We start from the raw sequence: 230,686 nt of genomic DNA, 5'->3' as shown, positions 1-230,686 counted from the left end.
ATCGGCGCGACGCCCATGCCGGCGGAGACGAGCGACACCGCAAGCCCGCGGTTTTCGTCGAACCAAGCGGTCGTCGCCGCGATCATCGGCGCAAAAAACGTGCTGGCGGCCAATCCGACGAGGATGCCGTAGGTCAGCTGGAACTGCAGCAGCGTCTCGGCGCGGCTCGCAAGGACCAGCGCCAGGCCGAGCAGCACCGACCCGATCAGCACGACGACGCGGGGGCCGAAGCGATCGCTTGCCGCACCCCAGAAGAATCCGCCGAAGCCCATGACGATGAAGTTCAGCGTCATCGCACTCGCTATGCCGACATGCGACCAGCCGGTCGCCGTTGCAATCGGCTCCTGGAAAATCGCCAGCGAGAACATCGCGCCGAGCGCAACGCATGTCATCAAAGCGCCCACAGCGACGATGACCCAACGATAGGAAACACTCATGGCTTCATAACCTCCATGCCGACAGAGTGATCGCGACGCATGCGGCAAGCCTGCCACATTTCGCGCCTGCAATCCAAAGACGTTTGAACCGCTGCGAATTCGACAGCGCACTCACATCTTTTTTCGTCGCACTTAGAGGGTACGAAACATCACCAATGCGTCGAGATAGCCCTGCGTAGGGTGAAGGAACACGCCAGGAAGCCGGCCGACAATATCGAAGCCGAGAGACTGCCACAGCGCGACCGCGCGTTCATTGCTGCTGACGACGAAATTGAACTGCATCGCCCGAAAGCCCCGCAAGCGGGCATGCTCCAGGGAATGCTCATGCATCATGCGAGCAACGCCCCGGCCGCTCGCGGCAGCGTCGGTCATGTAGCCGCAGTTGCAGACATGCCGGCCGCCGCCTGCCTGATTGGCCTTGATGTAATAGGTGCCGAGGATCACGCCATTCTCTTCGGCGACGAAGGTCTCGCGGTCCGGTCCCATCCAGTAGGCGAGCGCATCGGCCTCAGTCAGATCGCGATCGAGCGCATAGGTTTCGCCGGCGCGGATGGTCGGACCGATGATCCTCCAGATGGCGCCTTGATCGTTCTTGTCTGCGGGTCGGATCAGCATGCCCGATCTCTAACGAAACCGGGCGCCGCGCGCAACGGGTCGGCAGCCTCCGGCAAAAGCTGGAAGCGTCCCGACCTCAAACTCTTTCAAGGGCGATCGCGATCCCCTGCCCGACGCCGATGCACATGGTCGACAGCGAATATTTTCCGCCGGTCTGCAGAAGCTCGAGCGCTGCCGTGCCGGTGATGCGTGCGCCCGACATGCCAAGCGGATGGCCGAGTGCGATCGCGCCGCCATTGCGGTTCACCCGCGCATCATCATCGGCAATCCCGAGCGCGCGCAGCACCGCCAGCCCCTGGCTGGCGAAGGCCTCGTTGAGTTCGATCACATCGAACTGCTCCGCGGTCATGCCGAGCCGTGCCATCAGCTTGCGCGAGGCCGGGATCGGCCCGACACCCATCACCCTTGGCGGAACGGCGGCAGCCGCGCCACCGAGGATGCGCGCAATCGGCGTCAGGCCATATTTCCGCGCCGCCGCTTCGGAAGCGACGATCAGCGCCGCTGCCCCGTCATTGACGCCGGAGGCATTGCCTGCCGTCACCGTGCCACCTTCCTTCTTGAAAGGCGTGGCGAGTTTCGCCAGCGTTTCGATCGTCGTCACGCGCGGATGCTCGTCCTTGTCGACGACAACAGGATCGCCCTTGCGCTGCGGGATGGTCACCGGGGTGATCTCCTTCGCCAGCCGTCCGTTCGCCTGGGCGGCAGCGGCCTTCGCCTGGCTTCGCACAGCGAATGCATCCTGGTCTTCGCGGCTGACATGATAGTCTGCGGCGACGTTCTCACCCGTCTCCGGCATCGAATCGACGCCATATTGCTTCTTCATCAGCGGGTTGACGAAGCGCCAGCCGATCGTCGTGTCGTGAATTTCCGCCGCCCGTGAAAAGGCCGTCTCGGCCTTCGGCATGACGAAGGGCGCGCGCGACATGCTCTCGACGCCGCCAGCGACCATCAGTTCGGCCTCACCAGAGCGGATGGCCCGCGCCGCCGTGATTACGGCATCCATGCCGGAGCCGCAAAGCCGGTTGATCGTCGTGCCCGGAACGCCGATCGGCAGGCCGGCGAGCAGGGCCGACATCCGGGCGACATTGCGGTTGTCTTCGCCCGCCTGGTTGGCGCAGCCGAAGATGACGTCATCGACAGCTTCCCAATCGACGGCGCTGTTGCGTGCCATCAATGCCTTCAGCGGGATCGCACCGAGGTCGTCGGCGCGCACCTGGGACAGCGATCCGGCGAAACGGCCGATCGGCGTTCTGACATAGTCGCAGATAAAGGCTTCGGTCATGGCTTTTCCTCAGAGTTTGGGCACGACGAGGTCGCCAACCGGCCCTTCGACGTGCAGCGGCGCACCGGTCATCGCCTGCAATTCCTCCTGCGACATCGCCGCCAGCTTCTCGCGCAGAACGAAGCGTCCCTTCACAATGTCGATGACGGCATGGCTGGTATAGATGCGGGTAATGCAGGCGACGCCGGTCAGCGGGAAGGTGCATTTCTCCACCAGCTTCGGTTCGCCTGTTTTGGTGACGTGTTCGGTGATGACGCAGACCTGCTTGGCACCATGCACGAGGTCCATGGCGCCGCCGACTGCCGGCACGCCTTTGCTGCCCACCCGCCAATTGGCGAGGTCACCGCTCTGCGCCACCTGATAGGCGCCGAGGATCGCGACGTCGAGGTGGCCGCCACGCACCATGGCGAAGCTATCGGCGTGATGGAAGAAGGCAGCACCCGGCTTCAGCGTCACCGCCTTCTTGCCGGCATTGATCAGGTCCCAGTCCTCGTCGCCCGCGGCCGGCGGCTCTCCGAAATTCAGGATGCCGTTTTCCGTGTGGAAGATCGCCTGACGGCCGGGCGGCTGATATCGGGCGACCATTTCGGGAAAGCCGATGCCGAGGTTGACATAGGCGCCGTCGGCGATGTCCTGCGCGGCGCGCCAGGCGATCTGCGCGTTGGAAAGCTTGATGTCTTCGCAAGTGTCGTTGGTCATACGTAGGCCACTCCGGCTCGAATGAGCTCTTCTTCCTGCTGGGGATTGGGAACAGTGACGACGCGATCGACGAATATGCCTGGTGTCACCACCTGCTCGGGATCGATTCCGCCAGCTGGCACGATGGATGAGACCTGGACGATGGTCTTCGCCGCCGCCATGCACATCAGCGGATTGAAGTTGCGGGCGGCCTTGTTGTAGGTGAGGTTGCCCTGGATGTCGGCGATCGCAGCCTTGACGATCGCGAAGTCGGCCTTCAGCCAGCGCTCCTGCACGTAATGGCGGCCATCGAATTCGGCGATGACTTTGCCGTCGGCCAGTTCGGTGCCGTAGGCCGTCGGCGTATAAAAGGCCGGGATGCCGGCCCCGCCGGCGCGGATGCGCTCGGCAAGCGTTCCCTGGGGCACCAGCTCGAGCTCGATTTCGCCGGCCAAATATTTGTCGGTGAAGGCGCGCGGATCCGACGAACGCGGGAAAGAGCAGATCATCTTCCGCACCATGCCGGCATCGATCATCGCGGCGATACCGATGCGCCCGTTGCCGGCATTGTTGTTGATCACGGTGAGGTTTTTGGCGCCCTTGTCGATCAAGGCATGAATGAGCTCGATCGGCGCGCCCGAGCCACCAAAACCACCGATCATGACGGTCGCGCCATCTCCGATCTCAGAGACGGCTTCCGCCGTGCTCCCGACTGTCTTGTCCATGCGGGATCTCTCCTTGGCTATGCGAGCGGGAGCTCTCCATCCCGTCCTCTGGCGTAGACATAAAGCGCGGCGGGCCAAGCGGCAATGTATTTGTGCGATATTTGACATTTGTTCATATATCGCACAAAGTGAATGAATCCATTGGAGACTGGACCCATGCGCGAAACGGATTTCGTCAGCGGCTTCGCCCGCGGCCTGAAGGTCATCGAAGCGTTCGGTGAAACACGGCAGCGGCTTTCCATTGCCGAGGCCGCCAAGCTGACGGAGCTTGACCGCGCCACCGTGCGCCGCTCGCTGCTGACGCTTGCCGAACTCGGTTATGCCGATTATGACGGCAAATTCTTCACGCTGACGCCGAAGATCCTGCGCCTTGGCCATGCCTATCTCTCAGCGACGCCGCTGCCGGCGCTGCTGCAGCCGCATCTCGATCATCTCTCGGAAAAGGCCGGCCAGAGCGCCTCGGCGTCGGTGCTCGACGGCACCGACATCGTCTATATCGCCCGCGCTTCGCAGCGCCGCGTCATGTCGATCAATCTCACCCCCGGCAGCCGCCTGCCCGCCTACTGCGCCTCGATGGGGCGCGTTCTGCTCGCAGCCCTTACCGAGAGCGAGGCGCGCGCCATCCTGGCCCGTAGCGAGCTGAAGCAAAACACTGCGAATACCAGGACCGATCCGGATGAACTGATCGCCGAATTCCGCCGTGTCCGCACCGAGGGTTACGCCATCATCGATCAGGAGCTGGAGATCGGTCTCTGCTCCATTGCCGTGCCCATCGACAACGACCGCGGCGAAACGGTCGCGGCGATCAATATCGGCGCGCCGGCCGCTCTCGTGCCGGCGGCGGAGATGAAGGAGCGCTATCTGCCGCTGCTGAAAGAAACGCAGGCCGCGTTGCGGCCGCTGCTGCGGCGGTGACGGTAAGCCTGAAGGGAGAGCGACCCCGGCCAGCGCCGGGGCCGCTCCGATCGGTCAATGCGTCAGGTCCAGCGCAGCAGTCAGGTCGCCCATCGGCGGCCGGTCGTTGTAGCGCAGCGCCTTGTCGCGAGCGACGATGCCGGGCAGCACCGGCAGATCGTAGCGGGCGGTGATGAAGCGGATGATCGACGTCGTGTCGTACTGGGTATGATCGACCATGCCGCCCTTGGCGAAGGGCGAGATGATGAAGGCCGGAATGCGGTTGCCCGGACCCCAGCGGTCGGCCTTCGGCGGCGCGACGTGATCCCAAAAGCCGCCATTCTCGTCATAGGTGACGATGACGAGCATATGGCCCCATTGCGGGCTCTTCTCGAGGTGGGAAACGATATCGGCAAGATGCTGGTCGCCGCTCGAAACATCGGCATAACCGCCATGTTCGTTGAGATTGCCCTGCGGCTTGTAGAAGGAAACCGCCGGCAGCTTGCCGCCGTCGATATCTTTGAGGAAGGCCTCGCCGCCAAGACCGCCATCCCTCAGATGATCCGCACGCGCCTGGGTGCCGGGCGCGAAATTGGCGAAATAGTTGAACGGCTGGTGATGGAACTGGAAGTTCGGCACCGGGGTAGCGTTCTTGCCGTCCAGGGCTGCCTGCCAGGCGCCGCCGTACCAGGCCCAGCTGACACCCTTCAGCGACAGCAGGTCGCCAATGGTGATTTCATGCTGCGGCGGCAGCGTCGTTGCCGCCGCCGGATCGGCATAGGCCGCGTCACCATCCTTGGCCGGCGGATTGGCGCTCGGCTGGTAGGGCGGCTGCATGGTGTTGACGGCGTAGAAGTCAGGCGTCAGCGTGCCGTCGGAGACGAATTTCGGTGCGCCCTCCAGTGCCGACTTCGGGGCATTCTCCGCCACCGTCAGCGACGTACCGTCCGCATCCACCTTGGCGATCGTGGGTTTGGCCGGGCTCTTGTCGGCGTTGGGATAATAGGGCGCGCAGGCGCAGATCAACGCGAAATGGTTGAGGAACGAACCGCCGAAGGCGCCCTGGAAGAAGTTGTCGGCCATGACGTATTTCTTGGCGACCTGCCACATCGGCAGGATGGAGCCGTCGTAATGGCCCATGACCAGGCTGCCGGAATCGGCCCAGGCGACGAACTTGTCGTTCTTGCCGCCGTCGATCTGCATCTGCTCCTGGTAGAAGCGATGCCAGAGATCACGGGTGATGACCGAAGGCGCTTGGGCGAAGCCCTTCGGATCGTCGATCGCGAAGGAGGCGTTGGCGAGATGGGCCGACTGCGCCTCGGTGACGGCAGGCGTCACACCCTTGGCGGTGAGGCCACCCCAGGCCGGCGGCAGTTCGGACAGCGGCTGGCCATCGCGATCGAGCTGGCGTGTGCGATCGGCGGTCGCGTTCGAGAGCCCGTCGGCGCCGGGAAAGCTGCCATAGAGATTATCGAAGCTGCGGTTCTCGGCATAGATGACGACGACATTGTCGATCTTGTCGTAACCGGCCGGCGCCGCATGGGCTGCCGTCGCCACCGCAAACGGCACGATGGCCGATCCGGCGAGACAGATCGAATGGAGGAGTTTCAGTCTTTTCACGGGGGTACCTCATGGCTAGGGGGCGTTGGCTAGAGGGAGCGAAGAACGCTCGGGGGCACCTCGACGCTATTCCGGCCGTCTATCAACTTTGTGACATCAGGGGTTGCCGTGATGCCGCAGTGGGATCGCCGTCATCAATTTGTTGCAGCGAGGTTCGATCATGGCGGAAACCAGTGCTAACTTATTGGAATCCTTATCATGACGACGAAGATCATCTGGCTTGTGCGCTCCGGCTTGGCCGTCGGCATGGGTGCCTTGACGCTTGGTCTTGCCATTCTTCCCCTGCGGCAAAGCAGCGCGGCGACTGCTGTCGGCGTTCATCCCGGACCAATGTCGCGCACTGACGCCTTCGCCCGAGCCGAAACGCTCACCGCACTTGGCCGCAAGATATTCTCAGATCCCTCGCTGTCGGCCTCGGGGCTCCAGGCCTGCGCGTCCTGCCATGATCCCAATCACGCCTTCGGCCCGGCATCGGCCATGCCGGTCGAAATGGGTGGCGAACATCGGGATCAGCCGGGGCTGCGCGCCGTTCCGACGCTGCGTTACCTGCAATCGGTGCCATCCTTCACCGAGCATTATTACGATTCCGAGGACGAGGGCGATGAAAGCGTCGACAACGGCCCGACGGGCGGCCTGACCTGGGACGGCCGGGTCGATCACGGCGCCGATCAGGCGAAGATCCCGCTGCTGTCGCCCTTCGAGATGGGCAACAAGGATGCGGCCGAGGTAGTGGCGAAGCTGCGCAAGGCCGCCTATGCCGACGACATCAAGGCGGCATTCGGCGAGACGGTGTTCGACAATCCTCAGGATGCCTTCGATGCCGCCGCCGAGGCGCTCGCCACCTTCGAACAGAGCGCCCCGGATTTCTATCCCTATTCCAGCCGCTACGACGCTTTTCTCGCCGGCAAGGCGACGCTGACGGCGCAGGAGCTGCACGGACGACAGCTGTTCGAGGATCCGGCCAAGGGCAATTGTTCGAGCTGTCATCTGAGCGAGCCCGCCGATGACGGCGAGCCGCCGCAATTTTCCGATTTCGGCTTCCTCGGGCTCGCCGCACCCCGCAACATGGCGATCCCTGCCAACAACAATCCCAACTATCATGATCTCGGCCTTTGCGGTCCCCAACGCACCGACTTTGCCGGACGCGGCGAATATTGCGGTCTGTTCCGCACCCCGACGCTGCGCAATGTCGCGTTGAAGAAGAGCTTCTTCCACAACGGCTATTTCCACTCGCTGCGCGACGTCGTCTCCTTCTATGCGACGCGCGACAGCGATCCCGGCCGCTGGTATCCCCGCAATGCCGACGGCACGGTTCGGAAATATGACGACCTGCCGCAGGCCTATTGGGATAACCTCAATCAGGATCCGCCCTTCGGCCGAAAGCCGGGCGACGCGCCTGCCCTCACCGATCCCGAAATCGACGACATCGTCGCCTTCCTCAAAACCCTGACCGATGCCGATCTGCAGCCCGAGGCGACCGGGCATTGACCCAGGCCGGTGGACCACGCTTGTGGTGGTATTCAGGTCGAGGCGGGGAAACGCATCTCATGACCCCGATACTCAATGGGGATATGAGCGGCTGTGCCCTGCCAATCGATCGTGACGGCGTCACGACACGAAAGTAGCGAATCCGTCCTACTTTTGGGAATGTATGCGAAACCCATGCTTGCTTGGCAGCGGATGCGGTTAAGCGGTTAATTTGTCAAATGCAGAAGACGGATGGAGCGACTTCCGCTCTCGAGCGGTTTCTGTCGTTCCGGTTTGAGGCTGCTAAGGCGTAGTTGATCCCATTGCGGCTTTTGAAGCTGTAGGCTAGAGACCAGATTCCATTACTGGTATGAGAATCTGCGGTGCGGAACGAAGATGTGGAGTGGCATTCACATGGAAAGTCGCTTCGGATGGCATGCTAAAAGGGCGTCTACCGGGTGTCCCATTGTCGGCGTTCTCCTGGCAGGCGACAAAACGTATCCGAGCTTCGCCGCCTTCTGCGAACAGATGCATGAGCTCGGATACAGGGATGGAGAAACCGCCCGGTTCGAAGCGCGCTTCGCCGAAGGCCGCTTGGATGAGCTCCCGGCGCTCGCGTCCGACCTCGTTCAATGCGGAGCCGACGTGATCGCCGTCGTCGGCGCCGTGACGTATTGGGCCGCGCGCAGCGCGGCGCCGGATATTCCGATTGTCTTTGCTATCGTGCTGGACCCTGTTTCCGCAAGTATGGTCGACAAACCGGAAAGGCCCGGCGGCAGAACGACCGGATGCACCAATTTCGATCCAGGCCAGATACGTGAGCAGATCCGTATCCTGAAGAGGGTAATACCCGGGCTCTGCCGTTTGGCGGTTCTTGGCGATGCCGGTGTCCCAGACATCTTGCCGAACCTTTCGAAGACAGCAGCTCAGGCCGAATGCTTGGATGCGCACATCTTTCTCCTAAAGGGCGAGAATGATCTCGCGCCGGCTTTCGCCGAGTTCGCGGCCGCTGGCGCAGAGGCTCTCTTATGCTTGGAAGTGCCGCGAACCACGACATACGGGGCAGAGATCGTTAGGCTGGCGACCGCCGCCCGGCTTCCGGCCATCTTTGGCCGCGATCACGCAAGATACGGCCCGCTGATATCATACGGCACAAGTCTCGCCGCTGCGGCGAGTCAAATGGCCAATCAGGTCGATGAAATCCTGAGGGGGACCGAACCTGGTGACATTCCTGTCCAATACGTTCGCCGTCTCGAACTAGTCATCAATCTCAATGCTGCCCGGCAAATAGAGGTCTCGCTTCCAAGTGACCTGATTGTTTTGGCTGACCAGGTGATCGGATAGAGCCTTACGCAATGTCCCTTTGTGACGCCTTCCTCTCGTTCCGACCACCAAGACAAACGGCAGAAACGGCTCTTCTTCGACGCTGCGCTCCCCGTGCTTGCCGAAGCTCACTCCATTTCGCTTCTGCTCGCTTCAGTTACCTTCTGAATTTCAGATAACTTCTCTGCTTTGAGCGCTTGATAAAAAAGCTGTCTTTTCAAGTTTCACGCGAGCAGCGGCTTCGCGAACACTAAGGTCGGCGGCTGGATGCCACAGTGGGTGGGGATAGCGGCTTGAAACCGCACCGCTATCTTACAAACCGTCGACGCATTCCCACTTGATGTATCATATTTTCAGATATACATCATTTCATCGGAAATAGTGGGGGAATGATGGAACGCTCGTTTTTGACCATTGCCGCCGGCGAGAATAATGATGCGATACGCGCGCTTTCGGCGCCGGCGCGGCTGGAGATGCTCAAGCTGCTTTGCGCCAAAGGGCCGATGAATATCAACGATATCGCGCGTGCCCTTTCTCTTCCTCAATCGACCGTCGCCACCGGAATCCAGATTTTGGAAGACGCCCGGCTGGTGGATTCCCAGCTGACGAAGGCCCGGAAGGGAAATCAGAAGATCTGCTCGGCGATCTACAGCGAAATTCTGATCAGCTTCGAGGAAAGTGCGGCCCAAAGGGCCAACAATATTATCGAAGTCGAGATGCCGGTGGGGCTCTACACCAGTTGTGACGTCCATGCGCCGTGCGGTCTTTGCTCCACCGAGAGCGTCATCGGCCCGCTCGATGTGCCCGACTATTTCCTCGATCCGCAGCGCATGCAGGCCGGGCTCGTCTGGTTCGGCAGGGGATATGTGGAATATAAATTCCCCAACAACGCCAAGGTGTTGAACAAGGATATCCGCGCCATAGAGTTCTCGCTGGAGCTGTCGTCCGAGGTGCCGGGCACCAATCCGGACTGGCCCTCCGACATAACTCTCTGGGTCAATGGAATGGCCATCGGAACCTGGACGTCGCCCGGCGACTATGGCGACAAGCGCGGCGCCTTCACGCCGGCATGGTGGAAGCTCGAGGGCTCGCAATATGGGATGATGAAGACTTGGCGCATCTCCACGCGCGGAACCTTCATCGACGGTATCGCCGCATCGAATGTCACGCTCAGCGACCTCGCGCTTGCCCAACATTCGTCCATCCGGCTCCGGGTCGGCATCGCGGAGAATGCCGGCCATACCGGCGGCGTCAATATTTTCGGTCGCGGCTTCGGAAATCACGGCCGCGATATCATCATGCGGCTACACGTCTGAAAAATCAAAATCGGAAATCTTGATTTAAATATCACGATTCTTTCCAGTTTCGACGGCCGATTAAGTCTCACAAGTAATTGTAATTGAACACTTTTTTCTGAAATCCATATTAGTATGATTAAAGTCGCAACTTGGTTGACAGAACAACATTCCTGATATCAAGTTAGAGGCAAGAAAACAAAATATCTGATATATAAACGGGAGGATCCGTTGAAGACGAACGTTGTGGTTCACCGCGATTTCCGCATCGCGACCATTGACTCCAGGCTCTACAGTTCATTTCTCGAGCATCTCGGCAGGGCGATCTACGGGGGCATTTATGAGCCCGGACACCCGACGGCCGATGAGGATGGATTCCGCCAGGATGTCCTCGAGCTGGTGCGTGATCTTGACACGCCATACTGCCGCTATCCCGGCGGTAATTTCGTCTCGGCCTATAATTGGGAAGACGGCGTCGGACCCCGTGCGGAGCGCCCGGTTCGCCTCGACCTTGCCTGGCGCACCCGCGAAGCCAACCAGATCGGCGTGAATGAATTCGTGGACTGGTGCAAGAAGGCGAACACCAAGCCGATGCTCGCCGTCAATCTCGGATCACGCGGCCTGGATGCAGCCCGCAATTTCCTCGAATATTGCAATCATCCGGGCGGCACCTACTGGTCGGATCTGCGCCGCAAGCACGGCTGGTCCAATCCGCACGATGTCAAATTGTGGTGCCTCGGCAACGAGATGGATGGTCCCTGGCAGGTCGGTCACAAGTCCGCCTACGAATATGGCCGGCTGGCGGATGAGACGGCGAAGGCCATGCGCGGCTTCGACAAGTCGCTCGAACTCGTGGTCTGCGGCTCGTCCAATTCCGATATGAAGACCTATCCGGAATGGGAGGCCCAGGTCCTCGAGCAGTGCTATGACAGTGCCGACCATATCTCGCTGCATATGTATTTTGCCAACCGCGAGAAAAATACGCTCAACTATCTCGCCCGCGCGACGAAGCTCGATCGCTACATCACCACGATCGGCGGCGTGATCGACTACATCAAGGCGAAAAAACGCTCGAAGAAGACGATCGGCATTTCCTTCGACGAATGGAATGTCTGGTATCATTCCAACCAGCAGGACAAGGAGATCCTGGCGCGCGACGAATGGCCGGATGCGCCCCATCTTTTGGAAGACATCTACAATTTCGAAGACGTGCTGCAGGTCGGCGGCATCTTGAACACCTTCATCCGTCGCTCCGACCGCGTACGCATCGCCTGCATCGCGCAGCTCGTCAACGTCATCGCCCCGATCATGACCGAGGACGGCGGCGCCGCCTGGCGCCAGACCATCTACTACCCCTTCTATTACGCCTCCAGATATGGCCGCGGCTCGGCACTGCAGCTGGTCGTCGATGGTCCGACCTATGACAGCGACGAGGAGAACGACGTCCCCTATCTCGACGTATCGGCCGTCCATTCCGAAGACGGCAAGACCCTGACCTTCTTTGCCGTCAACCGTCATCCGAACGCGGCGCTGGATCTCGATGTGCGGCTGGAAGGTTTCGCAAATGCCCGCGTGGTCGAGCAGGTGGAAATGACCCACGGTGATCTGGAAGCCGTCAACACGGCTGCGCGGCCGCAAACGGTCGCTCCGGTCACTGTCGAGAGTGGAAAGATTGAGGATGGACGGTTGCGGGCGGCGCTGAAGCCGCTGTCCTACAACGTCATCCGGCTGTCAGTGTGACAGCCGCCGCCGGGTAAGCCACGATTGGCCACCGGCTGAGATTTCGGCTCACTGCGAGGAGGCAGGGAGCCGGAGGGATGGTTCGCCGAAGCTCTGGACCTTGAGTCCTGAGGCCTCTGCGAACCGACAACCGCGACGTGCCCATGCGTGCCTTTGCGGCCGCCGTATCGTCGCTTTCTAGGGAGGAGTTCATGCAACAGTGGAAGAGGCTCGCATTTGGCGTCGCGCTGGCCGCACTCGGCCTGACAGCGACGGCCAAGGCCGATGACTACACCTCCTTGCCGCGCAAGGAGACGCTCATCGTCGAAAATCCGGAAGGGACGATCAAAAATCCCGGCTGGTTCAACATCTGGGTCAATGGCGGCGGCGGCGTATCGACCGGCCTGCAACAGCTGACCATGGATACGCTCTGGTATATCGATCCCGAACAAGGGCTTGGCGGCGCGACCTGGGACAATTCGCTGGCTGCCGACAAGCCGCAATATAATGCCGACTTCACCGAGATGACCGTGAAACTGCGCAAGGGGCTCTTCTGGAGCGACGGTGTGGAGTTCACGGCAGACGACGTGGTCTACACCGTCAAGACGCAGATGGATCACCCCGGCATGGTCTGGAGCGCTGCCTTCTCGGTGCAGGTGGCAAGCGTCGAGGCGACAGACCCCTCGACTGTCGTGTTCAAGCTGAAGAAGCCCAATTCGCGCTTCCACGCCATTTTCACCGTTCGCTGGAACGGCGCCTGGATCATGCCCAAGCATGTCTTCGAAAAAGTCGAAGATCCGCTTCGTTATGACTTCGCCAATCCCGTCTCGCTCGGCGCCTATAAGCTCAAGTCGTTTGATCCCCAGGGCAAATGGTATACCTGGGAGAAGCGTGACGACTGGCAACGGACCTCGCTTGCCCGCTTCGGCGAGCCGGCCCCGAAATACGTGACCTATACCGATCCCGGCCCGCCGGATAAGCGGACGATCGCCCAGCTCGAGCACAATCTCGATATCATCCACGACAATACGCCAGAGGGCATGTTCACCCTCAAGGAGAAATCCAAGTCGATCGAAACCTGGTTCCCGGGCTTCCCCTTCGCCCATCCGGATCCGACACTTCCGGCTGTCATTTTCAACACGCAGGATCCGCCATTTGACAACGCTGATGTACGCTGGGCGCTTGCCCTGCTGATCGACATCAAGGCGGTCGACATGGCGAGCTATCGCGGGGCAGCTACGCTTTCGGCGCTCGGCGTGCCGCCGACGGCGGCCACGATGAAGGACTATCAGGCGCCGATGCAGGATTGGCTGAAGAATTTCGAGATCGATACCGGCAAGAGCAAGATCAAGCCTTATGACCCGACGGTCGGGCAACAGATCGCCGATATTCTGCGCAAGCAGCCGAAGTTCAAGGACCAGATCCCGACCGACCCGCAGGCAATCAGCGGTGCCTTCGGCTATGGCTGGTGGAAACCGGATCCGAAGGCTGCCGGCGAACTGCTGGAGAAGGCAGGCTTCAAGAAATCCGGCGGCAAATGGCTGACCCCTGATGGACAGCCCTTCAAGATCCGGATGACGGTGGAAGGCGACACACGCTCGGTCTTCACCCGCGCCGGGACGCTGATCGCACAGCAATGGGCTTCCTTCGGTATCGACGCCAAAGCCGTGCCGGCCGCGAAACTGTGGCAGGTGGCGCTCCAGCCCGGCGATTTCCAGGTGGCGATTGCCTGGAGCGTCGAGACCTGGGGCGGCGATCCCGACCTGTCGTTCTTCCTCGACAGCTGGCACTCGCAGTTCGTGGCCAAGAAGGGTGACAATCAGCCGCCGCGCAACTGGCAGCGCTGGAGCAATCCGGAGCTCGACAAGATCATCGAAAGCATTCGCGGCATCAGTGCCGACGATCCGAAGGGCGTCGAACTCGGCAAGGATTATCTGAAGCTGGTCGCCCGCGAAATGCCGACGATCCCGCTGATGTCGTATAACGTCTTTACCTCGATGGATACGACCTATTGGACCGGCTATCCGACGATATCAGACCCCTATACCGACCCAGTGCCGAATTGGGCAAACTCCAGGCTGATGATGGTCAAACTCAAGCCAGCACAACCGAAATAATCCTCCCAACGCCGGCGCGAGTGTTGCGCGCCGGCCCCCTATCGACGGGCATGTGGCATGTCCGTCGATCCTTTCCTGTCGATGAAGGGAACCAGAGAGGAACCACTGCCCTATGACGTCTTATCTGCTCTTTGTGCTGAAGCGGTTCGGTCAGTTTCTGCTCGTCGTATTTCTTGGCGTGACCATCACATTCTTCGTCACCCACCTGACCCCGATCGATCCGGTCGAAGAAAGCATAGGCGCCATCACGCAGATGGGGCAGTCCGATCCCAATGCGATCGAACTGATGCGCCAGTCGCTTCGCGAGCTTTACGGAATGGAGGGCTCGATCTGGCAGCAATACCTGCATTTCTGGCTTCGGCTTGCGACCGGTGATCTCGGTCCCTCGCTATCGGCTTTTCCCACACCCGTTTCCACTATCATCCTCCGGTCCCTGCCCTGGACCATCGGGCTGATGACGATGTCGACCCTGATCACTTTCGTGCTCGGCAATGCGATTGGCGCGCTCGCCGGCTATTACCGGAAGAATATGGTGATGAAGGCCGTCAGCCTCGTCTTCATCGCCCTGCTTCCCATTCCCTATTATATTCTCGCCTTCGTGCTTCTGATTGTGTTCGGCTATCTCTGGCCGGTGCTGCCGATCAATGGCGGCTACGAGATGAACGCCAATCTGGACCTCTCCTTCGCCCTGGTCCTCGATATACTGAAGCACTCCATCCTGCCGGCCTTTTCTCTCATCCTTGTGGGAACCGGCAGTTGGCTGATCGGGATGCGCGCCCTCGTATCCAACATCATCACCGAGGATTATGTCGTCTTCGCCGAACTCGGCGGTGTTCCCAAACGGAAAATTCTCCGCTCCTACATCTCCCGCAATGCCATGGTGCCGCAATTTACCGGGCTTGCCATGTCGCTCGGCGCGATCTTCAACGGCACGGTCATTACCGAAATCGTCTTCGGCTATCCGGGCATCGGCAACCTGCTGATCGAAGCGGTGCATGCCGGCGATTACAGCCTGGTGCTCGGCCTCAGTGCATTGTCGATCGTCGGCGTTGCCGCGGCCGTGTTCATCATCGACATTCTGAGCCCGCTGATCGATCCGCGTATCAAGGTGGAATAGAACATGTTTACGATCGTCCGCGACCTCGCACGCCAGAATATGGAATTCCTCTGCGGCCTGCTGCTCTTTGCCGTCATCGTCGGATTGATAGTCGTGTCCTATTTCTCGCCTTACGGCGCGACGGACATCTATCTCCTACCGCCCGATATGCCGCCCGACGGCGAATATTGGCTCGGCACGACATCGCGTGGCCAGGACGTTTTCTGGCAATTGACGACCGCCCTTCGCAACACCCTGTTTTTCGGCATCGGCGTCGCCTTCATTTCACGCATCATCTCGCTGGTCGTCGGCCTCGTCGCCGGTTATGCCGGCGGTGCGGTCGACCGGGTGCTGATGGCCATCAACGACAGCGTCATGGTCATCCCGCAATTTCCCCTGCTGATCCTTTTCTATTTCGTACTGAAGGACAGCATGACCTGGACGGCGCTGATCGTCATCATGGCCTCGCTCGGCTGGTCCTATGACGCACGCCTCATCCGGTCGGTGGCGATCAGCCTGAAGACGAGATCCTTCACCACCCAGAGCGTCTATTCCGGCATGAGCATGCGCAAGATCCTCGTCGAGGAGCACCTGCCTTACGTTCTGCCGATCGTCTTTGCCACCACGATGAACAACATGATCTGGTCGATCGGCATGGAGATCACCCTGTCGGTGCTCGGCTTCACCGATATCGAGACGCCGACCATGGGCATGATGATCTATTGGGCCAATGCGCATTCGGCGCTGATATCAGGCATATGGTGGTGGGTGGCCGCCCCCGTCGCCGTCATCGTCGTCCTCTTCCTGGCGCTCTTCCTGCTGTCCATGTCGATGAACGAATACAATGATCCGCGCAGCCGGCTGAACCGGATGGGAAGTTAGTATGGATCCTTTGGTCGAAATTGAGAATCTGAAAGCCTATTACCGTGCCTTCCTCTACGGCGTCGATCGCGAGGTGCGCGCCGTCGACGATATCAGCCTGACGATCGCCCGCGGCGAGGTCTATGGCGTTGCCGGTGAATCGAGCAGCGGCAAGACGACCTTGATCAAGACCATTGCCGGCGCAATCCGGCCGCCGCTGAGGGTCGTGTCCGGGAAAGTGACATTCCATTTCGACGGCGGCACCCAGGATATCTACGCGATGAAGCCGGAAGAGCGCCTGGCCCTGCGCTGGCGGCATCTGTCCTATATCATGCAGGGCTCGATGAATGTGCTCAATCCGGTGCGCCGGATCCGTCACTCCTTCACCGATTTCGCCTTTCGCCACATGAAGGTCGGCAAGAGCGAGTTTTTCGAAAGGGTCGCCACCCATCTGCAGCGGCTGAAGCTCGATCCGCATCTGCTCGACGCCTACCCGCACGAACTGTCAGGCGGCATGCGCCAGCGCATGACCATTGCACTGGCGACGATCCTGACGCCGGAATTCATCATCGCCGACGAACCGACGACCGCGCTCGACGTGATCGTTCAGCGCGACGTGCTGTCGATGATCCGCGAAATCCAGCGCGAGATGGGCTCGTCCTTCCTGTTCGTTACCCATGATATGGGGGTTCACGCGACGGTCTCCGACCGCATCGGCATTGTCTATGCCGGGCGTCTTGTCGAGGAAGCGCCGACCGCCAAACTCTTCAACATGCCGCTCCACCCCTATACGCAGCACCTCGTCGGCAGTCTGCCGCGCATCGGCGATGCGACGGCCCGCCCTTCGCTGGAGGGTCGTCCGCCGAACCTCGCCATGCCGCCGGAAGGCTGCCGGTTTCACCCGCGCTGTCCGAAGCGCATGGAGATTTGCTCGCAGAAGGTTCCGCCGCTCGTCACCGTCGAGCCGCAGCGGCGCGTGGCGTGTTTTGCCGTTACGGGAGATCAGGTTTGAGTGCTCTTCTTAGTCTCTCGCATGTGACGAAAGTCTACCGCCAGGGCGGCATGCTCGGCCGGCGCCTGATCACGGCGGTCAAGGACGTCAGCTTCGAACTGGGAGAGGAGCCGGAGATCCTCTCAATCGTTGGCGAATCCGGCTCGGGAAAATCGACGATCGCGGCGATGATCCTCGGCCAGACCGAACCAACGGAAGGCGAGCTTCAATTCAGCGGCAGGACCGTCGCCATCCATAGCAGAGCCGAGCGCAGGGCGTTCATGAAAGAGGTCCAGCCGGTTCTGCAGAACCCCTTCGAAGCCTTCAATCCGCTGAAACGTGTCGACCGTTATCTCTTCGAGACCGCCCGCAATTTTTCGTTCTCGGGAAAACGGCCGGACCGAGAGCAAGCGGAGCGGATGGCGGATGCCGCGCTCGTCCATGTCGGCCTGACCCTTGAGGAAGTGAAAGGCCGGTTTCCCCACGAATTGTCGGGCGGCCAGCTTCAGCGCGTCGCCATCGCCCGGGCGCTGATCCCGCAACCCCGCCTGCTGGTGGCCGATGAACCGGTCTCCATGGTCGACGCATCGCTGCGCATGGCCATCGTCAATCTCTTCGGCCGCTTGAAAAACGAGCTCGGCCTTTCAATCGTCTACATCACCCACGACCTCGCCACCGCCTATTATATCAGCGACAACATCATCATCATGCGCAAAGGCGAAATCGTCGAGCGAGGACAGGCCCGCACCGTCCTGGACAACCCGCAGCATCCGTATTCGCGGGCACTCAAGGACGCGGTTCTGGCCGCCGACTTCAGCCCGGTGACGTAGGTGCTGCGGGGGATGGCGCAGCCAGGACGAATAGGCCAGCTTTCCTTTATGAGCGTTGGCAGGTTTAGCGTTGCCTTAAAGAAACTGTGCAAGGATGAGGGCCTGTCATCCACGCCGGCAACCTGATGAAGTTTCGAAGAAATCTCGCGCGCTCCGTAATAAGCCATACCAGCGCATTCGCTCCCGCAATATTTGCGGCAATTATTGCAGCAATCGTCGTCTGGGTCGCAACCAACTGGCGGCTGGAGCGATCGCTGGCCGATGAACGCTCGACGGTTGCGGGCGAGCTCGCCACCATATCCTCCCGGCTTCAGACCAACCTCAACAGCAATGTGAAGCTGTTGCAGGGGCTGGCGGCCGGCATCGCAGTCAATCCAGAGATGGGCCAAAGCGGCTTTTCAAAACTTGCCGCGCAGATCCTGCAGCCCGATTCACAATTGCGAAGCTTCGCCGCTGCGCCCGACATGGTGGTCAGGTGGGTTTATCCGGAGAAAGGAAACGAAAAGGCCATCGGGCTCGACTACCGAACCAATGAGAAGCAACGGGCTGCCGCGATGCTGGCGCGCAACACGCACAATATCGTTCTGACAGGCCCGGTGGAGCTTGTCCAAGGTGGAACCGCTTTTGTGGTCAGGTGCCCGATCTACATCAATGACGGAACAAGCCAGGCTTTTTGGGGCCTGCTTTCCGGAATAATAGACATACCAAAGCTCTACCAGGAAAGTGGCCTTGGTTCGACCGAGCTTGAGATCGCCATCAGCACCGTACCGGAGCCGAATTCGCCCAAACAGGTTTTTTTCGGCAGCCTGGCAACCTTTTCCAGGAAACCGGTCCAGACATCCGTTGATATGGTTTATGGCCGATGGACCCTCGCCGCACTGCCAAAGCAGGGATGGGGCCAAAATAGCGGGATCGGCACTTTTGAGTTCTACGCGAGCCTGTTGGCATTATGTGTCGTTGCGCCGATTGTCTGGATCGGTTTTCTGACCAAATCACGCCAAAGAACGATCGAAAAGCTTCGCCTTCACAAGAAAAAGCTCGTTCGAGCACGACAGAGGCTGGAGTACCTGTCATTGCATGACGCATTGACGGGGCTTCCCAATCGACGATTTGTCGACCAGATGATCTCGCAACCGCCGAGACCTGGTCCACAAGATTGTCTGATACTCATTCATATCGACCTCGATCGATTTAAAGAAATCAACGACACGAAAGGGCACGCCGGCGGTGACGCGGTCTTGCAAGCAACGGCTTCGCGCCTTGCCGATTTGGCTGGTCCAAACGACGAAGCGGCTCGGATCGGTGGAGATGAGTTCATCTTCGCCAGCTGGAGTGCCGATCCGGAGCCGAAGGCAAACGCATTGGCCCGGCAAATTGTCGATGCCCTCGAGCAACCCCTCGTCATTGACGGTGCGGCCTGTATTGTCGGTGCAAGCGTCGGCGTCGCCTGGGAGACTGAAGGTGCTCTCGGGCGGGACCTCGGCCAATTGCTTCTCGATGCCGATTTGGCTCTCTACGAGGCGAAGAAGGCCGGCCGCGGCCGCGCTGCGGTCTTTACAGAAGACCTTCGCAGCGCCGCGATCCATTCGAAAGAATTGGCGGATGAATTCACGCATGCGCTCGATCGTGATGAACTCGTTGCATTCTTCCAACCGCAGTTCAATGCAAACACATTGGATATTGCCGGCGTCGAGACACTGGCCCGTTGGGATCACCCGAAAAAGGGTCTGCTCGCCCCGAACAGATTTCTTGACGTCGCGGAAAAGCTGGGGCGCACCGGCGACATGGATAGGCTGATCCTGCAAAAGGCCCTGTTCGAGCTGACAAGATGGGACAGCTTGGGAATGCAAATTCCACGTGTCTCGGTCAACATTTCAGCGCGTCGACTGGCGCAGGCAAATCTGCTTGCCGAGCTGTCCGAGCTTCCCATCGCGAAGGGTCGTCTGTGTTTCGAGCTGCTCGAGACAATCTCCTTCAATGATCTTCAACCTGTTCTCAAGGAGATCATTCCAGCCGTCAAAAAGCTTGGCATCGAAATCGAGATCGATGACTTCGGCACCGAACATGCCAGTATCGTCAGTTTGCTTCGATTTGAGCCGCGACGCCTGAAGATCGATCGCGAAATTATCAAGCCGATTATCGCATCTCCATCTCAGCGCCGTCTGGTCTCCTCCATCATCGAAATCGGCCGATCGCAGAACATCGACATCGTTGCAGAGGGCGTGGAGACCATGGAGCATGCGAAGATCCTGAAAGACCTCGGTTGCCATATATTGCAAGGTTACGCTCTGGCACGACCAATGACCTCGGAGCAGTTGATTGAATTTTGCCGCATAAAGGACACAGGAATGACCGAGGCAGGCTGACAGCCAAACCCCGCATTCCCTGTATGACTATCTTCCGTCGATCCTAGACTCATCGCCGCTGACGCCCGACGAAGTTCGCAACATGCATGCCGAGACCGAACTGCTGCTCACGTTCAGCGGCCAATCGTTGCGACAAAGTTGCGCTATTATGCCGACCCGGAATTTGCCAGATTGTTTGCCAAGCAGGAGATAAGCCAGGAGAGATGAGCCAAGCGGTTCACATCACCCCGATGAATCGACCGGGCCTGACCGATTCACAAATGTCGTTGGACACCCTCACCTGGTGTTTGCGATCCTGCCGGCATGACAGTTCAGCCCTATCACGTCTATATCGAACGCAGAGAGCGTGCCAAAAACATGGCTCGCTTTTATGCGCTGTCGATCGAGGCGAACCTCTTTGGCGAGACCTCGCTCGTGCGCAGCTGGGGACGAATCGGCAGCCGCGGACAGCAGAAGATCCATGTCTTCGACAGCGAGGCAAAAGCCGTCGATCTCCTGCTCGCCCTTTTGCGCAAGAAGCGCTCGCGAGGTTATCGGCCGCTGCAGTGATCCGCATCCGCGTCTCTCATGGTTGAGTGAAGGAAGAGACGGCTCACGCCGCCGCCTCCTCGTCGAACTCCGGCTGCAAGGAATGCAGGTAGTCGACGGCCCGCTGCGCATGCGCTGCCGCGGAAAAGATGGCGCGCTTGTCGTTGCCAAGAACCTTAAGCCAGCCATCGAGATAGCTTGCGTGGTCGGGGCGTGGTTCGAGCTCGGGGGCGATGCCAAGATCGGCGCAGAGAAACGAGCTGCCGAGTTCGGCAATCAGTTCTTCGCGGGCGCGTTCGCTCCTGTCTTTTGCGTAGCGGCTGAGATCACGATCAAGCCGTCGCGGTGCCCCGGTCCAGTGCGTCATCTCGTGACTGAGGACGGCGACATAGGCGGCATCGTCCCGGAAGGCATCCAAGCATGGCATCTGGATGTAATCACGAATGGCAGCATAATAGGCAGCCGATCCGCCATGCCGGATGAGTGCGCCGGTATTGGCAAAGAAGCGGCCGGCATCGCCGATGCGGCGCATCGGATCCTGGACAGGTGCGATCTCATGAAAGCGGTAAGGAAGACCGGCGATCTGATCGGCGTTGAACACGGTGTAGGTCTTGAGGAATGGAATGTCCTTTTCGATCTCCGTGCCTGTCTCGGTCGTCTCGGTGCGGATGAACGAACTGGCAAAGACTATGGTTGTGCCGGTTTCGCCCTTGCGGACGGCGCCGCCGAGTTCGATTGCCTGGCGAAACGTCATCCAGCGTGATGAGGCAAAGCCGCGGGCGATGGTTTCGGACCAGAGGAGCAGCACATTGATCCCGGTATAGGGTTGGCCATTGTGGCGCAGTGGCCGGCTGACCTCACTTGCCGCCTGTCCCGTCGTCCAGGGCCTGGTCCATGGCCGCACACCCTGTTCGAGATCGGCGATGATCCTGGTGGTGATGCGGCTGTAGATATCGGATCGTTGATTGGATGGTTGCCTGCTCATGTCTGAACCTCCGTTTCGAGGTCGCGGCCATCGCGACCTGCTACGGCGGTCCGAAAGCCGGGCGGCAAGTGCTGCCTGCACCCGCAGGGCCGCAACGCAGTGGAGGACGGCAAAGCCGTTGCCGGCGGCGCGAGCCTGGCAGGACCAGAGCCGGGGCAGGACGCGATGACTGCAATCTGAGTAGGAGGTTTTGACGGATGCGGAAGTGGCAGATCAGCGAGTCGGCATCACGTCGCTCACATCGCCGATGAACCGCAGCGCAGATCGCTTGCTGGCCGGCCGCGCCAATGACCGGGCGATATCGTCGCGCGAGGCGGTTTGGTCTACCTCACATGAGGAGTTTGGCGTCAACGGCTATCTCGGAAATAACCGGCGGCAAATCGGCAGAATCCAATTGCATAATGGCTCCGAACGCCGACGATGGCGCGCGCCCCATTGGACCAATCGGCTGAGCGAGTAAATGAGGACATCTCGACACGCGTGGAATCGATGTCCGATCGGACGGTTGGGGCGTGCCTCGCGCTTGCGGATCAGATCAGGATGTTGCGGTTTCCCAATCGAAGACACCTGAACCACAGCGACGCAGGCGACGGTCGATGGGGCTATTCAAAGAGAATGAGGCTTGCCGGAGTTGGCGGCATCGCCGCCACCGTGACGCCGGTAAGACCGGCCAGTCCTGCCATCTCAGTCAGCTCACTTTGCGTATAAGCCTGACCCGCCGGCGTGCTGGCGAGCATCTCCCAAGAGAACGACGCAGGAAAAGGCGGCGACACGCCATTTTCGTTCGGTACGAAATCCACCGCGACGATCCGACCATCCTTTGCAAGGCTCGCGACGATCTTTCGTAACAGTTTGGCACACGTCGGCAGATCGAAATGGTGCAGAAAATTCGGAAGAAGGACAAGATCATAACCCGTGCCCCATTCAACATCGAAAGCACTGCCGGCAATTGTCTGGTACCGGTCAGACACGCCGGCATTTACCGCATTCTGCCTCGAAAGCTCCAACACGGCGGTCCAGTCGACGGCGACGATCTCCGCCGATGGAAGGCCCTTCGCAATTTCGATCCCGAAAAAGCCTGGACCTGCAGCAATGTCCAAAACTTTCTTGGGATGCCTGGCCCAGCCGCAGATTTCGTCGGCCAGTATTTTGGCGCTGAGCCCCGTAAAGGAGCCCATGCCGCGTGCAAACTTCAACCAGACGGGGTTGTCCGCAGAAATGTTTGCAAGCCCAACCGAACCGCCGTTTCGCACGACCGCGGCCGGATCGCGCAGAAAATTATCGAGTATTTCGGGTGCAGCGACGAACTCGACGGCAGAGCCCATATAGGCTGGCGAATTGCGATCGAGGAACATTTTGGTCGAGGGCGTCACTCGGTACTGTCCGCTCTCCTTGGTCAGGAAACCGTGGACCACAAGGTAATCGCACAGGATGCGTATCCCACGCTCCGAGGCGCCTGTGACCGACGCCAGCAATGCTGCCGTTTTGCCCTCGCCGATATGAGTAAAGAGATCAAGCTCGATGGCCGCCCTGATCGCCGCCGTCTTGCGGCATGCAAACAGCGCATCGATCACGAGTTCGGGCGACACGACGCCAGCATGGGCGTCCTCGACGATTGTTTGCATGGGATCCCCCAGAGCCCTCGGTCGATCTTGCCTGGCACCGCCAGCCGCAGAAATTATGCGTATATCCACATATTCTACAATACTTACCGCGCTAACCTTATCGGGTGCCACGCCCTAATGGGCGAGCTGTCCTGCGGCCGGCGCGCCGTTCATGCCGACCAAGATGGCTGCGTTGTCGTGCCTACACCAGTTTCCCCATAGTTGCCGGACGATACGCTTTTTCCCATCTCGATCGCTGTAAGCACCCGTCTGTCTCGGATGCATGCTCGAGACGATGTCGCGGAGCCAGAAAACAGGTTTGATGCAACGTCGCGCTGCGGCGCGAGCAAGGTCAGGCCGATCGCTGGATTGAGTCGCCGCAAGATGCTCATGTGCGCGCGGCCGTGCACCGGGATGTTCACGTCCCTCGGCGACAACAGCTTCGTTCGATCGAAGGGATACGGGGGGCGAGATCGACGAGCAATGAGGGGTCAATCTAACCCTCTCGCTCGCAGTCAGTGTTCGGGCAACCCCGCTTGCCGCAGGCCCTCGGCCATTTGATCTGCCCATTGCGGTGAGGCTCGAAACACAGGCCGTGTCATATAGCGCTGGATCGTAAAGCCCGGCTCGGCTGCCAGCAGCTTTTTCGCCGCCCATCGAGCTGTGTCCTCGTCACCACTCATTGCCGACCAAGCAGACATCATCCGGTATGGCCACGTCACCTCCGGGTGTTTGTTAACTACCTCCCGGGCAATGGAGATCGCCTCGGAAAGTTTGCCTGCCAAGGCCAAGGAAAGGGCCAAGCCCATTCTCATATTGAAGGCGAGTGGATCCGCCGGACTAAGCGTCATCGCCCGCTCGAAACGCTCTCGCGCGCAATCAGGCTGGCCTCTGTAGCTCGCGACCCATCCATATCTCGCCCATCCCCAGGCATTGTTTGGATCGAGCGCCAGTGCTCTTTCGAGATAGGCCGACGCCCCCTCCTGATCGCCGCAGTGGCTCAACGCTCCCCCGGTAGCGGTCAAGGCAGTCGGATCATCGTCAATCGAGGCCGCTGCAACCTCGATGGCGCGTAATGCGCATTCGAGGTCCTTCTCTGGTTCGTCAGTCCAGATGTAGCCGAGGTTCTGGGCGTGGCACCAGGCTAGGAAAGCATGGGCTCGGCCGTACGTAGGATCGATTTCGATTGCGTCCTGAAGGAGCGGGATTGCCCGCTTGATAGCATCCTTATTCTGACCCCAGAGGTACGGGTAAGCCCGCATGACGAGGTCGTAGGCGCGCAGACTGCTGGGCGGTTTGCGCATCGCGAGCTCGATTTCCGCGCTGCGAATGGCTGGATGGACTGCGCCAGCGACCTGCGCCGCGATCCTGTCCTGGAACTCGAAGATGTCCTGGGTCGCGCCCTCATAGCGCTCGGACCAAAGCTGGGTCCGCATCTCGGCTTCAACAAGTTGGACCGAAATACGCAACCGATCCCCTCCCCGTCGGACGGTACCTTCGACCACGTAGGTCACGCCAAGTTCCCTGCCGACACTACGCACGTCGACGAAGCGACCCTTGTACGTGAACGCTGACTGGCGCGCGATCACGAAGAAATTTCGTACTCGGGAGAGAGCGGCGGTGATTTCCTCCACGACGCCGTCCACGAAATATCCATCGCTCTGGCCGCTGAGATTGTCGAAGGGCATCACCACGATCGATGGTTGGTCCTTACCAAAGCGGGCCGAAAACGATCGCACCGACTCTGCCCCATTCCCTTCACCGTTCTCTTCGGGCCAATCCACTCGAAAGACAGAAACTGGCTTGGGGATATTTTTCAGGACGCGCTCTCCAAGGCTAGTGAGTGTAAACAGCACCTTGCCGTCGAGATGCTCGCGCACCGACCCGGAAATGCATATGCCTGAGGGAGCGGCCATCTCCTGCAGGCGCGCCGCGATGTTCACGCCGTCGCCAAGAAGATCATCGCCAGACACGATCACGTCGCCAAGATTAATACCGATGCGAAATTCCAGGCGGCGATCCTGTGGAAAGTCGTTTGAGCGGCTGAGAAGGCTGCGCTGCATTTCGACCGAGCACCGGACGGCCTGAACCGCACTTGGAAACTCCGCGACAAGGCCGTCACCCGCGCTGCCGAAGATGCGACCGCCATGCTCGAGCACCAGTGCCGATATCTGATCGTGGCAAAGGGTGAGTTCACGAACGGTGGTCTCCTCATCAAGCGCCGTAAGGCGGCTGAAGCCCACGACGTCAGTGGAGAGAATGGCTGCAAGCTTTCGATTCACAGCGGTCACCGCTCCATCTGGTGGCTGTCTATCCGCACTCAGTGCACTGCCTCAACCTTACATCTGACAAAGGTCAAATTCCACCGCGAGACCTGAATGGCGCCAACAATTCCGGCCGCCGCCTTGACGAAGACGCTTGACGGCCGCATCGGGCTGTCGCTTATCACTAGTTGAGATTGACTCGACTTTGAGCAGTGCGCGTGCTCAGGTCAAGTGTTCAGATCCGAACGCAAGGCTTTCATGAAAGAGGTTCAGCCGGTTCTGCAGAACCCCTTCGAAGCTTTCAATCCACTGAAACGTGTCGATCGTTATCTCTTCGAGATGGCTCGCAATTTAACATGGTCGGTCTTTTCGCCTAGATCGAGACTGGTATTCGCGTTGCGTAATTCGCAGCCTTTGGCGGATGCCTGCGAAATTATGGCGCCTAAAACAACACTTCTTTGACGCTGCTTTGACGGTAGGGCGCTACGACCGGTTTGCGAAGTTACGCAGAGGGATTTCAGCCGGTTATGCTTCAGTTCGATTATCGCAAAAGCATCGATCTTCCTTTCGGAATCCCGATTTCCCTTCCCGGTTGCTTGCCAGGCGCCGCAGGTATGGCAGACTGGTCTCTGGATGCCAGGTCTTCGACCTGCCAAACGAGCGCATCGGAGGCAACGGGGGCGGGGCCGGTGGATCGCATGAACAAGGAGCACGATCCGTTTCGGATGTTCCTGCTCGGGCCTTTTGCCCTTGTGGATGCTGAAGGGCGGTCGGTTACTCCGAAATCCAAAAAAGCCCAGGCTCTTCTGGCGATGCTTGCGCTGTCCGCCCGGGGCTCGCGCTCGAGAATCTGGCTTCGGGACAAGTTGTGGAGTGATCGCTCCGACGACCAGGCGGCAGCCAGTCTGCGCCAGGCCCTTTTGGACATTCATAAGACTCTCGGGCCCGCACGTGATCTCTTGATTGCGGATAAGAATACCGTTTGGCTGGATATGGACCGACTCGTGCTTGATACCGAACTGGTGGTTCGGACAAACCGGTCCGCGGATCAAATCACCGACGAGTTGCTCGAAGGTATAGACATCCGCGATCCGGAATTCGAGGACTGGTTAACGCTTGAACGCCAGAACTGGTATAGCCGGCTCAATGTCGGACAAGTCCACGATGTCTTCGAGCCGCGACAGCAGCCGAGCCGCGATATCGCCAAACATTCCGCCCTGCTGCCTCTGACGGGTGCCCCGGATGTGCCAAGACAAGGCAAACCCGCGGAAATCGCCAGCAGCAACCCATATCGTCGGCCGGCCGACGGTGACTGGCAATGGGTTATGGTCCTTCAGCCCCCGATCGTGGTGGGTGTTGGAGAGGGCGGACAAATTGCTGCGACCCGGTTCCAGAATCTCATTGCAAAAGCCATCACCGATGGGCTGGCCATTGGCGTCAGCGACCGCTCCTTCACCTTGCCGGATATTGAAGGGAGCGAACAGCGGATCAGCCTTCCGATATGCCTACAGCTTCGCCTCACGTTTGACGGTGACATGGTGATGATCGAACTGGTGATGAAGCACCTGATCAACAACCGTATTCATTGGCTGAGCAGTCAGGCAATCAACCGCACGCAGTTCGAGCGGGGCGAGTTCGGCACCGCCGCTGCGCTGATCAGCCAGGCCGTCGATCAACTGGCCTATTTCCTGGAGACCCAGGCAAACGACCGTCGATTGTCGCAAGACGGCCTCCTGATCGACGCCGTCAATGCGATCTTTCGGCTGTCGCGTAGCGATCTGGATAATGCGGAGCGGCGCCTGGAAGAACAGATCCAGTATCAGCCGCGGTCATCGACTTTTGCCTGGCTGTCATTCATCCGGACTTTCCAGGTTGGCCAACGTTTCAACGCGCTTGACGCGCATCTGATCGAGGAAGCTCAGGCATATGCGCGCAAAGCGCTGGAGCTCGATCCGCAGAATTCCGTTTCGCTCGCGCTCGTCGGCCACGTCCATTCATTCCTGTTCGGCGAATACGACTATGCGGCCAACCTGTTCGAAAAATCGATCCGCCTGAATCCGGCCCTGCCGCTCAGTTGGGACCTCTACGCGATGCTGCACTGCTATGCAGGCCAGCCCGACAAGGCGGTGGCCATGGCGCGTTGGGTACAAGAGCTCGGCGTCTACAGTCCGCATAAATATTACTTCGATACGACCAAATGCATTGCGGCAGCGCTTGCGGGCGATCATACCGCAGCCATAGCTGCAGGCGAAGAAGCCCTGCGGGCACGGCCGAACTTCAACAGTCTGCTGCGCTATCTTGCCTCCAGTCACGCCCATTCCAACAATCTCGGCGGCGCGCGGCATTACCTGCAGCGTCTTGAGGCGGTCGAGGGCGGCTTCTCCATCAACGCCTTCCGCGGCAGCGGCTATCCGCTGCTCGACACAGGCGGCGGCCAGATCTTGATCGACGGCCTGCTCAAGGCCGGCGCCAAGCTGCGCTGAACTCCGGACAAATCTTCACATCATCGCGCAAGGAGGCTCCAATGGAAGCGGACACTACTGAGGAATCGCAATCGAAAATTGTTTCATTTCTAAACAGTTATAAATTCAGGATTGAGCCGGATACGGTCCTTCCATGCGAACCCAGGGATGCAGGTGCTGATCCTCTCGCCGGTGCATCGCCAGTTGCGCCTGATGCAGCCCCCGAAGCTGTGCTTTTCCTCGGCACGGATGACGATGGATCGCCCCTGCCCGGGCCAATGATGGCGACGATGGCCGTAGCCTCGGTCCTCAACAAGAGCGTCGCAAACAAGTCGGTGCTCAACAAGGCGTCGCTGAACAAAAACAAGAACAAAAATAAGAATAAGAACAAGAACAAGTCGACGATGGACGGCGGCAGCCTCGGCGTGTCGCAGCTTATTCCCTCCTTCGAGCTGCGCAGGCTGCACCAGCAGCCATCACGCAACGCCTATACCGCGGCGCGGCGCTTCACCTGGGAAATGCTGGATATACTTCCGCCGCCCGGCCCGGATTATACCCGCCTCGAAACGACGGTGCTGCTCTCTATGCAACGCCGCGACCGCGAACGCGTGCGACGCCTGCCCGATATCCAAATCGAGTCGACGATCTCCGTGGGGGAATTCACCCGCGCATTGCATATCGAGGATCTCGGCGGTTTCGAGCAGACGGAAGGCCTTTTCCAGGCGATCCTGACGGCCTGCGAATATGTCGGACTGATCTACAAGAGCCAGTTCAACCGGCTGCGGCCAAACCAGTTCGAGCCGATGCTGCGGCCGTTGCTGGCCGTGCCGGTCCACGAGTCCTATCCCAGCAACCATTCGTTCCAGTGCTTTTCGATCGCCTTTGCGTTCTCGACGATCCTGCCGGAACATCCGGCCACCGACGAGCTTGCCCGCATCGCCCAGAACGTCGCCGAAAATCGCGAATGGGCCGGCCTGCACTATCCGAGCGATACGCAGGCAGGGCGAGATCTCGCCCGGCGTTTCGCTCCCTACCTCCACGACGCGTTCGGTCCTCTGTTCCAGGCCGTACACGACGAATGGGTCTGAAATCGCCAGTTGCTGCTCAACAGGATTATAACCATGACGGATCAAACACAAATGCCTGAGCCCGCACCGATCAACTACTACTATCTCTGGCACCTGACTGCCCTTGGCGTGGTCGACGCGGAATACGGATCGGCTCCGCCTGCACCACCAGCGCTCGATGCGAGCGCTGTACGCGCGCTCCCCGATCCCCTCATCACCGGCACGGTCTGGGATGCCATCGCTTCCGCCGGCCCGTTGCGACCCGCGCGGGTCGCGCTGATCGATGTCGGCGTATCTCCGGATCATCCCAATCTGGCAACCCGGCTTGACCGGGAGGCGTCAATCGATTTGACGACCCATCGTTACGGCGCGCGTGTACTCGAAATACTCGATACGACGACGTCGTTTGACCGCGAAGAAAGACATGCCTTCTTTGCCGGGCTCGACATCGCTCCGCTCGGCAATATCGGCCTTTCGAACGACGACCGGGACTATCTCAGTGACCTGGTTGCCGAATATGCCACGTCGGAGGGTGTTCTCCGGCGGCTCTACAATCCGGAATCGCTGTTTGCGTCGCATGGTACCTGCTGTGCAGGGCTGATCGTCGGCGAACCCGCCGTTGTTGCGGAAGAAGGCACGCCAAGCCTTCCGCCGGAAGGAGCCTTCTACGGTGATAGTGACGAGCTGCGCACGAGCGGCAATCGCAATGTCATCCCCTATTTCGGCGTTGATCCTTTCTCAAGGCTCATCTCGATCAGAACGTCCTTCGAAGACGATGTCAGGCAGTTCATTGCGGCCTTCCTTTATGCCTATCTTCAGAAAGCAGATGTGATCGTCTTGCCGCGCGGTCTGCCTGACCCGAAACGCAGCATCGTCGATCCGAAGAACGAGCTGAAGGCCGACCTGGAATTATGGAAAAACCAGGATGCCGCCAATCTCTTCGCGCGCATTGCCCTTGCTGATCAAGGTGGACCTGAACTGGAGCCGAAGGTTGCGCAGAAAGGCTCCAATCCGGATCGTCCGTGGCACGTCCTCAAGCAACTCATCCTCGCCATCAGCCGGCACATCCCGATCGTCTGCGCCGCAGGAAACAGTGGCGAGAGCCAGCTGATCTATCCGGCAAGTCTTGCCGCGGACAACAACGGCGTCATTGCAGTTGGGGCCGTTACCGTCGAAGGTTTCCGTTCGGGCTACAGCAATTACGGCGAAGGATTGACGTTAGTCTCCCCCTCTGACGACGGTGAGGTCTTCAACAGGCATCAGTTGCGCCTCGACCGGCTTTCTCCATTTGCCGGGCAGCACGACTACAGCGCTTTTCGAACACGGGAATACTACTATTCGCACTTCTCGCTGCTGACGACGGACCTGTCGGGGATTTTCGGCTATAATCAGGGCTCCGATCCGTGGTCGGCCATCGTGCCGTTCGGAACCAATCCGGGCATCGGGGGCGGATACTACACTCCCTTCGGGGGCACATCGGGCGCGTCGGCGCAGGTGGGCGGGTTATGCGCCCTGATACAGCGGGCCTACAAAAGCCGCCACAATGCCGGTGACCGCCTCTCGGGGCCTCAAGTAAAATCCATTCTGAAAGCCGCGTCCCGCCTGGACACCATTGTCGCGCCCGGCACGAGGAAATTGACGGCGGATTGTATGAACGCCGAGAGCGAGGATGCCGTCGAGATGGCCTATTTCTTCGGGTCGGGCCTGCCGAATGCGCGGGCGGCGGTACAGGCGGCTCTGGCGATCTGACCCCGCGGCTGCGTTATCCACAATTCCAAGCCTCCTCGATCGAGGAGGCTTTTTCTTTGTTTACGTCATTTTTACGGATTTTTAACGCGGAACTGGCGGGCGAATGACGCCCTCGGAGGATAGTGCCTCTCAACAGACGACGCACAACGTTCCGATGACGGACGACGTCGTCTCGAACTCCGGCATTTTTGCCCGAGATGCAATCTTGATCTGCCCGAAGACAAACTCACGGAGGCTGCCGATGTCCGCGTCCCGCATACAACAATTGGCAGATGAGGCGCGCCTCCTGCTCAAGCGCAATCCGCTGATGGCAACTACCGTCTCCCTGCAGCGCGTAGCAACACGCAACCTTTTGAAGCGACGCTTCCAATATGGCCGCACGCTTGCGGCGGCTTCGAAGCTCGCCGGTTGTTCGGCTGGGGTAGAGGCATTGTCAGGTTATTTCCCCGACCTTGCAGATGGCGGATACACGCGCCTGCCGGAGCTTCCGCCAGCGGTTGCCGGACCGGTCGGCGCCGACCCTTACCGTTCATCCGTACTTGCAGCCTGGATGGGTGCACTTGCGCGCAGTCTGGAATGGCAGGCAGCCCGCCCCGATGTGCAGGTCGTCGGCCGCTATCTGCAGCCGGATCTGATCGCATCGGATCTTGAACTCGAACGTCAGCCAGCGTGCCGGCTCTCTTGCGGCATCGGCCTTGTGCACATCGAAAGTCCGGCGCGAAGCCGTATCATGCAAGCCCTCCTGCGCCAATGCATGCCGGACTATCCCCGGCCCGGCTACCCGATCACGGACGATGCGGAACTGGATCGCATCGCCGACCATCTGGAGAAGGCCTTCGCATTAATCGCGGACTTGGACGAGTACGGCCATCAGCGTCTGATCGCCGGCCTGCACACGCTTTACGTTGGCGTGCGGCGCGAACCGCAGTGCTCCTTTTCGAGCTCGAACGAATTGCCGGGCAGCGCGCTCATCGTCCTTTCCAGAGAGAGATTGCGCGCCGGCGATCATGCCGCGACAGCGGCCCAATTGCTTCATGAGGCGGGGAATATCCTGCTCGGGTTTTATACGACCTCGGCGGCAGCATCCCTGCCTGGCGAGTTCCAATATGTTTCCCCATACAAGAAGGACCTACAGACGCTCGAGAGCATCCTGCATACGGCCTACACCATTCCCTGGGAATGCGCCTTGCGCATGGCATGCCTATCCACCGAGACGGATCCTGAGCGCCGCGCCTGGAAGACGGCATTCATAATTGCCTATGCCGCGCGGCAAGTCCCGCTCATCGACATCGCTCGGAAAGGTATCGAACGTCTCGGCGGCGATGTCCTCCTCGACCTCCCAGACATCGCCGCCATTCCTTCCTGGAGCAGTCGGATCTTGTTCCTCGTGAGCCAGTTGCTTGCCGAAGAACCCATTGCGCACCGGCAGGCGCATCTGGCCGAGTGCCAGCGAGTTCTCGATCGCCAAGCCTGGGATATCGGACAGATGCTGCTGCGCGGCAAGGAGCCGATCGATCCTCGGATGGGCCGGCGGGAGATCGATGACAGCGGCGACAATGTCAGCCTCTGGTACGACGGCAAATTCCACGTGATTGCGAAGACCCCCGACCATGCGATGGGCGAGGATTACGTACACTACGCCGCGACGATCCGCGGAGTTGCGCCCAGCGAGATGGAGGCGATCTGATGGTCAATTATCGGTCTAGACGATTGTCAGCGGCAATCCGTGCGCCCGCCGACTTCCCGAACTTCTTCGCCCACAGCCTGGGGTGGGGCGGCAGAGGGGCTCTGTTCACCGGCAATAGTGTCGATCCTGCCGAGGAACGGAGCCCCAATGTTACCAGGCCTGCGTTCGGCGTCTCGTTGGAGGGTTCCAATATGCCGGATGAGGACGAATATGTCTCCACCGCAATGGATCACGACGACGCCTTCCTGACGCCTCTTCGCCATCGGCAACGCGACTTCGCAGGTTTTCGCGAAATCGACTTCGTCATTATCGGATGCGGCGGCTTGGGCTCGCAGATTGCCATCCAGCTTGCGGCCCACGGCGCGCGCCATTTCTTTCTCGTGGATGCGGATCGTATCGACGAGAACAACTTGAACCATGTGCCATGGGCGAGCGAAGCTGATCTCGGCCGGCTGAAGACGGACAAGCTGGCGACCTGTCTGGCCGCGTGTTTCTCGGCCAATGCCTTCGCGCTGCCGGAATTTGCGGAAGGGGCCGCAGCGCTCCGATTGATCGCAGATTACGCCCACAATCCGTTCGTCGTTCTTGCCGGCGACGATTCTCATCCGGCCCAGGAGTTCCTGACGGCCTGCCACGCATCGAAAGCCGGCCTGCCGCCCCATCTGCATGTCGGCCGCTCCCAAGCACATGGCATGGCAGGTCCCTCGGTCGCAGTGCATGAGGACGCATCTCCCCTCTGCCATTGCGCCGAGGTCACAACCGACGACGGCTTTCTCGCTCCACCGGCCGCTGCCGAGAACGCATTTATCGCCGGCCTTGCCGTGTCGCGGATTGCCCAAAAATGCCTTTCGAGACACTCGGCCGCACGGGGACGCCGATGGATATTGGACCTCAAAGGCAATCAGGCCGAGCTGCGTTCTCTCTGCGAACACACCGAATGCAAGGTATGTCCATGAACACGCTATTTTCGTCGGGATATTGTTGCTCCGTTGGCGCAACTGCCGGAAAGAACGATGAGCTGACGATATCCGAAGCTCTTTGCGATCCACTGATCGCCATGGTGATGCGCGCCGATGGCGTGACCTCCGAAGAATTCAAGCGACTCCTTGAGGCGACAGCCCGTGAGCTAAAAGCCAATCTGGCTGATGGTTGACGAGCATGTGTGGCCGATCTCGGTGCGATACCATCGCCCGGCATTGGCACTGGCCGCCCCGCGGAGTTCAGGCACAATGAGGTTCGATATGTCGAGAAGCTTCCCAACGATAATTCTTGTTTTTGACGAAGGGAAAGATCGCAAGGTGATCGGCACCGCTCGCGAGGCTGCCCAACTGTTGCTGAAGGAATGGCCCACTGACGATGGTGAAGAATTCCTCACGGCGGTGAGAACCTGTTTGGAGGTCCTTACCGGAGATACCGACCCCGAGAAATTGCATGAGGCGATCGTCCGCGCCGCATATGAAGCGGGTATTGCAGCGATCACGACTGATAACAGCCTTGGTATTTTCAGGATCTATCCAGTCAGCCAGGTCAGATAGTTGGCCGCCGTTCACGCGCTCATCGCAATCCCGCTCCCATCGAGCCGCTGCGGCTATCGCCGTGGGCTCTGCGGAGCTCTTACTGCGGAGCGAGCAGAAGAAGCTCTTTGGATCCGACAGGCGATCGGTTCAGCAAAGTTTCAATTGACCGTTTCCGATGGCGAGGCGACACTCGCAACCTGTAGCGAGGCAGGAGGAGAAACGATGGACGACCTAGACCGCTGGCGCGACATGGCAAGCGCACCGAGAGACGGTAGCCGGATCCTCGTCACGATTCGCCAGTCCGAACAGGGGCCGGCGGAAGTTGACCTCGCCTATTGGTCGCATGGCGATCAGTTCGGTGCAGAAGGCTGGCGCGCCTCTGATTCCTCGCCCGGGCACATCATCGAATATGCCGAGCCGGAATTGAAGTGTTGGATGCCGATGCCCTCGGCCAACCTCAATCGCACCTCGATGCCCTCCCCCTGGGAAGGCGACGATGACCAGGAGCTCTACGGGTCAGGGATTTAGGAAATCTGGCCGAATTAAAGTGGTTCCTGCCTCCGCGAGAGGTCCAGATTGCCGTCCGCCACGACTGCGGCGCACCACGAGGTCCCTGCTCTGGAAACGGCACACCAAATTGGGGTTCAACCGTATAAGCCTAAGCGCCTAAGCTGCGCGCACCCTGTCCCGGCCGCTCAGCTTAGCGGCATAGAGTGCTTGATCGGCGCGTCGATAAAGGTCCGACGCGCTGTCTGACGGGGCACAAGTGGCGATGCCGGCAGAACAGGTGTAGCTGAAGTCGGGCGATTCAGGCAGAGGCCGGGAGAAGCGGATCACCGTCAGCATGCACTCGACCATGGCAATGGCATCTTCCGGCCCGGTTGCCGGCATCACCAGAAGGAACTCTTCTCCGCCGACCCGCCCAAAACAATCGTTGCGGCGAACATTCTGATGAATGCGATGAGCAAAATCGCGCAGGACGACATCCCCGGCGTGGTGACCAAGCCGATCATTGATGTGTTTGAAATTGTCGATGTCGAAGACGGCAAGGCATCCGTTGTTTCCGTGCTGGGCGGCGGCCAGCATGTCGTCGACGCGGGCCATCACAAAGCGGCGGTTGGCGACACCGGTGAGTTCGTCGGTGTAAGACGCCTTGATCGCCTGATCGCGATCTTGCCGGACAGTCCTGCCATGCGCTCGCAAACTGGTGATGTCGCTCGCAATGCACAACATCCAACCGTTCTTCTGGACCGCCTCGGTCATCCAAAACCATCGGCCATCACACAGGTCCGTCTCGAAAGCTCGATAGCCGATCTTGCCACGGCGCGACTGTGTCGACCGCAGCCACTCGTCGAAATTGCTCGTCTTAATGACTGTGCCTCGCCGCAGCTCAAAATTGCGCCGCATGAGATCCGGCCAGAGTGGAGTTTCATCCGGCTCGATGAAATAAACCGAACGAAAGGCGCTGTTGGCGTATCGCAGCCGGTCATGACCATCGTAGACGGCAATCAGCGTTTCGGTGCGTGAGGAAAGGTGCAGAAGCTGTTCGAATATCTCGTCCATACCGAACCCTGTCTGGTTGCCTTGGTATGAGATGGCGCAGAAACCCTATGAGAAAAGAGCCAGTCAGCAAGCAAAGGCGCCTCTAGTGATTACGGAAGCGTCAACGAGATGCCGTTTTCAATCGTGATTGGACATCGGCTGAGACCTGAGCGACGCTATTTTTGGGAGGCGGACCATCTATTTTTCCGGAGATAGGAGGCCGAGATGGAACAGTACGCACTCGATCAGTTGAAAACCATTGCAAAGGTCAGCACGACCTGCAAGCGCCTCGAAATGACGCGGCGCGAACGGCTTGAACGGTGGGCCGAAAGTCTCGAAGGCAGCCCGAGACCGTTTCTTAAGACGCTTCACGAAACCGAATATCAGCCGATGGCCGATCGGCTTGCTCTCAGGGATGACGGCACGCCGATCTCCGTTGCATTCGCTGATCCCATTCTGCGCGCGGCGGGAATGGAAAATGACAGCTATGGAGAAGCCAAACGGTTCTTCGACCTCGGCGATGAACAATTGCATGATCTTGTCTGCTTCTGCCATTTCGGTGAACGCGTCAGCGCGGCAGTCGTCGCTCGCCGTTTGCGGAAGATGTCAGGCTCCAAACCAAGTGGGTTTTTCGCTCAGCTTCGTGCGTTGTTTGCCTGATTGAGGCGAAAGGTCACCATCTGACGTGCTGGTCGGGGATGCATCGATCCCCGTCGCGGGTGGCACGCGCGACGCCCCAGGCCAGATCGGTCGGGTCGTTGCTCCTGCGGCGTCGACTGCCGCGGACATTTTGAGGGGCAGATTTCTGAAGCAGTTGGTTCCTGCTGGTCAACTGGCGGGTCAGGTCTTTTGCGCTGGCCGACCACCACGCCCCCGAGGGATTTGGGTCAAGGCGTTCACCAGCAGCACCCACTATGTCAGCGTGCTGGGGAAAGATGCCTCGCCGCGCGACTATCCAGTCAGGTAGACGCTTGAAGAGGCCGTATCGCTACTTACCGCCAGCTAACCACGCGCTTGCCATTGTAGGTGATTTAACGGAAAATCCTCGGCGTGGCCCTTGAGGCCTGGGCAGCCTGCCATGATCGGAGAACGCCGTGCCTCTGAAAAACATTTTGGCCGCAGCAGCAATCGTCTTCATGACACTCTCAGGATGCGCAACTAGTGGATCGTACAACACAACCTACGCACAGCCGCAGGGGATAGGCCCGGTTCGCGGGGAAATGGGCGGTTACTAGCCCATCCAAGGTGTTTCGACCGCTTGAGAAACACAGCCTGGCTGTTTACGACGAACCAACCTCGGTGCTCGATCCGATGACATGGTCGCTGTCCGCGGAAGAACGCATGACGGTGATGGTGGTGACCCACGAAATGGGCTTTGCCCGCGAGGGCGCGCAACGCGTGGTGTTCATGGATGCCGGCGCCATCGTCGAGAGCGGCGCGCCGGATGAATTCTTCGCCCACCCGAAAACCGACCGGTCGGGTCGTTGCTCCTGCGGCATCGACTATCGCTGACAGGCTGCTTCCTTGGGTCGAAGCCAACTGCGAGATCAATTGCCGGATCCTCAAGACGTGACCGGAGAAGGCCTCGTCTTTAGTCTCGAAGTGCTCCAGGCCTTTTTCGCCTTCACGCCTATAACCACCATCCTAGACATGGAATTCTCCACTAAAGATAATGGGATAGTCGAGAGGCGTAGGTTCCGTGCGACAGTAGGGCTTTAAGCCTCAATATTGTCGAGCATCGAATTCTTCAATCGTTTCGGGGTCCTGCTTATATTCCCATTGCACACCGTTCAGCCGGCGCCAGATTTGTCCCGATGGGTTTCGGGCGGCGCCGTTGACGAGTGGCACCGGAAAGAGTGTCTCGTGCTTGTGCCAGAGTGTGACGTCAGTGACCTTGGCCTGCTTGGGCTTCCGGAACAGGTTGAAAAGGAGTGCGAAGTCCATTGGCCGATTTTTCTCCAATGGACTCAACTATAAGGACATTTTGGGTACTTTCAAGTACTATAATTTTGCGAACCCGACGAGCGGAAAATAAAGAACGAGGATCACCGATGGGTGAGCGGCATCAGGTCAAGACTGGTGAGAATTTCTGGCCAGTTTTCGGCAGATAGGCCGTCGATGGCGACAACGCCGAGGAAACGTGACGAACCGGATGCGCGCCCGATTGCAGGGCTTCCCGGACGACTCAAAGTGAAACGCTCCTGATCGCTAGACCGCTCTTTCGGGCGATAGTAGATTGCACATATTAGAGATTGAAGATGAGCTGCGTGGGGACGCGTCATGGATCGGAAGCTTGCGGCGATCATGTCCGCAGACGTTGTCGGTTACAGCCGGCTGACGGCTCTGGATGAAGAGGGAACGATACGCGCGCTCGACAGAAGCCGCGAGCGGATCGGCAGGCTTGTCGCGCAATACGGCGGCCGCATCTTCGGTCTTGCTGGAGACGGCGTCATGGCCGAGTTCTCAAGCGCGGTTCAGGCCGTTCGCTGCGCGGTTCAGATCCAGCGTGACCTCACGGCAGACGAGGGCGAATCCGATGGCAGCTTGAAGTTTCGCATCGGCATCAACCTGGGAGACGTTGTTATCGCGGGCGACGATCTGCTTGGCGACGGCGTCAATGTCGCTGCGCGGCTGCAGTCCATTGCTGGATCGTCTGCGATATGTATATCCGGTCCGGTTCGCGACCAGCTCGGCGCGAAAACGGAATTCAGGGTTCGCAGCATGGGCAAGCGGGTCCTGAAAAATATCCCGACCGCCATCCCCGTTTTTCAGGTCGATTGGTCGACAGGTCCTGGAGCGACGAAGAGCGCTCGTTCGCCCTCGCCCGCTCCATCGGAAGATCCTTCCGGTCCTCCGGTCATCGCCATCCTTCCCTTCGCAAATCTGGCGACGGACGAGCTCTGGGAAAGGTTCGCTATCGGACTTGCAGCAGACATCATCGCCGATCTTGCGCGCTATCCCGACCTGGCCGTGATCTCCCGTCAGACGATGATCGCCTACAAGGGTTGCGAGAACGACGTCGTGTCGATCGGCAGGGAGTTGAAGGCCGACTACGTGGTGGAAGGAAATTTGCAGGCGACCGGAGATCGGGTGAGGATTTCCGTCCAACTCGTCGATGCTTCCAGCGGAGCTAGCCTGTGGAGTGCCCGGTACGACGAAACGGCCGGCAACGTCTTCGAACTGCAGGACGCCGTCACCGCGAGCGTGGTCAACGTCCTCGGGAATTGCTGCGGAAAGCTTCTAAGCTTCCGGCGCGACGTCCTCCGGCGCAAGAAGCCTGCGAGCCTGCAGGCCTACGACTGCTACCTCCTCGGCGAAGAGCACCTCGACCTTTTCACGCGAACCTCCAATGCAGAAGCCATCCGGTTCCTTTCGCGCGCGGTCCAGCTTGATCCAAAGCTCGCAAGAGCATGGACCGGCCTCGGCCTTGCCTACTCCACGGACGTCTGCAACGGATTTTCTGAAGACCCTGTTTCCTCGGTTCGGCGCTTCGAAGACTGTATCGAGAAAGCTCTGGAGCTCGATCCGCAGGATCTGGTCGCACGGCTTTGTATCGCAGCGTTCAGAGCTTTACGGGGTGACTTCGAGGGCGCTTCGCGCGATCATGAGATGGTCCTCAAAGCTGCTCCCCACGACGCCGATACCATCGCAATGCTGGCCGGCAATGTGGCGTTGGTCGCCGGCGAACCAGTGCACGGCTACGAGCTGGCCACGCGGGCCATCCGACTCAACCCTAACATCCCTTGGTATTATGGCATGCTGGGCCGCTGCTGCTTCGTAGCCGGCCTTTATGAGGAGTGCATCGCGGCCCTCAATCAGGCTCCGCCCCGATCGCCGGCGACGCTCCTGTTCATGGCGATGGCGGCCGGGATGCTCAACCGGGAAGAAGAGGCGGCTCGGTTCGTCTCTCGTCTGGAGGAGCCGTTCCCCGGATTCTCGGCGGAAGCGTTCATACAGGGGTATCCGGTCACGAATCCGAAGGCGCTCGCGGCAATCCGTGCTGGTGCCGACCAACTACGCTCGTGGCCACGAGCGGGGATTTGACTTTCATCCGCTGAACGGCGCCTCGTCGCCCGCAACCGCGCCTTCCTCGACCGCGCCACGTCACTTTTCGCAGAGCCGTCGGCCGCCGGAATATGGCTGATAGGTACAATCGGACGGCCGGAAGGAGCGGTAACTGCGCGAGCAGGCGGTGATATTGCAGGACTGTGTTGCGCCTTGACCATCGCTTGCCGCTCCTGTCGATAGCACTCCATTCGGCGTAGGTTCGGCCGTCGCTTGGCGCATGAAGTCCCGCCAAATATGCGCTGGAAGGGCGCCGCCCGTGACCCCCTTCATCGGCGTGTCGTCATCATTGCCAACCCAGACTCCGACGACCAGCGATTCCGTGAAGCCGACGAACCAGGCATCGCGATTGTTCTGGCTGGTGCCGGTCTTGCCGGCTGCAAACGAGCCGGGGTCTGCTCCACGCCCAGTGCCGCGCTCGACAACCAACTGCAGGAGCCCGAGGAGATCGGACTGGTAAGGCGAAAGATCGACATTCGGCTTTGATTGTGAGCCAACTCGAAACACGTTGGGCTGCCCTGCCGCTTGAAACTCGATGATGCCCCAGGGTTTAACAGGTGCCCTGCCGAGTTGGACAGACGCATAGGCGCTGGTGAGGTTAAGCAGATTTACTTCGGACGTCCCGAGCGCCAACGACGGCGTGCTGGCGAGGGGCGTATCGATGCCGAGCTCACGCGCTGCGGCAATCACATTGTCCAAACCAACCTCTTCGGCAAGCGCCACTGAAGCGGCATTGAGTGATCGCGCGAACGCCTCGGCAAGCGTAACCCAACCGCGATAGTTGCCACCGGAGTTTTCTGGCGACCAACCGTCTATGTCAATTGGCGCGTCCAGAACCTGGTCGGACAAAGTCAGTCCAGCTTTCAATGCTGCGTAATAGACGAATAGCTTGAAGGTGGAACCCGGCTGGCGCATCGCAGTGACAGCGCGATTGAACTGGCTCGCCTTGTAGTCGCGCCCGCCAACCATCGCGACGACCGCGCCGTCCGGGGTCATCGCAACCAACGCGGCCTGCGATGCTCCGACAGATGTTCCTTCACCGTCCAGGGCTCTTTTCACGACCCTTTCGGCGATTTGCTGCAATTGCGGCACCAGCGTGGTTCGCACCGTCGTCGAACCCGGCGAGGAGCCGGCGACTTCGCTCGCTTGCGGCGAAATCCAGTCGGCAAACCAGCTTCCCGAGCGCGGCGTCGGCGTCGTTGGATGCAGCTTGGCAAAGCTCGCCTTGGCCTCCGCTGCCTCTGGCATGGTAATCTTATCATTCGTCGCCATCGCGTCGAGAACGACCATGGTACGCTGCCGGGCGCCTTCGAAATTGTCGATGGGATTCCATTGACTTGGCGCCCGCAGCAATCCCGCCAGCATCGCCGACTCCGGCAGGTTAAGGGCGTCGATATCCTTGTTGAAATAAATCCGCGCGGCGGCAGGCATGCCGGTAGCGCCCGCGCCAAGATAGACGCTGTTGAGATAGCGCGTCAGGATTTCCCGCTTGCCGAGCTTCCACTCCAGCCAGACTGCGATCACAACCTCCTGTATCTTTCGCTTTATCGTTCGATCGCTATCGAGGTATTGGAGCTTGATGAGTTGCTGGGTGATCGTGCTGCCCCCCTCCACCACCGAGCCAGCCTCCAAATTCCGGAGAAACGCCCTTCCGATCCCTCTTGGATCGACGCCGAAATGATCCATGAACCGGCGGTCCTCAATTGAAAGGACGGCATCGATCAGACGCGGTGGGAACTGGTGGTATTGCGCATATGGCCCTTGATAAGGTCCCTGCCTTACGAGCGGCGCACCGTCGGCGGTTTCCAGCACAACGATAGGCTTTAACGTCCCGTCACGGATCTCGCTCCAGGGCACGTCCTTTAGTGCCCACACCAGCACGCTGCATACGAGGAGGCAGACAAGCAAGGCCGACCCCATAGCGAATTTCCACCAGTTCGCCGGAAGCCATCGGCGTCGGCGACTTTCGCGCGGCTTGGAATCCCGATCGCGAATGCCGCGCCCGGCTTTGGCCAGAGCAGTCGTCATCCATTTGGCGGGAGCTGATATGGCTACCAGCCGCATCGACCTCCTTAGCTTCGTTCTCAAAAACGAAGCCATCGTCTTGGTCTTCGCCAAAGCAGAACTTGCCTTCAAATCGTGGCGCAGCGCACGCAATAGATTGCTCGCAGCCTGTCGAGTTTGCACGAAAGTTCCGTGGGGGAGTTGCGGGTTGTCGCCTTGGGCGATTCCTGGCGAATCCGAGGCGGCCGCTTGCGTCGCCGAATCTGCTGGCTGATTGCGACCCGTGCTCGAGTTGCCAACGCTTTCGCCTGAGGATTCGGGAGGATTGGGCATCGGTTACCGCTAAAAGGCCAACGTGGCATGAACTTTATAGCCGGGCGATGCCGAGTGTTCTACCGTAAAAGGTCCCATAGGCTTCTGTATGAAACGAAGCCGGCTCTCATTCGCGCGATCATCGCCACGGCCGACGTAACGCGTGCTCCGGTGAAGACTGTGGTCATTGAGAAGTCCGGCCTGTCTGAATGTGTTTGATTTACTCGGCAGCGCCAAGGACGGCCATCAACCCCGCCCCGATCCAACATACGAGCGCTAAACGAACCTGCCTCTTGCGCTCCAGTTCCCGTTCTGTCGCCGTCTGTGCGAGATCGAACACTTGTGAGACAACTGGGACGATTTTCGTAACCGGTGTTCCGATCCCACATTGTCCTCGCCGCCCTGATCTGTGATCGCCTTTCCATGGACGAGCAACGGGAGTTTCTCCATGGAGAATACATTGGAGGTTCTCACGACCAGGAAGTCTGGACGTGAGGTTCACCGGCGGTGGCCGGACGAGGTCAAGGCTCAGATCGTTTCGGAGAGCCTTCGGCCCGGCGCGATGGTGAATGAGGTCGCAGAGCGCCATGGCTTGAAGCCGAACCACCTTTCCACCTGGCGGACAGCGTCAGGGCAAATTGGTTCTGCCTGCACCCGAGGATGCGGTGGAGTTCGCAGCGGTGATCGTCGATCCACCTGTTTTGGAGCCGCCGATCAAGAGTAAGCGCGATTTTCCATGCGCATTGACGGCTGCGACGTCGGCCTCTTCGCCTCGCTGTGGCAACCCGGTGAGCACATGGCGCAGCCAAGTGAGTGGATCGACGCCACAGGCGCGGCAAGTCGGCATCAAACTATAGATCACTGGCTCGCCTTGGCTCCGTCAGCGGTGTCGCTGAACAGCCACGATTTTCTTCCGGTGGCAAAAACTCTGATGTCGCGTTCCAGAATGTTGTTATCGGATCGGCACCGGTGGCAAAATCCGCCAGGAACTGATTGTTGCAACCTGGCCGGATCTCTCCGTTGTGCGGCTACGATGGCCGCCGGTAAAATGAAACCGAGCCAGTTGCTCCGAAAACTCGCATCCTATCCCCGGCAGAACGATCTGGCGGTTGCGCTGCGGGTGGTTGGCCGCGTCGAGCGGACACTCTTTATCATAGAGTGGATCCTCGACACGGACATGCAGCGGCGTGCCGAGATCGGCCTCAACAAAGGGCGAGGTTCCGCCGGAACTATTGGCGCATATCTCTCCGCTGGGTTGGGCACACATATTACTGACCGGCGAATATCTCTGGCTGAAGGGAGCAAAGGCTTAGAGTGTCATTTCGCCCCCAGCCGGAACCGACCCCTTTTATCGGATCGACATGCGGTAGCAGTGCTCTATCATCCGTCCTCTAAGGTTAAGATCGGTCATGCCAAATCTATCGACGTAGCCCAGCCCCAGGGCGAGTATTCCCTGCCCGGCGACGTTGCCCGGGTTGTGGCTGTAGTGAGCTACGGCCATTTCCTCTTCCTTCGTATAAGTGGCAGGGCCTTGCAGCAGAGAGACAATCGACTGGCCTCGGGCATTCAGCAATCCGGCTTCGCTTGCCAATCCGAGTTCAACCAATTTGGCTTTTGTCTCTTTGAAGGTTGACGGCGTCGTCTTTTGAAAATGTTCAAGCACGGCCTTAACTTCTTCGTCGGTGAAATTGGCATGCTCCATGGAATGATCCTCTATACTCTCAAAACAGGAAATCCGTAAAAACCCTGTATAGAACCAGGGATATACCCGTGTCTCCTCCGAAAGCCAGACCCTGGCTGCCCAGCTCGAGCCACTCCAACAACGTGACCTGTCGGCTTAGGCCGCAGAGGTTTAGGAGAGGTTGAACGGCAGCAGGTCGCCGATGTCGGCTGCTTCTTCGCGCTGCGGCAACTCAGTGAGCACTGGCGCAGCCAGGTGAGCGGGTCGACGCCACAGGCGCGGCAGGTCAGCATCAAACTGTAGATCACGGCGCTGGCCTTGGCTCCGTCAACGGTATCACTGAACAGCCAACTTTTTCTGCCGGTAGCACTTAATCGAAAGAATGCTCTTTTCGCCGGGCATGACGTGGGCGCGGAGAATTGGGCTACCATTGCCTCGCTGATCGAGACCGCCTTATGCCGCGCGCGGCATAAACACGTTTATGCCGACCGGCGAACTATGCCGAGTGCGTCTTCTGGCAGGAACGGCAAACCGTGCGTTCCGAGCCAGTTTGGCGGGTCGCCGTTGTTTGGCACTCGGCATAGTTCTCATGCTCAGAGGGTGTTCAGGAATTCCAGAAGCCGGTCGCTTGGTCGAAATCGCTCGGCCTTGGCGCCTTCGTACGGCTTCAGCTTTGCGAGTGCAGATTCCTTCAGTTCGAGATGCGCATGAAGATAGGTCAACGTCGTTTCCATCGCTTCATGGCCCAACCACAGGGCAATGACGGAGCAGTCGACGCCCGCCTGCAGCAACTCCATGGCAGCAGAGTGCCGCAAGACATGGGGCGACACCCGCTTTGAGCGAAGGGAGACGCAGTGCTCACGTGCTTTGGCGACATATTTGTTCAGCAGTGCCTGCACGCCGTCGGCGCTGAGCCTGCCACCGTGCGTATTCGGAAAGAGGGCTGTTGAGCCTCGCTTCCCTGGTTCCTTGAGCCAATAACGGAGGGCTTGCTGTGCAACCTTTGTGAGCGGCGTACTTCGCTCTTTGCGGCCCTTGCCGATGCATTGCACATGCGCACCGCGGCCGAGCATTACCGAATCTCGGTCAAGGTCGATGATCTCCGAGACCCGCAGCCCCGTTTGGGCGGCCAGTAACAGCAGAGTGTAGTCGCGGCGTCCCAGCCACGTGCTTCGATCCGTGCAGTCCAGGATCGCTTCAATCTCGGGCCTAGTTAGAAACTGAAGCTGCCGCTTGTCACATCGCTTGCTGGGGATCGCGAGCACACGCTGAATGTGGGCGCTATGTGCCGGCTCCTCGAACGCCGCATATCGGAAGAAAGAGCGGATGGCTGTAAGGCGGAGATTCCGGGTCCGCACCGAGGCGGATCTCTTCGTCTCAAGATCCTCCAGGAATGCGCCGATGAAGGGAGCGTCCAAATCCCGCAGCGTCAACTCCGATGGGGATCTCCCAAGGCGCGTCTGTGCGAACGCAAACAGGAGCCTGAAGGTGTCGCGATAGGAGGCGATGGTGTTAGAACTTACACCTCGATGCTTCATGAGCCGATCTGTGAACCACCGCTCGATCAGCACGGCCAGGTCTTTCGTGCGTCTCATGACCGTACCTCCCAGCGCTTATTCAATCGCCGTACGGCATGGTTCATCAGTTCCGGCGTGGCGGACAGATACCAATAGGTGTCGCGAACATTCGCATGGCCGAGGAAGGTCGAGAGAACCGGCAGCTCGCGTTCCACATCTTCGCCGGCGCGATGCCAGTTGATCAGGGTCTGGACGGCGAAACGGTGACGAAGATCATGAATCCGTGGGCCATCTCGTTTCCCCTCCTGCCGTAATCCGATTTGCCGAGATAGTCGCCAGAACACGCGGTGCACGTATTGATGCAGCAATCTGCCGCCCTGTTCGGCGACGAAGAAATAGGGACTACGCGGCGTACCAAGGTGTGCATCGCGTCGGGCGGCATAGCCTGAAAGGACAGCAATTGTCGTGGCATGCAGCGGCACCAGCCGTGACTTGCCAAACTTTGTCTCTCGGATGGTGAGGACGCCCTGGTCGAGATCTACATCGGCCCGGAGCAGGCTGAGCGCTTCGGAATGGCGCAGTCCGGCGACCGCTATCAGCCCGAACAGGCAGTGATATGTCCAGCGCCGCAGGGCGTTGGCCGGCGGCAACGACAGTGCTGCCGCCAGAAGTGCCTGAATCTCGACCTCACTATAGATGTAGGGTTTTGTCCGCCGTGCCGGCGCCACAGCGTCGCTCGGTGGCACTTCCGTCAAAGGATCGAAATGACTGAGGTGCTGGGCAAAGCAGCGCACATCAGCCAGTCGGATTGACCAACTCGGCTGCCGGCCCATCGAGGTGACCCACTCCATTGCCAGGTCCGCCGTGATGGTCTCGGCGCCGCGGGCTTCCATGAAAGCGACGAACTCCGACAATCGTTTTGCCGGACCGTCATATTTGTATCCCAGCCCTTGGCGCATGCCGATGTAGCGCTCAAGCGCGGTGCGAAGCCGGCTCATTGGACACCTCCCGGCCAGGGTAGGCTCAGTTCCCGCAGCTTCTCAATATCGAGCTTTGCATAGATTCTTGTACTGTCGATGCTTCGATGGCGGAGCAGTTGACCGATCTCGGCAAAGCTGGCGCCCGACCGCAAAAGGTCGGTCGCAAGGCTGTGGCGGAAAAGATGGGCACCGTGATGCGCATAGCCGTCAATGCCTGCCCGTTCGAGTGCCTGCTTCGCGATCATCGTGATGGCGCAGCCGGAGGCAAAGCCCACATGCGGCGCAAGTGTTCGCAAGAAGACTCGCCGACATGCCGAAGCTGGGCGCCCATGCCGGATATAAGCGACGATCGCTGTTCCGACGTCGTGACGCAGCGGCATAGTCGCTTGTCGTCGTCCCTTTCCGTGTACGAGGATCGTGCCCGACTGCCAGTCGATATCGTCAAGATTGAGGGTGGCCACTTCGCTGGCGCGCAAACCGAGCTTGGCGAGGATCATCAGAACCGCATAGTCCCGACGACCCATTGCCGTCGTCCGATCGCAGGCATCGAGAACCTTCTGGACTTTCTCGGGCGGCAGGAAGGTTGGAAGGCCGGCAAGTCGCCAGCGGCGGATGGACGGCACACAGTCAGCGAGCGGCGTCGAGATGAAGCCCTTCAGATGCAAATAGCGCAGGAAAGCACGCACAACCCCGCACATGGCTTTGCCACTGTCGGCGGAACCGTCGAGCGCATGTCGCTCGACATAACCGATAACGATCTCCGGGGTGAGCGCTGCAAACTCGTCTGCGCCGAAAGGACACACCTCCCGGAGAAATCGAAGCGACAGAAGCTTGTGGCTCCCCACTGTCGCGGCGGCGAGCCCTCTCTCATTCGAGAGATATTGCCCGAATACATCGACGATCATCTCGTGCTCACTGCGCTGAATCGGAAGCGCGGCTGGTATTAAGCCTTTCTCCCGTAACGCCAAAAGCAAGCGGCGGAGCGCCGATCGATCGCCCGAGTCGGGCTTCCAGTGTTTGAAACGATGCTCAAGAAAGCGGTCGGCGTGAACCTCATTCAAATCCTGCGGAGCATGTCCATTGCCAACATGCCAGTCCATCAGATCCCGAAACAGGCTCAGCGACCGCCACGTGCATTGCCGCCCCAAACCTTCGTTCGACATTTTGGCGGCGTAAACGCCCGCAAACTCCCGATACGGACCGTAGACCAGCTTCCGGTATAGGGCGCTGCGATTCAAATAGTCAGTTGCGTTCATGTGTCCTCTCCTTCGCGACAATTGCGACGGAGAGACCCTAAGCTATGCCGACTAGGCGGCCGCTATGGTGCTGGAAACGTTGGCAAAAAGTTGATTAATCGGCATAGTTCGCCGGTCGGCATAAACCTGCAAGCTCAATGCCATCGATCCATTCGCATATCTGGCCAGCACACTCACCGCCATCGTCAACGGTCACAAACAGCGCCGGATCAATGAGCTTTTGCCTTGGAGCTTCAGTAGCAAGCACACCCCGTGATGCTCAGGGGCCATTGCGAAAGCCCGTCATGCGTGCAAGATATTTTCCCATGTGTTCAGTCGTATTGATTCGAGATTGGTACCATGATCGTTACGGAAGAGGTGTTTTCGCGCTTTCGCGATAAGGGAAAGGTGCCGGTACGCAGTCTGCCGTCGAGCCTCTTTTCGCAGACAGGCGATTTGTTTTTCAAGAATGACGCCGCCCCGCTGTCCCAATTTCCGAGCGATGTCCGCGAGGTTATACACGTGGTGCCCGTCTTAGCATTCTTGCAGACCGTCCCTCCACTTTCGGATGAACGTGAATGGATCGCGTTGCACCATCAATGTGGCGGATATCACTGTTTGGAAGTCGCGATGGTTGCGACAATTCTCACACCGAATGTGACGATCAAAGACAAGCTCGACCAAATCGGAAAGCAGTTCTACTTCGCACAACACGGAAACCTTGAGCCAGGCAACATGTTGGCATCCTCTATTTCAGCATATTCGACAGCACTAAGCGCAATCGGCCTTGATTGCGAGTGCACATGGCGAAGGCTTTCAGAAGGGCTCTACCCTATCGATTGCACTCAGGAAAATCTCAACAAGGTCGCTTCCGATGCGCCCTCCCTAGATATGCTGGCAGATTGGCAGGGATTTACCCGGGCGCGGTACAGCACGGACCCAATCATCCTATTGCTGGCAAGCAATAGCGACTGATTGGCCGTCTCACGCGCTAGTGTGAGCAGCACACCGCTCACCGATTTTCGCCGATCCGCTGATCACTTCTCGCAAAGTTTGGCCAAGTTCTTCTCCAAACTTCGCCGCAGGGCGCCAGAGATTTCAGTCTCCAGTCCTTTGACGATGTCGCCGAACCGGCCACCGGTCTTCACGATCTCGACGGAGGTGTCAGTCATCTTGCAGGTCGCCAGGTCGACCTTCAGACGAACCGCGGCGGTTGCTGAAAACCCTCCTTCGACCAGCGCTTCGGCTGAGGTCTTGCAAGCAAGAGTGCCCCGGGCGCTCGCCTCCGCGGTGTCGCCATTCACCGACAATTCCAGGTTCTCGATCTTCACGGCATCGAGCTTGTCGATGCCGACCTCCACGCTGATGCCGAATTTCGACACCTTGGCCTTCAAAGACCTGCATGGCTGCGCGTCTCCGATGACCCTCTCCAAGGCATTCGGTGCCTGGGCGTTGGCGAAGGAGCATGGCTGGAGGAGAAAGGCTCCTGCCGCCAGCAGGCCCAAACAGTTCCACATCGCTTTCTCCCTTTCTCCGATCTCACCGCGTTTTCCATGGATGCATCGTAACCGTATCCCGCTCCCGCGTTGTTCTCGTCGCCGTGAACTGTGATCGACAATGCGTGGATGAGCAACGGGAGTTTCAGCGCTACCTCCCATGGCGCCATCTGATTGCTGCTTCCGTCCGATTGCAGGCGCCAAGTGGCAACTTTTGCTTGGCAAAAGGCCGAACGGCCAGGTCATCCGGAAGACTGGCGTTATGACGATCGTGCTCAAGGGTGGTATCGTCGTTTCCGGCGACGGCATCGCTATCCGGTTTCCCGTTCAACTGTTGGTCCTGCGCGAAGTCGTCTAGGGTCGGGCATCCCGAAAGTAATGCGCATCGACGTTCTAAAGGTGAGCGCCAGTTACTAGAGATGATATGCTGGCCTTGTCACGCCGGCGGTAAACTTGCACGCGGAAGGCCGCACAAGACAACAGGTCATCGATGCTGATGATCGAAAACTATCGGACCGGTTTGCCCTGGAATATCATGCGTCGACGCAAGCCCCTGGTGACGGGATTACGTCGCGTCCGATTTTCAGGAGGGTGGCTCTAGATTCGATGCGCCCCGACCCCTAGCGTGCCGGCGCCCGCCTAGTTGGTACCGTCCCTCACCTGAGTTCCCTTCAACTGCTGCGGCGGATCGAAGCCCAGAGGTCGTGGTATCGTCGAAGCCGTCAATTGCGAGAATCCGTTGAGGGCGGCATTGAGGCTTTGACGACGGTGGCGGACCGGCCGCGAGCCCCTTATACATCACGGCACGACACATGTGAGGCTGTCCAGGACCCGTCAGCAGATTCAACAAGTTGCGAAGTGTGCGACCTCATGAACCGCTTTCCCTCCCGCTATTGAGGGCCAGCGCGGAACTGATGCAATCGAGCAAAACCTGTTCGCCAAATGGTTTTGTCAGGCAGCCCACGATGTCCGCGCCCAACGCAGACGCGCGCACGTTCTTTTCCGGAAAGGCGGTGATCAGAACAGTCGGAATGCTCTTGCCCAGCGCGACGAGCCGGCGATGCAGATCGAGCCCGCTCATTCCGGGCATATTGATGTCCGTCACGAGGCAGGCCGTGCGGCGGATATGAGGGAATCTCAAGAAATCATCCGCGGATGAAAAGGTTTCGGCATCAAATCCCATCGACCTCAAGAGCCCCTTGATAGCCTCCCGCATCGACTCGTCGTCGTCGACGATCGCAATCAGAGGTCTCTTGGTTGGCACTGCCGCCTCCCAACTTCGCCGATCAGCATCATGCCGAATTAGCGTTGTGGCGCGCTCGACTGGAAGATTTTAGTATTGAACGGCGACAAAGGCAGCGCAAGCTATACGATCGTATAGAGTATCTAAGACTTGTGGAGCGAGCTGGGTCTCTGCCCAAAAAGCGCCCGTGCTCCGATTGGATATTCCGGTGAAGGATTTCTTTTCGATTGTACGCAGCATGCTCGATCACTCGGCACAGCATCGCAAGTGCTTGAGATTTGCTTGCCTAGCGCCGCCCGATACTTGCGGCACGCGTCCCTTGTGACGGTAGGCGGCATCAGCACGCCATGGCAGTCTCCAGGACGCGCAAGCGCTTTTGGAGACCGCCCGCATCTAGCCTTGTGGCCGAGGTGATTATCGCGCATTCTGGTGTGCGAAGAAAAGCCGCTTCGGCACTAGCGAAGGAGAGAGGAGGAGTGTTCTCATCGCGTGACTGGCGCTCCGCTGGTTGGGCTTTGCCCGCTGCTGCTGCGGTGGGGGTGGACAGTATATATCCCAAGACGTCGATTCACCTTGAGGGCCCTGACGATTGACCGAGGCGCCAGCAACCATCATTGTCATCGATGATGACCCGGAAATCCGCGAGGCGCTTGGCAGTCTGCTGCGTTCCGTCGGCTTTGCCGTCAATCTCCTCGCTTCGGTGGGCGACTTCCTCAGGTCTGAGCGACCCGACGGACCGACCTGTCTCGTGCTCGATGTCCGGCTTCCGGGGCAAAGCGGCCTTGATTTTCAACTCGAGCTTTCGCGAGAAAATATTCAGCTGCCGATCGTCTTCATCACCGGGCACGGCGACATTCCCATGTCCGTCCAGGCGATGAAAGGGGGCGCGGTCGAGTTCCTGACGAAACCGTTCCGAGATCAGGATTTGCTCGACGCCGTTAACGTCGGCTTGGCGCGCGACCGCGTGTGGCTTGAAAATGAAAAGGCATTGGCGACGGTGCGCGCGCGTTTCGATAGCCTGACCCCGCGGGAGCGCGAGGTGATGGCTTTGGTGGTGACCGGAAGACCCAACAAGCAGATTGCCGGCGATCTAGGCGTGAGCGAGATTACAGTGAAGGTTCACCGCAGCCAGGTCATGCAGAAGATGGGCACCAGATCCCTGCCCGAACTCGCGCGTATGGCTGATAAGCTGATGCTCGCTCCGGGAAAGCCGCAAACGCACTCATAAAGGTCTTGGCCGCGCGTATAGGCCAACCCAACTAATTGGTTATCGATTCTTCCTGATGGCCAATAGCCCAGGGGGGAGCCCCTGCTCTATTGTGCGCGTTCCTTTCCTCCCATCCTCCCAGGCCGGATCGCCACCGATCGGCCCGCCTTGGCCTCCCACCCCATGGGAGGCTTCTTTTTCGCCTCAGCCCGGCAAGACACTTTCGACTCCAACACCGACAACGAATCGCAACCGACGGCACGACGATCTGCGGAGAGGATTAGCTCGGACCATCACCGCAGTCATTGTCGAGGACCAGGATGACTTCGCCGACATGACTCGCTGAGCAGAAGTTCGCTGATGGGGATCGGTGCCGGTATTCCAAAGTATCGCGAAGGCGAAACCACAGTATAATTTCCCGTCGTCCCTTCCGTCGCTAGACTCTATCCGTTGCCTCCGGAGACAGGTAGCGAATCCCCCCGTTGCTACCCACTAAGCTTCGGCGCTCCCTCCATCCGAAGCTCTGCGGGTCCACGACCCGCCCGACCGCCCAGCAGCCGCTGGGCGGTCTTTCGTAGAGGCGGACCACGCATCGAACGGGTGGGTGGCCGCTCGTTGTTGGGACGAACAGGCGAGATGTGGTAAGAAGGTCCAGGTGGTCGCGGCTCGTCATATGTGCTCGCTTTGGCCAATTTGACGGGACGGATCTCCGAAACGAAAGTGGCGTGCCAGATGCGACAGGCGAAATGCCGAAGTCGGCAAGCAGGCACATCCTCTTTCTTCGGCGTTGGTGGAGATGAGTTTGGAGGTTCTTTGGGAGGACGGTGATCGCGTGTTCCACCGGGAACGGCGCCTAGGTGCCGACGGCAAGTGGACCCCGGTACTGATCGTGCTTTCGGCCCTCGAGTACCCGACACCTTCGAGCCTCGGCCGCCTCGACCATGAATATGGGTTGAAGGACGAGCTTGATTGTGCATGGGCGGTGCGACCGCTTGAGTTGGTGCGCGAAGGCGGCCAGACGATGCTGGTGCTTGAAGATCCGGGCGGCGAGCCGCTCGCCCGGCAGCTCGGAATGGCGATGGAAACGGGACTTTTCTTGCGCCTCGCGATCGGCATCGCCGCGGCGCTGGGGAAGGTCCACCAGCGCGGTCTCGTCCATAAGGACATCAAACCGGCCAATATCCTGGTAACGAGCACGGGCGCCGAGGTGCGGCTAACCGGCTTCGGGATCGCCTCGCGCCTCTCCCGCGAGCGGCAGGCCCTCGAGCCGCCCGAAGTGGTCGCCGGAACGCTTGCCTATATGGCCCCCGAACAGACCGGGCGCATGAACCGGTCGATCGATTCCCGCAGCGACCTTTATGCGCTCGGCGTGACCTTTTACGAAATGCTTACCGGGAGCCTGCCCTTTTCCGCCTCAGACCCAATGGAATGGGTGCATTGCCACATCGCACGGCAACCGACACCGCCCAACGAGCGGGTGGCGGATGTTTCACCGGCGGTATCGGCCATCGTCATGAAGCTGCTCGCCAAGACGGCCGAGGAACGATACCAGACGGCCGCGGGCGTCGAGCACGATCTGAGGCGCTGTCTCAGCCAATGGGAAATGCGGTGCCCGACCGACGCATTCCCGCTCGGCGAACGCGATATCCCGGACCGCCTGCTGATTCCCGAGAAGCTGTATGGGCGGGACCACGAGGTCGAGACCTTGCTCACCGCCTTCGACCGCGTGGTGTTGAGCGGGGCGCCGGAGTTGGCCTTGATCTCTGGCTATTCCGGCATCGGCAAGTCGGCGGTGGTCAATGAACTCCACAAAGTTTTGGTGCCACCGCGGGGCCTGTTTGCGTCCGGCAAGTTCGATCAGTACAAGCGCGACATTCCGTATGCGACCCTGGCACAGGCTTTTCAGAGCCTTATCCGGGGGCTTCTCGCGAAGAGCGACTCTGATTTGGCACTCTGGCGCGAGACCCTGAGAGAGACGCTGGGGCCGAACGGACGGTTGATGGTCGATCTCGTCCCCGAACTGAAGCTCATCATCGGCGACCAGCCGCCGGTGGCTGAACTTCCGGCACCGGACGCGCAACGGCGGTTCGAGCTGGTATTCCGCCGTTTTATTGGTGTCTTCGCCCAGCCCGAGCATCCGCTGGCACTGTTCCTGGATGACCTGCAGTGGCTTGACACGGCGACACTCGATCTGCTGGAAGACCTCCTGACGCGGTCGGATCTGCGACACCTGATGCTGGTTGGTGCCTATCGCGACAACGAAGTAAGCGCCGCCCATCCGCTGATGCGGACGCTTCGCGCAATCAAAAGCGCCGGCGGCAAGGTCGCGGAGATCACGCTTGCGCCGCTTACAAAGGGTCATCTGCGGCAGTTGATCGCGGATGCGCTCCACTGTCAGCCCGATCGTGCGGCCCCGCTCGCACAAATGATGCACGACAAGACTGGCGGCAATCCGTTCTTCGTCCGTCAGTTTCTATTTTCGCTCGCCGAGGAAGGAATGCTCACCTTCGATCATGACGCGGCATGCTGGTCCTGGGATCTCGGTCGCATTCACGCCAAGGGATACACCGACAACGTCGTGCACCTCATGATCGGCAAGCTCGCGCGCCAGCCGCTCGAAACGCGGGAGGCGTTGCAGCAGTTCGCCTGTCTTGGAAACATCGCTGATACCACGATGCTTTCACTCGTCCTCGGGATCCCGGAGGAACAAGTCGCCGGGGCCTTATTGCCCGCCGTCGCTCATGAGCTGCTCGAGCGGCTGCCAGACGCCTACCGGTTCGTCCACGATCGCGTTCAGGAAGCGGCCTATTCGCTGATCCCGAAGGAGCGACGCGGCGAGTTGCACCTTCGCATAGGGAGACTGCTTGCGGCGAACACCGCGCCGGAGTTGGTTGACGATTATGTCTTCGAGATTGTCAGCCAGCTCAATCGGGGAGCCGCGCTGATCACGTCGACCGACGAGCGCGAGCAACTGGCCGAGTTCAATCTGCTGGCTGGCAAGCGCGCCGAGGCGTCGACGGCATACGCCTCGGCGCTCAACTACTTTGTCGCCGGCACGACGCTGCTGCCGGATGACGCGTGGGAGCGCCAGCGCCAGCTGATCTTCGCGCTTGAGCTGAACCGAGCCGAATGCGAGTTCCACCTGGGCGCGCTGCCGGACGCGGAGGAGCGGTTGGCACGGCTTTCCACTCGTGCTCTCTGCTCCGACGACCAGGCTGCCGTCGCCTGCCTGCGCATCGATCTCTATGCCGCGCTCGGTCAGACCAGTCGCTCCGCCGCGGTCGGTCTCGACTATCTGAGGCAGCATCTCGGCGTCGACTGGTCGCCGCATCCGGCCGACGAGGAGGTGCAAAGAGAATACGACCGGATATGGTCGGGGCTCGGGAGCCACGCGATCGAGGAGCTCATTGACCTGCCGCTGATGAGCGATCCGGCGTCCTCCGCGACACTGGATATTCTCACGCGGCTCGTTGGGGCGGTATGGCACACGGATGCGAATCTGGCATGCATGGCAATCTGCCTAGCTGTGAACCTGAGCCTCGAGCGAGGCAACAGTGACGGCTCCTGCTACCATTATGTGTCGCTTGGCTATATTGCCGGACCGCGCTTCGGCGACTATGAGGCCGGATTCCGGTTTGGTCAGCTAGGCTGCCGTCTGGTCGAAACGCACGACCTGAATCGCTTTCAGGCCAGGACTTACAAAGACTTCGGGGCACACGTCATACCGTGGACGAGACATGTCCGAATCGGCCGCGACATCTTGCAGCGAGCGCTTGACATCGCCAACCAGAGCGGCGACCTCACGTTTGCCGGATACAGCCATGTCAGCTTGAACTCGAATCTGCTGGCGGCTGGCGATCCGCTTATCGAAGTGCAACGCCAAGCGGAGATTGGCCTCGCGTTCGCGCGGGAGGTGCGGTTCCAGTTCGTTGTGGACCTCGCCAGCGCGCAGCTCGGACTCGTCCGGACACTGCGGGGGTTGACCGGGAAATTCGGCTCCTTTGATGACGACGGATTTGACGAAGTTGAGATCGAGCGCCGGTTTTCCGAAAATCCGAATCTCGCGGAAACCTGTTACTTTGTCAGAAAACTGCAGGCGCGTTTCTTCGCGGGCGACCATGAGGCGGCCGTGGATGCCTCGTTGCGGGCGCAGAGACTGCCGTGGACTTCGGTGGCGCATTTCGAGGAAACGCCGGAGCATCATTTCTACGGCGCCTTGGCCCGCGCCGCATGCTGCGACTCCACCACGGCCGACCAACGGGCGCGGCATACGGAGGCTCTGGTCGCCCACCACCGACAGCTTGAAATCTATGCGAAGAATTGCCCGGAGAACTTCGAGAACCGAGCAGCGCTCGTCGGCGCCGAGATAGCACGCCTTGAAGGCCGCGAAATCGACGCGGCGCGCCTTTACGAACAAGCGATCCGCTCGGCGCGCGCAAACGGCTTCGTTCATCATGAAGCCCTCGCATATGAACTCGCCGCCCGCTTTTATGCACGGGGAGGCTTCGAGGACTTCGCTCGTCTTTATCTCCGCAACGCGCGTGGCTGCTATCTGCGCTGGGGTGCCGACGGCAAGGTGCGACAACTCGACCAACTCTATCCCGACCTGAGAGGGGAAGAACGTGCTCCCGCTCCAACGAGCACCATTGGTGCACCGGTCGAACAACTTGATCTCGCTACCGTTATCAAAATCTCGCAGGCCGTGTCGGGAGAGATTGTTCTTCAAAAGCTGATCGACACGGTCTTGCGCACCGCCGTTGAGCAGGCGGGCGCCGAGCGCGGCCTATTGATCCTGCCGCGTGGGGGTGAGTCACGGATCACGGCGGAGGCCACGACGGGTGGCGAAACGGTCGTGGTGCGGATGCGTGACGAGATCGTGACAGGGACAACCCTGCCGCAATCGCTCCTTCTTTATGTCTTGCGCACAAACGAAAGCGTTGTTCTCGACGACGCCATGGCTCACAATCCATTTTCCAAGGACCCCTACATTTGTCGCCACCGGGCTCGTTCCATTCTCTGTGTTCCGTTGCTCAATCAGGGCCAACTCGCGGGGGTACTCTATCTTGAGAACAACCTCGCCCCCCGGGTCTTCGCGCCGGCCCGGATCGTCGTGCTGAAGCTGCTCGCATCTCAGGCAGCTATCTCACTGGAGAATACCCGGTTGTACCGCGATCTCGCTGAACGCGAAGCCAAGATCCGTCGCCTCGTCAAGGCCAACATCATCGGGATCGTCATCTGGAATATTGAAGGTCGCATTCTTGAGGCCAACGACGCGTTCCTCCGCATGGTGGGATACGACCGAGAGGATCTTGCCTCGGGCCGGCTTTGCTGGACGGACCTGACACCGCCCGAATGGCGCGACCGCGATGAACGGACCGTCGCGGAGTTGAAGGTGATCGGGTCGGTCCAACCCTTCGAGAAGGAGTATTTTCGGAAAGATGGCAGCCGTCTGCCCGTGCTGATGGGCGGTGCTCTCCTAGAAGAAAGCAGGAACGAAGGTGTTTCTTTCGTCCTCGATTTGACGGAGCGCCATCAGGCCGAAGAGGCGTTACGGGAGAGCGAGGAGGCCTTGCGCGAAGCGCTGGGGCAACTTGCCCACGCAAACCGCGTCGCCACGATGGGGCAGCTCACAGCCTCGATCGCCCATGAAGTCAATCAGCCGCTCGCCGCGTCGCTCACTAACGCCCAGGCGGCCTTGCGCTGGCTCGGTAACCGTCCGCCGAATCTGGAGGAGGTGACTCAGGCGCTCGGCCGGATTGTCGAGAACGCCAATCGAGCCGGCGATGTCATTGGCCGGATCCGTGCCTTGGTCAAGAAGGAACCCCCTCGCAAGGGGCAATTCGACCTCAACGAGGCCATTCGTCACGTGATTGCCCTGACCGGCGGTGAAGCGCTCCGGCAAGGCGTCACGCTGCGGACCCAATTCGCGAGGAGCCTCCCGTCGGTGGAAGGGGATCGTGTCCAGTTGCAACAGGTGATCCTAAACCTCATCATGAACGCCATCGAGGCGATGAACGGCGTTAATGAGGAAGAGCGCGATTTGCTGATCAGCACCGGGACAGGCTCGGGGGGCGTAGTCGTCACGGTGCGCGACTCGGGTCCAGGCCTGGACCCGCAAAGCATGGACCGCATTTTCGAGGCCTTCTACACGACCAAATCCAGCGGCATGGGTATGGGCCTGGCGATCTCCCGTTCGATCATCGAGGCTCACGGGGGCCGGATGTGGGCCAATGCTAATGAGCCTCGTGGGGCAGTGTTTCTGTTCACCCTGCCTCTAGAACGAGACGAAATCCACGCAGCGAATGCCGACCAAATCACAATGCTGGGAAAATAAGGCCAACAACTGTCTGAAGCTTTCGCAGAGCTGCTCTCGGCGAAGTGTGGAAGCGTCGGCGGGCCTCTCTTCTCCATGGCGAGACGACCGAGATGCCGCTGAAACTGCTTCACACATGACGCGTTCAGCGGTCGATGGAGGCAGCGGTGGCGAAAGCAACAAGCGCATCGCACGGTGCGAAATCGTGCCACGGGAAGCTGGACGCGATGAGCAGCACTACCATGTCCGCACCAGCTAAACGGTGCTTCGCCCCAAGTTCGATGATCCAGGTGCGGACCAAGAAACCCTATCGAAGACGCAGATCGTTTGGATTAATGCATGGTCACGGAACTCACTGAAGGGCAAAGATCCTCGAAGTCCTCCACAAGACGGAAAAGCCCGAACGAGTAGCACAAGAGACCGAACCGCGTCCCGGTCACAAACAGGGTAAAAGCAGATCTCCCGGCGCGCAAAGCTTGTCCCCAGGGAGGCGTGATTGTTTCGCATGGCATGACGGAAAACATCATCAAATGAGCCCCAAAGGCCGTATTCGGCCATGATGAACCATCTGGCGGCATGTGGAGCGGAGAGCCCGGAGCCCAGTGCCAAGCTTTCCCATATGCGCTGGGAAACAAGGTCAACGGGACCAGATCGATTTCGATTCGGTTGAGTTCATGTGTCATGGCGTCAATCCTTGGAAGGAACGCGAAAGAACGAAGAGGCAAACGGTGCGACCCGTAGGCTCCCCGGCCACCTTTGTGTGGTGAAACCACCGTCCCGAATGTTCTTGATGCAGTTACTACTCCCGCTGCGTGATGAACTCCCCAGTGAGCCTGATCACATGGCTGCGCGGAAGAAATGTACCCTGACCATAGCAGGACGCTGCCCGACCCGCCATTGATCTGGAGGAAGGATCGGGGTAGCGAACAGGAGGGGATGACTTATACGGGGGTTTAGGAGTCCTTGATCGAGGTCGGCAAGCCGCGTGATGTCTCCGCTGGAAAGTCGACCATCATCCGCGTCGCGATGAGATACCCTCGGCTGGAATGGACGACCATGACGCCGATATCGCGCTCCTTTTTCGAGGGCTTCATGCTCGAAAACGAGTGGCCGAGCCTGGTATGGCTCCCTAGCGCCCGTCTGTTTGCTGCGGTCGTATAATTTCCGCATACACAAGTATGATGGTGAACCTGAACACTTTGTTTTAACGTTTGCTCATAAGTGCCGGCTTCGCCAAGCTGCTCATCCTTGCACAGCTTCGTTGGCCATTCACTGTACGTTGGAACCATGGGGAGTTTTCAGGTTCCAAAGCCGTTAGGGAAGGACGCAGAATGCCGACGGTATCTCCGACTCCGATCACGCCCCCGGACGAGCACGTTGTGACCGCCCGCGAGGCGCTTGAGCCTCTCTACGAAAGACTGGAGCTTCACACCGAATCCACCTTGCTTTCGGCGGCAATGGCCGCCGGATGGCCAGCCGAGGAAGCAACGAGGGCGCTGGCTGCCCTTAGATTGCAAGACGCGCTCAATATTCTTTGCCGAGCGAATTCAAGCCCAAGCATATCGATGCACGGCCAAACGGCCGAATGAAATGGCAGTCTACGCGAAGTTCCAAGGGAATTGATCCAACGGGGATATCCAGCAGCACGATCAACGAAGTCTGCGTCAATGGAAACGTCCTCAAGCAATTGAATTTGGGAAGAAGACGTCCTCATGGCTGCCCAACGCTGCCCGACGCACTCTTTGACGATCGCCGAGACGACGTCTAGTTCCCTGAGCTTAAGAAATTCGTGGAATTCAACGGGCTGTGCGACTCAGGCCTTTACGCGGAGCTTGTAGATCCCAGTGCTGCTCGGTCACGGGGTGATCGAAACAACGCATGCCCGCCAGCATGTTCAATTCGACCTCAAGGAAATGGCACAACAAGCTTCAGTCGGGTCAATCTGGCAATCCAATCCGTTTCCCGACGACGAGCGTGTTCGCGTTCCCAGAGGCGTGGAAGACAAGAGCTTATTCCGAAACGGCCCAGAGCCAAGCCTCCAAACAGCCCCGAGCTTGCGCGGATGGCCGGTTGCTTTTAAAACTGTTCGACAAAACACCAGAGGCTCACTTGGTTGCCACGATTTAGTAGATTGACCAAGTTGTCGGCCTCCTCGGCGGTGAGCATGTCCATGACAAACCCATCGATGATGGCCGCCTGTCCGCTGACTTTATCGAACACCGTCCAGTAAATATTGAGGTTCTTGCAACGGCTATATCTTTGCGATGCCATCGTGAACGGCCTCCATGTGGTAACGACTTTGGTCAATTGTGAGCGATCTTTCAGACATGACTGCCTGGCGGCTCTTGGACATCCGCGAGGCTCGTGACGTCAGTCGGCAGCTCGGCACAGGTCTCGCATTCAGCGGGTGGTAAGGGAACTCTTACACCACAGAGAGTCAGGCCGCTCGTTGCCTTTAAGAAGGCGCTCACAGTAGAGCATTTTTGTACGCGCTAATGAAGAGATGCGTTGGAATCAGCCATGCTATCTGTTCGTATAGCCTTCCAAAAGCTCACATCATCCACCTTCGACAACGAGCAGCACCTGATCTCGCGCCGGGCACATAGTTCCGCTCGTAGGTCTGGATGACCACATCGAAGCGGCTTTCCATCTGTCAGATGATCGATGCGGCGCAGATAGATCGATGCGCCTGTGGGACTTGGAGAAAGCAGCTCATCCTCATGCCACCAGTGTCCTCTTATTCTCCACGATGGACATGGTGTCGACGAGCAGCTCCAGCAGTTCCACACACACCTCAGTCCGGACATGATGCGGCAAATGGCCCACGCCCCTGAGCGTTTTGAAGACCGCCTGGTCGTGGTTCCGTTGGATCCACGCCGAGTGCCACCGATAGTCGATGACCCCGTCCCGGTCGCCGAAGACAACGGTTATAGGCAGGTCGGACGAGAGGCGCCCGAATGCGGCCATGTCGGCGTTGAAGGCGGACAGTTCCGCGGCCATGGTCTCGATTGTGCGCGACGACAAGATGTGGCGCGCGGGCAAGGCTGCCAAGTATTCCGGTACGGGATTTGGGGCGGCCGAGGTTCGCAGCGCGGAGCGGAAAATCACCTCCGGCCAGCGAGTGGTCATCTGGCGGCGGACGGCGGATCCGATCATCGGCATCATCGCCGTACGCAACAGCACGAAAGGCTTGAAAGGAACTGGCCTGCAGCAAGGTGCGATCAGCAACATAGCCCTAACGAGGTCCGGCCTGCGCTGCGCGAGAAGAAGTGGCGGTGCGCAACCGATAGAGTGGCCGACCAGCACGCGCGGCCCGCCTCCTATATGCTCAAGGAAGGTTTCGAGCCAGAAGGACTGCCCGAGAGGTCCCTGACTTCCGGAAGGTAGTGGAGAACTGAAGCCGTAGCCTGGGCGATCAGGTGCAATGATCCCGATGTTCTCGTGGACTTCGAAAGGAGCGACAACCTCCTCGGCAAGGCTTCCGCAGCCGTGTAAGAAAACGACCTCTGGGCGGTTCGCCCGACTTCTTCTCAACAAATGGATTTTATGATCGTGGACTTGCAGAAGTTCGCCGACGCGGGGGACGTTTGCACAAGGATGCTTCATACGCGCCAAACGTACTTTTCAGTCGATTGTTCCGACTGGCGGGCGGTGGGATCCACGCCTTTTTGCGGTTGACCGGACTTAGGAAGGCACGATCGCACAAGTAGCTCTGCAAAGAGGATCTCATTCGTTTCGCAGTCCTCCTATGCGACCCGAACTACCGTGACCCGCCCCGGCTCGGCGCCGCTGTTTTTCGGACCGTATGCCCTAAAGCCCGTCGAGGGAGGTACGTCACCACCATTGCCGAGGCCAATCTGCGCCCTAATTTCAAAAGACTTGGTGAGAACGACCGACACATCGATGTCTTCGAGGGACGCCAAGATCACGGAGGCGGAATTGGAAAATGACCTCGGCCCCCGCCGCGTCTATTCGACCTCGCCATCCTCCCCTTCACGCATGCCTGCCTTCGCGAGTGTACTCGCTGTTATTGCCATTCTGTATTTCGGCAAGGAAGTGCTTCTTCCTCTAGCAATCGCAGTGCTGTTGACGTTCGCGTTGGCTCCCATCTCCTCTCGTCTTCGAAAGCTTGGCATGCCGCGTATTCCGGCGGTCATAGTCACTGTCGTGATCGCTTTTCTTGTCCTCGTCCTGTTCGGGCTTGTCGTAGCGGGACACGTAGCCGAAGTCGCCCAGAACCTTCCGGCCTACCAAGGCAACATCATAGCAAAAATTCGGTCTCTCCAGGAAAGTGGAACGGATAGCGGTATTGTACGGCGCCTGACATCAGTCGTTGAGAGCGTCGGTCGTGAGCTCAGCAACGCCGATGAGCGCCCAGTTGCTCCCGGTACCGCATCAAGACTAAGGGAGCCTGTGCTCGTTGAGATATTCGCGCCGAGTAGACCAATTGAAACGCTTACTAGCCTGATTGGTCCTCTGCTCGGCCCCATCGCCTCATTGGGCTTGATCATCGTCGTCGTAATATTCATGCTTTTAGAGCGGGAAGAGCTTCGCGATCGCTTTATTCGGCTCGTTGGCTATGGCGATCTGCATCGCACAACAGAAGCCATCCAGGAGGCAGGTAGCCGCGTCGCGCGGTATCTTCTTATGCAGCTGGTGGTGAACTGCGCCTATGGCGTCCCATTGGCGCTCGGACTATGGGCGGTTGGCATTCCAAATCCAGCGCTTTGGGGGATGCTAGCCATCGTCCTTCGATTTGTCCCTTATATCGGGCCTGTAATCGCGACGGTTCTGCCGCTGTTCCTGGCCTTTGCAGTTGACCCTGGCTGGAGCCTTGTTCTCTGGGTGGGGGCCATCTTTCTCGTGCTGGAATTGACCAGCAACAACGTCATCGAGCCCTGGCTCTATGGTTCTCGTACCGGCCTCTCTCCGCTGGCAATCATCGTCGCGGCGATTTTTTGGGCATGGCTGTGGGGACCAGTCGGTCTTGTGCTGTCCACGCCGCTGACCGTGTGTCTTGCAGTGTTGGGCCGGTATGTCCCGCAATTCGAGTTCCTTGAAGTCGTTTTTGGTAGTGACCCGGTGCTCGATCCCAAGGAGCGGCTGTACCAGCGGCTTCTTGCCGGCGATCCCGATGAGGCGACCGACTACGCTGAGGAATTCCTCGAGGAGGATTATCTGGAGGATTACTATGGCAAGGTTGCCATTCCCGCCCTGCTACTCGCGGAGAAGGATAGGCGTCGAGGCGTCTTGACCCCGGAGCAGATGGAACAGGTGTTTGGGACCGCCATCACACTGGTCTCGAACCTTGCGGAAATCGCGGAGGAAGAAGAGCAGGAAGAGGAAGAGGAAGAGGAACCGAAGGAGACGGAAGCGGCAGGTCGGCCCAGCACCCCCCTCAAGGAAGGGAATGGGGATGAAAGCGAATTACCTGACGGACGGGGCAAGACCGTCTTTTGTGTCGGAGGCAGAGGCCCGCTCGACGATGCGTCGGCTGCGATGCTGGCCCAGATTCTTCAGGTACAGGGAGCCGAGGTGGTCGCAGCGAGGCATTCTGACATCCCCAATCGCCGCGCCATGAGCCTCGTTCCGAAACAATCGAACGCCATCGTAGTTTGCTTCCTCAACGAGGACTCGGCAAGGCACGCCACCATACTTGTTCGTCGGTTCAAGCGCGTATACCCAGCCATTCGCGTCGGCGCGGTCCTTTGGGTGGAAAACCAGAAGGAAAGGCAGCCGCCCGCGCTTGGGGAGGCGGACTTCGTTGCCACAACCCTGACCTCGGCTGCCCGAGAGGCACTCGCCGATGCACCACCATCATTGGTGACGCCCGCGCGCAAGATTCGTACCAGGCGGTCCTCGAACAAGACAGGCATAGCCGCCGCGCGCGCTGAGATTTAGGTGTCCAGTGGCGACCAGGCGGCCATAAGATGCGCCCAGTCAGTCGGCAAGACCAAGCTAACAATAGTGAGCAAATCGTGGGCAGTTCCCGAAGCAATAAAGCCTACCACCGTGCGTCAAGCACATGCGCCGGCGGTTTGCGAGCTCGTGACCAGGCTTATATATACGGTGATGGTCTTATGCTGCCGCCAGGGTCGATGGCCGGAACCATCGAGAGCGCTGCGGATTTCCTCTTACCGAGGCATGAATGCGTAAGCATGGACAAGACGGCCCAAGAGGCGATCGAGGAGACAGGAAAGAAGCAGGTCGACGACGCCCCGGCCGGGCTCTTAGGCTGGACGCACAGCTTAAGAAGCTGCAATACGAAAACTATTCCGACGCCGAGGAATAGTTTGATTGCGACGCTAGGATGGCCGGCGCTCGATGAATCAAAGATGATGTCATCGCGAGACGTTTGGATCTTCCTTGTTCCAGTCAACAGCGAACCCGATCCAAAAGTCGGTTCACGACGGTCTGGCAGTTGCTAAGGTTTGTCGACAGGCTCGCCGTTTGGGTTGGGCACCGGTGCCTCCCTTGTATCTCGAGCCGGGTGTTGATCGTCAGGCTCCGGTGGCACTTCCTCACGGTGAGGGCGATTGACCGGGGGTTCTTTAAGATCGCCCCCCTTTACCGGGGTATCATTCCTTTTGGACATGGCCAGTTCCTCCATAACGGTACGAACCGACTTGCGAGATCGAAAGTTTCGAGACCGACAGACTGCCGTGGTCAGAGCATATGGTCCATCTGCGGCACAGCCACCGGCCATTCGCCAGCATGACGCTTGATGAACGCGGATGCAGGCGGATCACCGCCAATACGTGACGTAAGCGCCGGCGGCAAACGGCGGCGCTTACCGCAGATGCGTGTGTGGAACCGGATTTCTGTTCAAGTGTTCCTCTCGATCAGCAGGGAGCTTCCAATGACATACGTCGCATCACCAAGCTACGACCGTTACGACCCCAGTCGCGCTTCGAACCTCCGTCAGTGCCTGGAGACCGCCAGACGCCGCCTCGATGAGACTTCGCATGCGTCGGAAACCGAGAAAATCGAGACGCTTGTGGCTTCCGCCATCGAGGCGGGTTGGGAAGACGATGAAGTGCGCGAGGCACTTAGCCCCGCTGACGAGCAACAAAACAAAATGTTGGAACAGGAACCACCTATCCCAACTATCGGAGTAGTTCCCTCGTCATCTTTCTAATGACAGTCGTTGGCATGGTAGTCCGGTTTTGATCAGAGGAGGAATGGCAGCGCGCCATCGGGAGGAAGCTGACGACGCGCTGCATATGACCATCGGGTTCGACCGGTGAACTTAGGCCGCGATGCATTTTGAAATTTGGTAAAGGTCTACCTCCCGGTCTAGCCCGCGAATCGCCTCCCCTATATCGCTTGGTCACCATTCCGCTTTCTTGAAGCAGAGAGGAACTCAGCTGTTGATGGGAGCGACGAGAGATCACCGTGGAATCCAGGCTGAACCCGCCATAGTACCGCCACACAATTCCGCCCAATCAGGCTGTATAACAGACGGATTGCGTAAAATGAGATTGATGGCTCTCCTTGTTGCGGCCCTTTTGCTGACGCCCATTCATGCCCAGGCCCAAGTTTATGACCCGTATGATGGATACGACGAATATGGGGGCTACGACTATGATGATCCCTACAGCCCGTATCCCCCTCCTCCCTACTACGAGCCAGAACCTGGCTATCGGGAACCTTTGCAAGAACGTCGGGAGCCATCGTCGCGAATTAGAAGGGGAACCGTCGTCATCGCCACGCGTGAGCACACTCTGATTTACACGACCGCACAAGGCGAGCAGTTCGCCTACCCCATCGCAGTCGGCCGCGAAGGCAAGCAATGGTACGGAACAACGCGGGTGGTGTCGAAGCGATTGCATCCCGAATGGCGACCCACGGCCAGCATGCGGCAGAAGAACCCACGGCTTCCGGCCGTCGTGAAACCCGGCCCCGCAAATCCGCTCGGAACTCGCGCGATCTACCTTGCCGACGGACTGCTGCGCATCCACGGCACCAACGACCCCTCCTCAATCGGCACCAATGCATCGAGCGGATGCTTTCGGATGTACCGCGAGGACGTCGAGGAGCTTTACGATATGGTTCAGCCGGGGACCCGGGTGATCGTCCAGCGGTGATCGAATATCGCTTGACTGAACTGTCCCGTCATTTCCATTTCGCTGACCACTGACGAAGTTCCGCCTTCGCCTTTTCAGGCCATGTTTTCACAGGCGGGCTCACCTTGATTTTCTGGCCGGACGGTTTCCAGGCAGAAAGGTCCGCAACGCCGAAGTGCAAGGTATGAGCTTGTCGTCCGAAAGGGCTGACCGTTGTTGTCGATGGGGTCGGGGTAGCTGTCGGAACCTCGTCGGAAGCGGATATGCGTGGGAGGGATCGCCGTTAGTGGTTTCCTTCCCGAAAGGACAAAATCCACGAATTGATGGTCCGCTCGATATGCTTCATCGTGCCCAGACCGTCCCCGTCCAAGGATCGTCAGGATTTCTCACGGAGAAATGGCGGTAGTCATCGGGCACAGTGACCGATTTCGCAGTCTGCCGCAGGATTAAGAACAAGCGTCCGACAAGCGGATACGCGGCCCCTCGCTTTTTCCAGCGCTGAACGATATCCACGATCTAGCCTGACTAACATGAGGAGCATCCGATGATCCACGAATTGCGCATCTATACATGTCTGCCGGGGAGGCTGCCGGCACTGCAGCAGCGTTTTGAGACCGCGACGCTGGCGATCTGGGACCGACTCGCCATCCGCTCACTCGGCTTCTGGACGACGATGATCGGTTCTTCCAGCAACGATCTGACCTACCTGCTCGAATGGCGGTCGCTGGCGGAGCGCGAGCAGAAGTGGGCCGAGTTCGTGGCCGATCGCGAGTGGCAGGAAGCGAGGGCAAGAAGCGAGGCGGATGGGCCGATCGTCGCCAACATCGCCAGTTCGCTGCTGCAGCCGACGAGCTTTTACCGCGGCTTCTCCAAGCCGTCGGAATAACGGGCGGAAACGCAGCACGCAATTGATTGGGAAGTCTTTTCGGCTTGTTTCGGCGTCGAATATTCGCGGTGCTACAGCAACGACACCTTGCTCCGCGTCCTACGCAGGCAAGGATTGCCGCCGTCGATTCCGCCCTGGGTGATTGGCATCGACGACTGGGCCTCGCGGCGCAATCATCGCTATGGCAGTTGCGTTTAACGAAATGGCGATAGGATGTCGACGCGAGCATCCGGGTCACTATGAGAATTGCAAGAGCCGTCGTTCCTGTCGCAAAAAAAGCCCCGCGGTTGTTGCGACCGCGGGGCTTCTTGACGCCTCACCTGGGAGAAGGGGTCAGGCGGCCTGTACTTTGCGGGTCGTGCGTGCCCATTCGGGCAGCCAGTCGCCGTGGGTGGCGAGCAGATCGTCGACCAGCGACCAGATCTGGTCGAGGTCGAGTTCGGCCGCCGTATGCGGGTCCATCATCGCGGCGTGATAGATATGCTCGCGATTTTCCGTCATCAGCGCCTGCACGGTCAGTTCCTGGACGTTGATATTGGTGCGGATCAGCGCCGTTAGCTGCGGCGGCAGGTCGCCGATGAACGTCGGCTGGATGCCGGAGGCATCGACAAGGCAGGGCACCTCGGCGGCGCAATTGGCAGGCAGCGAGGTGATACAGCCATTGTTGCGCACATTGCCGTAGATCACCGAAGGCTCGCCCGTCCAGACCGAATTGATGATCGAGGACGCATATTCCTTCGACGGCTTGACCTCGATCTTATTGGCCGAACGATAGGCCTCGGCCTGCCCTTTCCAACGCTCGATCTGCTCGATGCAACGTTTCGGATATTCATCGAGCGGAATGCCGAATTTCTCGATCAGGTCGTCGCGGCCCTCCTTGATGAAATAGGGCGTGTATTCGGCGAAATGCTCCGAGCTTTCGGTAACGAAATAGCCGAGCCGCGTCAGCATCTCGTAGCGCACCTTGTTCGGGCAGCGCGGGTTCCAGCCGGGCTTCGGCGCCCTGCCCTCGCGATAGGCGCGCAGCAAGTCGGGATAGAGATTTCGGTAGGAACCGTCGGCCTGGCGATGCTCGAACTTGAGATAGAAGGCCATGTGGTTGATGCCGGCCGCCCGGTAGCGGATTTCCTCGTAGGGGATGTCGAGGTCATGGGCCAGTTCCATCGCCGTGCCCTGGACCGAATGGCAAAGGCCGACCTGGCGGATGGTCGGATATTTCTCTGATATCGCCCAGGTGTTGATCGCCATCGGGTTGACATATTGCAGCATGATCGCCTCGGGGCAGACGGCGAGCATGTCCTCGCAGACCTTCCAGAGGTGCGGCACGGTGCGAAGCCCGCGCATGATGCCGCCGACGCCGAGCGTATCGGCGATCGTCTGGCGCAGCCCGTATTTCTTCGGCACCTCGAAATCGGTGACCGTGCAGGGCTCGTAGCCGCCGATCTGGAAGGCGACGACGACGAAATCGGCGCCCGAAAGCGCCTTGCGCTGGTCGGAATAAGTCTCGGCCTTCGCCTTCACGCCGAGCGTCGAGATCAGCTTGTTGACGACGACGGCGCTTTCCTCCAGCCGCTGCGCATTGAGATCCATCAAGGCGATCGTCGCGCCCGACAGAGCCGGACGCTGAAGCACATCGCCAACGATGTTCTTCATGAAGACGGTGGAGCCAGCTCCAATGAAAGTGATTTTGGGATTTCTTGCCATTATAACCTCCGGCATTCGGCAATCATGCTACCTCGAAAGCGGCTTTGACGAGCCGTTCGGTGTAGGCGGTCTTGGGATGGGATAGAACTTCGTTGACAGGGCCTTCTTCAACGATCTTGCCATGCTGCATGACGATGACGCGATGGCAAAGGGCCCTGACGACCTTGAGATCGTGGGAAATGAACAGGTAACTCAGGCCGCGCTCGTCCTGCAGCTTGCGCAGGAGTTCGATGATCTGCGCCTGGACAGAAAGGTCGAGCGCCGATGTCGGCTCGTCGAGCAGAATGAATTCCGGCTCCAGCGCGATAGCGCGGGCGATCGCGATGCGCTGGCGCTGGCCGCCGGAAAATTCATGCGGGAAGCGCGACAGGATGTTGCCCGGCATGCCGGCGGCAATCAGCGCCTCGCGCACCCGGTCCTGCCGTTCGGCCTTGGTCGCGCCCAGCCGGTTGACGACGAGCCCTTCCTCGATGATCTGGCCGATCGTCATGCGCGGGTTGAGCGATGAAAACGGGTCCTGGAACACCACCTGCATGCGGGCGCGCAGTGGCCGCATCTCGGCCCGGGAGAGGCCGTGGATCGGCTGATGGTCGAAAAGGATTTCGCCGCTATCGGGCGTATTCAACCGCAGGATCGCCTGGCCGAATGTCGTCTTGCCGGAGCCGGATTCGCCGACGAGACCGAGTGTCTCGTGACGGCGAAGCGTCAGGTCGAGGCTGTCGACGGCGACAAGCTCACGCATCGCCGGCTTGAGAAAGGTACCGTGACGCAGCATGAAGGAGACACGCACGCCCTTGGCATCGAGGATGACATCCGATCCCTCCGGCAGCGGATTGGCCTGGCCACGCGGCTCGGAGGCAAGCAGATGCTTGGTATAGGTGTCCTGCGGATTGGCAAACAGCGCTTCGGTGGTGTTGTGCTCGCGCACTTCACCGTACTGCATCACATAGACGTAATCCGAGAACTGCCGCACCACGGTCAGGTCGTGGGTGATGAGGATGACGGCCATCCCCAGTTCCTTCTGCAGGTTGCGGATGAGATTCAGGATCTGCGCCTGCACGGTCACGTCGAGCGCCGTCGTCGGCTCGTCGGCAATCAGCACATCGGGATCGTTGGCAAGCGCCATTGCGATCATCACGCGCTGGCGCTGGCCGCCGGAAAGCTGATGGGGATATTGCATGAGCCGCGCGGCGGGATCGGGGATCTGCACATGTTCGAGCAGTTCGAGCGCGCGCTTTTGCGCATCCCTCTTGCTTATCCGGCGATGGACGCGGATCGCTTCGACGATCTGGCTGCCAATCGTATAGATCGGGTTCAGCGAACTCATCGGCTCCTGGAAGATCATCGAGATGCGGTCGCCGCGCAGCTTGCGGCGCGCCCGCTCGGAAAATTTCAGGATGTTGCTGCCGTCATAGGCGACCGTCGATTTCTCCGAGACAACGGCGCGCTTCGACAACAATCCCATCACCGTTCGTGCCGTTACCGATTTGCCCGAACCGGATTCGCCGACGATCGCGATGGTCTCGCCGCGATAGAGCTGGAACGAGACATCCTTGACGGCTTCGACCATACCGTCTTCGACCTTGAAATTTACCGCCACATTGCGGGCGTCGATGATTGGCGTGTCCGAGCGGCCATCATGGTCGTGGCGGACGGGCGGGGCGAAGGAATTGACCAGTGCAAGAGCCATCTTCATCACCTCAATAAGGATCGACCGCGTCGCGCAATCCGTCGCCGAGCGCATTGAATGCGAAGACGGTGACGAGCACGAAGCCGACGGGGGAGAGAATCCAGGGATAGGAGCCGATCACCGAATAGGTCGCCGTATCCTGCAGCATCAGCCCCCAGGAAATCAGAGGCGGCTTGACGGCAAAGCCGAGGAAACCCAGGAAGGATTCCAGCAGCACGACGCTCGGTATATGCAGCGTCACCGCGACGATCACGTGGCTCATCACGTTCGGGAAGATGTGCTGCATGATGATGCGCGTGTCGGTGGCGCCGACAGCCATTGCCGCCCTTACATAATCGATGCGGGCAAGCGCAAGCGTCTTGCCGCGCACCTCGCGCGACATCTGCGCCCAGCCGAGCGCCGACATTACTGCGATGACGAAGGCAAGGAAGACGTTGGTCGGCGCCGTCACCGGGATCAGCGAGGTCAGCGCCAGATAGAGCGGCAATTGTGGGAAGGCAAGCACAAGTTCGACGAAACGCTGCAACCAGATATCGAATGTGCCGCCGAAATAGCCCGACACCATTCCGACGGTCGTGCCGATGATGGTGACGATGAAGACCACCGTCAGGGCAATCGTCAACGAAATGCGCGAGCCGATGATGGCGCGTGACAGCACGTCGCGGCCGAACTTGTCGGTGCCGAGGAAATGCACCGGCTGGCCATCGGTCGAGCCGAAGAAGTGCCGGCTGGCCGGGATCAGGCCGAAAAGCCGGTATTCAGCGCCCTTGACGAAGAAGCCGAGCAGCCGCGGATTGTCGTAGTCGATGCCAACGATCGGCTGGAATGTGACGGGGTCGAGCTCTTCGGAATCGGAGAGCGCATAGACACGCGGCTGGAAGACGAAATTGCCGTCCTTGTCGTGGAAGCTCATTACCTGCGGCGGCGCGAAGCCGACATCGGTCGCCTTCGGGTCCATCGGCGCAAAGAAATCGGCAAAGATCGCCATGACGATCAGGAGCACGACGAGCACGAGCCCTGCCATGCCGGTCCAGGAGCGCCTCAGCCGGCGCCAGACAAGGGCGATATAGCTTTCATGGCCACGCGATGGCTTGTTGATGGCAAGTTCTGTCGTCGGCGGAGGCGGCGCGGAGTCGAAAGCCAGCATCTCAGGCTCCTCCATATTGGCGGACACGGGGATCGAGCAGGGCGAGCAGCATGTCGGCGATGATGTTGCCGACGATCAGCGTCGCCGACAGCACCATCATGAAGGTGGCGGTGACGTAGACGTCGCCGACCGCCATCGAGCCGACGATCGCCGGACCGACGGTCGGCAATGCGAAAATGATCGCGGTTTCGATCTCGCCGGTCAGCATGTAGGGCAACACGACGCCCTGGTACATCACCAACGGGTGCAGCGCGTTCGGCACCGCATGGCGCATCACCACGGCTGCGCCGGAAAGCCCCTTGGCCTTGGCCGTCTCGACATATTGGGCATTCAGCGTATCGAGCAGATTGCCGCGCATGACGCGCATATTATAGGCGAGCCCACCGAAGGTGGCGATCGCCACGACCGGCCAGACATGGTGAACCAGATCGACAAATTTCGCCCACGACCAGGGCGCCCCGCCATATTGCGGCGAGAAGAAGCTGCCGATTTCGGAGACGTTCAGCTGGAAAACCAGGAGATAGACGATAATCAGCGCCATCAGGAAGCGCGGCACCGTCATGCCGAGGAAGGAAATCCCCGAAAGCAGGCTGTCGATCCAGCTGTACTGGCGCGTCGCCGCCCAGATGCCGAAGCCGATGCCGAGCACCGAGGCAAAGAGATGGCAGACGAGCGCCAGAAGCAATGTCCGCGGCAGGCGTTCACCGACGACATCGGCGACCGGCTTGTTGTAAAACATGCTGTAGCCGAAATCACCGCGGGTCACGATCCCGCCGATCCAGTTGACGTATTGGACGACCAGCGGCTTATCGAGGCCGTGTTCGACCCGGTAGAGCTGCGCCTGCGCTTCGGCCTGGGCATAGGATGCGCCGCCCTGGTTGATCAGCTGGGATCTTATATAATCGGCGTAGTCGCCGGGTGGTGCCTGGATGATCGCGAAGGTCACCACACTCAGGATGAAGAGAATGGGGATCGCAGAGGCTATGCGCACGAGCAGGAATCGTAACATCGAACGGTTCGCTTCTCCTTGCCGCCAGTCGCTCCTTGTCAGCGCGGCCGGCTTGTTGGTCATATCAGGCCGCGCGCCACGCGCGGCCTGAATCTCACTTCAGCTGGGAGGGAACTCTCCAGCGTCGCATCACATGCGACGCGCTTTAGCTCTTTGTGTCCTGATGACAGGCATCAGTTAATCGGGCCCTTTTCGCCGGGCTTGCCGGGCAGCTGTTCGGGGAACAGCTCGTATTTGCCCTGCTTGTCCGCAGCCACCCACAGGCGTTCGCGGATCACCGAATCTTCAGCCCAGTTGAACATCATGATCGGCGTACCCTGTGGCACGTTTGAGAACCGCTTATTGACGATCAGCGCGCCGGGATATTCCGTCAGGCCAACGGTGTTGACATGTTCCGTCGAGATCTTCTGATACTGCTTCATCAGATCGACGCGCTCGTCGTTGTTCTGGCTCGTCCTGAACTTGTTGACGACGTCCACAAGCTCCTTTTCGAAGGGCATCAGATCGAGCTGGTCATCCTTGCCGGCGCGATGGTGCCAGCTAGTGCGCGGGCCGACGGGGGCAAGCTGTTCGGTGTTCTGCACCACCGACGACAGTTCCGTCGTGTTGCGCTGAATCAGCCAGTCGAAGCGGCCGGCATAGTGGGCGTCGTCACGCTTGGCCCCATCGAGCGCGTTGATGACGATCTTCAGCCCGAGTTTCTCCATCTGGCCGACGACACCTTCGGCAAGGCTCTTGTCGGTCGTGTACTGATTGTTGATCAGCATGACGATTTCGACATCCTTGCCACCGAGCGTCCCGGCCGGAAAGTTCACGATGCCGTTGCCATCGGTGTCCTTGAGACCGGCTTTGGCGAGTTCCGCCTTGGCACCCTTAAGATCATAGGGGTAGTAAACCGTCGAGTTGCGGTCGTAGAAGCTGGTGCCGGAGGAGAGCCCACCGGGATAGATCGCGGTGAACGGTCCCTTGACCAGCGAGTCGCCGATTGCCTTGCGGTCGAGCGCCATGGTGACGGCCTTGCGGAAGTCCTCGTTGCGGTTCAGTTCGCGGATCGCCTCACCGCGCTCGTCCGGGTTGCCCCAGCCGTTGGCGGAGAAGTTCATGCGCAGATTGTAGCCGATGAGACGCGGGCCGAAGGCAAGGCGGGCGGGCGCCGTTTTTTCCGCGGCACGCTTCAGCGACGCGACGAAGTTTTCCGGCTGCTCGAGGTTCGAGAAGTCGGCGGATCCTGCCACGGCCTGGACGTCACGGTCGGCCCAGGTCGAGAGCTTGTAGTGCAGCTCATTCAGATAAGGCAGCTGATCACCCTTCTCGTCGACCTTCCAGTAATAGGGGTTGCGGCGCATGACGATGATGTCGTCCGGGCGATATTCAACCGGTACCCAGGCGCCCATGACCGGCATGTTCATGAACTCGGGCGGGAAGGCGTTCTTGAACTGGTCGTAGGTGTTCTTCGAATATTTCGGATGCTTCGACTTCAGGATGTGCGAGGGACCCGGGCAGAAATTCGGGTAGGACATCGTGTAGAGATATTGCTTCGGGAAGGCCTCCTTGAAGGTCCATTCGACGGTGTAATCGTCGACCTTCTTCAGCGTCGTCCCGGCGCCGAAGGCTTCCGGCGATGCGCCGCCGCCGAGCGGCGAGACGTTCGGGTCGATGACTTCGTCGTCCCAGTAGAACATGATGTCGTCGGCATTGAACGGCGCGCCGTCTGACCATTTGGCGCCTTCGATCAGGTGCATGGTCAGCTTATGGCCGTCTTCGGACCAGTCCCAGCTCTTGGCGAGGTTCGGCAGCGGCTCGGTGTCTGAGGCCTGCACCTGGAACAGCGGCGCGGTGCGCGTCAGGCATTCGGAGAGGCCGATATCGATGCCGCCCCAGCCCTGCGTCTGGCCGGCGCCGTAGTTCCAGCCTTCCGGCCGGCCGCCGATGACGTGGCGCATCGTATCGCCGTAGACGCCGATGCCGTCGGGCATATTGCCTGTCTTGAAGACCAGCGGCTCCTTCGGCAGCCGATCCTTGACCGGCGGCAGCTTGCCGGTGGCGACGAAATTCTTCGTGACCCAGTCGGGCTCATGATATTCGGGCAGCGCCTTGAACTCCAGGATGGAGTCGCGCGCGACATAGTTGATCTTGCCTTCGGCCGGAAAGTCCGCCGGCGCCGGTGGAACGGTTGGCTCGGAGGCATATGCATTCAGCGCCGCGGCTGAGACGCTGAGCGCCAGTCCGGCCAGAATGCTTGCGTTACGAAAATTCATCATCGTTTCTCCCTCTTGTTCCGGAGCGCGATCACGCGGCTCCCTTCTCCTCGAACACGTGAAACCGGGCCGGACGCCGCGGATTTCCCTCCCGGAAACCCCCGGCAACCCAAGCTTCACGAAAATCAGACGGCCTTTTTCAGCGCCGCCTTTTCCGCGCGCAGCTCCTCGATCGAGCGAACGTTGCGGCGTGCGGCCCCCGCCCAGTCGCGGGTCTGCACCTTCGATTTCGACAGCCGCTCCTTGGCGGCCGGCACGGCATCGGCATATTGCGGCAGCCAGGAGGCCTGGGCAACGACCATCTCGTCGACCATCTGCCAGACCTCTTCCGGCGTCGAGACGGCGCCGACCAGCGGATCGTGCAACACGGCAAGCTTCAGAAGGTCGATGTCGCCCGATATGGCCGCATGTACCGACATGCGCTGGACGTTGATCGAGGAAATGCAGGTGGCAGCGCAGGCTTCCGGCAGGGTGACGCCCGAGACCATGTTGATGCCGAAGCGGTCGACGAAGCCTGGCGATTCGATGATCGCGTCGGCCGGCAGATTGGTAATGACGCCGTTATTCTTGACGTTGAAATGGCCGCGATAGACCCGGTTCGTCTCCAGCGCCTCCAGGATATGGCTGGCATGCTCGTTCGAGCGCTTGGCAGGATCGATCGGTTGCGAGGCGGATTCTAGGAACTGCGGATATTCGGTCTCGAACCAGTTGCGCGTTTCCGTCGAATGACGAAGGTAGCCGCCGGTCTCGCCGTGGATCCAGTCGGACATGTCGATCCAGCGGGTGATCTCATCCGGCCGCTTGCGGTACCAGGGCAGGTATTCCGAGAGATGGCCGTTGCTTTCGGTGGAATAGACGCCGAAACGCTTCAGCACGTCGATCCGCAGTTTCTCCTGCTGCGAAAAGACTGGATGCGCCTCGAAGGCGGCGATCAGTTCGTCCTTGCCGATCCTGCGGCCGTTGAGGCGCAGGTCGATGAACCAGGTCTGGTGATTGATGCCGGAGCAGATGTAGTCGAGCTCGCTCACCGACTTCGCGCCGAGCACTTCGGCGATCTGTTCGGCGCCATGCTGGACACCGTGGCAGAGGCCGACGGTATCGACCTTGCCGTATTCGATCGCCGCCCAGGTGTTCATCGCCATCGGGTTGGCATAGTTCAGGAATTTCGCACCGGGCTCGGCGACCTCACGGATATCTTTGCAGAAGTCGAGGATGACGGGAATGTTGCGCTGGCCATAGAGGATGCCGCCGGCGCAGATCGTATCGCCGACGCACTGGTCGATGCCGTATTTCAGCGGAATACGGATATCATCGGCATAGGCCTCGAGACCGCCGACCCGGACGCAGCTGATGATGTAGCGCGCGCCTTCCAGCGCCTTGCGCCGGTCGGTCGTCGCCGTCACTTTCGTCGGCAGCCCGTTCGCCTCGACGACGCGGTCGAGGATCGCCTTGATCATCTCGAGATTATGTTCGCTGAGATCCGTCAGCGCGAATTCGATGTCACGAAACTCCGGAACGCACAATATATCGGTGAACAGCTTCTTGGTGAACCCGACGCTGCCCGCACCGATGATAGCGATTTTGAAACTCATGATCTTCACCTCGACCCAATCGAATGTTAAGGAAAAGAAGGTTATGGAGGATCGGGCCGCATGCTGACGCATGTGGCTGAAAATGCCGTAAAATCTGCCTTTTTCCTCCCGGCCGCTCTGTCGGCCGTGGTCTCTTCCTCTTGTCGAGCGGGATTATGCCCGAAATCGGCATGGCGACCAGAGAAGGATTATGCTTTCAGGGGTAATTTTGTGCTGCAGGATTTGATCGCCAACGGACAGTCGATGAGGACGGTTTCGCTGCCCCGGGGCCGCCAGCGGCTGCACGCCATGCCGACCAGCGCCGGATACGAAGTGCGCGAGAACGAGACCTATGACTGGGATGGCCGCCGGCGCGGCCAGACCCCCTTCACCGTGCTGCAGCACACGATCAGCGGCAGCGGCAAGCTGCGCTATCAAAACCGCAACTATCGCCTTCAGGGCGGCGATACACTTCTTGTGCTCGTCCCGCACAATCATCGCTACTGGTTGGAGAAAGGCGACCGCTGGGAATATTTCTGGATCTCGATGAATGGCGAGGAAACGCTGCGCATCCACCAGATGGTGCTGTCCACTGCCGGCCCGGTGCTGAAACTGCAGCCCTCGACCATCGATCATCTCGCCGATTGCAGCCTGCGCCTCGTCAAGGGCGCGACATCGCCGGGTGCTGCCTCGGCGATTGCCTATGAAGCGGCGATGGCGCTCTACGACGACGTCTTCGGCTCGCCGGCCTTTGCCGCCGAGCTCAGTGTCATGCAGCCGGTGATCGACCATATCAATGCCAATCTCGAAAAACCGCTACCGGTGAGCGAGCTTGCCGGCATTGTCGGCCTCAGCCGCGCGCATTTCTCGCGCAGCTTTGCCGAGAGCGAGGGCATGCCGCCGGCCGAATTCGTGCTGCAGCAACGCCTGCAGCGCGCCGTCAAGCTTCTGACCAAGGCAGACTTCCTGCCGGTCAAGGAAGTCGCGATCATGTGCGGCTTCGAAGACCCCAACTATTTCTCCAAGGTCTTCCGCCGCGTCTATGGCACCAATCCCACCGAATTCCGCACGACGGGCATGTATGCCAGCATCGGCAAGCTGAGATAGCTTGCCGCCTGGCAACCCAGTTGCGTCAGGCGCGCACCTCAAACACCATGTTGAACGGGGTTTCCGTGGCGCGACGGAAATGCGTGAAGCCGGCGTCGAGCGCGACCTTTCGAAGTTTCATTTCTCCCGCCTGCGCGCCGAGCCCGAGCCCCACCTCCTGGGAGAGCGATGCCGGCGTGCAGATCATCGTCGACGCGCCATAATAAACGCGGCCGACCGGGTTGAGATTGTCCTTGAGATGGTCATTGGCAAAGGGCTCGACGATCAGCCACGTCCCGTTCGGCCCAAGCGTTTCCTTGACATGCCGGCCGGCGCCGACCGGATCGCCCATGTCGTGAAGGCAGTCGAACATGGCAACCATATCATAGCCGCGCCCCGGAAATTCCGCGGCCGAGCCCTGCTGGAAGGTCACGCGGTCGGCGACGCCGGCATCCTGGGCAGCAGCCTTTGCTCTTTCGATCGACGGGCCGTGATAGTCGAAGCCGGTAAAATGGGAAGCGGGATAGGCCTGCGCCATCAGAATGGTCGAGGCCCCATGACCGCAGCCGACGTCGGCGACACTGGCGCCGGCCTTGAGCTTTGCCTCGACCCCGGCAAGAGCCGGTATCCATTCGTTGACGAGATGGCTGTTATAGCCCGGGCGAAAGAACCGCTCGGTGCCCCGAAAGAGGCAGGTGCTGTGCTCATGCCAGCCGAGACCCTTGCCGGTGCGGAAGGCATCGGCGATCTTGGGTTCGTCCATCCACATGGATTGGACGACCTCGAAGGCGCCGACGAAAAAGGCGGGGCTGTTTTCCTCGGCGAATACCATCGCCTGCTCCGGTGTCAGGCTGAAACGATCCGTCTTTTCATCGTAAGCGACATAGTCGGCGGCCGCCTGGGCGCTCAGCCATTCCCTGAGATAGCGCTCCTTTATCCCGGTTTTCGTGGCCAGATCCTGGACGCTCATCGGCGTTCCGTCGGCCATCGCCTTGAAGATTCCGACCTGGTCGCCAAGCACGACCAAGGCACCTGACATGGCGGCGCCGACGTCACCAACAAGACGACCGACGAGTGCATCGAGTTTTTGCATATCTGGCTCACGCATTGTTACCTCCCGGGTGCGTGATAAGGAAAATCTAAATTAGACTGTAATAATATTCAGTCAATCAATCTTCCCCTTCGCCAGATGAGCGTCGAGTATTAGTGGTCGGCAGACTATTCCAGGGAGATCGCAATTCTCGGAAAGGCGAATGTAAAATGATTCAGAACGCCCTATTCCGTCATGCGCCTTCTCGTCATCTCTTGTCTCGAGATTACATTTTTTATATAATCTGTCCGAGGCAGAATCACACTTTTGATGCAAGGTTATTGTTTTGTGCCTATCTTCCGCTCAATGCCGCGCTGCTCGCGCCCTTTTGGCATGGTCTCAGGACGATCTCTCGTCAGCTTCAAAAGTCGCCAAAGCGACGATTGCGAATTTCGAGGCCGGAAAGCGCTCCCCCTACGAACGAACGCTTCAGGATGTGAAGCACGCCCTGGAAGGCGGCGGGGTTGTGTTCATCCCTGAAAATGGTGGAGGTGCGGGCGTTCGCCTGGCAAAACGCGCGGATGCGTCGATCGACACGAATGAAACCGAGACGGTTCAATATGAAGAATATCTCAAAAACGAGGCACCGCCCGGTGCAGGTGGCTGAATGATGGCAAAGAAAGAGAAGCTCGAACACTCCGAACTGGCGGGAGAATTCACCGACGACGGGATCACCGTGCTCGTCGATATCTTCCGCACATCCGGCAGCAATGAAGACTGGACAATGGAGGTGGTCACGCAGGCGGAGGATCTGATCCGCTGGGACGAGCCATTTGCGACTGATCGGGATGCCTTCGACGAATTCCTGGCCGTCGTTGCCCGCGACGGCATTCGATCGTTTCTCGAAGATGAAGAGCCATCCGTGCATTGAGGGTATCCCGTGAAAAGCATCAATGATCTCGTCGCATCCGCGAAAACCGTCTGCGATCGATACCGGGCCGGGCGGATGGAACGCGAAACCGTGCGGGAATGGGTTCTCGGGCTCGGCGCCTATCCGCCGCCCCATGGTGACCGCGTGCGGGAGGCCGCAGAATGGTTCCGCTTGCACAATCGCGAGCCTGTTTCCGAAGACATCATGCTCGTGGACATCGACCGGCTTGCGGCGATTTCAGCGCCTTGATCCCGGAGTTTGCGAGCGGAGGGGCCAGCTGCGAGGTCTCGCCCATATCCGATCTTAGCCACGCATTGCCTGACCGTTCGATGCGGGATGGACCGCCGCGGCGCCAGCGCTGTTTTGCGGTTGCCTCGCCGCCTCGATCCGGTCTGGCGCAATTACGCCGGTACTAGGCGGCGTAGGACCAATGACGATCATGAGCCTTATGCATAATACCCTCATCGCAGCTTCCATGCGGAGCGGTCTGGGGGTTCCGCAGCTTCGGCAAATGTGACACTCCTTACGCGGCTGACATGGCTCCTGCATCGCGCGCGCGAAGCGTACGTCAAGCGCGGCTAGGTAATTTTTATTCGTGCGATAAGTAGAAGGAACAGCACGTGGCAGCATTTCCGGAAAAGGCAAAGGTCGTCATCATCGGGCTCGGCGGTATCGTCGGCGCCTCCATCGCGCATCATCTCGTCGAGCGGGGATGGGACGATATCGTCGGCATCGATAAGTCGGGCATCCCGACCGATATCGGTTCGACAGCCCATGCCTCGGACTTCTGTTACACCACGAGCCATGACTATCTGTCGGTCTGGACCACGCAATATTCGATCGATTTCTACGAGAAGATGGGCCATTACGCCCGCATCGGCGGCCTAGAAGTGGCGCGTACCGGCGATGATGCCTGGATGGAGGAAATCAAGCGCAAGCTATCCTCGGCACGCGCTTTCGGCACGCGCGCCCACTATGTCAGCCCTTCCGAGATCAAGGAGAAGTTCCCGCTGATCGAGGAAGATCAGGTGATGGGCGGCCTTTACGATCCGGATGCCGGCCTCGTGATCCCGCGCTCGCAGACCGTTGCCGGCAAGCTGGTCGATGCCGCCGAAAAGGCTGGCAAGCTACAGGTGTTCGGCAATACCCCGGCGAAGTCGCTGATCGTCGAAGGCGGCCGCATCAAGGGCGTCGTCACCCATCGCGGCACGATCATGGCCGACCACGTCATCGTCTGTGCCGGCCTCTGGGGGCGCCTGATCGCGGAGATGGTCGGCGAAGACCTGCCGGTGATGCCGGTTGACCACCCGCTCACCTTCTTCGGTCCTTATAACGAGTTTGAAGGCACCGGAAAGGAAATTGGCTTCCCGCTGCTGCGCGACCAGGGCAACTCCGCCTATATGCGCGATACCGGCGACCCGGCGACCACGGAGGGCGGCCAGATCGAGTGGGGCTACTACGAAGCCACCAATCCACGCATGTGCCATCCGCGCGATCTTCTCGAAAAACACGAGGCGCGCCTGTCGCCCTCGCAGCGCGACCTCGAGATGGAACAGATCATCGAGCCGCTCGAGCGCGCCATGGAGTTGACGCCGATCCTCGGCGAACTCGGCTATAACGAAGGTCACTCCTTCAATGGCCTTCTGCAGGTTTCCGCCGCCGGCGGCGCTTCCTGCGGCGAGAGCCAGAAGGTGCGCGGTCTGTGGTATTGCGTCGCCATCTGGGTCAAGGACGGCCCAGGCTATGGCAAGCTGATCGCCGACTGGATGACCGACGGACGTACTGAAATCGATCACAACAGCATCGACTACGCCCGCTTCTATCCGCATCAGTTGACGGAAGAGTTCATCGAGGGCCGCTGCTACGAAGCCGCCCAGAAGATTTATTTCCCGGCTGTTCACACCCGCGAACCCTATGCATCCGGCCGCAACGCCAAGCGCTCGCCCTTCTACGAGCGCGAAAAGGAGCTTGGCGGCTACTTCATGGAACTTGGCGGCTGGGAGCGTGCGCACGGCTACGCCGCCAACGAGCACCTTCTGGAGAAATACGCCGACCGCGTTCCGGTTCGCGAGAACGAATGGGACAGCCGCCATTTCTGGCGCGTGTCGAATGCCGAGCATCTGGCGATGAGCGAGGATTGCGGCATCGTCAATCTCAGCCACTTCCACATGGTCGACATCGAGGGTCCAGACCATGTCGAGCTGATGGAATGGCTGTGCGCTGCCAAGGTCGGCGGCGATGCCAACATCGGCAAAGGCATTTATACCCACTTCCTCGACGACGAAGGCATGGTGCGCGCTGACTTCACCGTCTTTCGCATGGCCGACCGCTGCCGTCTCGTCAACGGCGCCGATGCCGGCCCGCGTGACCTGCATTATATGAAGCGGGTCGCCCAAGACCGTGGCCTCGACGTGATCATCACCGACGTCTCGGAGAAATTCGTCACGATCGGTATCTGGGGTCCGAACGCGCGCGACACGCTGAAGAAGGTTGTCGCCGATCCGGCCGGGCTCGATCAGGAGAACTTCGCTTTTGCGGCAATCAAACCGATCGAAATTGCAGGCAAGCCTGTCACCGCCTTCCGCATCTCCTATGTCGGCGAGCAGGGCTGGGAACTGCACATGAAGTACGAAGACGGCCTCGCCGTCTGGGATGCGCTGCGCTCGACCGGCGTGATGGCCTTCGGCGTAGAGACCTATGCAAACTCCCGCCGCATGGAAAAGAGCCTGCGCCTGCAGAACGCCGACCTCCTGACCCAGTACAACCTGATCGAAAGCGATCTCGCCCGTCCGAAAGTCAAGGAAGCCGATTTCCGCGGCAAGGCGAAGCATCTGGAATACAAGGCGCGCGAGCACCAGCCGGCCATGCTCTGCACGCTTGTGATGACCGAGAATACCGACAAATCGGGCGTGAAGCGTTATCCCCTCGGCAACCTGCCGGTTGTCGATCCCGCCACGGGAGAAGTTCTGGTCGACGAGCTTGGCCGTCGGTCCTACACGACTTCGATCGCCTACGGCCCAACGGTCGGAAAGAACATTGCCTTGGCCTATCTGCCTTGGTCGCATTGCCAGGTCGGACGCAGGCTGAATGTCGAGTATTTTTCCGAGAGCTATCCGGTGGAGGTAGTCAGCGTCGGGTACAAGCCGATCTATGACCCAGAAAATCTGAAGCCGCGCACCTAAGCGCATCGGCCCCGCAAATCGGAATCGGTTTTCGGAAAGCACGATGCGAGGGTTGAAAGTGTTGCAGCGTCCTTTGCGCGTCTTAAACCACGCGCGGCGCTGTAAGCACCTAAGCGCTTGTGGCGCCGCAAGCACGGGGACGCCACAAACATCAGGTTGAGCCGCTTGCCCAGAAACAACGAGAAATCTCGCAGTTCGTGCCACTCCGTTGTGTGGGGAGTGTGCACGTCACCCGAGATTTCGAACAAGACAAAGACGTACGGGCGGGGCCCACGCTCTCCCGCGGGTAAAGGTTGCAAGACTGTTACCCAACAGACCGGTTGTCACATAGAAACAGTCATTTGACATCTCTCCAGCGACCGGCAATGTTGACCTACCAGTCTTCCAAATGCATCCGGGCGACGTCATTCGGCAAGGGAAAGTGGGTCATGACAGCTTCCAGAATTCTTCGGCCGGTGATCGCCTTGGCGGCTCTGGCAGCACTCGGCATTCTGCTCTGGTTTGCAACACGCCCGCCACCACTGATCGTCCAAGGCGAGGTCTCAGCCAATCGGGTCGATATCAGCCCGCGTGTTTCCGGCCGCATCGCCAAGCTGAATGTCGATGTCGGGGATAACGTCGAGACCGGCGCTGTCATCGCCGAGCTTGAAAGTCCTGAGCTGACGGCCGCCCTTCATATGTCGCAAGCCGCCCTTTCCGTTTCGCAAGCCGATCTTGCCCGCGTCAATAGCACGCGTCCCGAGACGATCGATGCTGCCAACGCCGAACTTGCGGCGGCTACGGCGGATGTGACCCTCTACCAGGAAGAGTCTGCGCGTCAGGCCAGGCTGATCACCACCGGCGCCTCGACTCAGGCTCAGGCGGACCAGGCGGCCCGCAATCTTGAAGCAGCGATCCGCAAGCGTGAATCCGCCGAGGCCAATGTGCGGCTGGCGGTCGCCGGCTCCAGCAAGGAAGAGAAGGCGCTTGCCGCCGCGCAGGTGGAACAGACGCGCGCCTCGCTGGATCAGCAGCAGGTCAACGTTTCCGAGCTGACGATCCATGCGCCGATCTCCGGGCAAGTCACGACGAGGGTTGCCGAACTCGGTGAGAATTTCAGCGCCGGCGCGCCGCTCTTTTCGATTATCGATCTCCAGAACCCCTGGTTCACGTTCAACCTGCGCGAGGATCTGCTGAAGGGCCTGAAGGTCGGGGACAATTTCGATGTCGTCGTGCCGGCAATCGGCCCTGATAAGATCGCGGTCAAGGTGACCATGATCAATGCACAGGGACAGTACGCGACCTGGCGGGCGACGCGGGCGACCGGCGATTTCGATCTCAGGACATTCGAGGTGCGCGCCGTTCCGGTAAAAGCCGTGGACGGCTTGCGGCCCGGCATGAGCGTCATTGCCGCCTGGTCGGAGCGTTGAAATGACGCCGCGCGGGCGCATGCACCCGGGTTTTATTCTCGTCTTCACACGGGAGTTCCACTGGTTTCGCCGCCGGCCCTTCCTCTTGTTCCTGACGACGGTCCTGCCGCTGCTACTGATGGGGCTCCTGGCCGCGGTTTTCAGCGCGGGTCTGGCAACCCGCCTGCCGATCGCCGTGCTCGATCAGGACGGCACCGATCTGTCGCGCCAGATCATCCGCATGGTCGATGCCAGCCAGGATACGTCGGTCGAGCTTGCCGTCAGCGACCTCGCCGAAGGCCGGCAGCTCATCCTCTCCGGCGAGGTTCACGGCCTGCTGATGCTGCCGCGCAATCTCGAGCGCGACGTGTTGTCCGGCCGCCGGCCGGAGGTGGTGTTCTTCTACAACACCCAGACGATGACGACCGGCAATCTGGTGGTGCGTGGCGTCAACGCCGCCGTACCGACAGTGGCTGCGGGCATCAGATTGTCGTTGCGCACTGCTCAGGGAGAGCCGGTCGACGCCGCACAGGCCGCTCTCGCTCCCGTTCCGGTACAGGTGAACCCGCTCTTCAATCCCACCCTCAACTATGCGCATTTCCTTCTTGCCGCTCTGATGCCCAGCGTCCTGCAGGTGGTGATCATCACGACGATGGCCTATTCGCTCGGCCTCGACGTCGAGAGCCGCCACCGGCTGCGTATCCTCCGACGGCTGGGCGGCGGGTTGGGGCCGGCGCTGGCGGGCAAGATCCTGCCTTATACGCTAATCTTTCTCGCCGTGCTCGGCATCGCCGATCTGGTCCTCTTCGACTTCCTCGACATGCCGCTGCGCGGCAATCGCTGGCTGCTGCTGATGGCCGGCACCCTGTTCATCCTGGCAAGCCAGTTCATCGGCGTGCTGCTGGCGCTGTTCCTGCGGCCGATGGCAAGCGCCATCAGCATCGGCTCGCTGCTCGCCGCGCCCGCCTTCGGCTTCATGGGCATCGGTTTCCCGAGGATAGGCATGAACGACTTCGCCTATTATTACGGCCAGATGATCCCCGGCACATGGTACCTGATGGCAAGGATCGACCAGACGATCCGCGGCACACCGCTCGATCTATCGTGGAAGCCGATCCTGGTGCTGCTCTTCCTCGTCGTCCTGCTTGCATCCGTCACCGTGCTCCGGCTGGAGGCGATAAGATCGAGGAACAGACGCGAGCCATTGGCATTGCGGGAGGCCACCCGATGAACGGCGTGCTGACGACCTGCCGCATCGAATTGCAGCGCATCCTGTCGTTGCGGCCGGCATTCTCCGTGCTCATTCTGGCAGCCTGCATCTATGCCGCCCTCTATCCCCAGCCCTACCGGGGCGAGGCCCTGCGCGACGTGCCAATCGCACTCGTCGATCTCGACGGCACCGACAGCAGTCGCCAGTTCGCCCGCCGCGTCGATGCCTCGGCCGATGTATTCATCGGCGCCGAATTGCCCGACGAGCCAAGCGCCGAGCGCGAGGTCTTCAGCCGCCAGCTCTACGGCATCCTGGTCATCCCGAAGTATTTCGAGCGCGACCTGCTGCATGGACGACCCTCGCCCGTGGCGCTCTATGCCGATGCCAGCTATTTTCTGATTTATTCGCGCATCTCCGGCGGCGTCTCGGCCGTCGCCAAGACTTTCGGCGCCGAGGTCGAGACCGCAAGACTGGTCGCCATGCATGTCGACCCCGCCGTCGCCGCTGCAGCCTCCGACCCGATGCCACTGACGACGGTACCGCTCTTCAACCCTCAGGGGGGTTATGCCACCTATCTCCTCCCCGCCGCCTTCGTTCTCCTCCTGCAGCAGATGCTCCTGATCGGCGTCGGCCTGCTCGGAACGCTGCGAAACGACCGGCTCGCCGACTCGCCGGCCGGGGCTCTCGCAACCGTGCTCGGCAAACTGCTCGCCTACCTCATCCTGGAGGCGGTGGTGCTGCCCTTCTATCTGATCGTCCTGCCTTATCTCTACGACATTCCAAGGCTCGGGGGACCGCTTACCATCTTCGCCGTCTCGCTGCCCTTCGTGCTTTCCGTCAGCGCGCTCGGCATGGTCGTCGCCGCACTCTTCCGAAGCCCCCTCACCGTCCAGCTGGTGTTCGCGGCGATCGGCATCCCCTTCCTGTTTCTCGCGGGCTTTTCCTGGCCGACCGAGGCGATGCCGAAGGCGCTGCATTATCTGGCGCTACTGGTTCCCAGTAGTTCCGCCATCAACGGAATCGTATCGGTATCGCAACTGGGTGCACCGTTGAGCGACGTCCGCACGCCGTTTCTGACGCTCTGGGCGCTGGCGCTATTTTACGGTTGCCTCGCGGTCGGATTGGAAGTCAGGATGCGGCGAAGCCACCATTAGAATTCAAGAGGGAGGCACGATGTTGACCGAAAACCGCTCACACGTTTCGGCATCATGCTCTGGCGAATGGACAGTCGATGCTTGATAATTTCACATGGTCCGGAGTGCTTGCCGATCCTGTCGTCCAGGCCGGGACGCTGGCCGTCGTCGGTGCGATCGTCACGCGCATAGCGCTTCGGCCCTTCCCGAGCTGGAAGCTCGCTGGCCAGGTGTTTTTCTTCGCGGCGCTCACCGTCTTGCTGCTCTATCACGACATCGTGCCCTACGAAGTCGGGCCGGCGCCGGCTTCGACCTTCGAACGCGTCTTCATCGCCCTTGCCAAGGTGGTCTGGTGGATCAATGCCGCCTGGGCGCTGATCGCCTTCGTCCGCGTCTTCCTGATCTTCGAGCGCCAACCGAGAGAAGGTCGCCTCGTTCAGGATCTGGTCATCGGCCTGATCTATCTCGGCGCGATTCTCTCGGTGGTCGCCTATGTCTTCAGCTTCCCCGTCGGCACGCTGATCGCCACCTCGGGTGTCTTTGCCATCATCCTCGGCCTTGCGCTGCAAAGCACCCTGAGCGACGTCTTTTCCGGCATCGCGCTCAATCTCGGCCGGCCCTATGCGATCGGCGACTGGATCGTGCTGAATGACGGCGTCGAGGGTCGTGTCGTCGAAACCAACTGGCGCTCCACCCATCTGCTGAACGGCTCGAACGACCTCGTCGTCCTGCCCAACAGCTTTCTGGCCAAGGTCGGGCTGACCAATCTCAGCAGCCCCGACCGCAGTCACGGCGCCTCACTGACTGTCCGTGTCGTGCCGACGATCGGGCCGTCGGCGATCATCGAGGTCATGCGTACCGTACTTTTGAGCAGCGGCTCGATCCTGACCGAACCGAAACCCGGCGTGCAGATCAAATCGCTGACATCAGATGCAGTGGAGCTGGAACTCTCCTTCCGCGTCAGGGATATCGGCCAGGCGGGGCCGGCGAAGAACGAGATATTCGATCTCATCTACCGTCATATCAAGGCCGCAGGCCTCACCTTGGCGCGGCCGATCGATGCGGCCGGCCCGCCACCCGACCAGTTGCAGTCGGAAGAGGTGATGAAGCCGCACCGGCCGACGCCGCTCAAGCTTCTCGACGCCATCCCGCTGTTTTTCTCGCTGACCGAGGACGAGAAGGAAACACTCGCAGCCTCGATGACCCGGCGGACCTACAAGAAGGATTCCATCCTCATCGAGCAGGGCGATACGGTTGCATCGCTGATGATCGTGCGCAGCGGCGCCCTCGTCGCCACGCGGCGGGAAGGCCATCAGGAAGTCGAACTCGGCCGGCTGGCGCCGGGCGATTATTTCGGCGAAAGCGGGCTGCTGATCGGGGTCGGCGAGGCCGCCAGCCTGCGGGCGCTGACCTTCGTCGTCGTCTACGAGATTGCCCAGGCAAGCCTAACGCCGCTGCTGCACGACCGGCCCGGCATCGCTGAAGAGCTTGCCGCCACTTTGTCGCGCCGCATCGAGACCGGCCAGCATTCCTTCGCGCCCGAAGGCGCCACGCTGAACGGCGGTTCGATGACCTCACTGGTGACACGCATCCGCCACCTGTTCAAGGTGCCGCAGTAAAGCTCCAGGGCAATGGGCGCCGATGCCTGTCACCGCGGCCCGATCCCGCTTCAATGCCAACCCCGAGAACAAGGTAGGTCTCTCCGACGACAAACACGGCTGACGCCGGCGCAAATGGCTACTTTTCCGAATTTCTCGCTAGCGCATCCTCCAGCGACCGCCAGTCGTCGCGATGCGCCTCTGCTGCTCCCTAGCCAGCCAGGGGTTCGTTTATTACCACGTAGTCGGCAGCTACCAATTTGTCATATATGATGTTATAAATGATTTTATCCACCGTATCTGGATAATAGCTATGGGATCGCCGAAATCAAAACCTGCCCTCGAAAGGCTTGGACATGACATCCGTGGCGCTCGCTTGCGGCGCGGTATCGCCGTGGCCGATCTGGCCGTGCGCGCCGGCACGTCGCCGAGCACCGTCGCGCGGTTGGAAAAGGGAGATCCTGGTGTTGGGATCGGCACGCTCGCCGATGTTCTCGTTGTGCTTGGTCTTGTCGACCGGTTGGCCGACCTGATCGACATCCGCAAAGACGATCTGGGTCTGGCGTTGGCCGCCGAACGCCAGCCACGTCGCGGACGGTCTTTTGCGACCGCACTGCGCAGGCAGAAGGCCAAGGGGAAGACGGCACAGGAGGATACGGATGTCGTTGATCTAGACGGCGCATCATTCTGATGCCCGATTTCAACGCCCATGTCGTTCTCGGCGAGAACCTGACACCCGTTGGCCAGTTGCGTTTCACGCAGGCGGGGCCTCGACAGTTCTCGACTTTTGCTTACGATCCGGCCTGGATCGAAAATCCTCGTGCCTTTGCCGTGCAGCCGACCTTTCCCCTTGAGGCTGGGCCATTTCACACATCTGGCCAGCCCGGAAACATGCGCGACGCATTGGCGGGCGTCTTCGCAGACGCTGCACCGGACAGTTGGGGCCGCAGGCTTCTCGAACGCACCTATGGTAATGGCCTTTCGGAGTTCGAGTATTTGACGCTGTCCGATGATGCCTGCCGGCAGGGCGCGCTGCGATTTGTGGACGATAGGAGAGAAATCATCCGGGGCGGCGCCGCCGACGCCGTACCGCGTCTGGTCGATCTGGAGACCATCACCGCCATCGCCCGGGCCTATGAGCAGGGCAAGGAGATATCCGCGGAGGACATGCAGTTGCTCGCCGGTGCGGGCGGTTCCGGCGGTGCGCGTCCCAAGGCCAATGTTCGGGACGGCGACACGCTCTGGCTCGCCAAGTTCACCTCGGTTCATGATCAGCAGCCGGTCGAACGCCTCGAGGTCGCCACGCTCCGCCTCGCTCGGACCTGCGGGATCCGTACGCCCGAGGTAAGGCTGGAACTGGCTGATACGCCATTCCCGGTCGCTCTGATCAAGCGGTTCGATAGGCGCGAGGCCGGCCGTGTACCCTATATTTCGGCCCGCACTGCCCTCGGCAAGACCGGGGCCGAACTCGGCTCCTATACGGAGATCGTCGACTTCATGCGGGCCAATGCCGCTGATCCGCAGGCCGATTTCCGTGAACTCTTTCTGCGCCTGATCTTCACCATCCTCGTGTCGAACAAGGATGACCATCTAAAGAATCACGGTTTCCTCTATGTGGGGGCCGGTCGCTGGCGACTGTCTCCGGTGTTTGATGTTAACCCCGAACTTGACCGCAATCCGCATCTTGAAACGTCAATTCTTGAGGGTGGTGCGCATGACCGATCAATCCGTCTGGCCTTCGAAGCCTGCCGGTTCTTCGAAATCGCCGAAACGGATGCTCGCCAGATGATCCGCGAGACGACGCAGCACATTTCCCTGCAATGGCGAGATATGCTTCGACAAGTGGGCGTCTCCGGTACGTTGGCGCGCGAGTATGAAGCCGCCTTTGTGAATGACCAGACCGAGATAGCGCTCGCTCTATAAACCAGATATGCACGATATACTCGTATAACTCATCATATATGACGTAGTTCGTGCCAGCTCAACACTATGATGTGGGATGTTTCTGATGATCGGGCATCACACATGCGCAAAAATTCCCCAGTCCGCCTGATTTTCTAAACCAGCCTGGGCGCCGCACTGAATGGCAGCTCGGTTGGCCCGCCGGTGACGCCTATCCGCCACCTGTTCTAGGTGCCGCAGTCCCCGAGCTATTTCCGTTGAAACTTCTTCCGCGCCGCCCGCCCCACGCTCTCGGCGAGGATCAGCGGACAGCCGAAGAGAAGCAGAGCAGCGGCGAGCAGCGCGTCGACATGGGCGAATTTCACCAGAACGCCGACGATGGCAATTAGCAGCAGTGCCGCCAGTGCCAGCGCGCCGTCGTCGATGAACATGCCGAAGAATTCCTTCAAGGCGACCTTAAGAATTTTCATCACGCGGCCACCTCGGCATGGGTGTTGAAATAGTAGCGCAGCATCCGGACTGCTGCGAAGGAAAAGACTGCGAGCACGGCAAGTATCGCCAGAAGCGAAAGATCAGCGCCGGGCCAGTCGGCGCCGACGCCCTCGCCGACCCAGAATATGCCGAAGGCGCTGAGCAGCAGCCCGACGACGAATTTGAGGCTGTTCTCCGGAACCGCCGAGAGCGGCTTGTGCACGAAGATGCCGATGATCAGCACCAGCAGGCAGGCCGCGGCCGCTCCAAGGCTGGCATAGCCGATCATGCCGTGTCCGGCGCCGGTAGCGATGACGATGAACACCACTTCGATCCCCTCGAGCAACACCGCCTTGAAGGCTGTGGTGCCCGCCAGGAAATTGGCACGGCGCTCGGCAGATTGGCGCCGGAGGCTGTCGGTCTCGGCCGCAAAGGCCTTCTCCTCGTCGTGTAGCGCGATGAAACCCGAAGCCCGCAGGATCGCCTTGCGCAGCCAGCGCAGGCCGAAGAGAACGAGCAGCGTCCCGATGACGAACTGCATCAGTTCGATCGGAATGAGCCCGAGCAGCGGACCAAGCGCCAGCACGAGAAGAGCGAGAAGGGCGAGCGCAAGACCGGTGCCGATGAAGGCTGGACGCCAGCTCTGCGTGACGCCGACGGCGAGGATGATGGTGAAGGCTTCAACGACCTCGACGAAAGAGCCGAGAAATGCGGCCGTGATCGTCGAAGTGATCGTTGTCAGAGTTGTCATGGTTCTTGTCCGTTATGCCGGCTGAACTGCTATCTTTTCTTACCGTTTTCCGGATTCTACAACATCATCTGGCGCACGGCTCGGAATAAACCGCTTCGAGATCAGCCAGCAGCCAAGCGCCCAGAGCGCACCGGCGCACCATCCGGCCAAGACGTCCGTGGGATAATGGACGCCAAGGTAGATTCGGCTCAAGCCGATGAGGACGGCGAGGAAGACGCCGGTGCCCATGACGAAGATCCGTGTTGACCGGTAACGCTGTGTCCGGGCCAGCAGCGCTCCAAGTGTCAAATAAGTCACCGCCGAGACCATCGCGTGTCCGGAGGGAAAGCTGAGATCGCTCACTTCGACCAGATGCGGCACGATGTCAGGGCGCGGCCGCGCGACGAGGACCTTCAAGAGAGTGCTCGCCAGCCAGCCGCTCAGCACAGAGGAAAAGACGAAGATCGCGATCGGCCAGCGCCGGTCGAGCAGAAGGTAGGCGGTGACGAGAACCGTCATCAGCGAGAGAACGGTGATGCCGCCGAGGGCAGTGATATCGTCGACGGCATGCGTCAGCCAGCCAGGACCGATCGGCACGGCAAGTTCTCCCGGCCGTCGCAACGCCAGCAGGATTGCCTCGTCAAAGCGGAATGTCTCACCCTCCAGGACTTCGCTCGTCAGTCGCTGCAGCACGAACAGTCCGCCCGCGACCGATGCCAGCATAATGAGCGTCAGCGGCTCATAGGCGGTAAGCCGTGTCAAAAATCCGCGTCGTTGAACCTCGGACATGCCTGCATCAAACTCCGTTCGTATGTTGTCGACCCTCGCCAGATTGGCAACTCAAAGCCAGGATTCAAGACCTTGGCGCATTCAAAGACACTCGCCAGGGCGACCGCCGTCCAATCTGAGCACGCTCGGTAGCAAAAGCTCAACCTTCTTTTGCTATCGCTGAATACGATTGCGTTGGAGATGGTTCGGCGATGAAAATTCCGACAGTGATGCTTCTGATGACGGCCGTCCTGCAGCCGGCGTCCGCCTTCGGCGAGACCGATTGGATGGGCGGCGCGAGACAATGGTCGGTCGGCTTTGCGAATGAGAGCCCGCATCCCTATTGCCGCCTGCTGTGGGACAGCGAGATCGGCAAGACCATGGAATTCCGCCAGACCGCAACCGAGACGTTCTGGCTGGTATCAAAGAACACATGGGACATTCCGGCCGACACCAAGACCGAGGTGACGCTGATCAACCGTACTACGACGAAAGTGGTCGCGGCCGAATTCTTCGACAAGAACACGCTTCGCCTCTGGGGTCCTGCAAGCAAGGGGAGCGCCGGGTTGAAGAAGATCATCAAGAATTCCTTTGCCGGAATGCCTGACGTGCAGCTTACCTTTGCCGGCGATGAAGGCGACTGGACGCTTCCGCTCTCACGGGTGGATCAGCTCTACCCGACTTATCGCCAGTGCCTCAAACGCCTCGAGGCTGGCGAAAGGCCGAAGCAGAATTCCGAGACAAGCAAACCATTCTGAAAGTCAACTATCGCGGCGGCGCAGTATCGCGGATCAGAGTGCGGACGGCTTCGATATCGCCGTTGAGCGGCCGTTCGTCACTATAGTGGGAAACATGCTCCCGCACGGCCTTGTAGACCAGGTCCGTGCCTGAGGCGCGCGGCGCCGTCGCCGCCAGGAAATCATGCGCCTGGGCACCGGCCATCAGCTCGATTGCCAGGATATATTCGGCGTTGTCGATGACGGCGAGCAGCTTGCCGGCGGCAGCCGTCGGATGCGCGAGGAAATCCTCCTGCAGACCGGAAGTCAGCCCGCCGTCCATGGCCGCGGGTGCGGCAAGGCGGCGGTTCTCGTTGCTGAGTGCCGCGGCAGTATATTGGGCAATCATGAAGCCGGAATGGCTGCCGGCATCGCTGGCGAGGAAAGGCGGCAGGCCGCTCACCAGCGGATTGACGAGCCGGTCCATGCGCCGCTCGCTGATTGCGCCGATCTGCGCCAGCGCAATGGCCAGGCTATCGGCCGCCTGTCCGAGCGCCGGGGCAACCGCATGGGCCTCGGAGGAGACGATCGGATGTTCCGGCGTGCCTGAGACAGCCGGATTGTCGGTCACCGAAGCAAGCTCCTGGTCGACGATGCGGGCGGAATTGTCGAAGACATCGCGGGCCGCACCATGGGCGTGCGGCACCGAACGAAGGCTGAGCGCATCCTGCGTGCGCCGACCTAAGGCGGCGGCGACAAGACCGCTGCCCTGAAGCCGCGCTCGCAGGCTCGCTCCGACTTTTTCTATTCCCGCCGATGGGCGAAGCGCCAGCACGGCGGCGTCGAAGGCGGCGATCTGGCAGCCTGCTGCTTCCAGCGTCAGTGCTGCGATCGCATCGGCCCAATCGAGCAGCCGCTCGGCGCGTGACAGCGCCACGGCAGTCAAGCCGGTGGCGCAAGCCGTGCCGTTGACAAGGCTCAAGCCCTCCTTGGCGCCGAGCACCAGTGGTTGGAGGCCGATCGCGGCAAGCGCCTCGCGACCGCTCATGCACCGGCCGTCCAGGTGAGCGCAGCCTTCGCCGATCAGAACAAGCGCAATATGGGCGTTATGGACGAGGTAACCGGCAGAACCCTTGGACGGCACGCAGGGAATACAATCATGTTCCAGCATGGCCGCAAGATGCTGGACTATCTCGCGCCGCACGCCGGAATGGCCATGGGCGAAATTGGCGATCTCAGCCGCGATGATGGCGCGCACTTCGCGGGCGGCCAGCAACGGACCGACGCCGCAGGCATGGCTGAGCACGATGCTGCGCGACAACAGGCTCTGCGAGGCACGATCGACCACTGTATCGGCGAGTGCCCCGACGCCGGTATTGACGCCATAGGCACGCACGCCCGTCTCGACGATGCGCGCGACGATGCGGCTTGCTTGCTCGACGCGCGCCAAGGCGGTGGGCGACAGCGCGAGCGCTTCTCCGGTCCCGACGCGCGCGACATCGCGCCAAGTCAGCACGGACTCGATCGTGATTGTCATTGACCGCTTCCGAAATGGCCGATGAATTGGCGAAACGCGGGCGTTGCGCCGCCGGTGAACATGTCGTCCGGCTTGCCGCTGCTTTCGATCAGCCCCTCGCGCATGAAGACGACGCGGTTCGAGACGTTGCGGGCAAAGCTCATCTCATGGGTGACGACGAGCATGGTCATGCCCTCCTCGGCCAGCGCGCGCATGACGCGCAGAACTTCGCCGACAAGCTCGGGATCAAGCGCCGAGGTCGGTTCGTCAAAGAGCATCACCTTCGGCTTCATCGCTAGCGCGCGGGCGATCGCGGCGCGCTGCTGCTGGCCGCCGGAGAGATGGGCCGGATAGGCATGGCGCTTATCGGCGATGCCGACCTTTTCCAGCAGCGCTTCGGCCTCGGCGATGCAGTCGGCACGCGGTCGCTTCAGCACATGGATCGGCCCTTCGATAACGTTTTGCAGGATCGTCATATGGGACCAGAGATTGAAGGACTGGAACACCATGCCGAGTTCGGAGCGGATATGGTCCACCTGCTTCTGGCTGGCCGGCTTGCTCGTGCCGCCCTTGTGCACCATGCGGATCTGTTCGCCGTCGACCCAGATCTCGCCGTCGCTTGCGGTTTCGAGCAGGTTGATACAGCGCAGGAAGGTCGACTTGCCGGAGCCGGAGGCACCGAGCAGCGAGATCACATCGCCGTCTTCCGCGTCGAGGGAAATGCCGCGCAATACTTCGTGCGTACCGAAGCTCTTGCGGATATTGCGGACCGATAGTCGGGTTACGCCTGGCATGGGTGCTCCAATCGGGTCAAAAAGCCGCTTACGCCTTCAGCGCCTGCGGAATGGCGCGGCGATGTCGGGAAAGCGAATATTCGAGCAGAGCCATGCCCTGCAGGATGATGAAGTTAAGGACGAGATAGATGATCGCCGCACAGAGAAAGACTTCCATGGTGCGGTAGGTCTGCGAGATCAGCCGCTGCGCCACGCCGGTGACTTCCCAGACGGTGACGAGGCTTGCGAGCGCCGTCGACTTCATCATCAGCACGATCTCGGTGGAATAGGCCGGCAGCGCGTGGCGAAAGGCGATCGGCGCCAGGATACGGCGCACGAGCAGGAAGCCGGACATGCCGATCGAGCGTGCCGCTTCGATCTCCTTCGGCGAGACGGCGCGAATGCCGCCGCGGAAGATCTCCGCCGTGTAGCCGGCGGTGCAGAGCGCCAGCGACAGCACGGCGCAAACCATCGGCTCGCGCAGGAACGGCCAGAGGAAGGAATAGCGGATGACGCCGAACTGGCCGAGGCCGTAGAATACCAGGAACATCTGGATCAACAGCGGCGAGCCCCGGAAGACGAAAATATAGCCCTTGGCGAAGCCCGAAAGCACTGAGTTGCCGCTGGTCCGCATCCAGACGATGACAAGCGCCAGCAGGCCGCCGGAGACGATCGACAGGGAAAACAGGATGAGCGTCGTCGGTACGGCCTTGAGCAGGGTGACCATGGTCGAGGCGATGAAGGTGAAATCCATGGTCGCCTCCTTACGCCTGGCCCATGGCGGATGCCGGCATGCTGCGATTGGCGCGGCGCTCCGCCCCGTTGAAGATGCGGTCCGAAAGGCTGGTCAGGAGCAGATAGAGGCAGCCGCCGGCAATGAAGAACAGGAAATATTGCCGGGTCGAGCCCGCCGCCACCTGGCTGGTGCGCATCAGCTCGGCAAGACCGGTGACGGAGATCAGCGCCGAATCCTTGAGACTGAGCTGCCAGACGTTACCGAGGCCGGGAATGGCGAGGCGAAACACCTGCGGCATGATGATGCGGCGAAGGCGCATGCCGCGATGCATGCCGATCGCCGAGGCGGCCTCAAGCTCACCTTTGGAGATGGCGAGGAAAGAGCCGCGGAAGACCTCCGCCTGGTAGGCGCCGGAGATGATGCCGACGGCAAGCGCGCCTGCGACAAAGGAGGGCAAGCCGAGGAACCCCTCGTAACCCATTGCCTGGCCGATAGAGGTGACGGCCGACGAGCCTCCGAAATAGATGAGATAGATGATCAGCAGTTCGGGCACGCCGCGAAAGACGGTCGTATAGACGTTGCCGAGCGTGACGAGGACAAGATTGCCGGAGAGTTTCGCAGCTGCGACAATCGCGCCGAGCACTGCGCCGATCGCCAGTGCCGTCGCCGTGACAGCCAGCGTCATCAAGGCGGCGGCAATAAGCAACGCGCCCCATCCCGTCGAGCCGAAGCCGAGAAGTTCCAAGCTTGCCATATCGTCCGTTCCCCGTCCGTGGCAGTGTTTTGCGGATTGACAATAGCATGCGGTCTCCGGCGATAAAGCCGGAGACCGGTGTTTACGGCCGAAAGGCCGAAACGCTTATTGCGGGCTGACGTCGACCTTGAACCACTTCATCGAGAGGTTCTTGACGGTGCCGTCGGCAAGTGCGGACTTGATCGCTTCGCTGAACTTGTCGCGCAGGTCCGTATCGGCCTTGCGGACACCCAGGCCTTCGCCCTCGCCCCAGATCGAACCGGCGATCTCGGGGCCGGTGAAGTCGAGCGCGCCGTTGGCGGACGCAAAGGCGTTGTTGAAATAGACGGCATCGTCGAAGCCGAGGTCGATACGGCCGTTCTGCAGGTCGAGGTCGCGGTCGGCACCGGTCTTGTATTCGCGGATCTCGGCAATATCGCCGAAATTGTCATAGACGAACTTGGCGTAGACGGTCGCCGCCTGGATGCCGATCGTCTTGCCCTTGAAGGCGGCCTTCAGCGCGTCGATCTCTTTCACGCCGGTCTGGCCGGGCGTCATCTTGATCGTAGTGCCGGTGCCGGCGGCCTTGGCCAGCGGGCTGTCCTTGGCGGTAGCAAAGGCGGCAGGCGTGGCGGCATAGGGAACCGTAAAGTCGATGACCTGCTTGCGCTCATCGGTGATCGACAGCGCATCCATGATGACGTCGAACTTGCCGGCGTTGAGCGCCGGGATCATGCCGTCCCAGTCGGAGGCGACAAGCGTGCATTCGATCTTGGCCCGTTCGCACAGCACCTTGGCGAGTTCCGGTTCGAAGCCACCGAGGGTGCCATCGGCATTGGTGAGGTTCCAGGGCGCATAGGCGCCTTCGAGGGTAATGGTCGCCTTCGTCCAGTCTTTGGAAAAGGCAGGTGCGGCGAAGGCGGAAAGGGCCGCCACGCCACAAAGCAGGATTGCGCTGAATTTCATCTTTGAATTCTCCTCTGGAGTTGAAACAGACCTTGCGGCACCACGGCCGATCTTCGCCGGCTTGCCCTTTCCTGTCCTATTTCTGTTTCAAGGACCGATTGGGAGGTTGTATATGGTACCATATGAGATATTTTGTGATATGCAAGAGGAAAGTCGAATTATGTGGCGAATTCCATTCGTGCAAAAGGAATAGGCAATGAAGCGTCCCGGCGAGATGAAGCGCGAACTGGCGGAAAATGATAGCACCCCGCTCTATGCCGGCGTCAAGCAGGTGATCCTCGACCGCATCCAGAGCGGCGAATGGCCGCCGAAATATCGCGTGCCCTCGGAAAACGAGCTGGTCGTCGAGCTCGGCGTCAGCAAGATGACCGCCAATCGGGCGCTGCGCGAACTTGCCAACGAAGGCGAACTCGTCCGTATCCAGGGCGTCGGCTCCTTCGTTGCCGAGCGCAAGGGTTATTCAGCACTGTTCGAGGTCCGCAACATCGCCGAGGAAATCGCCGAACGCGGTCATGTCCACGAGGCCTCCGTCGTTGTTCTCGCCCAGGAAACCGCCTCTCCAGAGGTTGCCGACGCGCTGGAACTTGCGATTGGCGCTGCGGTTTTCCATTCGCTAATCGTCCACAGCGAAAACGGCGTTCCCGTGCAGATCGAGGACCGCTTCGTCCACCCGGAGGCCGCGCCTGAATATCTCGACCAGGATTTTTCGACGCTGACGCCGAACGCTTATCTGACGGCTGCGGCCCCGCTGAGCGGCTCCGAGCACGTTGTCGAGGCGGCGATGCCGCAGGCCTGGGAATGCAAGCTGCTGACCATCATGAAGACCGAACCGTGCCTGACGATCCGCCGCCGCACATGGTCGGCAAAGCAGGTGGTCTCGACCGCACGTCTCGTCTATCCAGGCCACCGCTATCGCTTGGAAGCCCGTAGTGGCAAGATGTTCGAGGAATGAAAACACCCGTCATGTTGTATATGGGACCGTGTAGGCCGCGCCGTCGCCAGGAGCGGGTGTAAACGGCAGCGGCCGCACTGTTTGACCGAGGAAACAGCGTCCTTGGCGGAGACTTATCATGGCGTGTGTAAATAAGCGGAGGAGACTTTTTACGAGCTCGGCAATAACGCATGGACAAGGCGTGGGCAACCGCCGCACGCCAATGATTGTCCGTTTCGACGGAGGTCGGATCTTCTTCTCCTTGTTGCGTCGGGCCCCGGGCATGCCTAGTTGAAGCCCGACGGATAGTCTTGCTCGAGATCGGACTAGGGCTGGCGCCCTTGGCCTCGTGAGTCGCGGGATCTCGGGCGGCACCTGCATCAGTCCCCCGTTCCCTTGCGTGTGGCCGGAAGGTATCTATTGTCGACGAATGCCGGGTGGTTGGGAGTAGGTAATGTCGGCAGTGCCGTTCTCAAAGATTTCGACGCCGCTCAACGCGCTGTTCGCTGCAATCGGTCTCCTGGTCGTTGCCGCATTGACGACGCAGGGCCTTACTGGACAGGAGCGGCTTGTCTTTGAGCTGCTACTTGCGGCAATTTGGCTGGCCTATGTCCTCCAATTGAGCGGCACATTGCTTTCACGGCGAGACCGCTTGTCGGGCGGGATGCCGGCCCTCGTGATCGATTTTCTCGCGGTTCTAGTTCCGGCTGCTGCATTCTTGTTCGTCGGGTCCCGTGATCGAAACCTCTATTGCGCCATTTGGCTTCTCAAGCCGTTGCGCGACTCGACCTTCTTCAGGCTGCTGGCAAAGGTGGTCGCGAATGAATCGCGCAATCTGCTTGGCGTGACATCGGTGTTCGGCATCGTTCTTTTTGGTGCTGCGTTGGCCGGTTATATCATCGAGCGAGACGTCCAGCCCGATAGGTTCGGCAGCATTCCGCAGGCGATGTGGTGGGCGGTCGTGACGCTGTCGACGACCGGCTACGGGGACGAGATCCCGCAGAGCTTTGCAGGTCGAGTTCTGGCCGGATTGGTGATGATGAGCGGTATCGGTATTTTTGCACTTTGGGCCGGCATCCTCGCCACCGGCTTCTACGAAGAGGTTCGCCGCCAAGACTTCGTTCGCAATTGGCAGTTGGTCGCTGCCGTACCCCTGTTCCAGAAGCTTGGTTCCGCTGCACTGATAGAGATCGTTCGGGCGCTGCGAACGCGCATTGTCCCCGCGGGTGCCGTGATCTGCCGCAAGGGCGATGTTGGCGATCAGATGTTCTTCATTGTCGAGGGGCGGGTCACCGTGGCGACACCCGACCATCCGGTGGAACTCGGTGCCGGAAACTTCTTTGGCGAGATGGCGCTAATCAGTGGCGAACCTCGCTCAGCGACGGTCAGCGCAGCAACCGAGGTATCGCTGCTGTCGCTCTACGCCGTGGATTTCCAGATGTTGTCGAGCAGCAGTCCGGAGATCGCGGAGACCATCCGCAAGACGGCGCTGGAGCGGCGGGGCGGGCCGCCGAAGGAATAATCCAAGCCTGATGGCTGCGGCATGGCAGCGGCGTGGAGGGCCTTGACCGGCTCATTGCTCCCAGACGGTCGAAAAGTAGAGCGTCCGAGGCGTTGATTCCAACCCTGAACTTTTAACTTTGCTTTATGATCGGCGGCTCTCCTGTGGACTGGGGCCGGGGCCGTGTTTCAAAACTAGCGCCGCTTACACCAGCATCGACAAATGTCCCGCAAAGTTTCCAACCACGCGATGCGATATACGAAGCCCCCAGATCAAGCTGGGTTTCTATGATGGTAACCTACGCGCGGTATTCGATAGATCAGCAAAACCCTGTCGGCGGCGGCATCGCGCAGGAGGCGACGAAAGGCGAGGAAATCCGCGTTTCTCCCGCCCTGATCCAGCCCATATGGTCCGGCGATGTCTCCGCAGCCGTCGCTGACGCGGCAGTCGCGGCACCCGTCAACGGCATTGTCGAAGTCGGCGGTCCGGAAGCCCTGCCGCTCGACGAACTGAATCCGCTGCTTCGTGCGCATCACCAAGGACCCGCGCAAGATTGTTCCTGACTTCCACGCTCGCTATTTCGGCATCGCCCTCAACGACCAGTCACTGACGACAGGTAAATCCGCACGCCTCGGCTCCGTCAGCTACGAAGACTGGCTTGCCCGCCAGGTGAGCGCATAAGGCAAGACGGAAACCAGATATGCGAATTGGCGTAGCCCGCCCATGCGCACGATCTCATAAAAGCTGGCGCCGCTGCACCAATGAAAAGTCGCCCCACCCGCTTAAAGGAATGCAGCCTATTTCATGAGCGCGGACTGTTTCAGCGCGGCATGAATATCGCTGACGACGGCAGCACCCTCGCCCACCGCCGCCGCAACCCGCTTCGTCGACCCGGCGCGCACGTCGCCGATCGCAAAGACGTTCGGCAGACTGGTTTCAAGCGCGAGCGAGGGCCGCCCAAGCTCCATCTCGACATCGGGAGTAAATCCCGTGCCGGTCCTGATGAAGCCCTTGTCATCGGTCTTGATGCGGCACTTGATCCAGTCGGTATTGGGATCTGCGCCGATGAACATGAAGACCTTGCGAAGGTCGTAATTTGTCTCGCTCCGCTGCTGAAAATTCGTGACGGTGGCCGTCAGGCGGCCATTCTGCTCTTCGGAGAGCGCCGTCAGTTCGCATCCCACATGCATCTCCACATTCGGCAGCGCAGCTATGCGTTCGATCAGATAGGTGGACATGGTCTCCACCAGGCTTCGGCGGATCAGGAGATGCAGGCGCCGGACCCGCGGCGCCAGAAAGGCGACAGCCTGGCCGGCCGAATTGCCGCCGCCGACAAGCGCAATATCGTCGTTTTCACAGAGCTTTGCCTCGATTGCCGAGGCCCAATAGGAAATTCCCGCTCCTTCGAAACGGGCGATGTCGGGAATGGTAGGCCTGCGGTATCGGGCACCCGAGGCGATGACGACGGTTCGCGCCTTCACCGTCCTGTCTCCATCGAGGCGCAACATCATCGGGTCGATTGCCCGCCGGCCTGCCGCCGCCGGGACCAGCTCGCTGACATCGAGCGGCAGGGCGATCTCCGCGCCGAACTTGAGCGCCTGGTTGAAGGCGCGGCCGGCGAGCGCTTGGCCCGAAATTCCGGTCGGAAAGCCAAGATAGTTTTCGATGCGCGAGGAACTGCCGGCCTGCCCGCCGATCGCCCGCGCATCGATGACGATGACGCGCAGCCCTTCGGACGCGGCATAGACGGCAGCCGCCAGTCCCGAAGGTCCGGCGCCTACGATCGCCACATCATAGAGGATGGCCGGATCGAGCTCCGGCATGATGCCGAGGCAGCAGGCGGCTTCCGCATCGGTTGGGTGTTTGAGGACGGTGCCATTCGGGCAGACCATCAGCGGCAGATCGACAGGCAGGATGCCGAGCCTCTCTACTAATGCCCGGCCCTCATGGTCGGAGGCGGCATCGAGCACGACATGCGGATAGCCGCTCCGGGACAGAAAGCCCTGCAGCCGCGTGAGATCGCGCTCGCCGGGATGGCCGATCAGGATCGAGCCGGCGCCGCCGAACTGAATCAGTTCCACGCGCCGCAGGATATAGGCGCGCATGATGATCTCGCCGATCTCGGCCGAACCAATGATCAGCGCCTTCAGATGGGCAGCATCGAAGGCCAGCGCCACACATCCTTCCGGCCCCGCACGCCCGCCGGCAAGCAGCGGCCTTCCGGAGAGCTGGCTGACCTCTCCTGAAAACTGCCCCTCGCCATGGCTGGTGATCAAGACTTCCGGCGTCGACAGTCCGTCATGCCGGAAAGCATCCAGGCGGCCGGAAAGGACCAGCCATGCCGGCGCATTCCGGTCACCGATCTGGTAGACAACCTCACCGGGAGCAAATGTATGCGGCCCGCCGCTGGCAAAGCGCCTCGCCATCTGAACCTGCGCGGCGCTCAGCACCGGAAACATCTGATAGCGGCGGGATTCCAGATTATCGGCGGTCATGTCGAAGCCCTCAATAAAAGCTTGGGATCGGGCCGCGCTGCGGCGTCTGATCGGGAAGCTCCACCATGATCTGGTCGAGATAGCACCAGCCCCAGCCTTCGGGCGGGTCATAGCCCTCGATAATCGGATGTCCCGAGGCGTGAAAATGCGCCGTCGCATGCTTGCCTATGGATTGATCGCAGCATCCGACATGGCCGCATTCCCGGCACAGGCGAAGATGCACCCATTCCTGGCCAATCTCCAGGCATTCTTCGCAACCAAGCGTCCTTGGCGTCACGGATCGCACACCTGCGACATGCTTACATCCCGACATCTGCTTCTCCGGTGGTGATTGAAGGCTGTCCCTGCCGGAAGAACATAGATCACGAGGCGATTTTCTCCATCGATACGCAAGGATAGAAATGCACTTCCGCATCCACTGCCGCCGTGTTCCCACAACGTTCTTCAGCTTCGAAGTGGCACCGTCATTTGCAAGCCCAGGGCCAAGATGACAACCGCCTCTGGGAGGTAGCGGTTCTGTTCCACTTGCGCGATGCTTTCCGCTCCGGCGACGTCTGGCTCGACCACTCTCGCCGCTGGCCGTGCCGCTCGATCCGAAGCATGTCTGACCGCAAGACGCGCCTCGCCGATGGACTGAAGCGGCTGGCGCAAGCGGCGCGCAACGGCACGATCCCGCATGGCAGCATCGAGGATGGAACCTTGCGGATCGACCGGCTGACGGCGGACGTTCCGGACGACAGCGCCGAGGAGCTGATACTCCGTGATGGCCAACACTACCGGATCGCTGGGGAAGGCGGACGGTGATGATGCTCGCCACCATGCCCGGCGGTTCCGCCCGCGGCATGGGCTGGGTTGGGTTTCGACGGATGCAGCGGCAACGGCCGGTTAGATCGGGTTAATTAGGATGCCGGCGTGAAACGCGCCACCAATGCATGACGATCACCCGGATAGGTGAAGCGTACATGCGTTACCGGGCCGGCGCCACTCCAGGTCCGGCGTTCGACCACGAGGCAGGCGGTATTGCGCGCTATGTCTAAGACGGCGGCCACTTCGGCATTGGCCGAGACGGCGTGGATCCGGTGTTCGGCCGTGCTCCACGGCACCTGGTTGAGCAGCCAGGGACCCGGCGCCATCGTCTGGAAGTCGGCATCGGCGGCTTCAGGAACCGTCGCAAGGCTGATCAGCCGCTCCTCCAGGCAAAAGGGCCGCATGCCGGCATTGTGGATGCAGACGACCTCGACGACCGAGGACGCCATAGGCAGTTCCAGCCTTCGACTGTCTTCTGCCTTGGCCTTGCGGCTCGTCTTTTTCGATACCGCATAGGAATAGGGCAGGTTCAGCGACTGCACCTCGGCCTTGATGTCGTGGATTTCGAGAACAGCCGATTGCGCCTGCGGCTGGGTGACGAAGCTGCCGGATTTCTTGCGGCGCTCGATAAGGCCGGCCTTGGCGAGCTGGGTCAGCACCTTGTTCACCGTCATGCGCGAGCAGTCATACTGCGTGGCGAGATCGACCTCGAAGGGAATGCGGTGCCCCGGCGGCCAATCGCCCGAGACGATACGGCCCTCGATGTCGCTGAGGATGCGCTGATGCAAGGTGGGATCCCTGCTTTGGTTCATCGCCACGTTCCGATTGGTCTCCCGCTATCTCTTTGTTTTTACGCAATCCCGAACGCAAAACCGCTACACATTTTTGCTGGAACTGCTCTAATTCGAATGTCTGGACAGGAAAAGCTCTTTTTCAGGCAGCAAGCAGTTCGCCCATGACAGCGAGGAAACGCCGGTCGATGGCATCGCGCCTGAGATGGCGGCCGCCCTCCACCTGCTTGCGGCCATGCGCCCAGACGCAATCGACGGACATGCCGCCTGCAAACAGCCAGTGATCGAGGATCTGGTCGCCTGTGAGATAGGGAATGGCCGTCGTATCGAGCGAAACGATATCGGCGTGATGGCCCTCGACGAGCCCGGCCGGCGACTTCAGCGCGGCGCCACCGCCGGCAAGCGCATGTGTAAACAGCGAAAGCGCCGTCGAACCGCCGGGCGCTGCGACGACGTTGCGGGCGCGAAGCGCCAGGCGCTGCGAATATTCGAGCTGGCGCAGTTCCTCCGGCAGGGAGATCAGCACGTTGGAATCCGAGCCGATGCCGTAACGCCCGCCCTCTTCGAGGAAGAGCGGTGCGGCAAAGGCGCCATCGCCGAGATTGGCTTCGGTGATCGGGCAGAGGCCGGCGATCGCGCCGCTTTTTGCCATCCGCCGCGTTTCGTCCTCGGTCATGTGGGTCGCATGGATCAGGCACCAGCGCTCATCCACCGCCGCATGATCGAGCAGCCACTCCACGGGCCGCGCGCCGGACCAGGCGATGCAGTCCTCGACCTCCTTCACCTGCTCGGCGACATGGATATGGATGGGACCCTCGCCCGCCATCGGCACGAGCCTCATGAGCTCGTCCGGTGTCGCGGCGCGCAGGCTGTGCGGCGCCAGCCCGAGCTCGGCGCCGTCGAGCCGGCGGGTCACCGCCCGGCATCCCTCCATCAGCCTTTCGAAGCTTTCGAGCGAATTGATGAAACGCCGCTGACCGTCGATGGGGGCAGCACCGCCGAAGCCGGAATGGGCATAAAAGACCGGCAGCAGCGTCAGGCCAATACCGGTCTCTTCACTCGCCGCCCCGATGCGCTCGGCAAGCTCGGCGATATTGGCGTAAGTGCCGCCATCCCTGTCGTGGTGGAGATAGTGGAACTCGCCGACGCGGGAAAAACCGGCCTCCAGCATTTCCGCATAAAGCTTGGCCGCCACCGCCTCGACATGCGCCGGCGTCATCGCCAGAGCAAATTTGTACATGACAGTGCGCCAGCTCCAGAAGCTGTCATTGGCCGGGCCGCGCACTTCGGCAAGGCCGGCCATCGCCCGCTGGAAAGCATGGCTGTGCAGGTTCGCCATGGCAGGAACGAGCAGAGCGTGGCGTTCGTCGCCGAGCCCGGGAGAAGTGCCGATTTCCACCCGTGCGATACGCCCGGCTTCGAGCGTCAGCCGCACATCCTTCTGCCAGCCTTGCGGGGTCAGCGCCGTATCTGCGTGAAGTGTGGCCATGGCCTTCCCTCTCCTTTGCCGTGCCGCCGATCTTTCTTTTCCAGAAAAGCGCACAAAATTTCTCTTGTCACCTGTCGATTATGTATATACATGTTTTGGCATAAGGAAAGGCGCAAAGCTGATGACCGGGAACAATTTTTCAGAGGAAGCCTCGTCCGTCGACGACCGTCCGGCGCTTTGGCGCAATGCGCGGTTGGCCACGCTTGCGCCCGATAAAGAAGGGCTCGGCATCGTCGAAAAGGGCGCCGTGCTGATCGAAAACGGCCGCATCGCCTTTGCCGGCGCCGAAAGCGACCTGCCGGCATCGGCCATCGAACACTCCGAAATCATCGATTTGGAAGGCCGTTGGGTAACGCCCGGCCTCGTCGACTGCCACACCCATATCGTTCATGGCGGCAACCGCGCCCTAGAGTTCGAAATGCGCCTTGCAGGCGCCACCTATGAGGAGGTTGCGCGTGCCGGTGGCGGCATCGTCTCCTCGGTGAAGGCGACCAATGCGCAGTCGGTCGAGGAACTCGTCGCCGGGGCTCTGCCGCGGCTCGACACGCTGCTTGCCGAAGGTGTCACGACGATCGAGGTCAAGTCCGGTTACGGGCTGAACCGAACCGGTGAAGTGAAGATGCTGCAGAGCGCCCGCCTGCTCGGCCATATCAGACCGGTCCGCATCGCCACCAGCTATCTCGGCGCCCATGCGACGCCTGTGGAGTATAAGGGTCGCAACGGCGATTATCTCGATGATGTCGTCCTGCCAGGTCTCGACGACATGCATAATCTCGGTCTCGCCGATGCCGTCGACGGCTTTTGCGAGGGCATCGCCTTTTCCACGACCGAGATCGCCCGCGTCTTCGACAAGGCCAAGGCGCTCGGCCTGCCGGTCAAGCTGCATGCCGAGCAGCTCTCCAATCTTGGCGGCGCCAAGCTCGCCGCGTCATACGGCGCACTGTCAGCTGATCACCTCGAATATCTCGACGAAGATGGCGTTGCGGCGATGGCCGCAGCCGGCACCGTCGCCGTGCTGCTGCCCGGCGCCTTCTACGCGATCCATGAAAAGCAGAAGCCGCCGGTTGAAGCGTTGCGGCGGGCACGCGTGCCGATCGCGATCGCCACTGATTGCAATCCCGGCACCTCGCCGCTCACTTCGATGCTCCTCACCATGAACATGTCGGCCACACTTTTCGGCCTGACCGTCGAGGAATGCATCGCCGGCGCCACCCGCGAAGGCGCGCGCGCGCTCGGTCTGCTCGACAAGACAGGAACGCTCGAACCCGGCAAATCCGCCGATCTCGCCATCTGGAATATCGAAAGCCTTGCCGAGCTCGTCTACCGCATCGGCTTCAATCCGCTTCACACACGCGTCTTCAAGGGCGAAAGGAACGGTCGATGACCATCACGCTCCACCCGGGTTCCGTCTCGCTCAAGGATTTGGAAATTATCTATTGGACGGGCGCACCGGCAAGGCTCGATCCCGCCTTCGATGCGGGGATCGCCAAGGCCGCTGCCCGTATCGCCGAGATCGCCGCCGGCAATGCGCCGGTCTACGGCATCAATACCGGCTTCGGCAAACTCGCCTCGATCAAGATCGACAGCGCCGATGTGACCACCTTGCAACGCAATCTCATCCTGTCGCATTGCTGCGGCGTCGGCGCGCCGCTGCCTGAGAATATCGTGCGGCTGATCATGGCGCTGAAGCTGGTCTCGCTGGGGCGCGGCGCCTCCGGCGTGCGGCTGGAGCTGGTGCGGCTGATAGAAGGCATGCTGGAAAAAGGCGTCATCCCGCTGATCCCGGAAAAGGGCTCGGTCGGCGCCTCCGGCGATCTCGCCCCGCTCGCCCATATGGCGGCGGTGATGATGGGCGAGGCCGAAGCCTTCTTCGCCGGCGAACGCCTCTCGGGTGCGCAAGCCCTCGAAAGGGCTGGTCTCAGACCGGTCGTGCTCGCCGCCAAGGAGGGCCTGGCGCTCATCAACGGCACCCAGACCTCGACGGCGCTGGCGCTTGCCGGCCTGTTTCGCGCCCATCGTGCCGCACAGGCAGCTCTTATCACCGGCGCCATGTCCACCGATGCCGCCATGGGCTCTTCGGCGCCCTTCCATCCGGATATTCACACATTGCGTGGCCATAAGGGCCAGATCGACACGGCAGCCGCGCTTCGCGCGCTGCTGGAAAACTCCATCATTCGCCAGAGCCACATCGAGGGCGACGAGCGCGTGCAGGATCCCTATTGCATCCGCTGCCAGCCGCAGGTCGACGGCGCCTGCCTCGATCTGTTGCGCTCGGTTGCCCGCACCCTTGAAATCGAGGCCAATGCGGTCACCGACAATCCGCTGGTTCTCTCGGACAATTCCGTCGTCTCCGGCGGTAATTTCCACGCCGAACCCGTCGCCTTCGCCGCCGACCAGATCGCGCTCGCCGTCTGCGAGATCGGCGCGATTTCGCAGCGCCGCATCGCGCTGCTGGTCGATCCCACACTCTCCTACGGCCTGCCGGCCTTCCTCGCCAAGAAGCCGGGCTTGAATTCCGGCCTGATGATCGCCGAGGTGACGTCGGCCGCGCTGATGTCGGAAAACAAGCAGATGTCGCACCCAGCCTCGGTCGATTCGACACCGACGTCGGCCAACCAGGAAGACCATGTCTCGATGGCCTGCCATGGCGCCCGCCGCCTGCTTGCCATGACCGAGAACCTGTTCGGCATCATCGGCATCGAGGCGCTGACCGCCGCCCAAGGCGTTGAACTGCGCGCGCCCCTATCGACGAGCCCGGAGCTTGCCAAGGCGATCGCCGCTATTCGCAGCAAAGCTCCGAGCCTCGACGCCGATCGCTACATGGCAAACGACCTCGCCGCCGCCGCCGAGCTGGTGGCAACGGGCGCGCTGAACGCCTCGGTTTCAGCTGGCATATTGCCGGCATTGGAGGGCTGAGATGATGGTGACGGAAAAAGTCTCCTCCCCATGCGAAATTCGCCAAGGCACCTCCCCCGTCATCCTCGGCTTCCCCCATACCGGCACCGACGTGCCGGCTGAGATTGCTGACCGGCTCAACGACAATGGCAGGATGCTGGCCGACACCGACTGGCATATCCACAGGCTCTATGACGGCCTGCTGGACAACGTCACGGTGGTGCGCGCCACCTTCCACCGCTATGTGATCGACGCCAACCGCGATCCGGCGGGCGTCAGCCTCTATCCCGGCCAGAACACCACCGGCCTCATTCCGCAGACGGATTTCGACGGCAAGGCGATCTGGAAGGATGGGCAGGCGCCTGACGAAGCCGACATCGTGGCGCGGCTGCGGGACTTCCATGCTCCCTATCATGCCGCACTCGCCGCCGAGATCGAGCGCGTGAGAGCCATCCATGGCGTCGCAATTCTCTACGACTGCCACTCGATCCGCTCCCACATCCCCTTCCTCTTCGAAGGCAAGTTGCCGGATTTCAATATCGGCACCGACATGGGCAAGACGTGCGACAGCGCCATCGAGCAGGCGACGCTCACCGTCGTCGAAGCAGCCGAAGGTTACGACAGTGTGCTCAACGGTCGCTTCAAGGGCGGCTGGACGACACGCCACTATGGTCGGCCCGACACTGGTGTGCACGCGATCCAGATGGAGCTCGCGCAATCGACGCATCTCCAAACCGAGGCGACGCCCTTCGCCTACGATGCCGCCAAGGCAGACAGACTTCGCGTCCATCTTAAAAACATTCTGGTGCGCATCGAACAGATTGCACCAGGCCTGAAACGATAACGATCACTCGACAGGGGAACCGCCATGAACAATCCACGCCACAATATCCGCGAAATCCGCGCGCCCCGCGGCAACGATCTCAATGCCAAGAGCTGGATGACCGAAGCGCCGCTGCGCATGCTGATGAACAATCTCGACCCTGACGTCGCCGAAAATCCGAACGAGCTCGTCGTTTATGGCGGCATCGGCCGCGCCGCCCGCACTTGGGAGGATTTCGACCGCATCGTCGCGACGCTAAAGACGCTGACGGAAGAAGAAACCCTGATCGTCCAATCCGGCAAGCCGGTGGCCGTATTCCGCACCCACAAGGATGCACCGCGGGTGCTGATCGCCAATTCCAACCTCGTACCGCATTGGGCGACCTGGGATCATTTCAACGAGCTGGATAAGAAGGGCCTTGCCATGTATGGCCAGATGACGGCCGGCTCGTGGATCTATATCGGCACGCAGGGCATCGTGCAGGGCACCTACGAGACCTTCGTCGAGGCCGGCCGCCAGCACTACGGCGGCAATCTCAAGGGCAAATGGATCCTGACCGGCGGCCTCGGCGGCATGGGCGGCGCCCAGCCGCTCGCCGCCGTCATGGCCGGCGCCTGCTGCCTTGCCGTCGAATGCAATCCCGATTCGATCGATTTCCGCCTGCGCACCCGCTATGTCGACGCCAAGGCCGAGACGCTCGATGAAGCGCTTGAGATGATCGACCGCTGGACCAAGGCCGGCGAGGCCAAATCCGTCGGCCTGCTCGGCAATGCTGCTGAAATCCTGCCGGAGATGGTCCGCCGCGGCATCCGCCCCGATATCGTCACCGACCAGACCTCGGCCCACGACCCGATCAACGGCTACCTGCCGAAGGGCTGGACGATGGGTGAGTGGAAGGCAAAGCGCGAAAGCGATCCGAAGGCAGTGGAAAAAGCAGCGCGCGCCTCGATGCGCGAGCACGTCGAAGCAATGATCGCCTTCTGGAATGCCGGCGTGCCGACACTCGATTATGGCAACAATATCCGCCAGGTCGCCAAGGACGAAGGCCTCGAAAACGCCTTCGCCTTCCCGGGCTTCGTGCCGGCCTATATCCGTCCGCTGTTTTGCCGCGGCATCGGCCCCTTCCGCTGGGCGGCCCTTTCCGGCGATCCGGAGGATATCTACAAGACCGATGCCAAGGTGAAGGAGCTGCTGCCTGACAACAAGCACCTGCACAACTGGCTCGACATGGCCAGGGAGCGCATTGCCTTCCAGGGCCTGCCGGCCCGCATCTGCTGGGTAGGTCTAGGCGACCGCCACAAGCTCGGCCTCGCCTTCAACGAGATGGTGAGGACAGGCGAACTCTCCGCCCCGATCGTCATTGGCCGCGACCATCTGGACTCCGGCTCCGTCGCCTCGCCGAACCGCGAGACCGAAGCGATGAAGGACGGTTCTGACGCCGTTTCCGACTGGCCGCTGCTCAATGCCCTGCTCAACACGGCATCGGGTGCGACCTGGGTGTCGCTGCATCACGGCGGCGGCGTCGGCATGGGCTTCTCGCAGCACTCCGGCATGGTCATTTGCGCGGACGGCACGGACGATGCCGCAAGACGTCTCGAGCGTGTGCTCTGGAACGATCCGGCGACCGGCGTCATGCGCCACGCCGATGCCGGCTACGAGATCGCCATCGACTGCGCCAAGGAAAAGGGCCTGCGCCTGCCGGGCATTCTCGGGAACTGAACCCGGTGAGGATCCTGCGCGCCGGCGATCATAAACGCATGCCCTGGAAAAACGGCAAGGGAGAGACGGTGGAGATCGCCGTCTTTCCAGCTGACGCTTCGATCGACGACTTCGACTGGCGCATCAGCATGGCGACGGTCGCAGAGGACGGCCCGTTTTCGATCTTTCCAGGCATCGACCGCACGCTGGCGATCCTTGATGGTAACGGCATGGTGCTCGAAGTGGAAGGCAGCGCGCCGGTGCTGCTGACAACGGCAAGCGATCCGTTAGCCTTCCCCGCGGATGTCCCCGTCACGGCCAGGCTCCAGGATGGATCAATCACCGATCTCAACGTCATGACACGCCGTGTCGGGCTCGCCCACAGGTTGATCCGCATCGACGTCGATGGCGGCAAGACCGTGCCGCTACCGCCCTCGACATACCTGTTTCTCTGTCATCAGGGCGCATTGTCATTCCGAAAGGACGGCGAGACCGGCGCGCTTGCGGCCGGCGATGCGCTGCTGATCGAGGACGCGACCGCAACCGTGCTGGAAATCGACGGCGAAGCCAAATGTTATCTCGCTTCGATCACCACAAGCTGATTGCCGAACAACGAATTGAAAACATTAAACAATCGAGGATTTGGCGAGGCATGTGCATAAACCATCGCCATCTCGGGCCATGGACGTCATTCCTCGTTTCGGTCTAAACTTCGCCCTTCTGATGCAGAAGAAGACCTAGACTGCCCGCAACGTGCCGGGGAGCAAGGGAGCAGGCGTGACGGATCCATACGATATTCTCGGCGTTGAACGCGATGCGGACGAGGCGCAGCTGAAGGCCGCCTATCGGCGCCTGGCGAAGGTTGCCCACCCCGATTCGGGTGGTGATTCGGAAGCCTTTGCCAATCTGCAGAAAGCCTATGGGCTGCTTCTCGATCCGGTCCGGCGCAAGGTCTACGACGATACCGGCTACGACGTTGAATTCGCCGATGCGGCCGAATTGCAGGCGCTCGTGATGATCGAGAAACTCGTCACCGATGCAGTGCTCGACGAGCGCGCACCGGGAAGTTTCGATCCTGTCGCCGTCATGCAGGACAGCCTTTCCGAAGAACTGCGCAAGGCGCGTTTCAGCAAGAGCGAGCTGGAGCGCCACGCCTCGCGCGTCGGACTGCATCTCGAACGGCTCGAAAAGCAGTCAGGCCGCGATGTGCTCGCCCACATGTTCCGCGCCCGCATCGAAGCAATCTCCAAGGCGGTCGCGGAAACCGAGGCGAAGATAAAGGCGACGGAACGCGCCGCCGACATGCTCAGCGGCTATGTCTACGACATCGATCCGTCGCCGCTGCCGGATGCCGCGGTCACCAACATCGAATGGGTCGAGGCCTCAAGAAACCGCTCCACCGGCTGACGGCGGACGACGCCGGCTATTAATAGGACAGCTTCGGATACCAGTCCGCCGGCCGGCCTTCGGGCGTCGAATCGATAATGGTCCAAAGCGGCATCAGGTCCGGCGCGCCGCGCGGATCCTCGCCCGGATCAGCCGTCACCTCGCCCATCTCCTGGCTCCAGAAATGGCGGATGGTGCCATCGCGTCGCGTGAAGACGTTGAAGGCGGCACCATCGCCACCATCCGTGCCGATCGCGTGATAGTCGCGGCTATAGTCGTCCGTCATATCGGAATAGAGCGGCAGGTGATGCCAGCCGCGTTCTTTCTTGAAGGCGAGCAGCTTTTCGATCGGCGAGCGGGCGACGACGGCAAGCGCTGCGCGCTGCTGGATGTCAGGCACTTCGCCATCCCAGGCCGACAGAAGCGAGGTGCACATCGGGCATGGACGCTCGCGTTGCGGGCCGAACATGTAGCTGTAGACGATCAGCGTCTCCTTGTCGGCGAAGAGCTCGCTGAAGGATATTGGCCCATCGCTGCCCTCGAAGCGGTAGTCTTTCGTCACCTCGCCGCCCGGCGGCAGCGCCCTGCGCTGTCTTGCCACACGCTCGATGTGCCGGCGCAACTCGATCTCTTCGGCCAGCAGCGCGTCGCGGGCGCTGCGATACGCCTCGCTCTCGTTGGGAAACCGGACGCCGTTCTTGGCCGCAAGCACGGCGGCGGGTACCAGATGCTGATTATCCATGACGATTCCTCCTTCTGTTGCCTGAGCACGTACCACGACGGGGTCGCAGCACATCATTACAAGGACGATCGGCTGATGCGAAAATCGACAGAGCCGACGGAAAATATTTGCCCCCCGCTTTGACTGGCTCGGCGCCCAGATCGCAATAACCCAGCACATCAAGATCGCGCGTTTCGAAACGCGGATCATCGAACCAGCTTGTGATCAGCATCGCGCCCTTCCTAGAGGACGCCGCCGACCCGATCGCAGATATCTCTCGAGCGGATCTCCAGAAGCTTCGTTGGGCGCTGCGCTTCATGGCGAGCTGTTGGGCAGCGAATATCGGCATTCAACATCGGCAGGCAGCCGAAGCCCCGGCCCGGATTGAGCCTGCATTTTTCGAGGAAAGCATCTCGAGATACAGGCGGCAGCTGCAAAGCTGAGCCACGGGCCTGCGCTGTCACATGACCTCGATCAAAACAGGCCGGGACTACGTCCCGCAATTGAAGGGCCGATTGACGCGCGAGAGGCCGGAGCAATAGAGGGTCCATTCGAGTTTTCCTTTTGAGAGGCGGACGCACACCCACCTTCAGGTATCTTGCAACCGACGGCGACTTTTCTAGTTCACGGGGGATAGCTAACCTTGGGAGGATGAGATGAGGCTGGTGCCATTCCACTACGCGGGCACTAACGACCCGATAATCTACATCAACCCAGAGCATGTGGTCGCGGTCAGGGCTTTCACCAGCAGCACCCACATTTATGTCAGTGTGCTGGGGAAAGATGGCTCCCCGAGTTACTATCCTATCAGGGAGTCGCTTGCGCAAGCCGTCAAGCTCCTCATCGGCGAGCATCCTGAGCGGAACTAATGGGCAGCTTGGCTTGTTACACACACTATGAGCGACTCAGAACAGAAAGCCAGCAAAGGCATGATCACGTTCGTACTGGCTATCTTCACCATCGCTATGATTATCGCGGTGGCGTACCTGGCTTTCTTCACCCCTGGGCAAGTCGAGCCAGGTCCGAAATCGCCAACCGGAATCGAGGGCGACCAGTAACCGCAACGAGATGGCTTCAGGTATCGGAATAGGCGTCGGTTTGGGAGCAGTTCTCGGCGCGACTGTATTGGGTGTTACCTCGATTGGCGTTGCTGTTGGGACTACGATCGGAATAGCTGTTGGCGCGGCGTGCGGCTGGGCAGCCTCAAGGCAGAACAGATAGAGGGCGCGCATCCTCTATCTGAATGGAACGGCAAATTTTGCCAACCAGGCGTGTTTCCAAATGCTCCATGTCACCCCGGCACCCGCATCCTACTCGGACAGATTCCAGCCGACCGTTGACCTTCCGTTGCATATCCCCACTAAAATCGCTCTTGCAGCGACCGTATTTGCTTTGTCTGGACCCAGCGCTTTCATCATGGCGGCGGCCTTGATCGAAATGGCTGCCATACACAACGCTTCGAACGCGGCCGTCGAGATTGGAGAGAGGCGCGCATAACCCTCGGACCTGCTGAGGAGCAGTGCCGTCAGTGCAGAACCGCGATTGCCGTGACGCCGGCCTCGTTTGCCGCGCGAATGATCGCCGCTCTAAGTTCCTCCGGCTCGGCGTTGCCCTTCACGACGTCCAGGCACAATTTGATCGCCAGAAGGAACTCCTCTCCATCATCACTGGGAAATTCCCTTATGAGCGCATTGGCGGCCCCCATAGCCGTCGTGACCGAAATTACTCTGTCGGGGTCTTTAAACATAAGGAGCACGGGGGCGAATTCGATCGATTTGTCCCATTCCATTACACAAACTCCAGATGGGATAATGTAATGTTAACGGTGCAAGAGGCGTGCCAATGCACGCGCAGGTTATAAGCATGCATGGCATTGGAACGGGGCGGTGCCGTGATGAGATGCTTTTCTCGAGCAGCGAACCGACCGCCGCCGGCGGTCTCGGGCCATGGCCCACTCTTTGATAAGGAAGGGCAAGGGTGCAAACGTCAAAAAAGCCTGCGCCCTCGCGGAGAAGACGGACAAGGCGATCCGACGGTGGTGCAATCAGTACGGCATCGGCCGCTCCATGCCTGGCTCGCCGATCGAGATATCCATGCCGGCTTTGGATGGTGAAACATGGCGACGTGGCAGCGCTGGAGCCGGTCCGGCAGGGCAATTGCGGACATCCTCGGATTAAGCGGTATCGATGATGTCTGCGTTGCGGAATAATTCGGGGCGTTCGACTTCCTCGCGAACATGTCGGCGGCCATGGTGGCTTCAGCACGGGTAACGAGGCTGGCGCGTTTCCCCGCCAACATGTGCCTGGCGATGCTGAGGCGACTGAAGCGCCTTTAAGACATGGTCTCCTTTCATGATGCGGCCTGCGAAACGAGCTTTGGCAGAAGATCACGGAACAGTTCTTGCACGGTTACTAATATATTTACCGTGGGAGACCTAAAGTCATGAAATGGCACACATCCGCACAGTTTACCCCTCTGATGCTCGTTGTAAGCGGGTCGGAAAAATACAAGCTCGTCGCGACCCTTTTCCAGGCTGCCGAAATGCTGACGGCTAGCTGGCCGGTCGACGATGGAGAAGAATATCTTATAGCGATTAGGGCGTGCCGGAATGCAATTCATGGGGAAATTCCGGCTCAGGATGCCCGAGCAGCGCTTATCCGTGCCGCCGACGAAGCTGGCATTCCGGTGATCACCGTTCACTGAGTGTCCGCCGACTAATGAGTTATGGGCGCCTCATGACACGGGTCTCTCGTTGCGCTGCATGCGCAGGTCCACTCCGCTGAACATCACTTTCAGGCTGCGCGCGGCCAGCAGCTCTTTTGGCCTCTCTTCGGCGACAAGTGCCAACTTCCGTTCCTTCACGTACTTCGCGTGCGTCTCCGGCGTGTCGATGCCAGAAACGAAGGGAACACCTTCCCAGCAACCGCATGTTCTGCCCGCTTCATCTACCGTGTCGCCGTCGACGACGGTCAAAGATCCGCAGACCTCTTGAATAAACGGAAGGACACGCGAGTTTTTCCGGTTAGCAAGGAGGAAATCATGTCCGTACCCAACGAGCCTATCGTTCCGCCGGCAGCGCCGCCGATCGGCAATCCCGAACCTGAGCGAGATCCTGGGGAGACTCCGCCGCCTGATGGCCCGGAGCCAGACGACGGCGACGATCCGATGACGCAAGCTCACGCCCAGGAGGCCCAACGAAGCCCGACTTGGGGACTGCTCTGCCGCGGCGTTCAGGTGCATGCTGCTGACTGAGATCATGCGACGTTCTTTCTGATGGGAGTGAGCTCGCCCAAGGACGATTTGGAGAACGCCCAAGACGTCGACTGGCTCTGTGCTTTCCGGTAACCACACCCAGATGAAGGTTCGTTGTTCTCAGCCTCGGCTCGTCTTGTAACCGGCTTTCATCTTCTACTGCCGGCAAGCTCCAAATATTCGAAATCATGTGGCAATTAGGACATGGATTCCGATTTTAGACAAACTTTTCAAAGCTCTCCGTCAAATTCTCCGACCGTCGTTGGGTTGTCAGACGAGCGACTGTTTTCACCGATCACTTCAGGCCTACTTGAGCTTTCAATGATAACACCAAGGCCATAGGATTCGCGGGCGACGCTGCAAATCCAAAATGCTCATAGAAGGCCTTGGCCTCATCGGAGATCGCGTGAACCAGAAGGCCGCGAATACCCATGATATGGGCTGCCTGTCCGGTACGCAGCACGGCGTCTTGCAACAGCGCGGCTCCGATTCCTTTTCCCTGCCAGTTGCGATCGATGGCCAGACGGCCAAGGACTGCCATGGGAACCGGGTCGGGCATGTTGCGCCGGATCGCTCCCGGAGCGTCCGAGACCGCCAGCGCTCCCGATGAGAGGCAGTAATAACCGACAACGCGCTCGCCCTCGCAGACCACATAGGTTCGCGATGCGCCGCTGACCTGATTGGCCCGCGCCCTGCGGCGCAGCCATTCATCAAGGCTGTCGTGCCCGCTGTCGAATAGCTGGAGATCGTGCGCTTCGCCGAGAAGCGTCGGTGCAGACAACATTACGGCTGCCAGGGTTTGGGAGCATTCATCAACCGTTCGAAGCCTTCGCTATTTGGCGGCTGGTCGAGGACGGCGAGATAGTGTTTGTAGCTGTCAGGATCGACCCGCACCAATGTCTGATCGAGAAGCGCGTCTTCTGCAGCACGGCGCGATGCGTCGATCATGAAATCCGAACGGGTTTTCCCGTGGGCCTTGGCGGCGCGGTCGATCAGGACGCGAACGTCCTCACGAACCCTCAAGTTAACGGCGCGGGTATGGGTATCAGTGGCATTTTTGCTGGTCATGGCCTTTTCCTTCAAGGCCTTATACCACAAACGCATACACAATGTGTATCTATTTCCTGCGATGTTGCGGGTTGATACCCCTTCGGTTCCTTCTGGACATGGGCGCTGATCGCATTCGATCGGAAGCCCGGCTTTCACCGTTAGACAAGAAACTGGCGACGCCAGTTCCTCAATCCCTACGCCTTCGAGAACGCGCCCGCCGCATTGCGGGCGCTAGTTGAGTGATCCAGCAGCCCGGGATCGCGCCTCTCGCCCACGAACCAGCAAATCCGCGCATTTGGAAAGGCGAACACTGGGCACAAGCTCATCTGCGTGCCGCCAATATTCGGCGGCAATGACGATCGTTCGTGCGTTCTCAATCAAATCCGCTGGATCGACGCTTTCCCGCGATCCACTCGTCGTGCCCCTTGAGCATTTTGCAGGACTTCGGCTCCTTCAATTGCAAGTTATTGACTGAGAGCCTGAGGGGCACGGGACCTCCGCTCAAAGGTAAGCTCGCGAAAAGAACACCGCGGTCGTTAAAAAGGCGACCACGAGGGTTAGCAGCCGAACGACCGATGATGGCAGCCTTCGTCCGATATGCGCTCCGATCCACCCGCCGATAACGGCTCCAATCGTCATGGGAATGCACTCCTGCCATACGATTGCCCCGGCAAGTACGAAGACGACGACGGCGACCGCGTTGGCGGCGGTTACCATCACCATTCTTGTCGGATTCAGGCTCTTGATGTCCCCGCCCCCGAGCGCGCTCCACGCCGCAAGCATCATGAGACCCACCGCGCCGCCAAAATAGCCGCCATAAAGACCGAGAAAGAACTGAACCGTTGCGAACGCCAGAACACTCGGACGTGCCTGCGTCTGCAACTGGGCGCTGAGCCTCGGACCTGCAGCGAGCATCAATGTCGCCACCAGCAAAAGCCATGGCAGGATACCATCGAAAATCCTCGAAGGGGTTAGCAGCAATAGAATGCTTCCGGCCACACCACCCATCACCGTCACGACAGCAATGGGCACGACATTGACGCCGCACACACTCCTAACCCCATCACGGTAGACCCACGAGCTCGCCATACCGCCGGGAAACAAGGCTAAGGTGCTTGTCGCGTTTGCGGCTACCGACGGCACTCCGACCGATATCAGCGCAGGCAGGGATACGAACGAACCGCCGCCCGCCAACGCATTCATGCTGCCAGCTAACAAGCCAGCAAGGAAAAGAAGCATTATATCGTACATGTTCAGGTCGCCTTAGCACCCAAGCCTGATTTCGGCCGAGCCTTTTGTCCAATACCGCGGTCACATTGCCGTACGACGTTGTGCGTCCATAAGAGTCCGCCCCACGACTAGTATCCTGTCATTTCGAGATATCCGACGCCTGACATTGAACCCCTGAGATCTATCGGCCCCTCCCAGTATGGCGTCGATATCGCCATCCAGGACTGGTCATTCAACGGTTTGGTTCTTATATCGAGCGACTTACCTGGAACACGTATTCGCCATTCCACCGGTATCTCTCGCCCCTTGACTGTTGCCTTCCGCAAAGGCTCCAGTTGAACCTCTTCTTTCGACAAGGGTGTCGTTCGCCCGTCCGAGGATATCCAGTTCGCGGAGATGAACCCGTCCTTATCATCGCGAAGGCGAAAGGCCATAAGCTTCTCGCCAGAGTCGAAATGTAATGAGAACCAGTCCCAGCCCGTCTGGTTTGAGGCGAGCGGCTGAGACGACCACTCCCGATCCAGCCACGCTCTCCCGGTGACCTTCACCGGGGATCCGGAGATCGTGATTGCGCCGGAGACCTTGTAGAACGGTTGCGAGTAGTAGTAGCTCGCCTGCCCGCCTGATGACTTCACAGAAAACCCGTTATCACCCTGCAGCACGAGCGGGCCATCGGCGCCAAGGTTCAAGCCAAAACTGAAATCCGTCCCGCTCGCAGTCACCGAAAGATCCCCAAGGTCAAAGGCGCTCTCAGTGGAACCAGTCATCTGCCAGTCGTCGATCCATGCTCGAAACGGCGTGGCCTCGACGCCTGCCTGTCCAACGCCGCCCCGGCCCAAGCGCTCGGCGACGAACTGGTGAGACTGGGTGGTAATCGCCGCATGCCCGATCCATAGCTGGGGATCTGCGAAGCCTGGCCTTTCTTCCGGAGCCAGAGCGGATCGAAACAATGTCCACTGCGCCCCATACCGCTTGCCATCCTCACCCTTGAGGTTGGCGGTGACATACCACCACTCAATCCGATAATCCGGATGAGCGCCATGATCGGCAGGAAACGAGAGATCGCGTCCACGCTCCGGGATCGAAAAGCCCTGTGCATCCGATCCCAGTCCGGCGAACCCCTGCCCCGACGCCTGTTCAGCCAGAGAGACCATAGCCACTGCGACAAAGGCGGATGAAACTTTTCTAACGTTCATTCGCGAAAATCCTAAGCAGGTCTGCAGGATTGATCGTGGCCAGGCGCCTGACCGGCACCAGCACCGACAAGAACGCCGCCAGCAGCGCAATCGCTCCCAGCCAGAGCCAGTCGATCGGAAAGACCATCATCGGCAAGCGCCACCCGAAAGCCTCCACGTTCACAATCGAAAGCAGCACCCATGCCAGAGTAAGACCGACCGGAATCGCCGCCAGAAATGTCACGAGCCACAGCGCCAGTGTCCGGGCAATTTCGTATAGAGCCAGATCTCGACGCCGCACACCGATCGCCCAGACTGGTGCAAGCTGCGGAAGCCGAATTCCAGAGAGGGTCAAGAGGCTTGAGAACATGGCAAATCCCGCCACCGCCAGCGTGAGGACGTTCAGTGCACCTGTCACCTTAAATGTCTGGTCGAAGATGGCTCGCGACTGTCGTTTGAGTGAAGCCTGGTCGACAATCGCTGTCTCAGGCAGACCCAATTCCGCGACTAGCTGAAGTTTCAGGTCCTGGGCTTGCTCGGGAGGCACGCGGACGCCGTATCGGAGCTTCGGCACATTCGGGTAATGATCAACCAAGGTATCGATCCCAACAATTACCTGCCCGATGGGGTTTCCGTAGTCTGAATAAACGCCAACTACGGTAGCAGTCCACCCACCCGGCATAACCAAAGGCTGGCCGATCTTAGCTTGACCACGACGCCACATCTGCTCGTTGACGAGAGCGCCCTGCCCGTTAGCAACCGTTCCCCACACGTCCTTATCGGAAGCGATCAGTGGCCAGTGCTCCCGATAGGTCGGATCATCTGCGACGCCAAAAATCTGGACCTGCTCACCTGAGACCTCACCGTCGACGCTCCAGATCGGAAGGACTGCTGTGGCGTGCCGCTGAAGCCAAGTCCGCAGTCGCTCGGACTGGTCGTCATCCTTGGCGGTCACGTATAGCTCTGCGGCCAAGCGTTGATCAAGCCATCCGATAAACGTCAATCGGAAACTGGAAACCATCGTGCCGACACCAATGTTTGCCGACAATGCTAGAAGAAGGGCCATTAGGGCCAGCGACAGCCCCGGCAGCTGTATACGGGTATCTGCCCAGAACCATTCCATAAGAGCGCTTCTTGCGAACTGTTGAGCCGTGATCAGGGTAACGGCAATAAGCCCTGGCAGTATCAGTGCCGCTCCGAGAAGCAGGCAAGCGAGTACTGCAAAGCCCGCGACAAGGCCGGACCCGGCTATTGCAAGGAGGGCTGCCAATATTAGCAACGATCCGCCAGCTCCAGCCTGATAAACCAGCGAGCGCGCTGATGCTCTCGCCCACGCCCTTGGTTGAGCCGCTGCGAGGATCGGCAGTGTCCAGACGCGCCAAAGGCTCTGTGCCGAGGAAACGCCGGTCCCTCCAAGAGCGATCGCCAGTCCCGCTAGCCACCATTCGGGCCGAATTGACAGCGAGCCCGACACATTCGCCCCATACAAGTTCCGCAAGGTGGCAGCGACACCCGGCATCAAGAGCCAGGCGATGATGTAGCCGAGAATAACCCCGAGAACGCCGGAAACCAGGGCCAGTATCGACAGTTCAACCACGATCATGACGGCCAGAGTCCGAAGGGAAACACCAAGAGATCGCAGTGTTCGAAGGGTACCGCGACGCTGTTCGAAGGTCAGGCCTGTTGTGGAGTAAACGATGAACAGACCGACGACGAACGACAGAAACCCGAAAGCGGTCAGGTTAAGGTGGAAGCTGTCCGTGAGGCGAGAGACATCCGGCTGGTCGGCCGGTTCGCGAATGGTCAGCCCCGGCGCTATTTGTTCGAGAGCTTGAACTGTAACCCGCTGCTCGGGAGCTATGACCAGACGGTCGATCTTCCCATGTTTTTCAAGCAATTTGTCCGCTACGGAGATGTCCACGAAGGCAGCGCCGTCTGGGACGTTGCCGTGGACTTTGACGGCCATTTCCGTGTTGCCACGCAGCCGCTCGGCAGTCGCGGCGGATACCAAAAGAAGCCCAGTGGTGGAAAAGAAGCCGGAGAGCTCCGCACCGTTTGCGATGGTCACGCCCGAACTACCCCTGGGCATGGTCAGCGGCTCGATGCCGACCATTCTTATCCGCACCGGCCCAAAGCGATAGTTGCCCTCGATGACAGGCGAAATGTTCAGGCCTGCTCGGCGAAGGCGTCCATATACCGCGGTCGCAATACCATCATCCTCCTTGGCAACGATCTGCCGAAGGCTTCCTTGCTCGAGAACCGATGATGCCCGTGCGTAACTTGCCCTAGCCTCTGCATTGATTGCTTGGACGCCGGACCAAAGCGCCGTTGCGAGCGTTATTCCCATGACCAAGGTGAGCAGCTGAAGCGGCTTTCGGCGCCAGTGCGACAGCAGCGCTGCGAAGGCGACGAGGTTCATTCGACAATCTTCCCGCCGCGAAGAACCACTATTCGATCCAGACCGCCTGCAAGCCTTGCGGAGTGAGTCACAAGCAGAAGAGCGGACCTCGCGGTCCGTGACAGACTGACCATAAGATCTAGGACCCTGTCTCCGGTCTGCTCATCCAGGTTGCCCGTTGGCTCATCCGCGAGAATGAGTGGCGGCCGCGCGGCCAAGGTCCGCCCAATCGCAACGCGCTGTTGCTGACCTCCAGATAGTTGCTCGGGGTAGCGGCTGATGTAATCACGCAGCCCCAATTTGCCAATCAGCTCCATCTCCCAAGCAGGATCAAATCGATCGGCGAGCTTTGCGTGGAATGAGATATTGGCGGCGACTGTCAGCGAAGGGATGAGATTAAACTGTTGAAAAACCAAGCCCACCTGGGTTCTACGGTAATGAGCGCATTCATTCTCATTAAGCTGCCGGATGTCCCGTCCGTTCATGACGATGGATCCACTATCCGCGCGATCCAGGCAGCCAGCCAGGTGCAGCAGCGTACTCTTGCCACTGCCGGACTCTCCCGTCAGGGCCACGCTTTCGCCAGAGGCCACCTGAAGGTCGACCCCCTTTAGTATTTCGATTAGCCCCTCGGCCGTGGTGTAGGATTTTCTGACGCCTGAGAGGGTAAGGATCATGTCGGTCTCTTAGTCAGGGATTCGCAGAATGCAACGACCTATGGGTGACCTAAGAATTTATTCGGAGGATCACAAGACCTTGGTCCGAAACGTTCACCTTTGAAGGGCCAAGCCTACCACGTTCGCCGCGACCTACCGCTAACTGGGATCGCTTCAGCTCGTAGTCAGCGTGGCCCCACGACGAACCAAGGAGTCGATACCTAATCGCCATGTCAACTTGCGGTACAGTAGAATTCCAAGCTTGAAGAGCGACGGAGAACAGTCGTTCGGCCGCTGGACCAAGCGAGCCGCGGCAAGATGGGCATGATGACCCAGCTCGCACGGTTAATATCCATGCCACATCGCTGGAGTTCGTGCAGAGTGAGCACCTCGAAGCATCGAGATTAGATATGCTGCGAAACCAGCACAACCTGCCGAGAGTACCGCACCGCAAAGCGTCATCATCCACAACAGATAAGGGATGGCGCCCGCATCTGGTCACAATGCGATGTCAATAGGCAGATCCGAATGGCTGGTTTGTCACTCTATGCTTTCAAAACTGATCGTGACTACCCTTGTGTCGCTTGTGCTGGTGGTTACCGCTTGCTCACACCCCGAGCCGCTTCAGACGTCCACAATTGCTCCGGTCGCTTCGACGGCAGTTCCGATCACCGACCAAATGGTGATTGCCGAAACCGTGGGACGGGCCACGGTCGGTTCTGATCCGCTAGCGTGGGCTAACCCGTCCACTGGCAGCGCTGGGGTTATCGAGCAAGTCCGGCCAGGCACAAACAATCCAGACGGATGCCGCGACTTCGTCACAAGCAAGCAGAGTCTTGAGGGCGTGAGTCGGTTCAATGGTGTCGCTTGTCCAGCAGATGGATCTTGGAAGCTAAACGGCTCGGGCTTGCACTAGGAACCCAAGTTGGATCGGGTTCAGCGATTCCCTCACGCTGGCGATAGTAGTCAGGCTTGGTAGGCAGCGTCAGGCCGAACTTTTCGAGCATGCGCTCGATCAGGTCCATGGCCTCGGCTGCAAGACCCGCATAACCTTCCTGGCGCTTCTCAAAGAAGCCATCGAACCCGGGCCTGGCGTCCTTCGGCGGCGAAAGGATGGGATCCGGAACGTGAAACGCGAATTCGCCTTCATCCATCGGATTGAATTCTGGGATGTCCCGGACTGCCGCATAGCTCGCGCCAACGAGTAGATATTGCACTGGCCATTATTGACGGCTTGTTCAGGAGTGTCTTCCGGTTAGCGTTTTACTTCCGCGGGCGGCCGTGGTGACGGCATTGAGTCGTTCAGGCGAAAGAACGTGAATGATACGATGAGTTAGGCCGTCCATACGTATGGCACGTCTCGCCGTCAGTCCTGTGAAGGACCGCGCCACCGACTCGGTAGTCAATCCGAGGTAGTCCGCGATATCCCGACGTGACATGAACAGTTCGAAATTCTGCGCTCCAGTTCGCGCGGCCATCTCGATGATGAAGGCCGCCACACGGCCAATCGCACTCTGGCATACCATGGCGAGTTGGCGATCCCTGGCGGCAGAAACTTCCTTCACTGCCAAGTCCATTAGATCGATCGGCACGGTGCGCATATTGGAAAGGGAATAACTGATTAGGTGCAAATCGCAGATCGCCTCGGTAAATGCAGCCCGCCGCTCACCGCCCTCGAGTCCGAACCATTCGCCTGCGCAGTGAAAAGATAGGATGTAGCGACGTCCATCCGCCAGCAGGCGGTATATCCTGACCGCTCCTACCTCGATGTAGTAGAGGCTCGACGAAGGGTCGTCCTCCCGATAGATCAGTTCGTCAGCCGGACGACATTCAGGCCTACCCGCTGTGAACTGGTACATTGAACGGGTTTCAATTCTCGGCTCGGGATTGAAGTTCGCGATCGACATATTTAGCCCCTCTCACTGAGCACTAAGCGGTCAGCAAACGGATGAGAATTGGGGACGTCCTCTAAGCACTATTACGAGGTGTTACCTGATATCAGTGATATCTCCTTGAGCCGCACAGCGTTCTCCCTCCCTCTGCCTCTCCCTAGTCCGCTGGCACTCGTGCCGATCAGCGTTCCCATACGCCCTCGCCGAAATGGCTAGCTTTGTGCGGATTGTTCGGTAGACGGGGTGAGTTATATAGGATTGCCTAATATATAGGTGACGCGCTTTGTCGCTCGCCGATGACAGCAAGTGGCGCCACGGACGTGGCAATGCTCCCCGCAACGTCCGATTGGATTTTAAACACTGTCTCTTTGCCTATATCGTCGTAGTAGTTTTCAGCCCAGACGACAGCGCCATCCGACCGCCTCACCAGCCGGGCCGACGATCGTAGTGTCTCTCCGTCCATTAGCACCGCGCCCTGGAGAACATAGAGACTATCTCTCGCACTCGACGCGCCGTCGGCCTTTACGACTATGTTCTTGAGCGAAAACAGCTTGTTCACCAGGTCGTAGGAAAGACCTTGAGACATGGCCGACGCTGCCGGGGCTTGGGATATCGGCTCAAATGGTTCGACGAGGATCGATGGTATTGTCGTCGTGGTAGCCGGGTTCGGTGCGTCCAGCCAAACCCATGCCTGAGCCAGGACGAAAGCCCCTATGGTCGCTGCGGTCACCAGCTGTTGATTTCCACTGAGAGCTGACCCGGCGCAGCCAGATATTTCCATTGAGAATTGACCCATGTTTCAACCGTCCCTCGCATGTTTTCAGCGGGGGCTCTGGAGTGATCGACATGGCATTACTGAGCGTAATCCGACGCTGGCATTTTCGAGAGCATCTATCGATCCGGGAGATTTGCCGCAGGACCGGCCTGTCCCGGAATACCATCCGCAAATACCTGCGTGCCGGCGGCGTGGAGCCGAAGTTCAACGTCCCGGAGCGACCGAGCAAGCTTGACCAGTTTGCGGATCGATTGTCAGCTTGGTTGAAGACGGAATCCAAGAAGGGCCGCAAACAGAAGCGGACGATGAAGCAATTACATGCTGACCTGGTCAGCCTCGGCTACGAGGGCTCCTACAATCGCGTGGCGGCATTTGCTCGGGAATGGCGTGATGATCGGCAGAGGGAATTGCAGACGACAGGCCGCGGCACGTTTGTGCCCTTGGCGTTCGAGCCTGGTGAAGCCTTCCAGTTCGACTGGTCGGAAGACTGGGCGATCATCGGCAATGAGCGCACCAAGCTGCAGGTGGCGCATACGAAGCTGAGCTACTCCAGGGCTTTCATCGTCCGAGCCTATCTCCTGCAGACGCATGAGATGCTGTTCGATGCCCATAATCACGCGTTCCGCGTCTTCGGCGGCATTCCTGGCCGCGGCATCTACGACAATATGAAGACTGCAATCGACAAGGTCGGCCGTGGCAAGGAGCGCGACGTCAACGTCCGCTTCATGGCAATGGCCAGCCACTACGTGTTCGAGCCCGAGTTCTGCAATCCGGCCTCCGGCTGGGAGAAAGGACAGGTCGAGAAGAACGTTCAGGATGCGCGTCATCGCTTCTTCCAACCGGTCCCGCGCTTTCCATCACTGGAAGCCCTGAATGACTGGCTTGAGCAGCGTTGCAAGGAGTTCTGGGCACAGACCCCGCATGGTCAGATGCGTGGCACCATCGCCGACATCTGGGCAGAGGAAACACCAGCTTTGATGCCCGTTTCCAGGCCGTTCGACGGGTTTGTCGAATACACGAAGCGGGTCACGCCAACCTGCCTCGTGCATCTGGAGCGCAACCGCTACAGCGTTCCGGCATCCTTTGCCAATCGACCGGTGAGCCTTCGAGTCTACCCGGATCGTGTCGTCGTCGCGGCAGAAGGTCAGATCGTTTGCGAGCACCGTCGCGTCATCGATCGTTCCCATGATCGACCGGGGCAGACCATCTATGACTGGCGGCATTATCTGGCGGTGGTGCAGCGAAAGCCCGGCGCTCTTCGCAACGGCGCACCGTTCGCCGAGCTTCCAGACGCATTCCGGACCTTGCAACAATATCTGCTCAAGAAGCCAGGTGGCGACCGCGAGATGGTCGATATCCTGGCACTTGTTCTCCAGCACGACGAACAGGCAGTGCTCTCGGCCGTCGACATGGCGCTGAAGTCCGGCGTTCCGACCAAGACGCATGTGTTGAACCTGCTGCATCGCCTGGTCGACGGCAAATCCTTCACGCCGCCGACCCTCGACGCACCTCAGGCACTGACGCTCACCAATGAGCCCAAGGCCAATGTCGAACGATACGATACCTTGAGAAAGACGGAGGTTCGCCATGCGTCATAATCCGGCAAGCGGCGCGATCGTCATCATGCTACGGCAACTGAAGATGCACGGCATGGCCCACGCCGTCGGTGATCTGACCGAGCAGGGATCGCCGGCGTTTGAGGCTGCCATTCCGATCCTGTCCCAGCTTCTCAAGGCGGAGACTGCGGAACGAGAGGTCCGATCGACCGCATATCAGCTCAAAACCGCACGCTTCCCGGCTTACCGTGATCTGAACGGCTTCGACTTCGCCAGCAGCGAGATCAACGAGGCGCTCGTGCAACAGCTTCATCGCTGCGACTTCCTCGACGACGCCAACAACATCGTTCTGGTCGGCGGTCCCGGCACGGGCAAGACACACATTGCCACCGCGATCGGCGTCCAGGCCATCGAGCATCACCATAAACGGGTCCGGTTCTTCTCAACGGTCGAACTGGTCAACGCTCTCGAGCAAGAGAAGGCGCAGGGTCGGTCTGGGCAGATCGCTAATCGACTCGTCCATTCCGATCTCGTCATTCTCGACGAGCTGGGATACCTGCCGTTCAGCGCCTCAGGCGGTGCATTGCTCTTCCATCTGCTGAGCAAACTCTACGAGCGCACCAGCGTCATCATCACCACCAACCTGAGCTTCAGTGAATGGGCCAGCGTGTTCGGCGACGCCAAGATGACGACCGCGCTGCTCGACCGGCTTACCCACCACTGCCACATCCTGGAAACCGGAAACGACAGCTTCCGCTTCAAGAACAGCTCGGCTCATGAGCCCAAAACAACGAAGGAGAAACGAAGGAACTTGACCACCACGACCAACACAAACGATACCTAAAGGCGGGTCACTTCTCGGTGGAAACGCCGGGTCAGCTCTCAGTGGAAATCAACATATTGACCTTAGGTCGTCCCACGCCAAAGCATCACGATTTCGATTTCCGCCAGCCCGACGCCCACGCTTCAAATTCCGAGCAGAACCACCGCTCTCCATACTTGGGGCTGATCTTCGTCTCTGCGTAGCGTCGCTGCCCCGGCACATGGAAGATGCGCTCGCCGGTGGCGATGCTGACATTGCCCTTGATTTTGCACGATTGTCCCGAGCCGCCTGAGACGCTCCATGAGGCCAGCAAGTCGCTCGCGGTCCAGCCGCCGGCTGCACCAAACGCGAGGGCGCCGATGAATAAGCCCGGCGCCTTGAACAGCACCGATTTCTTCTGCTGATTGCGATAAGCCGGACGCATGCCCCCAATCTCCGCCATTTCGCGCGAAATATCGTAGCCGCGTTCGCGTATGGCGAACATTTATCAAAAAGGGGTATCTCGCCCATTCCGACCTGCGGGCCTAGCCTTGAAATTTAGATTCTGCTGCGTCTTAACCGCTTGGAACGAAAAGGAATTGCCAGAAACTCAATGATGGTTGCGAGCTCCGTTCGGCCCTCACGGCTCGCGCCAAAGACTTTACCGAACGATCACGCACCCCTGGGCGTAGAGCCGTTGCTGCTGTATTTCGAAATCCTGATCAATGGTGCTGACCCGGGCATAACCGATTTTCGTCATGTGTCACCTCAAGCTTTAGGCATGAGGCTACATGATCTCGAGGAAGATGGCGATGTAGGGGACGGCATGCGCAAGAGAATGGAATTTCGCCCAAGCGCCACGGTAGCGGATTTGGATGAGGGATCTCTGGAATGTCGATCTTGCTGAGAAGTTTGTCGCTGTTGGCTGGAATAACATTGGCGGCGCCTGCCTCTAGCAGTTGTTTGAGCGCTAAAGAAACCAAACAGGGCGTGCTGCTTACCAGAGAAGTACCTTTCTATTCCGTGTTCTACAAGCCGGACGGTCCGGGTCTCACCGAACAACGGCTGATGGAGCGTAACCATTCACTGCAGCCGGTGTCGGCTGTATATTTGCACCCCTTGCTCGTCGAAAAGAGGGTTAGTGCCAGCGGGACGCATGAGCTGAAATACGCGAATGCGATTGCGTTAGAGGATCTACCAAAGAAGAAGAACTGGCAATCCGAGACGACACTGTTCATTAATGGCCAAAAATCCGTTTCGGGCGCTACTGTTATTAGGTTCGACGGCTGGGGAGAGGAAACTATTGCATCTTGTTCTTACAAAGTTTGGGCCATCAACAGCCGTCTCGAACTGACGGAATTGCCTCCGATTATTTTTGAACAATACTATTCCCCCGAGCTTCGTCTCGTTCTTCGTTCGGTAAGGCTGAGCCCCTCCAACAAGCCGTTGAGCGAGGTTCGATTTGATCGGTTCCAAATTGGCTGGGGCAACTGATTGATCGTGAGGTACGTGTTACTGGCGGCCGACGCTTATCGGGCGTCGGTGATTTTCATCCAATGCTTTGAACCTCGGTCTTGCCGCATATTTCAAGGCCAAAGCTGCTATTGACCGAGTTCCGGAAATACGTGGGATTCCCTTTGCCCGCGAGGGCAGCTCATCTAGGCCAAGTACCTGAGTTTGGTTGCGGGGGAGGAATTGAACCTGCGGCCTGGTTATGAGGCGCCCGCCACTTCCGGCCGGAACGTTCAGAACGCGCCAGAATGGGCGCAAGGGCTGTAAAGCAAAAAGGGCGCTCGACCCTTGCGGGGAGCGCCCTTATCCTGTCGGACAACGAACAATTCGACGACGTCGATACCGCGCGCATCCATTTTTCAGGCAGGGCAGGTATATGGACCCTTTCCGCCGGGGTTTCAAGAGGCGGTTCTGCACGACAATTGACCCCAAAACAGGATGATTTTAGGCCGGGTCCGTCCAAAATCTGAATCCTGTTCTAAATTAAAGAGTTAGAGCATGAAGTCGTCCGAAAACCGCTCACACTTTTCGCCATCATGCTCTAGTCGATCAAGAGGCGACCCCGGTGAGCGGATTGACCACAGGTCGTTCGCTTTTGTCCCTGACGCCAGCCGGCTGCACCGCCGGCGGCGCCATCGATTCTGCGTCTGCGGGCTCCGGCTTGTCGGGAACGGCGCCGACATCTTTGGGGCGCCGTTGCTCGGGCTTTACGTTTTGATCATTCGTCGACATTGTCAGTCTCCTTTCCAGCAAGAAGTCACGGCCATCGACATGGTTCCGACGATGGTATGGAGGATTACCGATGCTTGACAGGTTTCTATCGCAGGGGCCTCAGGATGCGCGCTTCACGATCCTTCTGGCGCATGGTGCCGGCGCGCCGATGGATTCGGCATCGATGACAGCAGCGGCAAATGCGCTCGCCGACGCCGGCTTCCGTGTGGCCCGTTTCGAATTCGCCTATATGGCCGCCCGCCGCACCTCGGAAGGCCGCAAGCCGCCGCCGCGGGCCGAAACGCTCAATCCCGAATACGAGGCGGCCATTGCCGAGCTCGGCGCCAGCGGCCCGCTTATCATTGGCGGCAAGTCGATGGGCGGCCGGGTTGCCAGCATGATCGCCGACGATCTTCATCGTCGGGGAAAGATTGCCGGCCTGCTCTGCCTCGGCTATCCCTTCCATCCGCCCGGCCAGCCGGAGAAACTGCGCACCGGCCATCTCACCGGGCTGACGACGCCCGCGCTGATCTGCCAGGGAACACGCGACGAATTCGGCACGCGGGACGAGGTGCCGGGTTACGATCTGTCCGACAGAATCGAGATCCTCTGGCTCCAGGATGGCGACCACGACCTCAAGCCGCGCAAGACGATCTCCGGTTTCTCCAGTGCCGATCACCTCGCCACGATGGCGAAGGCGGTGAAGGCATGGGCCGAACGATTGCCGGTTTGAGCATCACCATTCCCGGCGCCGGCAGGCGCCGTCGTCAGGCAGCAAGCTTCCTGACATCGATGCGCCGGTCAGTGGCGGAAACGGTGATTTCGAAGTGGTCGGCCTGCACCACGTCGCGAATATTGCGCGGGCGGTGGGCGACGATGGCCACTCCGCCTTTCAGCCGGACACTGTCATAGAGGATACCGGCGCCGCCGCTCGAGCGCACCTCTTCCCCCAGCACTTGCGACGCCGCATAGCTGGTGCCGTCATAGACATGGGGCCGCAGCCTCTCTTCGCCGCGAATGTCGAGGTAATCACCAATCAGGTTGGCCGAATAGCTTCGATAGGTGCGCGCCATCGTCGCGACGCCGCGCGCGAGCGCTTCGCGCCTGAGATGATGGCCAACTTCGGCGGCGGCTGTGCGGAGATCGTCGGCTGCATACCAGGCACCGAGATCAGGGCCGTTGAAGCGCATTCCTCCCGGCGCAACATGCAGGAATGCCGCCATGACAATACTGGCATTGGCAACGCCATAAACCCATTGGTCCTCGGGAAGCCGTTGGATGCGGTCGGCGACGAGCCGGTCGTTGGTCCAGCCGACGAGCTCCATCACGGCTTCGAGATCGGCCACCCGCGTCACCGTCTCAAAAAGTCCGATAGGCGGAAATTGCGAGGGGATCAGCCGGTACGATGGACGCGGCGCCTGGGCAAAACGATCCCTCACCGGAAGACGATGTCCGTATCTTCGTAAGGCGTGAAGGCTTCGTCGAGCATATTTGGCTGCATGTAGAGACCACCGCGCGCGCCATCGAGAAAGCGGCGTACAGTCATCAACCCGTCCTGGGTCCCGTTCGTCAGAATATCAAGCGGCGGATGCCCGCTGAAAAGGAGCGCCTGATGCGGAGTGCGCAGCCAGGCGACGCCGGCGCGTTCATCCGAAAAAAGCACGCCGAGTGCCTGATGGATGCCGAGCACGGCCGAGATGCGGGTCAGCGTATCGACATCGAGCGTGAAAGCGCCGTGCTCGCGCGCCTGTTTGGCCCAATTGTGGTAGGTCGACCTAGAGGGATAACCGAGCACGAGCAGACGCTGCTCTTCCGTCAGCCCCCAGAGATCGGCGATCGCCAGAAAGGTTCGCAGGGCCGGGGCGCTCAGCCTCTTGCGGTTTGCCGGAGCAAACCGCTCGGTTTCCAGCCGCTGTGGCCGCTGGCCTTCTCGTTGCTCCCGTCGCGCATGTTGCATAAGGGCCTCCTGTCTTGAATTAGACATAGTCCAAATCTGGGCACTCAACAAGCGAATTTAAAGAGCTGGTTCTGCTGACCACCGATTTAGCCGTCACCATAATCCAGGCAGCAGCCGGTACCGGACCTTGCGGCGGTATTCGTCATAACCCGGCAGGTCTCTTGTCAGATGCTTCTCCTCGTCCAGCAGCCGCGCAGCAATTCCGGCAAAGGCAGGGACGAATTTCACTGTCGCTTCCGTCGCCCAGATCCTTCTTCTGATCCTGGTCCGACCTCCGCTACTTCAGGAAACCTCACCTGCCGCCTCTCGGATAGTCTGCATCAGGATCGATTGCGGCAGCGACGGCACGGCATCGGCGCGCATCGTCAACCCGACCGGCCCCTTGGTCTCGCCGGTATCGATCGGCAGAAGCGCCAGCCGCCCGTCGGCGACATCGTTGGCCACCACGCCGTTGGAAATGATCCAGATCGCATCGCTTGCCCTGAGGAAAGCGCGGCCGAAGGAATCCGACACCGTCTCGATCTGGTTCGGCAGGCTGGAGACGCCGTTGACGATGAGGAAATTTTCGACCACCGGCCGGATGATCGACCCCCGCGTCGGCATCAGCACCGTATAGTTGCCGAAGCCGGCAAACAGCGATTGCCGGCCGTCGAGCAGCGGATGGCCGGCGCGCACGGCAAACACCACCTGCTCGGAATAAAGATGTTCGAAGGAAAAGCCCGCCATCTTCTCGGCGCCTGCCAGACGTCCGACGACGATATCGAGATCGCCGACGCGAAGCTGTTCCAGCAGTACCGCGTTCTCACCAGTGACGATCTTCACCCGGCTCCAGGTCTTCTCCTTGAGGAAGAGTTCCATCGCCCGCGGCATGATGCGCGATGACACCGTCGGCAGTGCGCCGATACGAATCGGCGGCGCATCGGCGAACTGCTCCTGCGAAACGGAATCGAGACCCTGGCGCAGCGCGGTCAGCGCAGCGCCAGCGTGCCGCAGGAAGACCTCGCCGTACCGGGTGATCTTGATGCCGCGGCCATCGCGCTCGAAAACATCGACACCCAGCACCTGTTCCAGTTCGCGGATCGTCTTGGTGACTGCCGGCTGGCTGACATGCAGCAATTCGGCGGCCTTCATGACGCTCTTCTGCCGCGCCACCTCGACAAAGGTTTGCAGATGGCGGAACTTGACCCGGCTGTCGATCATCGTTCGCATAACTCCAAGGTTATCGAAACGCCAATAAATATCATTTTACTTAACCGGATCAACCAGTCAATTTCACCATTCAGGAGGAGAGTGACGTGCAATTCGCCCGCATAAACGACGTGACGATCCACTATCAGGTCATCAGCGCCCCCGCCGACAGGCCAGTGATCATCTTTACCAATTCGCTCGGAACGGACTTCCGCATCTGGCGCGACGTCGTGGTACGGCTTGCCGGTGAATTTGCCATCGTGCTTTACGACAAGCGCGGCCACGGCCTTTCCGATGTCGGCCAGCTCCCCTCATCGATCGAGGATCATGCGACGGATCTCGCCGGCCTTCTCGATCTGCTGTCGGTCAAGGATGCCGTCATCTGCGGCCTCTCCGTCGGCGGCCTCATCGCCCAGTCGCTCTATCACCGCCGACCCGACCTGGTCGGCGCACTGATCCTTTGCGATACCGCCCACAAGATCGGCACTTCAGAGAGCTGGAACGCCCGCATCGCCGCCGTCGAGAAAAACGGTATCGGCAGCATTGTCGACGCCATCATGGAACGCTGGTTCACACCCGCCTTCCGCCGGCCCGAGAACACCGCCTATGCCGGCTATTGCAACATGCTGACGCGCCAGCCCGTCGAGGGTTATGTCGCCGCTTGCGCCGCGATCCGCGATGCCGACTTTACCGAAATCGCAAAGACGATCACCGTGCCGACGATCTGCATCGTTGGCGACCAGGATGGCTCGACGCCGCCCGATCTCGTGCTTTCGACCGCGAAGCTGATATCAGGCGCTCGCTACGAAGTGATCCGCGATTGCGCGCACATTCCCTGCGTTGAGCAGCCGGAGGCGCTGACGGCGATCATCCGCGCCTTCCTCACATCCATTCCGCCTGGAGAAGTCCGCCCATGAATGAGACCGCGTCCTCCTCCGAACGTTATCGCCAGGGCATGGCGACCCGCCGCGCCGTGCTTGGCGACGCCCATGTCGACCGCGCCGCCGCCACATCGACGGAGTTCGACCGCCCCTTCCAGGAACTGATCACCGAAGCTGCCTGGGGCCATGTCTGGTCGCGCCCGGCGCTGACGAAGCGCGAGCGCTCGATCATCACGATCGCTCTGCTCGCGGCCCTCGGCCAGGACGACGAGGTCGCCATGCATGTGCGCGCCACCGCCAATACGGGGGCAACCCGCGAGGATATTTGCGAGGCGCTGCTGCATGTTGCAATCTATGCCGGCGTTCCCGCCGCCAATCACGCGATCAAGATCGCAAAGCAGGCTTTTGAACAGATGGACGCCGAAAAGGCGGCCTGAGGGAGAAAAATGTCCGAACGACCGAACCGCAAGCCCGAGACCGGCGGCTTCTTCGCCCGCGACCGCGCCTGGCATGCGCCAGCGCTGACCCCCGGCTACAAGACCTCGGTGCTGCGCGCGCCGCAGCGCGCGCTGCTCTCTCTCGACGGCACGATTTCCGAGACCACCGGTCCGGTCTTCGGCCATGCGATGATCGGCGAACTCGACAACGACCTGATCCTGAACTACGCGCAGCCCGGCGAAAGTGCGATCGGCGAACGCATCATCGTCCATGGCCGCGTGCTCGATGAGCGCGCCAGGCCGGTTGCAGGCGCCTTGGTCGAGTTCTGGCAGGCCAATGCCGGCGGCCGCTATCGCCACAAGAAGGAAACCTATCTGGCGGCGATCGACCCGAATTTCGGCGGCTGCGGCCGCGCCATCACCGACGAGGACGGCCGCTACCATTTCCGCACCATCCGCCCCGGCGCCTATCCCTGGCCGAACGGCATCAACGACTGGCGTCCCGCCCATATCCATTTTTCGATCTTCGGGCATGGCTTTGCCCAACGCTTGATCACCCAGATGTATTTCGAAGGCGATCCGATGATCTGGAAATGTCCGATCGTCGGCACGATCCCCGACAAGGCGGCGATCGAGCAACTGATCGCGCCGCTCGACTGGGGCAACACCATTCCAATGGATTCACGTGCCTATAAATTCGATATCGTGCTGCGCGGCCGTCGCTCGACGATGTTCGAAAACAGACTGGAGGGCAACTGACCATGCAGCAGCTGGGCTACCTCAAGGAAACCCCGTCGCAGACGGCCGGTCCCTATGTCCATATCGGCCTGACGCCGAATTTCTGCGACATAACGGGCGTCTACGACACCGATCTCGGCATCGAGATGGTCAACGACAAGACGCTCGGCGAGCGTATCACCGTCACCGGCCGGATCTTCGACGGCGCCGGGGCGCTGGTGCGCGATGCGGTCATCGAGATCTGGCAGGCCGACAGCGCCGGCCTCTACAACAGCCCGTCGGAAATGCGCGGCGCCGCCGACCCCAATTTCACCGGCTGGGGCCGCTGCCCGACCCGCGCTGAGGACGGCGTCTACAGCTTCGAGACCGTCAAGCCCGGCCGCGTTCCCTTCAAGGACGGTCGCAAAATGGCCCCGCACATCACCTTCTGGATCGTCGCCCGCGGCATCAATATCGGCCTGCACACACGCATGTATTTCCCGGAGGAGACGGAGGCCAACGCCGCCGATCCGCTGCTTTCCCGCATCGAACATCGCGAGCGCGTCGCAACAATGATCGCCACGCGCGACGGCGCGACCTGTCATTTCGACATCTATCTGCAGGGTCCGAAGGAAACGGTGTTTCTGGATATCTGAGGGCCAGCCGCGCAAGTCGCTTGTTCACAGGGCTCTGTGTAGGTAGCGTCCCCCTCACCCTACCCTCTCCCCGAGGGGAGAGGTGGCGGCAGCCGGATGAGGGGGCCGCCACCACAAACCGAGACGCTCATGACCGCATCGCCCTTCGACCACCCCTTCCTCTCCGGCCTGCTCGGCGACGATGAAATCGCGCCCTATTTCTCCGCCGCGGCGGATATCCGAGCCATGCTCTCCTTCGAGGCCGCGCTCGCCAAGGCGCAAGCCGCTCATGGCCTGATCCCTGCCGAAGCGGCAAGGCGTATCACTGACACCTGCGCTGCCTTCTCAGCCGATGTGCCCAGTCTTCGATCGGCGACGGCAAGGGACGGTGTCGTCGTTCCCGACCTCATCAAGCAGCTGCGCGCTGATGTCGGCGAGGAGGCGGCAAAAAGCCTGCATCTCGGCGCGACCAGCCAGGATGTCATCGATACCAGCCTGATGATCCGCCTGAAGGCCGTCGTCTTCCTGTTTGCCGGCCGGCTTTCCACTATTGCCGCAGGACTCGATGCGCTCGACCGCCTGTTCGGCCGGAACCAGCTGATGGGTCATACCCGCATGCAGGCGGCGATCCCGATCACCGTCGCCGATCGCCTCAATGCGTGGCGCGCACCGTTGACGACCTATCGCGACCGCCTGACCGAGCAGAGCTTTCCCGTCCAGTTCGGTGGTGCGGCCGGCACACTGGACAAGCTCGGATCGCACGCCTCCGCAATCCGCGCTTCGCTGGCCCAGGAACTCGGCCTCACGGACGCACACCAATGGCAGAGCGGGCGTCTGCCGATCGCCGATATTGCCGGCCTGTTCGCGTCGATATCGGGCAGTCTCGGCAAGATGGGGCAGGATATCGCGCTGCTTGCCCAGGCCGGCGATGAGATCGAAATCTCGGGCGGCGGCACCTCGTCGGCGATGGCGCACAAGCAGAACCCCGTTTCGGCCGAAGTCCTCGTCTCGCTCGCCCGCTTCAACGCCACTGTTCTATCAGGCATCCACCAGTCCCTCGTCCACGAACAGGAACGCTCCGGTGCTGCCTGGACGCTCGAATGGCTGCTCCTGCCGCAAATGACGATGGCAACCGCCGCCAGCCTGCGGCTCGCCGGGGAGCTTGCAGGAAATATCAAGAGGCTTGGAAGGGCCTGATCCAGCACCTTTGCATGTAGTGCCGGAAACCGGTTATGCAGAGTGCAACGAAATCAGGAGCAGCCTTGTGACCTTTCCCCTCTTCGACCTCTCCGGCCGCCGCGCCCTCGTCACCGGCTCCAGTCAGGGCATCGGCCGCGCATTGGCGGTCGGGCTTGCCGAGCATGGCGCTTCGATCATCATCAACGGCCGCAACGCGCAGAAGGCGGAAGCCGCCGCCGAGGATATCCGTCGCAGCCATCGCCATGCCGTCAGCGCCGCCTTCGACGTCACCGATGCCGAGGCCAGCCGCACCGCCATCACCTATATCGAGGCGGAGATCGGCCCGATCGACATCCTCGTCAACAATGCCGGCATGCAGTTTCGCACACCGCTGGAGAACTTCCCGGTCGATAAATGGGACGAGATCTTCAAGACCAACGTCTCCAGCCTATTCTATGTCAGCCAGCCGGTCGCCCAGGCAATGATCTCACGCGGCCGCGGCAAGATCATCAACATCGCCTCCGTCCAGGCCGAACTCGCCCGTCCCGGCATCGCGCCCTATACCGCCACCAAGGGCGCGGTGAAGAACCTCACGCGCGGCATGGCGACCGACTGGGCGAAATACGGCCTGCAGATCAATGCGATCGCGCCCGGCTATTTCCGCACCCCACTCAACCAGGCGCTGGTCGATGATCCCAAGTTTTCCGGCTGGCTGGAAAACCGCACACCGGCCGGCCGCTGGGGCGAGGTCAAGGAGCTTGTCGGCGCTGCCGTCTTCCTGGCCTCGGATGCCTCCTCCTTCGTCAACGGCCACATGCTGACCGTCGATGGCGGCATCACCGCCTCGCTCTAGAACAGGATGATTTTAGGCCGGATCGGCCTAAATCTGAATCCTGTTCTATATTATATGGTTAGAGCATGATGTCGTCCGAAAACCGCTCACACTTTTCGGCATCATGCTCTGAATTCGCATCATCCGAGTTTGGCGATGGCACGCAGGTTATCGGCCGTCGTTGTCGGGAATTCGAAGAATTCGAGATAGGCGGGGATCTGTTCGAACAACATGTCCGTCCCAACCTGAAATACACAGCCGCGCGCCCGCACGGCCTCGAGAAAAGGGGTTATCTCCTTCGTCATCACGACTTCGCCGACGAAGGTCGATGGGGAGATGCGGTCGATATCGATTGGCAGCGGGTCACCCCGTCGCATTCCGAGAGGCGTCGCGTTGACGACAATGTCGAAACCTGTCGGATCGGCGGAGCCGACCGTCACTTCAAGATGCGGATAGTATTTCTTCAGCCTGTCCAGCAGCGCGGTCGCGGTCGTCTCGTTGGCGTCGAAGATCGCAAGATGGGCGACGCCCGCCTGTGCCAACGACGCCGCGATCGCCGAGCCGACGCCGCCGGCACCAGCGATGAGCGCACGGGCTCCTTCAACCTTTTTGCCCTTGCGCAACACGCCTCGAACGAAGCCCTCGCCATCGAACATGTCACCGATCAGCCTGCCGTCCGAACCGAGACGCACTGCATTGCACGAGCCGGCGACTTTTGCGTTGGTCGAGGTTTCGTCGAGCAGCGCCATCGTCGAAATCTTGTGCGGCATCGTGATGAGAGCGCCGTGGATATTGGATAGCCGGAACAGAAGCTTCAGAAACGCCGGATAGTCCTCCGGCCTGCAGCCCATCGGCACGACGACGGCATCAATTCCGGTCTTCTGAAAGTAAGGATTGTAGATCAGCGGCGCCTTGAAGGACTCCGTCGGATAGCCGAGGTGAGCGATGAGTTTGGTCGTCCCGGTGATCATGTGGTCAGACTTTCTGGGGATCGGAAGAGGCGCTGGCCTTGGCGAGGTGGATCATCTGCCCCGAGCGCGCCGATCTCTTGATCGCTTCGACGACCCTGAGAGTCGCAAGGCCCTCCCGGCCACTCACTAGAGGCGTGGCATCACCACGGATAACGTCGCAAAAATGTCTGAGCTGAACGCAAAGGGGATCGGCTGCTGCGTAGTGCACCCGCTCCTGGGCAAGCTGCTCCAGCCAATCGGGCCTCGAAGGGCTCGTCCACAGTGTCAGATCAGGAATTCCGAGCGAGCCCTTGGTGCCGCCGATCTGGTAGCAGAATTGATCGTAACGGGGAAAAGCAGGGTTCTCCCCGGTGGTCATCTCCCAGCTCCAGGGCGCCGCCACGGCATCACTGCCGTTGAGAGTGGCAAGCACCCCGCTTTCGAAACGCAGCGTCACGACAGCCGTATCCTCGACAGCATGGTTCCGCACGGCGTGGGATTCCATCGCATGGACGGCTTCGACCTCGCCGAAGAAATATCGGAAGAGATCGACATCGTGGATCAGGTTGACGAAGATAGGGCCGGCGCCCGCTTCGCGCCGCCAGGGGATGTCGAAATACTCGTCGGGCTTGGCGACCCAGAACGTGCCGTGCACCGTGATGATCCGGCCAAGCCTTCCGCCGTCGACGATCTGCTTGACCGCCTGGATCATCGGATTGTGGCGCCTGTGATGGCCGACCAGCACCGGTATGCCTGCCTTCTCGCCGGCGGCAACCAGCGCCCCTGCAGCATCGACATCGTCGGCGATCGGTTTCTCGATCAGAACAGGGATGCCGGCAGCGATGATCTCCGTTCCGTTCCCAACGTGGAGCTGGTTCGGTGTTGCCACGATGACGCCGTGAGGCCTGTCCTCGACGCGGATGTCTAGGAAGCTCCGGCACCATCGGGCGCCGACATTCTCGGCAAAGTCGCGACCGGCGGCAGAAGGATCAATCACCGCCGAGAGAACGGTTCCGGGCTCTGAGATAATTCGCTCGACGTGGCGCCTGCCGATGAGGCCGGCTCCCATGACTGCAATCTCTAGCGGCTTCATTGCCGGCTCCCATAATTTGCCAGACGCATCGACCCTGAGACGGCTTACTTCCGCAGGATTTCTCCGAGGAATTTCCTGGTTCGCTCATGCTGTGGGTTTGTGAAGAATTCGGCGGGCGGGGCTTCCTCGACGATCGCGCCGCTGGCCATGAAGATCACGCGATCGGCGACCTGGCGGGCAAAGCCCATCTCGTGCGTGACGCAGATCATCGTCATGCCCTCATCGGCCAGCGCTATCATGGTATCCAGCACCTCTTTGACCATCTCCGGATCAAGCGCCGACGTCGGCTCATCGAACAGCATCACTTTCGGCCGCATGCAAAGCGCGCGGGCGATGGCCACGCGCTGCTGCTGGCCACCAGAAAGCTGCACCGGGTATTTGTCGGCCTGCTCCAGGATCTTGACCCGCTCGAGCAGGCCGCGTGCCCTTTCCTCGGCCTCCGCCTTACCGACGCCGACAGCTTTCATCGGCGCCAGCATGCAGTTCTGCAGCACGGTCAGATGCGGAAACAGATTGAACTGCTGGAACACCATGCCGACCTCACGGCGGATCGCATCTATGGTCTTGGCCTGATTGCCGAGAAGAATCCCGCCAACGCGGATTTCCCCTTTCTCGTAGGTCTCAAGATGGTTGATGCAGCGAATGAGCGTCGATTTCCCGCTGCCGGAAGGCCCGCACAAGACGATCCTCTCGCCGCTGCGAACCGATATGTTGATGTCGTGCAGGGCTTGAAAAGCGCCATACCACTTCTCCACCCGCTCCATGGTGATCATGGTCTCTGCGCCTTGGGCAGGATTGGGACTGGTCATCAGTAGAACTCCGTATTGGCGGCTGGACCGCGTCGAAGAATGCGAGATGCGGATCAGCGCGCAGAGGCGGCAAACTTTCGTTCGAGGCGCGCGCCAAGAATCGTCAGTGGGCAGCACATCAGGAAATAGAGAACGCCGACGATGCCGAAGACCGTCAGCGGTTGGAAGATCTGGTTGGAGATGATGTTGCCGGCGCGCGTCAGCTCGGTGAAGCCGACGATCGATGCAAGCGAAGTGCCTTTGATCAGCTGCACGAGGAAACCGACCGTGGCAGGCAGCGAGATGCGCAGCGCCTGCGGCAGGATGACATCCTTCATGCGCGACACATATCTGAGGCTGAGAGCCTTTGCCGCTTCCGTCTGGCCGCGTGGAACCGCTTCGATCGATCCGCGCCAGATCTCACCCAGATATGCGCTGGCATGCAGGGTCAGGCCGATCGCGACAGCCACCCAAGCATCGAGCATCAGCCCCACCAGCGCCAGGCCGTAATAGACGACGAAAAGCTGCATCAGCAGCGGTGTTCCCTGGAAGACGGCGATATAGCCAGCCGTCAGGCGTTCCAGCAGCGGTATGCCCGAGGCACGGGCAAGAGCGATGCCGAGCCCTGAAATACAGCCGCAGACAAAGCCGACAGCGGACAGGACCACGGTCCATTTCAAGCCGATCAGGAGGAAGACGAATTCTTCGTGACCCATGGAATTCCTCCTACTTGACCGGATATTTGAAGTAGCGCGCCGAAAACAGCGCGAAGATGCGCATCATCAGCCAGGAGATCACGAAATAGAAAATCGTGACCGTGAAGTAGACCTCGAAGCTCCGGAAGCTCTCCGACTCGATGCGCTGCGAAACGGAAGTCAGCTCGTAGGCCGAAATCGCCGATGCAATGCTGGTGGTCAGCGTCAGGAGGACGAACTGGCTGGTCAGGGACGGATAGATCGCCCGCAATGCCGGCTTGAGGATGATCAGCCGGAAAACCTGAGCCTTGTGCAGACCAAGGGCCAGACCCGCTTCCATCTGTCCCTTCGGGATCGACTGAACGCCACCGCGAATGATCTCGATGGCGTAGGCGCCACCGTTGATGCCGAGCGCGATAATCGCCGTTGGTGTCGGATCCAGCCTGATGCCCGTCAGCGGTAGCGCAAAATAGATGAAGAAGATCTGGACCAGAAACGGCGTGTTGCGGATCAATTCGACGAAGGCGATGACCAGCCATCGGGCCGGCTTGAGCGCAGAGTCGCGCAAGGCTACCCCGCCAATTCCGATGATGATCGCCAGTAGCATCCCACAAATGGCAAGCAAGAATGTCCCGAGGCAGCCGAGCAGAAGGCTCGGCAGGCCATCTATGACCGGGGTGAAATCCAACTTATAATTCATGGCGATCCTTCTGGTCCGTCTTCCTGAAAGTTCAGTCCCGCTTGACCATGCCTGCCATCGCCTGGATGGCCAGCTCGTAGCCGTCGGCTCCAAAGCCGATCATGATGGCCGTGACGACGCGCGAGATCAGCGAATTGTGGTAGATGCTCTCACGCGCATGAACATTCGAAATATGCAGCTCGATCTTCGGCGGGTCGAACATTTTCAACGCATCGAGAAGAGCGATCGATGTGAACGTATAGCCGGCAGGATTGATGATGATGCCACAGGCGTCGGTCCGGGCCTGGTGCACGCTCTCAACCAGTTCGCCCTCAAAATTGGTCTGGCGAAACTCGACGTCGAATCCGAGCGCCTTTGCCTTGGTCACGCAGCGTTTTCTGATGTCGGCAAGCGTCGTGGTTCCATAGATCGCCGGCTCGCGCTGACCGAGAAGATTGAGGTTCGGTCCATTGAGCACAAAGATTGGTTTGTTCATGATCGCGCTCCTGGATGCGGGCAGAGCCTTAAGCATGGCGGTTGCGTTGCCGGGCATTGCATGCCCGGCCTTGTTTGGTGAAGAGTTGCCTCTTGTTGGACGTCATCCTCGGCCTTGTGCCGGGGATCTGCCGCCGTAGATGCTCGGGACGAGCCCGAGCATGACGGAGGAGTGGTTGGCAGGCCCTGTAATCAGCCGGAAGGCCGGGCCCCGTCCACCTTTGCCGTTCACTCAGTTCGCCGCAAACGGAATGCCTTCCAGCGTTTCCGGGAATTCCGGGACCGGAACCTTCATCCACTTGTCGTAGACTGCCTTGAGTTCGCCGTTGGCCTTGATCTTGTCGATGAAGGTGTTGAGCGCCGCATTGATTTCCTTTTCGCCGAGACGCGTGCAAGCACCGTTGTAGAGCTTCTGGAACTCAAGCTTGTTTTCGAATTCGCCCGGACGGGCCTTCTCCACCCGGTCCATATAGAAAATGTTGCCACCAAGCGTCTCGACTTGGCCGGACACCAGGGCCTGGACGCTCGCGGCGTCTCCATCATAGCGCCGGATGGTCGTGCTCGGCGGCGCGTTCTTGGTGACCTGCGTGTCCTGAGCAGCGCCCTTGGCGACGCCAACCGTGAACTTGGCCATGTCGGCATTCGTCTTGATCTCGGCCGATTTTGGACCAATCAAAACGATGGCATTGGCAACATAGGGCTTGCTGAACTGCACGGCCTTTGCACGATCTGGCAGCATTGCCATCGTCGCGAACAGAACGTCGACACGGCCGGCCGTCAGTGCGGGAATGCGGTTGTTGACTTCAAGCGGCACGAACTCGACGGAAACGCCCAGTTCCTTGGCAAACAGCGTCGCGATGTCGGCATCGAGGCCGTCCTGTTTGCCGCCGCTGGTCACAAAGCCCCAGGGCGGGTTGTCACCCTGAATTCCGACGATGATCTTGCCGCGAGCCTTGATTTCGTCAGGCGTGACGGCGGCGGCCGGTTGCGCCAAGGTGACGGCAGCCACCAGGGCCGCGGCTCCGAGCATCGCATTTCGGCGCGTTAGCAAAGACTTGAACATGTAATTCCTCCTCCTTTGGCGGTCATTCGACCGGACAGCCACCTCACCTTTTGACTGTGAGAGGAATGATTGCCAGAGACGAGCACTCAAATCAACAGAGTTTTTCAAAATCATATGAGAATTTATAATAAGACACGCTATTTGAATTCCTCACGACATTTGCCATAATAGTAGCGAGCGGTTTTCTGGAACGCATCGTCGTGTTCGGCGCTCGTTCAATCTTGCACGGATATCGGAAGGGCTTTGACATGAGGACCTCGATTGCGACTGTAACGATCAGCGGCGAACTCCCGGAGAAGCTCGAGGCGATCGCCCGGGCGGGCTTCGACGGTGTCGAGATCTTCGAGAATGACTTCCTCGCCTTCGACGGAAGCCCGGCCGATGTCGGGAAACTCGTCCGCGACCATGGCCTGGAGATCACCCTGTTTCAGCCATTTCGTGATTTCGAGGGCATGCCGGAGCCGCTGCGAAGCCGCACATTTGACCGCGCGGAACGGAAGTTCGACGTCATGCAGCAGCTCGGAACGGACCTGGTGCTCGTCTGTTCAAACGTCTCGCCGGCAGCCATCGGCGGCATCGACCGGGCAGCGGAGGACTTTCGGGAACTCGGCGAGCGTGCCGCCAGGCGTGGACTGCGGGTGGGCTACGAGGCGCTTGCCTGGGGTCGCCATATCAGCGACCACCGCGACGCCTGGGAGATCGTGCGTCGCGCCGATCATCCGAATGTCGGCCTTATCCTCGACAGCTTCCACACCTTGTCACGCAAGATCGACGTCAACTCCATCCGCTCAATTCCCAAAGAGAAAATTTTCATCGTCCAGCTTGCCGATGCTCCGTTGATCGACATGGACCTGCTCTATTGGAGCCGCCACTTCCGAAATATGCCGGGTGAAGGCGACCTTCCCGTTACGGCGTTCACCGAAGCCGTCGCGGCAACAGGTTATGATGGGTATTTCTCCCTGGAGATCTTCAACGACCAGTTTCGAGGCGGTTTTTCGCGTGCGATCGCGGCCGACGGCCACCGCTCCCTGATCTATCTCGGCGATCAGGTACGCCGCCATCTCGGCATCGGAAGCATGACCGGAGCGGCGATGCCGGAAAGGCCCTCCGTAAAGGGAGTCGGCTTCGTCGAGTTTGCCACCGACGAACAGGATGAAGTCGAGCTGGTTGCATTGCTGCGCACCCTCGGGTTCAAAAAGACGGCAATCCACCGCACGAAGAAGGTCTCTCTTTTCGAGCAGGGCGAGATACGGATCCTCGTCAATGTCGATCAGGCAGGATTCGCCAATGCGGCCTACGCCGTTCACGGTACCTTCGCCTATGCCATGGCCCTGGTCGTCGACGATGCCGTCAAGGCCTATGAGCGCGCGCTCGCCTTGGATGCCGAGCCATTCACCCAGCCTGTCGTAGACGGTGAGCTTGAGCTGCCTGCCATTCGGGGCGTGGGAGGCGGGATCGTCTATCTCATCGACGACAAGAGCGCATTGGGTCGCTTCTCGGAAATCGACTTTCAGCCGGTCAGCGATGACAGCGACGCGCCGTCGGCAGGCCTTTTGCGCATTGATCACGTCGCCCAGACAGTCGGCTACGATGAAATGCTCACCTGGCTTCTGTTCTACACGTCCATTTTCGAGACGCGGAAGACCCCGATGGTCGATATCATCGATCCAGCCGGGGTGGTCCGCAGCCAAGTTGTCGAGAACGAGTCCGGCGCGCTGCGCATTACCATGAACGGAGCCGAGAATCGCCGCACCCTGGCGGGGCATTTCATTGCCGAGAAATTTGGGGCCGGCATACAGCACCTGGCGTTTTTGACCGACGATATCTTTGCAACCGCCGAAAGCCTTCGTGTCTGCGGTTTCAGATCACTGCACATTTCGCCGAACTACTACGACGACGTCGAAGCACGCTTCGGCCTCGATCCTACCCTGACCGAGCGGCTGAAGTCGGAGAACATCCTCTATGACCGGGACGAGCATGGCGAGTATTTCCAGCTCTATAGCGGAACATATGGAGAGGGTTTCTTTTTCGAGATCGTCGAGCGCCGCGGCTATCGCGGCTACGGCGCGCCGAACGCAATTTTCCGGATCGCCGCCCTGAAGAAACAGATGCGTCCGGAAGGAATTCCGAAAGACGCCTTTTGAGCCCCTGGTTAGGTAATCCGGCCGCTCTTGAGCACATGCTCCACGCCGCTTTGAACGTGCCGTCTGACGACGTCGGTCGCGCCGGCGACGTCGCGCTGAATGGAAAGTTCAAACAGAAGCCTGTGGTCATCGACAACAGGCTTGCCCCGAAAACTCTCGGCCAGCATATGGTAGCGGAGAAAGCGGTCGAAGACGGATGACAATGTCGCCATCAGCGTCGCTGAATTGCAGGCAGAGACGATCGCCTGATGGAACTCCCAGTCGTATCGGACCCAGTCGACGGTCCGCGAGACGTCGCCGGCAAGGAGCTTGCGTTCCGCGGCAGCCAGCCGGTGATGTGCGGCGACGATGCGCCCCTCCCATTCGAGATTTCCCGCAGCGAAGGCAAGGCCGATCGCATGTGTTTCAAGAACGATCCTGAGGTCGGCTAGCTCGAGGAGTTCTCGGCGCGAAGCAGGGCTGACTTCGAAGCCACGCTGGCCCTCGGCGACAACGAGATTTTCCGTGGTCAGGCGGCTTAGAATTTCGCGCAGCGATGAAATGCCGATGGAGTAGCGCTCCTTTGCCTGCTCCAGCTTGATCTTGGCCCCCGGCGGCAATGTCCCCGATATGATATCCTCGCGGATCTGCCGGAAGACGACATCGCTTACTGTTTCAGCCGGGTCATGGACTTGCTTGAGCATGGAGCTTTTCCTGGTTTCGCCGAAATGCAATCTACGTGGTGGACCTAAAGCTCGAAGAGAAACGTCCGGATCATTTCTATCTCAGCGTCCCTCTCGCCAGCGCATGTTCGACCCCGCCTTGGATATGCAGCACAAGCACCCGCTTGGCCGTCTCCGCGTCACGTCGCAATGCCGCATCCAAAAGCTGTTGGTGTTCATTGGCCGCGACATCGCCTCGATAGGACAAGGCAACCATCTGATATCGCAAATATCTGTCGAAGATCACCGAGTGCGTCTCCATCAGCAGTTTCGATCCACAGGCGGATATCAGAGCTTGGTGAAACTCCCAGTCGTAACGCTTCCAGTCCTCTGCCCTGCTGGTGTCGCCGGATGCCATCACCTGTTCCATCCGCGCCAATTTGTAGTGCGCTGATACCAGGGGAGCTTCCCACTCCACGTCGCCATGCACGAACGACTGCTCCAGCGCATGTGTTTCCAGCAGAAGCCTCAGCGCCGCTGTCTCCTTGAGGTCCGAAACGGACACTGGAGACACTTCGAAACCTTTTTGTCCCTCGGCAACGACAAGCCCCTCGGACGACAGCCGATTGAGCACTTCTCGAAGTGTACTGATGCTGGTCTCGTAGGACTCCTTCAAGCTTTCCAGCTTCAACTTTTGTCCGGGGGTCAGCCGACCAAAAATGATGTCGGCTCGAATGCGCCTGTAGCTGCTCTCGGCAATGGTCTCGTTGATAACCGGCTGCAACATGGCGAGTCTCTTATATTTTCTGTATCGTCGGATATATCTCTTTCTGGCATTCTCAATCAAGGAAGCATTCGCAGAATAGGAATTAGAATTTCCTCATATGATGCTGGTTTGGCCGGAGAACGCGGATGCGACTGGGTCGAGCAGGGCCTGACCACAATACAGCGCCAAATGCCTGTGGGGCCAAGCCCTTTGGCGCGGCTTTTCGCGCTGCTCCTAAAACTGGATTTTTCGGCTCAACAGGGCGGCAATTGTTTTTTCAATCGCGCGCAACCATCTAATAAGCATGACGTACGGGAAAATGTCCCCGCCCTCAGCAGCCCGTTTACCGAAAACCAACCATACTGGGTTGCTTTCCGAAGCGAAAGCCGATTGCTTAGGAAAATCTACTTCTTCTTCCGCTAGCGGTTAGGAGAATGAAAGGGGCCGCAGGCAAACCCGTGGAATTCTACTGCTTCGCATCGGGATGAACAATGACTACGATGGCGACGTGGGAAGGCCGGTTTGAAGAACGATGACGACAGATTTGTTTCAGGTAAAATTTTGGGGCGTCCGCGGCAGTATTCCCGTGTCGGGCCCCGAGTTCGATCGCTACGGCGGTAACACTTCCTGCATCGAAATTCGCTGCGGAAAACATCGGATGATCTTCGACGCAGGCTCCGGCCTGCGCGAGGCTGGGCTATCGATGATCGCCGACAGCGTCAGCGACGTCGATCTGTTCTTCAGCCACTGCCACTACGACCACATCATCGGCCTGCCCTTCTTCAAGGCGATCTATTACCCCTCGATCAACGTCAACATCTGGTCCGGCCATCTCGATGGCAAGATGAGCACGCGCGAAATGGTCGAGCAGTTCATCAGCCCGCCCTGGTTTCCCGTCAAGACCGACATCTGCCAGGCGACGATGAACTTCCGCGATTTCCATGCCGGTCAGGTGCTGACCCCTCACAAGGGCATCGAGATCAAGACCTTCATGCTGAACCATCCGGGCGGCGCCATCGGCTACCGCATCGAATGGCAGGGCCGCTCGGTCGCTCTCGTCTATGATATCGAGCATATTCCAGGCAGCTATGATCCGGTTTCGCTGGAGATGATGCGGGACGCCGATCTCGTCGTCTACGACTGCACCTACAATGAAGACGAGATGCAGCGCTTCAAGGGCTTCGGCCATTCGACCTGGCAGCATGGCACCGAGCTTGCGAAAATGGCGGGCACCAAGCGCTTCGCGCTCTTCCACCACGCCCCCTCCCGCACCGACGAACAGCTGGCGGAGATGGAAACGCAAGCGCAGGCAGCCTTCCCCGAATCCTTTGCCGCGCGCGACAATCAGATCGTGATGATCTAGCAGCTCCGCTAACGGCCTCCGTTATCCTGTCCAGTCCGAGGCTCTTCGACTACGTCGAACTGAGCAGGCCTGCGAACGTCACGACGGAACAGATGCTGGGCCGGACCGTTTTCCCCGCAGCGCAAAATCAACGAAACAGGCATCCGTCATGACCGTGCTTTCCGGAAAGTGTCTCTGCGGGCAGGTGCGCATTTCTGTCCGCGGCGAACCCTTACGCGTTGGAATCTGTCATTGCACGGATTGCAGGCAAGAAAGCGGTTCGGCCTTTACCTTTTATGGGATCTGGCCCGCCGGCCAATTCGAACATTCAGGGGAAACCGCCGCGTTCCAAGGTCGGCATTTCTGCACCGGGTGCGGTTCGCGGCTGTTTTCCGCCGATGACCAGGAGGCGGAAATCAAGCTTGGCATCCTCTCCGAGGCGCCGACGCCTCTGGTGCCGAGCTACGAACTCTGGGTCAAACGCCGCGAGCCGTGGCTGCGACCGGTGGAAGGCGCCGAGCAGTATGACGAAGACCGAAGGTGAAGAGAACGACGAACGATTCTGAGGAGCTTTCCGATGGCCACTCTCGTCGACATCGCTGGATGACGGTTGCAGGCGTCGAGACTTTTTACCGCGAGGCCGGCCGAGAAGATGCGCCGGTCTTGTTGCTGCCGCACGGATATCCCTGCTCATCCTATGAGTTTCGCAATCTCATGCCGCGCCTTGCCGATCGTTGGCGCCTGATTGCGCCGGATTTCCCGGGTGCGGGCTACAGCGGCACGCCTGATGATTTCGACTACAGCTTCGATGGATACGCTGCCTGGCTGGAGGCCTTCATCGGTGCGATGAATGTCGACCGGTTTGTCCTCTACCTCCACGACTTCGGCTCGCCTATCGGTGCGCGGTTGGCGATCAGAATCCCCCAGCGCATCGTGGCGCTGATCATCCAGAATGGCGATATCCCCTATGAAGATGCCCTCGGACCGAAGTATGCGGATATCGAGGCGACGTGGACGCTTCCAAGATCGGAGATGAGAAAGGCGCTGGCGGAGGCGGTCAGCGAGGCCGCCTTCAGGCACGAATTCCTCAACGATCTGTCGCCCCATCTGGCCGATACGATCCCGCCAGATCTCTGGAAACTACATTGGTCGCTGATCACGCCGCGGCGCAAGGAAATCGCCATAGACCTGATCGCCGGACTGGAGGAGAACCGGGCCTGGTTCCCGGAACACCGCAAATACCTCAGCGAATACCGGCCGCCGACCTTGATTGTCTGGGGTCCGAACGACCACTACATGCCGGAAAAATCAGCGCGAGCCTATCTCCGCGATCTGCCGGATGCCGAACTCCATATCCTGGCCGGCGGCCACTGGCTGCTCGAGACGCATCTCGATGACGTCGTAGCGCTCATGCGAGAGTTTCTCGGGCGAGTTCACGCGTGATTGCTGCTTTCCGCGAGTGTTCTAAGTCTCGAGAAGTGCTGACGCCGCCGACCAGCGGACGGCGGGATGCCGGGCAGTGATCGCAAACAAGGCCGACAGGAAATCCCACGCCGCCGCATCATGCACCAGATGGTGGGTGAGCACGCCAACAGGCTCCTCGCCGCCGGCAAACCGGTCGCGAAGCTCGGCGACCAGTTCGGCCACCAATTCCGCCTCGCCCCGTCCGCCCCGCGTGCCGTGCCAGTCGATGATGTCGACATGGGTGTTGAGCAGCGGCACCGGACCGCCCTGCCTTGCCCGCCCATAGACCGAAAGGGCTGCAAATCCGAGCTCCGGCAACGCCGGGATGAGGGCCGCATCGATCCGGTTCCACGGCGGCACCAGCATCGGCAGGAAGCGAGCCGGATGCAGTCGCTCCAGCAGCCGGAACCCTTCACGCAACTCGCCGAGCACGGCATCCGCCGGCCGCTCGCCGCCGAGTTCCTGCTTCTTCGCCTCAGGCCCTGCATGGTTCGTATGAGACCAACCATGCGCCACAACAGTGATGGCTGTTTCCTCCACCAGGCGCGCGGCCAAGGCCTCACCGGTCAGGCCGGGAATAACCGCGAGCGTCAGCGGAATATCGTTTTCGCCCGCCAGTACCATCAGCGTCTCCAGCGCCGGCGTCGGCTCGACGGCGTCGTCATCGCGCAGCCAGAACCGCGCCACGCGGCCGGCAGCCTGCCAGCGGTCAAGCTCGCGGCACAGAGGGTCCCAGGCTATCCCGTCGGTCATCACGTCACTCCTATTCCTGCATTGTCCCGCAAAATTCCGTTCAAAACCTGCGCCGCCATCGCAAGCGAGCGTTGCCCAAGCGCGAAGCGCCGCGCCGTCTGCCCTATGGCGTCGCGCCTTTGCCTGTCGTCAAGCAAGGCGGTCACAGCCTCGGCATAGGCGGCGACATCGCCATCCGGCGTCAGCAGGCCGGTCACCCCAGCCTCGACCACCGCTGGCACCCCTGCCGTTTCCTGCGCAACGACAGGCAGGCCGGCGGCCTGGGCTTCCAGATAGGCAAGACCATAGGCCTCGCCGCAGCCGGGCCAGACATAGAGGCCGCCATGCCCAAGCAGTTCGGCGATCTCGACGGGATTCCGCTCGCCCAGCCATTCGATGCGGCCGGGAAAATCGGCAAACAGCGCCTGTACCTCCTGGCGCATCGGACCATCGCCGATGACGGCAAGCGTCCACGGGCGTTCTTCGATCAGCCGCAATGCTCTCGCGAGCATCGCATAACTGTCCATCTTGTCGCCGGCCCGCATCATCGCAACCGTCATCAGCCGGTGCGGATCGGGCGCCGGCGACGCCCTCTCGAACAGCGCCGTGTCGATGAAGGGTTTCAGCCCGGCAAGCCGCGCCTGCGGAAAGGCGGCTGTGAGCCCGGCCTGGTCGCGCTCGGTGAAGCTGATATTGACCGCCGCCTGCATGATCGCCTCGCCCACGCGTTTCTGTGATGCTGCCCAGCCGGTTCGGTCGCGTTTTGCCGCGTAGGAGGCTTCGGCGGTGACATAGGGAATCGCGAATTCGGCTGATATCGCCGGCCCGAAGGTATCGGGCGATTTGTAATAGGGGTGATAACAGAACCAGAGTTCCGGTCGCGGCCCAGATTTCCATGTCAGCCGCAGCCGCTCCAGCTCGGCGGAGATGGCGGGTTCGAGCGCGGCTGCCGCCTCCGGTGTCGAGGCATAGGTGCGGAATTCGGAGGCAATGTCGACCTGATGTCCGCCAAGCTCCAGCGCCCGGATCAGCAGCCGCGCCATCAGCCGGTCGCCCGATGGCACCGGATGGTTCGGCGATTTCATCGGCGCGTAGAAAGCCACCCGCATTGGGACACCTCAGGTAAGACACACTGTTTACAAGTTTCGCGCCTGTCGGGAAAATTCCACTATTGTCCCTTTGCCGAAAACTTGCGCATAAGCATATGGAATGTGATCGCGATCGAAGCAATTCCGCCTCTTTCCCAATCTCTATGGGCGTGCGGTTACATCGACAAGAACGGGAATGAATGACGACGGTCTCGGCCACAGGGATTTTTTCGGAACGGACGATCAGAAGGGCGAGGCTCGGTTCCGGCCTCGTCATTTTCATCTTCGTCGTGCTGCATTTGTCGAACCACGCGATTGGCCTGATTTCCGTCGCCGCCGCCGATAAAGCCGCCCATCTCTTCCTGGCGATCTGGCGCAATCCCCTGGGGACCGCCGTCTTCTATTCGTCGGTCCTCATCCATATCGCGCTGGTACTGCGCGCCATCTATATGCGTCGCAGCCTGGTCATGCCGAAGGGGGAAATGGCGCAGATCGTGCTCGGCTTGATGATCCCGCTGCTGCTTATGGATCATGTTATCGGCACGCGCATCGCCCACGAGTTCTACGGCTACATCGATGATTACGAGACGGTCGTCGGTTCGCTGTGGATCCGGAATCCGGCAAACGGCGCGCGGCAGGGGCTCGCCGTCGTCGCCGTCTGGATCCACGGCTGCATCGGCATCCATTTCTGGCTGCGCTACCGCTCCTGGTACCCGGACTTCGCACCGCTCATGCTGGCGCTCGCCATCCTCGTGCCGGTGCTCGCGCTGCTCGGTTTCGTCGAAATGGGCCGGACACTCGCCGACCCGTCCTACCAGCAGTCAATGACGGTCAGCGCTTACAAGGAGGGCGTCAACACCCGTTACGCCTCGAACCCGGACGTTCACCGTCAGGTCGCCATGATCCGTGCCGGGCTCTACGGCGCCTTCTCGGCCTCGCTGCTCATCGTCGTCGTCGCCCGCGCCCGGCGCAGGCTGAAGGAGCGGCTCGACCAGGTTGCCGTGAATTATCCGGGCGGCGAGGTGATCCGTGTGCCACGCGGCTTCTCGGTGTTGGAAGCGAGCCGGCTCGGCGGCTTGCCGCATTATGCCGTCTGCGGCGGCAAGGGCCAGTGCTCCACCTGCCGCGTGCAGATCCTCGGCGATTACGAAAGCCTGCCTGCCCCGGACAAGATGGAACAGACGACCCTGAAGCGCATCAATGCCGGCCCGGATGTCCGGCTCGCCTGCCAGCTTCGTCCGAACCGCGACGTTGCCGTCGCGCCGCTTCTCGTGCCGGCGATCGAGGCTGCGCTTCCCGCCAACAGCCAGGAGACAAGCCCCGGCCGCGAACGCGAGATCGCCGTGCTCTTCGTCGATATCCGCCATTTCACCACGCTGACGGAAACCCGCCTGCCCTTCGACGTCGTCTTCCTGCTGAACCGCTATTTCGCCATCATCGGCAAGGCGGTGGAGCAGGCGGGCGGGCGGCTCGACAAGTTCATCGGCGACGGCGCCATGGCGCTCTTCGGCCTCAATACCGCGCCGGAGGAAGCCTGCCGCCAGGCGCTCAACGCGGCAGCAGCGATCGTCGCCGAGATCGATAAACTCGCCGCCGAGCTGGCCGATGAACTGGCACTGCCGCTGCGCATCGCCATCGGCATTCACACCGGCCCGGCCGTCGTCGGCACGATGGGATACGGCCGGGTCCGCAGCATGACGGCGATTGGCGATACCGTCAATGTTGCGAGCCGGCTCGAGACCGCCGCCAAGGAGTTCGAGGCGGCGATCGTCATCTCCGAGCCGGTAGCGAACCTTTCGGGTGCTGACCTCGCCGGCATCGAAAGCCGTGAAATCAGTGTGCGCGGCCGGGCCCTGCCCTTGAAGGTCTACGTCATTCCGAGAGAGAAAGCGGCAGAACCGCTCGAAGGAAAAGACTGATGCCCGGCAAGCCCTGGCTGACCGCCAAATACTGGAGCCGCCGCCTGCGCAAGGCGCGCAATGCTGCCGCTTCGCGCTTCTTCGACACCCGCTTCGGCCGCCGCCTGCTGATCGAGAATATCGGCCCGCGCGTCGTCTCGATGACTGTCGACGCCGGCGACCATCTGATGACCTTCTCGCCCTCGGACTATATTGGCCGCAAGGTCTTCCGGAAGGGCCATTTCGAGCGCGAGGCCGTTGACCGGCTGATCGTCATCCTGCGCGAGCGCGGCCTGCTCAGAAAGGTCGCGACACTGCTCGAGATCGGCGGCAATATCGGCACCCAGACGGTCTATTTCGCCTTGAGCGACACTTACGCTCAGATCGTCAGCGTCGAGCCCGATCCACGCAATTTCCCGCTGCTTGCCCTCAACATTCGCCAGAACCGGCTGGAGGAGAAGGTCCGCCTCGTCAACTGCGCCGCCGGCGAGAGCGAAGGCGAGATCGACTTTTTCCTCAACCTCAACAATCACGGCAAGAGCAGCGCCATCCGCCAAAGCCCGACGGACAGGAAGATCAGCGTGCCGGTGAAGCCGGTCTCGGAGATCCTTGCCGGACTTTCAATCGACCCGGCCGCGATCGGCCTCGTCTGGATGGATATCGAAGGCTACGAGCCGGTCGCCTGCCGCTCGATGCAGCCGCTGCTTGCCCGCCGCGTGCCGCTCTACATGGAGTTCACGCCGCTCTTCTACGGAGCAGAGGGAACGAAAGCCTTCATATCAATGCTATCAGGCTTCTACGAGGATTGCCTCGTCCTCTTCGAGGACCGCGAGGTGGAGATGAAGGTGCGGGATCTGCCGGGCGATGTCGATCAGTACAACGTGCTGTTTTTGCCGTAGAAGGCGCGTTGTTTCGGAAACGACGTCGCATCAAACAAGTTTCTTCGCCTCTGTTCGCGAATGCTCATGATATTTGTTTTCGCGAAGCGTGCCGAAAAGCTTCAAGCTCTCCAGATGCTCGCGCTGGGCGCAATAGAACTCGTTGAGGAAGTGCAGCTCCCGGCCGGGCTTCACGGTGTCTTCATACCGGATCCTCCGGGTAATGGTGCGCACGATCTGTTCGATCTCTTTATGGTTGGACGTCTTTGTCGAGTCGCGAAGCACGTCCTCCAGCGTCTGCAGCTCATATTTGCCGTAGACATCGAGATGCTCGGCCAAGAATTCGTACTCCGCCTGCGTCGACGCGGCGGCGGGGGCGGACAACGCGAGGTCGGACAGCAGCACCGAGCGCGGAGTGTCGACCACCAGGGTGCCGGCAATGATGTCGCCGAGCCTCTGCCGGCGCCGGTTGGTAAAGGGAACGACGACGACCGCCAGAAGCCAGAGGCTCGTCAGACCGTTTTCCCAGGCCGACTGCGTGTCGACCGAAGCCAAAAGGCCCATGGGGGCGAAAATCTCCACCTGTTTCATCAGGTTGCGTGCGGTCACCTGGTGCGGCGTAAGCCGCCGTCCGTCCACATTGATGACGCGGATGCCCGTTATTCTTTTTCCGAGCGTGCGTCCGTTCCAGATGAGTTCCGAGAGGATGTAATAGGGGATCTGCACCAAAAAACCGAGCAGCACCATGAGCATCGCCTCCGCCGTCATAGGCAGCACGCCTGTGAAGATGATGGCGGTGGCACAGATGAATATGATGATTGTGGTGAAGACGATGTCGAGGAATTGCGCGCCGAAACGGGTTCCGAGCGAGGCAATGGCGAAGGTGATCGGGACGCCCTCCGGCGGGATGAACTGCTCGACGCGCTTGCCGTCCTTGTCTGTCCGGTTCATCGCACCGCCTCACGCGACGCTTTGCTTTCGCGGCCTGCAAGCAGCAGCCAGCCCACCCAGCAGACGCCCATCCCCCAGCCGATGATGAGACGCCAGGTCGGATCCTGTATCAGCTGGCGCAGGAAGCCTTCGATGAAGGCTGCCGCGACAAGCATCAGCCCTGCGAGGATGGCGAGCTTGACGGCATCATGCGCCTGGTGGCGCAAGGCTTCCTTTCGTGTTCTGGCACCGGGAAGGAGAACGGCAAGTCCGAGCCTTGCCCCACCCGCGCAAGCAATGGCGATGGCCGCAAGCTCGGTCACGCCGTGGATCGAGAGCCAGGCGAAGACGTCGTAGCCCAGCCCTCTGCGATAAAACATCGCGAAGAACGCGCCGAGGATCAGACCATTGTAAAAGGTCAGGATGAAGCTCGGCACCGACACGAACACACCAAGGGTGAAGATCAGGATGACGATGGTCGTGTTGTGGGAAAAGAGAAAGGCGGAAAATGCGGCCAGCCGGTCGCTGTCATGCCCTTCATCGCCATAGATGGTCGAACGGAGGTAGTCGGTCGAGGCATCAGGCGTACGCTGGTCGGCCATCTCCGGCGGCACCAAGGTATAGAACCAGCTCGGATCGTTGGCGCAGAGCCTGTATCCGGCAGCCGCCCCCAGAATGAGCGCCAGGAAGCCGATGAACAAAGGTAGGGCCGAGCGACGCACGGCCTGGGGAATGCCGTGCGACAGCAGGCGCCTCATCAGGCCGCCCAGGCTTTCCTGCGGGGCGTAGACGACGAGATAGGCCCGGGCGCAGAGGCTTTCCAGATAGGCAATCAGGGCGCGATCGAGAGAAATATCGCGCGCCACGCTCAGCGAGTTCATCGCCTGCCTGTAGCCGCTGGCGAGATTGCGGACCTCATCATAGCCGAGCGCGGCTGCGCCCCCTTTCTCGGCACGCGTCACGAGTTCGTCCAGTTGACGCCAGTGTGCCTCGCGCTCCAACCGGAAGCGGGCCGAACGAAGCGTATCGTTCTGGACAGCGCCGACATCGACTGTCGCACCCTTATCCATCCTGCCGTCGATACCGATATCCATCATATCATCTCACGGGATTTGATTTCGATGTAGCGCGCAATGAGATCCGAAGTCAGTGCCTCCGGCGTGCTATCGAGGCAAAGCACGCCGATACGCGCCAGCTTTTCCATGACGGCGCGCCTTTCGTGAAGGATCTGGCGTGCCGCAACCGAGCGAGCGACGGCATCGAGCGTCGTTTCCTCGGGTTCGATGAGCTTTCCCAGCATCGGATCGCGCAAGGCGACATAGACGACGAAGTGATGCCGGGCGAGCACCTGTATGTTCTCGATCATCAGCTCCGCCGTGATGGTGTCGACGAAATCGGAGAATATCACAACCAGCGACCGTCGCTTCAGGCGTCCGGACAGGTGGGTCAGTCCCAAGGTATGGTTGGTCTCCTGGGTTTCGTAGCGCAGCCCGGCGCACACCGTCTGCAGCCGCGGAAAGGCCGCTCGTCCGGGCAAGGCCGGCACGAACAGACGCGGACGGCTGTCGAAGCTGTAGAAGCCGACGAGATCGCCGGCAAGGCCTGCACCCCAGCACATGGCGAGCGCCGCATTGATGGCGCGATCGAGCTTCGTGAAGCCGGCAAGCTGTTCGCCCATCAGCCGCCCGGAATCGACGCAGAGGATGATCTGGTGGTTTCGTTCGGCCCGCATCTCGCGCACGACGAGACTGCGCATGCGCGCCGACCGCTTCCAATCGATGCTGCGCGGATCCATGCCGCTAGCAAATTCCCGCAGCTGGTGGAATTCCGATCCCTCGCCACGCAACCGCAAATCCTTCTGGCCGGCCTCCAGCGGCAGGATCTGGGTCTTGATCGCTCCCGACAGCACCGGCGATATGTCGGGCTGGACTGCGATCTCTTTGCCCACCGGCATGCGCGCGATGATCTCGAGCAGCTTCAATCGCGATGGCCACTTCAGCCACAGCTCGTTGACCGCGTATCGTCCCCGCCGGGTCAGATGAAGGTCCAGAGAGGCCTTGACCTCCCCTTCCCCGGCACCCGATGCAGGGTTGAGCCATCTGATTTCGTCGACGACAAGCTCGAGAGCGAGATCGAGCCGGATTTCGATTTTCCGGGGCAGCACGCCCTTCTGCGGCCGTACGCCGACCGTGAACGCGGTGGTGTGGCCGACAAAGCCTTGCGGCGGCAGATCGAAATCGATCGTCATCCTGCCCGCCAAGTTGGAGATGACCAGATCGGCGACCGTGAGCGCTGCGATTGCAAGCCACATGAGGAGTAGGAGATAGCTCATGTCGCGCCACCACACGCTGGTGAAGACTGTCACCGCGGCGGATATCAGAACGAGCGCGATCAGAGTGGAGGACGGCCGCATTTAACGGGGCGCATCCACGCGGTTCATGATATTGCGCAGCACCTCGTCCGGCGTGCGCCCGTCAATTTCCGCCGAGGGCGAAAGCACGATGCGATGGCGCAAGGCGGGCACCAGCAACGCCTGGACATCGTCCGGCAAGCCGTAGTCCCTTCCCTCAAAAGCCGCGCGCACGCGCACTGCCGATGCAACGGCGTCGGCTGCGCGGGTGGATGCGCCGTAGAGAATGTCGGGATCGGAGCGCGTGGCGCGCACAAGGTCGACGATGTAGGTCAGGATCGTGTTGTCCAGATGGATCGCATCGATCAGCGCCCGCCCTGTAGCGAGTGCGGCACTCGTGACAAGCGGACGGATGCCGGCATTGCGCAGGTCTGATTTCAGCGCCTGCGTCGCGTGTTTGGAGAGGATGGCAATTTCCGTATCGCGGCTGGGAAAATCGACGACAAGCTTGAACAGGAAGCGATCGAGCTGTGCTTCGGGCAAGGGATAGGTGCCCTGCTGCTCGATCGGGTTCTGCGTGGCAAGCACGAAGAAATCCGGCCCCAGGGAATAATCCGTTCCATCAAGCGTGACCATCCGCTCGTTCATCGCCTGCAGCAGGGCGGATTGCGTCTTCGGCGGCGCGCGATTGATCTCATCGGCGAGAAGAATGTCGGTAAAGACCGGGCCCTTGGTCAGGTGGAACTGATTTGTCTGGAAGTTGAAGAGATTGACGCCCAGAACATCGCCGGGCATCAGGTCTGGCGTGAATTGGATGCGACGATATTGCAGCGCCATGGCGGCGGAGACCGACCGGGCAAGCAAGGTTTTGGCCGTGCCGGGCGGACCTTCGACCAGGCAATGCCCGCCGGCAAAGATCGAGATCAGGACGAGATCGATGATCGCATCCTGCCCCTGCACCGCTTTGCCGATCTCGCCACGAACCGCAGCGATAAGATTACGAAATTCACCTAGATCCAAGGTCAATGCTCCCCAGCGATTTTCTGAATGTCTCGAGATTGCGGTGCAGATTAGCCCGCGTCATCAGATGTCCACGATCGATCAGCGCCTGTGCTGACGAGTGCAATGCTTTCGCCGCCGCCTGATCGCGGCGCGCCAGACGCTGAAACAGCCGCTCTATGCCCGCCTCGTTTCCCGCTCCAGGGCCGAAGACCAGTTGCGCCTTGTCCGCAAGCAGATGGAGCACGAACTGTCCGGTCATCCGGCCATCATTGCCCGACAGGCGCAGCAGACGCGCCGTCGCGTCGATCGCGGCAGACTTCGACAGCTCGATGTTTCCGGATGTCTCGTTCAAGGCAGGCCCGAAGCGATAGGCGCCGCGCCAGAAACAAATGGCTGCAACGACGAGCAACACTCCCCAGATGACGGACAGCGGATAGGCGAAAAACCGCTTGAAATCGGAGGCAGAGCGCTCGTAGGTCCGGCCCTCATCCGCCGGTTTCTTGCTATCCAGAGGCAAGCCTGATGTATCCAGATAGGCCGGCCGCTTCTGGCCCGCTCCGCGCAACAGCGTCACGAGCGACACGGCAAAGGAGGCGTTATCGGCGAGAGCCAGTCCATGATTGTTCAACAGGTCGGGATCCGACAGCAGATAGATGTTGGGGTCGTCCTCGCCACGCAGGAGCAGTGCGCCCGACGGTGTGCCCGCGAGCTCCTCCCAACCACCCGGGAGGCTCGACCGTTCGAAGGTTTGCGCCTGATAGAGGGCGATACTGATGGGCTGCCCCGGGTACAGCTGCGGCTGCGCCTCTTCAAAATCGGTGCTGCTACGGGCGAAGCCAAAATCTGAATAACCGATCTTGTCGAGTTCGCTGCCGATATCGGCGAGATCGACCAGTCTCGATTTGCTGGCAATACCATCCGTTGAAACGCTGCCCTGCCACTTCGGCAAAATGATCAGCGTTGGCAGGGCATAGCGGTTTGACTCCCGGATCGGACTTTCCGGGCCTGCATCATCCGCTTCCTCGTTTACCTGAGGTGCGACAGTCTCGCCTTGGCGTATCGACAAGGGAATGATGCGCAGCGAGATTTCCGAACGCGCTCGGGCGACATGAGGGTCGGATCGGACGACAGGGATACCCTTGGCTTGCAGCCACGATTCCAACCCCTTGTTGCCGAGGGCTGAGCGGTCGAAATCGCTGCCGCGCGACAGCGCAAAGACTGCCAGCGCCGCCAGCGCAAGCAACAGCCCCAGAAACAGAAGAGGGCCCGAGTTACGCATTGGCCACTCTGCCTGATGATAGCAAGCCGCGCGCGGTCGTAAGAAGGACGCTAAAATGGCTTTCCGCGAGCGTGCGGCCGCCGTAATGAACGAGCTCCACTGCGGTCAGAAAATTTTCAAGCCGATCGCGGTCGGGCATGTTGCTCGGTAGACGGGCGAAAACAGCCCGCTCCGTATCCGAACGGAAAAGCCGTGTTCCGGTCACGTCAGCCGCGTGAAGCAGGCAATGTCTGAGCAGCAGGACAAGCGCCTGCCGTCGATCCGCCATGGCGGCAATGCGGTGCAGGAAGTCGCTCGGCTTTTCCTCGGCCTCGGCTGCCGATATGCGCCAGCTTTCCGGCGCCTCCCCCTGCCGCTTGATGTCGCGTGGGGCCGATGAAAGCAAGACGCCGCCATTACCGAAGCGGATCCACAAGCCGATGACCAGGATGAGACCGACAAGCACGACGGCAACCGCCAGAGACCCGCTGACGACCGGCTCCCGCGGGATCATCAACGGTTTGCGTTGTGGTGACGATGTTGTCGTATTCGACGCCGGTTCGACCTTTGGAGAGGCATCGCCATAGACGAGCGTGCAGCGCAATCCATTCTGCTGGCACTGCGCCGCATATTCGGCTCCGACGGCGCTCCTTTGATGATCACCGCCCCCAATCTGCTGACTGTCACTTCCCTGCGCCTGCGCAAGTGAAAACTGAGCCGAGGCGGCGAGCAACAAAGCCGCCAGCAGGCCGAGGTTGCGGATGACCATGCTCTAGGCGAAGACTTCTGCTCTCACTTCGGGGCGCAGAGGATCGGGCCCGAACTTGTTCGGACCCTCCGTGCCCCTGAGCACGCAAATCACCAACATCGCAAGGCCTGCAATGAAACCGACGGCGGGAATCATGTTCAGGATGAACAGTGCGAGATACCACCAAGCGGAAATGTTGCGATCATGGAAGCGGCGAACCTGAAGAGATATCTGCGGCAAAAACATTGCAAGCGCGAACAATCCACCGACGGCCCCGAAAGCGAATAACACTGACGAAGGTCCATCCTGAATATCGGAAAAGGCACCGGCCAAACTGGCCACGATTAGAAGTGCGATCCCTACAAGCACATAGAACAGTTGAAACCACCAGAACTCCGAGCGGGAGGCCCTGCCGGAAAAGGTTGCATATTTCTGCGTTAGAACAGTCCGAACGGCTTCAGTAAACCCCATTTCAATGCCCCCATTTATGCTGACGCAAGCGCGGTGATCCCCGGTCTCACTATCCTCTTGCTCGCAGTCATTTCAGACGAAAAACAGCTACAATTCAAACGTAGAAATTGCAATAAGTTGGTTGCATCGGGTCATTATTTTAAAAGCAATGCTTAACGCGTTGAGATTTTCACCTCGATGACCGCAAGGTGGACGTGAAGGTCCCTGACCTGTTGGGGAGAATTTCACCCGTTTAACGGGCTGTTTCCGCCTTACGCTCCCAACTGCATGACAAGCGATTGATGGCAGTGCACGCCGACGAGCACGCCTGAGGCGGAGGCGAGTGTGGCATTGTGCATGGCGCTTGCCGCATCGCCGGCGGCGAAGACACCCTTGACGGTGGTTTCCTTGTTGTCACCGGTGCGGATGATCGGCCCGAACGGGCCGCCGTCGAAGGCGCAGCCGAGCTGTTCGGCAACCGGGCTCGCCATTGCCGTTTTCGGCGCGACGAACACGGCATCGAGCGGCACGACGCGGCCATCGGCGAGGCGAACGGCCTCGAGCTTCGGATTGTCGCCCAACAATTCGACGATAGGGCTGCGTTCGATCCGAACGCCCCGGGCGCTCAGCTTCAGCAATTGCTCTTCATCGGGCTCGAATAGCGCCTGGGTGAAAAAGGTCGTTACTCCCCAGTCCGGAATCATCATGGCCGAATGGGCCGAATGCGGATGGTTTGCGAGAACGCCGAGCTTGCCGCCGCCCACCTCGTAACCGTGGCAATAGGGGCAGTGCAGCGCGGAGCGGCCCCATCGCTCCTTGAGGCCGGGGATCTCGGGCAGCGTGTCGCTGACGCCGGTTGCGAGCACGATGCGCGCGGCTCGTTCTTCGCCGCCGTCTTCGGTGCCGACAATGAACGCGTCACCATCCCTCCGTGCCCGAACGACTTTCCCCTGGCGGATGGTGATGGTCGGATAAAGCGAAAGCTGCTGCTTTCCCTCTTGCATGATCGCCGCCGGCGTTTGGCCGTCCTGGCCGAGGAAGCCGTGCGACGCTTCAGAAAACCGATTGCGCGGCGCGCCGGCGTCAACCAGCAGAACCCGCCGCCGTGCCCGGGCCAGCTGCATCGCTGCCGACAAGCCGGCGAAGTTTCCGCCGATGACGATGGCTTCGAACGACATGGAACTCTCCCTTGATATGGAACTCACGACTCAACATAAGTTACATGATCTGGCGCCGTCAAGCATCATGTTACTTGTCTTGTTACGATCCGCTTGCGATAATGACCCGCCCGATCGACAGGAAGAGAACCATGCGCAACGACAGCCGCCTTTCACGCATGCTGCACGTGCTGATCCACATGGATAAGCACCAGCACGCTTCGACCTCCGACATGATTGCGAAAATGCTGAACACCAATCCCGTCGTCGTCCGCCGCACCATGGCCGGTCTTCGCGAACAGGGCTACGTCCGCTCCGAAAAAGGCCATGGCGGCGGCTGGACGCTGGTACGTCCGCTGTCCGAGATCACCCTGCTCGACGTCTACAACGCCATCGGCGAACCGCATCTCTTCGCCATTGGCCCGGCCGACGACCAGCCGCAATGCCTTGTGGAACAGGCGGTGAATGTCGCCCTTGGCGACGCGATGAAGGAAGCCCAGGCCCTGCTGCTGCGACGATTGGACAGCGTGACGCTGGACAAAATCGCAGCCGACTTCGAGGCAAAACTGACCGCGCTCCCGGCCACATCCTATTCCTGCGCTTCTTGAGCGGGGATTACGTCCTGCGGTAGAGGAAATAACGGCCCTCCTTCACGTCGGCAGGCAGAGGCAGAAGCTCGGGGTGCTCCAGCGGCAGACCACCGACGGCGCCGCCGCTACGGGCGAGCACGCCGGCCCAACCGTCTCGTGGCAAGCGCACAAGGTGTGTCGTTTCCGCATCACTTTCCGTAAGGTTGCAAAAATCCGCTTGGCAATGGCGCATTGCTTCGGTACAAAACGCTCACCGCTTTAGTTCGAACACAAGGGAGGCGTTGCATGCCAGCAATCATCGAAACCTTCCCGTGCGGAATGTCCCGACGCTAGGTCATTTCCATTCGCGGCCCGCCTTAAGCGCGCCCGACATGCGGTTTTCCCTTAATTCATAGCCCGATTGATCTGACGGGATCATTTCGTCTCCCGCTTGGGCTGTGCCATCCAACTCTCTATTTTGAGGACCGGTCGCCGACACGGCGCCGAGCGATTAAAATGACTCGCAAGAAGCTCGATTTCCGCGCCGATGCCTATCGCCATGTGCTCGGCTTTGTTTTCCATCATTGGCGCCATCGGCCTGTCTTGGTGGGCGGTATCATCGTGTTGGTGATATCAAGCACCCTGGCAGAAGTCATGGTGCCGGTTTTCTCAGGCGAGATCGTCGATGCCATTGCCGGCGGCAATGCGGCTGACCGGGCGCTGCGCGCCTTCGTCATCGTCGTGGCTCTGGGCCTGACCAGCGTGGCACTGCGCTGGTTCATCTTCAACGGCATCATCCGGCTGACGCTGCGCACCATGGCGGATGTGGTCAATAACGGTTTCCACAAGGTGCAGCGGTTCTCGACCGACTGGCACGCCAACAGCTTTGCCGGTTCGACGGTGCGCAAGATCACCCGCGGCATGTGGGCGCTCGACGCGCTTAACGATCTGCTGCTGGTAGCGCTGCTGCCGTCCATCGTCATGCTGGTCGGCGCCAGCATCGTGCTCGGCAGCTACTGGCCCATCATGGGCCTGATCGTGGCTGCGGGCTCGCTGATCTATATCGGTGTCACCGTGGCGCTTTCCATGGGCTTCGTGTCGCCGGCGGCAAGGCTTGCCAATGCCTGGGACACCAAGCTTGGTGGCGCACTGGCGGATGCCATCAGCTGCAATTCGGTGGTCAAGGCCTTCGGGGCCGAGAGCCGCGAAGAGACGCGACTGGGCCAGGTGCTGGCCAGATGGGACAGCCGCACGCGGCGGACATGGAAGCGCGGCACATTGAGCGGCACGATCCAGGGCTTCATGATGGTTTCCATGCAGGCCGGTATTTTGGGAACGGGCCTGGTGATGTGGCAGCAGGGGCTGGCGACGCCTGGCGACATCACCTTCGTGCTGGCCATGTTCTTCGTTCTGCAAGGCTATCTGCGCAATGTCGGCCAGGACATCCGCAATCTGCAGCGTGCCGTCAACGACATGGAAGAACTGGTGCTGCTCGACAAGATGCCGCTTGGCATCGAGGACAAGCCGAACGCCAAGCCTATCAAGATTGGCGAGGGCGAGATCGTCTTCGATCGCGTGACCTTCCAATATGGCGCTCATCCCACCCCGCTTTATGAGGATTTTTCGGTCATCATCAAGCCGGGTGAGCGCGTGGGCCTGGTGGGGCATTCGGGCTCCGGCAAGACCACCTTCGTCAAGCTCATCCAGCGCCTCTATGACGTGAACTCGGGCGCAATCCGCATTGACGGGCAGGATATCGCAGGTGTTAGGCAATCCAGCCTGCGCGGCCAGATCGCCATCGTGCAGCAGGAGCCCATTCTGTTCCACCGCACGCTGGCGGAAAACATCGCCTATAGCAGGCCGAACGCCTCGCGCCGCGAGATCGAGCACGCAGCGAAACAGGCGAGCGCCCACGACTTCATCATGGACCTTCCCAAGGGCTATGAGACACTGGTGGGGGAACGCGGCGTCAAGCTGTCGGGCGGCGAGCGGCAGCGTGTCGCCATTGCCCGTGCCTTCCTGGCTGATGCGCCGGTGCTGATCCTGGACGAAGCGACATCGAGCCTCGACAGTGAGAGCGAAGTGCAGATCCAGCAGGCCATGGAACGCCTGATGAGCGGCCGCACGACGCTTGTCATCGCGCACCGGCTGTCCACGGTGCGAGCGCTGGACCGGCTGCTGGTCTTCGACAAGGGAAATATCGTTGAAGAAGGCGACCACCAGGCGCTGATCCGGCTTAACAACGGTATCTATCGCCGGCTGTTCGAACGGCAGGCGCTGGAACTGACCAAGGGTCTGGTGGCGTGAACCGAAACACTACAGCGCCCCGCTTCTTTTCAGACGCGCAAGGACGCTGTAGCACTTTGAATTGCGGCAGATTCCTTTACGTCCTCCGATAGAGGAAATAACGGCCTTCCTTGATCCCGTCTGGCAGCGGCAGCGCCACCAGCTCGGGATGCTGCAGCGGCAGCCCGCTGACGGCGACGCCGTTATGGGCAAGCACGCCGGCCATCAGCTGTGGCAACCACGTCAGTGTCACCGCGTCGACCTCGTCATGGCCGGTGCCGATATCGGCATGGGCAAGGGCTGCACCGATGCCGACGAAGGCCTGGCCGGACTCGCGGATATTGCCAGTGACCATGTCTTGCGCCTCTGGTGTCGAGGCCGAATAGGAACGGACTTCCCAGTCGAAAGCGACAATGCGCCGGCCGGGAAAGTTCTCGCGCAGGTGATCATAGGTGCGGCCGTTGCCAAGGCCGAACTCCAGAACCGGGCCCTCAATTTCCCCCACCAGATCGATGATCGAGTTCAGAATGTCGCGTTGAGCCGTCAACCGGCGAATGAAGCTGTCGAGGCGGCTCATCTAATCCGTATCCGTCATGAAATCGTTAGCGGTCCTGGAGCAATTCCAGCAAAAAGTGCGGCAGCGGTTTTGCGTTCGGAATTGCGTAAAAACAAAAAGATAGAGCGTTTCCGAGTGTCCCGGAAACCAGAAAAGGCTCTAACACATGAAACCTCGCCAAGTCGATTGCCGTAAATGGGAATTGGCGTTGCAGTGGCAACATGGGTCTGTGCTAAGCTCGATGACATGAAAACCGTGACCGACGAAGATTTCTTTGCCGAAGTGCCGCTCTTCAGCGAATTCGAGGGCGTGACCGACGCCGCCAACTACCGGCCGCTGCCGGATGGATGGGTGATGGCGCTCGCCGATATCGTCGGCTCGACGCAGGCGATCGGCGCCGGCCGTTACAAGGACGTCAACATGGCGGGCGCCAGCGTCATTTCAGCGGTGTTGAATGCCGTCGGCAAGGGCGACTATCCCTTCGTCTTCGGCGGCGACGGCGCGCTGATCGCACTTCCGGGTTCACTGGAGGCGGCGGCACGCGAGGCTCTTGCCGCCGCGCAGGTCTGGGTCGAGGAGGATCTGAACCTGGTGCTGCGCATCGCCATCGTGCCGGTCGCCGACACCCGCGCCGAGGGCCTCGACGTCCGCGTCGCACGTTACTCCGCAAGCCCTTATGTCACCTATGCGATGTTCTGGGGCGGCGGCACCAGCTGGGCCGAAAGACAGATGAAACTCGGCCGTTACGGCATTGCCCGCGCGCCCGCTGGAACCCGCCCGGATCTCACCGGTCTCTCCTGCCGGTGGAGCCCGATCGATGCTAGAAACGGCGAGATCGTCTCGATTATCGCCGTGCCCGGCGAAGGCCGGCCAGGCCGGGAATTTCAAGAGCTCGTCAGCGGCATCGTCGCCATCACCACCGAGCAGAACCGGGACAGCCATCCGGTACCGGCCGATGGTCCGGACCTTGCCTTCTCGCTGCATGGTATCAATCGCGAGGCCAAGGCCACCGCGCCACCCAGCCGGCGGTTGTGGCAGAAGCTCTTCATCTTCCTGCAGCTCGGCATCACCGTCGCGTGCTACAGGCTCGGCATTCCGCTCGGCCGCTTCGATGCCCGCCGCTACAAGCGCGACGTCGCCGACAATTCCGATTTCCGCAAGTTCGACGACGGGCTGAAGATGACGATCGACGTCGACGCCGAACACCTGAAGCGCATCGAGACTTTGCTGCAACAGGCCCAAGCCAAGGGTGTGGCCCGCTACGGCCTGCATCGGCAATCCTCAGCGCTGATGACCTGCTTCGTGCCGACGCCGATCGCGCGCGATCACATCCATTTCATCGATGGCGCCGCCGGCGGTTATGCGGTGGCCGCCAGCCAGATCACCGGCAAGTCGCTTTCGGCTGTTTCCGTCACGCCTTGATGACGTGATCGGCCGAGAGGCCGAGCCGGTTGAAGACGTTGCGCGTGTCGACAATCAGCGAGGCGTTTTTTGCGAGCGTCGCATAATCCACCTTGTCGTGGTCGGTCGCGACCAGCACCGCATCGTAGCCGGCGATGGTCTCCGGCGTCAGCGCCACCGATTTGCGGCCCTTCAGCGCCTGGTATTCGCGCGTCGGCGGGATCTCGGCGACGAAGGGATCGTGATAATCCGCCCGCCCGCCACGCTCCTCGATGATCTCGATCAGCCGCAGCGACGGGCTCTCTCTTATATCAGCGACGTTCTTCTTGTAGGCGAGCCCGAGCACCAGCACCCTGCTGCGGCTCAGCGCCTTGCCGGCGCGGATGTCGAGCGCCTCGGCAAGCTTGCCGACGACATGACGCGGCATTGCCGAATTGATCTCGCCGGCAAGTTCGATGAAGCGGGTCGGCAGCTCGTATTCGCGCGATTTCCATGTGAGGTAGAAGGGATCGATCGGGATGCAATGGCCGCCGAGACCCGGGCCGGGATAGAAGGGCATGTAGCCGAAGGGCTTGGTCTTGGCCGCGTCGATCACTTCCCAGACGTCGATGCCCATCGCCGCATAGACGGTCTTCAGCTCGTTGACGAGGGCGATGTTGACCGAGCGGAAGATGTTTTCGGTGAGCTTCACCGCCTCGGCCGTCGCATTCGAAGAGACCGGAACGACTGACGATACCGCCGCGCCATAGAAGGCCTTCATCAGCGCCAGCGCCTCGGCCCCGTCGCCGGCGACGACCTTGGGGATGGTGGCGGTATGATAGTGTTGGTTGCCTGGGTCCTCGCGCTCCGGCGAGAAACCGACAAAGAAGTCCGAGCCGGATTTCAGCCCGGTGCGTTCGAGAATGACCTTTACCACATCATCGGTCGTGCCGGGATAAGTGGTCGATTCCAGCACGACGAGCTGACCGGGGCGCAGGTGCGCAGCAATCGAGCGCGACGTCGCCTCGACGAAGGAAAGATCGGGATCACGATGCTTGGTGAGCGGCGTCGGCACGCAGATGATGATGACGTCACACTCGTCGAGGCCGGCGAAATCGGTCGTCGCCTTGAAGCGGCCCGCATCGATCTCAGCGGAAAGTGCTGCGTCGGTCACCGCGTCGATATAGGACCGGCGGGCATCGAGAGCCACCATCTTGCCTGGATCGATGTCGAAACCGGTGACCGCAAAGCCGCTGCGCGCCACCGCCATCGCCAGCGGCAGACCGACATAGCCGAGGCCGATGATACCGGCACGCGCCGCGCGGGTTTCGATCTTCTGCAAAAGCGTATCGAAGGAGGAGAAGGCCAAGGCGGGATCTTTCAAACGGGGAAGAGAAGGCTGATCTAATGCATGATCCGGGCAAATTAAACCCGGGCTCCGTCTCTCCGCTGACGAGAGGAGCAGAAAACACGGCCGCGACCCCTTGCGATGCTTATCGGATGTGGCTGACCGGGTGTGGCCGAAATGACTCGGTGACGGCCCTTGCTGCAACTTGAGCGCACAAAAAATTGCGCATCCCATTGTTTCGCATTTGCAGCATCCCTATTTTGACTTTTGATAATGAACCACCTGGAAAGGACAACCCGTCCGATCCCCCGATATGGGGAGCTGAGGGGCGCCGCTGCCGGGCTTTCGGCAGATCCGTTGACACAATAATACCGCTCGTACATCCTGATTTCCTTGTGACCTGCGCATGAAAATGTGCCGGCCGAGGGACTTTTGGCTCTTGGGGATGGCGTGCCTTATGAGGATCATACCGAGAATGAGCACGATCGAATCCAGCGTGTCCTCCATCCTGTTGGACCGGGTCGCTGAATGGCTGACGAACTCTTCGCTGGCCGGAGACGAGCTTGAAAATATCGTCCGTGGTTTCTGCGAAAGGCTCACGGCTGCAGGCCTGCCGCTTGCGCGCGTGCATCTTTCCTTTTCGATGCTGCATCCGCTCTACGATGCGCTCAGCTTCACCTGGCGGCGCGCCAGCGGCGTCACCATCGAAGGCTTCCGTATGCCCGCCGGGCAAAAGCCGGATCGCTTCCTGCAGAGCCCCTATTACTACCTGCTCGACAACAATCTGCAGCACATCCGCCGCCGGCTGCTGCAGGATGGGCCGAACGAATTTCCCATTTTCGAAGACCTGCGTAAGGACAGCATCACCGACTACCTGGCCTTCGTGCAGCCCTTCGGCGACGGCTCGGTGCAGGGCATGATGGGTTCCTGGTCGACGGACCATAACACCGGCTTTTCCGACGACATGATCGATGCGCTGCTCAGGATGCAGAACCATCTGGCGGTCGCCGCCAAGATGGCGGTGCTCGGCAAGCTCGCCAACAACATGCTGACCACCTATCTCGGCGGCGACGCCGGCAAGCGGGTGCTGAACGGCCAGATCCGCCGCGGCGACGGTGAGACGATCCGCGCAGCCCTCGTCATGGGCGACATGCGCGAATCCACCATGTATGCCGAAAAGGAAGGCCGGCAGGCCTATATCGACACGCTGAACCAGTTCTTCGATGCGATCGCCGCCCCATTCAACCGCAATGGCGGCGAGATCCTGAGTTTCCTCGGCGACGGCTTCCTCGCCGTCTATCCTTGCGGGCGCCACAAGGACCCATCGAAGATTGCCTGCGAGGCAGCGCTTTCGGCTGTCCACCAGGCGCAGGCGCGGGTCGCCGAGCTCAACAGGGACCGCGAGCAGAAAGGCCTGTCCAGGGTCGGCTACGGCATCGGCCTGCATGTCGGCAATGTCATGTTCGGCAATGTCGGCCTCAAGGACCGCCTGACCTTCTCCGCCTTCGGCTCGGCGGTCAACGAGGTCCAGCGTCTGCAGATCCTGACCAAGAAATACGGCCGCGAGGTCGTCGCCAGCCAGGCCTTCGCCGGTTATTGCGGCGGCGAGTGGACGACGCTCGGCGAGGAGAAGCTGCGCGGCATCCGCCAGAAAGTGACGGTGCTGCAGCCGCGCGCGCCCGCGCCAGCAATCAATGTCGACGAGAGCTTCCGCGAGGCCGTGCAGAACGGACTTTCAGAAGCCGAGCAGGTCATTCTCCTGCATCGCGACGCCAAGAAACAGGTCACGCGCACCAGCATGGAGAAATTCATCCAGTAACAGCTTAGAACCCCTCTCATAATCTGCGCGTCTCGCCTGGGGAACTTCGGCGGGACATGCTGGTTTTTCTATGATTGTCATCAGCTAGACACCCCGTTTGCGGTACGATAGTGTGCCTTAACGGGAACATAGAAGACTGGGGAATTTCATTGGTATGGCGTCTGCAGCCGATCTGTTGCGTATTGAAAATCTCGACGTCTCCTTCTCGGTTTTCGGTGACCGGTTACGCGTCGTAAAAGAAGCCAATCTTCGCATTCTTCCGGGCAAAGTCACCGCTCTCGTCGGTGAATCCGGCTCCGGAAAATCGGTGATCAGCCAGTCGGTCATGGGCATCCTGCCCAATCCGGCCAAGGCTACCGGCCGCATCCTCTTCACAGATCCGCTCGACGGCAGCACGACCGACATCCTGTCCTTTCCGCGCGACAGCGAGGAAATGCGCGACCTGCGCGGCCGGCGCATGGCGACGATCTTCCAGGAGCCGATGACCTCGCTCTCGCCGCTGCATACGATCGGCAATCAGATCAGCGAAGTGCTCCTGATCCACACCGAAACCGACAAGCAAGAAGCGCGCGAAAAGACCGAGGAGATGCTCGGCCTGGTCGGGTTTTCGAACCCGCATCGAACCTACGACATGTATCCGTTCGAACTGTCCGGCGGCATGCGCCAGCGCGCGATGATCGCCATGGCGCTGATCTGCAAGCCGGCCCTTCTGATCGCCGACGAGCCGACGACGGCGCTCGACGTGACGATCCAGGCGCAGATCCTCGAATTGCTCCGCGAGTTGCAGGCCAAGCTCGGCATGGCGATGCTGCTCATCACCCACGATCTCGGCATCGTCGCCAACATGGCCGACGAGGTGGTCGTCATCTATCACGGCGAGATCATGGAGGCCGGGCCGGTCGAGGATATCTTCCGCAATCCGCAGCATCCCTATCTCAAGGGGCTGATGGCCGCTGTTCCGCATTTCGACATGAAACCCGGCGAGCGGCTGAAAGCGCTGCGCGATGTGAAGGTCAATCTCGAAGCCCTTGTCGGCATGAAGAAGCCGCGCCAGGCAGAGGCGCCGGGTATCCTGCTTTCCGTCGCCAATCTCTCGAAGACCTACAAGACGCGCAAGCGCAGTTTCTTCGGCAAGCACGAAGCCACCGTCCTGCGCGCCGTCGACGACGTCAGCTTCGACATCCGCCGCGGCGAATGTCTTGGCCTGGTCGGGGAGTCCGGCTGTGGCAAGACGACGCTCAGCAAGATCCTGATGCGCGCCATCACGCCGGACAGCGGCGCCGTGGTGTTCAACGACGGCAAGGAGGTCGTCGACGTCCTCTCGGTCAAAGGCTCCGAACTGCAGGACATGCGGACCAAGATCCAGATGGTGTTCCAGGATCCGGTCTCCTCGCTCTCGCCGCGCATGACGGTGCGCAACATCCTGAGCGAACCGCTCGAGATCCATGACCGCGGCGACAGTGACGAGCGCAAGCGCAAGGTCGAAGGATTGATGGCGGCAATCGGCCTCGACAAACGTTATCTCAGCCGTTACCCGCACAGTTTTTCGGGCGGCCAGCGCCAGCGCATCGGCATCGCCCGCGCACTCGCGCTCGGCCCGAAGCTCGTCATCCTCGACGAGCCGGTTTCGGCCCTCGACGTCTCCGTGCAGGCGCAGATCCTCAACCTGTTGAAGGACCTGCAGAAGGAGCTGGGGCTTACCTATCTCTTCATTTCGCACAATCTCGCCGTCGTCGATTACATGGCCGACCGCATCGCCGTGATGTGTAAGGGCCGCATCGTCGAAATCGCGCCGCGCGAGATCATCCTGCGCGATCCGGTGCACCCGTATACGAAATCGCTGCTTGCCGCCGTCCCCTTCCCCGATCTCGACCGACCGCTCGATTTCAAGGCGCTCAGGGAAAACGGCGCCGCCGACAAGCAGAACTGGGGCGTGACCTTCACCGCCGAGCATGACGACGCTTCCGAACTTGCCTATGCCGACCTCGGCGACGGCCATCTGGTGCGCGCCCGCAAGGGCGCCGATGCCAAGGAGTTGCGTGGATGGTGACGCGTCGCACATTCCTGGGCGGCCTCGTCGGTGCGGCGATCGCGCCCGCGGTGTTGAGGGCACAACAAGCCGCCGAACCCGAATTCCTGAAGGAGCGGCTGACATCAGGCAGCCTGCCGCCGATGGCCGAGCGCATTCCGCTGCGCCCACGCATCGTCAATCTGAAAGAGATGGGGCTCGAACCCGGTGCCTACGGCGGCACGGTGCGCACGATCATCGGCAGCCAGCGCGACATCCGCTTCATGACGATCTACGGCTATGCCCGCCTGGTCGGCTACAACAAGCACCTGCAATTTCAGCCGGATATTCTGGCCGGTTTCCAGTCCGAAGACGACACGGTCTTCACCTTCACGCTGCGCGAGGGCCATAAATGGTCCGACGGCCAGCCGTTCACGGCCGACGATTTCCGCTACTGGTGGGAAGACGTCATCCTGAACGACAAGCTGACGCCCGGCGGCGGCGCGCTGGAGCTTCGTCCGCACGGCAGCCTGCCGCGCTTCGAGATGCTCGATCCGCTGACCGTGCGCTACACCTGGGAAAAACCCAACCCGATGTTCCTGCCGACATTGGCAGGCCCCCAGCCGCTCGTCATCTTCGGCCCTGGTCATTATCTCAAGCAGTTCCACAAGAAATTCCAGCCGGACCAGGCGAAGATGGACGAGCTGATGAAGACCTACCGCGTCAAGAAATGGCAGGATCTGCACATCAAGATGGCGCGTTCCTACCGTCCGGAAAATCCGAACCTGCCGACGCTCGATCCCTGGCGCAATACGACGCCGCTGCCGTCCGAGCAGTTCGTCTTCGAGCGCAACCCGTTCTTCCACCGCATCGACGAGACCGGCCGGCAGCTTCCCTATCTCGACCGTTTCATCCTCAACGTCTCCTCGTCGTCGATCATCGCCGCCAAGGCGGGTGCAGGCGAAGCCGACCTGCAGGTAACCGGCATCGATTTCAACGACTACACCTTCCTGAAGGAGGCCGAGAAGCGCTTCCCGGTGAAGGTCAATCTCTGGAAGCTCGCGCGCGGCTCGCGCATCACGCTGCTGCCGAACCTCAACTGTGCCGACGAGGTGTGGCGCGGCCTCTTCCGCGATGTGCGCCTGCGCCGCGCTTTGTCGCTGGCGATCGACCGGCACGAGGTCAACATGGTGGCCTTCTACGGCCTCGGCACGCCAAGCGCCGATACCGTCCTGCCCGACAGCCCGCTCTTCAAGCAGGAATATGCCGACGCCTTCGTGAAGTTCGATCCCGACGAGGCCAACCGCCTGCTTGACGAGCTCGGCTTGACCAAGCGCGACGACGACGGCATCCGGCTGCTGCCCGACGGGCGGCGCGCCGAGATCACCGTCGAGACCGCCGGCGAGAGCAATCTCGACACCGATGTGCTGGAGCTGGTGCACGACCACTGGGCCAATATCGGCCTTGCGCTTTATACCCGCACCTCGCAGCGCGACGTCTTCCGCAACCGCGCGATGAGCGGTTCGATCATGATGTCGATCTGGTACGGCCTCGACAATGGCGTGCCGACGGCCGACATGTCGCCCGCAGGCCTTGCGCCAACACTCGACGATCAGCTGCAATGGCCGCTCTGGGGCATGCATTACCTCTCCGCGGGCCAGGAGGGCGTTGCACCGGATCTGCCGGAGGCTGCGGAACTGGTCGACCTGCTTAGCCAATGGGGCTCGACGGCGAAATTCGAGGAGCGCCAGGTGATCTGGCATAAGATGCTGTCGCTCTATACGCAGCAGGTATTTTCGATCGGCCTGATCAACAGCACGCTGCAGCCGGTTCTTCGCGCCGCCAAACTGCAAAACCTGCCGGAGAAAGCGCTCTACGGCTTCGATCCCACCTCCTATCTCGGCGTCTATATGCCGGATGCACTCTGGTATAAGGAGGCCTGAGGCCGTGCTCAGATATATTCTCTGGCGCATCGCCGCCATGGTGCCGACGCTCTTCGTCATTTCGGCGCTGGTCTTCACCATCATCGAGCTGCCGCCGGGCGACTTCTTCGAGAGCCAGATCGCCGAGCTGCGTGCCTCCGGTGAGACCGCCAACCTTCAGGAAATCGAGGAGATGCGCCAGCAATACGGCTTCGACAAGCCGGAGATCGTGCGCTATTTTTACTGGGTCGGCGGCATGCTGCACGGTGACTTCGGGTACTCCTTCGAATATCAGCTGCCGGTCTCCGACGTGGTCGGCGACCGCCTCTGGCTGACGATGCTCGTCTCCTTCACGACGATCCTGCTCACCTGGCTGATCGCATTTCCGATCGGCATCTATTCGGCCACGCACCAATACAGCTGGGGTGACTACGGGCTGACGTTCCTCGGCCTGATGGGCATCGCCATTCCGAATTTCATGCTGGCTCTGATCCTGATGTATTTCGCCAATATCTGGTTCGGCATCTCGATCGGGCACCTGATGGACCAGCAATATATCTCGGCGCCGATGAGCTGGGAGAAGGCACGATCGATCCTCTCTCACCTCTGGATCCCGGTCATCATCGTCGGCACGGCAGGCACGGCCGGCATGATCCGGCGGCTGCGCGCGAACCTGCTCGACGAGATGCAGAAGCAATATGTCGTCACCGCGCGCGCCAAGGGCCTGCCGCCCCTCAAGGCGCTGCTAAAATACCCGCTGCGCATGGCGCTCAACTTCTTCGTCGCCGATATCGGCTCGATCCTTCCGTCGATCATCTCGGGCGCCGAGATCGTCGCGATCGTGCTGTCGCTGGAGACGACGGGGCCGATGCTCATCAAGGCACTTCAGAGCCAGGACATGTATCTCGCCGGCTCCTTCCTGATGTTCCTGGCCTTCCTCAATGTCATCGGCGTGCTGATCTCAGACATCGCACTCGGCTTCCTTGATCCCCGCATCCGTCTGCAAGGCAGGAGCACCAAATAATGTCGCCCCTTCCCGCACCCGGCGCGCCGCTTGCGCATTACGTCTCGACCGCTCCTTTCGATCCGCACGCGACCGAAAGCATGACGGCAGCGCAATCGCGCATCCATCTCGCCTCGCAAAAGCAGCTGATGTGGTGGAAGTTCAAGCAGCACAGGCTCGCTTTGATCTCCGGCATCTTTCTCGCCGCCGTCTACCTGATGATCCTGATCGTCGAGTTCCTGGCGCCCTACGGCCTGCACACGCGCAATGTCGATTTCATTCATGCACCGCCGCAGCGCGTCCACTTCTTCGACAAGGGCAGCTTCGTCGGTCCCTTCGTCTACGGCCGGAGCATGACGCTCGATATCGACACGCTCCACCGGGTCTATACCGACAAGAAGAATGACGTGCAGCCGATTCGTTTCTTCTGCCGCGGCGATGGCTATAAATTCTGGGGCTTTGTCGCCTCGAACTATCATCTTGTCTGCCCGGCGATCGGCGGGCAGATGTTCCTGCTCGGCACCGACCGGCTCGGCCGCGACGTGCTGTCGCGCATCCTTTACGGCGCGCGGATATCGCTGACGATCGGTCTGATTGGCATTTCGATCAGCTTCGTGCTCGGCATCATCATCGGCGGCCTTGCCGGTTATCGCGGCGGCATTTTCGATCTCATCGTCCAGCGCCTGATCGAAGTGCTGCAATCGCTGCCGAGCCTGCCGCTCTGGATGGCGCTGGCAGCCATCATGCCGGTGACGTGGAGCCCGATCGTCATCTATTTCGGCATCACCGTCATCCTCGGCATCATCGACTGGACGGGGCTGGCGCGTGCCGTGCGCTCCAAACTCCTGGCGCTGCGTGAGGAGGATTATGTCCAGGCCGCACAGCTGATGGGCGCCAGCACGCCGCGCATCATCGGCCGACATCTGGTGCCGGGCTTCATGTCGCATCTCATCGCTTCGGCGACGATTTCCATCCCCGGCATGATCCTTGGAGAGACCGCGCTCTCCTTCCTAGGCCTCGGCCTTCGTCCGCCGATCACCAGCTGGGGCATTCTGCTGACCGAGGCAAAAAGCGTCAGCGTCATCGCCTTCTATCCATGGCTGCTCTATCCGATCATTCCTGTTGTTCTTGTCATTTTGGCGTTCAACTTTCTGGGAGACGGCTTGCGTGATGCGGCAGATCCCTACAAATAGCAGGAAATGCGGCGGTACGTCACGGCACCGCCCCCTCCTCTTGGCCTCCCGACGGTGGGGGCACTAAGTATGTCGCTCACCCCAGAAGGGATGCCCATGTCCAGACGTCTCGAAGATGCGCGCATCCTCATGTACAGCCACGACACCTTCGGTCTCGGCCATCTGCGCCGCTGTCGCGCCATCGCCCATGCGCTGGTGGAGGATTATCGCGGCCTCAACATTCTGATCATTTCGGGTGCCACGATCGCCGGCGCCTTCGACTACCGCGCCCGCGTCGACTTCGTGAAGATCCCGAGCGTCATCAAGCTGCGCAACGGCGAATATACGTCGCTTGCCAGCCATATCGACCTGCACGAGACGTTGAAGATGCGCGAGTCGAGCATTCGCCACACGGCCGAGACCTTCCAGCCAGATATCTTCATCGTCGACAAGGAACCGATGGGGCTGAAGGGCGAGGTCGAGGATACGTTGGCTTATCTCAAGGCTCGCGGTACCGTCCTGGTGCTCGGCCTGCGCGAGATCATGGACGCGCCGCATCTGCTCGAGGCCGAGTGGAAGAAGAACAGCATCATGCAGAAGATCGACCAATATTACGACAGCGTCTGGGTCTATGGTCCGCCGGATTTCTACGATCCGCTGATCGGCCTCGACGTGCCGGCCAGCCTGCGCCGGAAGATGGATTTCGTCGGCTTCCTGCAGCGCAGCGTCTCCAGGGGAAAGACCTCAATCAACGCCCGCAAGGATAATTACATCCTCGTCACGACTGGTGGTGGCGGCGACGGCTCCGATCTCGTCCACGACGTCATGAACGCCTACGAGGCCGACCCGACGCTGACGCAGAAGGCGCTCGTCGTGCTCGGTCCCTATATGCCGGCCGCCGAGCGGGCCAAGCTGGTGCAGAAGGGAGAAGCGATCCCCTATATCGAGGTGATCGAGTTCGACAACCACATGGAAGAGCTGATCGACAGCGCCACCGGCGTCGTCGCCATGGGCGGCTACAACACCTATTGCGAGATCCTCTCCTTCGACAAGCCGGCCCTCATCGTGCCGCGCGTCAAGCCACGCGAGGAACAACTGCTGCGCGCCCAGCGGGCAAGCGAGCTCGGCCTCGTCGACATGCTGCTGCCGGATCAGTCGGTCGACCCCACCATCATGGCCGAAGCGCTGAAGCGCCTGCCCTTCCGCCAGCCGCCGTCGAAGAGCGGCGGCAATATGCGTCTCGAAGGGCTGGACCATATCTCGCAGACCGTCGGCCGGTGGATCGACGGCCGCGGCAGCCACCTTTCCCTCGTCGGCGCGGAATAGGGCACAGCCTTGCCGCAACGCCGCAAGATCCTCGTTGTGCTGAAGGGCTATCCCCGCCTTTCGGAAACCTTCATCGCCCAGGAGCTGCTCGGCCTCGAAAAGGCCGGCTTCGACCTCACGCTGATTTCGATGCGCCGGCCGACCGACAAGAAGCGCCATCCCGTGCATGACGAGATCCGGGCGCGTGTCGTCTATCTGCCGGAATATCTACACGAAGAGCCAATCCGCGTGCTGAAAGGCCTGGCCGCCGGTTTCTCCAAACCCGGCTTCAAGACGCTGATGAAACGCTTCCTCGCCGACCTCAAGCGCGACCTCTCCCGCAACCGTTTGCGCCGTCTCGGCCAGGCACTGGTGCTGGGGCGTGAATGGCCGGACGAGGGCGAATGGCTGCATGCCCATTTCATCCACACGCCGGCCTCGGTGACGGAATATGCGAGCATCCTCACGGACACCCCCTGGACCTGCTCGGCGCACGCCAAGGACATTTGGACGTCGCCCGACTGGGAGCTGAACGAGAAACTCGGCAGCGCCCGCTGGACCGTCACCTGCACCAGGACGGGCTATGAACACATGCGGACGCTGACATCACGCAAAGAGACCGTGCACTTGAGTTACCACGGTCTCGATCTTGCCCGTTTCGGCCATTTTGCCGGCGAGCGCTCGGACCGGACCGGGAGCGATCCCGACGATCCGGCCTTCATCCTCAGCGTCGGCCGCGCCGTCGAGAAAAAGGGTTACGACGTGCTGCTGCGGGCGCTGGCACTGCTACCTGCCGATCTTAACTGGCGCATGGACCATATCGGCGGCGGCGAGGAGCTTGGGAAACTGAAGGCGCTGGCCACGGAACTCGGCATTTCCCCTCGCATCGTCTGGAAGGGCGCCATGGCACAGGAAGACGTGCTCGATCATTACCGCCGCGCCGACCTCTTCGCACTTGCCTGCCGCATCGCCGCCAACGGCGACCGCGACGGCCTGCCGAACGTCCTGGTCGAGGCATCGAGCCAGCGGCTCGTCTGCCTCTCGACCGAAGTATCCGGGGTGCCTGAGCTCCTGAAGAACGGTGAAAACGGCCTCGTCGTGCCGCCGGAGGACCCGGCGCTGCTGGCCAGAGCGCTGGAGGCGGCAATCCGCGACCCAGCACTGCGCAAGCGTCTCGGCGACGCAGCCGAAAACCAGGTGCGCGAACATTTCGACTATCACTCCAGCATCAGACAGCTCACCGGCCTGTTCGAGGCCGAATGGCAGAAGGCGTCATGACGGCACCGCGCATTTTCTTCTACGTCCAGCACCTGCTCGGCATCGGCCACATAGCCCGCGCCAGCCGCATCGCCAATGCACTGGTGAAGGACGGTTTTGACGTGACTGTCGTGACCGGCGGCCTGCCTGTGCCGGGCTTTCCGGGCGAGGGTATAAAGACCGTAGCTTTGCCGGCGGTCGTTGCCAGCAATGCCGGTTTTTCCGGCCTCGCCGATGCCGATGGTCGGCCAGCGGGCGGGGATTTCCTCAATGCCCGCCGCGCGCTGCTTCTCGATGCCTTCCATGCCGCGAGGCCCGATGTCGTCATCATCGAAGCCTTCCCCTTCGGACGGCGACAGATGCGCTTCGAACTACTACCCTTGCTCGAGGCGATCGAAAAGGCCGAACCTCGGCCGAAACTCCTAAGCTCGGTGCGCGACATCCTGCAGGAAAACCGCAAGGCAGGCCGCGACGCGGAGACCGCCAAGCTGGTCAAGGATCATTTCGATGCCGTGCTCGTCCACGGCGATCCCGATTTCATCAGGCTCGAGGACACCTTCCCGCTGACATCCGAGATCGCCGACAGGCTGCGTTATACCGGCCTCGTCGCACCACCGCCGGCGCCGGAACCGACCGAGACATTCGACATCATCGCATCGGCGGGCGGCGGCGCGGTCGGTGCTGCACTGATCGGCGCGGCCAAAGAGGCAGCAGCGCTGCTACCCGCCGATCTTCGCTGGCTGCTGATATCAGGCCCGAACCTGCCGGAGGCCGATTTCGCCGCGCTGTCTGAGGATGCCGCCCCGAATGTGACGCTGGTGCGCTTCCGCAAGGATTTTCCCTCTCTGCTGCGCGGCGCGAAAGTGTCGATTTCGCAGGCAGGCTACAATACGGTCGGCGATCTCTTGCGCACCGAGTGCCGGGCGATCCTCATCCCCTTCGTCGCCGACGGCGAAACCGAGCAGACGGTGCGCGCCGAACGGCTGCAGGCGCTCGGCCTTGCCGACATCCTGCCGGAAAAGGGACTGACGTCGGGCCATGTTAGGGAGGCCGTCGAAAAGGCGCTCGCGGCACAGCTAAGGGGGCCGGTCTTGCTCGATCTCGCCGGAGCGGAGAAAACCGCCGCCATCATTCGCTCCATGATTGCCGAATCCCTCGCCTAATCCAAAATTCCTGTGATATAAGCAGAGTTCCGGCGAGAATCGGCATTTCTGCAGCCGGTCGCTTCGCCTTGTTTTCATTGCGATATCGGCGGTCCGGCTGCATGGTCCTGTTCTCAAAATTCCTCCCCGTCCCGGCGCCCGGATCGCGCCCCCGGAATTTCCCAGCAAGCTGACGGTTAGCCATGGAAAAAAGCCTCGCCCGCTACATCTGGAAGAACACGCGGCTGCAGCAGCTGTGGATTCTGGCTGTCGTCGCCGCCTCGATGGTGCCCTACTTCCTGTCCTTCGACCTGCCGAAGCAGATCGTCAACGGACCGATTCAGGGTGACGGCTTCGAAGGTCCGGGCGCAAGGCAGACCTTCATGCATATTGCCTATGACATCCCGCTGATCGGCCATGTCGAATTCTTCCAAGGGTTGCAGCTCAATCGTTTCCAGATGTTGATGGCCCTCAGCCTGGTGTTTCTGGCGCTGGTGGTGCTGAACGGCCTCTTCAAGTTCTACATCAACACCTATAAAGGCCGGCTCGGCGAGCGCATGCTGCGCCGTATCCGCTTCGAGCTGATCGACCGGGTGCTGCGTTTTCCGCCCATCCACTTCAAGCGGGTAAAATCGGCCGAAATCGCCACCATGATCAAGGACGAGGTGGAGCCGATGGGCGGCTTCACCGGCGATGCCTTCGTCTCCCCTGCCCTTCTTGGCGGCCAGGCGATCACGGCGCTCGCCTTCATCATCGTGCAGAATTTCTGGCTCGGAATGATCGCCGCCGGCATCGTCGGCGTACAGGCGGTCGTCATTCCCCGCATGCGCAAGCGCCTGCTGGACCTCGGCCGCCAGCGGCAGCTGACGGCGCGCGAGCTCTCCGGCCGCGTTGGCGAAATCGTCGACGGCATCGGCACGATCCACGGCAACGACACATCGAACCTCGAACGCGCCGACATCGCCTCGCGGCTCGGCCGGATCTTCTCGATCCGCTACGATCTTTACCAGTGGAAGTTCCTGGTGAAATTCATCAACAACTTCCTCGCCCAGGTCACGCCGTTCCTGTTTTACGCGATCGGCGGCTACCTGGCGCTGCAGGGCCGGCTCGACATCGGCCAGCTCGTCGCCGTCATATCAGCCTACAAGGACCTGCCCGGGCCGCTGAAGGAACTGATCGACTGGGACCAGATGCGCCAGGACGTGCAGGTGAAGTACCAGCAGGTCTACGAGCAGTTCAATGTCGAGCCGCTAATCGACAGCCGTATCCAGGAACTCGCGATTGCCCCGGTCGGGGCGCTGACGAGCGCGCTCGTCGTCACCAATCTGTCGCTCTCCGACGACAGCGGCGCCCGCCTCGTCGATCACGTCTCCGTCGAGATCAAGCCGAACGAGACGGTGGCGATCGTCGGGCCGAACGGCAGCGGCGCGGAAGCCTTCGCCGAAGCGCTCGGCCGCATGGTCTGGCCGGACTCCGGCCGCATCACCATCGACGGGCGCGATCTCCTGGACCTGCCGGAATCGATTACCGGCCGGCGGATCTCCTATGCCTCGGCCGACACCTTCTTCTTCCACGGCACGCTGGCCAGCAATCTGCTCTACGGCCTCAAACATGCGCCGATGACCGATCCCGTTTACGACGAGCGGGAAGCGCTGGAGTACAAATGGCATTCCGCCGAGGCAGAGAAGGCCGGCAATCCGACGCTCGACCTCAACAGCGACTGGGTGGACTACAAGGCCGCCGGCGCCAGCGGGCCCGAGGACCTGCTGAAAGCGATCCGCCCGGTGCTCGACGCCGTCCTCATCTCACAGGACATCCTCGATCTGGCGCTGCGCTCGACCGTCAATACCGATGTGCATGTGGCAGTCAGCAACCACGTCGTGGCGCTCCGCGCCTCGCTGCGCGACCGGCTGCGCGACGAGGGGCTCGACACGATCGTCGTGCCTTTCGATTTCGACGCCTACAACGCCCAGGCGACGGTTGGCGAGAATTTGCTCTTCGGCACGATGAAGCGGCCTTTGATGACCAATCGGAGGCTTGCCGCGCATCCCTATTTCCAGGAGCTCTTCCGTGAAACCGGCCTCAGCACGGATCTCTACGCCATGGGCCTCGAGATCGCCGAGAACGCGGTGGAACTCTTCCACGACCTGCCGCCGGACCATCCTTTCTTCCAGCAGCTGACCTTCATGACGGCGGACGACATTCCGACCTACCAGGCGCTGCTGCAGAAGCTGCAAAGCCGCCGCTTCGAGGACGCCACGCCTGAGGAACGTTCGGCTATCATCCGGCTGAGTTTTGCCTATATCGAGCCGCGCCATCGCTTCGGCTTGCTGACGAACGAGCTCATGGACAAGATCGTCAACGCCCGCAAGCAGTTCCACGAGCATATTCCGGCCGATCTCGCCGAGCTGATCGAGCGCTACGATGCCGAGCGTTTCACCCCGTCGGCAAGCCTGATGGACAATGTGCTCTTCGGTCGTATCGCCTATCAGCAAGCCGACGCCTCCGACCGCATCCGCGGCATCATGGGCGAACTCTTCGATGCGCTCGACCTTTATGACGACGTGCTGTCGATCGGCCTCGAATTCGACGTCGGCTCCGGCGGCAAGCGACTGACCATGGTGCAGCGGCAGAAGCTGAACCTGGCCCGCGCGCTGTTGAAGCGCTCGGACTATTTCATCTTCAACCGGCCACTGTCGGCGCTCGACCAGCGGGTTCAGGATCGGATTACCCGCAATATCATCGAGGATTTGCATGAGGAAGGCCATCGGCCGGCGATCATCTGGGTGCTCTCCAACGCCCGGCAGGCCGAGATGTTCGACCGGATCCTGCTCTTCGACCGCGGCGGATTGGCGGAGGCTGGAAACTATCCGGAACTTTCCGAGAAAAACGGGATGTTCAAGGAACTGTTATCGTAATATTCTATAGGGGCGGCGATGGTGGGTGTTCCCGATGGGGAACGCCTCGGAGTTTGAAGATGCCTGGTCCTGTGGACCCTGCGTCAGGGGATTGAAACGCTCATGCTGTTGAGAGACGAAGTCGAAATGCTGCGACGGGTGCCGATCTTTTCAAGGATCGCGCCAGCAAAGCTCAAGCTTTTGGCCTTTACCTCCGATCGCATGACCTACAAGGCCGGACAGGATCTCTTCCATCAGGGCGATGTCGGTGACGCCGCCTATGTCATCCTCTCGGGTACCGCCGATATCGTCGTCTCCTCGCCGGCGGGCGAGATCAAGGTCGCCGATGTCGAACCCAATTCGATCGTCGGCGAAATCGCCATTCTCTGCGATGTCTCGCGCACGGCAACGGTGCGCGCCACCTCGCCGCTCGAAGTGCTGCGCATCAGCAAGGAGCACTTCCTGAAGCTGCTCAGCGACTTCCCCGAGATGGCTGTGGAAATCATGCGGGTTCTGGCGGACCGCCTGAACCACACCACCGCGGAGCTGACCGCAGCCCGGGCGGCGAAACAGCCGCAGATGGCGCAGTAGGGTTTCAAAGCAAGATTTCGGCGGCCTTTTCTGTGCGCGTTGAACGAGGCGCGAAATTTCCACCTGTTCGATTTTCTGGCGAACACGATAGATCACGATAAAAGATCGTGAAATGACCAGTTGGCGCGTTCCACCAATTCGTCCTGACCGGCCGATCTCCGGCTGATCGATTCGCAAATCGGTCTGACGCTCGATCTCATCAAGCTGGCTTATCGCAGCCGTGCGAAAGCTTGTTCAGATCGCAAGAAAACAATTCAGTTTATCGCCGGCCAGAATGTCGGCGGTCCGAAAAACAAAAGCCTGCATGGTTTCCCATGCAGGCCTCTGGGTTCAAGTCCGTCTATTCGCGCTGCTCCAGCGCCCTGCTGAAGGCGAGTGCTGCAAGGGTGCAGATGGCGCCCGACAGCAGGTAGTAGCCGACGAAGGGCAGGCCGAAGCGGCTGGAAAGGCTGAGCGCCACCAGCGGTGCAAAACCTGCGCCGATCAGCCAGGCCAGGTCCGAGGTGAAGGCAGCGCCGGTATAGCGGTAGCCGCGGCCGAAGCGGGAAGAGATCGAGCCCGTCGCCTGGCCGAAGGAAAGGCCGAGCACGCCGAAGCCGATGATGACGAAAGCGTCATGACCGCTGTTTCCGGACGCGATCAGGATCGGCCCGACGAAGCTGAAGATAGCGATGATGACGGCGCAGATCGCAAGCTGGGCGCGCCGACCGATACGGTCGGCGATCAGGCCCGACGCGATGATGGTGACGATGCCGACCATGGCGCCGACCACCTGCACCACCATGAAGGCGCCGATCGGCTGGTTGCCGTAAAGGCTCATCCAGCCGAGCGGGAAGATGGTGACGAGGTGGAACATCGCAAAGCTCGCCAGCGGCACGAAGGCGCCGATCAGGATGTCGCGGCCATGGACACGCAGCACGTCGAGGATGGGAGCTGCTTCCAGTTCGTGCTGTTCCAGTAGCGTGCCGAATTCCTTGGTCATGACCAGGCGCAGACGCGCAAACAGCGCCACGACATTGATGGCGAAAGCGACGAAGAAGGGATAACGCCAGCCCCAGGAGAGGAAATCCTCATTGGAAAGATTGGCGACGAAATAACCGAAGAGCGTGCTGGCCAGCGCGAAACCAATCGGCGCGCCGAGCTGCGGGATCATCGCATACCAGCCGCGGTGCTTGGCCGGCGCATTGAGCGCGAGCAGCGAGGCAAGGCCATCCCAGGCGCCGCCGAGCGCGAAGCCCTGGCCGAGACGGAAGAGCGCCAGCAAGGCGATCGACCAGACGCCGATCTCGTTGTAACCCGGCAGGAAGGCGATCGAGGCCGTTGAGCCGCCGAGCAGGAAAAGCGCGATCGTCAGCTTGGTGCCACGGCCGTACAGCCGGTCGATCGTCATGAAGACCACGGAGCCCACCGGGCGCGCCAGGAAGGCCAGCGAGAAGATGGCGAAGGAATAGAGCGTTCCCGTCAGCCTGTCCGGAGCAAAGGGGAAAATCAGCTGTGGAAAGACCAGGACCGAGGCAAGGCCATAGACGAAGAAATCGAAGAATTCCGACATGCGGCCGATCACCACGCCGATGGCGATGCTGCCCGGCGAAACCGGCTTGTCGTCGTGAATGCGCCGCGCGTCGCGTTCCAGCGACGACGACGACGGTCCGTAATGCGATGTTGTAGCCATAAAACGCCTCCCTCGTTGAAGCGCTTTCGGCAAGGCGCCTCAGCCTGATCTTGATCAAACCTGCAGGCTTATCAAGTCCGTAAGACGTAAATAGTTCATCATGGCGGCTCAAAATGAGGCGTGGACGGAAAAAACAGCGTGATCCGGACCGCGATTTTGCGATGGGATGCTGGCCTGGCCGGTTCAGGCGGATATATTGTTTGGAACATGCGCTCGCCGAAGAATCCTTCTTGATTTCATCAGGATTTCAAAGCTGTAGTGCAACATGATTCTTGCCGCAGTGCGGCATGATTGCTGCACTGCGACCAAACACCTCATGTCGCTATCTGGTCCAGTGCGTTAGTCGCGGAACAAACGAAACAACAAGAGCTTAGAGACGTGCCAAAACTCGCGAAGTTTTCCCGCCTTCTATCCGTCTTGCCGCTGCTTTTCCTGGCAGGATGCAACATGGTGGTCATGGCGCCTTCCGGCGACATCGCCATGCAACAGCGCGATCTGATCGTCATCTCGACGGTGCTGATGCTTTTGATCATCGTACCGGTGATCTTCCTGACGCTGTTCTTCGCCTGGCGCTACCGACGTTCCAATACGGTCGCCACCTACGCGCCGGAATGGCACCATTCGACCCGCCTCGAAATCGTGATCTGGGCGGCACCGCTTGCGATCATCATCGCTCTCGGCGCCGTCACCTGGATTTCCACCCATAAGCTCGATCCCTACCGCCCGCTCGACCGCCTCGATGCAGAGCGCGCCATTCCGGCTGATACCAAGCCCTTGAACGTCGAGGTCGTGGCGCTCGACTGGAAGTGGCTGTTCTTCTATCCCGAACTCGGCATTGCCACCGTCAACGAACTCGCTGCCCCGGTCGACATGCCGATCAATTTCAAGATCACCGCCTCCTCGGTTATGAACTCTTTCTACATCCCTGCCCTTGCCGGCCAGATCTATGCCATGCCGGGCATGGAGACGAAGCTGCATGCCGTCATCAACAAGGAAGGCGAATATGAGGGCTTTTCCGCCAATTACAGCGGCGCTGGCTTCTCGCACATGCGCTTCAAGTTCCACGGCCTTACCCAAGAGGGGTTTGACGCCTGGGTGGCGCAGGTCAAGCAGCAAGGCACGATGCTCAACCGCGACGCCTATCTGAAGCTCGAGAAACCGAGCGAGAAGGAACCGGTGCGCTATTATGCCGGGGCCGACGCCGACCTTTACAACGCCATCCTCAATATGTGCGCCACACCAGGCAAGATGTGCATGAGCGAGATGATGCACATCGACATGATGGGCGGTGGTGGCAAGGAAAGTGCCGAGAACCGCGAGAAGCTGCAATATGACACCCGTCACGCCGACGAAGGCATCGTGGCGCCCGCCGCCACCGTGCCGGCGACGGGTGCTCCGGCCCGAAGCGAGCCCGCCGAGCGTACCGACGGCAACAGCATGCAGAACGACATGCCCGGAATGGACATGCAGCATGAGGGCCATTCCATGCCCGGCATGAGCAATGGCGCCGATCCGGCGCCGGCGCAGCTCAACAACAACAATTAACCTGGCGCTTTGCGTCGCAAGACATAATGAACGGGTTGTTCCATGTTTTCCAATCCTGACCTCCTGAAGTTCGTCTTCGGCCGGTTGACCCTCGATGCCATCCCCTATCACGAGCCGATCCTGGTCGTGACCTTCATCGGCGTCGTCATCGGCGCCATCGCGGTGCTCGGCATCATCACCTATTTCAAGTTCTGGGGTCCGCTCTGGCGGGACTGGATTTGCAGCGTCGATCACAAGAAGATCGGCATCATGTATGTAATCCTCGCCGTCATCATGCTGCTGCGCGGCTTCTCCGACGCGATCCTGATGCGCATCCAGCAGGCAATCGCCTTCAACGGTTCGGAGGGCTATCTGCCGCCGCATCACTACGACCAGGTCTTCACCGCCCACGGCGTCATCATGATCTTCTTCGTGGCGATGCCCTTCGTCACCGGTCTGATGAACTTCGTGGTGCCGCTGCAGATCGGCGCGCGCGACGTCTCCTTCCCGTTCCTCAACAACTTCTCTTTCTGGATGACCACCGCCGGCGCGATCATCATCATGCTATCGCTGTTCATCGGCGAATTCGCCCAGACCGGCTGGCTCGCCTACCCGCCGCTGTCGGGCGCTGCCTACAGTCCAGGCGTCGGCGTCGATTATTATATCTGGGGCTTGCAAGTGGCCGGCGTCGGAACGACGCTTTCGGGCATCAACCTGATCGCCACCATCGTCAAGATGCGTGCTCCGGGCATGACCTTCATGAAGATGCCGGTCTTCACCTGGACGGCCCTATGCACCAATGTGCTGATCGTCGCCTCCTTCCCGATCCTGACGGCAACGCTGGCGCTGCTGTCGCTCGACCGCTATGCGGGAACGAACTTCTTTACCAACGACCTCGGCGGCAATCCGATGATGTATATCAACCTCATCTGGATCTGGGGTCATCCGGAGGTCTACATCCTTGTGCTGCCGGCGTTCGGGATCTTCTCGGAAGTCGTCGCCACCTTCTCGGGCAAGCGCCTCTTCGGCTACGCCTCGATGGTCTATGCGACCTGCGTGATCATGATCCTGTCCTACATCGTCTGGCTGCACCATTTCTTCACGATGGGCTCGGGCGCTTCGGTCAACTCATTCTTCGGCATCACCACAATGATCATCTCGATTCCGACCGGGGCGAAGATGTTCAACTGGCTCTTCACCATGTATCGCGGCCGCATCCGCTACGAGGTGCCGATGCTGTGGACGGTCGGCTTCATGGTGACCTTCGTCATCGGCGGCATGACCGGCGTCATGCTTGCCGTGCCGCCGGCCGACTTCGTACTGCACAATTCGCTGTTCCTCATCGCCCACTTCCACAACGTCATCATCGGGGGCGTTCTCTTCGGCATGTTCGCCGGCGTGAACTACTGGTTCCCCAAGGCATTCGGCTTCAAGCTCGATCCCTTCTGGGGCAAGATGAGCTTCTGGTTCTGGCAGATCGGCTTCTGGTTCGCCTTCATGCCGCTCTATGTGCTGGGCCTGATGGGCGTCACCCGCCGCATGAGCCAGTTCGAGGACCCGTCGATACAGATCTGGTTCATCATCGCCGCTTTCGGCGTCGGCCTGATTGCGCTTGGCATTGCCGCCTTCCTGATCCAGATCGTCGTCAGCTTCATGAAACGCGAGGAATTGCGCGACGACAGCGGCGATCCCTGGGATGGCCGCACGCTGGAATGGTCGACCTCCTCGCCCCCGCCGGAATACAACTTCGCCTTGACGCCTGTCGTGCACGATCATGACGGCTGGTACGACATGAAGAACCGCGGTTATGCGCGTCCGCTGGAAGGCTTCCGGCCTATTCACATGCCGAAGAATACCGGCACCGGGGCGATCTTGTCGGGCATCAGTGTCGCACTCGCCTTCGGCCTGATCTGGTATATGTGGTGGCTGGTGGTCGTCTCCTTTGTCGCCATGCTCGTCGTCGCGATCGGCCACACTTTCAACTACAGACGCGACTTCTACATCCCCGCCGAAGAGGTAACCGAAACGGAAGGCAAGCGAACTGCGCTGCTTGCCGAGCAGGTGTAAGAGACCATGAGCGATCAGACCATCGACACGGCCGAAAAGCCTGAATTCTACCTGACCGAAGACCATCATCCGGAAAACAGCACCAATCTCGGCTTCTGGCTCTACCTGATGAGCGACTGCCTGATCTTCGCGGTGCTGTTTGCAACACACGGCGTGCTCGGCCGCAACTATGCCGCCGGCCCGTCGCCGGCCGATCTCTTCGATCTGCCGATCGTTGCCCTCAATACCTCGATGCTGCTCTTCTCCTCGATCACCTACGGCTTCGCCATGCTGCAGATGGAGCGGAACGCAAAAGCGGAAACGCTGTTCTGGCTTGCTGTTACCGGCCTGTTCGGTGCAGCTTTCATCGGGCTTGAGCTCTACGAGTTCATCCACCTGATCCATGAAGGCGCCGGGCCGACGCGCAGCGCCTTCCTCTCGTCCTTCTTCACTCTGGTCGGCACGCACGGACTGCATGTCACCTTCGGCATCATCTGGCTGATCACGCTGATGGTACAGGTGTCGATGCACGGTCTGATCGAGGCCAACCGCCGCCGCCTGATGTGCCTTTCAATGTTCTGGCACTTCCTCGACGTCGTCTGGATCGGCGTCTTTTCCTTCGTCTACCTGCTGGGAGTTCTCGGATGAGTTCGCAAGCACCTGCACATGAGGATGCCCACGAGGCTCATCACGGCCACAGCCACGGCCATCAGGCCGGCCACGGCACGTTCCGCAGCTATATGACGGGTTTCGCGCTTTCCGTTATCCTGACCGCCATTCCCTTCTGGCTGGTCATGTCAGGCGTGTTCGACAGTCCGGCGGTGACGGCGGTGCTGGTGATGGGCCTCGGCGCGATCCAGATCGTCGTCCATATGGTCTTCTTCCTGCACATGAATACCAGGAGCGAGGGCGGCTGGACGATCATGGCGCTGATCTTCACCCTCATCATCGTCGCGATCGCGCTCTCCGGATCCCTCTGGGTCATGCATCATCTCAACACCAACATGATGCCGATGAGCCCCGAAATGATGAAGAACATGCCGTGACAGTCACGAGAGGGCGGCGGCAGCGTCACCCGCAGGCTCACGCGGAGAAGTCGGAAAGACAGCGTTATCGGGTAAAACGAGCGATCTTCGCCGTCTGTCTGGTGCTGCTTGCTGCGGCACTCGCGGCACTCGGCACCTGGCAGGTTGAGCGCCTGGCCTGGAAACGCGATCTGATCGTGCGCGTCGACCAGCGTGTGCATGCGGCACCCGTGCCAGCCCCAGCACGTCCCGACTGGAACAAGATCAATGCCACTGATGACGAATATCGGCGGGTGATCGTGTCCGGGACGCTGGCGAACGACAAGGAAACGCTGGTCTATGCCTCGACCGCGCTCGGTCCGGGTTACTGGGTGATGGCGCCGCTGACGTTTGCCGACGGTTCATCGATCCTCGTCAATCGCGGATTCGTGCCGACCGACAGGCGCGACCCGGCCTCGCGCCGCGAGGGTGAAGTGTCAGGACCGGTCGAGATCACCGGTCTGATAAGGATGACGGAGCCGAAGGGATCGCTGCTGCAATCGAACGACGTCGCGGCCGACCGCTGGTATTCGCGCGACGTCGCAGCGATCGCGCAAAAGCGCGGCATTGGTACGATCGCGCCCTACTTCATCGACGCCGATGCCACTGCCAATCCCGGCGGCCTGCCCGTCGGCGGCCTGACCGTCATCGCTTTCCCCAACAACCATCTCGTCTACGCGATCACCTGGTACGGGCTGGCAGCGATGGTGCTGGCATTGCTGGTGTTCATTCTTCGCGGCGAGAGGGCCCCCGCATAATGCGGCAGTGATCGCCCTTATGAAGCAATCCGGCTGATCGCCTCGGCGAGTTGCGCTTGCGAGAAGGGTTTGCCGAGGCGGGGCAGGTCGACGATGCCTGCGCCTTCGGGAATCTCGGCGTAACCGGTTGCGAGGATGATCGGCATATCAGGCCATTCGTTGCGGATCGCCTGGGCAAGCTGCGCCCCCGTCATGCGCGGCATGGCATGATCGCAAATCACCAGGTCGACCTGCTGCTTGCGCAGGATGTCGAGTGCCTCGGAGCCCGCCATCGCCTCGAACACGGTATGGCCGAGATCCTCCAGCATCAGCGTTGTATTCATCAGGACCAGACCATCGTCATCGACGGCGACGATACGCATCTGGCGCGGCGCATTGTCCTCGCGTTGCGGCGGGTCTGCAGCGGCCTCGGTCCCCTGCTCGGCAACGGCGACCGGGAACCACAATTCGGCCGTGGTGCCTTCGCCGAGGCTGCTCTTCAGTATGAGGCGGCCGCCGGACTGGGACGCGAGGCCCTGCACCATGGAAAGGCCGAGACCGGTGCCCTTGCCGACACCCTTGGTGGTGAAGAACGGCGTGATGGCCTGCTCCACCGTCTTTGCATCCATGCCCTCGCCTTCATCGATCACCGCGATACGGACATAGCGGCCGGCCGACAGCGGGCCCTTACCTGACAGCAGCGACTCCTCGGAGGCGCGAAGCACGATCCGTCCGCCGGACGGCATGGCATCGCGCGCGTTGACGACGAGGTTCAGGATCGCCATCTCCAGCTGGTTCGGATCGGTAAGGATCGTTGGGAGCCTCACGGGGAAAGAGGTCTCGATCACGGTGAGAGGGCCGAGCGAACGGCTCAGCATATCCATCATGCCACGGACCAAGCCGGAGACGTCGATCGGCTCTATGTGCAATTCCTGCCTGCGGGAAAAAGCAAGCATGCGCTGCGTCAAGGCGGCGCCGCGCTGGGCACCCTGCATGGCATTGTCGACCAACGATGTCAGTGAGAGGTCCTGCGGCATGCGCTTCTTCAGGATTTCGAGACTGCCGAGCACAGCCATCAGCAGATTGTTGAAATCATGGGCGATACCGCCGGTCAATTGACCGATTGCCTCCATCTTCTGCGACTGGAAGAGCTCTTCGCGCGCCTGCTCCAGTGCTCGCTGGGTCTCCATCTTCTCGGTAATATCGCGAGTGATCTTGGCGAAACCGAGCACATCGCCGTCGTCGTCGCGGATGACGTCGATGACTACGCTGGCCCAAAAGCGGCTGCCGTCCTTGCGCACGCGCCAGCCTTCCCGCTCGAACCGGCCCTCGGCGCGGGCGAGGCTGAGCGCGGTTTCCGGCAAGCCGGCAGCGCGGTCCTCGGGCGTATAGAAGGTCGAGAAATGCCGGCCGATGATTTCTTGCGGTCGATAGCCCTTGATCCGCTCGGCACCGAAATTCCAACTGCTGACGTTGCCGTTGGGATCCAGCATGTAGATCGCATAGTCCGAGACGCCCTGGACCAGCCGGCGGAACTGTTCCTCGCTCTGGCGGATCGTCTGTTCAGCTGCTCTGCGTTCGCTCAGGTCGCGGGTGATCTTGGCATAGCCGATGAGCTCGCCGGAGGGATGGCGGATCGGATCGATGATCACATGCGCCCAGAAGCGGGTTCCATCCTTGCGCTGGCGCCAGCCTTCCCCCTCGAACCGGCCGTGCTCCGCCGCGGTGGCCAGCGCGCGCGCCGGAATTCCAGCGGCGCGGTCCTCTTCCAAATAGAAACGGGAAAAATGCTGGCCGAGAATTTCGGAAGGCTTGTAACCCTTAAAGCGCTGAGCGCCGGTATTCCAGCTGGTGATGATACCTTCGGGGCTCAGCATATAAATGGCGTAGTCGGTGATGGCATCGACCAGAAGGCGAAAGCGTCCCTCCTCATCTAGAGACGTATCATGTCGATTCAGCACTTCCATCGGCCCCTCTTAGTCACCAGCGCATTATAACGCAGCAGGGGTGGGATGGTTCCGATTCAGGCTCAAATTTTCAGACGGCCTTGACCTGCGGGTAGAACCTCTCGCCGACACGCTCGGCAGCGGCATAGGCCTGCGAGACGATCTCCGGCACGAGATCGATATCCGGCAGACTGCCGAGGCCGAGCGGACCGACGGCAAAGAGCCCGGCGACCGTCGAACCATCCTCGAGGAATGGCTCGCCGCGCGCATTGACCGCCAGCCCCAGCGAGAGCTCGTCCGGCTGGGCCAGGCCGGCGGAAAGCAGGCTCTGCATCAAGGGCGCTGAAAGATCCGGCGCCTGACAACGGCAATCGATGATGCGCTCGGCATGGATGACTTCCTCGGCGGCGGAACCGGCCGGCGTGAAGAACAGGCCACTCAGGCCCCGGCGGCCGGCGCGGCCGCGGCGCAGTACCGTGCGGCCTTCGGCGAGCTCGCGTTTCAGCCGCAGGTGCATGGCCTCCGGCAGGCGGTTGCGATGGCTGTCGTAGATTGCCCTGAGGTGGCGGTTGAACTGATGCTTGTCGCGAGCCGGCAGTGAACGCCAAAGCGAGCGGGCATGTTTCCTCAGGCCGTTCATCACCGATTGCCAGCTTCGCCCCGCTTCCTCCGCCTCGCGACAAGCTTGACGGATGAAGTGCACGATCTCCGGCAGGCTCTGCGGCAGCGCTTCGGCCGGGAAGACCGGGTCGGCGGAATTCGGCGTATGGCTCTGGGGCAGAAAGCCGCGCCGGGAAATGATCGTCACCTGGCCGGTGTAACCGGAATCGCGCAGCTGCAGCAGCTGGTCAACGACGCGGATGCCGCTGCCGAGCAGCACCGCATGCGGCCGCGCGACGAGGCGCTGGGCCCTGACCGGCGAAGCGTCCTGCTCACCGGCATCCGGCGCAGACAGGCCGTAACCGGTGGCGAGGATCACGGTATCAAACAGCGGATTGGCGGGATTGGCGCTTTCGAGCAGGAAGCGGTTGCCGTGGCTCCTGCGGATCGCCACGACCGGATCGTTGCAGACCTGGACGGTGATGTCCCTGCGCGCGGCGAGCGCTTCCGAAAAGCGTTGGTAGACATAATCGCTGAAGATTTCCTTCGGCACGAAGATCTGCCGGAATCCGGGGATGGCGGCCGGTACAGCGGCGCGGAAGGCGGCGTTGCTGCAGAGCCAGTCGTTGAAATCGTCATTGTCGCCGACCGAAACCGAGAGATCGCGCACACGGGTGTTGAGGATCGTCGAGGAGCGGGCTGACGCCAGCGCCTGCCCACCGCTGACGGACGAATTCGGATCGAAGAGCTGCAGGTGAAAGGGCGCGCGTACCGTCTTCATCAGCGCGATGGCCGTCATCATGCCGGAAAAGCCGCGCCCGACGATCGCAATGCGCGGTACGGCGGATATCTGCGCCGCCGCATTGGCTCTCGCGGAAAAAAGTCCCTGAACCGTCATCGCAACTCCTTTGCGGCTTTATCCGCACCGTGGGTCGATCGAGGTTTCAACGCATAAAACACCGGTTCACGCGTTGACGAGGTTCATGCGGCCATTCACAACATCTGCCGCGGCATCGGGGTCCGAACCAGCGGCCCCGCAAGGGAACTAGGGGAGCAATCACGCCCGCCCATAGTCTATCAAACTAGTAGTGTATGAAAGCGCTAAATGGCGCAGGTGGCAAGAGCTTTGTTGCCATATCTCTTCAAGCCGTTGAAACAAAACAGGCTTTTGAGATTTCCCGCAGAAATCCCAGACGAAATTTGCACCCAAGACTACGGGATTGATGTTGGAAACATCAGTTCGGCGGTGCTGCCTCGACCTCAGCTACCCTCGCCCGGATATTGCTTCGCCTTCAGCAGGCCAGCCAGATGCGCGGTGTTACGCGCCAGCATGTCGACGGCTTTCGTCACCACCTTCGGCACCTTGTCGAGATCGACGAAATTGGTGGAACCCATTGCCTCGCCGACCCAATAGGCGACCGCATTCGCCGGAATGGTGAAGCCGACGTCGTTCAGCGCCTGGAAGAGCTCGGCCGACACATGATGGGCCCCGTCCTCGTTGCCGACGACAGCAACGGCCGCGACCCTGCCATAGGAAACCATGCGGCCCTGATCGTCAGTCTCCTCGAGAAAGGCGTCCATGCGCTCGAGCGCCCGCTTGCAGACACTGGATGGCTGGCCGAGCCAGATCGGCGTTGCCATCACCAGGATATCGGCGCCCAGCACCTTGGCGCGGATATCCGGCCAGTCATCGCCGGCGCCTTCGTCGGAGGTGACGCCCGGCTTGACGTTGAAATCGGCAAGGCGAAGCACGCCGGTCTCAACGCCATGTGCCGACATCGCCTTGTCGATAAGGTCGATCATCCGGTCGGTCGAGGAGGCGTCCTTGGATTCGCTGGTCTTCAGAGTGGCGTTGAGGGCGAGAGCTTTCAGCGGCATGGATCTCTCCGTAGCGGTTGGCTGTGAGCATTCGCCTGCTGCAACCCGTTCGCCCACAGATTGTTCCCGCCCGGATGCGAGGAGACCTCACGTAAAAATAACCAACTGGTGAATTCTTTACTTGAACCCCCAAATGGAATCGGCAAAAGTGAAGGTGCTATCAATCCCTTCATGGATTTGCCGTCTTTTCGGGCCAGCGTCCGACCACACATCTATTGGAAAAAATACCGTGAGCAGCGATGCGTTAACACGCGCGACGAAGCCTTCGGCTTCGATGGCGCTTGCAACTGCGGCAGGCTGGGGCCGAGGCCTCTACACATTGGTGCGCATCACCATGATGGCCTTCCGCCACCCCTGGCAATCGGGCTTCGCGATCGGCGCCACGCTTGTCGCCTCCACCTTCCAGTTGATGATCCCGCGCCTTCTCGGCCAGGCCGTCGACCACACGCAGATGGCGATGAGCGGCGGTGCGGCGGGTCAGGCGGCACAGGACGCGCTTTTGACCACGGCATTGCTGCTGCTTGGCGCCAGCGTGCTGCGCGGCCTCTTCACTATGGTCCAGAACTATTACAGCGAAGCCGTCGGCCATCACATCGGCTATGAGTTGCGGCTGGCCTGCTACGAGAAGATCCAGCGGCTCTCCTTCAGCTTTCATGACACCGTTCATTCCGGCGACCTGATCACCGTCGGACTCCTCGATCTCGAAGGCGTGCGCATGTATTTTTCCACCGCGCTCGTCCGGATGATCCTGCTGTCGATCCTGATCGGTATCGGCGCCTATATGCTGCTGTCGACCGATATCGTGCTCGGCCTCCTGGCGCTGAGTTTCGTTCCCTTCGTCGGCTGGCGCTCCTCGGTGACGCAACTGCGGCTACGCGCCACCTGGCTCGACCTGCAGGAGCGGCTTTCGGTGCTGACCCGCATCATGGAGGAAAATCTCGGCGGTATCCGCGTCGTGCGCGCCTTTGCCGCCCACCAACACGAGATTTCGAAATTTGAGGCAGCGTCGAAAAGCGCGCTGGCGCTCGCGCATCAGCGCGTCGGCATCCGCGTCACCAATACCAGCGCCATGACCTTCTCCTTCTTCGCTGCGATGGGCCTGGTGCTCTGGGTCGGCGGCGGCAAGGTGATGTCGGGCGAGATCACCGTCGGTACGTTGGCCTCGTTTCTGACCTTCATGACCATCCTGCAGATGCCGGTGCGCCAGCTCGGTCTGATGGTCAACGCCTTTGCCCGCGCCTCCACATGCGGCTCACGCCTCTTTGCCCTTCTCGACCTCGACATCGCGATCAAGGATGCGCCGGATGCGAAGGAGCTGAACCTCACCGACGGCGTGCTGCGCTTCGAAAACGTCAGCTTCGCCTATCCGGGTTCCGAAAAGCGCACCGTGCTCCAGGATGTCTCCTTCGAAGCCCGGCGCGGCCAGACGATCGGCATCGTCGGGCCTCCGGGCAGCGGCAAGTCGACGATCGCGCATCTGATCCCACGCTTCTACGATGTCAGCGGCGGTAAGATCACGATCGACGGCCAGGACATCCGCAAGGCGACGCTGCAATCGCTGCGCCGGGCCGTGGCCGTCGTCCAGCAGGATTCCTTCCTGTTCACCACGACGATCGAAAACAACATCGCCTATGGCGACCCGTGGGCGAAGGAAGGCCGCATCGAGCGCGCCAGCGAAAGCGCCCAGTTGCACAATTACGTGCTCGGCCTTCCCACCGGTTATGGCACTGTCGTCGGCGAGCGCGGCGTTTCGCTTTCCGGCGGCCAGCGGCAGCGTCTTTCGATCGCCCGCGCGCTGATGTTGAAACCGGCAGTGATGGTATTCGACGATTCGACGGCAGCGATCGATGCGGCCACCGAGCAGCGCATCCGCAGCGCCATGCGCCGCTATGCCGCTGACCGCGTAACGATCATCGTTGCCCACCGCCTGAGCTCGCTGATGCATGCCGACCAGATCCTGTTCGTCGAAGACGGCCGGATCGTCGAGCGCGGCACGCATGCGGCGCTGCTTTCGCTCGGCGGGCGCTACAAGGCGCTCTACGACCTTCAGGTGCGGCCCGGCGACGAGGCGCCGAGCGCCTAGCAAACGGGTATGTTCCCCTCTGCTCCCAAGTGGAGAGGAACGAGTATTGACTATGCAGGCCACCGGAAGTGATGGCCGCGGGAGGAATGACATGGCCGAGGAACTGGAAACCGAGCGCCCCGACGTTCGCGAGGATGGACGCCGCCCGCCACGGGCGGTGGTCGGTTCGCATCGCGTCGAGGAGGAGATGTTCGGCAAGGCCTTCGACGGCAACATCGTCAAGCGCATCTGGATTTTCGTCCACCCCTATCGCCGTCAGGTCCTCTGGTCCGTCGTCGCCGTTCTGACCTTCACGATGATGCAGCTCACCATCCCGCTGATCATCCGCTATGCCATCGACCACGGCATGTCGCCGGGCGGCAACCATTCGGCACTGGCCTGGTCGATCGCCGCGTTCACTGTTGCCATCCTCATCAACTATGCGGCAAGCTACGCGCAGGAAACGCTGGTCGGCGGCGTGGCGGAAGATGTGCTCTTCGATATCCGCAAGGCGATGTTTTCGCATCTCCAGCGCGTTTCGCTCTCCTTCATGGATAAGACGGAGGTCGGCCGGCTGATGTCGCGCCTGCAAGGCGACGTCAACTCGATGCAGGAATTTCTCGAAACCTCGGTACTGTCAGTCGGCGACATCGTGCTGCTCTTCGGCATCATTTTCGTGATGCTCTATCTCGATTTCAAGCTGGGGCTGCTGACGCTCTCGGTGCTGCCGGTGCTCTTCATCGTCCGGCTGTTCTGGCTGCCGCTCGCCCGCAAATCCTTCATGGCGGCGCACGAGACCAATTCGATTGCCGCCGGCGCGCTCGCCGAAGCGATCCACGGCGTGCGTGCCGTCCAGAGCATGGACAGGCAGGGCGTCAACTTCACGCTCTACGACGACAAGGCGCGTGCCAACCTCAAGACGCATTTGACGGCGGCGCGCTATGCGCAGGTTATGGTGCCGATCGTCGACAGTCTGACCGGCGTGGCGATGGCGCTCGTCGTCGTCGTCGGCGGCGCCCGCGTTCTCAACCAGGCGCTCGATGTCGGCGTGCTCGTCGCCTTCCTGTTCTACATTCAGCGCTTCTTCGACCCAATCCGTTCGCTGACACTGCAATATTCGGTGATGCAGCGTGCCATGGCTTCCGGCCAGCGGCTGACCGAAGTGCTCGACGTGCCTGTCGACATCAAGGATGCGCCTGGTGCCACGGCGCTATCGCGCGACATGGACGGCTCGGTGGAATTCAAGGACGTCGTCTTTGGCTACAATCCGAAGCATCCGGTGCTGAAGCATGTCAGCTTCAAGGTCAATCCCGGCGAGACGGTGGCGCTGGTCGGGCCGACGGGGTCCGGCAAATCGAGCTGCATGTCGCTGATCCATCGCTTTTACGATGTACAGCAAGGCCAGGTGCTGGTTGGCGGCCACGATGTGCGCGCACTGACGCAGGATTCGCTCGGTGCACAGATCGCCATGGTGCTGCAGGAGCCCTTCCTCTTTACCGGGACCGTTTTCGAGAACATCCGCTACCACAAGCTGGAGGCGACGCGCGAACAGGTGATCGAGGCGGCCAAAGCCGTCGGCGCGCACGACTTCATCATGCGTCTGCCGGAGGGTTACGATAGCGTTCTCGGCGAGCGCGGCGGCAATCTTTCGCTCGGCCAGCGCCAGCTTTTGAGCTTTGCTCGTGCGCTGGTGGCGGACGCGAAGATCCTCGTGCTCGACGAAGCGACCGCCAATATCGACAGCTATACCGAGATGCTGATCCAGAAGGCACTGGTAAAGCTGCTCGAAAACCGCACCGGCCTCGTCATCGCCCACCGGCTTGCGACGATCCGCGAGGCAGACCGCATCATCGTGCTGCAGAACGGCGAAATCATCGAAAGCGGCGACCACCGTCAGCTGATGAAGAACGGCAAGCTCTACTCCAAGCTCTATAACCTCAATTACGCCTCCTTCGACGATATTCCCGAAGAGGTGCTGGAAGACACGACGGCGACGCAATCTGCGACCTAGCGCATCGGCCCGAAAATCGGAATCGATTTTCGAAAAGCACGATGAGTAGATTCAAAGTGTTAGAACATCTTTTGTGCGTCCGTGAGGACGCACGGCGCTCTAATCCCCGATGACATGCATTAACGCCTGTCGCAAAGTTTGAACGAACAAACGACTTGCTGCCGCATTTGCCTCTTATCCGGGGCAAGTGCCACTGAGGAGAATATTATGAAGAGAGTTATTAGCAGCCTGTTGATCGCCACGGCCCTTGTTGGATCGGCCATTCAGCCTGCTGCCGCGCGTGACCACCGTCATCACGATAACACCGGCCGCATCATCGCCGGCGGCGTTGCCGCAGGGGTTGTCGGCGGGCTCATTGGCGGCGCGATCGCCAATGGCGGCGGCCCTCGCTATGTCGATGAAGGCCCTCGTTACGTAGAGAGCCCCCGCTATGTCGAGCCCCAACCGAGATGCTGGTATGAGGACCGCGATGTCCGCAACCGCTATGACGGCGGCTATCACGCCGAAACTGTACGCGTCTGCGAATAACGGGTTGATAAACTCGCCACACGAGCGGCGTGACCGATCATTCGTCGCCGCTCATATTCGTTCCCCCTCAGCCGAGGTTGCGTCCAGCGGCCTCGGCAATCACTATTGCCCGCGGTTATCCCCTTATCGAAAAAATCTCGTTGCCATGCGATCGCTTGTCATCCGGCTGTCAGAGACGATCAATAGCTGAAAGCCAATGAATGATGGTTCAGTGAACGGCGCCAAGGCGCCGAAGAAAGAACGCATGCGCTTCGTCAGCGCCGAGCAGGTCGCGCAATTGGCGGGCGTTTCGCGCTCCGCGGTCTCGCGCACATTCACGCCGGGTGCCAGCGTCGCTCCGACGACGCGCGAAAAAGTGCTGCGAGCGGCGCAGGAGCTCGGCTACCACGTCAACGACCTGGCGCGCGGCGTGCTTGCCAACCAGAGCCGCCTTGTCGGCATCGTCGCAACACGGCCGGAAGTGGGTTTTCGTGCGCATCTGGCGGCAGCACTGGCCAAAGCCCTGATCAAACGCGGCAGCATCCCGATCCTGATCAACACCGGCCAGACGGAAGAAGAGCTGCTCGCCGCCCAGAAGATGCTGATCGGCCACCGCGCCGAGGCGATCATCATCCTGTCCGGCTCGCCGCCGGCGAGTTTCTTCGAACTTGCACAGCGAAACGGCCAGCCGCTCGTCGTGATCGGCCGTTCGGAACCCGACGCCGACCATGTGCGTGCCGGCAACTCCGAAGCCTCCCGCAAGGCGGCGACGGCCTTTTACGAAAGCGGCAGACGGCGGCTGGCAGTCATCGGCTCCCACACGGGAACGCCTGCTATCATCGAGCGCGAAAGCGCCTTCCTGTCGACGGCCGAGTCGCTTGGTGTATCCGTCGTCGTCGGACGCGGCGGCGACTGCGACTATGACGGCGGTGTTGCGGCCGCACGCGCACTCTTCTCGGAGACAATAACGCCCGACGCCGTTTTCTGCGCCAACGACCAGATCGCCTTCGGACTGATGGATGTCGTGCGCCTGGAAGCGCGGCTGCGTATCCCCGCGGACGTCGCCGTCATCGGCTTCGACGACGTGCCGGAATCCGCCTGGCTGAACTACAGGCTCACCACCTTCCGCCAGGATCCGCTGACCATGGCGCAGCGCGCCGTCGAGCTGATGGAGCGGCGGCTTGAAAATCCCGATGCGCCTCCTGGTTACGAACGCGTCATTCCGGAACTCGTCATCCGCCAGAGCTTCAGACCCTGACACTTGCCCCACGGCTTTTCGCAGGCGCCATCCTGTGGCAAGAAGGGGCATGACGCTTTATTTGCCGCATGTCGTTGTCCCAAAACCGCTGCACAGTTTTGGGCGACATGCATTGGGGGAGGAAGATCGCCTGAGATGAAAGGAATCCGCCAGCTCGCCGAGCATCTCGATATTTCGATCGGAACGGTGTCCCGTGCGCTGAACGGCAAGCCCGACGTCAACGATGAAACGCGCCGGCGCGTGCTCGCCGCCGCCGAAGAGCTCGGTTACGTCGCCAACCAGTCGGGCCGCAGCCTCCGCCAGGGCATGACAAATGTGATCGGGCTGATGCTCGAAGTGAGCCGCGAGACGGTCGAAAACAGCGACGACTTCTTCCTTGGCGTCACCGACGGGCTGCAGAGCGTCTTTTCCCGTCACAAGCTCGATCTTGTCATGCTGCCCTGCCCCGATGACGAGGACCCGCACGAATATCTGAAGCGCATGGTGGCGCGCCGGCTTGTTGACGCGCTGATCATCTCGGCGACGCGACGCACCGACCGGCGCATCGAGCTGCTGGAAAAGGCCCGCATCCCCTTCGTGACGCTCGGGCGCAGCGCGTCGGGCGGCAGCTACACCTGGATGGACCTCGATTTCGAGGGCGTGGCGTCGCGCGGCGTCGACCGGCTGGTCGCCAAAGGCCATCGGCGGATCGCTGTGGCTGTACCCTCCTCCGACATCAATCTCGGCTACCTCTTCCTCGACGCTTACCGCCAGACGCTGCAACGGCATGATATCCCCTTCGACCCGGCCCTCGTCATCCGGGTCAAGTCGAGCGAACAGGGCGGCTATCAGGCCGGCCACGAATTGCTGATGATCGAGCAGCGCCCGACGGCGATCATCCTGATCCATGAACTGATGGCGATCGGGCTTTACCGACGGCTTTCCGAGGCCGGCGTCGTGCCCGGCCGCGACCTCGCCGTCGTCGGTTTCCGCGAGGAGCCGCGCACGCATTTCCTGCAGCCGACGCTGACGTCCTTTCGCATGTCGCTGCGCGATCTCGGCGCGCAGCTCGGCGAAACCCTGCTCGCCACCATGCCGGCCTATGCCGATCACTATCCGCAGGGTGCCCGCAACAGGATTTGGCCGCTGGAACTCATTCCGGGCGAAAGCGACGCTTTCACTCTGACAACCTGATGCCCTTTGCGTCGATTTGTTTAGCGGCTTGCATCAGACCCGGCTTGGAGCAGCCTGCTCCCTGCTCGACAGCTGATGCGTAACGAAAAAGACCAGAAGGGCTCCGGCCGCCAGGCAGGCGGACAGGAAGAACATCGGCGCGATCGTGCTGCCGCTCGCTTCCTTGATCCAGGGCACAACGTTTTGGGCGACGAAACCGCCGAGATTTCCGACCGAATTGATGGCCGCAAGGCCGGCTGCGGCACCCGCACCCTTGAGGAAACGTGAGGGCAGGCTCCAGAACACCGGCTGTGGAGCGAAGATCCCGGCAGCAGCGACGCAGAGGAAGGCGAATTGCAAACTGTGGTTCGGAATGAGCGCCGAGAGCAGCAGGCAGGCAGCGCCGATGAAGGCAGGAACGACGATATAGGGCGTCTTCGATTGCGCCTTGTCGGCCATGGCGGGAACGACATAGAGCGCGATCGCGACCAGCACCCAGGGAATGATGTTGAGAAAACCGTTCACCGTGTTGCTGACGCCGAAGGCCTTGACGATGGTCGGCAGCCAGTAGCTCAGCCCATAGGCCGAAAGCGGAAAGGCGATATAGCAGAGCGCCATTAGCAGCACGCGTGGGTCGATGAGCGCCTTGAAGCCGTTTCCGGCATTCTCGCCCATGCCGGAATTTTCCGAGGCGAGCCTTCGTTCCAGCCACTTCTTCTCCTCGCCGCTCAGGAAGCTTGCGTTTTCAGGCCGGCCGGGAAGATAGAAGAAGGTGACGATGCCGGCGATGACTGCGGGAACACCCGTCGCCAGGAATACCCACTCCCAGCCGGCAAAGCCGTAGAGACCGTCGAGATCGAGCAGCACGCCGCCGAGCGGCGCACCGACGGCATTGGCGATCGCACTGAAAATCATGAACAGCCCGACCATCCTGCCGCGATAGACCGAAGGGAACCACAGCGTCAGCAGATAGAGGACGCCGGGAAAGAAGCCGGCTTCGCAGACGCCGAGCAGGAAACGCAGGATATAGAACATCGTCGCGTTCTGCGTGAAGGCGAGCGCGATGGTGACGATGCCCCACGAGACCAGGATGCGCGCGAACCAGACACGGGCGCCGAGCCTGTCGAGGAAGAGGTTGCTCGGCACCTCGAAAAGAAAATAGCCGATGAAGAAGAGCGAAGCGCCGAGGCCATAGGCATATTCGCTCATTCCGAGGGCATCGACCATCTGCAGCTTGGCGAAACTGACGTTCTGCCGGTCGATATAGGCGATGAGATAAAGGATGCCGAGAAAGGGCATCAGCTTCCAGGTGATTTTAGAGATCAGCCGCTTCTCGTCGACCATAAGTATCCTCCGATATGACCATGCTTCGTCACGGCGTAGATAGAGCGGCCAGCCGATAATCAATTGCGCGTTGCATTTTCTGGGATGGGCCGCGACGGGATCATATGGCCGCACCCGCACACCGGGTGCGGCCTGTCTTTAAATCATTCAGCAGCGGCAACAGCCGCGCGGCGGCCGATCGTTGCCTGGGTCAGCGCGAAAGCTGAGAAGGCGCAGAGCGCAATGCCGGCGGCCATCGGAACGGCAGTACCGTCGAAGAAGACGCTTGATATGACCATGGCGACGGCGGCGATCACGAAGTGCAGCGTGCCCATCAGTGACGAGGCCGTGCCGGCGATCTCGCCGTGATCCTCAAGAGCGAGCACCGCGCTCGTCGGGATGACGAGGCCGAGGAAGCCGTAGCCGATGAACAGGAAGGTCGCCAGGACAGGCAGCTGATTGAAGCCAGAGGCCATCACCACCGCCATCACCACCATCGCAAGCGCATAAGCGCTGACCGCAATCCGCATGACGCGCACCAGGCCGAAACGCTCGCCCAGCCAGCCTGTGGCCTGCGATACCGCAAAGAAGGACACGGCGTTGATCGAGAAGGCGAAGCTGTATTGCGTCGGCGTCAGCCCGTAATGCTGGATCAACACGAAGGGCGAGTTGGCGAGATAGACGAGGAAGCTCGAAATGCCGAGGCCGCCGATAAAGGTCAGCGTCAGGAAATTGCGGTCGGTGAGCAGCAGGCGATAGGCCGCCATGGCGCTTCTCAGACCGCTGCCGCTGCGTTCGTTCGCCGAACGGGTTTCCTCCAGCTGGGTCGCAAGCAGGACGAGGCCGATGAAGGCGGCAATCGTCACGGCCCAGAATACACCGCGCCAGCCGTAGAACTCGATGACGGCGCTGCCCGTCAGCGGCGCCAGGATCGGCGAGATCGAGAAGACCAGCATCAGCAGCGACATCAGGCGCGCGGCCTGCACGCCGGTGTGCATGTCGCGGACGATGGCGCGCGGAATGACCATGCCGGCGGCGCCGCCAATACCCTGAACGAAACGGAAGGCGATCAGCGTTTCGATATCGGTGGCCAACGCGCAGCCGATCGAGGCGACGGCGAAGAGGCCGATGCCGAGATAGAGCGGCAGCTTGCGGCCCCACATATCCGACAGCGGCCCATAGACAAGCTGGGCGAGCGCAAAGGAGATGAAGAAGGCAAGAAGGGTTAGCTGTGTGACGTTATTATCGGCATGCAGGTCCTGGCCGATGGACGGCAGTGCAGGCAGATACATGTCGATGGCAAAGGGCCCGATGGCCGACAGAAGGCCGAGAATGAGGGCAATGCGAAAGAAGGGAGCCGTCATAATGGTGATCTTTCATAAAAGCGCGGCGGAGGTACCGGATCGTCGCTCCGCTACATTGCTCTTAGAGCGCCGTGCGTCCTCTCGGATGCACAAGGACACTCCAACTCTTTGAATTTACGCATCGTGCTTTCCGGAAATCGGAACCGATTTTCGGGCCGATGCGCTAGGGTTCAATGATGATCGTTCGCGCGAAGACGAAGTTGGGAGCTTATATCTTCAGCGCAACCAGGACTGTCAACAAATTTGGACACAGATGTAAAATTAGACGCCATTGTCTAAAACGTCAAGACGTCTTATCTTCGCTATCATGAAAGATCGCATGACACCGGCAGCCCGAATGACAGGGCATACGCAGCGCGGACAATGCGCCAAACGCATGTCGATCCTCGATGCCGCGGCCGACGTATTCTGCCGCCAGGGTTTTGCCGGTACCAGCATCGACGAGATCGCCGCCGTCGCCTGCGTATCCCGCCAGACGATCTACAATCACTATCGCGAGAAAGAAACGCTGTTCGTCGCCGTCGTCGAAGACGTCATGAACCGCGCCAACGCGATGCTGTTCTCCGTGCTTTCGACCTTTCCCGATCGCGCCGACCATCTGGAGGATGACCTGACGGCCTTCGCCGTGCGCCTCAATAAGAATTGCATCTGCAACCACGACGGAAAATTTCTGCGCAAGCTGGTGCAGACGGAAGGCGAGCGATATCCGCACCTCTTCGAAAGCTGGCGCCAGCAGGGGCCAGGCAAGCTGATCACCGCACTGTCAGCACTTTTAGCTCGGCTTGCCCATAAGGGGGCGCTCGCCATTGACGACTACGACGTCGCCGCCCGGCAGTTCGTAGCACTCGGCAATGCCGACCTGCAGATGATGATCCTTCTCGGGGGCACGCCCACCGATGAAGAACTCGAAAAGGCGGCGCGCAACGCGGTTCGCACCTTTCTCAAGGCCTATGGCAGGCCGGAGGTAGATACGACCGGGCATCTGCCGCAGCTCGCAGCCATACCAGGCTGACCAGGCCTTTCCGATAAAGCCAGCCGATCAGGCAAAGACCGTCATCTGTGAGGGTACGACCGCGAACATGCCGACGCGCCGCGCGGCAAGATATTTCACCAGCTGCTCGACAACCGAAGGCATGACCGGCTTCTGGACCACGCCAACCGCGCCCTTGACGCCATCGGCGACCACTTCGGGATTGCCCGTCATGAAGACAACGGCAATGCCATGCTCCTGCGCCAGCCGTCGGCCGATCTCGGGCCCGGTCGGGCCGTCGGCGAGATTGACGTCGACGAAGGCGATATCGGCAAGCGGCGCCAGCCGCAACGCCTGTTCACAATCATTCGCAAGGCCGGCGACCTGCATGCCCATGGCTTCCACCGTCGCCTCGAGATCCAGGGCGATCAGGAATTCATCTTCAACGATCAATACTCTCTGTTTCATGAGGTCATCTCGTTGCCAGCGCCGCACGACATTGGTGGCCATGATACGTCCCCTTGGTTACGCCGATACTTCTAAGGAGGGATCCGCTCCGACAGCCTATCCCACGCGAAACTCATGGTGGTAACGGGCAATTCCACAATATGTTCCGCGGTGGAACGTGATTCTTTGGATTTAAGATATTGTTAACGTTGATAAATTCTTAAACCGGCTGAGGAGAAACCGGATCATCCTCAATCTCACGCGAGCCGGCTCGATGGGAGAATTACAAGACGATATAATTATTTCTCCCTTTTGGGGCCAGAATCTGAAGCGCATTGCCAGTAGATACTAATTCTTTGGTAGTATTTTCGAACTCATATTGGGAATACTTCACTGGAAGATAGAGAAATATCGTTTGCATGCCGGCTCTAGCGCGATCGTCATTTACTGAAGTCTTTGTAAGTGCGCGGCAAAATCGGAGCTCTTCCAAAAACCCTACCTGCTAGGGTCGGGCCAAGCCCGCCGGGCGTATTCCAACCTCCCGTCTCCTGCGGGACGAATGTGCGCGCTAGTGGTGTTCTAATGCATGTAATTGTATGGTCTTTCGGCGCGTGTCGGTCCGCCTCCCTCAGCGCCGGTTCGAAGGACGCCGACGAAGAATTTGGATCGACAACCGAACGGACGACGGTGATCCATCCGCCCGACGAGTCACCCACACCAAGTCTCTTCTCGTCGTCGTCGATGAAACGATCCCCGTATTGTTCTGCGTTCAATGACCCGACAGAACGAGCGTCTGAACCGGCAGGAGCAGCGCTTGAATTCGCAGAATCATCGCATGTACAAGTCCAACGGCGTCGACCATATGAAGGGCAAACCACCTGACCTTGCCAATGTTTGGATCGGCGAGCGCGTCGTGATTGTTGGTATATGCGTTGGCGATGCAACTGCTTCCAGGCGGCACGCCATTGAGCCCTCCCGGATAAAGTGGCTGCAGAAAGACGGTCAGGGTGCCAGGCTGCGCCGTCTGCTGAACGTCGATGAGTTGATCCGTCGCGCGCAATTGTCCGGCCGCGATAACCTCCTGCACGTCGGTCACGACCATCGGAATGATTGTAAACGGCTTTCCGATGCAGGTTGCTTCGGCGATCATCCCCTTTTTCATGACCTGCGCTTCGATCTGGCCGAAGCCGGCGATCAGTGTGCTTTGTCCAGCGCCTTCTGGCACAAGGATCCCGGCAGGACGCAACATTGCATTGACGACGTCCCCGCGACGCAGCGTAAACTGTTGCACAGTACCCGCGACGCCGGCCCTTACGATGGTCTTGTCGAGTTCGACCTGCGCCTGCGCCAGGGCCGCTTCGGCGCTTGCTCTTTGAGCTGGCAACTGCACGGCGATCTGTGTCTCCAGGGTCAGCTTTTTCGCCACCGTTGCATCCAGCGCTCCCTTGCGGCCGTCGATCGTCGTCGCTAGGCGTTCGACCTCGCGCCTGGCGACAGCGTTGTTCGTCAGGAGCTGCGCCTTCATCTCGTATTCGTCGACTGCCGTCTGGTAGGCACCCTGCGCCTCTTTGATCTGGCCATCGACCCCTATAAGCTCGGTCTGGGTCACCTTTATTCCGGCCTCGACTTCTGCGACGCGCCGACGGGCCGTCTCCCGCGCCGCCTGCTGTTCGGAATTATCGAGCCTGAACAGTGGCGATCCGGCCTCGACCTTCTGGTTCAGCCCGATGAAAACTTCCTCTACACGTCCGGTTGCCTCCGGCATGATCGTGACGGTTCGAAATATCGCGGTGGCAGTCTGGGCTGATGGATGGAAGTAGAAAATCATCGTAATCAGCGAAACGGTCAGAAGAAGGCAGGCGGTGATCCCCCATCGGAGTTCGTACCACACCGTATAAAGCGTGATGTCGCGGCCGATCCGCTTTCCCTGACCGTAGCGCCGGAACAGATAATCGGGGAGGATCGTCAGCATTGAGCAGAGAAGCAACTCAAACATTCAGATATCCTCTCCATGTACGCTGGTCTTGGGCGGTGACGGTATTGGCTCTGCTTCCGCAGTATCTTCCGCTATCAGAGCAGGATCGCCTGTCGTTTCAGCCTGGCGGCCGGAGAGTTTGCCGAGAGACTGGGCGATTGAGTAGAGCGGCGTGGAGAAGTCGGGAATCTGAATAAAGGCCAGAAGCAGCCCGGCAATCCAGAAAAGATGGTTGTGGGTGAACAGTGAGATGAGCGCCAGGACGGCCACGATCTCCATCTGCACCTTGTTCGTACGGTGGGCTCTGCGTTCGGGAAGGGCGTGCAATTGGAAGTACAGATTTCCAACCGCGAGCACGGCCACCAGCAGAAAGACAACGACGACAACGAAAAGGTAGTCCGTATGTCCGGGCGAAGTGATGAAAATCGGCAGGTGCTCGATTGCCGCTGGATGAACTGATTGCTCCATTGCTACCACCTAGAGAAAAAGAGTGAAATGCGCCGTCGTCGAGAGCGTCTTAGATTTCTTTTGCCAGTGCCGCGACCAACTCCTCGTACATGCTACGGCGCTCGCCACGCGTCGGATCTATCGAGGCCTCCCACCTGGCGAGCTCGGGTTTTGCTTCTGCAAAGTCCATTGTGCCGGAAACTGGCGCGTAGCAGCGGCCACGCCTTCGTCCATATTTCACTCCCAAGGCGACGACACGGACACGTTTGCTTCTCTGATGTAGGGAGACGATGGCGTGGTTGTGGAGTATGTTACTGTATCATACGGGTTCGATGACTGTCTCCAGGGCGATTGGGGGCCCCGACGAGGCACCGCGACGGCCGGGAGTTCGCTGGAAAGCGACCTGATTTCCTGCTCAATGTCCTCACGGAATTGCAGATGCCGACTTGGCAGCCCGCCGATCTTGAGCACGTTATTGGTCGCAAGGCGGGGACGATGGTTCCTTATGCCGTCGGCGCCAGAGCGGCCATAACGGCGCTGAACCCTGCAGTTTCCCTTTGATCAACCAACCATTCGCATCCATTGCCGCACGAGACGGCGGCGATTCTCTCTGAGTCGCCGGGCTGCCAATGAGTCGGAGATATGCGGCCGCTATAAGCGGTCGTGTCGATCAGCCCTTGGCCTTCACCAGTACCGGTTGGCTGCGGTAGTCGGCCGGAAACAGCGACTTCAAGTTCTCGATTTTCGGAAGGTCGTTGTAGACGATATAAGGATAGGTCGGATTAAGCGTCAGGAAATCCTGATGATAGGCCTCGGCGGGATAGAAGCCGGCGGCGTCGGACACCTTGGTGACGATCGGCTGCGGAAAGACATGCGCCTTGTCGAGCTGGCTGATATAGCTCAGGGCGACCTTGCGCTGTTGCGGATCGGAAACGAACAGCGCCGAACGATATTGCGTTCCCTGGTCCGGACCCTGGAAATTCAGCTGCGTCGGGTTGTGCGCCACAGAGAAGAAGATCTGTAGCAACTTGCCGTAGCTCACCTGTTTCGGATCGAACTTCACCTGGACGGATTCGGCGTGACCCGTCGAGCCGGTGCTGACGGTTTCATACTGCGCCGTTTTGGCGTTGCCTCCGGCATAACCGGAGACGGCGCTCTCAACGCCCTTCACGTGCTGGAAGACGCCCTGGACGCCCCAGAAACAACCTCCGGCGAAAATGGCGGTCTCGGTGCCTGGCCCGGCCACCTCGTCAATGGCCGGCGGCGGGATGACGACGGCATCCTCGGCCGCACCCGCAGCACACACGCCGAACGAGAATAGAGTGGCAGCAAGGAGCGCGGTAATGCTCCTGCGGTGGGAAGACGTGGACATGGCGCTACCTCCTGCGATCGCCCAAATCCTTGCTCATCCTAGCAAAAGCCGCAAATCACAAGGCGGTCACTCACGCCGATGTGACAGCTGGACGAAAGCGCCTGTGCGAAGATGAAACAGCGCTCAACTTCAGTTGACAATCTCGCGAGGAGTGAGGAGAGTGCCCGCCGGTCAGAGCCAGCATTTCCGGGGGGAACCTATGTCCGTGCGCTCGTTCTTCGCTTTCGCGACAATCGCATTTTCCACGATCGCCATCAGCTTTTCCGCCGCCGCTGCGGACACCAAGCGCGACATCCAGACGATTAAGGACGCCGATTTCTTCGGCTTCGATCTTCGCACCGAGCAGAACGTCTCGCTCGATCAGTGCAAGACATCCTGCATCGGCGACAAGAGCTGCAAGGCCTTCACCTACAATCCCAAGGTGAAATGGTGTTTCCTGAAATCCGATTTCAAAACGATGAACGCTTTCCCCGGCGCCATCGCCGGCAAGATCGTCGAAACGGCCGGCCAGCAGGAGCGGGATATTGGCGCTGCGCCGCGGCTGACCTTCCTGACGAACGATCTCATCCAGCAGGCCCACGACTTCAAGGATAATCTGACCCTGGCCGACGACCAGCAGGGCCAGGGCGCCGACAGCCTGACGGCCAATGCCCGCATTGACCTCACTGCCAACAATCTGGCCGACGCGCTGAAGTCCTTCCATGGCGCGCTGTCGATCACACCTGACGACGCCGATCTCTGGCTCGAAACCGCCCGCGCCGCAGCCTCGCTCGGCAGCGCCGAGAGCAACACGACCGGCCAAGCCGTGCTCGACGCGCTGAACGGCTACGAGCTGACGCGCACCACCGCCAAACGCGCCGAGGCGCTGGCCGTGCTCGCCACTGCACTGGAGCGGAATGCCAACTACCGCCCGGCGCTCGATGCCTACAAGGCGAGCCTGGCGCTTGTCGGCGCCAAAGATGTGCAGGCGGCCTACCTGCAGCTGAAATCAACGCAGGGCTTCCGCGTCACGGAACACACGGTCGATGCCGACAGCGCCACGCCGCGTGCCTGCGTCACCTTTTCCGAGGCGCTGGTCAAAACCACCGACTACACGCCCTTCGTGACGCTGAACGGCGAAGCACCAAAGGCGCTCGAGGCCAAGGACAAGCAGATCTGCGTCGAGGGGCTGACGCATGGTCAAACCTACAAGATCGCCTTCCGCACCGGCCTGCCGTCGGCCGTCGACGAGGTGCTGGAAGCACCTGTCAGCGTCGACGTCTACATCAAGGACCGTAGCCAGATCGTGCGTTTCACCGGCGACAGCTTCGTGCTGCCCTCGACGGCGCGCCGCGGCATCCCGATCGTCTCGGTCAATATGACCTCGGCCAACTTGAAACTCTACCGCATCGGCGATCGCGCCATCGCGCCGCTGCTGACCAATTCGCAGTTCCTGTCCCAACTCGACGGCTACAGCGCCCAGAACATCCAGGACCAGAGCGGCGAACTCGTCTGGCAGGGCTCGATCGACATCGCCAACGAACTCAACAAGGACATCGTCACCAGCTTCCCGGTCGACGAGGCGCTGCCCGAGCGCAAGCCCGGCATATATGTGATGACCGCAACGGCGGCAAACGGCCCCGCGCAGGAGTGGGATTCGCAGGCGACGCAATGGTTCCTGGTCTCCGATATCGGCGTCACCACCTATGCCGGTACGGACGGGCTCAACGTCTTCGCCCGCTCGCTCGCCTCGGCCAAGCCGATCGCAGGCGTAGAGCTGCAGCTGCTCGCCAAGAACAATGAAGTGCTCGGCACTGCCACGACCGACGAAAACGGCCGCGCCACCTTCACTGCCGGCCTGATCCGCGGCACGGCGGCGCTGACGCCAGCCGTCATTACCGCCAAAAACGGCACGTCGGACTACGTCTTCCTCGACATGACGCGCGCCGGCTTCGACCTCTCCGACCGTGGCGTGACGGGCCGCGCAGCACCCGGCGCGATCGACGTGCTGACCTTCACCGAACGCGGCATCTACCGCGCCGGCGAGACGGTGCATGCGCAGGCGCTCGCCCGCGACACCGATGGCAACGCCATCGAGAACCTGCCGCTCACTTTCATCTTCAGCCGCCCCGACGGTGTCGAAGACCGGCGGATCGTCAGCCAGACCAGCAATCTCGGCGGCTACTCCATCGATTTCCCGACCCAGGAAAACGCCATGCGCGGCACCTGGACGATGAACATCTATACCGATCCCAAGGGCAGCGCGATCGCCACCAAGAGTTTCCTCGTCGACGATTTCGTCCCCGATCGCACCGACATGGAGATCAAGACCGAGGCCAAGGAAGTCGGTCCGGACACGCCGGCGACGATCACCGTTTCGGGCAAATATCTCTACGGCGCCCCAGCCGCCGGCCTGACGCTCGAAGGCGACGTCGTCGTCAAGCCGACGCGCGAGAGTGCGGCCTACAAGGGCTTCCTCTTCGGCCTCGCCGACGAAGAGGCGAGCGAGGATTCGCGCCTGCCGATCGACGGCCTGCCGGAACTCGACGAGAACGGCGAAGCCTCGACCGACCTGACCATCAGCGACCTGCCGGCCACGACGCAGTTGCTCAACGCTACTGTCTATATGCGCATGCAGGAGGCGGGCGGCCGCGCCATCGAGCGCTCCTTGACCATTCCGGTGAAGAACCAGGGCGCTTCGATCGGCGTTAAGCCGGAATTTTCCGACGATCTGCCGGAGAATTCGATCGCCAACTTTACGGTGATCAGCGTCAAGGCCGACGGACAGAAGCAGGAGACGAAGGGCCTGCGCTGGAAATTCTATAGCCTCAACCGCGAATATCAGTGGTATCGCGAGGGAACCGCCTGGAAATACGAGCCGGTCTACACCGCCGAGCAGGTCTCCAACGGCAGCGTCGACGCGACGATGGACGGCGGCAAGATCTCCGTTCCGGTGACCTGGGGCCGCTATCGCCTCGAAGTGGAAAGCCCCGATGCCGACGGCCCGACCTCCAGCGTCGAATTCGACGCCGGCTGGTTCGTGACATCGACCTCGACGGAAACGCCCGACGGGCTTGAGATCGCCCTCGACAAGGACAGCTACAAGATCGGCGACACCGCCAAGCTGAAAGTCACCTCGCGCTATGGCGGCGAGCTGATGGTGACGGCCGGAACCGAAAAGCTGGTTGCCGTACAGAACGCCACGATCGGCGAGACCGGCGGCGAGGTCGATATCCCGGTTACATCAGACTGGGGTGCCGGTGCTTATGTGACCGCAACGCTCTTCCGCCCCGGCGACGCGCAGGACAGCCATATGCCGATGCGCTCGATCGGCATCAAATGGCTGAAAGTCGATCCTGAACAGCGCGCGCTGCAGGTGACGCTCGACACGCCCGAGAAGATGCTGCCGCGCGGACCGTTGAATATCGGCCTGCAGGTGGCTGGCGCCGGCGCCAACGAGGACGCCTACGTGACGGTTGCTGCCGTCGATGTCGGCATTCTCAACCTGACGCGCTACGAACCGCCGAACCCGGAGGACTGGTATTTCGGCCAGCGCCAGCTCGGTCTTGAAATCCGCGACCTCTATGGCCGCCTGATCGACGGCTCGCTGGGTGCGACCGGCAAGCTCAGGACCGGCGGTGATGGCGGCGCCATTGCGCTGCAGGCAAGCCCGCCGACGCAGAAGCTCGTCGCCTTCTTCTCCGGGCCGGTGAAGCTCGACGCCGAAGGCAAGGCCAATGTCTCCTTCGACATTCCGCAATTCAACGGCACGGCGCGTGTCATGGCCGTCGCCTGGTCGAAATCGGGCGTCGGCCACGGCGTCAAGGATGTCATCATCCGCGATCCCGTCGTGGTGACCGCAAGTCTGCCGAAGTTCCTCTCCCCCGGCGACAAGGCCAATCTGCGCCTCGACATTGCCAATACCGATGCGCCGGCCGGCGACTACAAGCTGCAACTGACCGGTAATGATGCGGTCGGCATCGAGGAAGCTTCTGCCTCGCAGACGATCCGCCTCGAGGCCGGCGCGAAATCCGAACTGACGCTTTCGCTCATCGGCAAACAGCCGGGCGCCGGCAGCGTCTCGATCAACCTCTCCGACGCTTCCGGCCTTTCACTCGACCAGACGGTCGATGTGCCGGTGCGCCCGGCTTCCTTGCCGATCACCGAACGCAGGGTGCTGGCGCTGAAGCCGGGGGCAAAGCTCACCGTCGACAAGAACCTGCTGGCCGACAGCGTGCTGCCGGGTGCCTCGATCAGCGTCAATGTCACCCGTTCGGCCGCCTTCGATATTCCCGCCCTGCTGATGACGCTCGACCGCTATCCCTTTGGCTGCGCCGAGCAGACCACCAGCCGAGCGCTGCCGCTGCTCTATCTCGCCGAAGTCGCAAAGCAGGCGGGTATGGAAAACGACGACGACGTGCATAAGCGCGTACAGGACGCGATCTACCGCGTGCTTTCCTATCAGGCCTCTGCCGGCAGTTTCGGCCTCTGGGGACCGGATTCGGGCGATGTCTGGCTCGATTCTTATGTCACCGATTTCCTGACGCGGGCCCGCGAAATGAAATACGACGTGCCGGAAAGGGCTTTCGTGCAGGCGCTCGAAAACCTGCAGAACACCTTGTCCTACACCACCGACATCAAGGGCCAGGGCGATCAGATCGCCTATGCCATCTACGTCCTTGCTCGCAACAAGAAGGCTGCGATCAGCGATCTGCGCTATTATGCCGATACGATGATCAATGACTTCCCGACGCCGCTCGCCAAGGCGCATATCGCCGCCGCATTGGCGCTCTACGGTGATGCGCAGCGCTCGAAGAATATCTTCCTCGACGCGCTGCAGATGTCGGAGCAGTCGATGGTGTCACGCGTGAACCTGTCGCGTACCGACTATGGCACGATCCTGCGCGACGGCGCGGCGATCCTGGCGCTCGCCGCCGAAAGCCGGCCGGTACCGCCGGTCATCCCGGAACTCGCCAAGGCGGTCGGCAAGGAATGGGAGCGCAGCAAATATAAGAGCACGCAGGAAGAAACCTGGATGCTGCTTGCCGCGCGCGCCATCCAAGGCGGTGACGACGGCCTGAAGGTCGATGTCAATGGGGCCGCGCACACCGGTGCCTACATGGCACGCATGACCGGCGATGCCCTGGCTGACCATCCGCTGACGCTGACCAACCAGACAAACGACACGGTTTCGGCTGTGGTCACCACCGTTGCCGCTCCCACAGTGCCGCTGCCGGCCGGCGGCGACGGCTTCGTCATCGAGCGGACCTATTACACGCTCGACGGCGAAGAAGCGAATGTCAGCGAGGCGAAGCAGAACGAACGCTACGTCGTCGTCATCCATGTGCGCGAAACCAACGACTGGCCGTCGCGCATCGTCATCACCGACCTTCTGCCGGCCGGCTTCGAGATCGACAATCCGAATCTCGTCGACAGCGCCCAGATGGCGAATTTCGACTGGATCGGCGAGATCTCCGCTGCCCATACCGAATTCCGCTACGACCGCTTCGTCGCCGCCTTCAACCGCGCAGCAGGCGATGAGCGCGAATTCAACGTCGCCTATGTCGTTCGTGCCGTCACCCCCGGCACCTACGACCATCCGGCCGCAAACGTCGAGGACATGTACCGGCCGGAGCTTTCGGCCCGCACGGCAACCGGCAAGATGGAGGTCGTGACGGCGCAATAATGAGGCGGTGGCACAAGTTTGCGATCGGGTCCGCAGCCGGCATCATTCTTGCCGGCGCGGCTCTCTTTGCGCTCGATGCCGCCGACAAGGCCTTTCCGCCGCCGCTGGACAGGGCAAATGCCGTGTCTGCCGAGGTGCTGGATGCCGATGGGCAATTGTTGCGTGCGTTTGCGACGTCGCAAGGCCGCTGGCGGCTGAAGACGGCGGTCTCCGACGTCGATCCGCAATTCTTGCGCATGCTGATCGCCTATGAGGACCAGCGTTTCTACGACCACGGCGGCGTCGATCCCTGGGCGCTCGGGCGCGCTGCCGTGCAACTGGTCAGCAATGGCCGCATCGTCTCCGGCGCCTCGACGCTTTCGATGCAGGTGGCCAGGCTGATCGAGCCGCGCGAAGGACGCTCGCTTTCGGCAAAACTGCTGCAGTTGGTGCGCGCCGTGCAGATCGAGCGGCGGCTGTCGAAGGAAGAGATTCTCGACCTCTATCTGACGCACGCGCCCTATGGCGGCAATCTGGAAGGCGTGCGCGCCGCAAGCCTTGCCTATTTCGGCAAGGAACCGCGACGCCTGACGGTCGCCGAGGCGGCTTTGCTCGTCGCCCTGCCGCAATTGCCGGAACGGCGCCGGCCGGACCGCAATCTCAAGGCAGCCGAGGCCGCGCGCAAGCGTGTGCTTGACCGCGTAGCGGTCGCTAGAGCCGTTGGTGACGGCGAAGCGGAGCGGGCTGAAGGCGTCGCGGTCCCGTCGCGGCGCATGCAATTGCCGGCACTTGCCGCCCATGTCGCCGAAGCCGCACTGCGCAAGGAGCCTGATGTCCTCAAGCATCAGACGACTTTGAAGAAACAGGTGCAGCAGGGGCTGGAAGCGGTTGCGCGGGCAGCGGCGTTCAAGCTCGGGCCGAAGCTTTCGCTTGCCATGGTGATGGCGGATGCGCAAACCGGTGCGATTGTCGGCGAGGTTGGCTCAGCCGATTATTTCGATGCCAGCCGCTCTGGCTGGATCGACATGACGCGCGTCAACCGCTCGCCGGGCTCAACGCTGAAGCCCTTCATTTATGGGCTGGCTTTCGAACAGGGCCTGGTGTCCCAGGAAACGATCATCGAGGACCGGCCCGCTGACTTCTTCGGCTACCGGCCGCGCAATTTCGACATGAGCTACCAGGGCGACGTCACCGTGCGCGAGGCGCTGCAGCTTTCGCTGAACGTGCCGGCCGTCAAGCTGCTCGATGCCGTCGGGCCGTCGCGGCTGATGGTGCGCTTCCGCCGCGCCGAGGTACGCCCGGTCCTGCCGCCGAATGAGACGCCGGGACTGGCGATCGGTCTCGGCGGCGTCGGCATCACTTTGAAGGATCTGGTGCAACTCTATACGGCCCTCGCCAATCGCGGCCAGCCGGCAAGGCTCGGCGACGGCGTCAGCGGCGCACCGGGCAAGCTCGACGGCGAACCGTTGCTGGAACCGGTCGCGGTCTGGAACGTCGCCGATATTCTCTCCGGCGTCATTCCTCCCTCAGGCGCACCGCAGCGCGGCATCGCCTACAAGACCGGCACGAGCTACGGCTACCGTGATGCCTGGTCGGTCGGCTATGATGGGCGTTATGTGCTAGGCGTCTGGGTCGGACGGCCTGACAACAGCGCCGTGCCGGGATTGACCGGTTATGGCACCGCCGCGCCCGTCCTCTTCGAAGGGTTCGCCAAGTCAGGCATCGCGACGACGCCGCTTCCCCGCCCGCCTGCGGGCGCCGTGCGCATCGCCCAGTCGGAGCTGCCCATCAGCCAGCGGCGCTTCGCCCTCAATGCCAGCGGCCTGCTCGCCTCCGGCCGCGAGGCCCCGCCTGAGATCATCTATCCGCCCGAGGGCGCGCATGTCGATCTCGGCGCTGGTCAAGGGAACTTGTCACCGCTGATGCTGAAGCTCCAGGGTGGCCGAGCCCCCTTCCGCTGGCTTGCCAATGGCAAGCCGCTGCCTGATCTGTCCCGCCGGCGTATCCAGCAATGGCTGCCTGATGGCGGCGGCTACTCGAAACTAACCGTCATCGACTCGGCCGGACGCGCCGCAAGCGTCGGCGTTTTCATCGACTAGAACATCCGAACGCACGATCCACCGATTAAAAAAGTTGCAGCGTCCCTTAGGCGTGTCAAAAGACGCGCGGTGCTGCAAGGAACAAAAACCCGGCTGCAACCGTTCCGGAGGGTCTCTTTCCAACATCAGCGGCCTCATGACACTCCCGAGAGCGACCTACCGGATACAATTCCGCAACGGCATGACCTTCGATCGCGCCTGCGACCTCGTCCCCTATCTCAAGACGCTCGGCATCAGCCACCTCTACGCCTCGCCGATCTTCACCGCCGTCAGCGGTTCGACCCACGGCTATGACGTGACAGACGCCAACGAAATCGACCCGGTGCTCGGCGGCCGGGCCGCATTCGAGCGGCTGGCGGAAAGCCTTGCATCCGCAGGCATGGGACTGATCCTCGACATCGTGCCGAACCACATGGCGGCCTCGCCGGAAAACGGCTGGTGGCGCGACGTGCTGATATTTGGGCGACAGAGCGCCTATTTCAGCCACTTCGACATCGACTGGAGCGAGCCGCTGACCCTGCCGCAGCTCGGTCAGGACTTCGAGGGAGCACTCGCCGGTGGCGAGCTTCGCATCGCGCTCGACGAAACGCACGGTAACTTCGCGTTCGGTTATTTTGAGACGCTGTTGCCGCTGAACCCGGCGAGTTACGGAGCGATCGCAGATCGGCTCGACGATCCGATTGCCACCAGAATGGCGGAGGCTGCGGCCGTCACCTCCGGCGAGAACTTCAACCGCGCGATGCGCGATATCCTCTTCGAAGGCGGCGATCGAGCCGCCCTCCAGCAGAAGCTCAATGACGTCTCGGCCGATCGCGATTTCATGAGAAGCCTGCATGAGGGACAGCATTGGCGGCTGACGCACTGGAAGACGGCGGCGCGACATCTGAGTTATCGCCGTTTTTTCGAGGTGACCGGACTGGTCGGCACCCGCGTCGAAGATCCCCCGGTGTTCGAGGACATGCACCGGCTGGTGATCGAGCTGGTGCGCCATGGCAAAGTGCAGGGCCTGCGCATCGACCATGTCGACGGGCTCGCCGAGCCCAAGGCCTATCTCGACAGGTTGCGGGAGGCGGTGGGACCGGACACCTATATCGTCGTCGAAAAGATCCTCGGGGCTAGCGAGGTCCTGCCGGAGAGCTGGCGGGTTGCCGGAACCACGGGATATGAATTCATCGCCGCGCTGAGCGAGCTGTTCATCGACGCCGGAGGTCTGCGCATATTGGATGATGCCTATCGCAGGATCGCCGCCGACACGGGTGATCTCGAGGCGGGCCGGCGAATTGCCAAGCGACTGATGGTCGAACGTAATTTCGCCGGCGAGACCAATAGGCTGGTGTCGATCGCGGCAGGCATCTTTCCCGAGGCAAAAAGAGACGAGATCGCCACCGCGCTTAGCGAACTGCTGATCACCTTTCCCGTCTACCGCACCTATGGCGACGGTGGCCCGCTTTCCTGGCAGGATTCAGCGGTGCTGGCGGCGACCGCTTCGCAAGCGATGGCGCTGCTCGACGATCAACGTGCCCTCGACCAGGTTCTGAAGCTTCTCGAAGGCAAGGTCGAGGGTGACGCGGCCCACGAGTTCCGCATCCGCTTCCAGCAATTGAGCGGGCCGGTGATGGCGAAGGCGACCGAGGATACGCTTTTTTACCGCTATAACAGGCTGCTTGCCGCAAACGAAGTGGGCGGTGAACCCGGCAAGGCGCCTGGCGGCCCGGAGGAATTCCACCGCCGCATGGCAGAGCGGGCGCGGCTGCAGCCGCATGGGCTTTCGACAAGCGCGACCCACGACACCAAACGCGGCGAGGATGCGCGTGCAAGGCTTTATGCGCTGAGCGAGGGCGCGGATGTTTTTGCACAGGCGGTCGAGCGGTGGCGAGACATGAACCGGCCGTGGCTGAAGGATCTGCCGGATGGCGCAGCGCCGGAGCCAAATGTCGAATGGATGCTCTATCAGGCTCTGGCCGGCATCTGGCCGGAAGATTTCGATAGAGGACAGACGGAAGAACTCCGCGAACGCTTCACCGATTACGCCGTCAAGGCCGTGCGCGAGGCGAAACTGCGCAGCGACTGGACGGAACAGGATGCCGCTTACGAGGAAACGGCCACGACCTATGCCGCGGCCCTGGTTTCGCCTGATAATGGCGTCTTTCTCGAGGATTTCGAAAGGGTGCTGCAGCCCTTCATCGCGGCGGGTTACCTCAACAGCCTGTCGCAGACACTGCTCAAGCTGACGGCCCCCGGCATTCCCGATATCTACCAGGGTGCCGAAAGCTTCGACTTCAGCCTCGTCGATCCAGACAACCGCCGACCAGTCGATCATGAGCGGCTGAAAGCATGGCTTGATGAAGCCGGGCCGATCGCCAAGCTGCAGGCGGCGGCGTTGAAGCAGCGCATTGTCGGGATCGGCCTGCAGCTGCGCCAGCGGCACGCGGACCTCTTTTCCAGAGGCGACTATCTGCCGCTGAAGGTGACGGGCGCCCGGCGAGACCACATCCTCGCTTATGCCCGGGTGCACAAGGATGATTTCGCCATCATCGCAGCGCCACGGCTGATGTTCGGCTGGCTCGACCCCGGCGTGCTCTTTGCCGGCCCGGAATTCTGGGAGGATACGGCGATCGCCGTCCCCTCCCCGCTTCACGGTCTAAAGGCGGACCTGCTGACCGGAAAGACGATCGAGCCCGGGGGCAGCATCTCGGTCGCCGCCCTGCTCGGGAGCCAGCCGGTCGGGCTGATCACCCCGATCTGAGGACCAGCCGTCGCTAAAATCGAGTCCATGAAAATAGTGCTTGACCTTCCAGTCGCTGGAAGGTGGATAAGCCTATCCAACGGCCCTCCGGGGCACAGGAGATAGTCATGGATATCAAGCACCAGCACGACCACCACCACAGCCACGACGATGGCGATGATCATTGCCATTGCGGCCATGATCAGGAGAAGGCTGCCGATGCCGTGATCCGTGATCCTGTCTGCGGCATGACCGTCGATCCGCAAGCCGGCAAGCCATCGCTTGAGCATGACGGCCGCACCTATCATTTCTGCTCCGAGGGCTGCCGGACGAAGTTTGCGGCGGCACCTGCGGATTATCTGGCCGCGAAGGACGCCGTCTGCGGCATGACCGTCGATCGCTCGACGGCGAAACACTTTCTGAAAGTCGACGGTGAAAAGTTCTATTTCTGCTCGGCCGCCTGCCATGCGAAATTCGAAGCCGACCCCTCAGCCTATCGCGACGGCAAGCACCCGCCGGCAAAGCCGGCGCCGACGGGCACGCTCTACACTTGCCCGATGCATCCCGAAGTCATCAGCGACCGTCCCGGCGACTGCCCGAAATGCGGCATGGCGCTGGAGCCGATGGGCATTCCGCCTGCTGACGAAGGTCCGAACCCGGAACTCGTCGATTTCGTCAGGCGGCTCTGGGTCAGCGCCATCCTTGCCGTGCCGCTGCTGGCGCTGAGCATGGGGCCGATGTTCGGCCTGCCGCTTCGCGAAACGATCGGCGAGCCGCAGGCCACCTACATCGAACTGCTGCTAGCAACGCCGGTGGTGCTCTGGGCAGCCCTGCCCTTCTTCCGCCGCGCATGGGCGTCTGTCGTCAACCGCAGCCCGAATATGTGGACGCTAATCGGTCTCGGCGTCGGCACCGCCTATGTCTACAGCGTCGTCGCCACGCTTGTACCCGGCATCTTCCCGATGAGCTTCCATGGCCACGGCGCGGCCGTGCCCGTCTATTTCGAGGCAGCAGCCGTCATCGTCGCGCTCGTCTTCGTCGGCCAGGTGCTGGAATTGAAAGCGCGCGAACGTACCGGCTCGGCAATCCGCGCTTTGCTCGACCTTGCGCCGAAGACGGCGCGGCGCATCGATGCCGACGGCAGCGAGCGCGACGTGCCTGTTGGCGATATCCAGACCGGTGACCAGCTGCGCGTTCGCCCTGGCGAGCGGGTGCCGGTGGATGGCTCCGTCCTCGAAGGCCAGTCGACCGTCGACGAATCGATGATATCAGGCGAGCCCCTGCCTCTGGAGAAGTCGAAAGGCGACCCGCTGACCGGTGGCACGATCAACAAGAACGGCACCTTCGTCATGGCCGCCGAAAAGGTCGGCGCAGATATGGTGCTGTCGCGCATCGTCGACATGGTCGCCAAGGCGCAACGCTCGCGGGCGCCGATCCAGGGCGCCGTCGACCGGGTGTCGGCCGTCTTCGTGCCGGCGGTGGTCGCTGCTGCCATCCTTGCCTTCCTTGTCTGGGCCGCGATCGGGCCCGAGCCGCGCATGGCGAATGCACTGCTAGCCGCCGTCGCCGTTCTGATCATCGCCTGCCCTTGTGCGCTCGGCCTGGCAACGCCAATGTCGATCATGATCGCCACCGGGCGCGGCGCGCAGGAAGGCGTGCTGATCAAGGATGCCGAAGCGCTTGAGCGCTTTTCCAAGGTCGACACGCTGATCGTCGACAAGACCGGCACGCTGACTGAAGGCAAGCCGAAGCTTACCGATGTCATCGCCTTCGGTGGGGTCGGCGAAGACCGGCTGCTGTCGCTGGCGGCAAGCCTGGAGCGCAGCTCCGAACATCCGCTGGCCGAAGCGATCGTTTCCGGCGCCGAGGAGCGCGGCGTCCCCTTCGTGGAGGTCACCGGTTTCGAGGCAAAGACCGGCAAGGGCGTTCAGGGCCGTGCCGGCGGCACGACGGTGGCGCTCGGCAATGCCGCGATGCTTACCGATCTCGGCATTGATCCGGCGGTACTTGCCGAGAAGACCGAGGCCCTGCGCGGCGACGGCAAGACGGTGATGTTCGTGGTGTTCGATGGCGCGCTTGCCGGTCTCGTCGCCGTTGCCGACCGCATCAAGCCGACGACAACAGCCGCCATCAAGGCACTGCACGACAGCGGGTTGAAGATCATCATGGCGACCGGCGACAACGAGCGCACGGCGCGTGCGGTGGCAAAAAGCCTCGGCATCGACGAGGTTCGCGCCGATGTGCTTCCGGAAGGCAAGAAGGCGCTGATCGACGAATTGCGTAGCAAGGGCGCCATCATCGCCATGGCCGGCGACGGCGTCAACGACGCCCCGGCGCTCGCCGCCGCCGATGTTGGCATCGCCATGGGGACCGGCGCCGACGTCGCGATGGAAAGCGCCGGCATCACATTGGTGAAGGGCGACCTGAACGGCATCGTCAGGGCACGGCGGCTGGCGGAGGCGACGATGCAAAACATCCGCCAGAATCTCGGCTTCGCCTTCGGCTATAATGCGCTCGGCGTGCCGATCGCGGCCGGCCTGCTCTATCCGATCTTCGGGCTGCTGCTTTCGCCGATGATCGCCGCAGCAGCAATGAGCCTCTCGTCCGTTTCGGTCATATCAAATGCGCTGAGACTGCGCTTTGCAAAATTATAGGAGATGGCGATGAATATCGGCGAAGCATCGGAACGGTCCGGCCTGCCTTCGAAGACGATCCGCTACTACGAGGATATTGGCCTCATCCGCCCCGAAAGGGGCGGAAACGGCTATCGCGACTATGCCGCAACCGACGTTCACAAGCTGCGCTTCCTGCAGCGCTCGCGCGGCCTCGGCTTTTCCGTCGAAGAATGCCGGCAATTGCTGGCACTCTATGAGGACAAGGACCGGGCGAGTGCCGACGTCAAGGATATCGCTCAGACAAAGCTTGCCGAGATCGATCGCAAGATCCGCGAGCTGACGGAGCTGCGCCGGACGCTTGAGCACCTCGTGCATGCCTGCCACGGCAACGACAGGCCGGACTGTCCGATCCTCGAAGAGCTTTCGGACGGCGGCTGACCATTTCAGGCGACCTGCATCAGGAAAGCTGCGGCATGTTCTGGTTGGCTGCCGGCGAGGGTTGAGCCCGCTCGTCGGGCTCCTCGTCTTCGCCGTCGTCCAGCACGCCGTCATCCAGCCGATGCTTGATCGCCAGTGCATAAATCACGTCGAGAATATTGCGGTCTCTGAGATGAGGATCCATCAGGGCGAGAAGCGAGGCCCGGACGATCTTCTTGCTGGTGGCCTTCGGACAACGCGCCTTGACGAAATCATAGAGCGCCTCATCCGTCAGCCCTTCCATGGCGCCGTCCACGAGAGCTTCGTAGACCCGCTTCTTTTCCTTCATTCTTTATTTTCCCCCGCAAATCGGCGGCGTCATGATCTGTCATGTAATTGTCATAAACAATCGCGGATTTGAGGCGCCCTCCGCTGGGGAAGGATATTTGATGAATCCAGCGACGGTCTCGGTCCGCTTGATTTTTTTACGGCCGCGGGAATAAAACCCGCCGCACTTGCGTATACTCAATCATGGAACGCAAAGAACGCCCCTTCGACGTCATCGGACAGCTTGCAGCGCTGAGGCGCTACGCTCGCTCGCTGGTGCGCAATTCGGACGAGGCGGAGGATCTGGTGCATGATGCGCTGGTGCGCGCCTTCGAGAAGCGAAAGAGCTTCCGCAGCGGCGGCAACCTGCGCACCTGGCTGCTCTCCATCCTGCACAATGCCCATATCGATCGTCTTCGCCGGAACCGATCGCTGACGCGCCGCCACGATGAGGCGGCTGTCGAAGCCGAGCAGTCGCTTCCGGCCGGCCAGGAACACGCCGTGCGCCTGCAGCAGGTGCGCGACGCCTTCTTCGACCTCCCGGAGGAACAGCGCGAGGCGCTGCATCTCGTCGCGATCGAAGACCTTTCCTACCAGGAAGCCGCCCAGGCGCTCGGCATTCCCGTGGGGACGCTGATGTCGCGCATCTCCCGCGCGCGCGCTCAGCTTCGCGAATTCGAGGAGAAGACGCCGCGGGTTTCGCATCTGAGGATAATCGGAGGGAACGGCAATGAAAGCAATTGATCCGATCCTCGATGCCGATCTTAACGCCTATGTGGATGGCGAGCTCGATGTCGCCCGTCGCATCCAGGTGGAATCCTATCTTTCCGAGAATCCGGCGATTGCCGCCAAGGTCATGGCCGACCTCAGCGTGAGGGGCGAACTGCGTCTGGCGCTTGCCGGCGAAAGTGCCTTTGGCCGCCCCGAGACCCGCGATGCCGCCCGGCGGCTGGAACGTGGCCTTTCCTATGGCCGCATCTTCCATTCCATGCAGCGCGTTGCCGCCGTCGGCATTCTGATCGCCGCCGGCTGGGTGGCGCACAATTCCTTCGGCGCCTTCTCGGCGACTGAGGTGGTGGCATCGGTTCCGGCACCCGCCTATGTCGAGGATGCCGTCCGCGCCTATCAGACCGCGGCTCTGCGCCAATCGATGCCTCCGCAGACGCCGGCCAGCTATAGCGCTGACGATATTCGCGCCGCCACCGCGATCGTGATGCCCGAACTGCCTAGGGATTGGAAGGTCGCCGACGTGCAGATCTTCCCGTCCGAATTCGGCCCCAGCGTCGAGATGGCGATCGAACAAGCAGATGGAAAGCGACTGTCGCTTTTTGCCGTCCGTCCGGGCGCCTTCGAGGTCAAGCCGGTCAGTCATCTCACGCTGGAAAAAGCAGAAGCCGCCTATTGGCAGATCGGCGAGGTCGCTTATGCGCTGATCGCTGACGATAGCGGTCTCAATCTCGACCAAGCGGCCGAACGGCTCGCCCGCTCGCTCTATTAATCAAACCGAGGAGATCAGCATGAACCCGATCAATCCCCGCTACGGTGCCGTCGCCGGCTCCCAGGCCCTCTTCGACGAAGGCCTGCGCCAGCATATGCTGCGCGTCTACAACTATATGGCTCTCGGCCTCGTCATAACAGGCCTCGTCGCCTTTGTCGTCGGCTCGACGCCGGCACTCTACGTCCCGATCTTCGGCTCGCCGCTGAAGTGGGTGGTGATGCTTGCCCCGCTCGCCTTCGTCTTCTTCTTCTCGTTCAAGATCCAGACGATGTCGGCCAGCACCGCTCAGATCACCTTCTGGGCGTTCTGCGCCGTGATGGGCCTGTCGCTCGCTTCCGTCTTCCTAGTCTTCACCGGGATGAGCATCGCGCGGACCTTCTTCATCACCGCCACGATGTTCGGCGCCACCAGCCTCTACGGCTATGCGACGAAGCGCGATCTCTCGCGCATGGGCTCGTTCCTGATGATGGGCCTCTTCGGCGTCATCATCGCCTCGGTCGTCAACATCTTCCTGGGTTCGAGCGCGCTGCAGTTTGCGATCTCGGTGATCGGCATCGTCGTCTTCGTCGGTCTCACCGCTTACGACACGCAGAACATCAAGGAACAGTATTCGGAAAACTTTGATCAGGAATCGAACCAGAAGCTCGCCGTCTTCGGTGCGCTCTCGCTCTACCTGAACTTCGTCAACATCTTCCAGCTTCTGCTCAACTTCACCGGCGAGCGGGAATAGGACTGCGCTTCTGGGGGCAAAGGAAGCGCAAGAGCGCCTGGTCTGCAGTCTGTGACAGGATGGCGGACTGGGTGCTCGCCTAAACGAAACGGCCGGGCCAACGCCCGGCCGTTTTCGTTTAAAGCGCATCGCGTCAAATCGGAATCATGGGACGCGCTTTAGGTCTTTGCTTTATGCATGTCGCTGTCCCAAAGCCGCATGCCCACTTTGGGGCGACATGCATTAGATGATACCCCAGGCGCGATAGCGGCCTCGGCCTGTAATTTCACGAATGCCGATCTCGTTGACTAGGTTCAGCGCCCCGCGCGGCGTGATGCGCAGATGACGGGCGATCATCGCCGCCGAGACCATTGGCCGCGACAGGATGAAATCGGCAAGTTCCGGCAGGCTGCTGTTTGAACGGCGGCCGCGAAAGCGCAGCTCCATCTGCGTGCGCGCCAGCGACAGGCGATCGATTTCCTTGAGGCCGGCCACGGCACCCAGATGCACCGCCTCCAGAAAGGCTTGCAACCGCGTGGCCCGATCGCGCGCCCGACGACGCTCATGGCGCACCAGCTTCAGGCCGCCGTAAAAAGAAAACAGATGCGAGGCGACCTTGCCGCGGGCGCGTAGATGGCTTGCGACCAGAAGCCCGCCGAGCCAGTGCTGACGCCGCAGCGGCTCGATCCTTTCCCAGGCTTCGAAGAGGATGATGGCGCCGAGAACCGGCGGCAAGCTATCGGCCAATGGCTGGACGATTCGCCATTCGGTAAGCCGCTGTTCCTCGTCCCACTCGTCGTCACCGAGCAAGCCGAGAGGATCTTCGTTGCGTTTTGCTGGAGCAAGGGCCACCGTCTCGCTTGCCGGCGTTTTCCCAGCATGGACATCGAGCAGCTTCTGCGAGCGGGCAAGAAGCGCATCGATCTCCGCCATCTCGGCAGCGAGCGGCCCGTCCTCATCCTCGCCCTCTCCGTCGGTCTCGAGTGGAACTCCCAGGCTTTTTGCTTCCTGTGCTTTCCCCTCCCCTTCCCCGCCAGTCGCAGTCAGCGTCGCAAGGCCCGCGACGCCAAGTGCCCAGGAGGGGTCGCCGGTCCAGATGCGCCGACGTGCCCGCAGCACGGAATGAGCGATCGTCAGTTCGTGGGTGGGAGCGCGGCTATCCATATGGGCATCATGTAAAACGAGATCCTCGACATGCACGAGTTCGCCGGCCACCCAGAGCGCGCCGGCGGCGTCGAAGAAATGGCTGCGTTCGGCAAATCCCTCGCCGACCACCGAGCGCAACACCCGCTCGTCCAGCCGCGCCACCGCATCCTCCGCCGCGGCAATGGAGGGAAGCAAGGTTTGAAGCATTGCACCGTCGAGATCGTAGCGCATTGTTAAGCTTTACGGTTTTTCACAAATGGAAGCCAAATGGGTGTTTCCTTCCGCCATGTATGACATGGTTAATGGTGTATTTCAACAAAAGTCGGGGGAAGGAGGCCGTTGAGATGGCAGATCGACCGGCGGCACATCCTTCTAGCCGTCGCAGCTGGCGCGAAGCTTTTTTATAGCCGTTCATCCGGTTTTCCTCGCCGTCGGACCATTTGCCCGCATCAGCGCCATCAGCATCGGTCCGAGCGAAAATTCGCCACGCTCCGCCCGCCGCGTCAGGTCACGCAGGTAGCCGCCGGCCGAGTTGATATGTCCGCCCCTTTCCAGAATGCAGGCGATCACCGTGGCGGCGTTTTCCGGCCCCATGACATCGCAGGCCAGCTGATAGGCGCTGGGGCTGACGCCAAGAGTGGAACGGACGATGACGGCCGCGGCCATCAGATCGCGCCAGCTGCCAATGCCGCCGCCCGGTCCGTAAGCGATGATCTCCGGGCAAGCCTGCAGCACCATGGCAAGGGGGAAGGATTTCGGCGGCTCCCGCCACGCCTGCGGTTCTTCCTCCGACTTTGCGCCCTGCTTCGGTTCGAAGCTTGGTTCAAGTTCAGATATAGCATGTGGGTTTGAATTATGTATGTGCCGACCGTTTTGGTTATCATTGGCGTCTGTTTTTTCTGTTTTCGACTTCGATTCCAGCGTCTTGACGATCAATTCCCGGAAAGCTTCGAGATCAGCCAGTAGGCTTTCCATCTCGGCAGCCGACGGCCGGCGCGGCAGGCTTGCGGAAAGCAGATTGAAATGCTTCTGCATCTCGATCCATTCGCCGGCAATTTCCTCTTCCAGCGCGATTTCGATGAGCTTGGTGATGTCACGCCGGCAAAGTGTCAGGCGCTCCCTCAGTCGCTTCCATTCGAGTTTGGCGGCCATCACCTGAGCCGCCTGCGCCTCGATCTCGCGAGCGCGCACCAGGAGTGGCGCCAGGCTGAAGCCAAAGGCCTCACCAAGCCCGCCTTCGCCGTTGCGGCGGGCAAAACGTTTCCCGTTCGGACTATCCCGCCGGATGATCAGGCCCGCTTCGACCAGAATCGCCAGATTCCGCCGCAACGTCGTGCCAGCCATGCCGTGCGTGCGCAGCGACAGCTGCTCGTTCGACGGAAAGACGACGAAGCCGTTGGCCTCGGCAATCTCGTTTTTCGGATAGAAGGTCAACAACGCATTGAGAACAGCCAGGGCACGGTCCGATACGCCGACCATGTCCTTTGCTTCGCAGAGCGCACGAAAGATCTTCCACTTGTCGACCGATGCGTCCGGATCGACCTTGCTGGCGCTTTCCTGGCTTGCCAGCATGCCAAGCGTCATCGATCGCCGCCCAAAGGGCGTCGATACATATTGAGGCTCCATGTCCCTCACCTTTTCTCAAGGCAAAAGAAAGCTACCACCCAAAAGGATGCCGAAGATGCTTGACAGTGATTCGAGGAAGTGCGATTCTCAGATTGTCCAGATATGAGAAAGGCTTCCGCGACGGCAACGTTCGGAGGCTTTTTTCTTTTGCGGCCTATTCTCCTGCTTGCAATTTGCCGGCCCGATAGGCTTCGTAAAGCTCATCGAGACGGCGTGAAATGTAAGCGCCGAAATCCGGCGCATCGCCGGTCTTCAACGCGATCGTGAAGGAATTGCCGGCGCTCTTGATTCGGCCGGCAATCTTGCCGCCGCTTTTCGGCTTCCAGTCATATTCCGTGGTTTCGGGCTTCGCCTCTTTCTTGGCGAGCTCGGCAACCAAAAGCTCGAATCGGCGATCGCTCTCTTCCGCCAGGAAACTTCCCGAAGCAATGAGCTTGGCAAGCCGGGCGGCCGTCATCCCGTTCCAGTCCTGGGCAAGCGCCATCCACCTGCGTCGCCCGATGCCAGGCGCGGCTCCGACCGACCTGACGATTTCGGCGGGGATGGCTTTTGCGACGGATATCAGCTTCGATAGCTCCGTCTTATCCGTCGACAGCGCTTTCATGATAACGGGACGCTCAAAACCCTTGAGCTCGAGATTGAGGGCAAAGACCGCGCGCTCGATATAAGAAAGGTTCCGACGCGCCGAATTCTCAATGCCCTGCGCGATGACGACATCGGTATCGTCAAGCTTACGGACGATCGCTTGAACCTTGAGCCCGAGCAGCTTGACCGCCTGCAGGCGGCGATGGCCGTAGGCGATCTGGTAGCGGTCCTCATCATTGGGATGGCGGCGAACGAGGATCGGCACTTCCTGGCCGTTCTCAGCAATCGACTGCACCAGCTCGTCTTCCGTATCGAGCGGCTGGTCGGCAAGGCGGTCGCGGACGAAAGAGGAATCGATCAGATCAGGATCGAGTTCGACGATGCGTTCACCGGAGAGCAAGGCCTCCTGCATCGCCCTGCTCTCTTCCTCCATGCGGCCAAGAGTCAGCGCCATCGTCCGAACCGGCCCGGCCGATCCGCGCGAAGATGGCTCCTCGTAGTTGGCCGCGGCCAACTCCTGCGCCGTATCGTCGAAAAGACCTTTCAGGCGATCGCGTCTGCTCATGTGCGGCCCCAGGCTTTGTGAATACCGGCGAGAACCTCGCTGTTGGCGGCATTGACCGATTCCAACGCCCGGTCATAGGTCGAGCGGCGCACCTGCCCTTTCTCGATCTCGTAGAGCGTCTGCTTGGTCAGACCGACATCGGCGATTGCCGTCGATTTGAGAATGGTCGCCGTCAACACGTCATCACTAAAGAGACTGCGCAGCAGCGCAACGATCTGCGACTGCGGCGCATCGAAGGGTTCGTGACGAGTGACGACATATTTGATGAAGTCATGCTGCAGGTCGCCGCCGGCCTTGCGTACGACGGAAAGCAGATCCGAAGTCATCAGCAGGAACTGCGACATGGAAGCGACGTCGACCATCTGCGGATGGATGGTGATGAGCAGCGATGTGGCGGCGCAAACGGCGCCAAGCGTGAGGTAACCGAGCTGCGGAGGGCAGTCGATCACCACGATATCGTAATCGGCCTCTACCTCGGCAATGGCAACGCCAACGCGACGGAAGAACAGCTCACCCGGCCGCTGCCGATCGTTCAGTGCCCGTGGCGTCTCGTGCTCGAACTCCATCAGCTCGAGATTGCCCGGCACCAGATCCAGTCCGTCGAAATAGGTCTTGCGGACGATCTCCTTCAGCGGCTTGCGGCCCTCATCGTAACGAATTGCGCCATAGAGCGTATCGCCCTCGGAAAGATCGAATTCGGGCTGAACTCCGAGCATTGAGGAAAGCGAAGCCTGCGGATCGAGATCGATCGCAAGCACCCGGTAACCCGCCAGCGCCAGATACTGCGCCAGATAGAGCGTCGTCGTTGTTTTGGCCGAGCCGCCCTTGAAATTGGTCACGGCAACCGTCTGCAGCTTTTCGCCAGGACGGCGCCACGGCTGATAGGACAGCGCGTCCTTCGGCTTGAGCTTCGCCATATACTGGCGCAATTCGTTGATCTGGCCGAGCGTGTAGGAACGCCGGCCATTCTGGGCAAGATCCGGCTGCGGTCCCTTGCCATCCAGTGAAAGCTGGCGAAGATAGCCGTCGGAGACGCCGATCATCTGGGCAGCCTCGCCGGAGGAGAATGTTCGTAGCGTCTTTTGCGAGAGCGGCGGAAACAGCTTGTCGCGGAGGAGCTTCAGTTGCCGCGAAAGCTGGTTCGCATGCCGCTCGATCCGTAC

The 230,686-nt window shown here is 60.7% G+C and carries 201 protein-coding genes and 10 pseudogenes (1 of these 211 cut by a window edge); 112 read left to right on the top strand and 99 right to left on the bottom strand.

The genetic code is table 11. The features are described from left to right. The 5 genes from AB8B31_RS30165 to AB8B31_RS30145 all read right to left on the bottom strand — a co-directional run. On the bottom strand, positions 1 to 437 hold the 5' portion of the coding sequence (locus AB8B31_RS30165; RefSeq protein ID WP_247265264.1) for an MFS transporter. The gene continues 778 nt to the left of window position 1, outside the view; only the first 437 of its 1,215 coding nucleotides appear in the window; its start codon is at positions 435 to 437; the stop codon falls past the left edge of the window. A 132-nt stretch (positions 438 to 569) separates the two neighbouring features. Continuing rightward, positions 570 to 1,052, bottom strand: coding sequence for a GNAT family N-acetyltransferase (locus tag AB8B31_RS30160; RefSeq protein WP_439007627.1), 483 nt, complete (start codon positions 1,050 to 1,052; stop codon positions 570 to 572). A gap of 76 nt (positions 1,053 to 1,128) precedes the next feature. Beyond that, positions 1,129 to 2,334: a 3-oxoadipyl-CoA thiolase gene (gene pcaF / locus AB8B31_RS30155; protein WP_168277764.1), complete on the bottom strand. Its 1,206-nt coding sequence runs from the start codon at positions 2,332 to 2,334 to the stop codon at positions 1,129 to 1,131. A 9-nt stretch (positions 2,335 to 2,343) separates the two neighbouring features. Continuing rightward, entirely contained in the window at positions 2,344 to 3,033 is a 690-nt protein-coding gene (locus AB8B31_RS30150) for a 3-oxoacid CoA-transferase subunit B (protein WP_168277766.1), read from the bottom strand. Then, entirely contained in the window at positions 3,030 to 3,737 is a 708-nt protein-coding gene (locus AB8B31_RS30145; protein WP_439007625.1) for a 3-oxoacid CoA-transferase subunit A, read from the bottom strand. The genes AB8B31_RS30150 and AB8B31_RS30145 overlap by 4 nt, the downstream gene beginning before the upstream one ends. 156 nt (positions 3,738 to 3,893) lie before the next feature. Between AB8B31_RS30145 and AB8B31_RS30140 the strand changes: the two genes are divergently transcribed. Then, entirely contained in the window at positions 3,894 to 4,652 is a 759-nt protein-coding gene (locus tag AB8B31_RS30140; protein WP_168277770.1) for an IclR family transcriptional regulator domain-containing protein, read from the top strand. A 54-nt stretch (positions 4,653 to 4,706) separates the two neighbouring features. On the opposite strand, the gene AB8B31_RS30135 is transcribed toward AB8B31_RS30140, so the two are convergent. Further along, positions 4,707 to 6,251 carry an acid phosphatase gene (locus AB8B31_RS30135; protein WP_168277772.1) on the bottom strand — a complete coding sequence of 515 codons (1,545 nt, stop codon included), beginning with the start codon at positions 6,249 to 6,251 and terminating at the stop codon, positions 4,707 to 4,709. A 198-nt stretch (positions 6,252 to 6,449) separates the two neighbouring features. Between AB8B31_RS30135 and AB8B31_RS30130 the strand changes: the two genes are divergently transcribed. The 12 genes and pseudogenes from AB8B31_RS30130 to AB8B31_RS30075 all read left to right on the top strand — a co-directional run bounded on the left by AB8B31_RS30130 (position 6,450) and on the right by AB8B31_RS30075 (position 20,865). Then, complete coding sequence (locus tag AB8B31_RS30130) at positions 6,450 to 7,739, top strand: cytochrome-c peroxidase (RefSeq protein ID WP_439007624.1); 1,290 nt, start codon at positions 6,450 to 6,452, stop codon at positions 7,737 to 7,739. 393 nt (positions 7,740 to 8,132) lie between these two features. Beyond that, a complete protein-coding gene (locus AB8B31_RS30125) occupies positions 8,133 to 9,062 on the top strand; it encodes an ABC transporter substrate-binding protein (RefSeq protein WP_439007623.1) in 930 nt (309 codons plus the stop codon). Between the two features lie 368 nt (positions 9,063 to 9,430). Then, positions 9,431 to 10,357, top strand: a complete 927-nt coding sequence (locus tag AB8B31_RS30120; protein ID WP_011655028.1) for an ArsR/SmtB family transcription factor — start codon at positions 9,431 to 9,433, stop codon at positions 10,355 to 10,357. Positions 10,358 to 10,567: 210 nt separating this feature from the next. Next, entirely contained in the window at positions 10,568 to 12,076 is a 1,509-nt protein-coding gene (gene arfA / locus AB8B31_RS30115) for an arabinosylfuranosidase ArfA (protein WP_439007622.1), read from the top strand. A gap of 191 nt (positions 12,077 to 12,267) precedes the next feature. Continuing rightward, positions 12,268 to 14,172 carry an ABC transporter substrate-binding protein gene (locus tag AB8B31_RS30110; protein WP_018448476.1) on the top strand — a complete coding sequence of 635 codons (1,905 nt, stop codon included), beginning with the start codon at positions 12,268 to 12,270 and terminating at the stop codon, positions 14,170 to 14,172. A 112-nt stretch (positions 14,173 to 14,284) separates the two neighbouring features. After that, complete coding sequence (locus AB8B31_RS30105; protein WP_018246419.1) at positions 14,285 to 15,289, top strand: ABC transporter permease; 1,005 nt, start codon at positions 14,285 to 14,287, stop codon at positions 15,287 to 15,289. A 3-nt stretch (positions 15,290 to 15,292) separates the two neighbouring features. Then, positions 15,293 to 16,150 carry an ABC transporter permease gene (locus tag AB8B31_RS30100; RefSeq protein ID WP_018246418.1) on the top strand — a complete coding sequence of 286 codons (858 nt, stop codon included), beginning with the start codon at positions 15,293 to 15,295 and terminating at the stop codon, positions 16,148 to 16,150. A gap of 1 nt (position 16,151) precedes the next feature. Next, entirely contained in the window at positions 16,152 to 17,141 is a 990-nt protein-coding gene (locus tag AB8B31_RS30095) for an ABC transporter ATP-binding protein (protein ID WP_018246417.1), read from the top strand. Further along, a complete protein-coding gene (locus tag AB8B31_RS30090; protein WP_115156824.1) occupies positions 17,138 to 17,950 on the top strand; it encodes an ABC transporter ATP-binding protein in 813 nt (270 codons plus the stop codon). Before AB8B31_RS30095 ends, AB8B31_RS30090 begins: the two co-directional genes overlap by 4 nt. 125 nt (positions 17,951 to 18,075) lie before the next feature. Continuing rightward, positions 18,076 to 20,316, top strand: coding sequence for a bifunctional diguanylate cyclase/phosphodiesterase (locus AB8B31_RS30085; RefSeq protein WP_439007621.1), 2,241 nt, complete (start codon positions 18,076 to 18,078; stop codon positions 20,314 to 20,316). A gap of 58 nt (positions 20,317 to 20,374) precedes the next feature. Next, a pseudogene (locus tag AB8B31_RS30080) lies at positions 20,375 to 20,523 on the top strand (type IV secretory system conjugative DNA transfer family protein); the annotation flags it as partial. Between the two features lie 96 nt (positions 20,524 to 20,619). After that, positions 20,620 to 20,865 (top strand): WGR domain-containing protein, encoded by a 246-nt coding sequence (locus AB8B31_RS30075; RefSeq protein WP_113543791.1) that lies wholly within the window; start codon positions 20,620 to 20,622, stop codon positions 20,863 to 20,865. Positions 20,866 to 20,908: 43 nt separating this feature from the next. Here the strand turns inward: AB8B31_RS30075 and AB8B31_RS30070 are convergent, their stop codons facing one another. Beyond that, positions 20,909 to 21,829, bottom strand: a complete 921-nt coding sequence (locus tag AB8B31_RS30070) for an ArdC family protein (RefSeq protein ID WP_439007620.1) — start codon at positions 21,827 to 21,829, stop codon at positions 20,909 to 20,911. A 190-nt stretch (positions 21,830 to 22,019) separates the two neighbouring features. Between AB8B31_RS30070 and AB8B31_RS30065 the strand changes: the two genes are divergently transcribed. Beyond that, positions 22,020 to 22,289 carry a hypothetical protein gene (locus AB8B31_RS30065; protein WP_439007619.1) on the top strand — a complete coding sequence of 90 codons (270 nt, stop codon included), beginning with the start codon at positions 22,020 to 22,022 and terminating at the stop codon, positions 22,287 to 22,289. Between the two features lie 142 nt (positions 22,290 to 22,431). On the opposite strand, the gene AB8B31_RS30060 is transcribed toward AB8B31_RS30065, so the two are convergent. After that, entirely contained in the window at positions 22,432 to 23,454 is a 1,023-nt protein-coding gene (locus AB8B31_RS30060) for a class I SAM-dependent methyltransferase (RefSeq protein ID WP_168320133.1), read from the bottom strand. Positions 23,455 to 23,948: 494 nt separating this feature from the next. Then, positions 23,949 to 25,724 (bottom strand): adenylate/guanylate cyclase domain-containing protein, encoded by a 1,776-nt coding sequence (locus AB8B31_RS30055; RefSeq protein ID WP_439007618.1) that lies wholly within the window; start codon positions 25,722 to 25,724, stop codon positions 23,949 to 23,951. A 210-nt stretch (positions 25,725 to 25,934) separates the two neighbouring features. Here AB8B31_RS30055 and AB8B31_RS30050 point away from each other — a divergent pair. The 9 genes and pseudogenes from AB8B31_RS30050 to AB8B31_RS30010 form a co-directional block, all read left to right on the top strand. Further along, a pseudogene (locus AB8B31_RS30050) lies at positions 25,935 to 26,060 on the top strand (ABC transporter ATP-binding protein); the annotation flags it as partial. Between the two features lie 164 nt (positions 26,061 to 26,224). Continuing rightward, a complete protein-coding gene (locus AB8B31_RS30045) occupies positions 26,225 to 28,180 on the top strand; it encodes an SARP family transcriptional regulator (RefSeq protein ID WP_439007617.1) in 1,956 nt (651 codons plus the stop codon). A 41-nt stretch (positions 28,181 to 28,221) separates the two neighbouring features. Further along, entirely contained in the window at positions 28,222 to 29,247 is a 1,026-nt protein-coding gene (locus AB8B31_RS30040; protein WP_439007616.1) for a phosphatase PAP2 family protein, read from the top strand. A 33-nt stretch (positions 29,248 to 29,280) separates the two neighbouring features. After that, on the top strand, positions 29,281 to 30,975 hold the full coding sequence (locus AB8B31_RS30035) for a S8 family serine peptidase (protein ID WP_439007615.1): 1,695 nt from the start codon (positions 29,281 to 29,283) through the stop codon (positions 30,973 to 30,975). Between the two features lie 103 nt (positions 30,976 to 31,078). Then, the gene (locus tag AB8B31_RS30030; RefSeq protein ID WP_439007614.1) at positions 31,079 to 32,662 is read left to right on the top strand and encodes an aKG-HExxH-type peptide beta-hydroxylase; all 1,584 of its coding nucleotides are present in this window, start codon (positions 31,079 to 31,081) and stop codon (positions 32,660 to 32,662) included. Then, the gene (locus tag AB8B31_RS30025; protein ID WP_439007613.1) at positions 32,662 to 33,618 is read left to right on the top strand and encodes a ThiF family adenylyltransferase; all 957 of its coding nucleotides are present in this window, start codon (positions 32,662 to 32,664) and stop codon (positions 33,616 to 33,618) included. The genes AB8B31_RS30030 and AB8B31_RS30025 overlap by 1 nt, the downstream gene beginning before the upstream one ends. Next, positions 33,615 to 33,815 (top strand): hypothetical protein, encoded by a 201-nt coding sequence (locus tag AB8B31_RS30020; protein WP_439007612.1) that lies wholly within the window; start codon positions 33,615 to 33,617, stop codon positions 33,813 to 33,815. The genes AB8B31_RS30025 and AB8B31_RS30020 overlap by 4 nt, the downstream gene beginning before the upstream one ends. Before the next feature lie 76 nt (positions 33,816 to 33,891). Beyond that, positions 33,892 to 34,197, top strand: coding sequence for a DUF982 domain-containing protein (locus tag AB8B31_RS30015; RefSeq protein ID WP_018448465.1), 306 nt, complete (start codon positions 33,892 to 33,894; stop codon positions 34,195 to 34,197). A gap of 204 nt (positions 34,198 to 34,401) precedes the next feature. Then, positions 34,402 to 34,707 carry a hypothetical protein gene (locus AB8B31_RS30010; protein ID WP_112908576.1) on the top strand — a complete coding sequence of 102 codons (306 nt, stop codon included), beginning with the start codon at positions 34,402 to 34,404 and terminating at the stop codon, positions 34,705 to 34,707. A 138-nt stretch (positions 34,708 to 34,845) separates the two neighbouring features. On the opposite strand, the gene AB8B31_RS30005 is transcribed toward AB8B31_RS30010, so the two are convergent. Then, the gene (locus tag AB8B31_RS30005) at positions 34,846 to 35,742 is read right to left on the bottom strand and encodes a GGDEF domain-containing protein (protein WP_439007611.1); all 897 of its coding nucleotides are present in this window, start codon (positions 35,740 to 35,742) and stop codon (positions 34,846 to 34,848) included. Positions 35,743 to 35,946: 204 nt separating this feature from the next. On the opposite strand from AB8B31_RS30005, the gene AB8B31_RS30000 reads away from it, so the two are divergent. Continuing rightward, a complete protein-coding gene (locus tag AB8B31_RS30000) occupies positions 35,947 to 36,381 on the top strand; it encodes a hypothetical protein (RefSeq protein ID WP_115156840.1) in 435 nt (144 codons plus the stop codon). Positions 36,382 to 36,993: 612 nt separating this feature from the next. Then, positions 36,994 to 37,233, top strand: a pseudogene (locus AB8B31_RS29995) (amino acid ABC transporter ATP-binding protein); the annotation flags it as partial. Between the two features lie 210 nt (positions 37,234 to 37,443). Here AB8B31_RS29995 and AB8B31_RS29990 read toward each other — a convergent pair. Continuing rightward, the gene (locus AB8B31_RS29990) at positions 37,444 to 37,665 is read right to left on the bottom strand and encodes a hypothetical protein (protein ID WP_130653680.1); all 222 of its coding nucleotides are present in this window, start codon (positions 37,663 to 37,665) and stop codon (positions 37,444 to 37,446) included. A 336-nt stretch (positions 37,666 to 38,001) separates the two neighbouring features. On the opposite strand from AB8B31_RS29990, the gene AB8B31_RS29985 reads away from it, so the two are divergent. Further along, positions 38,002 to 39,765 carry an adenylate/guanylate cyclase domain-containing protein gene (locus AB8B31_RS29985; RefSeq protein WP_130653681.1) on the top strand — a complete coding sequence of 588 codons (1,764 nt, stop codon included), beginning with the start codon at positions 38,002 to 38,004 and terminating at the stop codon, positions 39,763 to 39,765. A 60-nt stretch (positions 39,766 to 39,825) separates the two neighbouring features. Here AB8B31_RS29985 and AB8B31_RS29980 read toward each other — a convergent pair whose 3' ends face one another. Next, a complete protein-coding gene (locus tag AB8B31_RS29980; RefSeq protein ID WP_439007610.1) occupies positions 39,826 to 42,123 on the bottom strand; it encodes a PBP1A family penicillin-binding protein in 2,298 nt (765 codons plus the stop codon). A 427-nt stretch (positions 42,124 to 42,550) separates the two neighbouring features. Here AB8B31_RS29980 and AB8B31_RS29975 point away from each other — a divergent pair, with 427 nt between their 5' ends. Beyond that, positions 42,551 to 42,826, top strand: a complete 276-nt coding sequence (locus AB8B31_RS29975; protein WP_439007609.1) for a transposase — start codon at positions 42,551 to 42,553, stop codon at positions 42,824 to 42,826. On the opposite strand, the pseudogene AB8B31_RS29970 reads toward AB8B31_RS29975, so the two are convergent. Next, positions 42,731 to 43,059, bottom strand: a pseudogene (locus AB8B31_RS29970) (transposase domain-containing protein); the annotation flags it as partial. The gene AB8B31_RS29975 and the pseudogene AB8B31_RS29970 sit on opposite strands and share 96 nt — an antisense overlap. A gap of 11 nt (positions 43,060 to 43,070) precedes the next feature. Here AB8B31_RS29970 and AB8B31_RS29965 point away from each other — a divergent pair. Beyond that, positions 43,071 to 43,415: pseudogene (locus AB8B31_RS29965) on the top strand (Tn3 family transposase); the annotation flags it as partial. A gap of 35 nt (positions 43,416 to 43,450) precedes the next feature. Here AB8B31_RS29965 and AB8B31_RS29960 read toward each other — a convergent pair. From AB8B31_RS29960 to AB8B31_RS29940, 5 genes and pseudogenes are all read right to left on the bottom strand, one after another. Then, positions 43,451 to 43,804: a hypothetical protein gene (locus tag AB8B31_RS29960; RefSeq protein ID WP_017965518.1), complete on the bottom strand. Its 354-nt coding sequence runs from the start codon at positions 43,802 to 43,804 to the stop codon at positions 43,451 to 43,453. A gap of 150 nt (positions 43,805 to 43,954) precedes the next feature. Next, positions 43,955 to 44,160, bottom strand: a pseudogene (locus AB8B31_RS29955) (transposase domain-containing protein); the annotation flags it as partial. Positions 44,161 to 44,376: 216 nt separating this feature from the next. Beyond that, positions 44,377 to 45,378, bottom strand: coding sequence for a tyrosine-type recombinase/integrase (locus AB8B31_RS29950; RefSeq protein WP_096772358.1), 1,002 nt, complete (start codon positions 45,376 to 45,378; stop codon positions 44,377 to 44,379). Continuing rightward, positions 45,375 to 46,298 (bottom strand): tyrosine-type recombinase/integrase, encoded by a 924-nt coding sequence (locus tag AB8B31_RS29945; RefSeq protein ID WP_086083856.1) that lies wholly within the window; start codon positions 46,296 to 46,298, stop codon positions 45,375 to 45,377. The genes AB8B31_RS29950 and AB8B31_RS29945 overlap by 4 nt, the downstream gene beginning before the upstream one ends. Next, positions 46,295 to 47,536, bottom strand: coding sequence for a site-specific integrase (locus tag AB8B31_RS29940; protein WP_096772357.1), 1,242 nt, complete (start codon positions 47,534 to 47,536; stop codon positions 46,295 to 46,297). Before AB8B31_RS29940 ends, AB8B31_RS29945 begins: the two co-directional genes overlap by 4 nt. Before the next feature lie 124 nt (positions 47,537 to 47,660). Here AB8B31_RS29940 and AB8B31_RS29935 point away from each other — a divergent pair. After that, a pseudogene (locus AB8B31_RS29935) lies at positions 47,661 to 47,792 on the top strand (transposase domain-containing protein); the annotation flags it as partial. Positions 47,793 to 47,875: 83 nt separating this feature from the next. Next, positions 47,876 to 48,490 (top strand): hypothetical protein, encoded by a 615-nt coding sequence (locus tag AB8B31_RS29930; protein WP_047617722.1) that lies wholly within the window; start codon positions 47,876 to 47,878, stop codon positions 48,488 to 48,490. 62 nt (positions 48,491 to 48,552) lie between these two features. On the opposite strand, the gene AB8B31_RS29925 is transcribed toward AB8B31_RS29930, so the two are convergent. Together AB8B31_RS29925 and AB8B31_RS29920 are read right to left on the bottom strand one after the other, a co-directional pair. Continuing rightward, positions 48,553 to 49,032, bottom strand: a complete 480-nt coding sequence (locus AB8B31_RS29925) for a hypothetical protein (RefSeq protein WP_439007664.1) — start codon at positions 49,030 to 49,032, stop codon at positions 48,553 to 48,555. 847 nt (positions 49,033 to 49,879) lie between these two features. Further along, positions 49,880 to 50,275, bottom strand: a complete 396-nt coding sequence (locus AB8B31_RS29920) for a response regulator (protein ID WP_047617764.1) — start codon at positions 50,273 to 50,275, stop codon at positions 49,880 to 49,882. Between the two features lie 568 nt (positions 50,276 to 50,843). Here AB8B31_RS29920 and AB8B31_RS29915 point away from each other — a divergent pair. Beyond that, on the top strand, positions 50,844 to 51,482 hold the full coding sequence (locus AB8B31_RS29915) for a response regulator transcription factor (protein ID WP_018246394.1): 639 nt from the start codon (positions 50,844 to 50,846) through the stop codon (positions 51,480 to 51,482). 781 nt (positions 51,483 to 52,263) lie between these two features. Beyond that, a complete protein-coding gene (locus AB8B31_RS29910; RefSeq protein WP_439007608.1) occupies positions 52,264 to 57,795 on the top strand; it encodes an AAA family ATPase in 5,532 nt (1,843 codons plus the stop codon). 932 nt (positions 57,796 to 58,727) lie between these two features. Here the strand turns inward: AB8B31_RS29910 and AB8B31_RS29905 are convergent. Beyond that, positions 58,728 to 58,868, bottom strand: a complete 141-nt coding sequence (locus tag AB8B31_RS29905; RefSeq protein WP_439007607.1) for a hypothetical protein — start codon at positions 58,866 to 58,868, stop codon at positions 58,728 to 58,730. A gap of 237 nt (positions 58,869 to 59,105) precedes the next feature. Between AB8B31_RS29905 and AB8B31_RS29900 the strand changes: the two genes are divergently transcribed. Then, positions 59,106 to 59,363 (top strand): hypothetical protein, encoded by a 258-nt coding sequence (locus tag AB8B31_RS29900; protein WP_112908566.1) that lies wholly within the window; start codon positions 59,106 to 59,108, stop codon positions 59,361 to 59,363. A 487-nt stretch (positions 59,364 to 59,850) separates the two neighbouring features. On the opposite strand, the gene AB8B31_RS29895 is transcribed toward AB8B31_RS29900, so the two are convergent. Together AB8B31_RS29895 and AB8B31_RS29890 are read right to left on the bottom strand one after the other, a co-directional pair. After that, complete coding sequence (locus AB8B31_RS29895; protein ID WP_331841797.1) at positions 59,851 to 60,045, bottom strand: hypothetical protein; 195 nt, start codon at positions 60,043 to 60,045, stop codon at positions 59,851 to 59,853. 447 nt (positions 60,046 to 60,492) lie between these two features. Next, entirely contained in the window at positions 60,493 to 61,380 is an 888-nt protein-coding gene (locus tag AB8B31_RS29890) for an alpha/beta fold hydrolase (protein WP_439007663.1), read from the bottom strand. Between the two features lie 297 nt (positions 61,381 to 61,677). On the opposite strand from AB8B31_RS29890, the gene AB8B31_RS29885 reads away from it, so the two are divergent. From AB8B31_RS29885 to AB8B31_RS29870, 4 genes are all read left to right on the top strand, one after another. Further along, positions 61,678 to 63,675, top strand: coding sequence for an AI-2E family transporter (locus tag AB8B31_RS29885; RefSeq protein WP_439007662.1), 1,998 nt, complete (start codon positions 61,678 to 61,680; stop codon positions 63,673 to 63,675). Positions 63,676 to 64,633: 958 nt separating this feature from the next. Then, on the top strand, positions 64,634 to 64,912 hold the full coding sequence (locus tag AB8B31_RS29880; protein ID WP_439007606.1) for a hypothetical protein: 279 nt from the start codon (positions 64,634 to 64,636) through the stop codon (positions 64,910 to 64,912). 337 nt (positions 64,913 to 65,249) lie between these two features. Then, the gene (locus tag AB8B31_RS29875; RefSeq protein WP_439007605.1) at positions 65,250 to 65,861 is read left to right on the top strand and encodes a L,D-transpeptidase; all 612 of its coding nucleotides are present in this window, start codon (positions 65,250 to 65,252) and stop codon (positions 65,859 to 65,861) included. A 523-nt stretch (positions 65,862 to 66,384) separates the two neighbouring features. After that, the gene (locus AB8B31_RS29870; protein WP_130719133.1) at positions 66,385 to 66,726 is read left to right on the top strand and encodes an NIPSNAP family protein; all 342 of its coding nucleotides are present in this window, start codon (positions 66,385 to 66,387) and stop codon (positions 66,724 to 66,726) included. A 333-nt stretch (positions 66,727 to 67,059) separates the two neighbouring features. On the opposite strand, the gene AB8B31_RS29865 is transcribed toward AB8B31_RS29870, so the two are convergent. From AB8B31_RS29865 to AB8B31_RS29840, 6 genes are all read right to left on the bottom strand, one after another. Further along, complete coding sequence (locus AB8B31_RS29865; RefSeq protein WP_439007604.1) at positions 67,060 to 68,430, bottom strand: alpha-glucosidase/alpha-galactosidase; 1,371 nt, start codon at positions 68,428 to 68,430, stop codon at positions 67,060 to 67,062. 22 nt (positions 68,431 to 68,452) lie between these two features. Then, entirely contained in the window at positions 68,453 to 70,120 is a 1,668-nt protein-coding gene (locus AB8B31_RS29860) for an ABC transporter ATP-binding protein (RefSeq protein ID WP_282682644.1), read from the bottom strand. A 10-nt stretch (positions 70,121 to 70,130) separates the two neighbouring features. Further along, positions 70,131 to 71,267: an ABC transporter permease gene (locus AB8B31_RS29855; RefSeq protein WP_113544414.1), complete on the bottom strand. Its 1,137-nt coding sequence runs from the start codon at positions 71,265 to 71,267 to the stop codon at positions 70,131 to 70,133. Position 71,268: 1 nt separating this feature from the next. Next, positions 71,269 to 72,276: an ABC transporter permease gene (locus tag AB8B31_RS29850; protein ID WP_026188757.1), complete on the bottom strand. Its 1,008-nt coding sequence runs from the start codon at positions 72,274 to 72,276 to the stop codon at positions 71,269 to 71,271. Positions 72,277 to 72,449: 173 nt separating this feature from the next. Further along, positions 72,450 to 74,537 carry an ABC transporter substrate-binding protein gene (locus AB8B31_RS29845; RefSeq protein WP_028732643.1) on the bottom strand — a complete coding sequence of 696 codons (2,088 nt, stop codon included), beginning with the start codon at positions 74,535 to 74,537 and terminating at the stop codon, positions 72,450 to 72,452. Positions 74,538 to 74,659: 122 nt separating this feature from the next. After that, entirely contained in the window at positions 74,660 to 76,126 is a 1,467-nt protein-coding gene (locus AB8B31_RS29840) for an alpha-glucosidase/alpha-galactosidase (protein WP_439007603.1), read from the bottom strand. A 60-nt stretch (positions 76,127 to 76,186) separates the two neighbouring features. Here AB8B31_RS29840 and AB8B31_RS29835 point away from each other — a divergent pair, with 60 nt between their 5' ends. Then, on the top strand, positions 76,187 to 77,212 hold the full coding sequence (locus AB8B31_RS29835) for an AraC family transcriptional regulator (protein ID WP_196251397.1): 1,026 nt from the start codon (positions 76,187 to 76,189) through the stop codon (positions 77,210 to 77,212). Positions 77,213 to 77,237: 25 nt separating this feature from the next. On the opposite strand, the gene AB8B31_RS29830 is transcribed toward AB8B31_RS29835, so the two are convergent. Then, a complete protein-coding gene (locus AB8B31_RS29830) occupies positions 77,238 to 78,299 on the bottom strand; it encodes a class I SAM-dependent methyltransferase (RefSeq protein ID WP_018448856.1) in 1,062 nt (353 codons plus the stop codon). Between the two features lie 268 nt (positions 78,300 to 78,567). On the opposite strand from AB8B31_RS29830, the gene AB8B31_RS29825 reads away from it, so the two are divergent. The 11 genes from AB8B31_RS29825 to AB8B31_RS29775 all read left to right on the top strand — a co-directional run bounded on the left by AB8B31_RS29825 (position 78,568) and on the right by AB8B31_RS29775 (position 89,586). Then, on the top strand, positions 78,568 to 78,888 hold the full coding sequence (locus AB8B31_RS29825) for a helix-turn-helix domain-containing protein (RefSeq protein ID WP_130719139.1): 321 nt from the start codon (positions 78,568 to 78,570) through the stop codon (positions 78,886 to 78,888). A gap of 3 nt (positions 78,889 to 78,891) precedes the next feature. After that, positions 78,892 to 79,152: a hypothetical protein gene (locus AB8B31_RS29820; protein ID WP_025397793.1), complete on the top strand. Its 261-nt coding sequence runs from the start codon at positions 78,892 to 78,894 to the stop codon at positions 79,150 to 79,152. A gap of 9 nt (positions 79,153 to 79,161) precedes the next feature. Continuing rightward, a complete protein-coding gene (locus tag AB8B31_RS29815; RefSeq protein ID WP_112908555.1) occupies positions 79,162 to 79,401 on the top strand; it encodes a hypothetical protein in 240 nt (79 codons plus the stop codon). Positions 79,402 to 79,510: 109 nt separating this feature from the next. Next, positions 79,511 to 79,669, top strand: coding sequence for a hypothetical protein (locus AB8B31_RS29810; protein WP_439007661.1), 159 nt, complete (start codon positions 79,511 to 79,513; stop codon positions 79,667 to 79,669). 103 nt (positions 79,670 to 79,772) lie between these two features. Further along, positions 79,773 to 82,334, top strand: a complete 2,562-nt coding sequence (locus AB8B31_RS29805; RefSeq protein ID WP_130719140.1) for a GcvT family protein — start codon at positions 79,773 to 79,775, stop codon at positions 82,332 to 82,334. 428 nt (positions 82,335 to 82,762) lie between these two features. Then, positions 82,763 to 83,743 carry an HlyD family secretion protein gene (locus AB8B31_RS29800; RefSeq protein WP_130719141.1) on the top strand — a complete coding sequence of 327 codons (981 nt, stop codon included), beginning with the start codon at positions 82,763 to 82,765 and terminating at the stop codon, positions 83,741 to 83,743. Position 83,744: 1 nt separating this feature from the next. Beyond that, entirely contained in the window at positions 83,745 to 84,953 is a 1,209-nt protein-coding gene (locus AB8B31_RS29795) for an ABC transporter permease (protein WP_130719142.1), read from the top strand. Next, the gene (locus AB8B31_RS29790) at positions 84,950 to 86,086 is read left to right on the top strand and encodes an ABC transporter permease (protein ID WP_182565540.1); all 1,137 of its coding nucleotides are present in this window, start codon (positions 84,950 to 84,952) and stop codon (positions 86,084 to 86,086) included. Before AB8B31_RS29795 ends, AB8B31_RS29790 begins: the two co-directional genes overlap by 4 nt. Positions 86,087 to 86,163: 77 nt before the next feature. Further along, the gene (locus AB8B31_RS29785; protein ID WP_130719144.1) at positions 86,164 to 87,684 is read left to right on the top strand and encodes a mechanosensitive ion channel family protein; all 1,521 of its coding nucleotides are present in this window, start codon (positions 86,164 to 86,166) and stop codon (positions 87,682 to 87,684) included. Between the two features lie 292 nt (positions 87,685 to 87,976). Then, the gene (locus AB8B31_RS29780; RefSeq protein ID WP_182565539.1) at positions 87,977 to 88,354 is read left to right on the top strand and encodes a helix-turn-helix domain-containing protein; all 378 of its coding nucleotides are present in this window, start codon (positions 87,977 to 87,979) and stop codon (positions 88,352 to 88,354) included. Continuing rightward, positions 88,354 to 89,586, top strand: a complete 1,233-nt coding sequence (locus AB8B31_RS29775; RefSeq protein WP_439007601.1) for a type II toxin-antitoxin system HipA family toxin — start codon at positions 88,354 to 88,356, stop codon at positions 89,584 to 89,586. The genes AB8B31_RS29780 and AB8B31_RS29775 overlap by 1 nt, the downstream gene beginning before the upstream one ends. A gap of 227 nt (positions 89,587 to 89,813) precedes the next feature. Here the strand turns inward: AB8B31_RS29775 and AB8B31_RS29770 are convergent, their stop codons facing one another. Genes AB8B31_RS29770 through AB8B31_RS29760 form a run of 3 tightly spaced genes read right to left on the bottom strand, consistent with a single transcriptional unit; the run spans position 89,814 to position 91,555 of the window. Further along, positions 89,814 to 90,038: a hypothetical protein gene (locus AB8B31_RS29770; RefSeq protein WP_439007600.1), complete on the bottom strand. Its 225-nt coding sequence runs from the start codon at positions 90,036 to 90,038 to the stop codon at positions 89,814 to 89,816. Next, complete coding sequence (locus AB8B31_RS29765) at positions 90,035 to 90,787, bottom strand: COG4280 domain-containing protein (RefSeq protein WP_130719148.1); 753 nt, start codon at positions 90,785 to 90,787, stop codon at positions 90,035 to 90,037. Before AB8B31_RS29765 ends, AB8B31_RS29770 begins: the two co-directional genes overlap by 4 nt. Positions 90,788 to 90,826: 39 nt before the next feature. After that, the gene (locus AB8B31_RS29760; protein ID WP_113544405.1) at positions 90,827 to 91,555 is read right to left on the bottom strand and encodes a phosphatase PAP2 family protein; all 729 of its coding nucleotides are present in this window, start codon (positions 91,553 to 91,555) and stop codon (positions 90,827 to 90,829) included. A gap of 191 nt (positions 91,556 to 91,746) precedes the next feature. Here AB8B31_RS29760 and AB8B31_RS29755 point away from each other — a divergent pair, with 191 nt between their 5' ends. Beyond that, positions 91,747 to 92,292 carry a hypothetical protein gene (locus AB8B31_RS29755; RefSeq protein WP_113544404.1) on the top strand — a complete coding sequence of 182 codons (546 nt, stop codon included), beginning with the start codon at positions 91,747 to 91,749 and terminating at the stop codon, positions 92,290 to 92,292. 7 nt (positions 92,293 to 92,299) lie between these two features. On the opposite strand, the gene AB8B31_RS29750 is transcribed toward AB8B31_RS29755, so the two are convergent. The 5 genes from AB8B31_RS29750 to AB8B31_RS29730 form a co-directional block, all read right to left on the bottom strand. Beyond that, entirely contained in the window at positions 92,300 to 93,787 is a 1,488-nt protein-coding gene (locus AB8B31_RS29750) for an HAL/PAL/TAL family ammonia-lyase (protein WP_131647411.1), read from the bottom strand. Next, a complete protein-coding gene (locus AB8B31_RS29745) occupies positions 93,784 to 94,560 on the bottom strand; it encodes an ABC transporter ATP-binding protein (protein WP_112908543.1) in 777 nt (258 codons plus the stop codon). Before AB8B31_RS29745 ends, AB8B31_RS29750 begins: the two co-directional genes overlap by 4 nt. A gap of 28 nt (positions 94,561 to 94,588) precedes the next feature. After that, positions 94,589 to 95,293, bottom strand: coding sequence for an ABC transporter permease (locus AB8B31_RS29740; RefSeq protein WP_112908542.1), 705 nt, complete (start codon positions 95,291 to 95,293; stop codon positions 94,589 to 94,591). 10 nt (positions 95,294 to 95,303) lie between these two features. Beyond that, on the bottom strand, positions 95,304 to 96,029 hold the full coding sequence (locus AB8B31_RS29735) for an ABC transporter permease (protein ID WP_018069855.1): 726 nt from the start codon (positions 96,027 to 96,029) through the stop codon (positions 95,304 to 95,306). 105 nt (positions 96,030 to 96,134) lie between these two features. After that, positions 96,135 to 96,974 (bottom strand): transporter substrate-binding domain-containing protein, encoded by an 840-nt coding sequence (locus AB8B31_RS29730; protein WP_113544610.1) that lies wholly within the window; start codon positions 96,972 to 96,974, stop codon positions 96,135 to 96,137. Between the two features lie 196 nt (positions 96,975 to 97,170). On the opposite strand from AB8B31_RS29730, the gene hutC (AB8B31_RS29725) reads away from it, so the two are divergent. From hutC (AB8B31_RS29725) to AB8B31_RS29715, 3 genes are all read left to right on the top strand, one after another. Next, a complete protein-coding gene (hutC, locus tag AB8B31_RS29725; RefSeq protein WP_113544611.1) occupies positions 97,171 to 97,926 on the top strand; it encodes a histidine utilization repressor in 756 nt (251 codons plus the stop codon). 433 nt (positions 97,927 to 98,359) lie between these two features. Continuing rightward, positions 98,360 to 99,427: a cyclic nucleotide-gated ion channel gene (locus tag AB8B31_RS29720; RefSeq protein WP_439007599.1), complete on the top strand. Its 1,068-nt coding sequence runs from the start codon at positions 98,360 to 98,362 to the stop codon at positions 99,425 to 99,427. A gap of 269 nt (positions 99,428 to 99,696) precedes the next feature. Continuing rightward, entirely contained in the window at positions 99,697 to 99,969 is a 273-nt protein-coding gene (locus AB8B31_RS29715) for a hypothetical protein (protein WP_439007598.1), read from the top strand. A gap of 234 nt (positions 99,970 to 100,203) precedes the next feature. On the opposite strand, the gene AB8B31_RS29710 is transcribed toward AB8B31_RS29715, so the two are convergent. Together AB8B31_RS29710 and AB8B31_RS29705 are read right to left on the bottom strand one after the other, a co-directional pair. Then, complete coding sequence (locus AB8B31_RS29710; RefSeq protein WP_222312618.1) at positions 100,204 to 101,901, bottom strand: FAD-dependent oxidoreductase; 1,698 nt, start codon at positions 101,899 to 101,901, stop codon at positions 100,204 to 100,206. A gap of 10 nt (positions 101,902 to 101,911) precedes the next feature. Then, on the bottom strand, positions 101,912 to 102,214 hold the full coding sequence (locus AB8B31_RS29705) for a UBP-type zinc finger domain-containing protein (protein WP_130653710.1): 303 nt from the start codon (positions 102,212 to 102,214) through the stop codon (positions 101,912 to 101,914). Positions 102,215 to 102,351: 137 nt separating this feature from the next. On the opposite strand from AB8B31_RS29705, the pseudogene AB8B31_RS29700 reads away from it, so the two are divergent. Beyond that, positions 102,352 to 102,660, top strand: a pseudogene (locus AB8B31_RS29700) (Tn3 family transposase); the annotation flags it as partial. Positions 102,661 to 102,800: 140 nt separating this feature from the next. Here AB8B31_RS29700 and hutC (AB8B31_RS29695) read toward each other — a convergent pair. Beyond that, positions 102,801 to 103,520, bottom strand: a complete 720-nt coding sequence (hutC, locus tag AB8B31_RS29695) for a histidine utilization repressor (RefSeq protein ID WP_130653711.1) — start codon at positions 103,518 to 103,520, stop codon at positions 102,801 to 102,803. 121 nt (positions 103,521 to 103,641) lie between these two features. Further along, positions 103,642 to 104,988 carry a formimidoylglutamate deiminase gene (locus tag AB8B31_RS29690; RefSeq protein ID WP_131704774.1) on the bottom strand — a complete coding sequence of 449 codons (1,347 nt, stop codon included), beginning with the start codon at positions 104,986 to 104,988 and terminating at the stop codon, positions 103,642 to 103,644. A 121-nt stretch (positions 104,989 to 105,109) separates the two neighbouring features. Between AB8B31_RS29690 and hutI the strand changes: the two genes are divergently transcribed. From hutI to AB8B31_RS29660, 6 genes are all read left to right on the top strand, one after another. Further along, the gene (gene hutI, locus AB8B31_RS29685; RefSeq protein ID WP_439007597.1) at positions 105,110 to 106,372 is read left to right on the top strand and encodes an imidazolonepropionase; all 1,263 of its coding nucleotides are present in this window, start codon (positions 105,110 to 105,112) and stop codon (positions 106,370 to 106,372) included. Continuing rightward, a complete protein-coding gene (hutH, locus tag AB8B31_RS29680) occupies positions 106,369 to 107,904 on the top strand; it encodes a histidine ammonia-lyase (RefSeq protein WP_018246341.1) in 1,536 nt (511 codons plus the stop codon). The genes hutI and hutH overlap by 4 nt, the downstream gene beginning before the upstream one ends. 1 nt (position 107,905) lies before the next feature. Beyond that, positions 107,906 to 108,727, top strand: a complete 822-nt coding sequence (gene hutG / locus AB8B31_RS29675) for an N-formylglutamate deformylase (RefSeq protein ID WP_427149637.1) — start codon at positions 107,906 to 107,908, stop codon at positions 108,725 to 108,727. A gap of 24 nt (positions 108,728 to 108,751) precedes the next feature. Beyond that, positions 108,752 to 110,425 carry a urocanate hydratase gene (hutU, locus tag AB8B31_RS29670; RefSeq protein WP_018246339.1) on the top strand — a complete coding sequence of 558 codons (1,674 nt, stop codon included), beginning with the start codon at positions 108,752 to 108,754 and terminating at the stop codon, positions 110,423 to 110,425. A gap of 5 nt (positions 110,426 to 110,430) precedes the next feature. Next, positions 110,431 to 111,006, top strand: a complete 576-nt coding sequence (locus AB8B31_RS29665; RefSeq protein ID WP_018246338.1) for a HutD/Ves family protein — start codon at positions 110,431 to 110,433, stop codon at positions 111,004 to 111,006. Positions 111,007 to 111,181: 175 nt separating this feature from the next. Next, a complete protein-coding gene (locus AB8B31_RS29660) occupies positions 111,182 to 111,811 on the top strand; it encodes a J domain-containing protein (protein WP_026188749.1) in 630 nt (209 codons plus the stop codon). 19 nt (positions 111,812 to 111,830) lie between these two features. On the opposite strand, the gene AB8B31_RS29655 is transcribed toward AB8B31_RS29660, so the two are convergent. Together AB8B31_RS29655 and AB8B31_RS29650 are read right to left on the bottom strand one after the other, a co-directional pair. Next, complete coding sequence (locus AB8B31_RS29655) at positions 111,831 to 112,532, bottom strand: DUF899 family protein (RefSeq protein ID WP_018246336.1); 702 nt, start codon at positions 112,530 to 112,532, stop codon at positions 111,831 to 111,833. After that, on the bottom strand, positions 112,525 to 112,743 hold the full coding sequence (locus AB8B31_RS29650; protein WP_128409058.1) for a hypothetical protein: 219 nt from the start codon (positions 112,741 to 112,743) through the stop codon (positions 112,525 to 112,527). Before AB8B31_RS29650 ends, AB8B31_RS29655 begins: the two co-directional genes overlap by 8 nt. A gap of 424 nt (positions 112,744 to 113,167) precedes the next feature. On the opposite strand from AB8B31_RS29650, the gene AB8B31_RS29645 reads away from it, so the two are divergent. After that, the gene (locus tag AB8B31_RS29645) at positions 113,168 to 113,380 is read left to right on the top strand and encodes a hypothetical protein (RefSeq protein ID WP_018246334.1); all 213 of its coding nucleotides are present in this window, start codon (positions 113,168 to 113,170) and stop codon (positions 113,378 to 113,380) included. 36 nt (positions 113,381 to 113,416) lie between these two features. Here the strand turns inward: AB8B31_RS29645 and AB8B31_RS29640 are convergent, their stop codons facing one another. Next, entirely contained in the window at positions 113,417 to 113,743 is a 327-nt protein-coding gene (locus tag AB8B31_RS29640; RefSeq protein WP_155256937.1) for a hypothetical protein, read from the bottom strand. A gap of 293 nt (positions 113,744 to 114,036) precedes the next feature. Then, positions 114,037 to 114,300: a DUF982 domain-containing protein gene (locus tag AB8B31_RS29635; protein WP_018246331.1), complete on the bottom strand. Its 264-nt coding sequence runs from the start codon at positions 114,298 to 114,300 to the stop codon at positions 114,037 to 114,039. A 653-nt stretch (positions 114,301 to 114,953) separates the two neighbouring features. Here AB8B31_RS29635 and AB8B31_RS29630 point away from each other — a divergent pair. Then, positions 114,954 to 115,214 carry a DUF982 domain-containing protein gene (locus tag AB8B31_RS29630; RefSeq protein WP_018246330.1) on the top strand — a complete coding sequence of 87 codons (261 nt, stop codon included), beginning with the start codon at positions 114,954 to 114,956 and terminating at the stop codon, positions 115,212 to 115,214. A 30-nt stretch (positions 115,215 to 115,244) separates the two neighbouring features. On the opposite strand, the gene AB8B31_RS29625 is transcribed toward AB8B31_RS29630, so the two are convergent. Further along, complete coding sequence (locus AB8B31_RS29625; RefSeq protein WP_245268286.1) at positions 115,245 to 115,484, bottom strand: hypothetical protein; 240 nt, start codon at positions 115,482 to 115,484, stop codon at positions 115,245 to 115,247. A gap of 66 nt (positions 115,485 to 115,550) precedes the next feature. On the opposite strand from AB8B31_RS29625, the gene AB8B31_RS29620 reads away from it, so the two are divergent. Next, a complete protein-coding gene (locus tag AB8B31_RS29620; protein WP_245268285.1) occupies positions 115,551 to 115,763 on the top strand; it encodes a hypothetical protein in 213 nt (70 codons plus the stop codon). Positions 115,764 to 116,058: 295 nt separating this feature from the next. Here AB8B31_RS29620 and AB8B31_RS29615 read toward each other — a convergent pair whose 3' ends face one another. The 6 genes from AB8B31_RS29615 to AB8B31_RS29590 all read right to left on the bottom strand — a co-directional run bounded on the left by AB8B31_RS29615 (position 116,059) and on the right by AB8B31_RS29590 (position 122,293). Then, positions 116,059 to 116,547 carry a GNAT family N-acetyltransferase gene (locus tag AB8B31_RS29615; protein ID WP_018246328.1) on the bottom strand — a complete coding sequence of 163 codons (489 nt, stop codon included), beginning with the start codon at positions 116,545 to 116,547 and terminating at the stop codon, positions 116,059 to 116,061. Further along, a complete protein-coding gene (locus tag AB8B31_RS29610) occupies positions 116,547 to 116,831 on the bottom strand; it encodes a DUF1778 domain-containing protein (protein WP_026188748.1) in 285 nt (94 codons plus the stop codon). The genes AB8B31_RS29615 and AB8B31_RS29610 overlap by 1 nt, the downstream gene beginning before the upstream one ends. Positions 116,832 to 117,314: 483 nt before the next feature. Continuing rightward, positions 117,315 to 118,064, bottom strand: a complete 750-nt coding sequence (locus tag AB8B31_RS29605) for a sulfite exporter TauE/SafE family protein (protein ID WP_018246326.1) — start codon at positions 118,062 to 118,064, stop codon at positions 117,315 to 117,317. A 107-nt stretch (positions 118,065 to 118,171) separates the two neighbouring features. Beyond that, entirely contained in the window at positions 118,172 to 119,239 is a 1,068-nt protein-coding gene (locus tag AB8B31_RS29600; RefSeq protein ID WP_018246325.1) for a lipocalin-like domain-containing protein, read from the bottom strand. Continuing rightward, positions 119,229 to 121,637: an ABC transporter permease gene (locus AB8B31_RS29595; protein WP_018246324.1), complete on the bottom strand. Its 2,409-nt coding sequence runs from the start codon at positions 121,635 to 121,637 to the stop codon at positions 119,229 to 119,231. Before AB8B31_RS29595 ends, AB8B31_RS29600 begins: the two co-directional genes overlap by 11 nt. Further along, entirely contained in the window at positions 121,634 to 122,293 is a 660-nt protein-coding gene (locus tag AB8B31_RS29590; protein ID WP_018246323.1) for an ABC transporter ATP-binding protein, read from the bottom strand. The genes AB8B31_RS29595 and AB8B31_RS29590 overlap by 4 nt, the downstream gene beginning before the upstream one ends. A gap of 460 nt (positions 122,294 to 122,753) precedes the next feature. On the opposite strand from AB8B31_RS29590, the gene AB8B31_RS29585 reads away from it, so the two are divergent. Then, a complete protein-coding gene (locus AB8B31_RS29585; protein ID WP_309232581.1) occupies positions 122,754 to 123,188 on the top strand; it encodes an RT0821/Lpp0805 family surface protein in 435 nt (144 codons plus the stop codon). Positions 123,189 to 123,213: 25 nt separating this feature from the next. Here the strand turns inward: AB8B31_RS29585 and AB8B31_RS29580 are convergent. The 3 genes and pseudogenes from AB8B31_RS29580 to AB8B31_RS29570 form a co-directional block, all read right to left on the bottom strand. Further along, positions 123,214 to 123,474: pseudogene (locus tag AB8B31_RS29580) on the bottom strand (hypothetical protein); the annotation flags it as partial. A gap of 36 nt (positions 123,475 to 123,510) precedes the next feature. Beyond that, a complete protein-coding gene (locus AB8B31_RS29575) occupies positions 123,511 to 124,179 on the bottom strand; it encodes a helix-turn-helix domain-containing protein (protein ID WP_018517805.1) in 669 nt (222 codons plus the stop codon). A 247-nt stretch (positions 124,180 to 124,426) separates the two neighbouring features. Then, the gene (locus AB8B31_RS29570; protein ID WP_439007596.1) at positions 124,427 to 124,894 is read right to left on the bottom strand and encodes a hypothetical protein; all 468 of its coding nucleotides are present in this window, start codon (positions 124,892 to 124,894) and stop codon (positions 124,427 to 124,429) included. Positions 124,895 to 125,010: 116 nt separating this feature from the next. Here AB8B31_RS29570 and istA point away from each other — a divergent pair, with 116 nt between their 5' ends. Both istA and istB read left to right on the top strand, forming a co-directional pair. Next, on the top strand, positions 125,011 to 126,537 hold the full coding sequence (gene istA, locus AB8B31_RS29565) for an IS21 family transposase (RefSeq protein WP_130713392.1): 1,527 nt from the start codon (positions 125,011 to 125,013) through the stop codon (positions 126,535 to 126,537). After that, positions 126,527 to 127,339: an IS21-like element helper ATPase IstB gene (istB, locus tag AB8B31_RS29560; protein WP_130660431.1), complete on the top strand. Its 813-nt coding sequence runs from the start codon at positions 126,527 to 126,529 to the stop codon at positions 127,337 to 127,339. The genes istA and istB overlap by 11 nt, the downstream gene beginning before the upstream one ends. Before the next feature lie 85 nt (positions 127,340 to 127,424). Here the strand turns inward: istB and AB8B31_RS29555 are convergent, their stop codons facing one another. Further along, the gene (locus AB8B31_RS29555; RefSeq protein WP_018246311.1) at positions 127,425 to 127,802 is read right to left on the bottom strand and encodes a sunset domain-containing protein; all 378 of its coding nucleotides are present in this window, start codon (positions 127,800 to 127,802) and stop codon (positions 127,425 to 127,427) included. Positions 127,803 to 128,188: 386 nt separating this feature from the next. On the opposite strand from AB8B31_RS29555, the gene AB8B31_RS29550 reads away from it, so the two are divergent. After that, positions 128,189 to 128,791: a hypothetical protein gene (locus AB8B31_RS29550; protein WP_018246309.1), complete on the top strand. Its 603-nt coding sequence runs from the start codon at positions 128,189 to 128,191 to the stop codon at positions 128,789 to 128,791. Between the two features lie 567 nt (positions 128,792 to 129,358). On the opposite strand, the gene AB8B31_RS29545 is transcribed toward AB8B31_RS29550, so the two are convergent. Beyond that, positions 129,359 to 129,541, bottom strand: coding sequence for a hypothetical protein (locus tag AB8B31_RS29545; RefSeq protein ID WP_018246308.1), 183 nt, complete (start codon positions 129,539 to 129,541; stop codon positions 129,359 to 129,361). A gap of 70 nt (positions 129,542 to 129,611) precedes the next feature. On the opposite strand from AB8B31_RS29545, the gene AB8B31_RS29540 reads away from it, so the two are divergent. Beyond that, positions 129,612 to 130,253 (top strand): alpha/beta hydrolase family protein, encoded by a 642-nt coding sequence (locus AB8B31_RS29540; RefSeq protein ID WP_018246307.1) that lies wholly within the window; start codon positions 129,612 to 129,614, stop codon positions 130,251 to 130,253. Between the two features lie 34 nt (positions 130,254 to 130,287). On the opposite strand, the gene AB8B31_RS29535 is transcribed toward AB8B31_RS29540, so the two are convergent. From AB8B31_RS29535 to pcaQ, 4 genes are all read right to left on the bottom strand, one after another. Further along, complete coding sequence (locus AB8B31_RS29535) at positions 130,288 to 130,959, bottom strand: RES family NAD+ phosphorylase (protein ID WP_018246306.1); 672 nt, start codon at positions 130,957 to 130,959, stop codon at positions 130,288 to 130,290. Next, positions 130,956 to 131,477 carry an MbcA/ParS/Xre antitoxin family protein gene (locus tag AB8B31_RS29530; RefSeq protein WP_018246305.1) on the bottom strand — a complete coding sequence of 174 codons (522 nt, stop codon included), beginning with the start codon at positions 131,475 to 131,477 and terminating at the stop codon, positions 130,956 to 130,958. Before AB8B31_RS29530 ends, AB8B31_RS29535 begins: the two co-directional genes overlap by 4 nt. Positions 131,478 to 131,570: 93 nt before the next feature. Then, positions 131,571 to 131,705 carry a hypothetical protein gene (locus AB8B31_RS29525; protein ID WP_018246304.1) on the bottom strand — a complete coding sequence of 45 codons (135 nt, stop codon included), beginning with the start codon at positions 131,703 to 131,705 and terminating at the stop codon, positions 131,571 to 131,573. 54 nt (positions 131,706 to 131,759) lie between these two features. Then, positions 131,760 to 132,677, bottom strand: a complete 918-nt coding sequence (gene pcaQ, locus AB8B31_RS29520; protein WP_018246303.1) for a pca operon transcription factor PcaQ — start codon at positions 132,675 to 132,677, stop codon at positions 131,760 to 131,762. A 95-nt stretch (positions 132,678 to 132,772) separates the two neighbouring features. Here pcaQ and pcaD point away from each other — a divergent pair, with 95 nt between their 5' ends. From pcaD to AB8B31_RS29490, 6 genes are all read left to right on the top strand, one after another. Next, positions 132,773 to 133,582, top strand: a complete 810-nt coding sequence (gene pcaD / locus AB8B31_RS29515) for a 3-oxoadipate enol-lactonase (RefSeq protein ID WP_018246302.1) — start codon at positions 132,773 to 132,775, stop codon at positions 133,580 to 133,582. Then, the gene (gene pcaC / locus AB8B31_RS29510) at positions 133,579 to 133,983 is read left to right on the top strand and encodes a 4-carboxymuconolactone decarboxylase (protein ID WP_018246301.1); all 405 of its coding nucleotides are present in this window, start codon (positions 133,579 to 133,581) and stop codon (positions 133,981 to 133,983) included. The genes pcaD and pcaC overlap by 4 nt, the downstream gene beginning before the upstream one ends. Before the next feature lie 9 nt (positions 133,984 to 133,992). Beyond that, positions 133,993 to 134,742 (top strand): protocatechuate 3,4-dioxygenase subunit beta, encoded by a 750-nt coding sequence (pcaH, locus tag AB8B31_RS29505; RefSeq protein ID WP_018246300.1) that lies wholly within the window; start codon positions 133,993 to 133,995, stop codon positions 134,740 to 134,742. A 2-nt stretch (positions 134,743 to 134,744) separates the two neighbouring features. After that, positions 134,745 to 135,356 (top strand): protocatechuate 3,4-dioxygenase subunit alpha, encoded by a 612-nt coding sequence (gene pcaG / locus AB8B31_RS29500; protein ID WP_018246299.1) that lies wholly within the window; start codon positions 134,745 to 134,747, stop codon positions 135,354 to 135,356. Between the two features lie 129 nt (positions 135,357 to 135,485). Next, the gene (locus AB8B31_RS29495) at positions 135,486 to 136,532 is read left to right on the top strand and encodes a 3-carboxy-cis,cis-muconate cycloisomerase (protein WP_018246298.1); all 1,047 of its coding nucleotides are present in this window, start codon (positions 135,486 to 135,488) and stop codon (positions 136,530 to 136,532) included. Positions 136,533 to 136,599: 67 nt separating this feature from the next. Beyond that, positions 136,600 to 137,367, top strand: a complete 768-nt coding sequence (locus AB8B31_RS29490) for an SDR family oxidoreductase (RefSeq protein WP_026188745.1) — start codon at positions 136,600 to 136,602, stop codon at positions 137,365 to 137,367. Positions 137,368 to 137,486: 119 nt separating this feature from the next. On the opposite strand, the gene AB8B31_RS29485 is transcribed toward AB8B31_RS29490, so the two are convergent. The 7 genes from AB8B31_RS29485 to AB8B31_RS29455 all read right to left on the bottom strand — a co-directional run bounded on the left by AB8B31_RS29485 (position 137,487) and on the right by AB8B31_RS29455 (position 143,109). Next, the gene (locus tag AB8B31_RS29485) at positions 137,487 to 138,317 is read right to left on the bottom strand and encodes a shikimate dehydrogenase family protein (protein ID WP_018246296.1); all 831 of its coding nucleotides are present in this window, start codon (positions 138,315 to 138,317) and stop codon (positions 137,487 to 137,489) included. Positions 138,318 to 138,321: 4 nt separating this feature from the next. Further along, a complete protein-coding gene (locus tag AB8B31_RS29480; protein WP_018246295.1) occupies positions 138,322 to 139,389 on the bottom strand; it encodes a Gfo/Idh/MocA family protein in 1,068 nt (355 codons plus the stop codon). Positions 139,390 to 139,433: 44 nt separating this feature from the next. Then, positions 139,434 to 140,198, bottom strand: a complete 765-nt coding sequence (locus AB8B31_RS29475) for an amino acid ABC transporter ATP-binding protein (protein WP_018246294.1) — start codon at positions 140,196 to 140,198, stop codon at positions 139,434 to 139,436. 53 nt (positions 140,199 to 140,251) lie between these two features. Continuing rightward, a complete protein-coding gene (locus tag AB8B31_RS29470; RefSeq protein ID WP_018246293.1) occupies positions 140,252 to 140,893 on the bottom strand; it encodes an amino acid ABC transporter permease in 642 nt (213 codons plus the stop codon). A 10-nt stretch (positions 140,894 to 140,903) separates the two neighbouring features. Then, positions 140,904 to 141,572: an amino acid ABC transporter permease gene (locus tag AB8B31_RS29465; RefSeq protein ID WP_018246292.1), complete on the bottom strand. Its 669-nt coding sequence runs from the start codon at positions 141,570 to 141,572 to the stop codon at positions 140,904 to 140,906. A 31-nt stretch (positions 141,573 to 141,603) separates the two neighbouring features. Next, on the bottom strand, positions 141,604 to 142,047 hold the full coding sequence (locus tag AB8B31_RS29460; RefSeq protein ID WP_026188744.1) for a type II 3-dehydroquinate dehydratase: 444 nt from the start codon (positions 142,045 to 142,047) through the stop codon (positions 141,604 to 141,606). Between the two features lie 231 nt (positions 142,048 to 142,278). Then, entirely contained in the window at positions 142,279 to 143,109 is an 831-nt protein-coding gene (locus tag AB8B31_RS29455; protein WP_018246290.1) for a transporter substrate-binding domain-containing protein, read from the bottom strand. Between the two features lie 248 nt (positions 143,110 to 143,357). Here AB8B31_RS29455 and AB8B31_RS29450 point away from each other — a divergent pair, with 248 nt between their 5' ends. Further along, a complete protein-coding gene (locus AB8B31_RS29450) occupies positions 143,358 to 145,253 on the top strand; it encodes a bifunctional sugar phosphate isomerase/epimerase/4-hydroxyphenylpyruvate dioxygenase family protein (RefSeq protein WP_018246289.1) in 1,896 nt (631 codons plus the stop codon). Positions 145,254 to 145,261: 8 nt separating this feature from the next. On the opposite strand, the gene AB8B31_RS29445 is transcribed toward AB8B31_RS29450, so the two are convergent. Together AB8B31_RS29445 and AB8B31_RS29440 are read right to left on the bottom strand one after the other, a co-directional pair. Next, on the bottom strand, positions 145,262 to 145,936 hold the full coding sequence (locus tag AB8B31_RS29445; RefSeq protein WP_018246288.1) for a GntR family transcriptional regulator: 675 nt from the start codon (positions 145,934 to 145,936) through the stop codon (positions 145,262 to 145,264). A gap of 76 nt (positions 145,937 to 146,012) precedes the next feature. Then, complete coding sequence (locus AB8B31_RS29440; protein ID WP_018246287.1) at positions 146,013 to 146,681, bottom strand: GntR family transcriptional regulator; 669 nt, start codon at positions 146,679 to 146,681, stop codon at positions 146,013 to 146,015. A 511-nt stretch (positions 146,682 to 147,192) separates the two neighbouring features. Here AB8B31_RS29440 and AB8B31_RS29435 point away from each other — a divergent pair. The 3 genes from AB8B31_RS29435 (at position 147,193) to AB8B31_RS29425 (ending at position 149,445) form a co-directional block, all read left to right on the top strand. Then, positions 147,193 to 148,023, top strand: coding sequence for an MBL fold metallo-hydrolase (locus AB8B31_RS29435; RefSeq protein WP_018246285.1), 831 nt, complete (start codon positions 147,193 to 147,195; stop codon positions 148,021 to 148,023). Positions 148,024 to 148,171: 148 nt separating this feature from the next. Then, positions 148,172 to 148,546: a GFA family protein gene (locus AB8B31_RS29430; protein ID WP_018246284.1), complete on the top strand. Its 375-nt coding sequence runs from the start codon at positions 148,172 to 148,174 to the stop codon at positions 148,544 to 148,546. Between the two features lie 59 nt (positions 148,547 to 148,605). Further along, positions 148,606 to 149,445 carry an alpha/beta fold hydrolase gene (locus tag AB8B31_RS29425; RefSeq protein ID WP_026188743.1) on the top strand — a complete coding sequence of 280 codons (840 nt, stop codon included), beginning with the start codon at positions 148,606 to 148,608 and terminating at the stop codon, positions 149,443 to 149,445. Positions 149,446 to 149,466: 21 nt separating this feature from the next. Here AB8B31_RS29425 and AB8B31_RS29420 read toward each other — a convergent pair whose 3' ends face one another. Together AB8B31_RS29420 and AB8B31_RS29415 are read right to left on the bottom strand one after the other, a co-directional pair. Beyond that, positions 149,467 to 150,219, bottom strand: coding sequence for a polysaccharide deacetylase family protein (locus AB8B31_RS29420; protein ID WP_018246282.1), 753 nt, complete (start codon positions 150,217 to 150,219; stop codon positions 149,467 to 149,469). Then, a complete protein-coding gene (locus AB8B31_RS29415; protein WP_018246281.1) occupies positions 150,219 to 151,307 on the bottom strand; it encodes a glycosyltransferase family 4 protein in 1,089 nt (362 codons plus the stop codon). The genes AB8B31_RS29420 and AB8B31_RS29415 overlap by 1 nt, the downstream gene beginning before the upstream one ends. Positions 151,308 to 151,486: 179 nt before the next feature. On the opposite strand from AB8B31_RS29415, the gene AB8B31_RS29410 reads away from it, so the two are divergent. Then, complete coding sequence (locus AB8B31_RS29410; RefSeq protein WP_018246280.1) at positions 151,487 to 153,205, top strand: adenylate/guanylate cyclase domain-containing protein; 1,719 nt, start codon at positions 151,487 to 151,489, stop codon at positions 153,203 to 153,205. Then, positions 153,205 to 154,083 carry an FkbM family methyltransferase gene (locus AB8B31_RS29405; protein ID WP_018246279.1) on the top strand — a complete coding sequence of 293 codons (879 nt, stop codon included), beginning with the start codon at positions 153,205 to 153,207 and terminating at the stop codon, positions 154,081 to 154,083. The genes AB8B31_RS29410 and AB8B31_RS29405 overlap by 1 nt, the downstream gene beginning before the upstream one ends. A gap of 30 nt (positions 154,084 to 154,113) precedes the next feature. On the opposite strand, the gene AB8B31_RS29400 is transcribed toward AB8B31_RS29405, so the two are convergent. The 8 genes from AB8B31_RS29400 to AB8B31_RS29365 form a co-directional block, all read right to left on the bottom strand. Next, on the bottom strand, positions 154,114 to 155,013 hold the full coding sequence (locus tag AB8B31_RS29400) for an RDD family protein (protein ID WP_018246278.1): 900 nt from the start codon (positions 155,011 to 155,013) through the stop codon (positions 154,114 to 154,116). Next, positions 155,010 to 156,086: a stage II sporulation protein M gene (locus AB8B31_RS29395; RefSeq protein ID WP_018246277.1), complete on the bottom strand. Its 1,077-nt coding sequence runs from the start codon at positions 156,084 to 156,086 to the stop codon at positions 155,010 to 155,012. Before AB8B31_RS29395 ends, AB8B31_RS29400 begins: the two co-directional genes overlap by 4 nt. Then, the gene (locus AB8B31_RS29390) at positions 156,086 to 157,405 is read right to left on the bottom strand and encodes a DUF58 domain-containing protein (RefSeq protein WP_018246276.1); all 1,320 of its coding nucleotides are present in this window, start codon (positions 157,403 to 157,405) and stop codon (positions 156,086 to 156,088) included. The genes AB8B31_RS29395 and AB8B31_RS29390 overlap by 1 nt, the downstream gene beginning before the upstream one ends. Next, positions 157,406 to 158,362: an AAA family ATPase gene (locus AB8B31_RS29385; RefSeq protein WP_018246275.1), complete on the bottom strand. Its 957-nt coding sequence runs from the start codon at positions 158,360 to 158,362 to the stop codon at positions 157,406 to 157,408. After that, positions 158,349 to 159,623, bottom strand: coding sequence for a hypothetical protein (locus tag AB8B31_RS29380; protein WP_018246274.1), 1,275 nt, complete (start codon positions 159,621 to 159,623; stop codon positions 158,349 to 158,351). Before AB8B31_RS29380 ends, AB8B31_RS29385 begins: the two co-directional genes overlap by 14 nt. Beyond that, a complete protein-coding gene (locus tag AB8B31_RS29375) occupies positions 159,616 to 160,371 on the bottom strand; it encodes a hypothetical protein (protein WP_018246273.1) in 756 nt (251 codons plus the stop codon). The genes AB8B31_RS29380 and AB8B31_RS29375 overlap by 8 nt, the downstream gene beginning before the upstream one ends. Before the next feature lie 3 nt (positions 160,372 to 160,374). Beyond that, positions 160,375 to 160,821: a DUF805 domain-containing protein gene (locus AB8B31_RS29370; protein WP_018246272.1), complete on the bottom strand. Its 447-nt coding sequence runs from the start codon at positions 160,819 to 160,821 to the stop codon at positions 160,375 to 160,377. A gap of 251 nt (positions 160,822 to 161,072) precedes the next feature. Further along, positions 161,073 to 161,978: an NAD(P)/FAD-dependent oxidoreductase gene (locus AB8B31_RS29365; RefSeq protein ID WP_018246271.1), complete on the bottom strand. Its 906-nt coding sequence runs from the start codon at positions 161,976 to 161,978 to the stop codon at positions 161,073 to 161,075. Between the two features lie 131 nt (positions 161,979 to 162,109). On the opposite strand from AB8B31_RS29365, the gene AB8B31_RS29360 reads away from it, so the two are divergent. Beyond that, the gene (locus AB8B31_RS29360) at positions 162,110 to 162,565 is read left to right on the top strand and encodes an Rrf2 family transcriptional regulator (protein ID WP_018246270.1); all 456 of its coding nucleotides are present in this window, start codon (positions 162,110 to 162,112) and stop codon (positions 162,563 to 162,565) included. Between the two features lie 7 nt (positions 162,566 to 162,572). Here the strand turns inward: AB8B31_RS29360 and AB8B31_RS29355 are convergent. Continuing rightward, positions 162,573 to 162,692, bottom strand: a pseudogene (locus AB8B31_RS29355) (class I SAM-dependent methyltransferase); the annotation flags it as partial. Between the two features lie 350 nt (positions 162,693 to 163,042). On the opposite strand from AB8B31_RS29355, the gene AB8B31_RS29350 reads away from it, so the two are divergent. Continuing rightward, positions 163,043 to 164,833 carry an ABC transporter ATP-binding protein gene (locus AB8B31_RS29350; protein ID WP_018246268.1) on the top strand — a complete coding sequence of 597 codons (1,791 nt, stop codon included), beginning with the start codon at positions 163,043 to 163,045 and terminating at the stop codon, positions 164,831 to 164,833. A gap of 76 nt (positions 164,834 to 164,909) precedes the next feature. On the opposite strand, the gene AB8B31_RS29345 is transcribed toward AB8B31_RS29350, so the two are convergent. After that, positions 164,910 to 165,389: a class I SAM-dependent methyltransferase gene (locus AB8B31_RS29345; protein WP_018246267.1), complete on the bottom strand. Its 480-nt coding sequence runs from the start codon at positions 165,387 to 165,389 to the stop codon at positions 164,910 to 164,912. A gap of 174 nt (positions 165,390 to 165,563) precedes the next feature. On the opposite strand from AB8B31_RS29345, the gene AB8B31_RS29340 reads away from it, so the two are divergent. After that, positions 165,564 to 166,790, top strand: a complete 1,227-nt coding sequence (locus tag AB8B31_RS29340) for a DUF3095 domain-containing protein (protein WP_018246266.1) — start codon at positions 165,564 to 165,566, stop codon at positions 166,788 to 166,790. Here the strand turns inward: AB8B31_RS29340 and AB8B31_RS29335 are convergent. Beyond that, the gene (locus tag AB8B31_RS29335; protein WP_018246265.1) at positions 166,780 to 168,117 is read right to left on the bottom strand and encodes a nucleotide sugar dehydrogenase; all 1,338 of its coding nucleotides are present in this window, start codon (positions 168,115 to 168,117) and stop codon (positions 166,780 to 166,782) included. The genes AB8B31_RS29340 and AB8B31_RS29335 overlap by 11 nt on opposite strands. 454 nt (positions 168,118 to 168,571) lie before the next feature. On the opposite strand from AB8B31_RS29335, the gene AB8B31_RS29330 reads away from it, so the two are divergent. From AB8B31_RS29330 to AB8B31_RS29285, 10 genes are all read left to right on the top strand, one after another. Further along, positions 168,572 to 169,915, top strand: coding sequence for an adenylate/guanylate cyclase domain-containing protein (locus tag AB8B31_RS29330; protein ID WP_026188741.1), 1,344 nt, complete (start codon positions 168,572 to 168,574; stop codon positions 169,913 to 169,915). Between the two features lie 154 nt (positions 169,916 to 170,069). After that, positions 170,070 to 171,965, top strand: a complete 1,896-nt coding sequence (locus AB8B31_RS29325; protein WP_018246263.1) for an ABC transporter ATP-binding protein — start codon at positions 170,070 to 170,072, stop codon at positions 171,963 to 171,965. Then, positions 171,959 to 173,866: an ABC transporter substrate-binding protein gene (locus AB8B31_RS29320; RefSeq protein ID WP_439007594.1), complete on the top strand. Its 1,908-nt coding sequence runs from the start codon at positions 171,959 to 171,961 to the stop codon at positions 173,864 to 173,866. The genes AB8B31_RS29325 and AB8B31_RS29320 overlap by 7 nt, the downstream gene beginning before the upstream one ends. A gap of 4 nt (positions 173,867 to 173,870) precedes the next feature. Then, positions 173,871 to 174,869, top strand: a complete 999-nt coding sequence (locus tag AB8B31_RS29315; RefSeq protein ID WP_018246261.1) for an ABC transporter permease — start codon at positions 173,871 to 173,873, stop codon at positions 174,867 to 174,869. Then, complete coding sequence (locus AB8B31_RS29310) at positions 174,869 to 176,041, top strand: ABC transporter permease (RefSeq protein WP_018246260.1); 1,173 nt, start codon at positions 174,869 to 174,871, stop codon at positions 176,039 to 176,041. The genes AB8B31_RS29315 and AB8B31_RS29310 overlap by 1 nt, the downstream gene beginning before the upstream one ends. 96 nt (positions 176,042 to 176,137) lie before the next feature. Then, on the top strand, positions 176,138 to 177,346 hold the full coding sequence (locus AB8B31_RS29305) for a glycosyltransferase family protein (protein WP_018246259.1): 1,209 nt from the start codon (positions 176,138 to 176,140) through the stop codon (positions 177,344 to 177,346). A 9-nt stretch (positions 177,347 to 177,355) separates the two neighbouring features. Beyond that, on the top strand, positions 177,356 to 178,603 hold the full coding sequence (locus AB8B31_RS29300) for a glycosyltransferase (protein ID WP_018246258.1): 1,248 nt from the start codon (positions 177,356 to 177,358) through the stop codon (positions 178,601 to 178,603). Beyond that, complete coding sequence (locus AB8B31_RS29295) at positions 178,585 to 179,745, top strand: glycosyltransferase family protein (RefSeq protein ID WP_018246257.1); 1,161 nt, start codon at positions 178,585 to 178,587, stop codon at positions 179,743 to 179,745. The genes AB8B31_RS29300 and AB8B31_RS29295 overlap by 19 nt, the downstream gene beginning before the upstream one ends. Before the next feature lie 182 nt (positions 179,746 to 179,927). Further along, positions 179,928 to 182,642, top strand: a complete 2,715-nt coding sequence (locus AB8B31_RS29290; protein ID WP_018246256.1) for an ABC transporter ATP-binding protein — start codon at positions 179,928 to 179,930, stop codon at positions 182,640 to 182,642. 102 nt (positions 182,643 to 182,744) lie between these two features. Then, positions 182,745 to 183,212, top strand: a complete 468-nt coding sequence (locus AB8B31_RS29285) for a cyclic nucleotide-binding domain-containing protein (protein ID WP_018246255.1) — start codon at positions 182,745 to 182,747, stop codon at positions 183,210 to 183,212. A gap of 340 nt (positions 183,213 to 183,552) precedes the next feature. On the opposite strand, the gene AB8B31_RS29280 is transcribed toward AB8B31_RS29285, so the two are convergent. Next, positions 183,553 to 184,884 (bottom strand): MFS transporter, encoded by a 1,332-nt coding sequence (locus AB8B31_RS29280; RefSeq protein WP_018246254.1) that lies wholly within the window; start codon positions 184,882 to 184,884, stop codon positions 183,553 to 183,555. Between the two features lie 378 nt (positions 184,885 to 185,262). Here AB8B31_RS29280 and cyoA point away from each other — a divergent pair, with 378 nt between their 5' ends. The 5 genes from cyoA to AB8B31_RS29255 are packed head-to-tail and all read left to right on the top strand — an operon-like array spanning position 185,263 to position 190,276. Continuing rightward, the gene (cyoA, locus tag AB8B31_RS29275) at positions 185,263 to 186,429 is read left to right on the top strand and encodes a ubiquinol oxidase subunit II (RefSeq protein ID WP_018246253.1); all 1,167 of its coding nucleotides are present in this window, start codon (positions 185,263 to 185,265) and stop codon (positions 186,427 to 186,429) included. A 42-nt stretch (positions 186,430 to 186,471) separates the two neighbouring features. Next, entirely contained in the window at positions 186,472 to 188,475 is a 2,004-nt protein-coding gene (gene cyoB / locus AB8B31_RS29270; RefSeq protein WP_018246252.1) for a cytochrome o ubiquinol oxidase subunit I, read from the top strand. A 6-nt stretch (positions 188,476 to 188,481) separates the two neighbouring features. After that, the gene (cyoC, locus tag AB8B31_RS29265) at positions 188,482 to 189,102 is read left to right on the top strand and encodes a cytochrome o ubiquinol oxidase subunit III (protein WP_018246251.1); all 621 of its coding nucleotides are present in this window, start codon (positions 188,482 to 188,484) and stop codon (positions 189,100 to 189,102) included. Further along, positions 189,099 to 189,500 (top strand): cytochrome o ubiquinol oxidase subunit IV, encoded by a 402-nt coding sequence (cyoD, locus tag AB8B31_RS29260; RefSeq protein ID WP_018246250.1) that lies wholly within the window; start codon positions 189,099 to 189,101, stop codon positions 189,498 to 189,500. Before cyoC ends, cyoD begins: the two co-directional genes overlap by 4 nt. Continuing rightward, on the top strand, positions 189,497 to 190,276 hold the full coding sequence (locus tag AB8B31_RS29255; RefSeq protein ID WP_018246249.1) for an SURF1 family protein: 780 nt from the start codon (positions 189,497 to 189,499) through the stop codon (positions 190,274 to 190,276). The genes cyoD and AB8B31_RS29255 overlap by 4 nt, the downstream gene beginning before the upstream one ends. Before the next feature lie 17 nt (positions 190,277 to 190,293). On the opposite strand, the gene AB8B31_RS29250 is transcribed toward AB8B31_RS29255, so the two are convergent. The 3 genes from AB8B31_RS29250 to AB8B31_RS29240 all read right to left on the bottom strand — a co-directional run bounded on the left by AB8B31_RS29250 (position 190,294) and on the right by AB8B31_RS29240 (position 194,679). Beyond that, positions 190,294 to 192,222 carry a hybrid sensor histidine kinase/response regulator gene (locus AB8B31_RS29250; protein ID WP_018246248.1) on the bottom strand — a complete coding sequence of 643 codons (1,929 nt, stop codon included), beginning with the start codon at positions 192,220 to 192,222 and terminating at the stop codon, positions 190,294 to 190,296. A gap of 70 nt (positions 192,223 to 192,292) precedes the next feature. Beyond that, complete coding sequence (locus AB8B31_RS29245) at positions 192,293 to 193,699, bottom strand: FAD/NAD(P)-binding protein (RefSeq protein ID WP_018246247.1); 1,407 nt, start codon at positions 193,697 to 193,699, stop codon at positions 192,293 to 192,295. Positions 193,700 to 194,061: 362 nt separating this feature from the next. Then, positions 194,062 to 194,679 carry a flavodoxin family protein gene (locus tag AB8B31_RS29240; protein WP_018246246.1) on the bottom strand — a complete coding sequence of 206 codons (618 nt, stop codon included), beginning with the start codon at positions 194,677 to 194,679 and terminating at the stop codon, positions 194,062 to 194,064. Between the two features lie 121 nt (positions 194,680 to 194,800). Here AB8B31_RS29240 and AB8B31_RS29235 point away from each other — a divergent pair, with 121 nt between their 5' ends. The 5 genes from AB8B31_RS29235 (at position 194,801) to AB8B31_RS29215 (ending at position 201,690) form a co-directional block, all read left to right on the top strand. Further along, the gene (locus tag AB8B31_RS29235) at positions 194,801 to 196,762 is read left to right on the top strand and encodes an ABC transporter ATP-binding protein (protein WP_018246245.1); all 1,962 of its coding nucleotides are present in this window, start codon (positions 194,801 to 194,803) and stop codon (positions 196,760 to 196,762) included. 91 nt (positions 196,763 to 196,853) lie between these two features. Beyond that, a complete protein-coding gene (locus AB8B31_RS29230) occupies positions 196,854 to 198,752 on the top strand; it encodes an ABC transporter ATP-binding protein (RefSeq protein ID WP_026188740.1) in 1,899 nt (632 codons plus the stop codon). 207 nt (positions 198,753 to 198,959) lie between these two features. Continuing rightward, positions 198,960 to 199,280 carry a hypothetical protein gene (locus AB8B31_RS29225; RefSeq protein ID WP_018246243.1) on the top strand — a complete coding sequence of 107 codons (321 nt, stop codon included), beginning with the start codon at positions 198,960 to 198,962 and terminating at the stop codon, positions 199,278 to 199,280. 196 nt (positions 199,281 to 199,476) lie between these two features. Then, positions 199,477 to 200,517, top strand: a complete 1,041-nt coding sequence (locus AB8B31_RS29220) for a LacI family DNA-binding transcriptional regulator (RefSeq protein ID WP_018246242.1) — start codon at positions 199,477 to 199,479, stop codon at positions 200,515 to 200,517. 135 nt (positions 200,518 to 200,652) lie between these two features. After that, positions 200,653 to 201,690 carry a LacI family DNA-binding transcriptional regulator gene (locus AB8B31_RS29215; protein ID WP_018246241.1) on the top strand — a complete coding sequence of 346 codons (1,038 nt, stop codon included), beginning with the start codon at positions 200,653 to 200,655 and terminating at the stop codon, positions 201,688 to 201,690. A gap of 33 nt (positions 201,691 to 201,723) precedes the next feature. Here AB8B31_RS29215 and AB8B31_RS29210 read toward each other — a convergent pair whose 3' ends face one another. Both AB8B31_RS29210 and AB8B31_RS29205 read right to left on the bottom strand, forming a co-directional pair. Beyond that, the gene (locus AB8B31_RS29210) at positions 201,724 to 203,013 is read right to left on the bottom strand and encodes an MFS transporter (RefSeq protein ID WP_018246240.1); all 1,290 of its coding nucleotides are present in this window, start codon (positions 203,011 to 203,013) and stop codon (positions 201,724 to 201,726) included. A 143-nt stretch (positions 203,014 to 203,156) separates the two neighbouring features. After that, the gene (locus AB8B31_RS29205) at positions 203,157 to 204,356 is read right to left on the bottom strand and encodes a multidrug effflux MFS transporter (RefSeq protein ID WP_018246239.1); all 1,200 of its coding nucleotides are present in this window, start codon (positions 204,354 to 204,356) and stop codon (positions 203,157 to 203,159) included. A gap of 271 nt (positions 204,357 to 204,627) precedes the next feature. On the opposite strand from AB8B31_RS29205, the gene AB8B31_RS29200 reads away from it, so the two are divergent. After that, positions 204,628 to 205,368, top strand: coding sequence for a TetR/AcrR family transcriptional regulator (locus AB8B31_RS29200; RefSeq protein ID WP_018246238.1), 741 nt, complete (start codon positions 204,628 to 204,630; stop codon positions 205,366 to 205,368). 27 nt (positions 205,369 to 205,395) lie between these two features. On the opposite strand, the gene AB8B31_RS29195 is transcribed toward AB8B31_RS29200, so the two are convergent. The 4 genes from AB8B31_RS29195 to msrA all read right to left on the bottom strand — a co-directional run bounded on the left by AB8B31_RS29195 (position 205,396) and on the right by msrA (position 209,567). After that, positions 205,396 to 205,836, bottom strand: a complete 441-nt coding sequence (locus AB8B31_RS29195) for a response regulator (RefSeq protein ID WP_026188739.1) — start codon at positions 205,834 to 205,836, stop codon at positions 205,396 to 205,398. A 706-nt stretch (positions 205,837 to 206,542) separates the two neighbouring features. Beyond that, on the bottom strand, positions 206,543 to 207,769 hold the full coding sequence (locus tag AB8B31_RS29190; protein WP_018517797.1) for an HlyD family secretion protein: 1,227 nt from the start codon (positions 207,767 to 207,769) through the stop codon (positions 206,543 to 206,545). Further along, positions 207,770 to 208,216: a hypothetical protein gene (locus AB8B31_RS29185; RefSeq protein WP_018246235.1), complete on the bottom strand. Its 447-nt coding sequence runs from the start codon at positions 208,214 to 208,216 to the stop codon at positions 207,770 to 207,772. It lies immediately after the preceding gene. Positions 208,217 to 208,865: 649 nt separating this feature from the next. Continuing rightward, positions 208,866 to 209,567 carry a peptide-methionine (S)-S-oxide reductase MsrA gene (gene msrA, locus AB8B31_RS29180; protein ID WP_018246233.1) on the bottom strand — a complete coding sequence of 234 codons (702 nt, stop codon included), beginning with the start codon at positions 209,565 to 209,567 and terminating at the stop codon, positions 208,866 to 208,868. A gap of 199 nt (positions 209,568 to 209,766) precedes the next feature. On the opposite strand from msrA, the gene AB8B31_RS29175 reads away from it, so the two are divergent. The 5 genes from AB8B31_RS29175 (at position 209,767) to cueR (ending at position 223,088) form a co-directional block, all read left to right on the top strand. Then, positions 209,767 to 215,232 (top strand): alpha-2-macroglobulin family protein, encoded by a 5,466-nt coding sequence (locus tag AB8B31_RS29175; protein WP_018246232.1) that lies wholly within the window; start codon positions 209,767 to 209,769, stop codon positions 215,230 to 215,232. Continuing rightward, the gene (pbpC, locus tag AB8B31_RS29170) at positions 215,232 to 217,310 is read left to right on the top strand and encodes a penicillin-binding protein 1C (protein ID WP_018246231.1); all 2,079 of its coding nucleotides are present in this window, start codon (positions 215,232 to 215,234) and stop codon (positions 217,308 to 217,310) included. The genes AB8B31_RS29175 and pbpC overlap by 1 nt, the downstream gene beginning before the upstream one ends. A gap of 136 nt (positions 217,311 to 217,446) precedes the next feature. Continuing rightward, on the top strand, positions 217,447 to 220,056 hold the full coding sequence (gene treY, locus AB8B31_RS29165; RefSeq protein ID WP_018246230.1) for a malto-oligosyltrehalose synthase: 2,610 nt from the start codon (positions 217,447 to 217,449) through the stop codon (positions 220,054 to 220,056). A gap of 107 nt (positions 220,057 to 220,163) precedes the next feature. Then, complete coding sequence (locus AB8B31_RS29160; RefSeq protein WP_168299807.1) at positions 220,164 to 222,689, top strand: heavy metal translocating P-type ATPase; 2,526 nt, start codon at positions 220,164 to 220,166, stop codon at positions 222,687 to 222,689. A gap of 9 nt (positions 222,690 to 222,698) precedes the next feature. After that, complete coding sequence (cueR, locus tag AB8B31_RS29155) at positions 222,699 to 223,088, top strand: Cu(I)-responsive transcriptional regulator (RefSeq protein ID WP_065276210.1); 390 nt, start codon at positions 222,699 to 222,701, stop codon at positions 223,086 to 223,088. A 19-nt stretch (positions 223,089 to 223,107) separates the two neighbouring features. Here cueR and AB8B31_RS29150 read toward each other — a convergent pair whose 3' ends face one another. Next, the gene (locus tag AB8B31_RS29150; RefSeq protein ID WP_065276211.1) at positions 223,108 to 223,416 is read right to left on the bottom strand and encodes a hypothetical protein; all 309 of its coding nucleotides are present in this window, start codon (positions 223,414 to 223,416) and stop codon (positions 223,108 to 223,110) included. A gap of 182 nt (positions 223,417 to 223,598) precedes the next feature. Here AB8B31_RS29150 and AB8B31_RS29145 point away from each other — a divergent pair, with 182 nt between their 5' ends. Genes AB8B31_RS29145 through AB8B31_RS29135 form a run of 3 tightly spaced genes read left to right on the top strand, consistent with a single transcriptional unit; the run spans position 223,599 to position 225,622 of the window. Next, on the top strand, positions 223,599 to 224,138 hold the full coding sequence (locus AB8B31_RS29145; RefSeq protein ID WP_018246226.1) for a sigma-70 family RNA polymerase sigma factor: 540 nt from the start codon (positions 223,599 to 223,601) through the stop codon (positions 224,136 to 224,138). Further along, positions 224,125 to 224,892: an anti-sigma factor family protein gene (locus AB8B31_RS29140; protein WP_018246225.1), complete on the top strand. Its 768-nt coding sequence runs from the start codon at positions 224,125 to 224,127 to the stop codon at positions 224,890 to 224,892. The genes AB8B31_RS29145 and AB8B31_RS29140 overlap by 14 nt, the downstream gene beginning before the upstream one ends. A gap of 19 nt (positions 224,893 to 224,911) precedes the next feature. Next, on the top strand, positions 224,912 to 225,622 hold the full coding sequence (locus AB8B31_RS29135) for a Bax inhibitor-1/YccA family protein (RefSeq protein WP_018246224.1): 711 nt from the start codon (positions 224,912 to 224,914) through the stop codon (positions 225,620 to 225,622). Between the two features lie 222 nt (positions 225,623 to 225,844). Here the strand turns inward: AB8B31_RS29135 and AB8B31_RS29130 are convergent, their stop codons facing one another. From AB8B31_RS29130 to repA, 4 genes are all read right to left on the bottom strand, one after another. Then, the gene (locus AB8B31_RS29130) at positions 225,845 to 226,978 is read right to left on the bottom strand and encodes an RHE_PE00001 family protein (protein WP_168299808.1); all 1,134 of its coding nucleotides are present in this window, start codon (positions 226,976 to 226,978) and stop codon (positions 225,845 to 225,847) included. A gap of 180 nt (positions 226,979 to 227,158) precedes the next feature. Next, positions 227,159 to 228,373 carry a plasmid replication protein RepC gene (gene repC, locus AB8B31_RS29125; RefSeq protein ID WP_130653818.1) on the bottom strand — a complete coding sequence of 405 codons (1,215 nt, stop codon included), beginning with the start codon at positions 228,371 to 228,373 and terminating at the stop codon, positions 227,159 to 227,161. A gap of 154 nt (positions 228,374 to 228,527) precedes the next feature. Next, the gene (gene repB / locus AB8B31_RS29120) at positions 228,528 to 229,523 is read right to left on the bottom strand and encodes a plasmid partitioning protein RepB (protein WP_047618203.1); all 996 of its coding nucleotides are present in this window, start codon (positions 229,521 to 229,523) and stop codon (positions 228,528 to 228,530) included. Beyond that, the coding region (repA, locus tag AB8B31_RS29115; protein WP_439004072.1) for a plasmid partitioning protein RepA at positions 229,520 to 230,686 on the bottom strand (1,167 nt) is incomplete at its 5' end. The genes repB and repA, both read right to left, overlap by 4 nt.

The organism is Rhizobium sp. 62_C5_N11_2 (assembly GCF_051811185.1).
Classification (GTDB): Bacteria; Pseudomonadota; Alphaproteobacteria; order Rhizobiales; family Rhizobiaceae; genus Rhizobium; species Rhizobium leguminosarum.
The sequence above is the reverse complement of the archived record's forward strand: the minus strand, read 5'-3'. Positions and strand labels throughout refer to the sequence as shown.

Coding starts and splice junctions, on each gene's coding strand:
- istB (WP_130660431.1), top strand. CDS start 126,527: ATGCGTCATAATCCGGCAAGCGGCGCGATCGTCATCATGCTACGGCAA.
- cueR (WP_065276210.1), top strand. CDS start 222,699: ATGAATATCGGCGAAGCATCGGAACGGTCCGGCCTGCCTTCGAAGACG.
- AB8B31_RS29830 (WP_018448856.1), bottom strand. CDS start 78,299: ATGCGTGAGCCAGATATGCAAAAACTCGATGCACTCGTCGGTCGTCTT.
- AB8B31_RS29140 (WP_018246225.1), top strand. CDS start 224,125: ATGAAAGCAATTGATCCGATCCTCGATGCCGATCTTAACGCCTATGTG.
- AB8B31_RS29445 (WP_018246288.1), bottom strand. CDS start 145,936: ATGCTCAAGCAAGTCCATGACCCGGCTGAAACAGTAAGCGATGTCGTC.
- AB8B31_RS29215 (WP_018246241.1), top strand. CDS start 200,653: ATGAAAGGAATCCGCCAGCTCGCCGAGCATCTCGATATTTCGATCGGA.
- cyoD (WP_018246250.1), top strand. CDS start 189,099: ATGAGTTCGCAAGCACCTGCACATGAGGATGCCCACGAGGCTCATCAC.
- AB8B31_RS29320 (WP_439007594.1), top strand. CDS start 171,959: ATGGTGACGCGTCGCACATTCCTGGGCGGCCTCGTCGGTGCGGCGATC.
- pcaQ (WP_018246303.1), bottom strand. CDS start 132,677: ATGATCGACAGCCGGGTCAAGTTCCGCCATCTGCAAACCTTTGTCGAG.
- AB8B31_RS29295 (WP_018246257.1), top strand. CDS start 178,585: ATGGCAGAAGGCGTCATGACGGCACCGCGCATTTTCTTCTACGTCCAG.
- AB8B31_RS30160 (WP_439007627.1), bottom strand. CDS start 1,052: ATGCTGATCCGACCCGCAGACAAGAACGATCAAGGCGCCATCTGGAGG.
- AB8B31_RS29930 (WP_047617722.1), top strand. CDS start 47,876: ATGATCGTTACGGAAGAGGTGTTTTCGCGCTTTCGCGATAAGGGAAAG.
- AB8B31_RS29840 (WP_439007603.1), bottom strand. CDS start 76,126: ATGAGTTTCAAAATCGCTATCATCGGTGCGGGCAGCGTCGGGTTCACC.
- cyoB (WP_018246252.1), top strand. CDS start 186,472: ATGTTTTCCAATCCTGACCTCCTGAAGTTCGTCTTCGGCCGGTTGACC.
- treY (WP_018246230.1), top strand. CDS start 217,447: ATGACACTCCCGAGAGCGACCTACCGGATACAATTCCGCAACGGCATG.
- AB8B31_RS29310 (WP_018246260.1), top strand. CDS start 174,869: ATGTCGCCCCTTCCCGCACCCGGCGCGCCGCTTGCGCATTACGTCTCG.
- AB8B31_RS29290 (WP_018246256.1), top strand. CDS start 179,928: ATGGAAAAAAGCCTCGCCCGCTACATCTGGAAGAACACGCGGCTGCAG.
- AB8B31_RS29890 (WP_439007663.1), bottom strand. CDS start 61,380: ATGAAGCATCCTTGTGCAAACGTCCCCCGCGTCGGCGAACTTCTGCAA.
- AB8B31_RS29740 (WP_112908542.1), bottom strand. CDS start 95,293: ATGGATTTCACCTTCATCGCCTCGACCATGGTCACCCTGCTCAAGGCC.
- AB8B31_RS29655 (WP_018246336.1), bottom strand. CDS start 112,532: ATGGATAATCAGCATCTGGTACCCGCCGCCGTGCTTGCGGCCAAGAAC.
- AB8B31_RS29985 (WP_130653681.1), top strand. CDS start 38,002: ATGGATCGGAAGCTTGCGGCGATCATGTCCGCAGACGTTGTCGGTTAC.
- AB8B31_RS29635 (WP_018246331.1), bottom strand. CDS start 114,300: ATGGAATGGGACAAATCGATCGAATTCGCCCCCGTGCTCCTTATGTTT.
- AB8B31_RS29440 (WP_018246287.1), bottom strand. CDS start 146,681: ATGTTGCAGCCGGTTATCAACGAGACCATTGCCGAGAGCAGCTACAGG.
- AB8B31_RS29550 (WP_018246309.1), top strand. CDS start 128,189: ATGTCGATCTTGCTGAGAAGTTTGTCGCTGTTGGCTGGAATAACATTG.
- AB8B31_RS29950 (WP_096772358.1), bottom strand. CDS start 45,378: ATGAGACGCACGAAAGACCTGGCCGTGCTGATCGAGCGGTGGTTCACA.
- AB8B31_RS29585 (WP_309232581.1), top strand. CDS start 122,754: ATGGCGCCCGCATCTGGTCACAATGCGATGTCAATAGGCAGATCCGAA.
- AB8B31_RS29475 (WP_018246294.1), bottom strand. CDS start 140,198: ATGACCAGTCCCAATCCTGCCCAAGGCGCAGAGACCATGATCACCATG.
- AB8B31_RS29760 (WP_113544405.1), bottom strand. CDS start 91,555: ATGTCCGAGGTTCAACGACGCGGATTTTTGACACGGCTTACCGCCTAT.
- AB8B31_RS29545 (WP_018246308.1), bottom strand. CDS start 129,541: ATGTCGACGAATGATCAAAACGTAAAGCCCGAGCAACGGCGCCCCAAA.
- AB8B31_RS30100 (WP_018246418.1), top strand. CDS start 15,293: ATGTTTACGATCGTCCGCGACCTCGCACGCCAGAATATGGAATTCCTC.
- AB8B31_RS29455 (WP_018246290.1), bottom strand. CDS start 143,109: ATGTTCAAGTCTTTGCTAACGCGCCGAAATGCGATGCTCGGAGCCGCG.
- msrA (WP_018246233.1), bottom strand. CDS start 209,567: ATGTCCACGTCTTCCCACCGCAGGAGCATTACCGCGCTCCTTGCTGCC.
- AB8B31_RS29885 (WP_439007662.1), top strand. CDS start 61,678: ATGTCTTCGAGGGACGCCAAGATCACGGAGGCGGAATTGGAAAATGAC.
- AB8B31_RS29285 (WP_018246255.1), top strand. CDS start 182,745: ATGCTGTTGAGAGACGAAGTCGAAATGCTGCGACGGGTGCCGATCTTT.
- hutU (WP_018246339.1), top strand. CDS start 108,752: ATGAACAATCCACGCCACAATATCCGCGAAATCCGCGCGCCCCGCGGC.
- AB8B31_RS29405 (WP_018246279.1), top strand. CDS start 153,205: ATGCCCGGCAAGCCCTGGCTGACCGCCAAATACTGGAGCCGCCGCCTG.
- AB8B31_RS29990 (WP_130653680.1), bottom strand. CDS start 37,665: ATGGACTTCGCACTCCTTTTCAACCTGTTCCGGAAGCCCAAGCAGGCC.
- AB8B31_RS29860 (WP_282682644.1), bottom strand. CDS start 70,120: ATGGCTCTTGCACTGGTCAATTCCTTCGCCCCGCCCGTCCGCCACGAC.
- AB8B31_RS29470 (WP_018246293.1), bottom strand. CDS start 140,893: ATGGGTCACGAAGAATTCGTCTTCCTCCTGATCGGCTTGAAATGGACC.
- AB8B31_RS29780 (WP_182565539.1), top strand. CDS start 87,977: ATGGGATCGCCGAAATCAAAACCTGCCCTCGAAAGGCTTGGACATGAC.
- AB8B31_RS29530 (WP_018246305.1), bottom strand. CDS start 131,477: ATGCAACATGCGCGACGGGAGCAACGAGAAGGCCAGCGGCCACAGCGG.
- AB8B31_RS30085 (WP_439007621.1), top strand. CDS start 18,076: ATGAAGTTTCGAAGAAATCTCGCGCGCTCCGTAATAAGCCATACCAGC.
- pcaC (WP_018246301.1), top strand. CDS start 133,579: ATGAATGAGACCGCGTCCTCCTCCGAACGTTATCGCCAGGGCATGGCG.
- AB8B31_RS30075 (WP_113543791.1), top strand. CDS start 20,620: ATGACAGTTCAGCCCTATCACGTCTATATCGAACGCAGAGAGCGTGCC.
- AB8B31_RS29330 (WP_026188741.1), top strand. CDS start 168,572: ATGAGCACGATCGAATCCAGCGTGTCCTCCATCCTGTTGGACCGGGTC.
- AB8B31_RS29730 (WP_113544610.1), bottom strand. CDS start 96,974: ATGAAATTCAGCGCAATCCTGCTTTGTGGCGTGGCGGCCCTTTCCGCC.
- AB8B31_RS30140 (WP_168277770.1), top strand. CDS start 3,894: ATGCGCGAAACGGATTTCGTCAGCGGCTTCGCCCGCGGCCTGAAGGTC.
- repB (WP_047618203.1), bottom strand. CDS start 229,523: ATGAGCAGACGCGATCGCCTGAAAGGTCTTTTCGACGATACGGCGCAG.
- pcaH (WP_018246300.1), top strand. CDS start 133,993: ATGTCCGAACGACCGAACCGCAAGCCCGAGACCGGCGGCTTCTTCGCC.
- AB8B31_RS29705 (WP_130653710.1), bottom strand. CDS start 102,214: ATGTCGGGATGTAAGCATGTCGCAGGTGTGCGATCCGTGACGCCAAGG.
- AB8B31_RS29745 (WP_112908543.1), bottom strand. CDS start 94,560: ATGCCAGGCGTAACCCGACTATCGGTCCGCAATATCCGCAAGAGCTTC.
- pcaF (WP_168277764.1), bottom strand. CDS start 2,334: ATGACCGAAGCCTTTATCTGCGACTATGTCAGAACGCCGATCGGCCGT.
- AB8B31_RS30015 (WP_018448465.1), top strand. CDS start 33,892: ATGAGGTTCGATATGTCGAGAAGCTTCCCAACGATAATTCTTGTTTTT.
- AB8B31_RS30000 (WP_115156840.1), top strand. CDS start 35,947: ATGGAACAGTACGCACTCGATCAGTTGAAAACCATTGCAAAGGTCAGC.
- AB8B31_RS29925 (WP_439007664.1), bottom strand. CDS start 49,032: ATGTGGAACTGTTTGGGCCTGCTGGCGGCAGGAGCCTTTCTCCTCCAG.
- hutH (WP_018246341.1), top strand. CDS start 106,369: ATGACCATCACGCTCCACCCGGGTTCCGTCTCGCTCAAGGATTTGGAA.
- AB8B31_RS29280 (WP_018246254.1), bottom strand. CDS start 184,884: ATGGCTACAACATCGCATTACGGACCGTCGTCGTCGTCGCTGGAACGC.
- AB8B31_RS30025 (WP_439007613.1), top strand. CDS start 32,662: ATGGTCAATTATCGGTCTAGACGATTGTCAGCGGCAATCCGTGCGCCC.
- AB8B31_RS29720 (WP_439007599.1), top strand. CDS start 98,360: ATGTCGGCAGTGCCGTTCTCAAAGATTTCGACGCCGCTCAACGCGCTG.
- AB8B31_RS29875 (WP_439007605.1), top strand. CDS start 65,250: ATGAGATTGATGGCTCTCCTTGTTGCGGCCCTTTTGCTGACGCCCATT.
- AB8B31_RS29395 (WP_018246277.1), bottom strand. CDS start 156,086: ATGGATATCGGTATCGACGGCAGGATGGATAAGGGTGCGACAGTCGAT.
- AB8B31_RS29345 (WP_018246267.1), bottom strand. CDS start 165,389: ATGAGCCGCCTCGACAGCTTCATTCGCCGGTTGACGGCTCAACGCGAC.
- AB8B31_RS29845 (WP_028732643.1), bottom strand. CDS start 74,537: ATGATGAATTTTCGTAACGCAAGCATTCTGGCCGGACTGGCGCTCAGC.
- AB8B31_RS30030 (WP_439007614.1), top strand. CDS start 31,079: ATGACGCCCTCGGAGGATAGTGCCTCTCAACAGACGACGCACAACGTT.
- AB8B31_RS29600 (WP_018246325.1), bottom strand. CDS start 119,239: ATGAACGTTAGAAAAGTTTCATCCGCCTTTGTCGCAGTGGCTATGGTC.
- AB8B31_RS29420 (WP_018246282.1), bottom strand. CDS start 150,219: ATGACCGACGGGATAGCCTGGGACCCTCTGTGCCGCGAGCTTGACCGC.
- AB8B31_RS29390 (WP_018246276.1), bottom strand. CDS start 157,405: ATGCGGCCGTCCTCCACTCTGATCGCGCTCGTTCTGATATCCGCCGCG.
- AB8B31_RS29190 (WP_018517797.1), bottom strand. CDS start 207,769: ATGTTTGAGTTGCTTCTCTGCTCAATGCTGACGATCCTCCCCGATTAT.
- AB8B31_RS29225 (WP_018246243.1), top strand. CDS start 198,960: ATGAAGAGAGTTATTAGCAGCCTGTTGATCGCCACGGCCCTTGTTGGA.
- AB8B31_RS29895 (WP_331841797.1), bottom strand. CDS start 60,045: ATGGCATCGCAAAGATATAGCCGTTGCAAGAACCTCAATATTTACTGG.
- hutC (WP_113544611.1), top strand. CDS start 97,171: ATGAAGCGTCCCGGCGAGATGAAGCGCGAACTGGCGGAAAATGATAGC.
- AB8B31_RS30060 (WP_168320133.1), bottom strand. CDS start 23,454: ATGCAAACAATCGTCGAGGACGCCCATGCTGGCGTCGTGTCGCCCGAA.
- pbpC (WP_018246231.1), top strand. CDS start 215,232: ATGAGGCGGTGGCACAAGTTTGCGATCGGGTCCGCAGCCGGCATCATT.
- AB8B31_RS29250 (WP_018246248.1), bottom strand. CDS start 192,222: ATGGAAGTGCTGAATCGACATGATACGTCTCTAGATGAGGAGGGACGC.
- AB8B31_RS29615 (WP_018246328.1), bottom strand. CDS start 116,547: ATGTTGTCTGCACCGACGCTTCTCGGCGAAGCGCACGATCTCCAGCTA.
- AB8B31_RS29645 (WP_018246334.1), top strand. CDS start 113,168: ATGAGGCTGGTGCCATTCCACTACGCGGGCACTAACGACCCGATAATC.
- AB8B31_RS30145 (WP_439007625.1), bottom strand. CDS start 3,737: ATGGACAAGACAGTCGGGAGCACGGCGGAAGCCGTCTCTGAGATCGGA.
- AB8B31_RS30005 (WP_439007611.1), bottom strand. CDS start 35,742: ATGGACGAGATATTCGAACAGCTTCTGCACCTTTCCTCACGCACCGAA.
- AB8B31_RS29870 (WP_130719133.1), top strand. CDS start 66,385: ATGATCCACGAATTGCGCATCTATACATGTCTGCCGGGGAGGCTGCCG.
- AB8B31_RS29710 (WP_222312618.1), bottom strand. CDS start 101,901: ATGACCGCCGATAATCTGGAATCCCGCCGCTATCAGATGTTTCCGGTG.
- AB8B31_RS29905 (WP_439007607.1), bottom strand. CDS start 58,868: ATGAAGCCCTCGAAAAAGGAGCGCGATATCGGCGTCATGGTCGTCCAT.
- AB8B31_RS29790 (WP_182565540.1), top strand. CDS start 84,950: ATGAACGGCGTGCTGACGACCTGCCGCATCGAATTGCAGCGCATCCTG.
- AB8B31_RS29425 (WP_026188743.1), top strand. CDS start 148,606: ATGACGGTTGCAGGCGTCGAGACTTTTTACCGCGAGGCCGGCCGAGAA.
- AB8B31_RS29960 (WP_017965518.1), bottom strand. CDS start 43,804: ATGGAGCATGCCAATTTCACCGACGAAGAAGTTAAGGCCGTGCTTGAA.
- AB8B31_RS29340 (WP_018246266.1), top strand. CDS start 165,564: ATGGGAATTGGCGTTGCAGTGGCAACATGGGTCTGTGCTAAGCTCGAT.
- AB8B31_RS30125 (WP_439007623.1), top strand. CDS start 8,133: ATGGAAAGTCGCTTCGGATGGCATGCTAAAAGGGCGTCTACCGGGTGT.
- AB8B31_RS29775 (WP_439007601.1), top strand. CDS start 88,354: ATGCCCGATTTCAACGCCCATGTCGTTCTCGGCGAGAACCTGACACCC.
- hutG (WP_427149637.1), top strand. CDS start 107,906: ATGATGGTGACGGAAAAAGTCTCCTCCCCATGCGAAATTCGCCAAGGC.
- AB8B31_RS29370 (WP_018246272.1), bottom strand. CDS start 160,821: ATGGGGTTTACTGAAGCCGTTCGGACTGTTCTAACGCAGAAATATGCA.
- AB8B31_RS30150 (WP_168277766.1), bottom strand. CDS start 3,033: ATGACCAACGACACTTGCGAAGACATCAAGCTTTCCAACGCGCAGATC.
- AB8B31_RS29715 (WP_439007598.1), top strand. CDS start 99,697: ATGGTAACCTACGCGCGGTATTCGATAGATCAGCAAAACCCTGTCGGC.
- AB8B31_RS29435 (WP_018246285.1), top strand. CDS start 147,193: ATGACGACAGATTTGTTTCAGGTAAAATTTTGGGGCGTCCGCGGCAGT.
- AB8B31_RS29495 (WP_018246298.1), top strand. CDS start 135,486: ATGACCGCATCGCCCTTCGACCACCCCTTCCTCTCCGGCCTGCTCGGC.
- AB8B31_RS29900 (WP_112908566.1), top strand. CDS start 59,106: ATGCCGACGGTATCTCCGACTCCGATCACGCCCCCGGACGAGCACGTT.
- AB8B31_RS29145 (WP_018246226.1), top strand. CDS start 223,599: ATGGAACGCAAAGAACGCCCCTTCGACGTCATCGGACAGCTTGCAGCG.
- AB8B31_RS29555 (WP_018246311.1), bottom strand. CDS start 127,802: ATGTTCGCCATACGCGAACGCGGCTACGATATTTCGCGCGAAATGGCG.
- hutC (WP_130653711.1), bottom strand. CDS start 103,520: ATGAACCAAAGCAGGGATCCCACCTTGCATCAGCGCATCCTCAGCGAC.
- AB8B31_RS29450 (WP_018246289.1), top strand. CDS start 143,358: ATGAGGACCTCGATTGCGACTGTAACGATCAGCGGCGAACTCCCGGAG.
- AB8B31_RS29785 (WP_130719144.1), top strand. CDS start 86,164: ATGCTTGATAATTTCACATGGTCCGGAGTGCTTGCCGATCCTGTCGTC.
- AB8B31_RS30010 (WP_112908576.1), top strand. CDS start 34,402: ATGGACGACCTAGACCGCTGGCGCGACATGGCAAGCGCACCGAGAGAC.
- AB8B31_RS30095 (WP_018246417.1), top strand. CDS start 16,152: ATGGATCCTTTGGTCGAAATTGAGAATCTGAAAGCCTATTACCGTGCC.
- AB8B31_RS29400 (WP_018246278.1), bottom strand. CDS start 155,013: ATGAACCGGACAGACAAGGACGGCAAGCGCGTCGAGCAGTTCATCCCG.
- AB8B31_RS29430 (WP_018246284.1), top strand. CDS start 148,172: ATGACCGTGCTTTCCGGAAAGTGTCTCTGCGGGCAGGTGCGCATTTCT.
- AB8B31_RS29380 (WP_018246274.1), bottom strand. CDS start 159,623: ATGCGTAACTCGGGCCCTCTTCTGTTTCTGGGGCTGTTGCTTGCGCTG.
- AB8B31_RS30110 (WP_018448476.1), top strand. CDS start 12,268: ATGCAACAGTGGAAGAGGCTCGCATTTGGCGTCGCGCTGGCCGCACTC.
- AB8B31_RS29690 (WP_131704774.1), bottom strand. CDS start 104,988: ATGGCCACACTTCACGCAGATACGGCGCTGACCCCGCAAGGCTGGCAG.
- AB8B31_RS29575 (WP_018517805.1), bottom strand. CDS start 124,179: ATGTCGATCGCGAACTTCAATCCCGAGCCGAGAATTGAAACCCGTTCA.
- AB8B31_RS29975 (WP_439007609.1), top strand. CDS start 42,551: ATGGAGAATACATTGGAGGTTCTCACGACCAGGAAGTCTGGACGTGAG.
- AB8B31_RS29360 (WP_018246270.1), top strand. CDS start 162,110: ATGCGCAACGACAGCCGCCTTTCACGCATGCTGCACGTGCTGATCCAC.
- AB8B31_RS29185 (WP_018246235.1), bottom strand. CDS start 208,216: ATGGAGCAATCAGTTCATCCAGCGGCAATCGAGCACCTGCCGATTTTC.
- AB8B31_RS29350 (WP_018246268.1), top strand. CDS start 163,043: ATGACTCGCAAGAAGCTCGATTTCCGCGCCGATGCCTATCGCCATGTG.
- AB8B31_RS29980 (WP_439007610.1), bottom strand. CDS start 42,123: ATGCCCAATCCTCCCGAATCCTCAGGCGAAAGCGTTGGCAACTCGAGC.
- AB8B31_RS29415 (WP_018246281.1), bottom strand. CDS start 151,307: ATGCGGGTGGCTTTCTACGCGCCGATGAAATCGCCGAACCATCCGGTG.
- AB8B31_RS29150 (WP_065276211.1), bottom strand. CDS start 223,416: ATGAAGGAAAAGAAGCGGGTCTACGAAGCTCTCGTGGACGGCGCCATG.
- AB8B31_RS29865 (WP_439007604.1), bottom strand. CDS start 68,430: ATGGCAAGAAATCCCAAAATCACTTTCATTGGAGCTGGCTCCACCGTC.
- AB8B31_RS29595 (WP_018246324.1), bottom strand. CDS start 121,637: ATGAACCTCGTCGCCTTCGCAGCGCTGCTGTCGCACTGGCGCCGAAAG.
- AB8B31_RS29365 (WP_018246271.1), bottom strand. CDS start 161,978: ATGTCGTTCGAAGCCATCGTCATCGGCGGAAACTTCGCCGGCTTGTCG.
- AB8B31_RS29460 (WP_026188744.1), bottom strand. CDS start 142,047: ATGAACAAACCAATCTTTGTGCTCAATGGACCGAACCTCAATCTTCTC.
- AB8B31_RS29410 (WP_018246280.1), top strand. CDS start 151,487: ATGACGACGGTCTCGGCCACAGGGATTTTTTCGGAACGGACGATCAGA.
- AB8B31_RS29880 (WP_439007606.1), top strand. CDS start 64,634: ATGACATACGTCGCATCACCAAGCTACGACCGTTACGACCCCAGTCGC.
- cyoC (WP_018246251.1), top strand. CDS start 188,482: ATGAGCGATCAGACCATCGACACGGCCGAAAAGCCTGAATTCTACCTG.
- AB8B31_RS29605 (WP_018246326.1), bottom strand. CDS start 118,064: ATGTACGATATAATGCTTCTTTTCCTTGCTGGCTTGTTAGCTGGCAGC.
- AB8B31_RS29375 (WP_018246273.1), bottom strand. CDS start 160,371: ATGGTCATCCGCAACCTCGGCCTGCTGGCGGCTTTGTTGCTCGCCGCC.
- AB8B31_RS29485 (WP_018246296.1), bottom strand. CDS start 138,317: ATGATCACCGGGACGACCAAACTCATCGCTCACCTCGGCTATCCGACG.
- AB8B31_RS30040 (WP_439007616.1), top strand. CDS start 28,222: ATGGAAGCGGACACTACTGAGGAATCGCAATCGAAAATTGTTTCATTT.
- AB8B31_RS29630 (WP_018246330.1), top strand. CDS start 114,954: ATGAAATGGCACACATCCGCACAGTTTACCCCTCTGATGCTCGTTGTA.
- AB8B31_RS29800 (WP_130719141.1), top strand. CDS start 82,763: ATGACAGCTTCCAGAATTCTTCGGCCGGTGATCGCCTTGGCGGCTCTG.
- AB8B31_RS29230 (WP_026188740.1), top strand. CDS start 196,854: ATGGCCGAGGAACTGGAAACCGAGCGCCCCGACGTTCGCGAGGATGGA.
- AB8B31_RS29465 (WP_018246292.1), bottom strand. CDS start 141,572: ATGAATTATAAGTTGGATTTCACCCCGGTCATAGATGGCCTGCCGAGC.
- AB8B31_RS29765 (WP_130719148.1), bottom strand. CDS start 90,787: ATGACAACTCTGACAACGATCACTTCGACGATCACGGCCGCATTTCTC.
- AB8B31_RS29245 (WP_018246247.1), bottom strand. CDS start 193,699: ATGACGGTTCAGGGACTTTTTTCCGCGAGAGCCAATGCGGCGGCGCAG.
- istA (WP_130713392.1), top strand. CDS start 125,011: ATGGCATTACTGAGCGTAATCCGACGCTGGCATTTTCGAGAGCATCTA.
- AB8B31_RS29750 (WP_131647411.1), bottom strand. CDS start 93,787: ATGACAATCACGATCGAGTCCGTGCTGACTTGGCGCGATGTCGCGCGC.
- AB8B31_RS29195 (WP_026188739.1), bottom strand. CDS start 205,836: ATGGCCACCAATGTCGTGCGGCGCTGGCAACGAGATGACCTCATGAAA.
- AB8B31_RS29240 (WP_018246246.1), bottom strand. CDS start 194,679: ATGCCGCTGAAAGCTCTCGCCCTCAACGCCACTCTGAAGACCAGCGAA.
- AB8B31_RS29135 (WP_018246224.1), top strand. CDS start 224,912: ATGAACCCGATCAATCCCCGCTACGGTGCCGTCGCCGGCTCCCAGGCC.
- AB8B31_RS29305 (WP_018246259.1), top strand. CDS start 176,138: ATGTCCAGACGTCTCGAAGATGCGCGCATCCTCATGTACAGCCACGAC.
- hutI (WP_439007597.1), top strand. CDS start 105,110: ATGACCGGGAACAATTTTTCAGAGGAAGCCTCGTCCGTCGACGACCGT.
- AB8B31_RS30130 (WP_439007624.1), top strand. CDS start 6,450: ATGACGACGAAGATCATCTGGCTTGTGCGCTCCGGCTTGGCCGTCGGC.
- AB8B31_RS29205 (WP_018246239.1), bottom strand. CDS start 204,356: ATGACGGCTCCCTTCTTTCGCATTGCCCTCATTCTCGGCCTTCTGTCG.
- AB8B31_RS29820 (WP_025397793.1), top strand. CDS start 78,892: ATGGCAAAGAAAGAGAAGCTCGAACACTCCGAACTGGCGGGAGAATTC.
- AB8B31_RS29855 (WP_113544414.1), bottom strand. CDS start 71,267: ATGCTGGCTTTCGACTCCGCGCCGCCTCCGCCGACGACAGAACTTGCC.
- AB8B31_RS29795 (WP_130719142.1), top strand. CDS start 83,745: ATGACGCCGCGCGGGCGCATGCACCCGGGTTTTATTCTCGTCTTCACA.
- AB8B31_RS29610 (WP_026188748.1), bottom strand. CDS start 116,831: ATGACCAGCAAAAATGCCACTGATACCCATACCCGCGCCGTTAACTTG.
- AB8B31_RS29210 (WP_018246240.1), bottom strand. CDS start 203,013: ATGGTCGACGAGAAGCGGCTGATCTCTAAAATCACCTGGAAGCTGATG.
- AB8B31_RS29130 (WP_168299808.1), bottom strand. CDS start 226,978: ATGCGCTACGATCTCGACGGTGCAATGCTTCAAACCTTGCTTCCCTCC.
- AB8B31_RS30070 (WP_439007620.1), bottom strand. CDS start 21,829: ATGAGCAGGCAACCATCCAATCAACGATCCGATATCTACAGCCGCATC.
- AB8B31_RS29755 (WP_113544404.1), top strand. CDS start 91,747: ATGAAAATTCCGACAGTGATGCTTCTGATGACGGCCGTCCTGCAGCCG.
- AB8B31_RS29650 (WP_128409058.1), bottom strand. CDS start 112,743: ATGCTGATCACAAGCTGGTTCGATGATCCGCGTTTCGAAACGCGCGAT.
- AB8B31_RS30020 (WP_439007612.1), top strand. CDS start 33,615: ATGAACACGCTATTTTCGTCGGGATATTGTTGCTCCGTTGGCGCAACT.
- AB8B31_RS29590 (WP_018246323.1), bottom strand. CDS start 122,293: ATGATCCTTACCCTCTCAGGCGTCAGAAAATCCTACACCACGGCCGAG.
- AB8B31_RS29940 (WP_096772357.1), bottom strand. CDS start 47,536: ATGAACGCAACTGACTATTTGAATCGCAGCGCCCTATACCGGAAGCTG.
- AB8B31_RS29735 (WP_018069855.1), bottom strand. CDS start 96,029: ATGGCAAGCTTGGAACTTCTCGGCTTCGGCTCGACGGGATGGGGCGCG.
- pcaG (WP_018246299.1), top strand. CDS start 134,745: ATGCAGCAGCTGGGCTACCTCAAGGAAACCCCGTCGCAGACGGCCGGT.
- AB8B31_RS29945 (WP_086083856.1), bottom strand. CDS start 46,298: ATGAGCCGGCTTCGCACCGCGCTTGAGCGCTACATCGGCATGCGCCAA.
- AB8B31_RS30120 (WP_011655028.1), top strand. CDS start 9,431: ATGATGGAACGCTCGTTTTTGACCATTGCCGCCGGCGAGAATAATGAT.
- AB8B31_RS29160 (WP_168299807.1), top strand. CDS start 220,164: ATGGATATCAAGCACCAGCACGACCACCACCACAGCCACGACGATGGC.
- AB8B31_RS29640 (WP_155256937.1), bottom strand. CDS start 113,743: ATGCGCGCCCTCTATCTGTTCTGCCTTGAGGCTGCCCAGCCGCACGCC.
- AB8B31_RS29620 (WP_245268285.1), top strand. CDS start 115,551: ATGTCCGTACCCAACGAGCCTATCGTTCCGCCGGCAGCGCCGCCGATC.
- AB8B31_RS29175 (WP_018246232.1), top strand. CDS start 209,767: ATGTCCGTGCGCTCGTTCTTCGCTTTCGCGACAATCGCATTTTCCACG.
- AB8B31_RS29325 (WP_018246263.1), top strand. CDS start 170,070: ATGGCGTCTGCAGCCGATCTGTTGCGTATTGAAAATCTCGACGTCTCC.
- repC (WP_130653818.1), bottom strand. CDS start 228,373: ATGGAGCCTCAATATGTATCGACGCCCTTTGGGCGGCGATCGATGACG.
- AB8B31_RS29540 (WP_018246307.1), top strand. CDS start 129,612: ATGCTTGACAGGTTTCTATCGCAGGGGCCTCAGGATGCGCGCTTCACG.
- AB8B31_RS30105 (WP_018246419.1), top strand. CDS start 14,285: ATGACGTCTTATCTGCTCTTTGTGCTGAAGCGGTTCGGTCAGTTTCTG.
- AB8B31_RS29480 (WP_018246295.1), bottom strand. CDS start 139,389: ATGAAGCCGCTAGAGATTGCAGTCATGGGAGCCGGCCTCATCGGCAGG.
- AB8B31_RS30035 (WP_439007615.1), top strand. CDS start 29,281: ATGACGGATCAAACACAAATGCCTGAGCCCGCACCGATCAACTACTAC.
- AB8B31_RS29220 (WP_018246242.1), top strand. CDS start 199,477: ATGAATGATGGTTCAGTGAACGGCGCCAAGGCGCCGAAGAAAGAACGC.
- AB8B31_RS29835 (WP_196251397.1), top strand. CDS start 76,187: ATGCTGACGCATGTGGCTGAAAATGCCGTAAAATCTGCCTTTTTCCTC.
- AB8B31_RS30045 (WP_439007617.1), top strand. CDS start 26,225: ATGCTTCAGTTCGATTATCGCAAAAGCATCGATCTTCCTTTCGGAATC.
- AB8B31_RS29850 (WP_026188757.1), bottom strand. CDS start 72,276: ATGTTACGATTCCTGCTCGTGCGCATAGCCTCTGCGATCCCCATTCTC.